163 protein-coding genes and 5 pseudogenes are annotated in these 172,763 nt (G+C 70.4%); 80 read left to right on the forward strand and 88 right to left on the reverse strand.

Translation table 11 applies throughout. The features are described 5' to 3' along the window. Nucleotides 1-31 precede the first annotated feature (31 nt). The 5 genes and pseudogenes from AC2W7E_RS11350 to AC2W7E_RS11370 form a co-directional block, all read right to left on the reverse strand. A complete protein-coding gene (locus AC2W7E_RS11350) occupies nt 32-1,744 on the reverse strand; it encodes an acetyl/propionyl/methylcrotonyl-CoA carboxylase subunit alpha (RefSeq protein WP_485989132.1) in 1,713 nt (570 codons plus the stop codon). Next, on the reverse strand, nt 1,741-3,291 hold the full coding sequence (locus AC2W7E_RS11355; protein ID WP_485989133.1) for a 5-oxoprolinase subunit B/C family protein: 1,551 nt from the start codon (nt 3,289-3,291) through the stop codon (nt 1,741-1,743). The genes AC2W7E_RS11350 and AC2W7E_RS11355 overlap by 4 nt, the downstream gene beginning before the upstream one ends. Then, entirely contained in the window at nt 3,291-4,091 is an 801-nt protein-coding gene (locus AC2W7E_RS11360; protein WP_485989134.1) for a putative hydro-lyase, read from the reverse strand. The genes AC2W7E_RS11355 and AC2W7E_RS11360 overlap by 1 nt, the downstream gene beginning before the upstream one ends. Before the next feature lies 1 nt (nt 4,092). Continuing rightward, on the reverse strand, nt 4,093-4,857 hold the full coding sequence (locus tag AC2W7E_RS11365; protein ID WP_025103974.1) for a LamB/YcsF family protein: 765 nt from the start codon (nt 4,855-4,857) through the stop codon (nt 4,093-4,095). A 1-nt stretch (nt 4,858) separates the two neighbouring features. Beyond that, nucleotides 4,859-6,135: pseudogene (locus AC2W7E_RS11370) on the reverse strand (NRAMP family divalent metal transporter). Between the two features lie 160 nt (nt 6,136-6,295). Here AC2W7E_RS11370 and AC2W7E_RS11375 point away from each other — a divergent pair. Continuing rightward, entirely contained in the window at nt 6,296-6,952 is a 657-nt protein-coding gene (locus AC2W7E_RS11375) for a GntR family transcriptional regulator (RefSeq protein ID WP_025103976.1), read from the forward strand. 14 nt (nt 6,953-6,966) lie between these two features. On the opposite strand, the gene AC2W7E_RS11380 is transcribed toward AC2W7E_RS11375, so the two are convergent. Further along, nucleotides 6,967-7,635: a TetR/AcrR family transcriptional regulator gene (locus AC2W7E_RS11380; RefSeq protein WP_485989135.1), complete on the reverse strand. Its 669-nt coding sequence runs from the start codon at nt 7,633-7,635 to the stop codon at nt 6,967-6,969. A 475-nt stretch (nt 7,636-8,110) separates the two neighbouring features. On the opposite strand from AC2W7E_RS11380, the gene AC2W7E_RS11385 reads away from it, so the two are divergent. After that, the gene (locus AC2W7E_RS11385; RefSeq protein WP_085604743.1) at nt 8,111-8,920 is read left to right on the forward strand and encodes a M57 family metalloprotease; all 810 of its coding nucleotides are present in this window, start codon (nt 8,111-8,113) and stop codon (nt 8,918-8,920) included. 83 nt (nt 8,921-9,003) lie between these two features. On the opposite strand, the gene AC2W7E_RS11390 is transcribed toward AC2W7E_RS11385, so the two are convergent. The 5 genes and pseudogenes from AC2W7E_RS11390 to AC2W7E_RS11410 all read right to left on the reverse strand — a co-directional run bounded on the left by AC2W7E_RS11390 (nt 9,004) and on the right by AC2W7E_RS11410 (nt 14,880). Beyond that, nucleotides 9,004-9,999, reverse strand: a complete 996-nt coding sequence (locus AC2W7E_RS11390; RefSeq protein ID WP_025103979.1) for a LacI family DNA-binding transcriptional regulator — start codon at nt 9,997-9,999, stop codon at nt 9,004-9,006. A gap of 128 nt (nt 10,000-10,127) precedes the next feature. Next, nucleotides 10,128-11,558: a GH1 family beta-glucosidase gene (locus AC2W7E_RS11395; protein WP_485989136.1), complete on the reverse strand. Its 1,431-nt coding sequence runs from the start codon at nt 11,556-11,558 to the stop codon at nt 10,128-10,130. Between the two features lie 5 nt (nt 11,559-11,563). Further along, nucleotides 11,564-12,454: a carbohydrate ABC transporter permease gene (locus AC2W7E_RS11400; protein WP_025103981.1), complete on the reverse strand. Its 891-nt coding sequence runs from the start codon at nt 12,452-12,454 to the stop codon at nt 11,564-11,566. Then, the gene (locus tag AC2W7E_RS11405) at nt 12,451-13,491 is read right to left on the reverse strand and encodes a carbohydrate ABC transporter permease (protein WP_025103982.1); all 1,041 of its coding nucleotides are present in this window, start codon (nt 13,489-13,491) and stop codon (nt 12,451-12,453) included. The genes AC2W7E_RS11400 and AC2W7E_RS11405 overlap by 4 nt, the downstream gene beginning before the upstream one ends. 73 nt (nt 13,492-13,564) lie before the next feature. Beyond that, a pseudogene (locus AC2W7E_RS11410) lies at nt 13,565-14,880 on the reverse strand (ABC transporter substrate-binding protein). 153 nt (nt 14,881-15,033) lie between these two features. Between AC2W7E_RS11410 and AC2W7E_RS11415 the strand changes: the two are divergent. From AC2W7E_RS11415 to purQ, 3 genes are all read left to right on the forward strand, one after another. After that, on the forward strand, nt 15,034-15,564 hold the full coding sequence (locus AC2W7E_RS11415) for an adenine phosphoribosyltransferase (RefSeq protein ID WP_025103984.1): 531 nt from the start codon (nt 15,034-15,036) through the stop codon (nt 15,562-15,564). A gap of 153 nt (nt 15,565-15,717) precedes the next feature. Next, nucleotides 15,718-15,966: a phosphoribosylformylglycinamidine synthase subunit PurS gene (purS, locus tag AC2W7E_RS11420; RefSeq protein ID WP_025103985.1), complete on the forward strand. Its 249-nt coding sequence runs from the start codon at nt 15,718-15,720 to the stop codon at nt 15,964-15,966. Then, nucleotides 15,963-16,670, forward strand: a complete 708-nt coding sequence (gene purQ, locus AC2W7E_RS11425) for a phosphoribosylformylglycinamidine synthase subunit PurQ (protein ID WP_025103986.1) — start codon at nt 15,963-15,965, stop codon at nt 16,668-16,670. The genes purS and purQ overlap by 4 nt, the downstream gene beginning before the upstream one ends. A gap of 97 nt (nt 16,671-16,767) precedes the next feature. On the opposite strand, the gene AC2W7E_RS11430 is transcribed toward purQ, so the two are convergent. Continuing rightward, nucleotides 16,768-18,024 (reverse strand): YyaL domain-containing protein, encoded by a 1,257-nt coding sequence (locus tag AC2W7E_RS11430; RefSeq protein ID WP_126894055.1) that lies wholly within the window; start codon nt 18,022-18,024, stop codon nt 16,768-16,770. Between the two features lie 214 nt (nt 18,025-18,238). On the opposite strand from AC2W7E_RS11430, the gene AC2W7E_RS11435 reads away from it, so the two are divergent. From AC2W7E_RS11435 to AC2W7E_RS11445, 3 genes are all read left to right on the forward strand, one after another. Further along, complete coding sequence (locus tag AC2W7E_RS11435) at nt 18,239-19,135, forward strand: SDR family oxidoreductase (RefSeq protein ID WP_485989138.1); 897 nt, start codon at nt 18,239-18,241, stop codon at nt 19,133-19,135. A 174-nt stretch (nt 19,136-19,309) separates the two neighbouring features. Then, nucleotides 19,310-20,971 carry a glycoside hydrolase family 13 protein gene (locus AC2W7E_RS11440; protein WP_085604737.1) on the forward strand — a complete coding sequence of 554 codons (1,662 nt, stop codon included), beginning with the start codon at nt 19,310-19,312 and terminating at the stop codon, nt 20,969-20,971. Between the two features lie 68 nt (nt 20,972-21,039). Continuing rightward, complete coding sequence (locus AC2W7E_RS11445) at nt 21,040-22,047, forward strand: LacI family DNA-binding transcriptional regulator (RefSeq protein ID WP_126894056.1); 1,008 nt, start codon at nt 21,040-21,042, stop codon at nt 22,045-22,047. Nucleotides 22,048-22,151: 104 nt separating this feature from the next. Here AC2W7E_RS11445 and AC2W7E_RS11450 read toward each other — a convergent pair whose 3' ends face one another. Further along, nucleotides 22,152-23,786, reverse strand: coding sequence for an FAD-dependent oxidoreductase (locus AC2W7E_RS11450; RefSeq protein ID WP_025103991.1), 1,635 nt, complete (start codon nt 23,784-23,786; stop codon nt 22,152-22,154). Beyond that, nucleotides 23,783-23,947: a hypothetical protein gene (locus AC2W7E_RS11455; protein ID WP_167627850.1), complete on the reverse strand. Its 165-nt coding sequence runs from the start codon at nt 23,945-23,947 to the stop codon at nt 23,783-23,785. Before AC2W7E_RS11455 ends, AC2W7E_RS11450 begins: the two co-directional genes overlap by 4 nt. A gap of 91 nt (nt 23,948-24,038) precedes the next feature. Between AC2W7E_RS11455 and AC2W7E_RS11460 the strand changes: the two genes are divergently transcribed. Continuing rightward, entirely contained in the window at nt 24,039-24,305 is a 267-nt protein-coding gene (locus AC2W7E_RS11460; protein WP_025103992.1) for a metal-sensitive transcriptional regulator, read from the forward strand. A gap of 92 nt (nt 24,306-24,397) precedes the next feature. Here the strand turns inward: AC2W7E_RS11460 and AC2W7E_RS11465 are convergent, their stop codons facing one another. From AC2W7E_RS11465 to AC2W7E_RS11510, 10 genes are all read right to left on the reverse strand, one after another. Continuing rightward, on the reverse strand, nt 24,398-25,024 hold the full coding sequence (locus AC2W7E_RS11465; protein WP_485989139.1) for a superoxide dismutase: 627 nt from the start codon (nt 25,022-25,024) through the stop codon (nt 24,398-24,400). A gap of 22 nt (nt 25,025-25,046) precedes the next feature. Next, on the reverse strand, nt 25,047-25,583 hold the full coding sequence (locus tag AC2W7E_RS11470; protein WP_025103994.1) for a flavin reductase family protein: 537 nt from the start codon (nt 25,581-25,583) through the stop codon (nt 25,047-25,049). Next, nucleotides 25,580-26,929 carry an FAD-dependent oxidoreductase gene (locus AC2W7E_RS11475; protein WP_062766119.1) on the reverse strand — a complete coding sequence of 450 codons (1,350 nt, stop codon included), beginning with the start codon at nt 26,927-26,929 and terminating at the stop codon, nt 25,580-25,582. The genes AC2W7E_RS11470 and AC2W7E_RS11475 overlap by 4 nt, the downstream gene beginning before the upstream one ends. Continuing rightward, a complete protein-coding gene (gene fdxA / locus AC2W7E_RS11480) occupies nt 26,926-27,252 on the reverse strand; it encodes a ferredoxin (RefSeq protein WP_025103996.1) in 327 nt (108 codons plus the stop codon). Before fdxA ends, AC2W7E_RS11475 begins: the two co-directional genes overlap by 4 nt. 81 nt (nt 27,253-27,333) lie before the next feature. Further along, nucleotides 27,334-29,586, reverse strand: a complete 2,253-nt coding sequence (locus AC2W7E_RS11485) for an exo-beta-d-1,3/1,6-glucosidase (protein WP_485989140.1) — start codon at nt 29,584-29,586, stop codon at nt 27,334-27,336. Further along, complete coding sequence (locus tag AC2W7E_RS11490) at nt 29,586-30,734, reverse strand: ABC transporter permease (RefSeq protein WP_485989141.1); 1,149 nt, start codon at nt 30,732-30,734, stop codon at nt 29,586-29,588. The genes AC2W7E_RS11485 and AC2W7E_RS11490 overlap by 1 nt, the downstream gene beginning before the upstream one ends. 1 nt (nt 30,735) lies before the next feature. Next, complete coding sequence (locus AC2W7E_RS11495) at nt 30,736-31,824, reverse strand: ABC transporter permease (protein WP_085604724.1); 1,089 nt, start codon at nt 31,822-31,824, stop codon at nt 30,736-30,738. Beyond that, nucleotides 31,821-32,627 (reverse strand): ABC transporter ATP-binding protein, encoded by an 807-nt coding sequence (locus AC2W7E_RS11500; protein ID WP_485989142.1) that lies wholly within the window; start codon nt 32,625-32,627, stop codon nt 31,821-31,823. Before AC2W7E_RS11500 ends, AC2W7E_RS11495 begins: the two co-directional genes overlap by 4 nt. Next, nucleotides 32,624-33,448 carry an ABC transporter ATP-binding protein gene (locus AC2W7E_RS11505; protein WP_025104001.1) on the reverse strand — a complete coding sequence of 275 codons (825 nt, stop codon included), beginning with the start codon at nt 33,446-33,448 and terminating at the stop codon, nt 32,624-32,626. Before AC2W7E_RS11505 ends, AC2W7E_RS11500 begins: the two co-directional genes overlap by 4 nt. A gap of 104 nt (nt 33,449-33,552) precedes the next feature. Beyond that, nucleotides 33,553-35,214 carry an ABC transporter substrate-binding protein gene (locus tag AC2W7E_RS11510; RefSeq protein WP_485989143.1) on the reverse strand — a complete coding sequence of 554 codons (1,662 nt, stop codon included), beginning with the start codon at nt 35,212-35,214 and terminating at the stop codon, nt 33,553-33,555. Nucleotides 35,215-35,368: 154 nt separating this feature from the next. Here AC2W7E_RS11510 and AC2W7E_RS11515 point away from each other — a divergent pair, with 154 nt between their 5' ends. Then, nucleotides 35,369-36,010 (forward strand): TetR/AcrR family transcriptional regulator, encoded by a 642-nt coding sequence (locus tag AC2W7E_RS11515; RefSeq protein ID WP_025104003.1) that lies wholly within the window; start codon nt 35,369-35,371, stop codon nt 36,008-36,010. 109 nt (nt 36,011-36,119) lie between these two features. After that, entirely contained in the window at nt 36,120-37,367 is a 1,248-nt protein-coding gene (locus AC2W7E_RS11520; protein WP_485989144.1) for an amidohydrolase, read from the forward strand. 15 nt (nt 37,368-37,382) lie between these two features. Here AC2W7E_RS11520 and AC2W7E_RS11525 read toward each other — a convergent pair whose 3' ends face one another. Together AC2W7E_RS11525 and AC2W7E_RS11530 are read right to left on the reverse strand one after the other, a co-directional pair. Beyond that, on the reverse strand, nt 37,383-38,087 hold the full coding sequence (locus AC2W7E_RS11525; protein WP_025104005.1) for a GTP pyrophosphokinase: 705 nt from the start codon (nt 38,085-38,087) through the stop codon (nt 37,383-37,385). A gap of 10 nt (nt 38,088-38,097) precedes the next feature. Continuing rightward, the gene (locus AC2W7E_RS11530; RefSeq protein ID WP_378869216.1) at nt 38,098-39,186 is read right to left on the reverse strand and encodes a VanZ family protein; all 1,089 of its coding nucleotides are present in this window, start codon (nt 39,184-39,186) and stop codon (nt 38,098-38,100) included. A gap of 224 nt (nt 39,187-39,410) precedes the next feature. Here AC2W7E_RS11530 and AC2W7E_RS11535 point away from each other — a divergent pair, with 224 nt between their 5' ends. Then, on the forward strand, nt 39,411-41,360 hold the full coding sequence (locus AC2W7E_RS11535; protein WP_378871789.1) for an APC family permease: 1,950 nt from the start codon (nt 39,411-39,413) through the stop codon (nt 41,358-41,360). A gap of 9 nt (nt 41,361-41,369) precedes the next feature. Here AC2W7E_RS11535 and AC2W7E_RS11540 read toward each other — a convergent pair whose 3' ends face one another. Beyond that, complete coding sequence (locus AC2W7E_RS11540; RefSeq protein WP_378869213.1) at nt 41,370-42,776, reverse strand: aminotransferase-like domain-containing protein; 1,407 nt, start codon at nt 42,774-42,776, stop codon at nt 41,370-41,372. Between AC2W7E_RS11540 and AC2W7E_RS11545 the strand changes: the two genes are divergently transcribed. After that, nucleotides 42,775-43,749: a DMT family transporter gene (locus AC2W7E_RS11545; protein WP_378869210.1), complete on the forward strand. Its 975-nt coding sequence runs from the start codon at nt 42,775-42,777 to the stop codon at nt 43,747-43,749. The two genes, AC2W7E_RS11540 and AC2W7E_RS11545, sit on opposite strands and share 2 nt — an antisense overlap. Further along, nucleotides 43,722-44,315 carry an FMN-binding negative transcriptional regulator gene (locus AC2W7E_RS11550; RefSeq protein WP_485989145.1) on the forward strand — a complete coding sequence of 198 codons (594 nt, stop codon included), beginning with the start codon at nt 43,722-43,724 and terminating at the stop codon, nt 44,313-44,315. Before AC2W7E_RS11545 ends, AC2W7E_RS11550 begins: the two co-directional genes overlap by 28 nt. 71 nt (nt 44,316-44,386) lie before the next feature. Here the strand turns inward: AC2W7E_RS11550 and AC2W7E_RS11555 are convergent, their stop codons facing one another. Continuing rightward, on the reverse strand, nt 44,387-45,535 hold the full coding sequence (locus tag AC2W7E_RS11555; RefSeq protein WP_485989216.1) for an SLC13 family permease: 1,149 nt from the start codon (nt 45,533-45,535) through the stop codon (nt 44,387-44,389). A 280-nt stretch (nt 45,536-45,815) separates the two neighbouring features. On the opposite strand from AC2W7E_RS11555, the gene AC2W7E_RS11560 reads away from it, so the two are divergent. From AC2W7E_RS11560 to AC2W7E_RS11585, 6 genes and pseudogenes are all read left to right on the forward strand, one after another. Beyond that, a complete protein-coding gene (locus tag AC2W7E_RS11560; protein WP_036292752.1) occupies nt 45,816-45,905 on the forward strand; it encodes a potassium-transporting ATPase subunit F in 90 nt (29 codons plus the stop codon). Next, nucleotides 45,905-47,581 (forward strand): potassium-transporting ATPase subunit KdpA, encoded by a 1,677-nt coding sequence (gene kdpA / locus AC2W7E_RS11565; protein WP_485989146.1) that lies wholly within the window; start codon nt 45,905-45,907, stop codon nt 47,579-47,581. Before AC2W7E_RS11560 ends, kdpA begins: the two co-directional genes overlap by 1 nt. A gap of 2 nt (nt 47,582-47,583) precedes the next feature. Continuing rightward, entirely contained in the window at nt 47,584-49,752 is a 2,169-nt protein-coding gene (gene kdpB, locus AC2W7E_RS11570) for a potassium-transporting ATPase subunit KdpB (RefSeq protein WP_378869200.1), read from the forward strand. A gap of 20 nt (nt 49,753-49,772) precedes the next feature. After that, the gene (gene kdpC / locus AC2W7E_RS11575; protein WP_062766113.1) at nt 49,773-50,378 is read left to right on the forward strand and encodes a potassium-transporting ATPase subunit KdpC; all 606 of its coding nucleotides are present in this window, start codon (nt 49,773-49,775) and stop codon (nt 50,376-50,378) included. After that, a pseudogene (locus AC2W7E_RS11580) lies at nt 50,375-52,935 on the forward strand (ATP-binding protein). The gene kdpC and the pseudogene AC2W7E_RS11580 overlap by 4 nt, the downstream one beginning before the upstream one ends. After that, on the forward strand, nt 52,932-53,603 hold the full coding sequence (locus tag AC2W7E_RS11585) for a response regulator (RefSeq protein ID WP_025104016.1): 672 nt from the start codon (nt 52,932-52,934) through the stop codon (nt 53,601-53,603). The pseudogene AC2W7E_RS11580 and the gene AC2W7E_RS11585 overlap by 4 nt, the downstream one beginning before the upstream one ends. Here the strand turns inward: AC2W7E_RS11585 and AC2W7E_RS11590 are convergent. Together AC2W7E_RS11590 and AC2W7E_RS11595 are read right to left on the reverse strand one after the other, a co-directional pair. Further along, entirely contained in the window at nt 53,600-54,415 is an 816-nt protein-coding gene (locus AC2W7E_RS11590; protein ID WP_025104017.1) for a TspO/MBR family protein, read from the reverse strand. The two genes, AC2W7E_RS11585 and AC2W7E_RS11590, sit on opposite strands and share 4 nt — an antisense overlap. Before the next feature lie 87 nt (nt 54,416-54,502). After that, on the reverse strand, nt 54,503-55,069 hold the full coding sequence (locus tag AC2W7E_RS11595) for a TetR/AcrR family transcriptional regulator (protein ID WP_025104018.1): 567 nt from the start codon (nt 55,067-55,069) through the stop codon (nt 54,503-54,505). A 95-nt stretch (nt 55,070-55,164) separates the two neighbouring features. On the opposite strand from AC2W7E_RS11595, the gene AC2W7E_RS11600 reads away from it, so the two are divergent. Beyond that, the gene (locus tag AC2W7E_RS11600; RefSeq protein WP_025104019.1) at nt 55,165-56,007 is read left to right on the forward strand and encodes an alpha/beta fold hydrolase; all 843 of its coding nucleotides are present in this window, start codon (nt 55,165-55,167) and stop codon (nt 56,005-56,007) included. 69 nt (nt 56,008-56,076) lie between these two features. Here AC2W7E_RS11600 and AC2W7E_RS11605 read toward each other — a convergent pair whose 3' ends face one another. The 14 genes and pseudogenes from AC2W7E_RS11605 to AC2W7E_RS11670 form a co-directional block, all read right to left on the reverse strand. Further along, complete coding sequence (locus tag AC2W7E_RS11605; protein ID WP_485989147.1) at nt 56,077-56,997, reverse strand: iron chelate uptake ABC transporter family permease subunit; 921 nt, start codon at nt 56,995-56,997, stop codon at nt 56,077-56,079. A gap of 353 nt (nt 56,998-57,350) precedes the next feature. Then, nucleotides 57,351-58,154: pseudogene (locus AC2W7E_RS11610) on the reverse strand (iron chelate uptake ABC transporter family permease subunit); the annotation flags it as partial. Beyond that, complete coding sequence (locus tag AC2W7E_RS11615; RefSeq protein ID WP_025104021.1) at nt 58,151-59,182, reverse strand: ABC transporter substrate-binding protein; 1,032 nt, start codon at nt 59,180-59,182, stop codon at nt 58,151-58,153. The gene AC2W7E_RS11615 and the pseudogene AC2W7E_RS11610, both read right to left, overlap by 4 nt. 24 nt (nt 59,183-59,206) lie before the next feature. Continuing rightward, on the reverse strand, nt 59,207-60,046 hold the full coding sequence (locus AC2W7E_RS11620) for an ABC transporter ATP-binding protein (protein WP_378869185.1): 840 nt from the start codon (nt 60,044-60,046) through the stop codon (nt 59,207-59,209). 1 nt (nt 60,047) lies between these two features. Beyond that, nucleotides 60,048-61,001, reverse strand: a complete 954-nt coding sequence (locus AC2W7E_RS11625) for a siderophore-interacting protein (protein WP_249520944.1) — start codon at nt 60,999-61,001, stop codon at nt 60,048-60,050. Further along, entirely contained in the window at nt 60,991-61,791 is an 801-nt protein-coding gene (locus AC2W7E_RS11630) for an ABC transporter ATP-binding protein (protein ID WP_378869181.1), read from the reverse strand. Before AC2W7E_RS11630 ends, AC2W7E_RS11625 begins: the two co-directional genes overlap by 11 nt. Beyond that, complete coding sequence (locus AC2W7E_RS11635; protein ID WP_025104025.1) at nt 61,788-62,861, reverse strand: FecCD family ABC transporter permease; 1,074 nt, start codon at nt 62,859-62,861, stop codon at nt 61,788-61,790. Before AC2W7E_RS11635 ends, AC2W7E_RS11630 begins: the two co-directional genes overlap by 4 nt. After that, nucleotides 62,858-63,901, reverse strand: coding sequence for a FecCD family ABC transporter permease (locus AC2W7E_RS11640; RefSeq protein ID WP_374461091.1), 1,044 nt, complete (start codon nt 63,899-63,901; stop codon nt 62,858-62,860). The genes AC2W7E_RS11635 and AC2W7E_RS11640 overlap by 4 nt, the downstream gene beginning before the upstream one ends. Before the next feature lie 32 nt (nt 63,902-63,933). Then, nucleotides 63,934-64,959 (reverse strand): iron-siderophore ABC transporter substrate-binding protein, encoded by a 1,026-nt coding sequence (locus AC2W7E_RS11645; RefSeq protein ID WP_126894078.1) that lies wholly within the window; start codon nt 64,957-64,959, stop codon nt 63,934-63,936. A gap of 233 nt (nt 64,960-65,192) precedes the next feature. Continuing rightward, nucleotides 65,193-65,396, reverse strand: coding sequence for a cold-shock protein (locus AC2W7E_RS11650; RefSeq protein ID WP_025104028.1), 204 nt, complete (start codon nt 65,394-65,396; stop codon nt 65,193-65,195). A gap of 73 nt (nt 65,397-65,469) precedes the next feature. Then, the gene (locus AC2W7E_RS11655) at nt 65,470-68,337 is read right to left on the reverse strand and encodes a helix-turn-helix transcriptional regulator (RefSeq protein WP_485989148.1); all 2,868 of its coding nucleotides are present in this window, start codon (nt 68,335-68,337) and stop codon (nt 65,470-65,472) included. 65 nt (nt 68,338-68,402) lie between these two features. Further along, a complete protein-coding gene (locus AC2W7E_RS11660) occupies nt 68,403-68,624 on the reverse strand; it encodes a hypothetical protein (protein WP_485989149.1) in 222 nt (73 codons plus the stop codon). 132 nt (nt 68,625-68,756) lie between these two features. Continuing rightward, nucleotides 68,757-69,845, reverse strand: coding sequence for a DUF998 domain-containing protein (locus tag AC2W7E_RS11665; protein ID WP_485989150.1), 1,089 nt, complete (start codon nt 69,843-69,845; stop codon nt 68,757-68,759). Between the two features lie 94 nt (nt 69,846-69,939). Further along, nucleotides 69,940-70,395 carry an SRPBCC family protein gene (locus AC2W7E_RS11670; RefSeq protein ID WP_105949107.1) on the reverse strand — a complete coding sequence of 152 codons (456 nt, stop codon included), beginning with the start codon at nt 70,393-70,395 and terminating at the stop codon, nt 69,940-69,942. Between the two features lie 101 nt (nt 70,396-70,496). Here AC2W7E_RS11670 and AC2W7E_RS11675 point away from each other — a divergent pair, with 101 nt between their 5' ends. From AC2W7E_RS11675 to AC2W7E_RS11705, 7 genes are all read left to right on the forward strand, one after another. Next, nucleotides 70,497-71,534 carry an FUSC family protein gene (locus AC2W7E_RS11675; protein ID WP_025104033.1) on the forward strand — a complete coding sequence of 346 codons (1,038 nt, stop codon included), beginning with the start codon at nt 70,497-70,499 and terminating at the stop codon, nt 71,532-71,534. Between the two features lie 106 nt (nt 71,535-71,640). Next, nucleotides 71,641-72,300 (forward strand): DNA alkylation repair protein, encoded by a 660-nt coding sequence (locus tag AC2W7E_RS11680; protein WP_085604644.1) that lies wholly within the window; start codon nt 71,641-71,643, stop codon nt 72,298-72,300. A gap of 123 nt (nt 72,301-72,423) precedes the next feature. Further along, on the forward strand, nt 72,424-73,026 hold the full coding sequence (gene deoD / locus AC2W7E_RS11685; RefSeq protein ID WP_485989217.1) for a purine-nucleoside phosphorylase: 603 nt from the start codon (nt 72,424-72,426) through the stop codon (nt 73,024-73,026). A gap of 110 nt (nt 73,027-73,136) precedes the next feature. Beyond that, nucleotides 73,137-73,508, forward strand: coding sequence for a roadblock/LC7 domain-containing protein (locus AC2W7E_RS11690; protein ID WP_485989151.1), 372 nt, complete (start codon nt 73,137-73,139; stop codon nt 73,506-73,508). Nucleotides 73,509-73,576: 68 nt separating this feature from the next. Then, entirely contained in the window at nt 73,577-74,140 is a 564-nt protein-coding gene (locus tag AC2W7E_RS11695; protein WP_338567192.1) for a GTP-binding protein, read from the forward strand. Beyond that, nucleotides 74,137-74,637: a roadblock/LC7 domain-containing protein gene (locus AC2W7E_RS11700; RefSeq protein WP_485989152.1), complete on the forward strand. Its 501-nt coding sequence runs from the start codon at nt 74,137-74,139 to the stop codon at nt 74,635-74,637. The genes AC2W7E_RS11695 and AC2W7E_RS11700 overlap by 4 nt, the downstream gene beginning before the upstream one ends. A gap of 24 nt (nt 74,638-74,661) precedes the next feature. After that, nucleotides 74,662-77,271, forward strand: a complete 2,610-nt coding sequence (locus AC2W7E_RS11705) for a DEAD/DEAH box helicase (protein ID WP_485989153.1) — start codon at nt 74,662-74,664, stop codon at nt 77,269-77,271. 15 nt (nt 77,272-77,286) lie between these two features. Here AC2W7E_RS11705 and AC2W7E_RS11710 read toward each other — a convergent pair whose 3' ends face one another. From AC2W7E_RS11710 to AC2W7E_RS11730, 5 genes are read right to left on the reverse strand one after another with little or no spacing between them, the layout of a single operon-like run. After that, on the reverse strand, nt 77,287-77,676 hold the full coding sequence (locus AC2W7E_RS11710; protein ID WP_025104040.1) for a VOC family protein: 390 nt from the start codon (nt 77,674-77,676) through the stop codon (nt 77,287-77,289). A 42-nt stretch (nt 77,677-77,718) separates the two neighbouring features. Next, nucleotides 77,719-78,669: a D-alanine--D-alanine ligase family protein gene (locus AC2W7E_RS11715; RefSeq protein WP_374461081.1), complete on the reverse strand. Its 951-nt coding sequence runs from the start codon at nt 78,667-78,669 to the stop codon at nt 77,719-77,721. Continuing rightward, nucleotides 78,666-79,220, reverse strand: coding sequence for an alanine racemase (locus tag AC2W7E_RS11720; RefSeq protein ID WP_485989154.1), 555 nt, complete (start codon nt 79,218-79,220; stop codon nt 78,666-78,668). The genes AC2W7E_RS11715 and AC2W7E_RS11720 overlap by 4 nt, the downstream gene beginning before the upstream one ends. After that, nucleotides 79,139-79,786: an alanine racemase gene (locus AC2W7E_RS11725; protein ID WP_485989155.1), complete on the reverse strand. Its 648-nt coding sequence runs from the start codon at nt 79,784-79,786 to the stop codon at nt 79,139-79,141. Before AC2W7E_RS11725 ends, AC2W7E_RS11720 begins: the two co-directional genes overlap by 82 nt. Beyond that, a complete protein-coding gene (locus AC2W7E_RS11730; protein WP_085604623.1) occupies nt 79,783-80,454 on the reverse strand; it encodes a M15 family metallopeptidase in 672 nt (223 codons plus the stop codon). The genes AC2W7E_RS11725 and AC2W7E_RS11730 overlap by 4 nt, the downstream gene beginning before the upstream one ends. An 87-nt stretch (nt 80,455-80,541) precedes the next feature. Here AC2W7E_RS11730 and AC2W7E_RS11735 point away from each other — a divergent pair, with 87 nt between their 5' ends. Together AC2W7E_RS11735 and AC2W7E_RS11740 are read left to right on the forward strand one after the other, a co-directional pair. Further along, nucleotides 80,542-81,213: a response regulator transcription factor gene (locus tag AC2W7E_RS11735; RefSeq protein WP_126893752.1), complete on the forward strand. Its 672-nt coding sequence runs from the start codon at nt 80,542-80,544 to the stop codon at nt 81,211-81,213. Further along, nucleotides 81,206-82,297 carry a sensor histidine kinase gene (locus tag AC2W7E_RS11740; RefSeq protein ID WP_199787680.1) on the forward strand — a complete coding sequence of 364 codons (1,092 nt, stop codon included), beginning with the start codon at nt 81,206-81,208 and terminating at the stop codon, nt 82,295-82,297. Before AC2W7E_RS11735 ends, AC2W7E_RS11740 begins: the two co-directional genes overlap by 8 nt. A 70-nt stretch (nt 82,298-82,367) precedes the next feature. On the opposite strand, the gene AC2W7E_RS11745 is transcribed toward AC2W7E_RS11740, so the two are convergent. Next, complete coding sequence (locus AC2W7E_RS11745) at nt 82,368-83,885, reverse strand: SDR family oxidoreductase (protein WP_025104046.1); 1,518 nt, start codon at nt 83,883-83,885, stop codon at nt 82,368-82,370. Nucleotides 83,886-84,059: 174 nt separating this feature from the next. Here AC2W7E_RS11745 and AC2W7E_RS11750 point away from each other — a divergent pair, with 174 nt between their 5' ends. From AC2W7E_RS11750 to AC2W7E_RS11775, 6 genes are all read left to right on the forward strand, one after another. Further along, nucleotides 84,060-85,130, forward strand: a complete 1,071-nt coding sequence (locus tag AC2W7E_RS11750; protein WP_485989156.1) for a M4 family metallopeptidase — start codon at nt 84,060-84,062, stop codon at nt 85,128-85,130. Further along, nucleotides 85,105-85,416 carry a protealysin inhibitor emfourin gene (locus AC2W7E_RS11755; RefSeq protein WP_085604614.1) on the forward strand — a complete coding sequence of 104 codons (312 nt, stop codon included), beginning with the start codon at nt 85,105-85,107 and terminating at the stop codon, nt 85,414-85,416. Before AC2W7E_RS11750 ends, AC2W7E_RS11755 begins: the two co-directional genes overlap by 26 nt. A 103-nt stretch (nt 85,417-85,519) precedes the next feature. Next, entirely contained in the window at nt 85,520-85,741 is a 222-nt protein-coding gene (locus AC2W7E_RS11760; protein WP_085604611.1) for a hypothetical protein, read from the forward strand. A 99-nt stretch (nt 85,742-85,840) separates the two neighbouring features. Next, nucleotides 85,841-86,599 (forward strand): ribonuclease H family protein, encoded by a 759-nt coding sequence (locus tag AC2W7E_RS11765; protein ID WP_485989157.1) that lies wholly within the window; start codon nt 85,841-85,843, stop codon nt 86,597-86,599. 28 nt (nt 86,600-86,627) lie between these two features. Further along, nucleotides 86,628-87,014 carry a DoxX family protein gene (locus AC2W7E_RS11770; protein WP_485989158.1) on the forward strand — a complete coding sequence of 129 codons (387 nt, stop codon included), beginning with the start codon at nt 86,628-86,630 and terminating at the stop codon, nt 87,012-87,014. A 139-nt stretch (nt 87,015-87,153) separates the two neighbouring features. Next, complete coding sequence (locus AC2W7E_RS11775) at nt 87,154-87,852, forward strand: Pr6Pr family membrane protein (RefSeq protein WP_029989453.1); 699 nt, start codon at nt 87,154-87,156, stop codon at nt 87,850-87,852. Here AC2W7E_RS11775 and AC2W7E_RS11780 read toward each other — a convergent pair. From AC2W7E_RS11780 to AC2W7E_RS11790, 3 genes are all read right to left on the reverse strand, one after another. Further along, the gene (locus AC2W7E_RS11780) at nt 87,843-89,195 is read right to left on the reverse strand and encodes a flavin monoamine oxidase family protein (protein ID WP_485989159.1); all 1,353 of its coding nucleotides are present in this window, start codon (nt 89,193-89,195) and stop codon (nt 87,843-87,845) included. The genes AC2W7E_RS11775 and AC2W7E_RS11780 overlap by 10 nt on opposite strands. Before the next feature lie 95 nt (nt 89,196-89,290). Beyond that, nucleotides 89,291-90,268, reverse strand: a complete 978-nt coding sequence (locus AC2W7E_RS11785) for an SRPBCC family protein (RefSeq protein WP_126893745.1) — start codon at nt 90,266-90,268, stop codon at nt 89,291-89,293. Nucleotide 90,269: 1 nt separating this feature from the next. Then, nucleotides 90,270-90,677: an ArsR/SmtB family transcription factor gene (locus AC2W7E_RS11790; RefSeq protein WP_102208606.1), complete on the reverse strand. Its 408-nt coding sequence runs from the start codon at nt 90,675-90,677 to the stop codon at nt 90,270-90,272. A gap of 110 nt (nt 90,678-90,787) precedes the next feature. Between AC2W7E_RS11790 and AC2W7E_RS11795 the strand changes: the two genes are divergently transcribed. Then, complete coding sequence (locus AC2W7E_RS11795) at nt 90,788-92,134, forward strand: MFS transporter (RefSeq protein ID WP_485989160.1); 1,347 nt, start codon at nt 90,788-90,790, stop codon at nt 92,132-92,134. 28 nt (nt 92,135-92,162) lie between these two features. Here AC2W7E_RS11795 and AC2W7E_RS11800 read toward each other — a convergent pair whose 3' ends face one another. After that, nucleotides 92,163-93,095 (reverse strand): GrpB family protein, encoded by a 933-nt coding sequence (locus AC2W7E_RS11800; protein WP_374461059.1) that lies wholly within the window; start codon nt 93,093-93,095, stop codon nt 92,163-92,165. 191 nt (nt 93,096-93,286) lie between these two features. Here AC2W7E_RS11800 and AC2W7E_RS11805 point away from each other — a divergent pair. After that, nucleotides 93,287-94,038: pseudogene (locus AC2W7E_RS11805) on the forward strand (SDR family NAD(P)-dependent oxidoreductase). Nucleotides 94,039-94,205: 167 nt separating this feature from the next. Here the strand turns inward: AC2W7E_RS11805 and AC2W7E_RS11810 are convergent. Together AC2W7E_RS11810 and AC2W7E_RS11815 are read right to left on the reverse strand one after the other, a co-directional pair. Further along, nucleotides 94,206-94,532, reverse strand: a complete 327-nt coding sequence (locus tag AC2W7E_RS11810; RefSeq protein ID WP_126893715.1) for a DUF7882 family protein — start codon at nt 94,530-94,532, stop codon at nt 94,206-94,208. 69 nt (nt 94,533-94,601) lie between these two features. After that, nucleotides 94,602-95,048 carry a MarR family winged helix-turn-helix transcriptional regulator gene (locus AC2W7E_RS11815; protein ID WP_062633229.1) on the reverse strand — a complete coding sequence of 149 codons (447 nt, stop codon included), beginning with the start codon at nt 95,046-95,048 and terminating at the stop codon, nt 94,602-94,604. A gap of 128 nt (nt 95,049-95,176) precedes the next feature. Here AC2W7E_RS11815 and AC2W7E_RS11820 point away from each other — a divergent pair, with 128 nt between their 5' ends. Continuing rightward, complete coding sequence (locus AC2W7E_RS11820; protein ID WP_025104060.1) at nt 95,177-95,413, forward strand: hypothetical protein; 237 nt, start codon at nt 95,177-95,179, stop codon at nt 95,411-95,413. Next, nucleotides 95,410-95,955 (forward strand): MarR family winged helix-turn-helix transcriptional regulator, encoded by a 546-nt coding sequence (locus AC2W7E_RS11825; RefSeq protein ID WP_025104061.1) that lies wholly within the window; start codon nt 95,410-95,412, stop codon nt 95,953-95,955. Before AC2W7E_RS11820 ends, AC2W7E_RS11825 begins: the two co-directional genes overlap by 4 nt. Here AC2W7E_RS11825 and AC2W7E_RS11830 read toward each other — a convergent pair. Next, on the reverse strand, nt 95,952-97,175 hold the full coding sequence (locus AC2W7E_RS11830) for an MFS transporter (RefSeq protein WP_161973052.1): 1,224 nt from the start codon (nt 97,173-97,175) through the stop codon (nt 95,952-95,954). The two genes, AC2W7E_RS11825 and AC2W7E_RS11830, sit on opposite strands and share 4 nt — an antisense overlap. 117 nt (nt 97,176-97,292) lie before the next feature. Here AC2W7E_RS11830 and AC2W7E_RS11835 point away from each other — a divergent pair, with 117 nt between their 5' ends. After that, on the forward strand, nt 97,293-98,876 hold the full coding sequence (locus AC2W7E_RS11835; RefSeq protein WP_126893714.1) for an SDR family oxidoreductase: 1,584 nt from the start codon (nt 97,293-97,295) through the stop codon (nt 98,874-98,876). A gap of 18 nt (nt 98,877-98,894) precedes the next feature. On the opposite strand, the gene AC2W7E_RS11840 is transcribed toward AC2W7E_RS11835, so the two are convergent. From AC2W7E_RS11840 to AC2W7E_RS11875, 8 genes are all read right to left on the reverse strand, one after another. Further along, nucleotides 98,895-100,856: a BCCT family transporter gene (locus AC2W7E_RS11840; protein ID WP_485989161.1), complete on the reverse strand. Its 1,962-nt coding sequence runs from the start codon at nt 100,854-100,856 to the stop codon at nt 98,895-98,897. Nucleotides 100,857-100,993: 137 nt separating this feature from the next. Then, nucleotides 100,994-102,709 (reverse strand): ABC1 kinase family protein, encoded by a 1,716-nt coding sequence (locus AC2W7E_RS11845; protein WP_485989162.1) that lies wholly within the window; start codon nt 102,707-102,709, stop codon nt 100,994-100,996. A gap of 45 nt (nt 102,710-102,754) precedes the next feature. Then, nucleotides 102,755-103,378, reverse strand: coding sequence for a PadR family transcriptional regulator (locus tag AC2W7E_RS11850; RefSeq protein ID WP_085605007.1), 624 nt, complete (start codon nt 103,376-103,378; stop codon nt 102,755-102,757). Nucleotides 103,379-103,449: 71 nt separating this feature from the next. Beyond that, nucleotides 103,450-104,361 carry an ROK family protein gene (locus AC2W7E_RS11855; protein ID WP_485989164.1) on the reverse strand — a complete coding sequence of 304 codons (912 nt, stop codon included), beginning with the start codon at nt 104,359-104,361 and terminating at the stop codon, nt 103,450-103,452. Further along, a complete protein-coding gene (locus AC2W7E_RS11860; RefSeq protein ID WP_085604542.1) occupies nt 104,358-105,041 on the reverse strand; it encodes an N-acetylmannosamine-6-phosphate 2-epimerase in 684 nt (227 codons plus the stop codon). Before AC2W7E_RS11860 ends, AC2W7E_RS11855 begins: the two co-directional genes overlap by 4 nt. Then, entirely contained in the window at nt 105,038-105,904 is an 867-nt protein-coding gene (locus AC2W7E_RS11865) for a carbohydrate ABC transporter permease (RefSeq protein ID WP_485989165.1), read from the reverse strand. The genes AC2W7E_RS11860 and AC2W7E_RS11865 overlap by 4 nt, the downstream gene beginning before the upstream one ends. Then, a complete protein-coding gene (locus AC2W7E_RS11870; RefSeq protein WP_025104069.1) occupies nt 105,891-106,859 on the reverse strand; it encodes a carbohydrate ABC transporter permease in 969 nt (322 codons plus the stop codon). The genes AC2W7E_RS11865 and AC2W7E_RS11870 overlap by 14 nt, the downstream gene beginning before the upstream one ends. A gap of 10 nt (nt 106,860-106,869) precedes the next feature. Continuing rightward, nucleotides 106,870-108,159 (reverse strand): ABC transporter substrate-binding protein, encoded by a 1,290-nt coding sequence (locus tag AC2W7E_RS11875; RefSeq protein ID WP_303709674.1) that lies wholly within the window; start codon nt 108,157-108,159, stop codon nt 106,870-106,872. 127 nt (nt 108,160-108,286) lie between these two features. Here AC2W7E_RS11875 and AC2W7E_RS11880 point away from each other — a divergent pair, with 127 nt between their 5' ends. From AC2W7E_RS11880 to AC2W7E_RS11890, 3 genes are all read left to right on the forward strand, one after another. Then, nucleotides 108,287-109,003: a GntR family transcriptional regulator gene (locus tag AC2W7E_RS11880; RefSeq protein ID WP_144881505.1), complete on the forward strand. Its 717-nt coding sequence runs from the start codon at nt 108,287-108,289 to the stop codon at nt 109,001-109,003. Between the two features lie 40 nt (nt 109,004-109,043). Continuing rightward, a complete protein-coding gene (locus AC2W7E_RS11885) occupies nt 109,044-110,546 on the forward strand; it encodes a DUF4127 family protein (RefSeq protein WP_485989166.1) in 1,503 nt (500 codons plus the stop codon). A 127-nt stretch (nt 110,547-110,673) separates the two neighbouring features. Beyond that, nucleotides 110,674-112,275 (forward strand): glycosyltransferase family 2 protein, encoded by a 1,602-nt coding sequence (locus tag AC2W7E_RS11890; protein WP_485989167.1) that lies wholly within the window; start codon nt 110,674-110,676, stop codon nt 112,273-112,275. 48 nt (nt 112,276-112,323) lie between these two features. Here AC2W7E_RS11890 and AC2W7E_RS11895 read toward each other — a convergent pair whose 3' ends face one another. Next, nucleotides 112,324-113,667: an HNH endonuclease signature motif containing protein gene (locus AC2W7E_RS11895; RefSeq protein WP_303709671.1), complete on the reverse strand. Its 1,344-nt coding sequence runs from the start codon at nt 113,665-113,667 to the stop codon at nt 112,324-112,326. Between the two features lie 264 nt (nt 113,668-113,931). Between AC2W7E_RS11895 and AC2W7E_RS11900 the strand changes: the two genes are divergently transcribed. From AC2W7E_RS11900 to AC2W7E_RS11920, 5 genes are all read left to right on the forward strand, one after another. Further along, nucleotides 113,932-115,011 carry an extracellular solute-binding protein gene (locus AC2W7E_RS11900; RefSeq protein WP_485989168.1) on the forward strand — a complete coding sequence of 360 codons (1,080 nt, stop codon included), beginning with the start codon at nt 113,932-113,934 and terminating at the stop codon, nt 115,009-115,011. A gap of 35 nt (nt 115,012-115,046) precedes the next feature. After that, nucleotides 115,047-116,066 carry an ABC transporter ATP-binding protein gene (locus tag AC2W7E_RS11905; RefSeq protein ID WP_485989169.1) on the forward strand — a complete coding sequence of 340 codons (1,020 nt, stop codon included), beginning with the start codon at nt 115,047-115,049 and terminating at the stop codon, nt 116,064-116,066. 151 nt (nt 116,067-116,217) lie between these two features. After that, nucleotides 116,218-117,927: an ABC transporter permease gene (locus tag AC2W7E_RS11910; RefSeq protein WP_164498165.1), complete on the forward strand. Its 1,710-nt coding sequence runs from the start codon at nt 116,218-116,220 to the stop codon at nt 117,925-117,927. Then, nucleotides 117,924-118,946 (forward strand): LacI family DNA-binding transcriptional regulator, encoded by a 1,023-nt coding sequence (locus tag AC2W7E_RS11915; protein ID WP_485989170.1) that lies wholly within the window; start codon nt 117,924-117,926, stop codon nt 118,944-118,946. The genes AC2W7E_RS11910 and AC2W7E_RS11915 overlap by 4 nt, the downstream gene beginning before the upstream one ends. Before the next feature lie 42 nt (nt 118,947-118,988). After that, entirely contained in the window at nt 118,989-119,867 is an 879-nt protein-coding gene (locus AC2W7E_RS11920; RefSeq protein WP_485989171.1) for a metallophosphoesterase, read from the forward strand. Between the two features lie 4 nt (nt 119,868-119,871). Here AC2W7E_RS11920 and AC2W7E_RS11925 read toward each other — a convergent pair whose 3' ends face one another. After that, a complete protein-coding gene (locus tag AC2W7E_RS11925; RefSeq protein ID WP_485989172.1) occupies nt 119,872-120,381 on the reverse strand; it encodes a hypothetical protein in 510 nt (169 codons plus the stop codon). 97 nt (nt 120,382-120,478) lie between these two features. Here AC2W7E_RS11925 and AC2W7E_RS11930 point away from each other — a divergent pair, with 97 nt between their 5' ends. After that, on the forward strand, nt 120,479-121,114 hold the full coding sequence (locus tag AC2W7E_RS11930) for a DUF6998 domain-containing protein (protein ID WP_485989173.1): 636 nt from the start codon (nt 120,479-120,481) through the stop codon (nt 121,112-121,114). A gap of 121 nt (nt 121,115-121,235) precedes the next feature. Further along, nucleotides 121,236-122,738: a SulP family inorganic anion transporter gene (locus tag AC2W7E_RS11935; protein WP_485989174.1), complete on the forward strand. Its 1,503-nt coding sequence runs from the start codon at nt 121,236-121,238 to the stop codon at nt 122,736-122,738. Nucleotides 122,739-122,807: 69 nt separating this feature from the next. Here AC2W7E_RS11935 and AC2W7E_RS11940 read toward each other — a convergent pair whose 3' ends face one another. Continuing rightward, on the reverse strand, nt 122,808-123,989 hold the full coding sequence (locus tag AC2W7E_RS11940; protein ID WP_485989175.1) for a hypothetical protein: 1,182 nt from the start codon (nt 123,987-123,989) through the stop codon (nt 122,808-122,810). A gap of 713 nt (nt 123,990-124,702) precedes the next feature. After that, nucleotides 124,703-125,920 (reverse strand): exonuclease domain-containing protein, encoded by a 1,218-nt coding sequence (locus tag AC2W7E_RS11945; protein WP_485989176.1) that lies wholly within the window; start codon nt 125,918-125,920, stop codon nt 124,703-124,705. Between the two features lie 71 nt (nt 125,921-125,991). Here AC2W7E_RS11945 and AC2W7E_RS11950 point away from each other — a divergent pair, with 71 nt between their 5' ends. From AC2W7E_RS11950 to AC2W7E_RS11980, 7 genes are all read left to right on the forward strand, one after another. After that, nucleotides 125,992-126,585, forward strand: coding sequence for an HNH endonuclease signature motif containing protein (locus AC2W7E_RS11950; protein WP_485989177.1), 594 nt, complete (start codon nt 125,992-125,994; stop codon nt 126,583-126,585). Then, nucleotides 126,585-127,760 (forward strand): DUF6361 family protein, encoded by a 1,176-nt coding sequence (locus AC2W7E_RS11955; RefSeq protein ID WP_485989178.1) that lies wholly within the window; start codon nt 126,585-126,587, stop codon nt 127,758-127,760. Before AC2W7E_RS11950 ends, AC2W7E_RS11955 begins: the two co-directional genes overlap by 1 nt. An 85-nt stretch (nt 127,761-127,845) precedes the next feature. Continuing rightward, a complete protein-coding gene (locus tag AC2W7E_RS11960; RefSeq protein WP_485989179.1) occupies nt 127,846-129,528 on the forward strand; it encodes a phospholipase D family protein in 1,683 nt (560 codons plus the stop codon). Next, the gene (locus AC2W7E_RS11965) at nt 129,525-132,563 is read left to right on the forward strand and encodes a C-terminal helicase domain-containing protein (protein ID WP_485989180.1); all 3,039 of its coding nucleotides are present in this window, start codon (nt 129,525-129,527) and stop codon (nt 132,561-132,563) included. Before AC2W7E_RS11960 ends, AC2W7E_RS11965 begins: the two co-directional genes overlap by 4 nt. A gap of 91 nt (nt 132,564-132,654) precedes the next feature. Further along, nucleotides 132,655-134,223: a type I restriction-modification system subunit M gene (locus tag AC2W7E_RS11970; RefSeq protein ID WP_060921309.1), complete on the forward strand. Its 1,569-nt coding sequence runs from the start codon at nt 132,655-132,657 to the stop codon at nt 134,221-134,223. Nucleotides 134,224-134,272: 49 nt separating this feature from the next. Then, nucleotides 134,273-135,451 carry a restriction endonuclease subunit S gene (locus tag AC2W7E_RS11975; RefSeq protein WP_485989181.1) on the forward strand — a complete coding sequence of 393 codons (1,179 nt, stop codon included), beginning with the start codon at nt 134,273-134,275 and terminating at the stop codon, nt 135,449-135,451. After that, entirely contained in the window at nt 135,448-138,552 is a 3,105-nt protein-coding gene (locus AC2W7E_RS11980; protein WP_485989182.1) for a type I restriction endonuclease subunit R, read from the forward strand. Before AC2W7E_RS11975 ends, AC2W7E_RS11980 begins: the two co-directional genes overlap by 4 nt. Before the next feature lie 76 nt (nt 138,553-138,628). Here the strand turns inward: AC2W7E_RS11980 and AC2W7E_RS11985 are convergent, their stop codons facing one another. Beyond that, nucleotides 138,629-139,246, reverse strand: coding sequence for a MerR family transcriptional regulator (locus AC2W7E_RS11985; protein ID WP_485989183.1), 618 nt, complete (start codon nt 139,244-139,246; stop codon nt 138,629-138,631). 70 nt (nt 139,247-139,316) lie between these two features. Here AC2W7E_RS11985 and AC2W7E_RS11990 point away from each other — a divergent pair, with 70 nt between their 5' ends. Then, nucleotides 139,317-139,835 (forward strand): monooxygenase family protein, encoded by a 519-nt coding sequence (locus AC2W7E_RS11990; protein ID WP_485989184.1) that lies wholly within the window; start codon nt 139,317-139,319, stop codon nt 139,833-139,835. 12 nt (nt 139,836-139,847) lie between these two features. Here the strand turns inward: AC2W7E_RS11990 and AC2W7E_RS11995 are convergent, their stop codons facing one another. Beyond that, entirely contained in the window at nt 139,848-140,021 is a 174-nt protein-coding gene (locus AC2W7E_RS11995) for a hypothetical protein (protein WP_157544415.1), read from the reverse strand. Nucleotides 140,022-140,292: 271 nt separating this feature from the next. On the opposite strand from AC2W7E_RS11995, the gene AC2W7E_RS12000 reads away from it, so the two are divergent. From AC2W7E_RS12000 to AC2W7E_RS12030, 7 genes are all read left to right on the forward strand, one after another. Further along, nucleotides 140,293-140,493: a hypothetical protein gene (locus AC2W7E_RS12000; protein WP_485989185.1), complete on the forward strand. Its 201-nt coding sequence runs from the start codon at nt 140,293-140,295 to the stop codon at nt 140,491-140,493. Beyond that, a complete protein-coding gene (locus AC2W7E_RS12005) occupies nt 140,490-141,134 on the forward strand; it encodes a hypothetical protein (protein ID WP_485989186.1) in 645 nt (214 codons plus the stop codon). The genes AC2W7E_RS12000 and AC2W7E_RS12005 overlap by 4 nt, the downstream gene beginning before the upstream one ends. 10 nt (nt 141,135-141,144) lie before the next feature. Then, a complete protein-coding gene (locus tag AC2W7E_RS12010; protein ID WP_060921304.1) occupies nt 141,145-141,375 on the forward strand; it encodes a hypothetical protein in 231 nt (76 codons plus the stop codon). A gap of 661 nt (nt 141,376-142,036) precedes the next feature. Continuing rightward, a complete protein-coding gene (locus AC2W7E_RS12015; RefSeq protein WP_485989187.1) occupies nt 142,037-142,507 on the forward strand; it encodes a hypothetical protein in 471 nt (156 codons plus the stop codon). A gap of 277 nt (nt 142,508-142,784) precedes the next feature. Then, nucleotides 142,785-143,804: a DUF2599 domain-containing protein gene (locus AC2W7E_RS12020; RefSeq protein ID WP_485989188.1), complete on the forward strand. Its 1,020-nt coding sequence runs from the start codon at nt 142,785-142,787 to the stop codon at nt 143,802-143,804. Between the two features lie 32 nt (nt 143,805-143,836). Then, entirely contained in the window at nt 143,837-144,022 is a 186-nt protein-coding gene (locus AC2W7E_RS12025) for a hypothetical protein (protein WP_485989189.1), read from the forward strand. 119 nt (nt 144,023-144,141) lie between these two features. Further along, the gene (locus tag AC2W7E_RS12030) at nt 144,142-144,588 is read left to right on the forward strand and encodes a GNAT family N-acetyltransferase (protein ID WP_485989190.1); all 447 of its coding nucleotides are present in this window, start codon (nt 144,142-144,144) and stop codon (nt 144,586-144,588) included. Nucleotides 144,589-144,773: 185 nt separating this feature from the next. On the opposite strand, the gene AC2W7E_RS12035 is transcribed toward AC2W7E_RS12030, so the two are convergent. Together AC2W7E_RS12035 and AC2W7E_RS12040 are read right to left on the reverse strand one after the other, a co-directional pair. Continuing rightward, the gene (locus tag AC2W7E_RS12035) at nt 144,774-145,052 is read right to left on the reverse strand and encodes a hypothetical protein (protein ID WP_485989191.1); all 279 of its coding nucleotides are present in this window, start codon (nt 145,050-145,052) and stop codon (nt 144,774-144,776) included. Between the two features lie 197 nt (nt 145,053-145,249). Next, nucleotides 145,250-145,819: a TetR/AcrR family transcriptional regulator gene (locus tag AC2W7E_RS12040; RefSeq protein WP_485989192.1), complete on the reverse strand. Its 570-nt coding sequence runs from the start codon at nt 145,817-145,819 to the stop codon at nt 145,250-145,252. Between the two features lie 87 nt (nt 145,820-145,906). Between AC2W7E_RS12040 and AC2W7E_RS12045 the strand changes: the two genes are divergently transcribed. Further along, nucleotides 145,907-146,908 carry an SDR family NAD(P)-dependent oxidoreductase gene (locus tag AC2W7E_RS12045; protein ID WP_485989194.1) on the forward strand — a complete coding sequence of 334 codons (1,002 nt, stop codon included), beginning with the start codon at nt 145,907-145,909 and terminating at the stop codon, nt 146,906-146,908. 62 nt (nt 146,909-146,970) lie between these two features. Here AC2W7E_RS12045 and AC2W7E_RS12050 read toward each other — a convergent pair whose 3' ends face one another. Continuing rightward, the gene (locus AC2W7E_RS12050) at nt 146,971-147,303 is read right to left on the reverse strand and encodes a hypothetical protein (RefSeq protein WP_485989195.1); all 333 of its coding nucleotides are present in this window, start codon (nt 147,301-147,303) and stop codon (nt 146,971-146,973) included. 236 nt (nt 147,304-147,539) lie between these two features. On the opposite strand from AC2W7E_RS12050, the gene AC2W7E_RS12055 reads away from it, so the two are divergent. After that, nucleotides 147,540-147,917, forward strand: coding sequence for a VOC family protein (locus AC2W7E_RS12055; protein ID WP_315108529.1), 378 nt, complete (start codon nt 147,540-147,542; stop codon nt 147,915-147,917). Between the two features lie 381 nt (nt 147,918-148,298). Here the strand turns inward: AC2W7E_RS12055 and AC2W7E_RS12060 are convergent, their stop codons facing one another. The 4 genes from AC2W7E_RS12060 to AC2W7E_RS12075 all read right to left on the reverse strand — a co-directional run bounded on the left by AC2W7E_RS12060 (nt 148,299) and on the right by AC2W7E_RS12075 (nt 150,528). Next, the gene (locus AC2W7E_RS12060; protein ID WP_157544407.1) at nt 148,299-148,463 is read right to left on the reverse strand and encodes a hypothetical protein; all 165 of its coding nucleotides are present in this window, start codon (nt 148,461-148,463) and stop codon (nt 148,299-148,301) included. A 390-nt stretch (nt 148,464-148,853) separates the two neighbouring features. After that, entirely contained in the window at nt 148,854-149,576 is a 723-nt protein-coding gene (locus AC2W7E_RS12065) for a 3-keto-5-aminohexanoate cleavage protein (RefSeq protein ID WP_485989196.1), read from the reverse strand. A gap of 7 nt (nt 149,577-149,583) precedes the next feature. Then, nucleotides 149,584-149,811, reverse strand: a complete 228-nt coding sequence (locus tag AC2W7E_RS12070; protein ID WP_485989198.1) for a hypothetical protein — start codon at nt 149,809-149,811, stop codon at nt 149,584-149,586. A 276-nt stretch (nt 149,812-150,087) separates the two neighbouring features. Then, entirely contained in the window at nt 150,088-150,528 is a 441-nt protein-coding gene (locus tag AC2W7E_RS12075; RefSeq protein WP_485989200.1) for a VOC family protein, read from the reverse strand. Nucleotides 150,529-150,627: 99 nt separating this feature from the next. Here AC2W7E_RS12075 and AC2W7E_RS12080 point away from each other — a divergent pair, with 99 nt between their 5' ends. The 5 genes from AC2W7E_RS12080 to AC2W7E_RS12100 all read left to right on the forward strand — a co-directional run bounded on the left by AC2W7E_RS12080 (nt 150,628) and on the right by AC2W7E_RS12100 (nt 154,937). Further along, nucleotides 150,628-151,578: a helix-turn-helix transcriptional regulator gene (locus AC2W7E_RS12080; RefSeq protein WP_485989201.1), complete on the forward strand. Its 951-nt coding sequence runs from the start codon at nt 150,628-150,630 to the stop codon at nt 151,576-151,578. Nucleotides 151,579-151,716: 138 nt separating this feature from the next. Continuing rightward, nucleotides 151,717-151,980 carry a type II toxin-antitoxin system Phd/YefM family antitoxin gene (locus AC2W7E_RS12085; RefSeq protein ID WP_485989202.1) on the forward strand — a complete coding sequence of 88 codons (264 nt, stop codon included), beginning with the start codon at nt 151,717-151,719 and terminating at the stop codon, nt 151,978-151,980. After that, on the forward strand, nt 151,977-152,357 hold the full coding sequence (locus AC2W7E_RS12090) for a PIN domain-containing protein (protein ID WP_247641750.1): 381 nt from the start codon (nt 151,977-151,979) through the stop codon (nt 152,355-152,357). Before AC2W7E_RS12085 ends, AC2W7E_RS12090 begins: the two co-directional genes overlap by 4 nt. 109 nt (nt 152,358-152,466) lie before the next feature. Next, on the forward strand, nt 152,467-154,794 hold the full coding sequence (purL, locus tag AC2W7E_RS12095; protein ID WP_485989203.1) for a phosphoribosylformylglycinamidine synthase subunit PurL: 2,328 nt from the start codon (nt 152,467-152,469) through the stop codon (nt 154,792-154,794). Beyond that, nucleotides 154,794-154,937, forward strand: a complete 144-nt coding sequence (locus tag AC2W7E_RS12100) for a hypothetical protein (protein ID WP_017202962.1) — start codon at nt 154,794-154,796, stop codon at nt 154,935-154,937. Before purL ends, AC2W7E_RS12100 begins: the two co-directional genes overlap by 1 nt. 79 nt (nt 154,938-155,016) lie before the next feature. On the opposite strand, the gene AC2W7E_RS12105 is transcribed toward AC2W7E_RS12100, so the two are convergent. Beyond that, nucleotides 155,017-155,589, reverse strand: coding sequence for a TetR/AcrR family transcriptional regulator (locus tag AC2W7E_RS12105; RefSeq protein ID WP_025104106.1), 573 nt, complete (start codon nt 155,587-155,589; stop codon nt 155,017-155,019). A 68-nt stretch (nt 155,590-155,657) separates the two neighbouring features. On the opposite strand from AC2W7E_RS12105, the gene AC2W7E_RS12110 reads away from it, so the two are divergent. From AC2W7E_RS12110 to AC2W7E_RS12120, 3 genes are all read left to right on the forward strand, one after another. Then, complete coding sequence (locus tag AC2W7E_RS12110) at nt 155,658-158,195, forward strand: MMPL family transporter (RefSeq protein ID WP_485989204.1); 2,538 nt, start codon at nt 155,658-155,660, stop codon at nt 158,193-158,195. Nucleotides 158,196-158,423: 228 nt separating this feature from the next. Beyond that, entirely contained in the window at nt 158,424-158,768 is a 345-nt protein-coding gene (locus tag AC2W7E_RS12115; RefSeq protein WP_085604452.1) for a TraR/DksA family transcriptional regulator, read from the forward strand. Nucleotides 158,769-158,789: 21 nt separating this feature from the next. Further along, complete coding sequence (locus AC2W7E_RS12120) at nt 158,790-159,227, forward strand: VOC family protein (RefSeq protein WP_105949052.1); 438 nt, start codon at nt 158,790-158,792, stop codon at nt 159,225-159,227. 101 nt (nt 159,228-159,328) lie between these two features. Here AC2W7E_RS12120 and AC2W7E_RS12125 read toward each other — a convergent pair whose 3' ends face one another. Further along, nucleotides 159,329-160,177, reverse strand: a complete 849-nt coding sequence (locus AC2W7E_RS12125; protein ID WP_485989205.1) for a Gfo/Idh/MocA family protein — start codon at nt 160,175-160,177, stop codon at nt 159,329-159,331. A 65-nt stretch (nt 160,178-160,242) separates the two neighbouring features. Here AC2W7E_RS12125 and AC2W7E_RS12130 point away from each other — a divergent pair, with 65 nt between their 5' ends. Next, nucleotides 160,243-161,064, forward strand: a complete 822-nt coding sequence (locus tag AC2W7E_RS12130) for a hypothetical protein (RefSeq protein WP_485989206.1) — start codon at nt 160,243-160,245, stop codon at nt 161,062-161,064. Next, nucleotides 161,061-161,909 (forward strand): SMP-30/gluconolactonase/LRE family protein, encoded by an 849-nt coding sequence (locus tag AC2W7E_RS12135; RefSeq protein ID WP_485989207.1) that lies wholly within the window; start codon nt 161,061-161,063, stop codon nt 161,907-161,909. Before AC2W7E_RS12130 ends, AC2W7E_RS12135 begins: the two co-directional genes overlap by 4 nt. A 260-nt stretch (nt 161,910-162,169) precedes the next feature. Here the strand turns inward: AC2W7E_RS12135 and AC2W7E_RS12140 are convergent, their stop codons facing one another. Together AC2W7E_RS12140 and AC2W7E_RS12145 are read right to left on the reverse strand one after the other, a co-directional pair. After that, complete coding sequence (locus AC2W7E_RS12140) at nt 162,170-163,027, reverse strand: fumarylacetoacetate hydrolase family protein (protein ID WP_315107865.1); 858 nt, start codon at nt 163,025-163,027, stop codon at nt 162,170-162,172. Nucleotides 163,028-163,037: 10 nt separating this feature from the next. Continuing rightward, on the reverse strand, nt 163,038-164,012 hold the full coding sequence (locus AC2W7E_RS12145; protein WP_485989208.1) for a C-terminal binding protein: 975 nt from the start codon (nt 164,010-164,012) through the stop codon (nt 163,038-163,040). Nucleotides 164,013-164,089: 77 nt separating this feature from the next. On the opposite strand from AC2W7E_RS12145, the gene AC2W7E_RS12150 reads away from it, so the two are divergent. Further along, the gene (locus tag AC2W7E_RS12150; protein ID WP_485989209.1) at nt 164,090-164,839 is read left to right on the forward strand and encodes an SDR family NAD(P)-dependent oxidoreductase; all 750 of its coding nucleotides are present in this window, start codon (nt 164,090-164,092) and stop codon (nt 164,837-164,839) included. Beyond that, complete coding sequence (locus AC2W7E_RS12155) at nt 164,832-165,182, forward strand: nuclear transport factor 2 family protein (protein ID WP_062633303.1); 351 nt, start codon at nt 164,832-164,834, stop codon at nt 165,180-165,182. The genes AC2W7E_RS12150 and AC2W7E_RS12155 overlap by 8 nt, the downstream gene beginning before the upstream one ends. Nucleotides 165,183-165,251: 69 nt before the next feature. On the opposite strand, the gene dinB is transcribed toward AC2W7E_RS12155, so the two are convergent. The 6 genes from dinB to AC2W7E_RS12185 form a co-directional block, all read right to left on the reverse strand. Continuing rightward, nucleotides 165,252-166,448 carry a DNA polymerase IV gene (gene dinB / locus AC2W7E_RS12160; RefSeq protein ID WP_315107872.1) on the reverse strand — a complete coding sequence of 399 codons (1,197 nt, stop codon included), beginning with the start codon at nt 166,446-166,448 and terminating at the stop codon, nt 165,252-165,254. Nucleotides 166,449-166,509: 61 nt separating this feature from the next. Then, nucleotides 166,510-167,313 (reverse strand): SDR family NAD(P)-dependent oxidoreductase, encoded by an 804-nt coding sequence (locus tag AC2W7E_RS12165; protein WP_485989210.1) that lies wholly within the window; start codon nt 167,311-167,313, stop codon nt 166,510-166,512. Nucleotide 167,314: 1 nt separating this feature from the next. Next, on the reverse strand, nt 167,315-168,391 hold the full coding sequence (locus AC2W7E_RS12170; RefSeq protein ID WP_485989212.1) for an enolase C-terminal domain-like protein: 1,077 nt from the start codon (nt 168,389-168,391) through the stop codon (nt 167,315-167,317). After that, nucleotides 168,388-169,146 carry an SDR family NAD(P)-dependent oxidoreductase gene (locus tag AC2W7E_RS12175; protein WP_485989213.1) on the reverse strand — a complete coding sequence of 253 codons (759 nt, stop codon included), beginning with the start codon at nt 169,144-169,146 and terminating at the stop codon, nt 168,388-168,390. The genes AC2W7E_RS12170 and AC2W7E_RS12175 overlap by 4 nt, the downstream gene beginning before the upstream one ends. 110 nt (nt 169,147-169,256) lie before the next feature. Further along, entirely contained in the window at nt 169,257-170,645 is a 1,389-nt protein-coding gene (locus AC2W7E_RS12180; protein ID WP_485989214.1) for a hypothetical protein, read from the reverse strand. Nucleotides 170,646-170,679: 34 nt separating this feature from the next. Then, nucleotides 170,680-172,763, reverse strand: a 2,084-nt coding sequence (locus AC2W7E_RS12185) for a peptidase C14 (protein WP_485989215.1), incomplete at its 5' end; no start/stop codon positions are given.

Raw genomic sequence — 172,763 nt, forward strand, 5'->3', positions numbered from 1 at the left:
CGGGAAGTGGGGGAGGGGGCGGGCGGGCGGGTCAGGCGATCGTGGCGAGGAGGGCGTCGGCGGCGAGGGTCGCGCCGGTGTCGGCGCACGGGGTGAGAGTCCCGGCGCGGTGCGCGGTGACCGTGGTCTCCATCTTCATCGCGTCGAGCACGGCCACCGGGTCTCCCTCGGCCACCACGGCTCCGTCATCGACGAGCCAGCGGACGAGCGTGCCCGGCGCGGGGGCCCGGAGCTCGGAGGGGTCCGCCGAGGGCACGGGGGCCGCGACCTCTCCCGGACGGCCGATGCCCGCCAGCAGCTCCGCGGGCAGACCGAGCATCACGCGGCGGCCGTCGATCTCCACCGGGAACCGCTGCAGCCCGGAGACCGGGGCGACCGCGGGGCGTGGCTGCGCCTCCAGTGCCGGGAGCAGCACGGTCTCGATCCACTGGGTGTGCACGACGAAGGTCGCGGTCGCGAACGCGGGGTCGTCGATGGCGCGGAGGTCGAACGGGATCACGGTCGCCGGACCCTCGACGGCGAGCTCCCGCAGGGCCCGACGCGCACGGACGAGAGCCGCGTCCCGGGTGTCCGCGTGCACGATGAGCTTCGCGATCATCGAGTCGAACGCGGGCTGCACGGTGTCTCCGGCCTCGATGCCGCTGTCCCACCGCACGCCGGGTCCCCCGGGGATACGCAGGCCGTCCACCCGTCCGGGGCTGGGCAGGAACCCGCGGCCGGGGTCTTCGGCGTTGATGCGGAACTCGAACGCATGCCCGGTCGGCGCCGGGGTCTCGGTGAAGGACGGCCCCTCGCCGAACGCGATACGGAACTGCTCGCGGACGAGGTCGGTCCCGGTCACCTCCTCGGTCACGGGGTGCTCGACCTGCAGCCGGGTGTTCACCTCGAGGAACGAGATCGTGCCGTCCGCGGCGAGGAGGAACTCGACCGTGCCGGCGCCGCGGTACTGCACCTCGGCACAGATCGCCCGTGCCGCGTCGTGGAACGCCGTCCGCTGCGCCGCCGTGAGACCGGGCGCAGGAGCCTCCTCGATGAGCTTCTGGTTGCGGCGCTGCATCGAGCAGTCGCGGTCGCCCACGACGACCACGCCGCCGCGCCCGTCGCCGAGCACCTGCACCTCGATGTGCCGCGGACTCTCCAGGAAGCGCTCCACGAAGCACTCCCCGCGGCCGAACGCGGCGGTCGCCTCGCGGGTGGCCGCGTCGAACGCGTCGGCGACCTCCGACAGCTCGCGGACGACCTTGAGCCCGCGACCTCCGCCGCCGAACGCGGCCTTGATCGCGATGGGCAGACCGTGCTCCTCGGCGAACGCCACCGCCTCCTGCGGCCCGGACAGCGGCTGATCCGTGCCCGCGGCGAGCGGGGCGCCGACGCGCTGCGCGATCCGGCGCGCGGTCATCTTGTCGCCGAGCGCGTCGATGCTCTCCGGCGAAGGCCCGATCCAGACGAGTCCGGCGTCTTCGACGGCCCGCGCGAAGGCGGCACTCTCGGACAGGAACCCGTAGCCGGGGTGCACCGCGTCGGCGCCGCTGCGGCGAGCCGCGTCGATCAGCGCCTCGATGGACAGGTACGTCGTCGCCGCGGTGTCGCCGTCGAGGCCGATCGCCTCGTCCGCGAGCCGCACGTGCAGGGCATCCGCGTCCTGATCGGCGTAGACGGCGACCGACGTGTAGCCGGCCTCGGCGCACGCGCGGATCACGCGGACCGCGATCTCGCCGCGGTTGGCGATCAGCACAGAGGTCATGAGGTCTCCTTGACGGTGAAGCGCACCCGCACGCCCGGCGGGAGCTGAGCGGCGAGGTCGAGGCTGCGGTCGGTGAGGGCACCGATGATGGGATAGCCGCCGGTGAGCGGATGATCGGGGAGGAAGAGCACGGGCTGGCCGTCCGGCGGCACCTGGATGGCCCCGGTCACGGCGCCTTCGCTCGGCAGCTCGCCGCCGACCGCGCGTTCCAGGGGCACGTCGCCGTGCAGGCGGATGCCCACGCGGTCGGAGCGCGGCGTGACCGTCCACTCCTGCCCGGTGAGCGCGTCGATGCCGGCAGCGGTGAACCAGTCGTCGCGGGGCCCGAGCGTGATCTCCAGCGTGGCCAGCTCCCCGGCTGCGGGAAGGGCGCGCGGCACCGGATCCGGCTCCACGGCGGCCACGGCGGCAGCCCCGATCGGAAGGAGATCGCCGGCGGCCAACGGCGCGGGACCCAGCCCGGCGAGCGTGTCGGTCGCGCGGCTGTCGAGCGCCGCAGCCGGAGCGAAGCCGCCGCGGACGGCGATCACGGACCGGAGACCGCGCTCGGGATGGCCCAGAGTGAGCTCGTCGCCGTCGACGGTCGCGAACGGCACGCCGGGGAGGAGCGTGCGCTCGATGCCGTCGGCGTCGGTGAGCGTGAGCGAACCCGTGGCCCCGGTGACGGCGGCCACACCTGCGCCGTGGAAGCGCAGCACGGCCCCGCCGACGCTCTCCAGCACAGCCGCCGCCGGCGTGTTGCCCACGGCCCGGTTCGCCGCGTGCATCGCGACCCGATCGGCGACGCCGGAGGCCGAGACGCCCAGCGCCGCGAAACCGGGGCGTCCCGCGTCCTGCACGAGGAGCTGGAGCGACGGTCGCACGACCTCGACCGCCGGACCGTCCCCGCGACGGGCGACCCGCGTCGCGTCGGCCGATGCCAGCGACGCCGCGACCGACTCCCGCTCCGCACGCACGAAGCGCACGCGGCGGCCCGGCGCGAGCAGAGCCGGCGGGTCGCGGTCGATGTCCCACATCTCCAGGGCGGTCCGGCCGATGAGCTGCCAGCCGCCGGGACTCTCCCGCGGATACACGCCGCTGAACGCCCCGGCGAGGGCGACGGAACCGGCGGGCACCCGGGTACGGGGCGACGACCGCCGCGGCACGTCGAAGAGAGGGTCGCCGCTCACGGCATAGCCGAAGCCGGGAGCGAAGCCGGAGAAGGCCACGCGCCAGTCGGCGGCGAGGTGACGGGCCACCAGTTCCTCCGCCGAGACGTCGAGGAGCGCGGCCGCCTCGTCCAGATCCTCCCCGTCGTAGCGGACCGGGATGGTGACCTCGCCCGCGTCGGGCAGCGCCGCCGCGTCGACCTCGGTCGCGGCGAGCGCCTCGGCGAGCGCGGCGGCCGAGGTGCGGTGCGGGTCGAAGCGCACGAGCACGGTGCGGGCACCGGGGATGCGCTCCAGGACACCGGGCACGTCGCTCCATGCGAGATTCAGCCGCATGGCCTGCTCGAGGTCGTCCGCCTCGACGAGCAGCGCGCTGTCGGAGGCCGTGAGGATGCGCATCAGACCCGGTACTCCGCATCCGGCACATCGGTGATGAACATGTAGCCCGGGGCGTGGGTGACGGCGAACGGCGGCTTCGACGCCATGATCGCCGCCTGCGGGGTCACGCCGCACGCCCAGAACACGGGGATCTCGCCGGGGCGGATCTCGGGGGCGTCCCCGAAGTCCGGCGCCATCACATCGGCGATGCCGAGCGACGCCGGGTCGCCGATGTGCACGGGCGCACCGTGCACCGCCGGGGTGCGCCCGGAGATCTGCACGGCATCGGCCACGCGGTCCGCGGGGATCGGGCGCATGGAGACCACCATCTCGCCGCGCAGCCGTCCGGCCGGGGTGCAGTCCACCGCCGTGCGGTACATCGGCACGTTGCGTCCGAGTTCCTGATGACGGATCGGGATCCCGGCCTCGACGAGCCCCGTCTCGAACGTGAAGCTGCAGCCGATGAGGAAGGCGACGAGGTCGGGATGCTCGTCCCACGCCGCCGTCGCGTCGGACACCTCCTCCACGAGCTCGCCGTCCCGCCAGATGCGGTACTGCCCGATGTCGGTGCGGATGTCGCTGCCCGGCGCGAGCCGCGACTCCACCTCCCCCTGCTCGATAACCTCGAGGACGGGGCAGGGCTTCGGGTTGCGCTGCGCGTAGAGCAGGGTCTCGAAGGCCCAGTCCGCGGGCACCGCGATGAGGTTCGCCTGGGTCAGCCCCGGGGCGACGCCGCTGGTCGGCGCGGAGTGGCCGGCGCGGTGCGCCGCACGGGCGGCCCGGGCGTCGGCGAGCTGGGCGGGAGTCGCGAGCACGGCCATGTCAGACTCCGGCGAACGGGGCGATCGTGATGCCCTCCGCCTGCAGCAGGCGCTTCGTCTCCGCCGCCATCGCGACCGAGCCCGGGCTGTCGCCGTGCACGCAGATCGACTGCGCGGACACGGCCACGTCGGTGCCGTCGATCGCCCGGATCACGCCGTCCGCGGCCAGGCGCACCATCCGCTCGGCCACCGCGGTGGGGTCGTGCAGCACGGCCCCCTCCTCGGTGCGGGAGACGAGCTGACCGTCCGGCTGGTAGGCGCGATCGGCGAAGGCCTCCGCGGCGACTGCGAGTCCGGCCCGTTCGGCGACGTCGAGCACGACGCCGCCGGCGAGGCCGAGCAGCACGAGCGAGGGGTCGATCGCCTTGATGGCCGCCACGACGTCCTTCGACTGCCGCTCGTCGCGGGCGATGGTGTTGTAGAGCGCCCCGTGCGGCTTGACGTAGGAGACCCGCCCGCCGACCGCGGCGGTGAGCCCGAGGAGCGCACCGAGCTGGTACTCCACGTGCGCCTGCAGCGTGGCCGAGTCGATGTCGACCTTCGTGCGCCCGAAGTTCTCGTAGTCGCGGTACCCGGGGTGGGCGCCGATCACGACGCCGCCGGCGACGGCCGCGGCCAGGGTCTCGCGGATCCCCTCCGGGCTGCCCGCGTGGAACCCGCACGACACGTTCGCGCTCGTGACGATCTCGAGCATGCTCGCGTCGTCGCTGACGATCCGGTCGGGGACGTTCTCGCCGAGGTCCGAGTTCAGGTCGATGGTCGCCATGTCACGCTCCGATTCCGAGGAAGGCGAAGATGGGGCCGATCGAGACGGCGCCCATGTACCAGGTGAGGGCGGTCACGACCGTGCCCGCGATGAGCAGCCACATCGGGTACTTCCGGTCGCCGAGCAGGTCGCGGCGGAACCAGCCGATGTACATGAACACCGTCAGGCCGATGGGCAGGATCAGGCCGTTGAAGCCGCCGACGAAGACGAGGATCGCGGCCGGGGCCGTGCCGATCGCCAGGTAGACCGCCAGCGACACGACGATGAACGCGACGGTGGCGAGCTGCAGCGGCCAGCCCCCGCGGAGCTTGGCGGTGAACGTCGAGAGGAAGGTCGCCGAGGTGTACGCGGCCCCGATGACCGAGCTGATCGCGGCGGCCCAGAAGATCGCGCCGAAGATCCGGAGCCCCGCGTCGCCGAGCACCGCACCGAACGCCTGCCCGGCCGGGTTCGCGGCCTGCGAGGAGAGGTCGAGCGCCACGCCGGAGGCCACCACGCCGAGGATCGCGAGGAACAGCACGTAGCGCATGATGCCGGTCACGAGGATGCCGTTGGCAGCGGCGCGCATGACAGGCTTCGCGTACTGCGGGCCCACGTGGCCGGAGTCGAGGTAGCGGTGGGCGCCGGAGTAGGTGATGTAGCCGCCGACCGTGCCGCCGACGATCGTCGTGATGGTGGCGAAGTTGAGCTGGTCGGGCACGAAGGTCTGCCGCAGCGCGTCGCCGATGGGCGGCTGGGCGATGAGGGCGACGACGAGGGTCATCACGATCATGCCGACGCCGAGGATGATGAGGACGACGTCCATCACCTTGCCGGCCTTCTTCACGAGGAAGATGATGATCGCGAGGGCCGCCGTGAGCGCGCCGCCGAGCTTCGGATCGATGCCGAGGAGGGCGTTCAGGCCCAGGCCGCCGCCGGCGATGTTGCCGATGTTGAACGCGAGCCCGCCGATGACGACGAGGACGGCGATGACGTGGCCGGAGAAGGGGATGGCGCTGTTGGCGAGCTCGCCGGCCCGCTTGCCGGACGAGGTGATCATGCGCCAGATGTTCAGCTGCACCGCGATGTCGACGAGGATGACACGAGGATGGCGAACGCGAACGCGGCTCCCATCTGGGCGGTGAACGTCGCGGTCTGGGTGATGAAGCCGGGGCCGATGGCGCTCGTCGCCATGAGGAAGATGGCGCCGATGACGGCACTGCGCCCGGCGCGCTTCTTCGCGTGGGCGGCACGGGCTTCGTCCTCGGGGGTGAGAGCGGGGGCGGACTGCTCGGACATAGGGGGGTCCCATCGTCGTTGGTGGGTGTCGGGTGACCCCCAGTGTAGAACGGACAGAACCTGATTGTTCAACAATCATGTTTCCGTCGTGCTACAGCGCGGTTGCTTTCGTGTGATCATCGGCACGATCTCCCGCACCGACCGCGCCTACGATGAAGGCATGAACCAGCAGGGCCCGCTCGCCGACGTGCTCCGTCAGCGCATCATCGACGGCGACGTCGCCCCGGGCTCCCGGCTGTCGGAGTCGTCTCTGGCCGAGAGCTTCGACGTGTCGCGCAACACCCTGCGCGAGGCGTTCCGGGTGCTCGCGGAACAGGGGCTCGTCGCGCACATCCCGCACCGCGGCGTCTCGGTCGCCTCTCCCACGATCGCCGACGTCATCGACATCTACCGCGCCCGCCGCGTCATCGAGTGCACGGCTCTGCGGCAGTCCGAGCCCGAGCATCCCGCCGTCCAGCGCATGACCGACGCGGTCGCCGCGGCCGAGGCCGCCGTCGCCGGCGTCTCGGCCGACGACGCGTCCGCCTGGCGCGCGGTCGGCAGCGCGAACATGGCGTTCCACGTCGCGCTCGTCGATCTCGCCGACAGTCCGCGTCTCGCCCGCACCTACCGGAACGTCGCGGCGGAGCTGCGCCTCGCGTTCCTGAAGATCGACGACCCCCGCGCGCTGCACGAGCCGTTCGTCCGGAAGAACCGCGCCGTCCTCGACACGTTCCTGACCCGGGGCGCCGAGGCCGGGGCCGCCGAGTTGGAGCGGTACCTCGTGCAGTCGGAGCGGGTCGTGCTCGGCGCGTTCGCGCGGATGCACCTCGACTGATCCGGGTCCGCGGCTCAGGACGCGTCGGTCCGCAGCGCCGCCGTGGCCCGCGGCCGGGGTTCGCCCTCGTGCGGCGTCGGCACGCCCGGCAACGCGGCAGTCGGCTCCGGGAGACCGTACCGGCGGTGCAGCCAGCGCCGCGCGTCCTCGAGCGGATACGTGTCGCCGAAGACGCAGTACTTCACGAACACCCCCTCCAGGGTGCTGCGGAGCATGACCTCCTCCAGCGCCGGATCCTCGGCGCCTCGGGCACGGAACATCGCACGCACGGCATCCTCGGCAGCCGTCGCGCCGTCCGCGTATCGCTGCTCCGACTCCGCGAACAGCCGATGCGTCAGCGGCTGCTGCTGCATGGCGAGCACCGCACGCTGCAGAGGCATCGCGAAGGCCGTCGCGCCGATCGCCCCGTCGATGATCGCGGCGAGCATCTCGTCGGGCGTGCCCTCGACCTGCGCGAAGGCCAGGACCGTCTCGAACCAGCGGTCGATCACCGCGGCGACGAGCTGGTCCTTGCCGCCGAAGTGGTAGTTCACCAGCCCCTGGGCGACGCCGGCGCGACGCGTGATCTCGGCGATGCCCGCCCCGGCGACGCCGCGCTCGCTGAAGACCTCGATCGCCGCCTGGAGGATGTTCTCCCGTGCGCGCTCCCGCGCCGCACGGTTCTGGGCATCCGATCGCGCCATGCGGTGTCCACCTCCCGGGTCCTCCGGCGGAATTCCCTCACGGGCCGTCTCGGGATAGATTAATCACTGAATGCTCGTTCAACCTATGGAGGGTGCGAGCACTCGCGGCGCGGGGGTTCGCCGCAGCGGGCCACGGACGCGTCTTCCGCCGATCGAGGGGGTGGCGGAGACGCGTCCGTGGTCATCCTCGACCTCCGGCCTACGACGAGGGACCGACGACCAGGCCCGGGCGTCGACCGCCGGTGCCGACGTCCGGCCGAGCCATGGCGGCACCTTCGACGGCGACGGATCCGGACGATTCCTGACCTGAGTGCAGAAAGCGGGCGACGGGCCGTGTCGCGCCTTGACCCCGTCGAAATCGCGCGGTTAGCGTGAGCGGGCTTCGGCCCCTCGGCGGCAGCGATGCTCACCGTTCCGGCCGGAGTCCGCTCGCTCACCGGGCGCGCGGCACCGCTCAGATCGAAGAGGATCTTCCATGCGATTCACCAGAAAACTCGCGCTCGCCGCCACCGCGGCGGCCGCGCTCAGCCTCAGCGCGGTCATCCCCGCCACGGCCGCGTCCCCCGACGACTCCGCGCCCTCGTACCAGGAGTTCGCGGCGTCGACCTATCGGGACATCGACGGCGCCTACGTCGTCAACGGCGATGAGGTGATCTCGAACAAGAAGGAGCTGCGCGCGTTCTACGACCGGCTGATCGGCCCGGAGACCCGCACCGACGGCCTCATCGTCAACACGGTCAACAACATCGACGACAAGTGGTCCGCCTCCCAGGTCGCCAACCTCACCTACTGCGTGAGCACGAAGTTCGGCAGCCGTCACGCCGACGTCGTCCGGGCGATGGAGGGCGGCGCCGCACTCTGGGAGTCCGCGTCCTCGAAGATCGACTTCCGCTACGTGAGCAGCGCCGACGCCAACTGCACCACGCGGAACAACGCCGTCGTCTTCTCCGTCGAGCCGGTGGCCACGACGCAGTACATCGCCCGCGCCTTCTTCCCCAGCACGCCGGCCCGGCAGCAGAACGTCCTCATCGACGACTCGATCTGGAGCGCCGGAGCGTGGACCCCGACCAACGTGCTCGGCCATGAGCTCGGCCACGTCCTCGGCTTCCGCCACGAGCACACCCGCCCGGAGGCGGGCACCTGCTTCGAGGACAACAACTGGCGTCCGCTCACGCCGTACGACTCGTCGTCGATCATGCACTACCCGCAGTGCAACGGCAGCTCGGCCGATCTGTCGATGACCAGCGTCGACCGCAGCGGCGTCGTCTCGCTCTACGGGAACTGACGCCCTCGTCGGACCCGTTCCGGCACCACCGAGGCCCGGTCGTTCCGCGACCGGGCCTCACCCGTGTCCGCGGTCGGTGCGGCTCAGGCGGAGCCGCGGACGACGAGCTCGGTCGGCAGGATGGTCGTCCGAGGCGGATCCTCGCCGGCAAGCCGGGAGAGCAGCACCTGCGTCATCGCCTCGCCCTGGGCGTACATGGGCTGGCGCATGGTCGTCAGGGGCGGGTCGGTGCTGAGGGCCACCGAGGAGTCGTCGAAGCCGACGAGCGCGATGTCCTCCGGCACCCGCACCCCGGCGGCGCGGAGGGCCATGAGCGCCCCGCGGGCCATGAGGTCGCTGGCGACGAAGATCGCGTCCGGCCGCCCTTCCGCGAGCAGACGGCGGGCGGCATCGGCTCCGCTCGCCTCGCTGTAGTCGCCCTCCTCCTCCGCGAAGGGGGTCAGCCCCGCGGCGGCGAGCGCGGCGCGGAACCCCTGCACGCGGTCGGTCGACGACGGCATCGTGAGCGGACCGGAGATCGTGGCGATGCGGGTGCGTCCGATGTCGACGAGGCGCTGCGTGGCCGCCCGTGCCCCGGCGACGTTGTCGACGTCGACCACGTAGTCGCCTTCGGCCCGGCGCACCGGACGGCCGCCGTAGACGACGGGGACCGCGTCGGCGATCCGGTCGACGAACGCGTCACTCGTGTGGTGCGACACGATGAGCGCGCCGTCGACGCCGCCGTTGCGCACGAAGCTCGTCATCTTGTCGCCGGGGTCGTCGCTCGCGATCAGCAGGTTCAGGAGGTAGTCGGAGCTGCGGAGCGCGCCGGTGATGCCGGCCACGATCGCCGCGAAGAACGGGTCGCCGAAGAAGCGGGTCGTGTCCTCGGGGACGATGAGGGCGATCGCGTGCGTCTGCCGGGAGGCGAGCGAGCGCGCGGCACGGTTCGGAACGTAGTTGAGCTCGTCGATCGCGGCGCGCACGGCGGCGAGCGCTTCCGGGCTGACCGCGGTCGACCCGTTGACCACCCGCGACACGGTCGACCGGGACACGCCGGCGGCCGCTGCGACCTCCTCGATGGTCGCGCGGGGCGACATCATCGCTTGCTCTCTTCCATCGCCCCATTCTCATCCACCCGGAGCCAGGCCGTGAAAATCCTCGCTTCGAGTCGCCCGATTGGTCCCATTTCGGCCGCAGATGGGACCAATCGGGCGATTCGAACGGGTCAGAGGGACCGGGCGGCGATGATCCGGGCGTACTCGCGGCCGGAGTCCTTGACCGTCCGCTCCTGGGTGTCGTAGTCCACGCGGACGATCCCGAAGCGCTTGTCGTAGCCCCAGGCCCACTCGAAGTTGTCGAACAGGGACCAGTAGAAGTAGCCGCGGACGTCCACGCCGCTGTCCCTGGCGTCCAGCACGGCGTCGAGGTGCGCGCGCAGGAACGCGGTGCGGTCGGCGTCGGGCACCCGCGTCTCCCCGTCCTCCGCCACGACGGTGTCGTCGTAGGCCGCGCCGTTCTCCGTCACCGAGAGGGCCACACCCGCGGGCTCGGCGTACTCGGTCCAGAGCCGCTGCAGGAGTCGCGTGAGTCCCTCCGGCTGGACCTCCCAGCCCTGGGCGGTCCGCGGCAGTCCGCGCTCGACCGCGTGGATGCCCTCGTGCGAGGGATACGGGCTCCGCGTCACGTGCGCCGTCTCCGGGCCGCTGGACACCGCCGCGTCGTCGGGCCCCGTACCGGACACGAGGTCGCCGTGGTAGTAGTTCACACCCTGTGTGTCGATGCGCTGGGCGATGGTCTCGAGGTCGCCCTCGTGCACGGCGGCCTCGAACCGCGCCACGGCCTCGGGGTCCACCGCGCGGATGTCCTCCACGGTGTCGGCGGGGTAGGCACCGCGGTAGATGGGGTCGAGGAACCACCGGTTGAACTGGCCGTCCAGCCGCCGCGCCGCGTCGACATCCGCGGGGTTCTGCGGGTCGGCGGGGTCGGCCACCGTGTGGTTCAGCGTGATGCCGAGGTTGAGGGAGGCGTCGCGGCCGCGGAGCTCCCGCACCGTCGCACCGTGCGCGAGGAGCAGGTGGTGCGAGGCCAGCAGCCCCTCGGCGACGCTCGTGTGCCCTGGCGCGTGCTCGCCCCCGGTGTAGGAGAGGAAGGACGAGCACCACGGCTCGTTCAGGGTCGTCCACACGTTCACGCGGTCGCCGAGGGCGTCGTGCATGGTGCCCGCGTACTCCAGGAAGCGCTCGACGGAGTCGCGGTTCGTCCAGCCGCCGACCTCCTGCAGGGCCTGCGGCATGTCCCAGTGGTACAGCGTGAGCCAGGGCAGGATGTCGGCCGCGAGGAGCTCGTCGACGAGGCGGCTGTAGAAGTCGACCCCCGCCTGGTTGACCGCGCCGCCGTCGGGGCGCACGCGCGACCACGAGGTGGAGAAGCGGTACGTCTGGAGGCCGAGCTCCTTCATCAGCGCCACGTCCTGCGGATACCGGTGGTAGTGGTCGCACGCCACATCCCCGTCGTCGCCGCCGACCACGGCCCCCGGCACCCGGCAGAAGGCGTCCCAGATGGAGGCCGTCCGTCCGTCCTCGAAGGCGGCGCCCTCGATCTGGTAGGCCGCGGTCGCCGCGCCGAAGAGGAAGTCCGAGGGGAAGGCACGCGTCATAGGGGTCATCCTTTCACCGCGCCCGCCATGATGCCACTGACCAGCTGCCGCCCCGCGATCACGAAGAGCACGAGGAGCGGAAGGGTCGCGAGCACCGCGCCGGTGAGCACGATCGAGTAGTCGATGTAATAGCCGGACTGCAGCTGGCTGAGCGCCGTCTGCAGCGTCGGGTTCTGGGGGGAGAGCACGATCAGGGGCCAGAGGTAGTCGGTCCAGGCGGTCATGAACGTGAACAGTCCGAGGATCGCCATGGCCGGCCGCGCCGCGGGCACCCCGACGGTGAGGAAGGTGCGGAACTGGTTCGCGCCGTCGACCCTGGCGGCCTCGATGAGCTCGTCCGGGATCACGTCCACGAGGTACTGCCGCATGAAGAACACCCCGAACGCCGTGACGAGGGTCGGCACGATCACCGCACCGATCGTCCCCGTCCAGCCGAGTTCGCGCATCAGCATGAACAGCGGGATGATGCCGAGCTGCGTGGGGATGGCCATGGTCGCGATCACGAACACCATGAGGCCGTCCCGCCCGCGGAAGCGGAGCTTCGCGAACGCGTAGCCGGCGAGCGTCGAGAACGTGACGACGGAGATCGTGATGATCGTCGAGATGAGGAAGGAGTTGCCGAGGGCGAGCCAGAACGGGATCGCGTCGAACACCTTCGCCGCGTTCGCGAGGAAGTTGCCGCCGGGGATGAGGGGCAGGGTCTCGCCGCGGGTCGCGTTCGTCCCGCTCGCGACGACGAACGACCACCACAGCGGGTAGGCGCCGCCGATGACGAAGGCCGCGAGGAGCCCGTAGGTGAGGAAGCCCGGGCGGCTGCCGAGGCCGGCGCTCCCGCTCGCGGTGCCGCGCCGGCGGCGGATCCGCTCCGGCACGCTGAGGGCCTGGGTGGCGGTCATCGCGCCTCCTCCTTCCCGGTCGGGCGGATGCGGCGTCGGGCCGCGCGGTTCTTCGGGGCGTCTCCGGTGGCGATGCGCCGGGAGATCAGGAAGTTGATGAGGCCGATCGCGACGATCAGCAGGAAGAGCAGGATCGCGACGGCCGAGGCCTCACCGAGGTTGCGGCGGAAGAACGCCAGCTCCCAGAGGAACAGCACGGTGGTCTGGAACTGCCGGTCGCTGCCGCCGATGCCGCCCGCGGTGGAGACGTCGAACAGCCGCGGCTCGGCGAAGATCTGCAGGCCGCCGATGGTCGCCGTGATGATGACGAAGATCAGCGTGGGACGGATGGTGGGGATCGTGATGGCGAAGAACCGCCGCACCGCCCCGGCACCGTCGAGTGCGGCCGATTCGTAGAGGTCGCGCGGCACGGCCTGCATCGCGGCGAGGAGGATGAGGGCGTTGTAGCCGGTCCAGCGGAAGTTCACCATCACGGCGATCGCGATGTGCGACAGGACCGTGTCGTGCTTCCACTGCTGATCGGCGATGCCGACGAGGTTGAGGAGATTGTTGGCCAGCCCGTCCGCCTCGTTGAAGATGCTGGAGAAGATGATCGCCACGGCGACCGGGGTGACCACGAACGGGATGAGGACGCTCATCCGCCAGAACGTCGGCGTCCGCAGTCCGCGGTCCAGCAGGTAGGCGATCACCAGAGCGACGGCGAGCTGCGGGATGGCGGAGAGCAGGAAGATGCTCAGCGTGTTCCGGATGGAGTTCCAGAACATGCCGTCGCCGAGGATCGCCGCGAAGTTGCCGAAGCCGACGAACGGTCCCTCGCCCTTCAGCAGGTCCCACTCGTGGACCGCGACCCACACCGTGTACAGCAGCGGGAAGAGGCCGATGAGCCCGAAGAGGAGGAAGAACGGGGAGATGTAGAAGTACGGCGAGGCGCGGTGGTCGAAACGGGAGACGCGGGTGCGCCAGGAGCGTCGCGGCGGAGCGTCCGCCGCTGCGGGGGCGGCGGCCTGCGGCTCCGCCGGCGGGGCGGTGAGGGTCATGGGCTTGTCCTTAGACGGGCTTCGACAGGCTCAGCCACCCACTCGGGGCGCTGAGCCTGTCGAAGCGAGATGATCAGCCGACGAGGTCGTTCAGGAGGCCGATCGCCTGGTCCCAGGCGCCCTGCGTGTCGTCTCGCCGCGGTCGAGCGCGCTGAGCGCCGGGCCGAAGACGTTCTCCTGGATCACCGAGTCATCGGCGCCCTTGAACTGCGCGACGACGCCCTTGGCACGTTCGGCGAGGATGGCACCGGTCGGCGCGTCGTTGAAGAACTCGTTGGGCGTGGCCTCCTCGGCGAGGGACTCCTGCGCCTTGATGGTCGAGGGGAAGTTGCCCGCGGCGGCGGACTGCTTCACCTGCTGCTCGGGCTGCGTCAGCCAGTCGGCGAGCTCGGCCGCGGCCTCCTTGTGCTCCGACGACTCCGGGATCGAGAGGAACGCGCCGCCCCAGTTGGCCGCGCCGCCGGGGAACACATCGGCGAAGTCCCAGCCGGTCGACGCGTCGCCGCCGCCGGCCTCCACCTGTCCCTGCACGACGCCGAGCATCCAGCCCGGGCAGACGAAGGTGGCGAAGGTGCCGTCGACGAACGACTTGCCGCCGTTCCAGTCCCATGCGGTCTGTGCCGCGGACTGGCCGCCCTCGGTCGCGGCGCCGAGGAGCTCGAAGCGCTCCTGGAGCTCGTCGTTGCCCTCGACGTTGAGCTCGCCGTCGGCGGTGTAGTAGCCCTCGTCGAGCTGGTTCACCATGGCGTTCCAGACGAAGCCGGAGTGGTCGTACCAGGCCTTGCCGGTCTTGGCCGTGTAGTCGGCGCCGACCTGGAAGTAGTTCTCCCAGTCGCCGTTGAGCAGCTCGGCGACCGACTCGCGGTCGCTGGGCAGGCCGGCGGCCTCGAACGCGGCGCCGTTGTAGCAGATGCCGCTCGGGCCGATGTCTGTGCCGTAGCCGATGACGCGGCCCTCGGCGTCGGTCGCCTGGCCGTACTTCCAGTCGACCCAGTCGTCCTTGCGGTCCTCGATGCCGTAGTCGCGCAGGTCGACGAAGGTGTCCGAGACGTCCATGATGGCGCCGAGCCAGCCCTCCTCGATCGCGACGATGTCGCTGAGGCCGGAGCCGGCGGCGATCTTGGTGAAGGCGTCGGTACGGGCGTTGCCACCGGTGTCGATGTTGGTCGCCTCGATCGTCACGTTCGGGTGCGCCTTCTCGTACTCCTTGTAGAGGTCGTCGTAGCCGAAGGTGCCGAAGGTGGTGACGGTCAGTGTGACCTTCTCGTCGGCGCTGCCGCCGGTGTCGCCGTCGCCGCCGGTGCTGCCGGAGCAGCCGGCCAGGGCGAGAGCGGAGACGGATGCCGCGGCGGCTGTCGCCAGGATCCGGGTGCGGGCACGTGAGTTCACGGTTCACTCCTTTGTGGGTTCGTGCGGGTGGTGGTGCGTGGGGGCTTGTGGGAGCGCTCCCACAAGGTTGTCGTGAACTCTATGGGAGCGCTCCCACGATGTCAAGAGCGCCGTCCGCAGGTCCTTCCCGCGCAACCGGCGTACCCTTGTCCGGTGCCCGAAGCCACCCTCTCCCCTGCCCTCGCCCGCGCCGAGTCCCTGATCCGCAGCATCCCGGACTATCCGGAGCCCGGCATCATCTTCCGCGACATCACGCCGCTCCTCGCCGACGCCGAGGCCCTCCGCGTGACGACCGAGGCGATCATCGAGCCCTTCGCGGGGCAGTTCGACGTGGTGGCCGGCATCGAGGCGCGGGGCTTCATCCTCGCCGGGGCCGCCGCCATCGCCGCGGGGGTCGGGCTGATCCCGATCCGCAAGGCCGGCAAGCTCCCCCGCCCCGCCGCCTCCGTCGACTACGCCCTCGAATACGGCACGGCGACCATCGAGATGCACGACGACCTGCCCGCCGGATCCCGCGTCCTCCTCATCGACGACGTGCTCGCCACCGGAGGGACGCTGGCCGCCGGTCGGCAGCTCGTGGAGCGTCTCGGCAGCCACGTCGCCGGCATCTCGGTGCTCTTCGAGATCGACGGCCTCGGCGGCCGCGACACGATCGGCGACCTCCACACCGTCTTCCACTCCTGACCCCACTCCTGACCCGAGACCCCGGGTTCCCGCCGACGCCCCGGCGTAGCGGCGCGCGCAGGGCGGGGTCTGGGCGGGAAGCCGGGGTCTCAGCGGAGCATCGGCGAGCGGTAGACTGAACCCGCCCGTCCGCCCGCGACTCTTGGAGCCGTCATGCCCACCATCGTCGTCGACGTCATGCCCAAGCCCGAACTGCTCGACCCGCAGGGGAAGGCCGTCTCCGGCGCCTTCGCCCGCCTGGGCGTCGAGGGCTTCACCGACGTCCGCATCGGCAAGCGCTTCGAGCTCACCGTCGAGGGCGAGGTCACCGACGAGGTCCTCGCCGAGGCCCGCCGTATCGCCGACGAGGTGCTCTCGAACGCCGTGATCGAAGACGTCGTGGGCGTCGAGGTGGCGGAGTGACCGTCCGCATCGGCGTCGTCACCTTCCCCGGCTCGCTGGACGACGTCGACGCGCAGCGCGCCGTCCGCATCGCCGGAGCCGAGCCGGTCGCCCTGTGGCACGGCTCGCACGACCTCGAGGGCGTCGACGCCCTCGTCCTCCCCGGCGGGTTCAGCTACGGCGACTATCTCCGCGCCGGAGCCATCGCCGCCCTCTCGCCCATCATGAGCGAGGTCAAGGACGCCGCCGCGAAGGGCATGCCCGTCCTCGGCATCTGCAACGGCTTCCAGATGCTCGTCGAGGCGCACCTGCTGCCCGGCGGCCTGATCCGCAACAACCACCAGCACTTCGTGCGCCGCGACCAGAAGCTCACGGTCGAGAACGCCGACACCGCCTGGACCAACGCCTTCCGCACCGGCCAGGAGATCGTCATCCCGCTGAAGAACGCGGACGGCGGCTACATCGCCGACGAGCAGACGCTCGACCGCATCGAGGGCGAGGGTCTCGTGGCGTTCCGCTACGCCGGCGTGAACCCGAACGGCTCGCTGCGCGACATCGCGGGGCTGACGAATGAGGCCGGCAATGTCGTGGGCCTGATGCCGCACCCCGAGCACGCCACGGAGCCCGGTTTCGGTCCGGACACCGCGGTCGCGATGCGCAGCGGCGTGGACGGCCTCGACTTCTTCACGAGCGCGATCGCCGCCGTCGCCCGCGTCGCCGCCTGATACCTCCCTCGACCCACCCCTCTGCGCGCGTCCCACCCCGTTGCGGGCGCGCGGAAGGGGCCGGGTCGACCGCAAGAGGCCGGGTCGACAGGCGAGGTCAGGGCAGACGGAACGGGTTGTCGCCCACGGCCGCGAGCAGGTACCAGGCCGTCGTGCCGGTGTGCAGGCTCGCGTAGTAGAGGTCGCCGAAGCCGGAGTCGAGTCCGTCGGTCGAGGTCGCCACGATGCCCTTGCCGTCGCCGTTCGCCGCGTCGCGCTGCACCAGCCGGATGTCGGCCAGCAGCTCCTCCGCGCGATCCTGGTCGCCGGCGGCCCCGCGCTCCTGCAGCGCGAGCGCGAGGTGCCCGCTGCCCTCGAACCAGACCTTCGACACGTCCACGTCGCTGATCGACGGGCCCCGGTACGGGCCGTCCTGGGCGATGAGGTGCGCGAGCGTCCAGTCCACGGCCGAGCCGTATCGGGCGTCCCCGGTGCCCAGCAGGCTCCAGGTCTGCGCGTCGAGCGGGATGGGACGGGTGTTGATCGTGCTGCCGTCGAGCAGCGTCCCGGTGTCCACGTGCCCGTCGGCGCTCTGCATCGCCGCGACGAATCCGGCAGCCACCGCCGCCCGCTCCGCCCAGACCCCGTCGCCCGTGAGCTGGCCGAGCTGCGTGAAGAAGCCGGCGATGTCGCTGTTGTGCTCGGTGGACTTCCACTCCAGCGGCACCCCGGCATCGGTCTGCCCGCCGGTGTAGCCGTAGGGTGCCCGCGTCATGTCGGCGGTGTTGTCCTGGATCCACTCCGCGATGCGCACCGCGCCGTCGAGGTACCGTGCCTCGCCGGTGGCATGGAAGAGGCGGGCGAGCGCCATGCCCACCCAGGCCTGGTTGCCGGTGAAGGTGCCGGGCCCGGTGATCTCCATCCGGCCCTGACGGATGCCGTGCGGCTCGTACGAGGTGCGGACGCGGCCGTCGCCGACGGGATCGTTCTCCTGCACGAAGAGGAGGGTGTCCGCGACAGCCCGCGCGCGGCGCAGGTCGTCCGGCAGGCCGCGGGCCGTGTAGGCGATCACGACGAGGGCGTCGTCGTACACGAAGGAGGGGGTGAAGTCCCACGACGGCGTGGTGAAGAACCCGCCCTCGTAGCTGCGGGGCAGGCAGCGGCCCTCGCCGTCGCAGAACTCGTCGACCCGCGCGTCGAGGAACTCGTACGCGAGCGCGACCGAAGCCGCGGGGTCGTTCACCGGGTCCGCCGGGGGCTGCGCGCGGGCACCGAACGCGTCGGACACGGCGGGGGCGGCGCCGACGAGCACGGCACCGACGACGAGCGCGGCGACGACCGCCCAGGGCGCGGATCGGCGGGCGGAAGCGGACATCACGACCTCTCGACGGCAGGACCCCCGGGGGACATGCCGCGAGCGACACGGGGGATGCTCGCAACCCTGTCATGACAGGAGGCACCGGGGGAAGTGTCTTTCGGCCACATGCGCGTGTACCAAAGCGACCGGATGCGTGCAAGGCGTTTGCCGCACCCGGAGCACGGCGCGCACGATGGTCCTCCCGTCCCCGACCTCCCGGAAAGGACACCCCATGTCCCGCGACCAGTACACCTTCACGAACCCGGTAGAGCTCTACGCCGACATCCAGCCGCAGAAGCAGCACATGCGCGAGCCCGGTCTCGACGCCGACCTCACTCCGAAGGCCGACCTCGGCGAGGAGTCGTACCGCGGCACCGGACGGCTGACCGGGCGCAAGGCACTCATCACCGGCGGCGACTCGGGCATCGGCGCGGCCACCGCGATCGCATTCGCCCGCGAGGGCGCCGACGTCGCGATCTCCTACCTCCCGGAAGAGGAGGAGGACGCGAGCCGCATCGCCGGCATCCTCCGCGAGGCGGGAGCGACCGTCGCCACGATCCCCGGCGACCTGCGCGACCCGGAGTACTGCCGCACCCTGGTGGCCGAGGCCGTCGCGGCGCTCGGCGGGCTCGACATCCTCGTCAACAACGGCGGCAAGCAGGTCTTCCAGGAGTCCCTCACGGATGTGACGGACGAGCAGTTCGACGACACGTTCAAGACCAATGTGTACGCGATATTCTGGATCACGAAGGCCGCCCTCCCGCACCTCCCCGCCGGCTCGACGATCATCAACACGACCTCGATCCAGGCCTACTCGCCGTCGGACATCCTCGTCGACTACGCCTCGACGAAGTCGACCATCAATGCGTTCACGAAGGGCCTCGCCCAGCAGCTCGCGCCGAAGGGCATCCGCGTGAACGCCGTGGCTCCGGGACCGATCTGGACCCCGCTGCAGCCGAGCGACGGGCAGCCGCAGGAGAAGATCGCGCAGTTCGGCCAGGACACTCCGCTCGGCCGGATGGGTCAGCCCGCCGAGCTCGCCCCCGCCTACGTCTTCCTCGCCTCCCCGGAGTCGAGCTACGTGCTCGGCGAGACCCTGAACGTCAACGGCGGCATGCCCACGCCCTGACCCTCATCCCCTGTCCGACCCACCCCCTTCCGTTCCTCCCACCCCCTTCCGCCCGTTCGCAAGGGGGTGGGTCGGACGGAAAGGGGTGGGTCGGCGGAGAGGGGGAAAGAGGGCGCCGAACCGTTTCGATACCTGTGGTGGCGGCACTGTAAGCGTTTGCAGTAGCCTGATCGCATGGCACAGCTCGAACAGATCGCAGCCCCCGGTTCCGAGTGGTGGCGCAGCGCCGTCATCTACCAGATCTACCCCCGCTCCTTCGCGGACGCGTCGGGCGACGGCATCGGCGACCTGCCGGGCATCACGAGCCGCCTCGACGCGCTGCAGGAGCTCGGCGTCGACGCGATCTGGCTCAGCCCGTTCATGACGAGCCCGCAGCGCGATGCCGGCTACGACGTGGCCGACTACCGCGACGTCGACCCGCTGTTCGGCACGCTGGCCGACTTCGACGCGATGCTGGAATCCGCGCACGCCCGCGGCATCCGGGTGATCGTCGACCTCGTGCCCAACCACTCCTCCGACCAGCACCCCTGGTTCCAGGAGGCGCTCAAGGCGGCGCCGGGCAGCCCGGAGCGCGCGCGCTACATCTTCCGCGACGGCCGCGGCGAGAACGGCGAGCTGCCTCCGAACAACTGGGAGTCGGTGTTCGGCGGCGGCATGTGGCAGCGCGTGACGGAGGCCGACGGCACGCCCGGCCAGTGGTATCTGCACATCTTCGACGCGACGCAGCCGGACTTCGACTGGAACAACGAGGAGGTGCAGGAGGAGTTCCGCTCGATCCTGCGCTTCTGGCTCGACCGCGGCGTCGACGGCTTCCGTGTCGACGTGGCCCACGGCATGATCAAGACCGAGGGCCTGCCGGATTACACGCCGCCGACCGACGCCGACTCCATGGGCGGCGGCGAGTCGAACGTGCCGTACTGGGGCCAGGACGGCGTGCACGAGATCTACCGCGACTGGCACAAGGTGCTCGCCGAGTACGACGGCGACCGCGCCCTGTGCGGCGAGGCCTGGATGCCGACGCTGAAGGAGACCGCCCTCTGGGTGCGTCCGGACGAGATGCACCAGACCTTCAACTTCCCGTACCTGATGACGGCGTGGGACGCGAAGGCGCTCGGCGACGTGATCCGCGAGTCGCTGGACGCGTTCGGCGCGGTCGGCGCCCCGAGCACCTGGGTGCTGTCCAACCACGACGTCGTCCGGCACGCCACGCGCCTCGCCCTCACGATCGACAACCCGCAGGGCGAGGGCATCGGCCCGAACACCCCGGACAAGCCCGACACCGCCATCGGCCTCGCCCGCGCCCGCGCCGCCACCACGCTGATGCTCGCGCTGCCCGGCTCGGCCTACCTGTACCAGGGCGAGGAGCTCGGCCTGCCCGAGGCCATGGAGATCCCGGACGAGTACCGCCAGGATCCGACCTGGTTCCGCACGAACGGCGAGCGCTACGGCCGCGACGGCTGCCGCGTGCCGCTGCCGTGGGAGGCGGAGGCTCCCGCCTTCGGCTTCAACGACACCGGCCTCTCGTGGCTCCCGCAGCCCGCGGACTGGGCGGCCTACGCCCGGGACGTCGAGGAGGTCGACCCGGCGTCGACCCTCGCCCTGTACAAGCGCCTTCTCGCCGGCCGTCGCGAGTTCGGATTCGGCACCGGGTCGCTGGTGTGGGAGGACGCCGGTCCCGATGCCGTCGCCTTCCGTCGCGGCGAGGTGCACGTGCTGGCGAACCTCGGCACGGCTCCGCTCGACCTCCCGGAGGGCGCGGTCGTCCTGCTCCGCAGCCAGCCGTTCGACGGCCCCGAGGTCCCCGTCGACACCGCCGTCTGGTACACCAAGGCCTGACACCGCTGCGCCCGTGGCGCGCTCCTCCCGGGGCGTGTCACGGGCGTCTCCGATCCGAAGGACAGACGATGGCGAGCATCGACGAGGTCGCCCGGCTCGCCGGCGTCTCCACCGCGACGGTCTCCCGCGCGCTGAGCGGCCGCGGGCACGTGTCCGAGTCGGCGCGCGAGCGCGTGCAGGCGGCTGCCGCCTCCCTCGGGTACGTCGTGTCCTCCCGCGCCTCGAGCCTCGCGTCGGGGCGCACGCGCAACATCGGGGTCGTCGTGCCGTTCCTCGACCGCTGGTTCTTCAGCACCGTGCTGTCGGGGGTGTCCGCCGCACTCATGCGTGCGGGCTACGACATCACGCTCTACAACATCACCGCTGACAAAGATGTACGCCGGCACGTCTTCGACACGTTCCTGCGCCGCCAGCGCGTGGACGCCGTGATCGCGGTGTCCATCGAGCTGGACGAGGACGAGACCCAGCAGCTCCTCGACCTCGGGCTCCCCGTGATCGCGATCGGCGGCCCGAACCCGAAGCTCGACACCCTCACGGTCGACGACGTCGCCGTGGCCCAGCTCGCGACGGAGCACCTGCTCGGGCTCGGGCACACGGAGATCGCGCACATCGGCGCGAACCCCGAATTCGACATCGACTTCCACATCCCCACGAACCGCCGGCTCGGCTTCGAGAGGGCGCTGGCGAAGGCCGGCGTCCCCCTGAACCCCGCGTTCCTGGAGCCGGCCGACTTCACGGTCGAGGGCGGCTACCGCGCCGCGAAGCAGCTCCTCGGGCGCCCGGGGCCGCGCCCCACCGCGGTGTTCGCCGCCTCGGACGAGATGGCGATCGGGGCGCTCCTCGCCGCCCGCGACCTCGGCTTCGCGGTGCCGGGCGACCTGTCCATCGTGGGCATCGACGGCCATGAGCTCGGCGAGTTCTTCCGCCTCACCACGGTCGACCAGTTCCCGCTCGGGCAGGGCGAGCGGGCGGCCGACGCGGTCCTCGCGAAACTCACCGACCCCGATGCCGTGCGGCCGCCCGCCGCCCTTCCGTACGAGCTCAACGTCCGAGGCACGACCGCGCGACTCGTCTGAGCCGGGCGGCGTTCACAACTCAGGAGTACGGCGCGCGGAGACCGCGGTTCCGGCCCTGACGGGCGTAGGTGCGCCGGTTCTCCTGAGTTGTGAACGCGTCGAGCTCAGCACTCTGCGGTCGCGTCCTGCCAGGTCCGGTAACCGCCGTCGAGATTGCGCACCTCGCGCCCGTGCTGCCGCAGCAGCCGGGTGGCGATGTGCCCCCGCAGGCCGACCTGGCAGTGCACCACGAGGGGCCCGTCCGGCAGTTCGTCGAGACGGTCGCGCAGCTCGTCCAGCGGGATGTTCCTGGCGCCGGGGATGGCGCCGTTCGTATGCTCGGCCACGGAGCGGACGTCGATGAGGGTCGATCCCGCCTGCAGGGCGTCGTCGAGCTCGTGCCACTGGACAGTCGGCGTGGTGCCGTTGCGGGTGTTCTCGGCCACATAGCCGAGGATGTTCACGGCATCCTTCGCGGAGCCGAACTGCGGAGCGTACGCGAGCTCCAGGTGCGCGAGACCGGAGGCGGTGACGCCCGCCTGCAGCGCCGTCGCGATGACGTCGATCCGCTTGTCCACGCCGTCACGACCCACGATCTGCGCCCCGAGGATGCGGTCGGTGGCGGGGTCGGCGAGGAGCTTCATCGACAGGGTCTCCGCGCCCGGGTAGTAGCCGGCATGCGACGCCGGATGCACGTGTACGGCGAAGAACCCGCGGCCCCCGGCACGGAGCTGCTTCTCGCTCCATCCGGTCTTCGCGGCGGCGAGGCCGAACATCTGCACGATGCCGGTGCCGAGGGCGGGGCGCGCCGACTCCTCCCGACCCGCGATGACGTCGGCCACCATGCGGCCGTGGCGATTGGCGAGACCGGCCATGGTCACCAGCGCCGCACCGCCGCCGATGAGGTCGGTCTTCTCGACGCCGTCGCCGACCGCGAAGACGTCCGGGGCACTGGTGCGGCACGCCTCGTCGACCGCGATGCCGCCGGTCTCGCCAAGACGGATCCCGGCGGCGCGGGCGAGTCCGACCTCGGGCACGACCCCGGAGGCATCGACGAGGAACTCCGCGGGGAGGGTGGCACCGTCGCTCAGGGTCACGGAATCCGCGGCCGTGGCCACGACCTCGACGCCGAGTCGCACGTCAACCCCGCGGCGCCGGACCTCGGCCGCCAGAGGGGCGGCCATCTCCGGATCCAGCGGGGCGAGCAGCTGGGCACCGCGTTGCACCAGGGTGACCGCGGCCCCCCGGGCGACGAGGTTCTCCACGGCCTCGAGTCCCGTGTACCCGCCGCCCACGACGACCACCGGCAGGCCGGGGCGGAGGGCCGCGGCGATCGCATCGGCATCCGCCACGGTCCGCAGGCTCCGCGCGGGGAGGGCCCCGGTCGGCTCGTCGCCGCGAGGCCGGGCACCGGTGGCGAGCACGAGGCGGTCGTACGGGTGGGTGCTGCGGTGGCCGCTGTCGAGATCGACGACCTCGACCGTCTTGCGCGCGGTGTCGATGCCGACGACGTCGTGACGGACGCGGACGTCGAGTCGGAAGCGGCGGTGCAGCGACTCCGGGGTCTGCAGCAGGAGGGCGTCGCGCTCCTCGATCACGCCGCCCACGTAGTAGGGCAGGCCGCAGTTGGCGTAGGAGACCTCGGGCCCGCGCTCGAAGACGACGATGTCCGCGGACTCCTCGAGCCGCCGAAGCCGGGTCGCCGCCGACATGCCGCCGGCGATGCCACCGACGATGACGACGCGGAGCGGCGCGCTCATCGCCCGAACAGCCGGGACAGGAGACCGCCCTTGGCCTCGTCCTTCGGGTGGCCCGTGCACCAGTCCGACGCCGGCACGGTGCGGCGGACGGCGTCGACGTGCTGGCCGCACCCCGCCCAGGTGGTCTTCCCGCAGGTACGGCAACGGACTGCTCGACACATGTGTTCTCTCCTCACTCGATACCCCGGTGGGTATCCAGACACTATACCCCGGGGTATAGTGGAGCGCACAGCCGGCCTTCAGGGAGAGACCATGACCACCGTCGACACCGACACGCAGCGCAAGATCGCCAACCGCCTCAAGCGCGCCCAGGGACAGCTCGGCGCCGTGATCGCCGCGGTCGAGAGCGGCGGCGACTGCCGGGCCGTCGTCACGCAGCTGGCCGCCGTGACCTCCGCGTTGGACAAGGCCGGGTTCCAGATCATCGCCTCCGCCATGAAGACCTGCCTGGAGGACCCCGCGCAGGACGACGCCGTCCCCCTCCCCGACCTGGAGAAGCTCTTCCTCACCCTCGCCTGAACGCGACCCGGCCCCTTGCGGCCACCCCGGCCCGTTGCGGACGATCGCAACAGGCCGGGGCGCACGCAAGGGGCCGGGTCGGCGAAGGGGGATCAGGGGACGAGGAGACCCGCGGTCGCGATGCGCGCCGTCTCGAAGCGGCGCTGCACGTCGGGCCAGTTCACGAGGTTCCAGAACGCCTTGACGTAGTCCGCCCGCACGTTGAGGTAGTCGAGGTAGTAGGCGTGCTCCCACACGTCGAGCTGCAGCAGCGGGATGACGCCGAGCGGCGCGTTGCCCTGCTGATCGAAGAGCTGGAAGATCACGGGACGAGCGCCCACCGAGTCCCAGGCGAGCACGGCCCAACCGGAGCCCTGCACGCCGAGGGCCGTCGCGGTGAAGTGCGCGCGGAAACCGTCGATCGACCCGAATGAGTCCGCGAGCGCCGCCGAGAGCTCGCCCTCCGGAGCCCCGCCGCCCTCGGGCGAGAGGTTCTGCCAGAACACGGAGTGGTTGATGTGGCCGCCGAGGTTGAACGCGAGGTCCTTCTCGAGCTTGTTGACCGCTCCGAGGTCGCCGCTGTCGCGGGCCGCCGCGAGCTGCTCCAGCGCCGTGTTCGCGCCGGTCACGTAGGCCTGGTGGTGCTTGGAGTGGTGCAGCTCCATGATCTTGCCGGAGATGTGCGGTTCCAGTGCCGAGTAGTCGTAGGGCAGCTCGGGGAGCGTGTACGGAGTGGACATGGGGGTTCCTTTCGTGACGGGGTCAGAGGGCGGTGTCGTGGGACAGGGCGTGGAATCGGCGGTCGATGTAGACGAGCGGGCGGGCCGGGCGGCCGGTGAGCACCTCGAGCACCTCGGCGATCACCACGGTCGACGAACCGACGGGCACGGTCTGGATCGCCCGGCAGCGCAGGGCGACACGGGCCTCCGCCAGGTGCGGCTCGCCGGTCGGCAGCGTCGTCCAGCCCTGCTCGGGCGTGAAGCGCTCGGAGCCGCTCACCGCGAAGCTCTGGGCGAGCGCGGAGTGCTCGTCGTCGATGAGGTGCACGACGAAGGTGTCGGCGCCGAGGATGGCCCCGGCGCTCCCGGTCGCCCTGGTCACCGAGAACACGATCGCCGCCGGGTCGACCGCGACCGACGACACGCTCGACGCCGTGAGGCCGACGGGGCCGTCCGGACCCTGCGCCGTGATGATGGCGACACCGGCGGGGTGGGTGCGGAACGCCGCCTTGAGCCCCTCCCCGACCGGCGTGGGCACCGGAGCGGCGGGGTGCGGGGTGGTGTGCGGGTCGGGGGTCATCGGGTGCTCTCCTCGAGAGGGATGGGGGTGGGGGTCGCGTGGGCGCGCATGGCCGCGCGGTCGACGAGCTTCGTGCGCTCCCGGCCGCGGACGGCTCCGGCGCGGCGCTCGGCCTCGTCGATGCGCAACCAACCCTCCCAGTCCACCACGCCGGGGAGGTCCAGGGGCGGGTCGCGGTCGATGCGGGCGGACGGCGTCGCGGCGAGGTCCTCCACGAGATGCTGCACGGTCTGCGCGGCGTCGGACTTGGTCGAGCCGATGAGCCCGATCGGCCCGCGCTTGATCCAGCCGGTCGCATAGAGACCCGGGACGGGCGTGCCGTCGGCATCGAGCACCCGTCCTTCCGCGTTCGGAACGATGCCCCGCGCCGCGTCGAACGGCACGCCGGGCACGGGCGAGGAGAGGTAGCCGATCGCCCGGTAGACGGCGCCGACCTCGTACCGCACGAGCTCGCCGGTGCCGATCATGCGGCCGAGCGGATCGGAGGCCGAGCGCTCGAACTCGATGCCCTCCACACGGTCGGTGCCGAGGACGCGGACGGGTCGATGCCGGAAGTGCAGGTGGATGCGCCGGGAGGCTTCGGTGGACGGACGCTGCGCCCATTCCGTGAGGGTGCGCACGATGATGCGGCGCTGCGAGAACTGCTCCAGCATGCGGGCGGCGTGGTCGTCGAGCGCGAGGTCGGCGGGATCGACGACCACCTCCACGTCGTGCTGCTCCCCGAGCTCGCGCAGCTCCAGAGCGGAGAAACGCACATCGGCCGGACCGCGACGGGCGAACAGGTGCACGTCGCGGACCCGGCTCGCGGCGAGCGCGTCGAGGATGTGGTCGGGGGTGTCGGTCGACTCCAGCGCCGCGGCGTGCTTCGCGAGGATGCGCGTGACGTCGAGGGCGACGTTGCCCGCCCCGAGCACGGCCACGGCCTCCGCCTCCAGGCCCCAGCCCCGCGCGACGTCGGGGTGCGCGTCGTACCAGGCCACGAAATCCGCGGCGCCGAACGATCCGGGGAGGTCGGCTCCCGGCACGTCGAACGTCACGTCACGGTCGGCTCCGGTCGCGATGACGACGCCGTCGTACGCCCGGTGGAGCTCGTCGACCGTCACATCGACGCCCACCTCGACGTTGCCGAGCAGCCGGATGCCGGGCTGAAGGAGCACGTCGTGCAGCGCATCGATGATCTTGCGGATGCGCGGATGGTCGGGGGCGACGCCATAGCGGACGAGGCCGTACGGAGCGGGGAGCTTCTCGTACAGGTCGATGGCCGCCTCCGGCACCTGAGCCCGGAGGAGGTCGGCGGCGTAGATGCCTGCGGGTCCCGCGCCGACGATGGCGATGCGCGGAGTCACTCGTGCACTTCCTGGGGCGGGAGCGCGGCGATGAGCGGGTGGTCGTGACGGATGAGTCCGGTGCGGGCGGCGCCGCCGGGCGAGCCGATCTCGTCGAAGAACTCGACGTTGGCCTTGTAGTAGTCCTGCCACTCGTCGGGCAGGTCGTCCTCGTAGTAGATCGCCTCGACCGGGCACACCGGCTCGCACGCTCCGCAGTCCACGCACTCGTCGGGGTGGATGTAGAGCGACCGCTCCCCTTCATAGATGCAGTCGACCGGGCATTCGTCGATGCACGCCTTGTCCTTGAGGTCGACGCACGGCAGTGCGATTACATACGTCATCGCGGCTTCTTCTCTGTCCCACTCACGCCCTCCACCGTAAAACCTCAAGCGCACTTGAGGTCAAATCGAGGCCGCCGGGAATCAGGAACGGGAGATCTCGAAGGGGGCGGGGAGGAGGTGCTCCTCGCGGGAGCTGGGGCCGACGAGGAGCGTGAAGGCGCCGGGCTCCACGGTCCGGACGCCGGCGGCGGTCACGATCGTGCAGTCCGCGACGGGGACCTCGATCCGCACGCGCGCACTCTCCCCCGGCGCGAGGTCGACCTGCCGGAAGGCCTTGAGCTCGCGGTCGGTCCAGCTCACGCTCGTCACCTCGTCCCGCACGTACGCCTGCACGGTCTCGCGGACGGGCCGGTCCCCCGTGTTCGTCACGGTCACGTGCCCCACCACGGTGGCGCCGAGGCGCAGCTCCGTCTGCTCCAGCTCCAGCTCCGCGTACGTCACGGTCGTGTACGACCGGCCCTCTCCGAAGGCCCACGCGGGCGCCTGGGTGAGGTCGGCGTAGCGGTCGCCGTGCTGACCACGGATCTGGTTGTAGTAGGTCGGCTGCTGCCCGACGTGCCGCGCGAACGAGATGGGCAGCCGGCCCGAGGGCTCCACGGCACCCGTGACGATGTCGGCGAGCGCCCGTCCGCCCTGCATACCCGGATTCGCGGCCCAGACCACCGCCGCCGCCCGCTGCATTGAGGGCGGGAGCACGAGCGGCTTGGACGCGAGGAGCACCACGACGACGGGTTTCCCGGTCTCGATGAGTGCGTCGAGCAGGGCGTTCTGCCCGCCGATGAGCTCCAGCGTGGCCGTGGACCGCCCCTCGCCCACGAGCTCGATGCGATCGCCGACCACCGCGACCACGACGTCGGCGGCCTCGGCAGCGGCCACCGCCTCCGCGATGAGCACAGGATCCGGCGGGCACGGCTGCACCACGGGAGGACGCGGCTGGTTGTCCGGGAAGTGCGTGCCGCGGGGGTCGTCGGCGAGCGTGAGGATGTCGGCGCCGCGTGCATGCGTGACCGTCCACGCGTCCACCGCACGGAGGCCGTCGAGCACGGTCGTGATCATCTCGCGGGGCTGTCCGTCGAGCCAGCCCGCCTGACCCGAACCGCCGGCCCAGTCGCCGAGCTGCGTCTGCGCGTCGTCCGCGAGCGGCCCGGTCACCGCCACCCGCAGCGGGGCCGCGGCATCCAGCGGCAGCACGCCGTCGTTCTCCAGGAGCACGAGCGAACGGCGCGCGATCTCGAGGTTGAGCTCCGCGTGCGCGGCGCTGCCGACCACGGCGGACACGTCGTCGCGGGGCAGCCGGGGGTCCTCGAAGAGCCCCAGCTCGAACTTCAGCGTGAGGATGCGGGAGACCGCGTCGTCGAAGGCGTCCTCCGGCAGCAGCCCCCGGGCGACCGCGTCCAGCGCCCCCTCGAAGAACCCGGGCGTGGTCATCACCATGTCGTTCCCGGCGCGCACGGCGGCGGCCGCGGCATGGGTGAGGTCGGGCTGCACCCGCTGCTCCCACACCATCCGGCCCACGTTGTCCCAGTCCGTGATGAGGGTGCCGGTGTAACCCCACTCGCCGCGGAGCACGTCGCTGAGCAGCCACTCGTTCAGCGTGATCGGCACCCCGTCGGTCGTCTGGTAGCCGAGCATGAACGTCCGGCAGCCCTCGCGGGCGACCCGCTCGAACGGCGGCAGGAACCAGGAGCGCAGCTTGCGCGGGGAGATGTCCGCCTCGCTCGCGTCGCGTCCGCCCTGCGTCTCCGAGTAGCCGGCGAAGTGCTTGGCCGTCGCGAGGATGGCCGTGGGGTCGTCGAGCCCGTCGCCCTGATAGCCGCGCACCATGGCCGAAGCGAGCTCCCCGATGAGGAACGGGTCCTCCCCGAACGTCTCCCCCACCCGCCCCCAGCGCAGGTCGCGGGCGATGCACAGCACCGGCGAGAACGTCCAGTGGATGCCGGTCACGGCGACCTCCTCGGCCGTCGCCCGCGCCACGCGCTCGACGAGTGCCGGATCCCAGGAGGCTGCCATGCCGAGCTGCGTGGGGTAGATCGTGCCTCCGGGCCAGAACGAGTGGCCGTGGATGCAGTCCTCGCCCACGAGCAGCGGGATGCCGAGCCGGGTCTGCGCGACCAGGGCGGCAGCCCGCCGCAGACGCTCATCCGAGGCGTGCAGGATCGATCCCGCGTGCCGCCGGAGCACGTGGTCGTCGATGTCGTCGCGGGCGTCGAGCTGGAGCATCTGCCCGACCTTCTCTTCCACCGTCATCCGGCTGAGGAGGTCGGCCACGCGTTCGGGGATCGAGAGGGCGGGGTCGTGATACGGGAGTTGCGTGGTCAGAGTCTGAGAGGTCATCACTTCGTGTTCTGGTTCGTGTGCGGTGTCGCGGTGTTCGCGGAGTCGGTGGCGCCGGAAGCGCCCGGCGAGGTCGCCGACGATACGGGATCGGGAGCCTTCTTCGGCAGGGGCACGCTGCGGACGGCCGTGACGGCGTCGTTCACGTTCAGCCCCTTCTTCTTTATCGCCCTGGCCCGCTCACCGGCCGACCGCAGTCGCGGATTGACGTACTCGTCGATGCCGAAGTTGATGAGCGAAAGCGCGACGCCGATGATCGCGATGCAGAGCCCGGCCGGCACGTACCACCACCACAGTCGCGGGAAGGCACCGTTCTGCTGCGCCCAGAACAGGATGGTCCCCCAGTTGAGGTTGCTGACCGGGATCACGCCGATGAAGGCCAGGGTCGTGAGACCGAGGATGGCTGCCGTCACGGTGCCGACGAAGCTCGAGGCGATGAGCGCCATGAGGTTCGGGAGCATCTCGACCGTGATGATGCGGCGCAGCGGCTCGCCGTTCGCGCGGGCGGCCTGGATGAAGTCGCGGTTGCGCAACGACATGGTCTGCGCGCGCAGCACCCGGGCGCCCCACGCCCACCCGGTGATCCCGAGCACCGCGGCGATCACGATCAGCGGCGGGTTCTCGAACTGCGAGGCGATGATGATGATCAGCGGGATGCCGGGGATCACCAGGAACACGTTGGTCAGCGCCGACAGCGATTCGCTCTTCCAGCCGCGCACGTAGCCGGCGATCACACCGATCGTGATCGCGATGATCGTGGCGATGAACGCCGCGAGGAAGCCGACGACGATCACCCCGCGGGTGCCGTAGATGATCTGGCTCAGCACGTCCTCACCCATGTGCGTCGTGCCCAGCCAGTGCTCCCAGGATGGCGGCTGACGCAGCGCCGTGCGGTCCTTCTGGGTCGGTCCGTACGGGGCGATCCACGGGGCGAAGATCGCGATGAGCACGAACGCCCCGAGGATGAGGAGGCCGGCGATCGACTTGGGGTTGCGGAACATCGCGAACGCCTGCGCGAGCTGCGACCAGAAGGTCTTGCGGGGCGGCGTCCCGGCCGGCGGGGTGCGCAGCGTGGCGGTCTCGGGCATGCCGGAGACGACGGCCGATCCGTCCGGCGCTGTGTTCGCTGCGGTGGTGGGGACGGTCATGTCAGGACTCCATCTGGCGCGTGCGCGGGTCGAGGTAGGCGTAGACGACATCGGCGAGGATGTTGGCCACGAGCACCGACAGCGTGATCACGAGGAACACGCCCTGCATGAGGGCGAAGTCCTTGGCGTTGGTCGCGTCGAGCAGCAGCTTGCCGACACCCGGATAGCTGAACACCATCTCCATGACGATCGTGCCGCCGACGATGAAGCCGATCGACAGCGCGAAGCTCTGGATCTGCGGCAGCACCGCGTTGCGGGCGGCGTAGCCCCAGAGCACGCGCTTGTTGGGCATGCCCTTCGCCTGCGCGACCGTGATGTAGTCGTCGTCGAGCACCGTCAGCATCATGTTGCGCATGCCGAGCACCCACCCGCCGAGCGAGGCGACCACGATGGTCAGAGCCGGGAGCGTGCCGTGCATGATCACCTGGCCGATGAAGTCGAGGCTCCATTCCGGCGACTGCCCCTTGTCGTAGGCGTGCGATGAGGGGAACCACTTCAGGGTCGAGGAGAAGATCGCGATGGCGATGAGTCCCAGCCAGAAGTACGGGATCGTGTTGAAGAACGTCGTCACCGGGATGATCGCGTCGAGCTTGCTGCCGCGCTTCCACCCGACGACGGCTCCGAGCAGCGTGCCGATCGCGAACGAGATGACGGTCGCGATGCCGACCAGTCCGAGCGTCCAGGGCAGGGCGGCGGCGAGCACCTCGGCGACCGGCCGCAGACCGTGCAGGGTCGAGATGCCGAGGTCGCCGCGCAGCAGCATCCCCCAGTACTCGAGGTACTGCTGCCAGATGGACTTGTCGGTGTCGATGCCGAGGAGCACGCGCAGGGCCTCCGCCGCCTCGGGGCTCACGGTGCGGTTGCGCGCGAGGTACGAGCTGACCGCGTCGCCCTTCATGAGGCGGGGCAGGAAGAAGTTGATCGTGATCGCCGCCCACAGCGTGAACAGGTAGAACGCCGCGCGACCGGCGAAGAAGCGCCACGGCACCGGCCGCCTGGTGCGCTCTGCCCTGGTCGCCGTGGTGCCGACCTCCAGGGCATCGCGGGCGATGAGGTCGTTGTCGTCGAGCTGGGGGAGAGCGGAGCTCACAGCGCGCCTCCGTTCGATGCCGCCGCGGCGAAGTGCTTCTCCGGATCAGGAGAGGCCGCGCGCAGCTCGCGGGTGTACGGATCCTGCGGGTTGAGGATCACATCGTCGGCGGTGCCGTACTCGACCACGCGCCCCTGGTTGAGGACCATGATCTCGTCGCTGAAGTGCCGGGCGGTCGCCAGGTCGTGCGTGATGTAGAGCACACCGAGTCCCTCTTCGCGCTGCAAGTCGGCGAGCAGGTTCAGCACGCCGAGCCGGATCGAGACGTCGAGCATCGACACCGGCTCGTCGGCGACGAGGAGCGAGGGACGCGAGGCCAGGGCGCGAGCGATGGCCACGCGCTGCCGCTGACCGCCTGACAGCTCGTGGGGGCGGCGGTCGATCACCGCGTCCGCATCGAGGCGCACCCGGTCGAGGAGCCGACGCACCTCGTTCTCGGTGTCCTTCTTCGGCACCACATCGTCGAGGCGGATGGGCCGCTCCAGGTGGTAGCGGATGGAGTGGTACGGGTTGAGCGAGGCGAACGGGTCCTGGAACACCATCCGCAGCTGCTGGCGATACCTTCGCAGGCCCTTGCCGCGGCGCGGGATCGGCGTGCCGTCGAGCAGCACCTCGCCGCTGGTCGGGGTCTCGAGCTGGGTGAGGATCTTCGCGATCGTGGACTTGCCGCTACCGGACTGGCCGACCAGGCCGATCGTCTGGCCCGACGTCAGGGTGAAGCTCACGTCGTCGAGGGCTTTGATCTGCCCTGCGCCTCGGACGTTGTACGCCTTCGTGACATGGCGGAACTCGAGGGTGGTCATCGCACCAGCACCCCTCTCTCCCCGGTGAGCCGGGGGAACGACGACAGCAGCGTCTTCGTGTACTCGTGCTCCGGCTGCGTCCAGATGCGCTCCGCCGTGTCGAGCTCGATGATCTCCCCTTCGCGCATGATCGCGATCCGGTCGCTGATCTCCAGCAGGAGCGGGAGGTCGTGGGTGATGAAGATCACCGAGAAGCCGAACTCGTGCCGCAGCTGCGAGATCTGCTTGAGGATCTCCCGCTGCACCAGCACGTCGAGCGCGGTCGTCGGCTCGTCCATGACCATCAGCTGCGGACGGAGCGCCAGGGCCATGGCGATCATGACGCGCTGGCGCATGCCGCCCGAGAGCTCGTGCGGGAAGGAGCGCACGCGCTGACGGCCGACCTTGACGATCTCGAGCAGCTCCTCGGCCTCGGCACGCCGCTGCCTGCGGTTCATGTCGGGGCGGTGGATCTCGAACACGTCCTCCAACTGGGAGCCGATCGTGGCCACGGGGTTGAGGGCGTTCATCGCGCCCTGGAACACCATCGACACCTTGTCCCAGCGGAATCGCTGCATCGCGTCGACGTCCAGCGCGTTGATGTCGATGTCGATGCCGGTCGCGTCGTGGAAGGTCACGCTGCCGCCGGTGATGACGGCCGGAGCACGCAGCAGGCGCTGCACCCCGTAGGCGAGCGTGGTCTTGCCGCATCCGCTCTCCCCGGCGAGGCCGAGGATCTCGCCGCGCTGCAGTTCGAGGGTCACGTTCTTCACCGCCTCGACGGGTGGATCGACGTCGTACACGACGGAGAAGTCGCGCACGGTGAGCAGGGGATCTGGCATGGGGGTGTCCTTCGTGGGGGGCGGGCCCTTCGACAGGCTCAGGGACCCAGATGGGTGGCTGAGCCTGTCGAAGCCCGCCGTGGGTGGCTGAGCCTGTCGAAGTCCTACTCGGCGGGCTTCAGCTTCGTGAGGATCTGCACGATGTTCGGCTGCGTCGGGTCGGCGGACGCGTACGTGTCGGTCTCCGACGGCCAGCCGACGTAGTTGCGCGTGTTGAACTCGCCGAGCAGCGGGTGGGCGCCCAGCGGGATGGCCGGCACCTGCTCGGAGAAGATCGTCTGCAGCGTGTCGATCGCGGCGGTGCGCTCCTCGTCGGATGAGGCGTTGGCGTAGGTGTTCAGCGCGGCGGTCGCCTCCGGGTCGTCGAAGCGGCCGAAGTTGAAGCCGGCCTTGCCCTCGGGCGAGATCCAGCGCGGGTCCATGGTCGAGGTGTACAGGCCGTAGGCGGTGCCGCTGTCCTCCAGCCAGTGGATTATCGCGGAGAACGTGCCGTTGTCGCGGGGGTCGGCCCAGCCACCCCAGTCGGGCATGTCGATCTTGACCTCGGCGCCGATGCTGTCCTTCACGTCCTCGGCGATGAGCTCCTGCGCGGTGTTCCAGTCGCTCCAGCCGGAGGGGACGGAGAGCGTGAACGAGACGGGCGTGCCGTCCGGGTCGATCAGGGCGTCGTCCTTCCACGTGTACCCGGCGGTCTCCAGCAGGTCACGCGCCTTCTCGGCATCGACCTTGTAGTCCACGCCCTGGAACTCGGGCTGGATCTCGTCCTCGAGGATCGACGACAGGCCCGTGACCGACCAGACGGCCTCGCTGGCGCCCTCGCGCGCGATGTCGACGTAGGCGTCGCGATCGATCACCCAGGCGAGCGCCTGACGGAAGGCGGGGTCGTCGAACGGCTTCTGCTGCAGGTTCATGAACAGCGTGGCGGAGCCGGTGGTCGGGGAGGCGAGGAACTTGTTGTGCTCGGGATCGGCCGAGAGGAACTGCTCCTCGATCTGCGGGATGAACGCCTGCGCCCAGTCGGCGTCGCCGTTCGCGAGGGCCGTGGTGAGGGCGGTGTTGTCGCCATACGAGACGTAGTGCAGCTCCGGCACGGCGAGGTCGCCGCCCCAGTAGTCGTCGCGTGCGTCGAGCGTGACCGACTCGGTCGACCAGTTCGCCATCGCGTAGGGGCCGGTGCCGACGAGGTCGTCGCCCGTGACGGGGTCGGTGGCCGGGTCGTCGAAGTTCTCCCAGATGTGCTTGGGGACGATGGGCACGTGCAGCACGCGGGCCTGGTTGACGTACTTGGAGTCGCCGAAGCTCAGCACGACCGTGTCGCCGTCGACCTCGGCGCCCTCGAACTTGAGGCCGGCGGTGTCGAGGGCGGGGATCGAGGCGGTCTCGAAGGAGAAGACGATGTCGTCGGCCGTGAACGGCTCGCCGTCGCTCCAGGTGACGTCGGCGCGAGGGACGACCGTGAGCTGCGTGTAGTCGTCGTTCCACTCGAGGCTCTCGGCGAGCCACGGCGTGGTACCGCGGTCGCCGGTCTGGTTCACCAGCGCGAGGGTCTCGAACACGACCTTGGCATAGCCGTACTTCGAGGCCGCGGAGTCGCCGACGAACGGGTTGTTCGACTCGGTGGTGATCGCGCCGTCGGGCTTCGCGATGGTGAGGGAGGCGGAACCGGCGTCATCGCCGGAACCACCGCCCGCCGAGCATCCGGCGAGCGCCGAGACGCCCAGGACGGCGACCGCGCTGGCGGCGATCAGGGTTTTCGTGAGCTTCATTGCTTCTCCTTGGGCACGGGTCCTTGTGCGGCGTGGCGGCCGACGGATCGCCTCCGACCGCTGCTTTTGCTTACTGTCGAGAAAGTAAGCTGTGGAGAGGTTACCGAGGAGTAAGTTGGTTGGCAAGCAGAGCGGGACGAGGGGAGGTGGGTTCATGACGGATGACGTGCACGCTGTCCGGGTGCGCCCGGCCACGCGGGAGAAGCGCGAGCAGATCCTCAAGGCGGCCGTGGAGATCTTCGGCAACAAGGGCTCCACGAACGGCACGCTCGCCGACGTCGCCGAGCAGGTCGGCATCACGCATGCCGGCGTGCTGCATCACTTCGGCTCGAAGCAGAAGCTCCTCCTCGAGGTGCTCGCCTACCGCGACCAGGCCGACGTGGCCGACCTCGCCGAGAAGCACATCCCCGACGGACCGGAGCTGTTCCTCCACCTCGTCCGCACGGCGTTCGCCAACGAGAAGCGTCCGGGCATCGTGCAGGCTTACACGGTCCTGTCCTCCGAGTCGGTGACCGACGACCACCCCGGTCGCGAGTACTTCGAGGAGCGCTACACGACCCTGCGCCGGGAGGTGACGGCGGCGTTCGGCGAGCTCTGCGCGCAGGAGGGCGTGACCGAACCCGCGACCATCGCCGCCGCGTCGGCCGCCATCCTCGCCGTGATGGACGGCCTGCAGCTCCAGTGGCTCCTGCACCCCGAGGTGATCGGACTCGGCGAGACGAGCGAGTTCGCGATCCAGGCGATCGTGAACGCCGTGCTGCGTCCCGGACCCGAACTGCCCACCTACGTGCACTGACCCTGCCGAGACCCCGCGTTCCCGTCGAGACCCCGCGCTCCCGGCGCGGCGAAGCCGGGGTCTCGGCGGAACGCCGGGGTCTCGGCGCGCACCCGGCTAGGCTCTGGCCATGACGATCGACCTCGAAGCGCTCTACATCGACCTGCATCAGCACCCCGAGCTCTCGTTCCAGGAGACGCGCACCGCCGGCATCGCGGCCCAGCACCTGCGCGACCTGGGCCTCGAGGTCGAAGAAGGCGTCGGGGTGACCGGCGTGGTCGGGGTGCTCCGCAACCCTTCGACAGGCTCAGGGACCCAGGATGAGGAGTTCCCGCGGCCGGTGGTGTGGGTGCGCGCCGACATGGACGCGCTGCCGGTCGAGGAGCAGACGGGGCTGGCGTACGCGAGCACCGCGAAGGGCGTCGACCCGGCCGGCACCACCGTGCCGGTGATGCACGCGTGCGGCCACGACATGCACGTCACCGCGATGATCGGCGCCGTCGAGAAGCTCGTGGCCACGCGCGCGGAGTGGTCGGGCACCCTCGTCGTGCTCATCCAGCCCGCCGAGGAGTACGGCGCCGGCGCCAGGGCGATGCTCGACGACGGCCTGCTCGACCGCTACCCGAAGCCCGACGTGGTGCTCGGTCAGCACGTCACCCCGCTGCCCGCCGGAATCATCGGCGTGCGCAGCGGCACCCAGATGGCCGCGTCGGACGGTCTCACCGTCACCCTGCACGGCCGCGGCGGCCACGGCTCCCGCCCGCACGCCACGATCGATCCGGTCGTGATGGCGGCCGCGACCGTGATGCGCCTGCAGACGATCGCCTCGCGCGAGATCGACCCGCAGGGCGTGGCCGTGGTGACGGTCGGCTCGATCCACGCCGGACTCAAGAACAACATCATCCCGGCCGAGGCGAAGCTCGAGCTCAGCCTCCGCTACCCGAACGAGGGCGTGCGGGAGAAGGTGCTGGCCAGTGTCGAGCGGATCGTGCGCGCCGAGGCGATGGCCTCCGGCGCGGAGCGCGAACCCGAGATCCACACGCAGCACACCCTGCCCGCCACGATCAACGACGAGGAGGCGACGGCGCGGGTCTCGGCGGCGCTGCGTCGGGCGCTCGGGGAGTCGGCCGTCGTCGACCCCGGCATGTTCACCGGCAGCGAGGACGTCTCCTGGTTCGCCCGCGACGCCGAGGTGCCGCTCGTGTTCTGGTTCTGGGGCGGCGTCGACCCCGCCCGGTTCGCCGAGGCCGTCGCCGCGGGCACCGTGGAGAAGGACATCCCCACGAACCACTCGCCGTTCTTCGCGCCGGAGATCCATCCGACGATCGAGGTCGGGGTCACGGCGATGTCCGCCGCCGCCCGCGAGTTCCTCGCCTGACGCGGGTCGGGCTGCTCAGACCTCGACGATCCCCGGCGCGGGCGGAGGGGGCGGCGCGAGCTGCCGCTGCGGCACGCCATGGGCCTCGCGGTGCAGCCGCTCCATGCGGGTGTCGAGTTCGGCGGCGGCGTCGGCGGCGTCGCTGAGACTGTCGACGAGGTGCGCGGGCACCTGGTTGGAGAACTTGTAGTAGATCTTGTGCTCCAGGCTCGCCCAGAAGTCCATCGCGATGGTGCGGAACTGCACCTCGACCGGCACGGACAGCGCGCCCGTCGAGAGGAAGACGGGGACCTCGATGATGGCGTGCAGGCTCTTGTACCCGTTCGGCTTCGGGTTCGCGATGTAGTCCTTCACCGTGCGGACGGTCACGTCGTCCTGCGCGGTCAGCAGATCGAACAGCCGGTAGACGTCCGCGACGAAGCTGCACGTCACCCGCACTCCGGCGATGTCGGTGATCTCGGCACGGATGCGGTCGAAGTCGGGGTCGTCGATGCCCTTCCTGGCGATCTTCTCGACGATGCTGTCCGGCGACTTCAGCCGGCTCTTCACGTGCTCGATGGGGTTGTACGCGTGATCGTGGGTGAACTCGTCGCGGAGGATCGAGATCTTCGTCTCCACCTCGCGCATCCCGAACTCGTACTCGCGGAGGAAGCGCTGCAGCTGGTCGCGGAGCTCCTTCGCCTCGGAGATCAGGTGCTCGTCGACGGGGATCACGCTCATGAGGACGACGTTATCGATCCGTGATCGGAAACCCCTGTGGATTCGAGAGCGCGACGCGGGCGTCCTCGAGGTGCTGGCCGGAGAGAAGACCGGGGAGGCCGCGCCCCTGACGGGTGGTGAACAGCAGCACGACCGCGACGAGGATCAGCACCGAGGAGAGCGCGTCGAACACCCCGCCGAGCATCCCGAGAGCCGTGAGTCCGCCGATGCCGCCCGCCCAGCGCAGCATCCGGGCGAGCGCGGCCGGCAGGGGCGACCCGGTGTAGCGCAGCTGCACGGCGAGGTCTCCCACCGAGCGGCCGGTGACGAGGATGACCACGAGCCACAGCGCACAGGCGACCGCCGTGCTCACCGTGCCGGCGAGGGTGCCGTCGAGAACGGCCTGACGGTCCTGCACGACGTACTCGAGCCAGAGCTGCACCGCGACGCCCCCGGCGAGCACGACGAACCCGTTCGCGAGTCCGTCGCACAGCATCGCCAGCGCGCGGCGACCCCGGGTGACCGGGCGCGGCTCGTCGGCATCCGCCCGCGCCTGCAGGCCGCGCAGCGACCGGGGCACCACGAGAGCGAGCACCGAGCCGAGCACGGCTCCGGTCGTGTTCGTCATCAGGTCGCCGACGTCGAAGAAGCGGTAGGCGCACGGGTACAGACCCCAGACGCCGGTGAGCTGCGTGGTCTCCACGAGCAGCGAGAGCCCGAAGCCGGCGAGGAGCGCGGTCGGGAGGCCGCGGCCGCCCAGCACGCGGAGGAACACCCCGAGCGGGACGAACAGCAGCACGTTGAACACGAGCTGGAGAAGGGCGGGCTGGCGGAGCGGGTTGCCCGGCGCCGCGAACGCCTTCTGCACGTCGCGCACGACGGACATCGGGTCGGTGATCGCCCCCACGCAGCGGATGGCGTCCGGATCGGGCAGCGGCAGCAGCGTGTACGTCCAGATGGCCCAGAAGTAGACGAGCGCCGCGAGCCAGAGCAGCGTGCGGCCGAGCGAGAGGCGTCCGCGGCGGCGGTAGCTGATCGCGACGAAAGGCACGAAGAGGACGACGCCCGCGGCCAGGCCGATCGCCACGGCGATGACCCCCAGAACGACCTGATCCCCCACTGACGCAAGGATACCGGCAGGCCGTGAGGATTCCGTGAGGGAGCGCCACCGGGCCGTAGGGATTCCGTGAGGATCGCGTGAGGGCGTCCCCGGTCGGCGTAGTGTCGCCGGACGTGTCAGAACAAACGAGGCCGACCCCGGACGCGCCGCCGCGCGCCAAGCGCATCCTGCTCGGCGACCCGCTGACGAGCGCCCAGGTCGACGAGCAGCTCCTCCCCAAGCGCATGGCGCTGCCGATCTTCGCCTCGGACGCGCTGAGCTCGGTGGCCTACGCCCCGCAGGAGCTCGTGATGATCCTGCTCATCGGCGGCCTCACGTTCCTGTCGTTCACCCCGCTCGTCGCCGCGGCCGTCGTCGTGCTGCTGCTCGTGGTGGTGCTCAGCTACCGGCAGCTCATCAAGGCGTACCCCTCCGGCGGCGGCGACTACGAGGTCGCGTCGAAGAACCTCGGCGAGGTCCCCGGAGTGATCGTGGCTGCGGCCCTCCTCGTCGACTACGTGCTCACGGTGGCCGTGTCGGTCGCGTCGGGGGTGGACAACATCATCTCGGCGGTGCCGGCGCTCGACCCGCTCCGCGTGGAGCTCGCGGTCGGCTTCGTCGTGCTCATCATCATCGTGAACCTCCGCGGCGTGCGCGAGGCGTCGCTCGTGTTCGCGATCCCCACGTACGTGTTCATCGGCTCGGTCGGCATCATGATCGTCACGGGGCTCGTCCGGACGGCACTCGGCGACGCCCCGATCGCGTCCAGCGCGGAGTTCGCCGTGCAGGCCGAGAGCCTCAGCCAGGCGGCCGTGCTGCTGCTCATCCTCCGGGCGTTCTCCAGCGGCTGCTCCGCGCTGACCGGGGTCGAGGCCGTGTCGAACGGCGTCCCCGCGTTCCGGGCCCCGAAGGTGCGCAACGCCCAGTCGACCCTCGTGCTCATGGGGACCATCGCGATCTGCCTGTTCTCCGGACTCACCGCCCTCGCCCTCATCGCCGGCGTGCACTACGCCGAGAACCCCTGCGACCTCATCGGGTTCGACTGCACGACCCCGCAGCCGAGCCTCATGGCGCAGATCGCCGCGGCGACGTTCGGCGGCGGCAGCATCCCGTTCTTCATCGTGCAGGCGGCCACGGCCTGCGTGCTGCTCCTCGCGGCGAACACCGCCTTCAACGGCTTCCCCCTGCTCGGCGCCGTGCTCGCCCGCGACGGCTACGCCCCGAAGTCGCTGAACACCCGCGGCGACCGGCTCGTGTTCTCCAACGGCATGATCCTCCTCGGGATCGCCGCGATCGCCGTGCTCGTGGTGTTCCAGGCCCGGTTGACGACGCTGATCCAGCTCTACATCATCGGCGTCTTCGTCTCGTTCTCCCTGGGCCAGATCGGCATGGTGCGGCACTGGCGACGGCTGCTCCGGGCACCCGTCCCGCCGAACGGAGACGGCGCCGCAGACCGGCGTTCCGCACGCGTGGGGCTGCTCATCAACTCCGCCGGGGCGACGCTCACGGTGCTCGTGCTGGTCATCGTGACGATCACGAAGTTCACGCACGGCGCCTACCTCGTGTTCTTCGCCATCCCGGTGCTCGCGTTCCTCATGATCGGCGTCAAGCGGTATTACCGGGACGTCGAGCACGAGATCGCCATCGACGACACCACCCGCTTCGGCGCCTCCGGCGACGTCGCGATCGTCCTCGTGAACCACCTGCAGAAGCCGGTGATGAAGGCCATCGACTACGCGATCGCCGCCAAGCACGACAAGACCCTCGCCGTGCACGTGGCCGTGTCGCAGGACGACGCCGCCCGCCTGCAGCAGGAGTGGACCGACCACCTCGTGCCGGTGCCGCTCGTGATCGTCGAGTCGCCGTACCGCTCGTTCGCCCAGCCCGTGACGCAGTTCATCCGGCAGTACCGCGAGAAGCACGGCTCCTCCGTCGTCACGGTCTACCTGCCGCAGTACATCGTGGGGCACTGGTGGGAGAACTTCCTGCACAACCGGCGCGCCCGCCGCCTCGCGAACCAGCTCATGCTCGTGCACGGCGTGTCGATCACCCTGGTGCCGTGGCTGCTCGATTCGTCCGAGCTCATCTACGGCCGGCGCTCGCGCCCGCTGCCCGGTCAGGAGCGGGCGGGGCGGCCCGTCGTGGTGGCGGGGCGCCGGGCGCACCGCCCCGCCGGGCCGCCGTCCGAGTCCTGACGGCGGCGGTCAGGTTCCGGCGAGGACCGCGCCGAGGATCGTCGCGGCCTCGGGGAAGCGGGACGGGTCGGCGCTCGCGTAGTTGAGCCGCACGTAGGAACCGGAGGGTTCCGCGGGGAACCACTCGCTCCCCGGCGCGATGACGAGGCCGCGCGCCGCGCACTCCCGGACGACCGCGGCGGCGTCGGTGCCGTCCGGCAGCCGCAGCCAGAGGTTCAGCCCGCCGACCGGCACGGCCTCCACCAGCGCGGTCGGCGCCTGGGCGGTCAGGCACGACAGCAGCAGGTCGCGCCGCGAGCGCAGCTGCTCCCGGAAGCCGCGGAGGTGTGAGCGCCAGGCCGGCTGCGTCACCACGTCGAGAGCGGCGGCCTGCAGGAGGCCGCTGACGTACATCGACTCGGCCGCGCGATCGGCGAGGATGCGATCCCGGGCGGGACCGCGCGCGATCACCGCCGCCACCCGCAGGGACGGCGACACGCTCTTCGTCAGCGAGCGCAGGTACACCACGTGGCCGTCGTGGTCGGAGGCGGCCACGGGGCGCGGGTTGGCGTCGATGCCGAGGTCGTGCGCCCAGTCGTCCTCGATGAGGAAGGCGCCGTGGCGACGGACCGCGTCGAGCACGGCCTCCCCGGTCGCCGCCGGCCACTGCGCGCCGGTGGGGTTCGCGAACGTGGGCTGCGCGTAGAACGCCCGGGCTCCGGTCTCGGCGAGCGCCCTGTCGACGGCGTCCGGATCCGGACCCTGCGGCCCGGAGGGGACGGGAACGAGCACGACCCCCGCCTGCTCCGCCGCGAGCAGGGCGCCCCAGTAGGTCGGCGACTCGATGAGCAGCGGCCGGCCGACGCCGACGACCGCCCGGAAGATCGAGCTCAGTCCGCTCTGGCTCCCGGAGATGACGACGGCGTCGCGGGCGGTCGGAACCGTGATCCCCGCCGGGGCCGCCGCGGCCAGCTCCGCCGCGAACCACTCCTGCAGCCCGGGCTCGCCGGCCGCGGGCGAGCGGGTGAGGGCGGACGCGGTCCGGGAGGCGCGAACGAGGGCCTGGCGCACGAGCCGCTCGGGGAGGAGATCCGGAGCCGGATACCCGGAGTGCAGCCCGATCGCGTCCGGCGAGGTCGGGCGCTGCGCCGAGGAGAGGCCGTCCAGGCGTACGGCGGCTGCCCCCAGCGCTCCGGACTGCCAGCCGTAGTCCGCCGGCAGGACCGTGCGCGCGGCGCGGACGAACGTGCCGACGCCGGGTCGCGCGTCCACGAGCCCGAGGCGGACGAGCTGCTGCACAGCCTTCTGCACGGTCACGGGGCTCGCGGCGTACTCCGCCGTCAGCGCGCGGTTGGAGGGGAGGCGGGCGCCGGGAGCGGCGGTGGCGATCCACGCCCGCAGGCCGGCCACGATCCGCGCGGTGCTATCCTGACTCATGAAAGAACACAGTAGCGTTATCCGTCCGAACGGAACACTGCTATCCCGCACCGCCGGTCCCGGTTGGGGGCTGCTGGGCGTTGTCGCCTTCTCGTTCACACTCCCGTTCACGCGGATCGCGCTCGGCGGCGGATTCTCGCCGCTGTTCATCGGCTCCGCCCGCGCGGTCGTCGCCGCCGTGCTCGCCGCGGTCGTCCTCCTCACCACCCGTCAGCAGCCGCCGAGCCCGGTCCAGTGGGCCCGTCTGGCGGTCGTCGCGCTCGGTGTGGTCGCCGGCTTCCCGCTGCTGACCTCGTTCGCCATGACCACGACACCGGCGAGCCACGGCGCGGTCGTGATCGGCCTCCTCCCCGCCGCGACCGCCGTGGCCGTCGTGATCCGCACCCGCGAGCGCCCGTCCCCCTCGTTCTGGGTGTTCGCGCTTCTCGGGTCCGCGGCGGCCCTCGTCTTCGCGACGGTGCAGAACGGCACGCCCGGCGCCCTCCGCCCCGCCGACCTCCAGCTGTTCGGCGCCGTGATCGCGGCGGCCGTCGGCTACGCGGAGGGCGGCCTGCTCGCGCGCGAGCTCGGCGCCTGGCAGACGATCTCCTGGGCCCTGGTGCTCGCAGCTCCCGTCATGCTCGCGGTGGCCGTGGCCGCCGGGGTCGCCGCCCCGCCCATCGCCAGCCCGACCGCGTGGCTCGCATTCGCCTACCTGGCCGCGGTCAGCATGTTCCTCGGATTCTTCGCCTGGTACCGCGGCCTCGCCATCGGCCCGATGGCGCAGGTGAGTCAGATCCAGCTCGTCCAGCCCGTCATGGGCATCACCTGGGCCGCCTTCCTCTTCCATGAGGACGTCGGTGTGGCCACGGTGCTCGGCGGGCTCGCCGTCGTCGTGTGCGCCGGACTCGCCGTCCGCACCCGCAGCTCTTCTCCCACCCCCACCCCCACCCGACAGGAGGCGCCATGCGTCACACCCCCCGCTACCTCATGACCGACCCCGACGAGGTGAAGCGCCTCATCCGCGCCCACCCGTGGGCGACGTTCGTCTCACCGGCCTCCGCCGGCCTCGTCGCCTCGCACTACCCGGTGCTGCTCGAGGAGGACGAGGACGACATCGTGCTGGTGAGCCACTTCGGGCGTCCGGACGACGAGCTCCACGAACTCGGTCGACACGAGATCCTGGTGATCATCCAGGGGCCGCACGACTACGTGTCCTCGAGCCTCTATGCGCCGGGGGACCTCGTGCCGACCTGGAACCATGTCACCGCGCACCTCTCCGGCACACCCGAGATCCTCACCGCGGAGGAGCACTACGCCATGCTCACCCGGCTCACCGACCACTTCGAGAGTGGGCAGCCGCACGGGCGGAGCCTCGCGGAGGACGAGGCGGGCACCCGACGAGCCGCGAAGGGCACGGTGGGCCTGCGGCTCCGGGTCACCCGGTTCGATGCGCGTGCCAAGCTCAGCCAGAACAAGGCCCCCGAGGTGCGGGAGCGCATCGCCGCCCGGTTCGACGCGGTCCACCCCGCGCTGGCCGCCGAGATACGTCGCGTCTGACCCCCGTTCGAATCGCGCACTGTGCTCCATCTCGGCCGGATGTGCAGCACAGTGAGCGATTCGAAACGGGGTCAGAGGACGAGGGTGGCGAGGGCGACGGTGGGCACCGCGGCGACGGCCCCCCAGAGCGCGAAGCGGCCCCAATGGATCTCGACCCCGAGCGCCGTCACGCGATGGTGCCAGAGGAGCGTCGCCAGCGAGGCCCACGGCGTGATGAGCGGACCGAGGTTCACACCGATCAGCAGCGCCATCAGGGCGACCGGGTCCCCGGCCGCGGGTTCGAGCACGAGGTAGGCGGGAAGGTTGTTGATCGCGTTCGCACTCACAGCCCCGAGCGAGGCGAGCCGGAACAGGTCGCCGAGAGAGTCGCCGTTCGCGGTCGGTGAGGTCAGGAAGTCGAGCAGCCCCTGCGCGTGCGCGGACTCGACCAGGACGAACAGCGACGCGGCGAGCGCGAGCGCCTGCCACGGGACGAGGGACAATCGCAGGGCGTGGCGACGACGGACGGCGAACAGCGCGATCAACGCGAGAGCCGCGACCGTGGCGGGGATCCACACGTCGGGGGTCAGCGCGAGCACCGGCATCAGCACGACGAGGATGCCGGTGGCGCTCCAGAACAGCGTCGGATCGGCGGGTCGACGGGGCTCGGGCGTCTCGTACGTACCGAAGACCGTGCGCCGATGCAGGACCGTGAGGATCGCGACGGGCACCAGGATCCCCACGAGCGTGGGCGCCCAGCTCAGGGCGATGAACGCCCCGGGGCCTTCCCCCATCGCGGGCGCGGCGAGCAGGTTGGTGAGGTTCGAGACCGGCAGCGCGAGCGACCCGGTGTTGGCGAGCCAGACGGTGGCCAGGGCGAACGGCAGCGGGGAGACGCCGATGCTCTGCGCCAGCACGACCACGACAGGGGTGACGATCACGGCGGTCGTGTCGAGCGAGAGGAACACGGTGCTCACCACGGCGAGCACGACCACCAGCCCCCACAGCACGACCACGCGGCCACGACCCCACCGCGCGAGGCGCTGCGAGACGACGTCGAACACCGCCGCATCACGGGCGAGCTCGGCGACGATCGTGATCGCGACGACGAACCCCAGCACGGGCGCGATCCGTTCCCCGAGCGCACCGGCGTCCGTGGGCGGAAGGAACCCGGTGAGCACGCACACGAGCGCGACCACCACGAGCCCGGCGACGATCCCCGTCCCGACGCCGATCCGCATCCTTCTGATTCCCACCTCGTGAGCATAGGGCCGGCGCCCCCTTTTCGAATCGCGCACCTGGCTGCATCGGCGGCGGGTTGGGGACCAGGTGCGCGATTCGAAGGCCGTCCGTGAGCAACCCGCATGCATCCGGGGAACGGGGCGTAGGGGAAACGTGAGGATCGACGGATGCGGCGGGGCGGCGCAGTTGGATCGAGGACGTGCTCGACATCATCTACCTCGCGCTGGCCCTGGCGCTGTTCGCCCTCGTGTCCCTCATCGCCAAGGCGGTGGACCGCGCATGATCGTCTTCGAGATCCTCGCCGCGGTCCTCGCCGTCGCCGCGGTCGTCTACCTGGTCGTGGCGCTCGTCGCCCCGGAGCGCTTCTGATGGACGCGACGGTCCTGTACGGCGTCCTCCAGATCACGGCCGTCGTGGTCGTGCTCGTGCTCCTGTACCGCCCCCTCGGCGACTACATCGCGCACGTCTACACCTCCGGACGCGACCTGCGCATCGAGCGCGGGCTCTACCGGGTGATCGGCGTCGACCCCCGCTCCGAGCAGACCTGGCGCGCCTACGCCCGCAGCGTGCTGCTGTTCTCGCTCGTCGGCCTCCTGCTCGTCTACGGGCTGCAGCGGCTCCAGGCCTTCCTCCCCGCGTCGCTCGGCCTGCCCGCCGTGCCGGAGGGACTCGCGTTCAACACCGCCGCGTCCTTCGTCGCGAACACCAACTGGCAGTCGTACTCGCCCGAGCAGACCATGGGCTACACGGTGCAGCTCGCGGGCCTCACGGTGCAGAACTTCGTCTCCGCCGCCGTCGGCCTCACCATCGCCATCGCTCTCGTCCGCGGTCTCGCGCGCCGCGGCTCCGCGACGATCGGCAACTTCTGGGTCGACCTCACCCGTGGCCTGGGGCGGCTGCTGCTCCCGCTCGCCCTGATCGGCGCGGTGGCCCTGCTCGCGGGCGGCGTGATCCAGAACGTGAACGGCTTCACCGACGTCGTCACGGTCTCCGGCGGCACGCAGACGATCCCCGGCGGTCCGGTCGCCTCGCAGGAGGCCATCAAGCTGCTCGGCACCAACGGCGGCGGCTTCTTCAACGCCAACTCCGCCCATCCCTTCGAGAACCCGACCGGGTGGACGAACCTCCTCGAGGTGCTGCTGATCCTGGTGATCCCGTTCGCCCTCCCCCGCACGTTCGGCCGACTGGTCGGCGACCACCGGCAGGGGTACGCGATCGTCGCGGTCATGGGCACCCTGTTCCTCGCCTCGCTCGCCGCACTCTCGGCCCTGGAGCTGGCGGGACGTGGCGCCGCGCCCGAACTCGCCGGGGCTGCGATGGAGGGCAAGGAGCAGCGCTTCGGCATCCTCGGCTCGACCCTCTTCGGCAGCGCGAGCACCCTCACCTCGACCGGGGCCGTGAACTCGATGCACGACTCGTACACCGCGCTCGGCGGCATGATGCCGATGCTGAACATGATGCTCGGCGAGGTCGCTCCGGGCGGCGTCGGCTCCGGTCTCTACGGGATGCTCGTGCTCGCGATCGTCGCGGTCTTCGTCGGCGGGCTGCTCGTCGGACGGACCCCGGAGTGGCTCGGGAAGCGCATCGGCCCGCGGGAGATGACTCTCGCGAGCCTCTACATCCTGGTGGTCCCGGTGCTCGTCCTCGGCGGCACGGCCCTGAGCTTCGCGATCCCCGGCATCCGCGAGGACGTGGAGTCCACGAGCATCCTCAACCCCGGCATGCACGGCATGAGCGAGGTGCTCTACGCGTTCACCTCCGCCGCGAACAACAACGGCTCCGCGTTCGCCGGCCTCACCGCGAACACCCCGTGGTTCAACACCGCCCTGGGCGTCGCGATGCTGCTCGGGCGCTTCCTCCCGATCGTGCTCGTGCTGGCCCTCGCGGGATCGTTCGCCGCGCAGGAGCGGGTGCCGGCCACGACCGGCACGCTCCCCACCCACCGGCCGCAGTTCGTCGGCCTGCTCCTCACCGTGACCGTCGTCGTGACGGCCCTCACCTACTTCCCCGTGCTCGCACTGGGACCGCTCGCCGAAGGACTCTGACCATGACCCTCCTGACCACCCCTCCCGAACAGCAGGACGCCCCCGCGGCCCCCGCCCGTCCCCCACGCTCGTTCGGCGGAGCCCAGCTCGCTCAGGCGCTCCCCGGCGCGCTCCGGAAGCTCAACCCCGCGACGCTCGTGCGCAACCCCGTGATGCTCCTCGTCTGGGTCGGCGCCGCGTTCACGACCGTCCTCGCGATCGCGGAGCCCTTCCTCGGCGGACCCGCCTCCTCCGGCGGCACCCCCGTCCCGGCGGCGTTCACGTGGGGCATCGCGATCTGGCTCTGGCTGACCGTGTTCTTCGCGAACGTCGCGGAGTCGGTCGCCGAGGGACGGGGCAAGGCCCAGGCCGCGAGCCTGCGGAACACCCGCACCCAGACGATGGCGCGACGGGTGGTTGGCCCTTCGACGGGCTCAGGGACCCAGGGGGGCGCGGAGTGGGTCGCTGAGCTTGTCGAAGCGCCGACGGAGACGGTGTCGTCGGCGGAGCTGCAGCGCGACGACCTCGTGATCGTCTCCGCGGGCGAGCTGATCCCGGGCGACGGCGACATCGTCGCGGGCATCGCCACCGTGGACGAGTCGGCCATCACCGGCGAGAGCGCCCCCGTGGTCCGCGAGTCCGGCGGCGACCGCAGTGCCGTCACCGGCGGCACCCGGGTGCTGTCGGATCAGATCGTCGTGCGTATCACGTCAAAGCCCGGCGAGACGTTCGTCGACCGCATGATCGCGCTCGTCGAGGGGGCGAGCCGGCAGCGCACCCCGAACGAGATCGCCCTGAACATCCTCCTCGCGAGCCTGTCGATCGTGTTCGTCGTCGTCGTCCTCGCACTGAATCCGATCGCCTCGTACGCGGCGTCGCCGGTGAGCATCCCGGTCCTCATCGCCCTGCTCGTCTGCCTCATCCCGACCACGATCGGCGCCCTCCTCTCCGCCATCGGCATCGCGGGCATGGACCGACTCGTGCAGCGCAACGTCCTGGCGATGTCGGGGCGGGCGGTGGAGGCCGCGGGCGACGTCACCACGCTGCTCCTCGACAAGACCGGCACCATCACCCACGGCAACCGCCGCGCCCACGCCGTGCTGCCGCTCACCGGAGTGGACGCCGCGGAGCTGCTGCATACCGCCGCCCTGTCCTCCCTCGCCGATCCGACGCCGGAGGGCGCATCGATCGTCGAACTCGCCGCCGCCCGCGGGATCCGGGTCGAGGCCCCGGCGGACGCCGTCGTCGTCCCGTTCACGGCGCAGACGCGCATGAGCGGTCTCGACCTCGCCGACGGCACGCAGATCCGCAAGGGCGCCGCCTCGGCCGTGGCGGCCTGGCTGGGGCAGACCCCCGATGACGAGCTCACGACCCTCACCGACGACGTCGCCTCGGGCGGCGGCACGCCCCTCGTCGTCGCGGTGCAGGGCCCTTCGACAAGCTCAGGGACCCATCGGATCCTCGGGGTCGTGCATCTCAAGGACATCGTCAAGGACGGCCTCCGAGAGCGGTTCGACGAGCTGCGCAGCATGGGCATCCGCACGGTCATGATCACCGGAGACAACCCCCTCACCGCGAAGGCCATCGCGGCCGAGGCCAGCGTCGACGACTACCTCGCCGAGGCCACCCCGGAGGACAAGCTCGACCTCATCCGCCGCGAGCAGGAGGGCGGGCGCCTCGTCGCGATGACCGGGGACGGCACGAACGACGCCCCCGCGCTCGCCCAGGCCGACGTCGGCGTCGCGATGAACACGGGCACCTCCGCCGCCAAGGAGGCCGGCAACATGGTCGACCTCGACTCCGACCCGACCAAGCTCATCGACATCGTCCGCATCGGGAAGCAGCTGCTCATCACCCGCGGCGCGCTGACGACGTTCTCGCTCGCGAACGACATCGCGAAGTACTTCGCCATCATCCCGGCGATGTTCATGGGCGTGTTCCCCGGACTCGCGGCGCTGAACATCATGCAGCTGCACTCGCCGGCCTCGGCGGTCACGAGCGCGATCATCTTCAACGCCATCGTGATCGTGTTCCTCATCCCGCTCGCGCTGCGCGGCGTGACCTACCGGCCGGCGAGCGCCTCGCAGATCCTGCAGCGGAACCTGCTGGTCTACGGCCTCGGCGGCGTCATCGCCCCGTTCGTGGGCATCAAGCTCATCGACCTCCTCGTCAGCCTCCTCCCCGGCTTCTGACCGGGCTCGAAAGGAACGCCATGTCGTCCACCACCCGCACCACGGTGCGCACCGCCGGTGTCGCCGTCCGCGCGATGCTCGTCCTCACCCTCGTCCTCGGCGTCGGGTACATGCTGCTCGTCACCGGCATCGGCCAGCTCCTCCTCCCCGCGCAGGCGAACGGCTCGATGCTCCCCGGCGACCGGGGCAGCGCGCTCATCGGCCAGTCCTTCACGGATGCCGACGGCGAGGCCCTGCCCGAGTACTTCCAGTCCCGCCCCTCGGCTGCGGGCGACGGATTCGACGGAGCAGCGTCGAGCGGCAGCAACCTCGGGCCGGAGAATCCCGACCTCGTCGCCGCCATCGCCGAACGGAAGGCCGAGATCGCCGCGAGGGAGGGGGTCGATCCGTCCGCGGTGCCCGCGGATGCCGTGACCGCGTCCGGCTCCGGTCTCGACCCGCACATCAGCGTCGCGTACGCCCTGCTGCAGGTGCCGCGGGTGGCGGCCGCCCGCGACCTGCCGGAGGACGAGGTCCGGGCACTGGTGGAGTCTAGGATTCAAGGGCGGGACCTGGGGTTCCTCGGCGAGGAGCGCATCAACGTCGCGGAGCTGAATCTCGCACTCGACGACCGGGAGGGTGCATGAGCGCAGAGCGGCCGCCGCGCCCCGCGACGGACCGAAACCGCCGCGGACGACTGCGCGTCCTCCTCGGCGCCGCGCCGGGGGTCGGGAAGACCTTCGAGATGCTCGCCGAGGGCCGGAGGCTCCGCGACGAGGGCCGCGACGTGGTCATCGCGATCGTCGAGACCCATGGCCGTGCGGCCACGGCCGCCCTGACCTCCGGACTGCCCGAAGTGCCGCGCCGGGAAGACGCCCACCGCGGGGTCGTCCTCTCCGAGCTCGACCTCGACGCGGTGCTCGCCCTCGGCCCCGAGATCGCGCTCGTGGACGAGTTCGCGCACACGAACACCCCCGGCTCGCGCAACCCCAAGCGCTGGCAGGACGTCGAGGAGCTGCTGGACGCGGGGATCGACGTCGTCACCACCGTGAACGTGCAGCACATCGAGTCGCTGAACGCGGTCGTGGAGAAGATCACCGGCATCGCCCAGCGCGAGACCATCCCGGACGCGGTCGTCCGCGCCGCCGACGAGATCGAGGTCGTCGACTTGGCGCCGCAGACGCTCCGCGACCGCCTCGCCGCGGGCCTCGTCTACCCCGCGGAGCGCATCGATGCCGCGCTCTCGCACTACTTCCGCCTCGGCAACCTCACCGCCCTGCGGGAGCTCGCCCTGCTGTGGCTCGCCGACGAGGTCGACAGCGCGCTCCGCAGCTACCGCGCCGAACAGGGCATCGCCGGAGCGTGGCAGGCACGCGAACGCGTGGTCGTCGCCCTCACCGGCGGCCCGGAGGGCGAGACGCTGCTGCGCCGCGGGGCCCGCATCGCCGCCCGGTCCGCCGGCGGGGAGCTGCTCGCCGTGCACGTGACCGCCCAGGACGGGCTGCGCGACGAGACCCCCGGCGCCCTCGCCGCGCAGCGCTCCCTCGTCGAGTCGCTCGGCGGGACCTACCATCAGGTGGTCGGCGACGACATCCCCGCGACGCTCGTCGAGTTCGCCCAGGGCGCCGACGCGACGCAGCTCGTGATCGGGGTGAGCCGCCGCGGCCGCCTCGCCGCCGCGCTCACCGGACCGGGGATCGGCGCCGAGGTCATCCGCCGCTCGGGCGACATCGACGTGCACATCGTGACCCACGCCGCGGCGGGCAGCCGTCTCGCCCTCCCCCGCATCACCGGCGGCGCGCTCGGCTGGCGGCGTCAGGCGCTGGGCTTCGGCGTGGCCCTGGTGTTCGGTCCGCTGCTCTCCTGGCTGATGTTCACGGTCCGCAGCCCGGAGTCGATCACGGCCGAGGTGCTCGCCTACCAGCTGCTCGTCGTGGTCGTCGCCCTCATCGGCGGGATCCGCCCCGCCGTGTTCGCGGCCGTGCTCTCCGGCATCACCCTCGACTTCCTCTTCGTCGCCCCGCTGTTCACGATCACGATCGCGCACCCGCTGCACGTGCTCGCCCTCACCCTCTACGTCATCATCGCGATCCTCGTGAGCCTCATCGTCGACCAGGCCGCCCGCCGGGCCAGGACCGCGCAGCGGGCGACCGCCGAGGCGGAGCTCCTCGCGGCCGTCGCCGGGAACGTGCTCCGCGGCGACAACGCCGTGCTCGCCCTCGTCAGCCGCACCCGGGAGGCGTTCGGTCTGAGCGGCGTGCGGCTGCTCACCCCGTCCGGAGAGGTGCTGGCGAGCGACGGCGAGCCCGTGCCGGACGGCCGCGCCACGACCATCCCGGTCGGGGTCGCGTCCGGTGGGGGCCCGCGCGCCGTGCTGGAGCTCAACGGCGAGCCGATCGCCGGTCCGGAGCGCCGCCTGCTCGACGCGATCGTCGCCCAGCTCGCCGCCGCCATCGAGCACACCGACCTGCGAGCCACGGCACGGGAGGCGGAGGCTCTCGCCGAGACCGATCAGGTGCGCAGCGCCCTCCTCTCCGCCGTCAGTCACGATCTGCGGCGGCCGCTCGCCTCGGCCGTCGCGGCGATCGGCGGCCTCCGCGGCGCGCACGGCCTGTCCGCCGAAGACCGCGCGGAGCTGCTGGAGACCGCGGACGAGAGTCTCGCGACCCTCTCCACCCTCGTCACCGACCTCCTCGACGTGAGCCGGGTGGAGGCGGGGGTGCTCGCGGTCTCGGCGCAGCGGATCGACGCAGCCGGCCCCGTGCTCGCCGCGGTGGACGAGCTCGGCCTCGGCCCCGCCGACGTCGAGCTCGCGCTCGATCCCGACCTCCCGCCGCTGCACGCCGACCCGGTGCTGCTCCAGCGCGTGCTCGTGAACGTGCTCGCCAACGCCCACCGGCACGCGCCGGCGGGCAGCCGTGTGCTCGTGTCGAGCAGCCGGCTGGGCGATCGGGCGGAGATCCGGATCGTCGACCGCGGCGAGGGGATCGCCCCCGAGCGGCGCGATGCGATCTTCCAGCCGTTCCAGCGCTTCGGCGACACCGACAACACGACCGGGCTGGGGCTCGGGCTCGCCCTCTCCCGCGGATTCACCGAGGGCATGGGCGGTAGCCTGACACCGGAGGACACCCCGGGGGCGGACTCACCATGGTCATCTCCCTGCCGCTCGCCGCAGGGACCGCCGACACGGAGGGCACGGAGTGAAGCTCCTCATCGCCGACGACGACCCCCAAATGGTGCGGGCGCTGCGGATCACCCTCGCGGCCCACGGGTACGAGGTCGTCGTGGCCGCCGATGGCGCCGCCGCGATCGCCGCCGCGGCGCAGACTCACCCCGACCTCATCATGCTCGACCTCGGCATGCCCCGGCTCGACGGCATCGAGGTGATCCAGGCCCTCCGCGGCTGGACGAGCGTGCCCATCATCGTCGTGTCGGGGCGGACGGGCTCGGCCGACAAGGTCGAGGCGCTGGACGCGGGGGCGGACGACTTCGTCACGAAGCCCTTCCAGGTGGATGAACTGCTGGCCCGGCTCCGGGCGCTCTCCCGCCGCGCGGTCGCCGCGAACGGGGAGTCCGTGGTCGCGTTCGGGGATGTCGTCGTAGACCTCGCGACGAAGACCGTGACCCGCGCCGGCACCCGTGTGCACCTCACGCCGACCGAGTGGCGGATGCTCGAGCACCTCGCACGGCACCCGGGCGCGCTGGTGACCCGGCAGGATCTCCTCAAGGAGATCTGGGGCAGCGCGCAGGTGTCCGACTCCGGCTATCTCCGGCTGTACATGTCGCAGCTCCGCAAGAAGCTGGAGCGGGAACCCTCGGCGCCCGTCCACCTCCTCACCGAGTCGGGGATGGGCTACCGACTGGTGCTCTAGCGACCGAGCGGCGCGCGGTCGTGCGTGCCGGCGCGGCGCCGCCGGCGGAGGACGGCCACGACGCCGACGACGACGAGCAGGACGGCGACGATGATCGCGGTGACGGCGGTCGGCGTGCTCTCCGGCTCGCCCGTGAGACGCCCGATCGCGAGCCAGCTCAGCCCCCAGGCTGTCGCCAGCGCCGGGGCGAGGCGGCCGGTGAACCAGGCCGATGCGGCGCCGATCACCAGCACGACGACGAGCACGGCGACGGCCCAGGCGTCGGGGGCATCCGCCCCGATCTCCGGGACGGTCTGCGTGAGCCAGGCAGCGGTGTTGGCGACCGTCGCGATCGTGACCCAGCCGAAGTGCAGGCCGTTCGCGCCGTCGGTGAGGAGGCGGTCGGCGAGGGAGCGGGCGGGGTACCGGCCGAGGAGCACGATGATGCGCGCGAGCGTCGCGAGCAGCAGCGCGATCACGAGCACGGTGAGCCACAGCGTCAGGTACCGCGCGGTCACCAGCCAGAGGCCGTTGAGGACCAGGGAGAGGGCGATCCAGCCGCCGACCGCCTGCTGACGCTCGTCCTGGCGCTGCGCGGGGAGGGCCTGCCACACGGTGTAGGCGAGGAGTCCGAGGTAGATGAGCGACCAGATCGAGAACGCCGGCCCGGCCGGGGCGAGGTACGAGCCCTGCGCCGAGAGCGCCCCGTTCTGGAGCTCGTCGACGGAGTCCCCGCCGAATGCTCCGGCGCCGATGGCCGCGGCGATCAGCATGAACACGGCGGCGGCGATCACGAGGCTCTGGCGGGCGATGCCCTTCGTCGAGGTCTCCATGCCCGCACCCTACGCGGGGCGGGCGCGGAAAGCAGTGGCCTTGACAGGACCTCCCCATTTCGCTAACCAAGTTAGCGAGTGGGGGCGTCAGGCCGGAGCGAGGGCGGCGTCGATCAGGACCTCGGCGGCGCGGCGCGCGTGCACGGCGGCCTCCGGGTCCGCGCCGATCGCCGCGGTACTCTGCGCGCCCTCCGCGAGGAGAGAGAGCTGGGCGGCCAGACCCGCCGGGGCACCGGTGTCCGCGACGAGCTCCGCCATGTACTGCTGGAACGAGGCCTTGTGCGCGCGGACGATCGCGGCCACCTCGGGGCTCGTTCCCCCGAGCTCGCCGAACGCGTTGATGAAGGCGCAGCCCCGGAACCCGTCGCTGCAGAACCAGTCCTCCAGGTAGCCGTAGACCGCGAGGAGGCGGGCGCGCGGGTCGTCGCCGCTCTGCGCTACGGCCGCCGTGAGCCCCTGCTCCCACTCGGCGTGCTTCCGGGTGAGCACCGCGGCGACGATGTCGGTCTTCGCCGGGAACAGCGAGTACACGCGCCGCAGCGACACCCCGGCGGCAGCCCGCAGCTCGTCCATGCCGACCGCCGCGTAGCCCTTGCGGTAGTACAGCTCCTCCGCGGCGGAGAGGATGCGTTCGCGGGCCTCGTCTTCGGTCATGTCCAGAAGTCTACTTGACACGAGAACGAACGTTCTCTAGATTGATCACATCAGGCGAGAACGATCGTTCTCACCGGCACCGAAAGGAACACATCATGGGTTACATCACCGTCGGCACCGAGAACACCACCCCGATCGAGCTCTACTACGAAGACCAGGGCAGCGGCCAGCCCGTCGTCCTGATCCACGGCTATCCGCTCAACGGCCACAGCTGGGAGCGCCAGACCCGCGAGCTCCTCGCCCAGGGGTACCGCGTCATCACCTACGACCGCCGCGGCTTCGGGCAGTCCTCCAAGGTCGGCTCCGGCTACGACTACGACACCTTCGCCGCCGACCTGAACACGGTGCTCGAGACCCTCGACCTCCGCGACGTCGTGCTCGTCGGGTTCTCCATGGGCACCGGCGAGCTCGCCCGCTACGTCGGCCGCTACGGTCACGAGCGCGTCGCGAAGCTCGCCTTCCTCGCGTCGCTCGAGCCCTTCCTCGTGCAGCGCGACGACAACCCGGAAGGCGTGCCGCAGGAGGTCTTCGACGGGATCGAGGCCGCCGCCAAGGGCGACCGCTACGCCTGGTTCACCCAGTTCTACACGGACTTCTACAACCTCGACGAGAACCTCGGCACGCGCATCAGCCAGCAGGTCGTCGACGCGAACTGGAACCTCTCCGTCACCAGCGCCCCGGTCGCCGCGTACGCCGTGGTCCCGACCTGGATCGAGGACTTCCGCGACGACGTGAAGGCCGTGGCCGCCGCCGGCAAGCCCACCCTCATCCTGCACGGCACGAAGGACAACATCCTGCCGATCGACGCGACCGCCCGCCGCTTCCGCCAGGCCGTGCCCGAGGCCGAGTACGTCGAGGTCGAGGGCGCCCCGCACGGCCTCCTCTGGACCCACGCCGACGAGGTCAACGCCGCGCTGACGCAGTTCCTGGCCCGGTAACCCCGTTCGAATCGCCCAAATGGCCCCATTTCCTCCGGGAATGGGGCCATTTGCGCGATTCGAAGCGGGTCAGCGGGAGCGCCAGAGCAGCCAGACGAAGTACGGGGCGCCGATCAGCGCGACCACGAGACCCGCCGGAAGCTGCGCGGGGGCGATCACCGTCCGGCCGATCGTGTCCGCGATGCCGACGAGCAGCCCGCCGAGGAGCACCGCCGTCGGGATCACCCGCGAGTGCCGTGCGCCCACCAGTGCCCGCGCGGCATGCGGCGCCACCAGCCCCACGAAGCCGATGACCCCGATCGCCGTCACGCTCAGCGCCGCCAGGACGGCCGCCACCAGCAGCAGCGTCAACCGGACGGGCTCCAGCCGGATGCCGACCAGTCGCGGCGTGTCCTCATCGAGCGACAGCACGTCGAGCTCCCGGCGACTCATCACCACGAACGGCACCGCGATCACGAGGACGATCGCCAGCGGGACGACCTGCTCCCACACACGCCCGTAGGTCGTGCCGGAGAGCCAGGTGTAGATCTTCGGGGTGTCCCACGGGTTCGACCGCAGCAGGAGGAAGGTCGTGAGGGAGACCGTGAAGTACGAGACCCCGATGCCGATCAGCAGGAACCGGTCCGCGTTCAGGCCTCCCCGCCACGACAGCAGGTAGACGAGGGCGAAGGCGAGCAGCGAGCCCGTGACGGCTCCCGCGATCATCCCGCCCGTCGACGACGTGATGCTCGTGATCACCAGCACCGCGCCGAGCCCGCCGCCGCCGGTGACGCCGAGGATGCCCGGGTCGGCGAGCGGGTTGCGGCTCACCCCCTGGATCACGGCGCCGGAGAGGGCGAGCGCGGCGCCGGCGACCACGGCGGCCACGATCCGCGGCGCGCGCTCGTCGAGGGCGAAGGCGATGGGCGCGGGAGCCTGGCTCTGCAGCCACAGCGCGATGTCGCCGGTGAGCAGCCAGGTGTGCCCGGCGAGCAGTCCGAGCAGGAGCACCCCGACCAGGCCGAGGGCGACGAGGGCGAGGGTGATCCGGAAGCGCAGGCGGCTGCGGACGCCGAAGCGCACCCGCGGAGGCTCGCGCGTGGGACCGGCGTCGCGGAGGCGCCGGGCCATGAGCACGAGCACGATCGCGCCGAGCAGCGTCGTCGCGACGCCGGTCGGGATGAGGATCGCAGCCTCCGCGCCGATGAGCGCGCGCAGGAGGGCGTCGGAGAGGATGACGACGAGGGCGCCGAGGAGCCCGCCGCGGGGATCAGCAGCACGTGGCGGTTCAGGCTCGGCACCACCCGCGTCAGCAGCCGCGCGAGCACCGGCGCGCACAGCCCCACGAATCCCATCGGCCCGGCGAGCGTCACCGCGACCGCCGTGAGGGTGACCGCGAGCAGGATCCCGATGGTCCTGGTCGACCGGATCGGCACGCCGAGCGACGAGGCGGTGTCGTCCCCCAGCGTGAGGATGTCCAGGCGCCGCGCGAGCACGAGGGCCAGCACCGTGACGACCACGACGACCGGCGCCGCCTGGAGGAACGCGGTGAGTCCGAGCTGCGACAGGCTCCCGCTCCCCCAGGCGAGCAGTCCCTTGGTCTCCTCGTCGAACAGGATGAGCAGCGTCGAGGTCGCGGCCTGGAAGGCGAGCGCCAGCGCGGAGCCCGCGAGGATGAGGCGGGTCGTGGACGACCCCGCCCCGCCGGCGAGACCGAGCACGATGCCCGCGGCGACGATGCCGCCCGCGAACGCCACCGCCCCGGAGGCCCACACCGGCACGGCGATCCCGAATGCGGCGAGCGCCGTGACGGCGAGATAGGCCCCGGCGGTCACGCCCAGCGTGTCCGGCGACGCAAGGGCATTGCGGGCGAGGGACTGCAGCAGGATGCCGGCGACCCCGAGGGCCACGCCCACCGCGACACCGGCGGCGAGCCGCGGCACCCGCGAGCCCCAGAGGACGTCGGTGTCGGCGAACACCGCGCCGCTCGTGCCCTGGGTGAGGTGCCAGCAGGCGACCGCGACCAGCACGACGGCGAGAGCGACGAGCACACCGACGCCCGTCCACACCGCGGGCTTCCGACCCTCCGCCCCCACGGGGACGGCGGACGCCGGGGCGTCGGGCTCCGCGGTCGCCGTCGTGTCGTCGAGGCGGAGGGTCTCCGTCACTTGGAGAGCACCTCCAGGTAGCCGTCGATGATCTGCGCGGTCGAGCGCGGACCCCCGAAGGTCCAGATACCGGCCGGGAACGCGGTCAGGCGGTCCTCCGCCACCGCGGGGAGCGAGGTCCAGGCGGGGTTGTCCGCGAGGGCGTCGACGAAGCTCTCGGAATCCGGGTCCGCGGTGCCGGTGTAGAACAGGTTCGCGTCGCCGACCGTCGTCATGCCCTCGACATCGGTCTGTCCGAGGCCGTACACGGGGTCGACCTCACCGGTCCAGGCGTTCGTCAGCCCGAGCTCCTCGCCCACCTCGCCGACGAGCGAGCCCTGGCCGAACGGACGCAGCGCCACGTTGCCGCCGTCGACCCAGCCGTCGAAGAACACGAAGTCGGTCGTGGCGAGGTCGCGGTCGGCGAGCTCGGCCTTCGCGGTGTCGAGGTGGTCCTGGAACTCCTCGGTGACGACGTCGGCCCGCTCCTCGCGGCCGGTGACCTGCGCGATGAGGTCGAAGGTGTTCAGCATCTTGGCGATCGGGTCCTTCGCATCGGCGCCGATCGTCGCGAGCACGGGCACGTCGTAAGCCTCGAGCTGCGCGACGATGGGGTCGTCCGCGGCGTTGACCTCGACGATCACGAGGTCGGGATCGGTGCCGAACAGCGTCTCCAGGTTCGGCTCCTGACGGGTGCCCACGTCCACGACGCCTTCCGGCAGCTCCTCCGCCGTGACCCAGGTGCTGTACCCCTCGGCGTCGGCCACCGCGACCGGCGTCACGCACAGCGACAGGGCGTCCTCAATCTGCTGCCACTCGAGCACCGCGATCCGCTCGGCCGGCTTGTCGAGCTCCACCGTGCGGCCGAGATCGTCGGTGACGGAGACCGCCCCGGTCGAGGTGCTCGTGGTGTCGTCCGTGCAGCCCGCGCTCGTCGAGGTCGGGGCGTCGGACCCCTCGGCGGACGGCGTCTGCGTGGTGCCGCAGCCGGCGAGCGCGAGGGTGAGGGCGCCGCCGAGGGCGAGCACGGCGAGGGGGGTCTTCTTCATCGGTGGTTCCTTCAGGGGTCGGGATCAGGAGGCGGAGGGGGCGCGGAGGCGACCGTGGTGGCGGCCGCGCGGACGCACCCGCACCAGGCCGGTCTCCTCGTCGAGGGCGGTGTCGATGCGCAGTCCGTACACGTGCGACAGGTTCTCGCCGGTGAGCACCTCGGCGGGAGCCCCCGCCGAGTGGACCCGGCCGCGGTGCATCAGCACGACGTCGTCGGCGACCGAGGCGGCGTGGTCGAGGTCGTGCAGCACGACGCCGAGCGCGGTGCCGTGGTCGTCGGCGAGCTCCCGCACCAGATCGAGGGTCTCCACCTGGTAGCGCAGGTCGAGGTGGTTGGTCGGCTCGTCGAGCAGCAGCACCCCGGTGTCCTGGGCGAGTGCGGTCGCCAGCCAGACGCGCTGCAGCTCGCCGCCGGAGAGCTGGTCGACCGGACGGGCGGCCATCGCGGACAGGCCGGTGAGGGCGAGGGCGCGCGCCACGGCGGCACGGTCGGCGTCGCTCACGCCGGAGAACCGCCCGCGGTGCGGATGGCGGCCGTAGGCGACCACGTCGGCGACCTCGATCCCGGAGGGGTGCGGCCGGGACTGCGACAGCATCGCGACGGTCTTCGCGAACTCCTTGGCGGAGAGGGTGGCGGCGTCGCGCGACTCCGCGCCGCCGACGCTCACGGTCCCCGCCTCGATGCGGTGCAGCCGCGCGAGGGCGCGGAGGACGGTCGACTTGCCGCTGCCGTTCGGTCCGATCAGCGCGGTCACCCGGCCCGGCGCGAGGCGCAGGGAGACGTCGTGCACGACCCGGGTGCGGCCGTAGCCGAGGACGAGGGATTCCCCCGCGAGGCTGTGGCGATCGATGGCGTCGGTCATCTCAGCCCCGCATCGCGACGCCGCGGCGCCAGTAGCCCATGAACGCGACCTGCGCGCGGTCGATCCCGAGGTCCTTCACGAGGTGCCGACGCAGCGTCGTCACGACACCGCTCTCGCCCGCGATCCAGAAGTAGCGGCCGGCCGCGTCGTCGGGCGCGATCTCCTCTCCCAGGCTCGAGTACTCGGGGGTCTCCCAGAGGAGGTCCTCCCCCTCGATGTCGGTGACGCGGATCTCGTCCCCGGCATCGTCGTCGCCCAGGTGCTCGAGCACCGCGGGGATGAGGCGGAACCCGTGCGGCTCGCCGGCGTCGCGCGGCAGCCAGTGCACGTCCACCCCCGCCGGAACGTCGATCGCGAGGACATCCGCGGGCGACGGCACCTCGATGAACGCCGTGCCGCGGAGGTCGCGCGGGGCGTCCTCCAGGATGCGGGCGATGGCGGGGGCCGCGGTCTCATCCCCGACGAGGACCACCGAGGTCGCCGCCCCCGGGGCGTACTCCGCGCCGCCGTGCGCGACGACGCCCCGACGCGGGCCGACCAGCCACAGCTCCTGGCCCACCGCGGCCGTGCTCGCCCACCGAGACGCCGGACCGGTGAGCCCCGGCTCCAGGTGCAGCACGAAGTCGATGTCGACCTCGGTGCGGCCGTCGTCGTCGACCCGCAGCTCGCGCACGGAGTAGGTGCGCATCGAGCCGCGCTCCTCCTCCGGGACGGACAGGTACGAGCCCCACCAGTCGTACGTCGACCGGTCGATCTCGGCGAGCACGCCGGACGCGGGCGGGAAGACGAGCTTGACCCGGCTGTCATACACCTCCCCCGGCGTCCCCAGCTCGCTGAGCTCCTCGCCGCCGAGCGTCACCCGCACGAACGACGGGGAGACGCGGGAGACGGCGCGCACCTCGGCGCGGGTGAGGATGTAGGTCGGGCGCTCGGTCGTGGTGGATTCAGCGGACATGATGCCTTCCGATGGGGGTGACCATCGGCTTGCCGGAGACCGGGTCGATGGTGATCTGGTTGGGGAGGCCGAAGACCTCCTGCACGAGCTCGGCGGTGACGATGTCCTGCGGGGCGCCGATCGCGTGCACGCGGCCGTCCTTCATGGCGACCAGCTCGTCGGCGTAGCGCGCGGCGAGGTTGAGGTCGTGCAGCACCATGACGATCGTGGTGCCGCGGGCCACGCTGAGGTCGGTGAGCAGGTCGAGCACCTCGACCTGGTGGGCGACGTCGAGGAACGTCGTCGGCTCGTCCAGCAGCAGGATGTCGGTCTCCTGCGCGAGGGCCATCGCGATCCAGACGCGCTGCCGCTGACCGCCGGAGAGCTCGTCCACGCTGCGGTCGGCGAGGTCGCTGATGCCGGTCGCGTCCAGGGCGTCGGCGACGACCTCGTAGTCGTGCGCACTCCACCGCGACAGGGCCCGCTGGTGGGGGTGACGCCCGCGACCGACGAGGTCGGCGACGGCGATGCCCTCGGGGGCCACGGGCGACTGGGGCAGGAGGCCGAGGATGCGCGCGACCTCCTTCGTGGGCCGGGCATGGATCGACTTCCCGTCGAGCACGACCTCCCCGTCCCCCGGGGACAGCAGCCGGGCGAGGGCGCGCAGCAGCGTCGATTTGCCGCAGCCGTTCGCGCCGACGATCGTGGTGATCTTCCCCGGCGCGATCTGCAGGTCGAGGCCCTCGACGACGGTGCGGTCGCCGTACGAGAGGGTGACCCCCTCGGCGGACAGGCGGTGGGCGGCGGTCACAGCGAGCCTCCGGTGCGGTTGGTGCGGATGAGCAGATAGATGAGGTACGGCGCGCCGACGACGCCGGTGACCACGCCGACCGGGTAGCGCGCGCCGAGCGCGAACTGGGCGATGAGGTCGCCGCCGAGCACGAGCACCGCCCCGACGAGGCCGCTGGGCAGCAGCAGCGTGGCGCCGGGACCGGTGAGCCGCGCGGCGATGGGTCCGGCCATGAACGCGACGAACGCGATCGGCCCGGTGGCGGCGGTCGCGAAGGCGAGGAGGGCCACGGCGCCGAGGATGAAGACGAGGCGCGTGGCGGTGACCCGCACGCCGAGCCCCGCGGCGGAGTCGTCGCCGAGCTGGAGCGTGCCCAGCGCCCGCCCCTGCGAGAGCAGCAGCGGCACGAGGATCGCGGCGGCGATCGCCATCGGCAGCACCCGCTCCCAGGACGCGTTGTTGAGGCTGCCGGTGAGCCACTGCATCGCGGTCTGGATGTCCCAGTTCGCGGCCCGGGACAGCAGGTAGGAGATGACGCTCTGCAGCATCGCCGCGACGCCGATCCCGATGAGGATGAGGCGGGTGCCCGCGAAGCCGCCCTTGATGGCGAGGAGGTAGATCGCCAGCGCCGTCACGAGGGCGCCGACGAGCGCGAGGAGCGAGACGGCAGGGCCGTTGAGCGAGAGCACGACGATGCCGAACACCGCGGCGGCGCCGGCGCCGTTCGAGATGCCGATGATGTCCGGCGAGGCGAGCGGGTTGCGCAGCATGGTCTGGAAGGTGACGCCCGCCATGCCGAACGCGAGGCCCGTGAGGATCGCGAGGACGGCGCGCGGCAGGCGCAGGTCGCCGACGGTGAACGACGCACCGGGCACCGTCTCGCCGAGGATCACGCGGATGACCTCGTCGAGCGGGTAGAACGTGTTGCCGACCATGAGCGCCACGACGAACAGCACGATCACGACGACCCCGAGGGCGAGCGTGACCACGGCATGACGGCGGTGGCGTGCCCGGCGGCCGGCGATGATGCGCGCGGTGCGGGCGGCGGCGGACTCGTCGCCGCGGACGAGGGTGTGCTCGGTCGTGCTCACAGCTCCCGCACCTTCTGTCGGCGGACGATCCAGATGAAGAACGGCGCCCCGATGATCGCGGTGATGATGCCGACCTGGATCTCCTCGGACGACGGCGAGATCACGCGGCCGACGATGTCGCTCGCGGTGAGCAGCGCCGCGCCGGCGAGGGCCGAGAAGGGCAGCAGCCAGCGGTGGTCGGTACCGACGAGCATCCGGCACATGTGCGGGACGATGAGCCCGACGAACCCGATCGGTCCCGCGATGGCCGTCGCCGCGCCGGCGAGGATGACCGCGCCGAGGGCCGACAGCATCCGGGTGCGCAGCACGTGCTCGCCGAGGCCCTTGGCCATGTCGTCGCCGAGCGCGAGGGAGTTCATGCCCGGGGCGCACAGGAAGCAGATGAGGGCGCCGACCGCGAGGACCGGGGCGGTGATCGCGATCCGCGGCCACTCCGCCCCGCCGACGCCGCCGATCTGCCACGACTGGAACGTCTGCAGCAGGTCGACCCGCGGCAGCATGACCGCGCTGATGAGCGAGGCGAACGCGGCGGAGGTCGCCGCCCCCGCGAGGGCCAGCTTGAGCGGGGTGGCTCCGCCGCGACCGAGGGAGCCGACGGTGTACACGAAGACGGCGGCGGCCGCGGCGCCGACGATCGCGAAGGCCATCTGCCCGTAGGGGTTGCTGAGTCCGAAGAACGCGATGCCGAGGACGACCGCGAAGGAGGCGCCGTTCGAGACCCCCAGGATGCCGGGGTCGGCCACGGGGTTGCGCGTGACGGCCTGCATGGTCGCCCCGGCGAGCGCGAGGGCCGCCCCCACGAGGAGCGCGAGCACGGTGCGGGGGATGCGCTTGACGACCGCGGCCTGCGCGATCGTGTCGGTCTGGCCGGAGAGCGCCGCGGCGATGTCGTCGAGCGTGACCGCGCGCACCCCGAACGACACCGAGAGCACGACGAGCACGAGGATCACTCCGACCCCGGCGAGCAGCCAGAGGGTGCGCACCACCGTCGGACGCCGCAGGGTGGCGGCGTCCGACGCGAGGACGGGTGCTGAGATCACGACGACTCTCCGCTGGGGGGCGGACGCGGAGCTTACTTCGCGAGCGGCGCGGCGAGGATGGCCAGGTAGTCCTCGAGACCCCACGGGATCGACAGCGCCGACGGGTTCGCCGATGCGGCGATGGGCGTGGCGTCCGGGAGGATCGCGACGCGGCCCTCCGCGATGGCGGGGATCTTCGACAGCAGCGGGTCGGCCTGCAGCGTGGCCAGGGTGGAGTCGTCGCCGTAGGTCACCAGCACGTCCACGTCGTCGAACTTCTGCGCCTCCTCGGCGCTCACCTGCAGGTAGAACTGGTCGCTGTCCGCGTTCTCCTCGACGATCGCGGGGAGCGGCAGGCCGAGGTCGTGCAGGTACCCGGGGCGAGTGTCGGCCGCGGTGTAGTAGCCGATCTGGCTGAGGTCGCTCGGGTCGAAGTAGGCGAAGAGCACCTTCTTGCCCTCGAGTGCACTGTTGGCCGCGAGGGCGGCGTCGGCGTCGGCGTGCAGGTCCTCGATCAGGGCCTCGCCCTCGGCCTCGAGCCCCAGGGCCTTGGCGTTCATCTCGACCATGTCGTCGACGGAGGTGCCCCACGCGACGTCGGGGTAGGCGACGACCGGCGCGATCTTGGAAAGCGTGTCGTACTCCTCCTGCGTGAGGCCGGAATAGGCGGCGAGGATCACGTCGGGAGCGGTGTCGGCCACGGCCTCGTAGTCGATGCCGTCGGTCTCGTCGAAGAGCACCGGGGTCTCGCCGCCGAGCTCATCGAGCTTCTCCTCGACCCAGGGGAGGATGCCGTTGTCGTCGTCATCGCCCCAGGTGGCCTTGCTCATGCCGACCGGGACGATGCCGAGGGCCAGCGGCACCTCGTGGTTCGCCCACGCGATCGTCGCCACGCGCTCGGGCTTCTCGTCGATGGTCGTCTCGCCGTAGACGTGCTCGATGGTGACGGGGAACGCGTCGTCGGAGGCCGGGTTGCCCCCGGTGGTCGCGGTCGACTCCGGCGCGGAGGACGAGCAGGCGGACAGCGTCACGGCGAGCGCGGCAGCTGCGCCGAGGGCGAGGAGTCGAGAGGTGCGCACAGGCGTTCCCTTCGGGATGGGAGATGGGGTGTCGACGCGAGAGCGTCCGGCCTTTGGTAAGCCTCGCCTAATCTAACACGGAGGTTAGGGCGCCCTCACTCCCGTTTCGAATCGCTCACCTTGTCCCATCCGGCGCCCGGATGCCGCAAAGTGGGCGATTCGAAGGTGCCGGGGCAGCGAAAAGCCGGCCGGACCCGTACGGATCCGGCCGGCTTCAGGAAGTCAGCGCACGCTCAGAGAGCGCGGATGTTCGCCGCCTGCATGCCCTTGGGGCCACGCTCAGCGTCGAATTCGACCTTCTGGTTCTCGCGGAGCTCCTTGAAACCGGAGCCGGCGATAGCCGAGTAGTGGGCGAAGAGGTCTTCGGTGCCGTCATCGGGAGCGATGAAGCCGAAGCCCTTCTCTGCGTTGAACCATTTCACAGTGCCAGTGGCCATGTGTTTTCTACTTTCTGTTGACCGGCCGCTCACGCGGCCTGCATCATGCCGATGATCCGACATGCATGCTCGGTCACGCTACCACGGCGGACTGACGGGACTCCCCCTCTTCGGCCGTGCGATGGGCGAGCGCCGCCTCGGTGCGCGTGCTCACGCCGAGCTTCCGCAGCACCGCCGAGACGTGGACACTGACGGTCTTCACGCTGATGAACAGGCGCTCCCCGATCTGGCGGTTGCTCAGCCCCTCCGCGATGAGGGCGAGCACCTGCCGCTCCCTGGCCGTCAGCTGCTCCGCGTCGGCGGCCTCGCGGGGCCCGGTCGGACGCAGCCCTGCCGCCTCGCCGAACCCCGCCAGAGCCTTCTGCAGCGGCACATGGCCGAGCCCCTCGGCGATCTCCGTCGCCGCCGTCAGCACGGCAGCGGCCTCGGCGCGCTCTCCGTCGGCGACGTGCAGCCGGGCCCGCTCGAGCCGCAGCACCACACGGAAGGTGACCGGCACGTCGTCGCCGTCCGCGCACCGCAGCGCCTCGTCGACCGCGGCCGGACTCGGGTCGAGCAGGGCGTGCAGCACCGTCGACCACGCGTCGTCCTGCAGCTCCGGCGGCTGCGCCTCCCAGGCCGTCCGCACAGCCGCGACCGCCGCATCGACGTCGGCCCCGCCCGCACGCAGCGCCGTCACGAGGGCGCCCGCCTCCAGGAGCAGCCGCCGCTGATGCAGCAACGCCGGCCGGTCGTCCTCCAGCATCTCCCCGATCACGTCGAGCGCCCCGCGGAGGTCGCCCTGACTCTCGGCGACGGCGACCTGCATCGTGATCCGGTCGTACCAGATCTGCCGCTCCGAGACTCCGGTCTCCTCGAACGCCGGCAGCCACTCCTGCAGGGTCTCCGCGGCCTCCGCGGCCCGGCCCCGCCAGGCGAGCACCCGCACCCTGGTCATGCTCACGTACATCCGGAACACCCGCAGCGTGCCCTGCAGGAAGTCCCGGGCCAGCATGTCCTCGACCTGGTCGATCTCGCCGAGCTCGAGCAACGGCACGATCATGTTCTGCGCCATGATCGAACCCGAGGTGCGCTCGACGCGGAGCTCACGAGCCCGGCGCAGCCCCTCCTCGGCGACGGCGACGGCCTCCCGGTAGCGGCCCAGCAGCGTCAGCAGGTCGGAGTAGTTGACGCGGTAGCGCATCTCGGCCGTCGATCCGGCGGCGAGGTCGCGCGCACGCTCGTACTCGCGCACCCCAGCCGCGACCCGGCCGAGATGGGCCAGCGACCCGCCGCGGACGTTCGCGGCGATCGAGAGCTGATCCGTCGTCGCGGCGCCCGCGGCCCGACGCTCCGCCTCGTCGGCGAGCCGGATCGCCTCCTCGCGATCGCCCGCGATCATGCGACGGCTCGCCAGCTGATTCAGCAGCTCCGCGCGGAACGCCTCGTCGTCGACGCGCTCCGCGAGCGCGAGCGCCTCCTGGAGGAGCGGGATGGCCCCGAGGCGCCCGAGATTGACGAGATACAGCGCCTTGTTGCGGAGCAGGCGCGCGTGCAGCCGCGGGTCGACCGTCGCCGGGTCGACCTCGCTCACCGCGACATTGGCGACCGCCAGCGCCCGCTCGCCGTCACCGGCGTTGCGGAGGACCGACCCGAGCACGTGGAGGAGGTCGAGACGTGCGAATCCTGTCGCCTCCTCCGCGTCCGGCACGAGCGGCCAGAGTTCGAGGACGAGCTCCCCGAACCGCGCCGCACTGGCGAAGGCGTACTGGGCCTTGGCCTGCCGCATGGCGTCGGCGGCGGACGCGATGGCGCGACGATCGTCCTGCGCGAGCTGCCAATGGTGGGCCAGGGCCGCCGTGTCGCCGCCGCCGTCCTCGTCCAGCACCTCGGCGTAGGCGCGGTGCAGACGCGCGCGCTCTCCGGGCAGCAGATCGTCGTGCACGGCCTCGCGCAGCAGCGCGTGCCTGAACCGGTAGTCGTCTTCGCCGACGACGACGATGCCGCTGCGCACGGCCTCGCGGACGGCGTCGTCGACCCGATCCTCCGGAAGCTCGACGAGACGCAGCAGCAGCGGATCCGTGAGCGGCCGCTCGGCGCCGGACAGGACCTGCACCACGCGGCGCGCATCGTCTCCGAGACGGTCGAACCGGGCGAGCAGGAGGTCGCGCAGGCTCTCCGGCAGGGGCCCCTGGGCGCACCCGGCGATCTCCTCCACGAAGAAGGGGACGCCCTCCGCCCGGACCTGCAGCCGCTCCAGCGCCGTCGCGGTCGGCGCACGTCCCGTGATCTGCGCGACGAGCTCGCCGACGGCATGGTCGTCGAGACGCGACACCGTCATCCGTTCGAGCAGTCGTGCGCGCGTGGCCTCGCCGATGAACCGGCTCACCGCGTCGCCTCGGCGCACGTCGTCGGTGCGGCAGGTGATGAGCAGCAGCAGGCGGCCGCGGTCGAGCGTGCGCAGGAGGAAGGAGAGGATCGCGAGGGTCGAGTCATCGGCCCAGTGCAGGTCTTCGACGACGATGACCTGCGGCGCCAGCTCCGTGGCGGCCTCGATGAGGGAGGCGATCGCGTCGCGCAGGCGTTCCGGACTGGTGCGGTCGCGGGCGGCGGGGGCGTCGACGAGCTCGGGCAGCAGCATGCCGAGCGCCTCGACGCCCACGCCGACCGCCTCACGCACGCGCTCGGCTCCCAGCCGCTCCACGAGCGAGCGGAGGATGCCCGCGAGGGGCCCGAACGGCGCACGCGAGGCGCCGAGGTCGAGGCACCAGCCGACGTGCACGTCTGCCGCGCTCGCGATCTCGGTGCCGAACTCCCGCACCAGCCGGGTCTTGCCGATCCCGGCCTCGCCCTCGACGAGCAGCGCGGCGGGCACGCCCTGGCGTACGCCGTCGAACAGGCGGCGCATCCCGGCGATCTCGGCGTCACGCCCGACCATCGCGGCGGAGGGGGCTGGGGCCATGGACCCATCGTGCCACTCCCCCCGGACATCCGGAGGGCCGGGGAACGACAGCACGACGCCGTCCGTCATCGGGCGACGACCGGATCGCACGCTCCCGCGTGGGACGCCCGCGGCACCGCCGTTCCCCGGCGTGCGAGGCGGCGCAGGAGCCGACGCAGCGGACCCGCCGGACGCGGCACGATCTGATCCGCGTGCTCCAGGAGCATCCGGCGCCGGGCGACCGCGCGTTCGATCTGCTCCTGCTCGAAGACGGTGACCTGATGGCTGAGGTACGGGTGGTCGAACATGATGTCTCCTCGACGGTTCGGTGTATCCCTACACTCCGCTCTGAGGTGCCCCCTCCACATCGGACGGATGCCCTATCTTCCGCGTTCCCTCCGCCCTTCCTTCCCTATGCCGACACAGGCCCTCACGCCGCATCAGGCTCCTGGCGCGCGAACCCGCCTGAGCTCGCGCGACTGCCTGCCCTGCCAGAGGGAGGGCCGCGCGGACGGACGGGTCCCCTCCGGTACGAGGATCGCGAGCACCCGCACGAGCGTCGTCATCCACAGCAGCCCGAGCCCGACGACGACCGCCTCCACCGCGGTCACCGGGAAGAAGCCGAGCGGCCACCACAGCAGCACGGCCGCGACCACGAGCACCCCCACCGCGACGGAGGTCACCACGAGGGCCAGGGGCCGGCCGGGGACGGTCAGCGTCGTCGCGGCGGCAGCCCCGAGGAAGAGGAGCAGCGCCGCGACGGCAGCGATGTCGTGCGGAACGGGGGCCCGGTACAGCGGCAGGAGCCCGACGGCGGCGAGCGCGAGTCCGGCCGCGGCCCACAGCACGACCACGGTCGCGATCCGGGACAGCGCGTCGTCGCCGCGCAGCCGGTGCAGGTCGCGCCCGATGTACGCGCCGACGGTGGCGACCAGCAGCCCGGCCACGACCAGGGTGCCGTTGAACGCCCAGCCCACCCCGAGCTGCGAGAAGTTCTCCTCCCACCACCGCGGGTCGACGGCGGTCACCATCGCGAACAGCGTGCCGATCACGAGGAACCCGAACAGGAGTCCGGCGAGGTCGGCGGTCCGGAGACCGATCCCCGCACCGAACGCGAGTCGTCCGCCGACCGCCGCCGCGACCCCCGTGAGCAGCCCGCCGCCGATCGCTCCGAGCGCGAGACCCCGCAGGCCCGCCGCGAGCACCTCCGCGGTGAGCAGCACGCCCATCGCCGTCACGGCCCCGAAAGCCACGGTGAGCGCGGCGGCGGAGAGCCGAGACACCGTCCGCTGCCAGCGCGGCATCCCCGCGGCCTCCCCCCGACGGTGCAGGAGCGTGCTGATGACGAAGGCCAGAGCCGCGATGCCGCCGGCGACTCCCGCGGCGGGCACCGCGAGGCCTCCCTCACCGGTCAGCGGCCGCGGCGGACCGGTGAGGAGCAGCGCTCCGGCGAGGGCTCCCCCGACGAAGCAGACCACGGTCGCGACGACGGCCCGCGCCTCGCCGCGCAGACGCTCCCTCGTGTCCATGCGCCCATGCAAGCACGCCCGTCCGACGTCCGCAGCCCCGCACGCGACGAGGCCCGGGCCGCAGACAGCGGTCCCGGGCCTCGACGCAGAGGTGTCAGGCGTCCACGTCACCGCGCCAGGCGCCGGTCTCGACGCCACGGCCCTCGATGAACTCCTTGAAGTTCTTCAGATCCTTCTTCACCGCATGGGATCCCGCGCCGACCAGCGCACCGACCTTCTCCAGCAGCCCCTCCGGCGCCCAGTCGAGCTGGACGGTCACCCGCGTGGTGTCGTCGTCGAGCTTGTGGAACGTCACGACGCCCGCGTGCTCGGTCTCGCCGCCGACGCTGTTCCACGCGACGCGCTCATCCGGGTGCTGCTCGGTGATCTCGGCGTCGAACTCACGCTCCGCGCCCCCCACGTTCACCTTCCAGTGCGTGTGGGTCTCGTCGATCTGCGTGATGGAGACGACCTCGTCGAGGAACTTCGGGAAGCTCTCGAACTGCGTCCACTGGTTGTACGCCGTGCGGACGGGAACGTCGACGTCGATGGTCTCGATGATCTGCACCATGGGGATGCTCCTCACTTGTTCGTCGTTGGTGTGCCTCCATTCAGCCTGCTGGGCGCGAGAAGGGCGATGGGGTTGACATCGGCCCGACTACCGTGGAGGTCATGCGCATCCCCGCCGCGATCCGCGCCTCCCAGCGCTCCCCCCTGCTGCAGGTGGTGAAGTCGGCCGCGGCGACCATCGCCGCGTGGCTGATCGCGGGCTGGGTCTTCCCCGGGCAGCTGCCGGTGTTCGCCGCGATCGCCGCGCTCCTGGTCGTGCAGCCCAGTGTCAACCAGTCGCTGTCGAAGGCGCTCGAGCGCAGCATCGGCGTGATCGTCGGGGTCGTCATCGCGGTCGGGCTCGGCCTGCTCCTCGGCTCGCCGAGCTGGATCGTGCTGCTGGCGATCGTCGTCGCGATGCTCGTGGCGTGGATCTTCCGGGCGTCCCCCGGCACCGGCAACCAGGTCGCGATCTCGGCGATGCTCGTGCTGGCGCTGGGGTCGTCGAGTCCGGAGTACGCGGTCGCCCGGATCGTGGAGACCCTGATCGGGGTGGTGATCGGCATCGTCGTGAACGCGCTGATCGTGCCCCCGGTGCTCGTCGAGCCGGCGCGGCGGAACGTGGGGCTGCTCGGGCGGGAGCTCGCCGCGAGCCTCGACCGCCTGGCGGACGCCCTGCCCGCCCCGCAGACGCCGGCGCGGCTCCAGGAGCTCATGGTCGAGGTGCGGCTGCTGCGGCCCATGAAGGATGCCGCCGCCGCCGCGATCGCCGCCGGGGAGGAGTCGCTCACGCTGAACCCGCGGCGTTCGACCCATCGTGCCGACCTGCAGGAGCTGAAGGCGCTGCTCGACCGGCTCTCGCCCATCGTCACGCAGACCATCGGCATGACCCGCGCCTACTTCGACCACTACGACGACCGGCTCGGCGAGGAGCCCGCGGTGACCGCGATCGCCGAGCAGCTCCGCCGCGCCGGACACGACGTGCGCCTCGCCGTGCAGACCACGGCGCCCTCCGCGGAGCCCGAGCCGCTGACCTCCGCGATCCCCGCTCTGACGGCTCCGCTCGTGATCCGTCCGCCGTCCTCGCAGCACTGGATCCTCATCGGCTCCCTCATGGAAGACCTCCGTCGCATCCGCGGCGAGCTCCTCGACGAGGACTGACCTCCCGCCGACCCACCCCCTTTCGCGCCTCCCGGCCCCCTAAGTGCGTCCGCAGGGGGCCGGGACGCACCGAAAGGGGTCGGTCGACGGGGGTTACCCTGGCGGGATGACAGTGGAGGAGGCGCTGGCGGAGCTCGCGGCGCTGGAAGACCCCAAGCAGCGCGCGGCGAACGAGAAGCGCGGCGACGACCACGGCATCAACCTGAGCCGGATGCGCGCCCTCGCGAAGCGCATTAAGACCGATCAGGCCCTCGCGCGGGAGCTCTGGGCGACGGGCGAGACGTCCGCCCGGCTGCTGGCCCTGCTCGTGTGCCGCCCGGCCGACTTCACCGCCGACGAGCTCGACACGATGCTGCGTGAGACCCGTCCGCCCAAGGTCAACGACTGGTTCGTCAACTACGTCCTCAAGAAGTCGCCCCTCGCCGAGGAGCTGCGTCGGCGCTGGTTCGACGACGCCGATCCCACCGTCGCCGCCGCCGCGTGGTCGCTCACGACGGGCCGGGTGACGAAGGACGCCGACGGCCTCGACCTGTCGCACCTCCTCGACCTCATCGAGCGCGACCTGCAGCAGGCCCCACCACGCCTGCAGTGGGCGATGAACGAGACCCTCGCGAACATCGGCATCTTCCATCCGGACCTGCGCGCACGGGCGGTGGACATCGGCGAGCGGCTCCAGGTCCTGGCCGACTACCCCACGGCCCCGGGCTGCACCTCGCCGTTCGCACCCCTCTGGATCGGGGAGATCGTCCGCCGTCGCGAGGGCTGAGTACGCTGAGCGGATGAGCACGCACATCGCCGCGGAACCCGGTCAGATCGCCCCCATCGTGCTGTTCCCCGGCGACCGCTGCGGGCGAGGTGGATCGCCGAGACCTTCCTCGACGACGCGGAGCTGTACTCCGAGACGCGCGGGATGCTGGGCTTCACCGGCACCTGGGAGGGGCATCGGGTCTCCGTCCAGGGCTCGGGGATGGGGCAGCCGTCGATGGCGATCTACGCGACGGAGCTGTTCACCCAGTACGACGTGCAGACGATCGTCCGGGTGGGGTCGTGCGGCGCGCTGACGGAGAAGCTCGCGGTGCGCGACATCATCATCGCCAACGGCGCGAGCACCGACTCCGGGATCAACCGCGTGCGCTTCCACGGCCTCGACTACGCTCCCCTCGCCGACTTCGCCCTGCTGCGCGCCGCGGTGGAGGCGAGCGAGAGGGAGCCCCTGTCGTCCACGGTGCACGTGGGGCCGCTGTTCTCGAGCGATCAGTTCTACAGCACGCGGCCGGAGCTCACCGCGCCCTTCGTGCAGCACGGCATCCTCGGCGTCGAGATGGAGGCCGCTGGCCTCTACACGCTCGCCGCGTTCCACGGACGCCGCGCGCTCGCGATCTGCACGGTCAGCGACCACATCGTCACCGGCGAGGAGACCACGGCCCAGGAGCGCGAGCAGACGTTCGGGGACATGGTGCGCATCGCCCTCCGCGCGGCGACCTCGGTCTGAGACTGGCCTCCTCGTCGAGTAACGTTATACACTTCACAGGTCGCGCGGCGCCGGGGACGACCGCACAGGGCGGTCGCTGCTGCGCGCGACGAAGACGACTGGGGAGAACCATGGCCACGCAAGATCAGCTCAACGCGCTGCTGGCGGACATCGAACGCGACATCAACGGATTCATCGGAGCGTCGATCGTCGACCTCGAATCGGGACTGCCGCTCGCCTCGAGCTCCGTCCGCCCGGACTTCGACCTCGAGGTCGCCAGCGCGTTCAACAGCGAGATCGTGAAGAACAAGAAGCGCACGATCGACGCCCTCGGCATCGAGGGCGAGCTCGAGGACATGCTGCTGACGCTGAACACGCAGCTGCACCTGCTCAAGGTGCTCGACGACGACCTGTTCATCTACCTGGCCGCCGATCGCCAGGCCACGAACCTCGCCCTGCTGCGCTCCTCGGTGAACCGCCGGGTCGCCGCGCTCGGCGCGTGATCCATGGGGCCGTGGGGAGCGGCCTCGGGAGAGGGCGACAGCGGAAGAGCGGTCCCGTGGAGCGGACGATGAGGCGCACGCGTCGGCGACGGACCGACCTGCCTCAGCGGTACCGCGTGATCTTCGCCGGTCCGGTGGGCGCGGGCAAGACGACCGCGGTCCGCGCCCTGAGCGATGTCCCGCCGGTGGACACCGACGTGCCGATGTCGCTCGCGAGCGGCGACGGGAAGACGACGACGACCGTCGGCCTCGATTACGGGACCTGGCGGCCCACGCCCGAGGTCTCCATCGCGCTCGTCGGCATCCCGGGGCAGGAGCGCTTCGCGTCCGCCCGGCAGCGGGTCTCGATGCCGGGCACTCGGGTGCTGCTCTGGCTGCGCGCGGACCACGACACCCTCGCAGCCGACGCCGAGGAGTGGCTGGACGTGTTCTCCGGAGACGAGCATCGGATCGTGATCGCCGTCAGCCACGCGGCAGGGCACGCGATCGGCGACATCCGCCACGATCTCGCCCCCGTGCTCGCTCGACACGGCATCCCCGTCTCCCGCGTCCTCGCGGCCGACGCGCGCGACCGCGACAGCGTGATGCGCGTCGCCGGTGCCGCTCTCGATCTTCCGGAGGAGAAGCCATGACCGGACCCGCCGGGCGGCAGGACGCCGCCGCGACGCCCGATCCGTCCCGCATGCACCCCGACGTCGCCGGCAACTGGGCGCTGTGGTCGCGGATCGTCGGCCCGTCGGCCCAGACCCGTCTGCAGCAGTTGGAGGAGCGCTTCCCGGAGCTGACGACCGCGGTCCTCGGGACCGCGGACGGCCTCCACATCGCCTCGCTCGGCGTCGACCCCGACGGCGGCGAGCAGCTCGCGGCGATGAACGGCTCCCTGTTCGGGGTCGCGCGGGCCGAGGCCGAGATCATCGCGGAGGGGACGGAGCCGACGCTGTCGGCCATCGTGTCGCTGTCCATCGGCGAGAACCAGATGGCGCTGCTGAGCTTCATCCTCGCGCCCTACGGCCAGCTCCTGCTCTCGGTGTCGGCCTCCTCTTCGCAGCTCGGCACCGTGATCGTGCACGCGCGCTCCACGGCGTACGAGCTGCTCACCGCGCTCGGGGTCACGGGATCGGCGACATGACGCAGATGGGATGATCGAAGCACCATGAATCCCACGCCGCGGCTCGAACCCTCTCTCGTTCCCGACGCGGCGGACCCCGATGCGGTCTACCTGGCGTTCGTGGAGTGGGCGGAGTCGACCGGCATCCGCCTGTACCCCGCGCAGGACGAGGCGCTCATCGAGATCGTCTCCGGCGCGAACGTCATCCTGTCCACGCCGACGGGCACCGGGAAGTCGCTCGTCGCGGTCGGCGCCCATTTCGCCGCACTGGTCGGCGGACGCCGGAGCTACTACACGGCACCGATCAAGGCCCTCGTGAGCGAGAAGTTCTTCGCGCTGGCGGACGTGTTCGGCGCCGAGAACGTGGGGATGGTCACGGGAGACTCCGCCGTGAACGCCGGTGCCCCCATCATCTGCTGCACCGCGGAGATCCTCGCGAACCTGGCCCTGCGCCAGGGCGATGCCGCCGACGTCAGCCTCGTCGTCATGGACGAGTTCCACTTCTACGGCGACCCCGACCGCGGGTGGGCCTGGCAGGTGCCGCTCCTCGAACTCCCGCAGGCGCAGTTCGTGCTGATGTCGGCCACCCTCGGCGACGTCACCACCCTCGCCGCCGACCTCACGCGCCGCACCGGACGCGAGACCGCCTCGGTCACGGGGGTCGAGCGCCCGGTCCCCCTGCACTTCTTCTACGAGACGACGCCCATCCACGAGACGATCGACGACCTGCTCAACACCGGGCAGGCACCGATCTACATCGTGCACTTCTCACAGGCGGCCGCCATGGAGCGGGCCCAGGCCCTGTCGAGCACGAAGGTCGCCACGCGTGAGCAGCGCGACGAGATCGCCGCCCTCATCGGCGGCTTCCGCTTCACGACGGCGTTCGGCAAGACGCTCTCCCGCTTCCTCCGGGCCGGCATCGGCGTGCACCACGCCGGCATGCTGCCGAAGTACCGCCGGCTCGTGGAGCAGCTCGCCCAGCGCGGTCTCCTTCGGGTCATCTGCGGCACCGACACGCTCGGCGTGGGCATCAACGTCCCGATCCGGACCGTGCTGCTCACCGCGCTGACGAAGTTCGACGGCACGCGGATGCGGCAGCTCAACGCGCGGGAGTTCCATCAGATCGCGGGCCGGGCCGGACGCGCGGGCTACGACACCGCGGGCACCGTCGTCGCCCAGGCCCCGGAGCACGAGACCGAGAACCTCGCCGCGATCCGCAAGGCCGGCGACGACCCGAAGAAGAAGCGGAAGATCATCCGCAAGAAGGCCCCCGACGGCTTCGTGTCGTGGGGCGAGCCGTCGTTCCGGAAGCTCATCGACGCGACGCCGGAGACGCTGACCTCGCACATGCAGATCACCAGCGCGATGCTGCTCAACGTCATCGCCCGGGGCGGGGATGTGTTCGGGAACGTCCGCCGGCTCGTCTTCGACAACCACGAGCCGCGCACCCGGCAGCGCGCGCTCGCCCTCCGCGCCCTCGCGATCTTCCGCACGCTCCGGGAATCGGGCGTCGTGGAGACGTTCGATACGGGCGTGCCCGGAGCGCCGAAGGGCGTCCGGCTCACGGTCGACCTGCAGCCCAACTTCGCGCTCAACCAGCCGCTCTCGCCGTTCGCCCTCGCGGCGTTCGACCTGCTGGACCTTTCGACAGGCTCAGGGACCCAGGCTTCGACAAGCTCAGGGACCCAGGCGCGTTCGGGAGACCAGGCGGGCTCGGGGGACCAGGGGGTCGGGACGGGGTCGTACGCGCTCGACATGATCTCGATCGTGGAGGCGACGCTCGACGATCCGCGCGCCGTGCTCAGCCAGCAGGAGTTCCTCGCGCGGGGCGAGGCGGTCGCCGCGATGAAGCGCGAGGGCATCGAGTACGACGAGCGCATGGAGCTCCTCGAGGCGATCACCTACCCGAAGCCCCTGGAGGAGCTCCTCGACGCGGCCTTCGAGACCTTCAGCGCGGCGCAGCCGTGGATCCGGGACTTCGCGCTGCACCCGAAGTCCGTCGTCCGCGACATGTACGAGCGGGCCATGTCGTTCGGCGAGTACGTCGCGTTCTACAAGATCGCCCGCTCCGAGGGCGTCGTCCTGCGGTACCTGTCGGACGCGTATCGCGCCGCCTCCCAGACGATCCCCGAGGAGCGGAAGGACGAGGACCTCCACGACCTCATCGCCTGGCTCGGCGAGCTCGTGCGCCAGATCGACTCCAGCCTGCTCGACGAATGGAGCGAGCTGACCGCCGGGACCGCGGCCCGCGGCGAGCCCGACGAGCCGATCGTCCCGCCCGCACCCAAGCGCCTCACGAGCAACACCCGCGCCTTCCGCACGCTCGTCCGCAACGAGCTCTTCCGGCGGGTGCAGCTCGCCGCCCGGGAGGACGTGGACGCGCTGGCCGAGCTCGACCCGACGTTCGGTGCCGCCGCCTGGTCCGACGCGCTGGACGCGTACTTCGCCGAGCACGACGACATCGGCACCGGACCGGACGCCCGCAGCTCCCGCATGCTGCTGCTCACCGAGGGTCCGACCGCGTGGACGGCGCGGCAGATTATCGACGACCCGGCCGGCGACCATGACTGGGGCATCAGCGCCACCGTCGATCTCGCCGCGTCGGACGAGGCCGGCGAGGCGGTCGTCACGGTGACGGCGGTCGACCGGCTGTGAGCGAGGCGGGCCCCGTCAGGCCTGCATGACGGCGAGCACGTTGCCCGCCGGGTCGCGGAACCACGCGATGTCCGGTCCCTGCCCGTTCCCCCTGACGATGCCGCGGGAGTCCGACGGGAACTCGTCGTCGCCGTAGATCTTGGTCTGCACCCCGCGCTCGTTGAGCTCCTCGACGGCAGCGTCGACGTCCGCCACCGGGAAGTTCAGGATCGTGAAGCTCGCCGGGGTGTGGTTCGGCTTCGCGTAGACGAGGACCGACCCGCCGCGAGGCAGACGCAGGTCGAGGAACCCCATCGCGTTGACCTCGACGTCGAGCCCGAGGGTCGTGCCGTAGAACTCTCTCGCCGCGTCGATGTCGTCGACGCTGAAACCGCTGAACGCGTTCTCCGCTGTGAAGGCTGCCATGTCCCCAGCATCCGCCTCCGCAGGCGCCCTGTCGACCCCCTCTCACGCGGCCGCGCGCACGAGCCGGCCCACGAGGTCGACGTAGTCCACCCCGGCCGCCGCGAACATCCGCGGCACCTGGGAGGCGGCGGTCAGCCCCGGCATCGTGTTGACCTCGTTGAGCACCGGACCCTCGTCCGTGAGGAAGAAGTCCATGCGGGCGACCCCGTCGCACCCCAGGGCGTCGAACATCGCGATCGCGGCGCGTTTGAGCGCCGTCGTGGCGGCCGCATCGAGCTGCGCGGGAACCGTGAACCGGGCCGTGCCGTCGTACTTGGTCGCGGTGTCGAAGAGCCCGGGCGCGTGGATCTCCAGGGGCGGGGCGGCCCACCGCACCCCGCCCTTCTCCCGCAGCACGGCGACGTCGATCTCCCGTGCATGCACGACCTCTTCGACCAGGATCCGCCGGTCGAAGCGCGCCGCCCCCCGCAGCGCGGTGAGCAGGTCGCCCTCCTCCGTCACCAGGCTCACGCCGTGGCTCGAGCCGGCCGTGACCGGCTTGACCACGACGGCGCCCTCGAACTCCACGTCGCCGATGTCCTCCGCGGCGACGAGCCGCCCTCGGGCGGTGCGCAGCCCGACAGCCTGGGCCACGAGCTTCGTGGCCCACTTGTCCATGCCGATCGCGCCCGCCCCCAGCGCGGAGCCGACGACCGGCACCCCGGCGAGCGCGCACAGCGCCGCGAGGGCGCCGTCCTCCCCGAGCGCACCGTGGACCGCGGGGAACACGACGTCGCTCGCCGCGAGCAGCGGCAGGGCCTGCTGCAACGACGACGCCGGGCTCACGCCGGGCGGGATGCCGTCGGCCCGCCACACGCCGTCGCGGTCGATCGTCACGGTCGTGACGGTGTGTCCCCCCAACCGCAGCGCCGCGGCGACCGCGGCCGCCGAGGCGAGCGACACCTCGTGCTCGGGATTCTGTCCCCCTCCGATGACCAGGACCTTCATCGTCATGCCACGCTCCTCTTCACCCGCGGGCCGATGCCCGTGACGATGGTGTGCGGGATGGTGCCCGCCCACCGCGCCCACTCCTGCACCGACGGCACCGCGCCGCCGTCCGGCCCGAACACCGTCGCGACCGCTCCTCGGGGGAACGCCCTCCCCCCGGTGTCGACGACGATCTGATCCATCGACACCCGGCCGACGATCGGGTGCCGTTCCCCTCCGATCTCCACCCCCGCGCCCGGCGCGATCTCCCGCGGGACCCCGTCGGCGTATCCGACGCCGACCACGCTCAGGTGCGTGGCCACTGCCGTCGTGTGCGTCCCGCCATAGCCCACGACGGTGCCGGCCGGCACCGCGGCGCTGTGCACGACGGGTGCGGTGAAACGCGAAGCCCCGACCAGAGAGACCGTCTCGGACGGGTCGATCCCCACGAGCGCGGCCCCCACGCGCACCATGTCGAAGTGCGTCGCGGGATCGGTCAGGGCGCCCGAGGTCGCCGCGAGATGCACGAGCAGCGGTCCGAAGCCGGCGCGCAGGACCGCGTCCCTCCCCTGGCGCATCCGCAGCACCGCGGCCGCGTTCGCCCGCGGATCCGCGGCGTCGGCGCGGGGGAGGTGCCCATCACCCCGACGACCTCGATCCGGCCGCGGGCCGCGCGCGCCGTGCGCAGCAGCGCATCCCAGTCCTCCACGGGGCACCCTCCCCGCGCCATCCCGGTGTCGAGATGCAGATGCACACGCACTGAAGCGACGGCATCGGCCGCGAGCTGACGCAGCTCGTCGACGGAGCCCACGGCCACGTCGACCCCGGCGGCGGCCGCGCGCGGCGCGTCGATGCCCGCGGGGTGCAGCCAGGCGAGGATCGGCACGCGCAGTCCGGCCTCGCGCAGCGCGACCCCCTCGGCGACGTCGGTGACCCCGAGCCACTCGGCCCCCGCGGCCACGGCGGCGTTCGCCACGGCCACCATGCCATGACCGTAGGCATCGGCCTTGACCACGGCCATGACGGGTACCGCGGCGACCTCCCGCACGCGGCGGAGGTTCTCGGTCACGGCGGCCGGAAGGGTGGAGAGTGTCGGTGCGTGGAGGCGGGACAGGGTCATCCCCTCCGCGAGCACGGCCGTCATCGCTGCATCCTCGGGTCTTCGGTGGGGTCGGCGTACTGTGCGGGGCACCCGTCCTCGACGGCCTCCGGTCGCAGCTCGTAGTGCCAGGACTCGTTGCCGTAGGTCTGGCAGAGGCCGTACCGCCATCCGCGCTGCGTGAGCCAGTCGAGGGTGGGCAGGGGACCGAGGTCGACCGCGTCGCCGGAGACGTGCGCCGAGGTCTCCGCGGTCGCCACCCAGCGGCGCGCCTCCTCCTCCGAGCCGTAGTCGTCGATGGCGTCGCGGAGCAGCTGCTCCTGCAGGGCCGCCGAACGCCATCCGCTGTTCACGAGGAACGTCACCCCGTCGGCCTCCGCATCGGAGGCGGCGCGCTGGAGGGCGTCGAGCAGGGCGGGGTCGAGGTTGCCGACGGCGACCCTGTCGACATCGAACACCGTGGGCTGGTCGCCGTCGCGGATCACGCCGTCGGCCTCGCTCGGGGCGAGCACCGATCCGGTCGGCGTGTGCGGCTCGGAATCGGAACCGATGGTGGCGGGCGTGACGATCGGGGCGGTCTCGGCGAACGCGGCCGACAGCGACTGCTGCACGGCGACGGCGGCGACCACGGCGAGCGCCAGCACGGAGGCCGTGGTGGCGATCCGCCGACGGCGCCGGGCACGGACGGCTCGGGGGGTGCGGAGGTCGTTCATGATTCCAGTGAAGAGAGCCCGCGGTTGCCACGGCGTATGGCCTTTTCCATACACCGGCGATATGCCGCACTGCGTAGGATCGCTGCCATGCGTGTGCTGATCGTCGAGGACGAGCCCTACCTCGCCGAGGCGGTCCGCGACGGGCTGCGACTGGAGGCGATCGCGGCCGACATCGCCGGCGACGGCGACACCGCGCTCGAGCTCCTGAGCATCAACGCGTACGACATCGCGATCCTCGACCGCGACGTGCCGGGCCCGTCCGGAGACGACATCGCGCGGTGGATCGTCGCCTCGGGCAGCGGCATCCCCATCCTCATGCTCACGGCCGCCGACCGCCTCGACGACAAGGCCTCCGGGTTCGAGCTCGGCGCCGACGACTACCTCACCAAGCCGTTCGAGCTGCGGGAGCTGGTGCTGCGGCTGCGTGCCCTCGACCGCCGCCGACAGCGCGCGCGGCCACCGGTGCTGGAACTCGCCGGGCTGCGCCTGGACCCCTTCCGCCGCGAGGTCTACCGCGACGGCCGGTACGTCGCCCTCACCCGGAAGCAGTTCGCCGTACTGGAGGTGCTCGTCGATGCCGAGGGCGGGGTGGTCAGCGCCGAGGAGCTGCTGGAGCGGGCGTGGGACGAGAACGCCGACCCGTTCACGAACGCCGTCCGCATCACGGTCTCCTCGCTGCGCAAGCGCCTCGGCGAGCCCTGGCTGATCCTCACGGTGCCCGGCGTCGGCTACCGGATCGGGGCCGACGCGGATGCGTAGGCGGCGGGGGCTGAGCGTCCGCCTCAAGCTGACGCTGAGCTACGCGGGCATCGTCGTCGTCTCCGGGCTCCTGCTGCTCGGCGCCGTGGCGCTCTATCTCCTGCGCTACGTGCCGGATGTGCAGATCCCCGTCGTCGAGTTCTTCGTCCCCAACCGCTCGGATCTGATCCGGGCGTTCGTACCCGTCGCCGCGATGGTGATGGTCGCCCTGCTCGCGATCGGTCTCGGCGGCGGCTGGCTGCTCGCCGGACGGATGCTGGCGCCTCTCGACCGCATCGGCGACGCCGCCCGGCTCGCGGCGCAGGGCTCCCTCTCGCACCGGATCCGCATGGAGGGTCCCAGCGACGAGTTCCGCGACCTCGCCGACGTCTTCGACACGATGCTCGAGCAGCTCGAGGCGCACGTCGCCGAGCAGCAGCGCTTCGCCGCGAACGCCTCGCACGAGCTGCGGACCCCCTTGGCCATCTCGCAGACCCTCCTCGACGTGGCCCGCACCGATCCCGACCGCGACGTCGACGCCCTGATCGACCGGCTCCACGAGGTGAACACGCGCGCGATCGACCTCACCGAGGCGCTGCTGCTGCTGAGCAGAGCGGATCAGCGCACCTTCCCGCGGACGCTCGTCGACCTGTCGCTCCTGGCAGAGGAATCCGTCGAGGCCCTCCTGCCGCTCGCCGACCGCCGCGGGGTCGAGGTGGAGGTGTCCGGCGTGCCGGCGACCGTGCTCGGCTCCTCCGCCCTGCTGCCGCAGCTCGTCATGAACCTCGTCGCCAACGCGATCGTCCACAACCGCAGCGACGGCGGGGGTTCCGTCGCGGTGCGCACGCATTCCCTGCCGCATGCGGTGGCCCTCGTCGTGGAGAACACCGGTGCGGAGCTGCACGCCTCCCAGGTCGCGACGCTCGTCGAGCCCTTCCAGCGCGGCACCGAGCGCACGCGCGGGCCGGAGCACGCCGGGGTGGGCCTCGGCCTCGCGATCGTGCAGCGCATCACGCAGACCCACGGCGGCACCCTCGTGCTGACACCCCGCACCGGCGGAGGCCTCATCGTGACGGTCTGGTTCCCCCACCCCTACCCCGGATGACGGTTTTCGAATCGCCCGTTTGGCCCTTTTCCGGCTCCGGATGGAACCATTCAGGCGATTCGAACGGGCGTCACCAGGGGCTGGGCTCGTAGTCCTTGAGGAAGACGCCGTGGATGTCCTCGCCGGCCTCGCCGCGCACGATGGGGTCGTACACCCGGGCGGCGCCGTCGACCAAGTCGAGCGGGGCGTGGAAGCCCTCCTCCGCGAGGCGCACCTTCGTGTAGTGCGGGCGCTCGTCGGTGATCCAGCCGGTGTCGACGGCGGTCATGAGGATGCCGTCCTTCTCCAACATCTCCCCCGCGCTCGTGCGGGTCAGCATGTTCAGCGCGGCCTTCGCCATGTTGGTGTGCGGGTGGCCCGGGCCCTTGTAACGGCGAGAGAACTGTCCCTCCATGGCGGAGACGTTCACGACGTACTTCCGGCGCGACGACGACGCGGCCATCGACGCCCGCAGCCGGCTGATGAGCAGGAACGGCGCGGTCGTGTTGGCGAGCTGCACCTCGAGCATCTCCAGCGGATCGACCTGATCCACCGACTGCACCCAGCTGTTGACGCGGTTCACGTCCGGCACGAGACCGCCCGCATCGATCGCCGTGCCGTCCGCGTGCTTCTCGAGCGAGGAGGAGCCGGGGGCCATCGCGAGCCGCGCGAGGTCTTCGGCCGTGAGCGCCTGTCCCCCCTGCTCCGCGACCGTGCCGCCGAGCGCCGCGACCGACAGCAGCGGATGCGCGTCGACCGAGGCCTGCAGCGCCTGCGGGTGCGGGTCGACGGTGTGCCCGAAGGTCTCCATCTCCGGCAGCGGACCGTCCGGCAGCGGCTGGAGCTCCGCGTCGGCGAGCAGCGAGTACGCCCCCGGCGAGCGGCGGACCGTCTGCGCGGCGTTGTTGATGAGGATGTCGAGCGGGCCCTGCGCGGCGACCGAGTCGGCGAGCCCGATCACCTGGGCGGGGTCGCGGAGGTCGATGCCGACCACGCGCAGCCGGTGCAGCCAGTCGCCCGCGTCCGGGAGGGCCGAGAACCGCCGCACGGCGTCACGCGGGAACCGGGTGGTGATCGTGGTGTGCGCACCGTCGCGGAGGAGGCGCAGCGCGATGTGCATGCCGATCTTCGCGCGGCCGCCCGTGAGCAGCGCGCGCTTTCCGGTGAGGTCGGTGCGGGCGGTGCGCTTGCCGTGGCTGAAGCGGGCGCAGTCCGGGCAGAGCTGGTGGTAGAACGCGTCGACGAGCGTGTACGGCTGCTTGCAGATGTAGCAGTTGCGCGGCTTGAGGAGCTCGCCGGCGATGGGGGCGTCGATCACACGGGACGCGAGGTCGTGCCCGCGCGTCTCGTCGTCGATGCGGTCGGGGGCGCCGGTGGCGGTGCGGGCGACGACGGCCTTGTCCGCCTCGGCGATCGCATCCCGGATCTCCTTCCGGCGCACGCGCTTGACGGCCTTGAACATGGCCGCGGTCGCGTGGCGCACGGCCACGAAGTCGGGGTGCTCGTTGTCGATGGTGTGCAGTTCGGCGAGGACGCGCAGCGTCGTGGCGAGGTCGTCGGGGTCGATGCCGGGGCCCAGGTCGGGGGTGGCGTCGGGCGCGTCGGTCATTAGGCCGATTTTACGCGACCGTCCTGGGGGTCTCCTGCTGTGTTGGGTGCCGGGCGTCTCGCGGCGAATCCGCCGACTAGTACGCGCTCGGCCACCACCGACATCGCTCCCGCCCTCATCGCAGAACGGCGGCGGGTCTCCTGCTGTGTCCGCGCCCCGGCGTAGGGTCGACGCATGAGCAGCGCAGAATCCTCCCCGCATCCCGGCGTCGTCCCCTCCTACCTGCTCGCCCGTCTGGCGGAGTCGGGTCGGTTCCCGAAGGCCGCCGCCGCGGCCCGACAGACGCTCACCGCGGGGCGCCCGCCGTTCCGCGCCCGCATCGACCTCTCGATCGACGAGAACGGCGACCTCGTCGCGCGGCTCTCCGATGCGCCGAACCGCACGATCAGCGACGCCGGCAACACCCAGCAGCTCCCGGGGGCCGTGGTCCGCACGGAAGACGATGAGCCCGTCGCCGACACCGCCGTCAACGAGGCGTTCGACGGCCTGGGCGCGACGTTCGAGATGCTGCTCTCCGCGTTCGGCCGCAACTCGCTCGACGACGCCGGCGCTCCTCTCGACGCGACCGTCCACTACGGCGTCGACTACGACAACGCGTTCTGGGACGGCGAGCGCATGGTGTTCGGCGACGGCGACGGCGAGGTGTTTCAGCACTTCACCGGCTCGCTCACCGTGATCGGGCATGAGCTCGCCCACGGTGTCGTGCAGCACACGGCGAACCTGGAGTATCAGGGCCAGCCGGGCGCACTGAACGAGTCCGTGGCCGACGTGTTCGGCGCCCTCACCGAGCAGTACGCCCTGGGGCAGTCCGCCGACCAGGCGAGCTGGCTCATCGGGGCGGAGATCTTCACGGATGCGGTAGAGGGCTCAGCTCTGCGCTCCATGATCGCGCCGGGCACGGCCTACGACGACAATGAACTCGGGAAAGACCCGCAGCCGGACCACATGAGCGGATTCGTGCGCACCACCGAGGACAACGGGGGCGTGCACATCAACTCCGGCATCCCGAACCGCGCCTTCGCCCTCTTCGCCCTCGACCTCGGCGGCAACGCCTGGGAGCGCGCCGGCACGGTCTGGTACCGGGCACTCACCGGCGGACTGTCGAGCACCGCGACCTTCACCGAGTTCGCCGATGCCACGGTCGCCGCCGCAGCCACGGTCGATCAGGAGACGGTCGCCGCCGCTCGACGCGCGTGGACGACCGTGGGAGTCTATGAGGGTGACCGAGGACCCGACGCCGCCTGACGCCCCCGTCGTCATCGCCATCGTGCGCTCGGGAGGTCTCGCCGGCATCCGTCGCCAGTGGCGTGTGGAGGCCGAGCCGCCGGACGCCGAGGAATGGATCGGCCTCATCGACAGCTGCCCCTGGGACGACGACGTCGACACGGAGTCCGGGGCCGACCGGTTCGTCTGGAGCATCCGCGCCCGCACCCCGTCCGAGCGCCGGGAGCGGGAGCTGCCCGACTCCGCCGTGGACGGTCCGTGGCGCACGCTCATCGATGCGGTGCGCGAGGCGGCGCGCGCGGAGTGAGCCGCGGTCGGAGATTCGCGCTCCCGTCGCAGGATGCCGCCGGATCCCTGCGACCTCGGTGGGAAACTGCGACCCCGCGCCGCCCGGGGGCGACAATGGAGACATGGGACTCTTCCAGCAGCGACCGGAGGAAGAAGAGAAGCAGTGGGGACTCCCCTCTGAACCTCTCGAGACCTCGGCCGCAGACACGCTCGACGCCGCGCCGACGGTCGACCCGCTGGCCCTCGGCCTCGACACCCCGTCCTCGGTGAGCTCCATCGTGTTCCCCGTCGCCCCACCCGCCCCCGAGGCCGCGAGCACCGAGAACGCCGACCCCGAGGACTGACACCGCGCGTCGCTCTTTCGCACCCCCGTCGCAGGTTCCGGACCACTCCGTGCGACCGAGGCGCGAAAGGGCGTCCGCGGCCAGCGATACGGTGGACGGATGACCATCACCGCCGCCGCAGACGGCTCCGCCCTGGGCAACCCCGGCCCGAACGGCTGGGCCTGGTACATCGACGACGCGAACTGGGCGGCCGGCGGCTCCCCGCACGGCACGAACAACCAGGGCGAGCTCCGCGCCGTCCTCGAACTGCTCCGGGCGACGGCCGGCACCGACGAGAAGCTCCTGATCGAGTGCGACAGCCGCTACGTGATCGACTCCGTGACGAAGTGGATGCCCGGCTGGAAGCGCCGCGGGTGGCGGAAGTCCGACGGCGGGCCCGTGCTGAACCGCGACCTCCTCGAGGGGATCGATGAGGCCCTGCGCGGTCGCGATGTCGAGTTCTCCTGGGTCAAGGGCCACGCCGGGCACCCGCTGAACGAAGCCGCCGACGAGCGCGCGAACGCCGCCGCCAAGGCCTATCAGCAGAAGCAGGAGCCGCGTCGAGGCCCCGGGTTCACCCGCGCGACCGATGCCGGAGCCGCCGTCGCCGCCTCCGCCCCGGTCGCCGCTGCCGCTGCCGAAGCCCCGGCATCCTCCTCGACGGCAGCCCCGTCCCGCACCTCGACCCCCGTCGCGGAGGCGGAGTTCGCCGCGCCGCTGTGGGCCGAGACCTCCGACCTCCTCGACGGACTCGACCTCGCGCAGGACGACCCCATCGTGATCCAGCTGCCGCTGTCGCCCGGCGAGCACGCGCGCCTCCGGGACCGCGCCGACGCGCAGGGCATCACCCTCGAAGAAGCGCTCCGCCGCCTGATCTGACGGCGACGGCGAGGCGTACACTCGCACCATGTCGACTCCCCGCACCATCGGCCGGATCTTCCTCGGCGCCTCGCTCGTGTTCGCCGGCGTCTCCCACCTCACGTTCGCCCGCGAGGAATTCCAGGCGCAGGTGCCGGAATCGCTGCCGCTCGATCTCGACGCCACGGTGCTCGCGTCCGGCGTCGCCGAGGTCGCGCTCGGCTCCGCTCTCCTCTTCGCCCGACGCCGCCGTCGCACGGTCGGCACCGTCGCCGCGCTCTTCTTCGCCGCGGTCTTCCCGGGCAATGTGGCGCAGTGGATGCATCATCGCGACGGCTTCGGCCTCGACACCGACATGAAGCGCTTCGTGCGTCTGTTCTTCCAGCCGGCCCTCATCGCGCTGGCCCTGTGGTCGACGCGCGCTCCGCGCCGCTGACCCCCTCCGCCACACCAGGCATTCCCGCGAGAACAGGCCCCCACACCCGCCCGCGCCTGAACCCGCGCGACGGCCTGATGCGGCGTCATCCCGGGTCGGCTCCGTAGACTCGGCGGATGGCGGAAAGGACGAGGCGACGGTGAGCAGGCGCACCGTCTTCGGCCTGCTCCGACTCACCGCCGCCGCCGTCTGCCTCGTCGCGCTGATCCACCGCCTCGCGTGGGGACTCGCGTCGAACACCATCGCGAGCCAGAACTTCTTCGCGTATCTGACGAACCAGTCGAACATCGCCTTCGTCGTCCTCCTCACCGTCGCCGGAGTCCTCGCGCTGAGGAGAGCCCGCGACCCGCGGTGGCTCACGGTGGCGCTCGCCCTCGTGCTCACCTGGACGATCACGGCGGGACTCGTGTTCGCGATCCTGGTCTGGCAGGCCGGAGTCCGGGGGATCCGCATCGACGTGCCGTGGTCGGATCAGGTGCTGCACTTCTGGCTGCCCGCGGTGACCGTCGCGGCCTGGGCCCTGGCCCCGGGGCATCGGGCGGTGCCGTGGCGCGTGATCCCGGTGACCCTCGCCTACCCGGTGCTGTGGGGCGTCGCGACGCTCATCCGTGGACCGTTGATCGGCTGGTACCCGTACTACTTCCTCGACCCGCGGCAGGTGAGCGGTCCCGTCGAGTTCACCGTCTCCTGCGCGATCGCGCTGGCCGTGTTCGCCGCCGTGGCGACCGCGCTCGTGCTCATCAGCCGCCTGCCGGACCCGTGGGACCGCGCTCCTGCCGAGCCTCCTCCCGAGGACCGCGCCCCGGCCGAGGCCGCGCGCGAGCCGGTTCAGGCGTAGAGCGCCAGCGAAGCGAGTGCCGCCTCGACGGCCTCCGCGTCCCCGAGCTCCGCGAAGTCCCGGGCCGCCGCACCGCCCACGATCCCGACGAGCACGTTCTCGCCGGTCGAGGGGCGGAGGTTGATCCACGTAGGGATCGCGATGTCGTCGCCGACCGCGTGCCAGATCGCCTCGTCACCGTCCCAGAACGGCTCGTCCCATCGCAGCCACACCGTCTCGATGGCGCCCATCCCGAGCGCGGAGACGGCGCCGCGGTTGTCGAACGGCAGCGGCGGATCGAACTCGATCGCCTGCTCCTGCAGCACCCCGAGCGGCACCGTCAGCAGCACCCGGTCGAAGGAGAGGGCCTCCCCGGTGCCGAGGCGCACACTCACCCCGTTGTCGTCCCACGCGAGGCGCGTGACCGGCGAGCTCAGCCCCACCTTCACGCCGTCGAGGGTGCTCTCGATGAACGGGGTCAGATCGTCGCCGACCCCCTGCAGCGCCGCGTCGGGGAGCGGCGGGGCGAACCAGCTCGACAGGTCGGCGGCGTCCGCGCCGGTCCTTGCGGCGAGGAGCGCGAGGAGCGCGGCGGTCGCGGGATCCTCCGGGTCGATGCCGGCTGCCACCAGGGCGTCCGCCACCGAGGAGTCCTGCGGGGCGGACTGCGCCGTGGTCACCGCGGCCTCCACCGGCTGCGGATCCACGGGGTCGACGTCGCCCTCGGCCGAGCGCCACCGCGCCCCGTCGAGGTCGACGAGGTCCATGTCCCCCTCGTCGATCGTCTCGAGAAGCTCCGCGTCCGCCTCGCCGAACAGCCACGCGCCGAGCTGCACCGGAACCGGCCACTCCTCGTCCGCACGGGAGAGGATCCGGCCGCCGACGCGGTCGCGCGCTTCGAACACCGTCACCTGCAGGCCGTCCTCCGCGAGTTGCGCAGCGGCGGTCGCTCCGGCGATCCCGGCGCCGATCACGGCCACCCGCTCGCCGTCCTCGGCGGCGACGGTGAGTTCCCGCGCGGCGCGGCGGCCCGACCGCAGGGCTCCCCGGACGGTACCCGGCGCCTCGTCGTCGGTCGCCTCGCCCGCGAAGAAGAGCCGGTCGTCGACGGGCTGCGCGAGCGCCGCACGGGTCGCGGCGAGCACCCCCACGGGAGTGAAGCTCGCGGCGCCCCGGGCGAAGGGGTCGGTGGTCCAGGTGCTGCGGACGCTCCCGCTCGGGGCGGGGACACCGGGCGGCGGCTCCGGTTCGCGCGTGCGGGTGGGGGTCGGCGTCGGTTCCGGCTCCGGGGTGCAGGAGGCGAGAAGCACCGAGACGGCACCGGCTCCGGCGCCGAGGAGCAGGGTACGGCGCGTGATCCTCATCGTGCCGCCACTTTATCCCCCTTTCGCACAGGCAGAAGCGCCGGAACAGACGGCTCTCCACGAGAACCGCCTGTTCCGGCGCGCGTGCCTGGGTGTCAGACGGACAGCAGCTCCCGCTCCAGTCGCGCGAACGAGGCCTCCATGCCGTCGGCCATGCCGGTGGCGAGGATCATGTCCCGCGTCTCCTTGTCGGGGTACTCGATGAGCACCGTGACGAGGGTCGCGCCGTCCTCCTCGTAGAGGTTGAGGTCGTTGAGCGTCTCGGTCGGCATGCCCTGCATCCGCTCGGTGGTGACGGCGCGCTTCGGGGCGTCGATCAGCAGTGCCTCCCCCTCGAATCCGAACGGCTCACCCTCCGTGTCGCCCACGGGCGCCCAGGAGTTCCGGTACGACTGGCCGACCTCGGTCGCCGACACGCACTCGGTCATCTCCCACCCGTCCGGGCCGAGCATCCACTGCCGGATGAGGTCGGGCTCGAAGTGGGCGCGCCACACCAGCTCGCGCGGACCCTCGACGAGGCGGGTGATGCGCACGTGCGTGTCGTCGAGCAGCTCCACCCGCGTGCCCTTGCCCTGGGCGTAGTCGCGGAGGTCCTGCAGCACGGCGTCGAGCTGGGCCATGGCCATCCGGGTGCCCTCCACGGCGCCCATCGCGACGACCTGCTCGAGCGCCTCGGCGGACGTGAAGTGGCTCGTGTTGACCATGCGGGTGCCCTCGGCCGTCGGCTCGAACGTGAAGGTCATGCGCATGGAGGGGAGGTTCGCATCCGGCGTGCCCTCCTCGTCGGCGAACGAGTCGAGCACCGTGAAGCTGCGCGGCGCGTCGATCTCCAGGAACTCCCACGTGCCGGAGGCCTTCTCCCCGCGGGGACCGTTCATCGTGTAGACGGCTCGCCCGCCGACGGTGTGGTCCCACCGGGTGAAGGTGGCCGGCCAGCCGGGAGGACCCCAGAACCGCTCGAGCTGCTGCGGGTCGGTGTAGGCGGCCCAGACGCGCTCGACGGGCGCGGCCAGGTCGGCGACGACGGTCATGGTGAGGTTCTCGGCATCCGTGATGATGTCCGTGACAGGCATGTCAGTCTCCTTGCGATTCGTTGCGTTGACTGCTGGTGGGGTCGGTGGAGGCCGGTCGCTCCCCCGCGGGCGGGGACGGCTCGGCCAGGAGATCGTCGAGCCGGGCGATGCGCGACCGCCACAGCTCTTCGTATCGGGCGAGGAGCGCCCTGGCGCGGGCGATCATCTCGGGGTTCGCGCGGACGAGCCGCTCGCGTCCCTCGGCGCGCTTGACGATGAGGTTCGCCGCCTCGAGCACGGCCACGTGCTTCTGGACCGCGGCGAACGACATCTCGTACTCGGAGGCGAGGGTCGAGACGGACTGCTCCCGCTCGATCGTCCGGCGCAGGATGTCCCGCCGGGTCGACGTCGCCAGTGCGTGGAACACACGGTCGACCTCCGCTTCGCTCAACTCCGTTTGTGCAACCATTTGGTTGTACGTTAGACCCGCGTCGCGAGCGTGTCAAGAACTTTCCCGTGGGCGATTCCCGCTCGGCTACGGTGGGCGGATCCTCTTGCACCGACTCAAGAAGGCAGAGCATGAACACAGTGCGGCACCCCGGAAGGTCGTTCTTCGGCCTCCCCGGGACCTTCTTCGTGTTCCTGAGCACGATCGCCGTGTCGAACCTCGGCGACGCCTTCCGGGTCATGTCGTTGAATCTCTGGTTCTACGAGGAGACGCCGGACAAGGAGCTCACTCGCGTCCTTCTCCTGTTGGCAGGAGTCGTCCCCGGGATGCTCTTCGCTCCGATCGCCGGAGCGATCGCCGATCGCTTCGACCTTCGGAAGACGTTCATCGCCACCATGCTCATCCGCGGCGCTCTCAGCGTGGCGCTCGCTGTCGTCGCATGGTCGGTTGCGCCAGGCGCGCTCGCCTATGTGCTCGTCTTCAGCGCAGCGACGGCGAGCGTCTTCTTCGCCTCGTCGGCGTTCGTCTTCGTGCCCCGCCTGGTTCGGCGCGGGATGATCCCCCGCGCGAACAGCATCATCCAGGCGGTGAGCTGGGCCCTCGCCTCCGTCGGTCCGGCGTTGGCGGCACTTGCCTTCGCCGCCTACGGCCCGTCGGTCGCCTTCCTCCTGGACGCTGTGTCTTTCCTCGTCTCGGCCGCGCTCCTGCAGGTCCTGATCCGCCCTGAGCCCACGAGTGGAGAGAAGACGCCTCTCCGCGTCAGCATCCGCACCGGCCTGGCGGAAGCCGCCGACTCGATCCGCGGCATTCCCGAAGCTGTCGGCATCCTGGCGCGCAACCGACTCGCGCTCGGCATGCTGGTCGCTTCCTACGGCGTGACGTTCACTGCGGGCGTCAACTCCTTCGGTCTCCTCTTCCTCCTCGACGACGAACTCGGCCTCCCCGTCGAGACCCTCGGAATCGTGCTGTCGTGGAACGGACTGATCGCGGTCGTCGCCGCTCTGCTGGTGGGGGTCTTCGTGAAGTGGGTGAAGGTCAAACCGTTGTTCCTTGTCTGCCTCGCCTTCTTCGTGGTCGCGCAGTTCGTGATGGGCATGGCACCCAACATCGGAGTCCTCCTCGTCGGCGTGGGTATCAGCGCGCTCGTCAACGCGCCCTACAACGTCGCCGTCACCTCGCTCTTCCAGACGAGCGTCGAGGACGAACACCTGGGGCGCATCGGCGGGCTCGACGAGATGGCCGAGAACGTCATCCAGATCCTCGTCTTCCTCTCCGCCGGCATCATCGTGGCGGTGGCCGGCCCCCGGCTTGCCCTGGTCGGCGCCGGGGTGGTCGCTCTCGTCCTACTGTGCCTGGGTGCCACGCTCATGCGCGGCCTTCAGCCCCGCGAGGATGTCAATGACCCCGAGGACTCGGACGACGCGGCACCGCAGCACTGGGATCCCGCAGGCGAGGAGCAGCCTCGCCCTGCGTCATGAGCTCGAATCTCTTCGCGGCACTCACGCCTCACGGCCGCCCGGCACCCACCCGGTCGCTCGCGCCCAGGCCTCCATCTATCTCCCCCTGCGCCCGGTCGAACCAGTGGTCCTTCGCCCGCGCGTAGTCGTCGAAGTCACGGTCGCCCCGGTGCGCGGAGGCCAGCGCGGTCTTCAGCGCCGCGTACTCGTCGCGCGCCTCCGGGCCCGCCCGCAGCCAGTCCCGGAACAGGAGGGCGTACCGCGCGTTCGACGCCCCGACGCGTCGCACATGCACGATCGCCCGCGCCCTGGCGTCCACGCTCGCGAACAGGCGTTTCGACCACTCGTCCGGGTCGCCGCCCGTCCGGGCGTTGTCCCGGGAGACGCCCGGCGCGTCCGGCACGATGCGCTGCATGTTCACGAAGCCGGCGTCCCCGAGGCGCTGCTCCGCGGCATCCGCGTCCGCGAGGTCGCGCACCCCCACCTGAAGGTCGATGATCGGCTTGGCGCGCAGCCCGGGCACGGCCGTCGAGCCGATGTGATCGACGCGCACCGGGACGCCGTCGAACGCCGTGGCGACGCGGGCGCCGAGGCGCGCGGCATCCGCCGCCCAGCGCGGCGACCAGGACTCGAGGATCGGCGGCGTGTCCGGAGGGAGTCGCCGAGCTCTCCGCCGCTCCTCGACCTCCGCCGCTCGGGCGAGGAAGCGGGACAGGCCGCCCTCGTCGCCCTCCGCGAGAACCGCATCGCACCAGGCGGGGCCAGACACTTCGCCGATGCCGAGCACGAGATGAGCCGTCGCGGAGGCGTCCGCCAGTGCAGCCGCATCGACGGACCCGAGTCCCGTCACGATCGCATTCGGCCGCGCCGCACGCAGGCGGCGCACGACCGCGCCATGATCCTCTCCGACGACGACCAGGGCGAGGGGCGAGAACACGTCGATCCCGGAAGAGCCCTCGGAGTCATCTGCGAGCGGGTGCACTGGTCGCCTCCTCGGGATTCGTCCCGCCGGAATCGGTACTCCACGGCAGACGGTCCCCACAGCGTAGCCAGCCCGCCGAGCATTTCCATTCACATGAATCCACACCGGTATTCCGGGCGTAGGCTGGAGGGAAGGACGGACCGTCCGAGAAGATCTCCCGGCACCGCGCCCGCCCGGGAAGGAGCCCGAAAGTGGCTCAGTACGACGTCTCGAACCGCTCGGCGATCGTGACAGGAGCGGGCAGCGGCATCGGCCGCGCGGTCGCCCTGCTGCTGGCGCAGAACGGCGCGGCGGTGGTGGTCAACGACCTGAACGCGGAGCACGCGAACGCGGTCGTCGAGGAGATCCGCGCCGCTGGCGGCACCGCGGAGGCGTCGGTCGGCGACGCGACGGACCCGGCCTGGATCGCCTCGTCGGTCGAGCTCGCCAACTCGCTCGCCCCGCTCCGCATCGGCGTCAACAACGCCGGCATCGGCGGCGCGACGGCACCCACCGCGGACTACGAGGAAGACGCGTGGGACAAGGTGATCGCCATCAACCTCAACGCCGTGTTCCGCAACATGAAGGCGCAGATCCCGTCGATCCTCGCCAACGGCGGCGGATCGGTCGTGAACATCGCCTCGATCCTCGGCAGTGTCGGCTTCGCCGGCTCCCCCGCCTACGTCACCGCCAAGCACGGCGTCGTCGGCATGACGAAGACCGCCGCCCTCGAGTACTCCGCGCAGGGGGTCCGGGTGAACTCGGTCGGCCCCGGCTTCATCGACACCCCGCTCCTGGCGAACATGGGCGACGAGGCGAAGGACTTCCTCGTGTCGAAGCACCGATCGGGCGTCTCGGCCAGGCGGAGGAGGTCGCGAACCTCGTGGTGTTCCTCGCGAGCGACGCCGCGAGCTTCATCACCGGCAGCTACCACCTGGTCGACGGCGGCTACACCGCCCTCTGACGAAGAAACGGCATCCGGCTGCCGGGAACCCGAATCCCGGCGGCCGGATGCCGCGGTCGGCGATCGAGAGCCCCCGCTCCGTTCTCGCCGTAGCCGTCACCGCCCGGGATCCGAGAGCCCTTGAAGAGGATCCCGAGGCGGTGAGGCAGGTCTGCACCCCTCCGTTATCAGGCGGACATCGCGTGCAATTCGCGCGATACCGCATCGAGCGCGAGCTCGGGGTCGGTGAGGTCGAGTCCGCCGGTCGAACCCGCGGCCTGCATGAGACGGGCCAGCAGCGGTCGCTGCAGGGTGACCGACGTCTCGACGACGAAGCGGATCGGGATGGACGCGTGGATCCACAGCGTCTCGGTGCAGTCGGCGCCGGTCTGCACCGTGAGCGCGAACGGCTCGTTGCGCCGCAGCTTGGTGACGGTGGCGGCGCGAAGGTGGGCGAGCAGCTCGTCGTCGATCTCGATCGGCTCGGCGAGGTTCGCGTAGGTGAGGGTTCCCATGTTCTTCTCCTCGTGGCAGAAAACCTGGACGAGGATAGTTTACTAGTTTAACTAGTTAAATCAAATCGTTTAGGGAAGATCGCCGAGCTCGTCGGTCAGGCGGCGCAAGAAGCGGGAGATCACGGTCGCCTCTTCCGCGGTGAACTCACCCTCGACGGCAGCCACGCGCTGCGCCAGCTCGTCGCCCTGTCCGTGCAGATCGCGGAGCGACGGCCGGAGGACCTTGGACCGCGCATCCAGGGGGTGCGGCGCGACGACGATCTGCCCCCGCTCCGACATCCGTCGCACGACGCTCGTGACGGCGGCCGTACTGATGCCGAGGTAGGTGGCGAGGTCGCGGGGAGTGACGGGCTTCTCGACGGGCGCGGTGCTGATGAAGTGCATCGCCGCACGGTCGGTATCGTTGGGTTCGCGCCGGGCGGCGAGACGGCGGTTCAACTGCGCGTCGGCGCGACGGAAGTCGTCGACATCGCGAGCGAGCGCTGAGGTCGTGACGTCGGTACTCGTGTTTCCCATGCAGAGATCCTCCTTCCCCGAACTCCATGGTACCTCGGCAACCTGACAGTAAGGCTGTCTAGCGATATCGGGTGCGACCAGGGACTTCCGGAGGTGCGATGATGGAACCCTGCCCCCGAAAGGATGCCATGCCCGAGCCACTGAGCCTCGAGGAGGCGTCGTACATCCGCTACGCCGATCTGCTCGCACGCCTGGAGGAACTCTTCCCCTCCGTCTCGCGACGCCGGATCGAGCAGATCATCGCCGCCGAGACCGATGCGATCACGGGCGGTCTTCTGCGCATCGTCCCGGCCGAGGTCGAGACCGGCGCGATGGAGATGCTCGAGCGGGAGGCCGGTTCCAGCGACGAAGGAGAGGTCGCGTGACCGACAGCACCGGCGAGTTCCACGCCTCCGGATACTGGTACCCCGACAGCGAGCGCGCCACCACGGTCGACGTGCTCAACATGCTGCGGCGCTACCGCAGTGCCGAGACGGCGATGCGCGCCCGGACGCGCGCGTCGATGGGCATGAACGAGACCGACCTCGTCGCCCTCCGGTTCCTGCTGCGCGAGCAGAAGGCCGGTCGCATCGTGCGGCCGATCGATCTGGCGCGCATGCTCGACATCTCCACCGCGTCGACGACGACGCTCATCGACCGGCTGGAGAAGGGCGGGCACGCGCGCCGCGAACCGCACCCGACCGACCGCCGCGCCGGCATCGTCGTGCCCACCGTGAGCAGCGACGACGAGGTGCGCGCGACACTCGGTGCCATGCACCGCCGGATGCTCTCCCTCGTGGACGACCTCACCGATGAGGAGCGCGTGGTCGTCATGCGGTTCCTCGTCGGGATGACCGCCGCGATCCAGGAGGCCGCCGAGGCGGACGCCGTGCACGGCGGCGCCGACCTCGTGGAGGAGCCGGCCTAGTCCGACGCGTTCCGCGGGCGCCGGGCGTCCAGGAATCCCGCGAGCAGCACGGCCACGAGCGCCGCGACCGGTGCCACCACGAGCCCCACGCGCAGGCTCTGCGTCTCCGCCAGCCAGCCGACGAACGGCGGCGACAGCAGGAAGCCGAGCCGCAGCAGCCAGGACACCACGGTGAGCCCGACCCCGGGCCGCAGTCCAGGGAGCTCGTCGGCGGCATGCATCGCGGCGGGGATGAGGGTGGCGATGCCGAAGCCCACGGCCGCGAACCCGAGGATCGTGCCGGGCACGCTCGGGAAGAGCAGCGCGAGCGTCATCCCGACGGCGGCGATGAGGCCGCCGACCCGCGCCACCCAGCGCTGCCCGAAGCGATCGGTCATCGGATCGCCGAGCAGACGCCCGACGAACTGCGCGCCGACGAGGGCGATGAATCCGAGCGGTGCGACCGCTGCCGCCGCTCCCAGGGAGTCGCCGAGGTAGAGGGTGGCCCACGAGTTGCCCGCGTCTTCGGCGATGGCTCCGGCCATCGCGATGAGGGTCAGGGCGATCACGGCCAGCACCGTCCGCGCCGGAACGCCGCGACGGACCGCGGAGGCGATCTCCTCGGGTTCCGCCACCGCATCCTCCTCGGCCTCGTCGTCGCGGCCGGGCAGGCAGAAGCGGAGGGCGACGAGGGCGACCGTCGCGAACACCGCGGTCGAGATCCCCAGGTGGACGGCGAGCGGGAGCTGCAGGGCGATCGCGCCCGCGGCCATCACTCCGCCGAGCACCGCGCCGATGGACCAGATGGCGTGGAAGGAGTTGATGATCGAGCGCCCGTACCGCCGCTGCACGCGCAGGCCGTGGGCGTTCTGTGCGACATCGGTGATGGCATCGGAGGCGCCGCCGACGAAGAGAGCGATCGCGAAGAGGACGCCGTTCGGGGACAGCGCCGCTGCCAGCAGGCCGAGGCTCGTGAGGACGGTGCCGATGACCGCGATGCGCGCCGACCCGAAGCGGCGGATCAGCGTGGCCGCCAGGAGTCCGGCCGCGATCGCGCCGGCGGGGAAGGCGGCGAGCGCGAGACCGTAGCCGAGGTTGTCCAGGCCGAGGGCGGCCTTGATCTCCGGGTACCGCGGCAGGATGTTCGCGAACAGGGCGCCGTTCGTGAGGAACAGCGCCGAGACGGCGACGCGCGCGCGGCGGGTGGCGCGGTCCGCGGGCGCTCGTCGAATCGATTCGATGGAGGTCACGGATACGACCGTACCCTGTCTCCGGGGTGCTCGCGAGCGTGTCGCGACGGCGCGATGCTCCGGACGCAAGCCCGTTCCCCGTGTCGCCCCGGGATCTACGCTCGGAGCATGAGCGAGCTCACCCAGCCCACCGGTCGCGAGGACGCCCTTCGGGCTGTCCCCCGCGACGACGGCTCCGCGCCCCGCGCCCTCGTGCTCGGCGCCACCGGCTACATCGGCGGCCGCCTGACCCCGCGCCTGCTGAACGCCGGCTACCGGGTCCGCGTCCTCGCCCGCGACGCCGTCCGCGCCGCCTCCTTCGGCTGGGGCGAGGAGTGCGAGATCTTCGAGGGCTCCGCCGACGACGAGCACGCCGTCGCCTCCGCGATGGACGACGTCGACGTCGTGTACTACCTCATCCACTCCATGTCGGCCGGCAAGGGCTTCGAGGAGAGCGACGAGCGCGCGGCGGCCACCGTTGCCACGGCAGCCGCCCGAGCCGGGGTGCGGCGGATCGTCTACCTCGGCGGCTTGCACCCGGACGACGTGAAGCTCTCCCCGCACCTCCGCTCCCGGGTCCACGTCGGCGAGATCTTCCTGGAGTCCGGGGTGCCCACCCTCGTCCTGCAGGCGGGCGTGGTGATCGGCTCCGGTTCGGCGTCCTTCGAGATGATCCGGCACCTCACCGATGTGCTGCCGTACATGCCGGCGCCGAAGTGGGTGCGCAACCGCATCCAGCCCATCGCCGTGCGCGACGTGCTGCACTACCTGCTCGGGGCGGCACGGGTCGGCGATCAGGTGAATCGCGCGGTCGACATCGGCGGACCGGATGTGCTGCGCTACGGCCAGATGATGAACGGGTACGCGGTGGAGGCCGGACTGCGGCAGCGCGCCATCGCCGCCCTTCCGGTGCTGACCCCGGAGCTCGCCTCGCACTGGGTGAACCTCGTCACCCCGGTGCCGCGCTCCATCGCCCGGCCCCTCGTCGCCTCGCTGCAGAACGAGTGCATCATGAAGGACCACGCCGTCGACGCGCTCATCCCGCGGCCCGAGGGCGGGCTCACGCCGTATCGCCGGTCCGTGGCGCTGGCCCTCGGCCGGGTGGATGCGGACGCCGTGGAGACGAGCTGGCAGGACGCCGAGGTGACCGGCGCCCCGAGCGACCCGCTGCCGAGCGACCCCGACTGGGCCGGACGCACCGTCTTCACGGACAAGCGCTCCGTCGCGACGCGCGCGTCCGTCGCGGAGCTGTGGCGCGTCATCCTCGGGATCGGCGGGGAGAACGGGTGGTACTCGTCGCCGCTGCTCTGGGCGGTGCGGGGGCTCATGGACCGCGTGGTCGGCGGCGTGGGCCTGCGCCGCGGACGCCGCAGCCGCACCGCCGCCCGGGTCGGGGACGCGATCGACTTCTGGCGCGTCGAGGCGGTCGAACAGACCGAGGAGGGGCATCTGCTGCGACTCCGCGCCGAGATGAAGGTTCCGGGCGAGGCCTGGCTCGAACTGCGCGCGGTGCCCGACGGCGACGGCGCCCGCTACGAGCAGCGCGCCGTGTTCTTCCCCCGCGGACTCCTCGGCCGGCTGTACTGGCTCGCCGTGCTGCCCTTCCACGGGCTCATCTTCTCCGGCATGGCCGCCCGGATCACCGCGGCCGCCGAGACAGGCGACCACGCCGGTTCAGGCGTCCTGCGAGAGGACGTGCCTGACCCGGCGTGAGCGCCTGAGCTCTCGCGTTCAGTCCTTGTCGCCAGGGGCGTCCATCGCCGCATCGACGGCGGCGTCCACCTCGGCCGGAGGGATGATGTCGATCGCCTCGGTCGCGGCCTCGTACACCTCGGCGAGGGTGTCGTCGACGGTGTCCTCGTCGATCCAGGCGAGGTCGTCCTCCGAGTGGTCGTACTCGACCGGCACGAGCGCGAAGTCGTCGCCGTACTCCTCGAGTCCGGCCATGACGCTGTGGCGGACAGCGGCCCTGGCGTAGCGGTCGCGCAGGATCAGGGGATCGCGCCGCAGATCCTTCATGAACGCGATCATCATGAACGCCATGATGATCGCGAACGGCAGCGCCGCGATGATCGTCGCGTTCTGCAGCGACTGCAGGCCGCTCCCCTCGGCGCCGCTGACGAGCAGCACCGCGGCGATCACACCGACCAACACACCCCAGACGACGGCGACCCAGCGTGACGGCTCCGGGCGGCCCTGCTGCGAAAGCGTGCCCATGACGAGCGAGGCGGAGTCGGCACCCGTGATGAAGAAGATCGCGATGAGGATGATCAGGATGATGCTGGTCACGAGCGGGAACGGCAGGTTCTCCAGCACCCCGAACAGCACCTCCTCCGGCGGGTCGACGACGAGGCCGGCGCCGTCCATCTGCTGCTGGATGGCCGTCGTGCCGAAGATCGCGAACCACACGAGCGAGATCGCGGAGGGCACGACGATGACGACCGACACGAACTGACGGAGCGTGCGGCCGCGCGAGATCTTCGCGATGAACATGCCGACGAAGGGCGACCAGGAGATCCACCACGCCCAGTAGAAGATCGTCCAGCTCGACAGGAAGGCCTGCGCGGCCTCACCCTGCGAGGCGGAGCGGCCGATCATGGTCGGCAGATCGCCGAGGAACTGCACGGCCACCGACGGGATCACGTTGAGGATGAGCAGCGTCGGGCCGACGAAGAACACGAAGAACGCCAGCAGGATGGCGACCACGGCGTTGATGTTCGACAGCGCCCGGATGCCCTTGGAGACGCCCGACACGGCGGACGCGATGAAGCAGGCCGTGAGCACCGCGATGACCGCGATGAGGATGCCGTTGCCGAGGGGTCCGGCTCCGCTGACGATCTCGACGCCGTGGCCGATCTGCAGCGCACCGAGCCCCAGCGAGGCAGCCGTGCCGAACAGCGTCACGATGATGGAGAAGATGTCGATCGTGCGGCCGACCGGGCCCGTCGTGCGGTTCTCGCCGAGCAGCGGGGCGAAGATCGACGAGATCAGCGGCGTGCGGCCGCGGCGGTAGGCGCCGTAGGCGATGGCTCCACCGACGAGCGCGTAGAACGCCCAGGCCTGCGGGCCCCAGTGGTAGAGCACCTGCGTCTGCGCGGTGTGCATGGCCTCGAGGGTGTTCGCCTCGACGGTGCCGGGCGGCGGATTCTCGAAGAAGGTCAGCGGCTCGGCCGCGCCCCAGAACACCAGGCCGATGCCCATGCCCGCCGCGAAGAGCATGGAGATCCACGAGAACATCGAGAACTCGGGCTCTTCGTCGTCGCGGCCGAGCGGGATGCGCCCGTACTTGCTGAAGCCGACGAACAGCATGAACACGAGGATGATCGTGGCGATGGTCGTGAAGAAGAAGCCGAAGTACTCCACGACCCAGGCGAGGACCGTGCTCGTGGTGCCGGCGAGGTTGTCCCCCGCGAACACGCCCCACGCGATGAAGGCGAGGGCGAACGCGGCGGCGACGCCGAACACGAGCGGGTCGGTGCGGTAGGTGCGCCCCGTCTCCTCCACCGACACCCCGGGAACCAGCGCCGGGTGCACGCTGCGCGGCGGGACCGTCGTGATGTCGCGGACGATCTTGCGCGCGGTCTCGGAGGCCTTCGCCGCCTGGCGGTGCGTCCCGGTCACGACGGCGTCGGTGCGCGGACGGGTCGGGGATCCTGCGGAGCGTTCGGTGGGCTTCTCGTCAGGCGTGTCCATGAGAGACCATCTTTCCACCTGTGCGGGCTCAGGCGTACGCGGGAGATCAGGCGCTCCAGCTCGGGAGCGCCTGATTCCACGCGATCGCCTGTTCCGGCGGGGCCGCCCGGCGGGGTCTGGGCGGGGCCTGGCGGGGGTCAGCGGGGGCGGCGGCGACCCAGGAAGAGGGCGCCGAGGAGCGGGAGCACCGAGACCCACAGGAGGGTGATGCCCAGCGGCGGGAGCGGACCGACGAGCAGCGCCCCGCCGATGAGCATCGCCGCGAACAGGACCCCGGAGGCGATCCGCCGCGCGATACCCTCCAGCCGGTCGAGGCGGCGCTCCAGACGCGAGGTGTCGAAGGAAACGTTGCCGTCGTCGACGCGGGTGATGATGTCGTCGATGCGCTTCGGGAGCCGCCAGGTCGTGGCCGCGTTCGCCATCGCCTGCTGCGCCATGTCCTGCATGAGGGTGCCGGACTCGTCGCGGAGCAGCCGCGCGGCGTACGGCTCGGCCGCGTCCCACACGTTGAACGCGGGATCGAGGCCGCTGCACATGCCGGAGGTGAGGGATACGGCCCGGATGAGGAGCAGCATGTCCTCGGGGAGCTGCAGCGGAAGCCGCCGCACCATGTCGCCGAACTCCTCGGCGAAGTCGGTGAACTCCCGCGGGTCCACCCGGCTCAGCTCCGCGAACCCCATCCCGCCGAAGCGCGCGAAGAGGGCGGTCAGCGCCCGCTCCAGCTCGCCGGTGTCGGCCGTGGGGAGGAGTACGCCGATCTCCTTCGCCGCACGGACGAGGCCGCGACTGTCCCGCGCTGTCACCGCGATGAGGAGGGTCCGAAGTCCCTGCCGGAGGTTGTCGGAGACCTCGGCCATCATGCCGAAGTCGATGAACGTCAGCCGGAAGCCGCCCGGGGTCCCTGAGCCGCCCTGGGTCCCTGAGCTCGTCGAAGGGACCGGCGTGACGAAGATGTTGCCGGGGTGCGGGTCGGCGTGCACGAACCGGTGCGTGAAGACCTGGTCGAACATGACCTCGGCGAAGGCGTCGGCGACCGCGGAGGGGTCGATGCCGGCCGCCCGGAGCGCCGCGGTGTCGTTGATCTTGATCGCCGTCACGTCGGACAGCGTGAGCACCCGACGGGTCGTGCGCTCCCAGACGATCTCGGGGGCGGCGACGCGCGGGTCGTCGGCGAAGTTCTCGCGGAACCGCTCAGCGCTGCGGGCCTCGTGGAGGTAGTCGATCTCCTCCATGCTCGTGACGGCGAACTCCTCCACGAGGGCGGGGGCGTCCACGCGGTCGGCCACGATCCGGACCCGGGTGAGCCACCGCGCGACCCGGCGGAGGGCGGCGAGGTCGACCGCGACGATCTCGTCGATGCCCGGGCGCTGCACCTTGACCACGACCTCGTCCAGCCCGGTGTCCTCCGCGTCCAGCGCCGACAGCCGGGCACGGTGCACCTGGCCGAGGGACGCGGCCGCGACGGGGGTGTCGTCGAACCAGGCGTACACCCGCTCGAGCGGCATGCCCAGCTCGGCCTCCGCGAGCGCCCGGATCTGCGGGGTGGGCACGGCGGGGACCTCGTCCTGCAGCCCCTCCAGCTCGGCCGTGATCTCGGGCGGGAGCACATCGAGGCGCGAGGACATGAACTGCCCGACCTTGATCATGAGCCCGCCGAGTTCGACCGCGAGCGTATGGAACCGCCGCGCGAACCGCTGCATGCGGCGGGCGCGCGTGCGCTCCGCGACGGAAGACAGCCCGAACCGCGGAAGGACGAGCTCGAACCACCAGATCTTCAGGAACTCACGGCTCGCGAACGACAGGATGCGGCGGTACCGGGCTCGGTGGGGACCCTGTGCCGCCGCTGCCGTCATCGCGTCATCCTTCCGCCGTTCCGCGCCGGACGCCGCACGACGCGGTCAGTCCTGGGCGAGGATCGTGTACAGCCTACGGCGGGCCTCGTCGAGCACCTCGATGGCCTGCTGCACCTGCTCCGCGGAGCCGCTGCGCCCGACCTGCGCGGCCGCGGCGGCGAGGTCGACCCCGGCCTTGGGCAGAGCGCTGTACCGGGCGTCGCGGCTGCGGTCCTTGTCGGAGGACGGCACCCACGGCGGGGTCTCGGTGCTCTCCGCGGCGACGGCCCGGCCGGCCTCGGTGAGGGCGTAGGTCTTGCGGCCGTTCTGCTCCTCGGCCTCGATCAGACCCTCGTCGGCGAGGAGCTGGAGCGTCGGGTAGACGGAGCCGGCGCTCGGCTTCCAGGTGCCGCCGCTGCGCTCGGCGATCTCGTTGATGATCTGGTACCCGTGCATCGGTCGCTCGGTGAGGAGCGAGAGCACGGCGGCGCGCACGTCGCCGCGCGCCATGCGGGACCCGCCGGAGGGACGCGATTCGAACGACTTGCGGAGCTGGTCCATCGCCTCGAACAGTGCTCCGGCGGGACCCTGCGAGCCCCCGAAGAGGTTGCCGAGGCCGCCGGCGAAGTCGCCGCCGTTGCTGCCGTTGCCGTTGCCGCCGAACGGGGTGGAGGGGAATGCGTTGTTCATGATGACCTCCCAGTCGTGAACGATACTCAACGATATATCGTTAACGCTGAATGCGGGGTGGGAATCCGGACTCAGACCGGTGCCAGCACCGCAGCCCCGGTGACGGTCGCATCCACCCCGAGCTCCGCGGATCGCACCTTGGCCGTCGACGGGCCCGGCATCGCCGCCGCGCGGTAGGCGCGGGCGACCCCGGCGAGGTACCGCTCCCCGATGGCCGCCACGCCGCCGCCCACCGCGACGACCTCCACGTCCAGGAGCGCCTGCGCCCCGGCGAGCGCGCGACCGAGGAACGCCGCCCCCTCCGCGATCACCTCCTCGGCGACCGCATCCCCGGCACGAGCGGCCGTGTCCACCTCCCGCAGCGTACGCGCCGTGCCGGTGCGCTTGCGGTACGTCTGCTCCAACGCCGGACCGGAGGCCACGGCCTCGACGTGCCCGACCCCTCCGCAGCCGCATCGACGACCGGCCAGTCCTGGCGGGAGGGCGAGCTCGGTGTGCCCGACCGATCCCGCCGTGCCGGTCACGCCTGCGCGGAGACCGTCCGGGAGGACGACGGCTCCCCCGATGCCGGTGCCGACCGTGACCATCAGCAGACCACGCGCTCCCCTGCCCGCCCCTGCTGTGGCCTCCGCGACTGCCGCCGCGTGCACGTCGTTGACGACCGCCACCGGGACATCGAGGGCTCGGATGAGCGCCGCACGCAGCGGGAAGCCCGCCCAGCCGCTGATCGCATCGGTCGCGGAGGTGATGCCGCCGTCCTGATCTACCACGCCCGCGGTGCCCACGCCGACCGCCGCGAGCTGCTCCCCACCGCGGATCGCATCGATCGCATCGACGACCGCCCGCACGATGGCCTCGCCACCCTCCCGAGCTGGCGTCGGCAGGGTGTGCACGGCGGTGGCGCGACGGCGCGCCCCGCCCGGCTCCGCACGGAACCCGGCGACGGCGATCTTCGTGCCGCCGATGTCGACCCCGACGATCACACCCGCTCCCGGGCGGCCGGTGTCGCCGCGACGAACCGACGCGTGAGGGCGATCGGATCGGTGATCGCTCCGCCGACGACGACCGCGAAGGCCCCGGCGTCGAAGGCCGCACGCACCTGCGCGGGGGTCTGATAGCGCCCCTCGGCGATGGTCGGGATCCCCGCGGCGACGAGCGCGGCCACGAGGTCGAGGTCAGGGTCGTCCTGACGCGGCGAGTGCGGGGTGTAGCCGGACAGGGTCGTGCCGACGACCGCCGCCCCCGCCGCCCAGGCGCGCTCGCCCTCCGCGACCGTCGACACGTCGGCCATCACCGGCCGCCCCGTCGCCGCGGCGATCTCCCCGATGAGCCGGAAGTCCGTGCCGAGCTGCTCCGTCGTGGCGTCCACCGCGATGATGTCCGCCCCGGCCTCCGCCAGCCCCGCGGCGAGCGCGCATTCCGGGGTGATGACGTTGCGGACGCCGTTCCAGACCTTGTGGAGCCCGATGATCGGCGCATCGGTCACCGGTCGCACCCGACGGATGTCCTCCGGCCCGTTGAGCCGCAGGCCGCTCGCGCCGCCGAGCAGCGCCGACTCGGCGAGCGCGCCGATGACGTGGGTGTCTCTCGCGGGAGCTCCCGCGGAGGCCTGGACCGAGGCGACGAGCCGGCCGCGGAGGAGGGCGAGGGATTCATGGGTCACTTGAGGGCTCCTGCACTGGCACCGCCGATGAAGAACTTCTGGCCGAGGAGGAAGATCGCCACGGCGGGGAGGGTGAACATCACGCACGCGGCCATGAGGGGCCCCCAGGCCACGTCGTTCTCCCCGAAGAAGGCGTACAGACCGATCGACAGCGTGTACGTCGACTGGTCGTTGAGGTAGATGAGGGGATTGAGGAAGTCGGTCCACGCCCAGACGAACTGGAAGATCGCGGCGGTCACGATGGCCGGGCGCGCCAGCGGGAGCACGATCGTCGCGTAGGTGCGGAACTCGGACGCACCGTCCAGACGGGCGGCCTCGATGAGCTCGTCCGGCACCGCGAGGAGGAACTGCCGGATCATGAAGATGAAGAACGGCGTGCCCAGGAACGCGGGGACGATGAGCGGGAGGTAGGTGTTCGTCGCCTCCAGCCCGTTCCACACGAGGAACAGCGGGATCAGCGTGACCTGCGGCGGCAGCATCATCGTGGCGAGCACGAGGATCAGGAGCGGTCGGGCGCCGCGCCACTTCACCTTCGCCAGCGCGTAGGCGACGAGGGGGCAGGAGATGACCGTGCCGAGGATGCTCATGCCGGAGACGAAGAGCGTGTTGGCGAGGTAGCGCCACACCGGGATCTGCGCGAACGCCTCGGCGAAGTTGGCCGTCGTCCACTCGGCGGGCAGCAGGGTGGGCGGCGAGGAGAACACGTCGCCTGGTGCCTTGAACGCGGTCGACAGCATCACCAGCAGTGGGAACAGGAACAGCAGCGCGAGCAGCGTCACCGCGATCTGCTGCCGGACGCGGCGGAGCGTGCGCCGGGTGCGACGGGGGCGGCGCACCGGAGCGGAGATGTCAGCGTGCGCCATCGTGAACCCACTTCCTCGAGGTCGCGAGCACGATGAGGCTCACGACGAGCGTGATGATGAACAGCGTCCACGCCATGGCGGAGGCGTAGCCCATCTTCAGGAACACGAAGGCGTTCTGGTACAGGTACATCGCGTAGGACAGCATCGACTGCCCCGGCCCCGAGCCCGCCTGGTTGAGGCGCTCCTGCGACAGGATGTAGGGCTGCGTGAAGATCTGCAGGAACCCGATGATGCTCACGATCACCTGGAACAGGGTGACCGGGGAGACCGTGGGCCAGGTGACGTTCGTGAAGCGGCGCCACGCCCCCGCGCCGTCGAGCTCGGCCGCCTCGTACAACTCCTTCGGCACCTCCTGCAGGGCGGCGAGGTAGATGATCATGGTGCCGCCGACGGTCCACAGCGACATGAGGATGATGGCGGGCTTCGTCCACTCCGGCTGCTGCAGCCAGGCCGGCCCCTCGATGCCGAACCACGACAGGAAGTGGTTGATGAAGCCGTACTGGGCGTTCAGCAGCCAGCGCCACAGGTAGCCGCCGACGACGACCGGCACGATCGAGGGCAGGTAGACGAGGGCGCGGTAGAGCGGCTGACCGCGTACCGGGGTGTTCAGCAGGTGCGCGCCGGCGAGCGCGATGCCGATCGCGAGCGGCACGCCGAACACGGTGAGCACGGCCGTGTTGGCGAGCGACTTCCAGAACACCCCGTCGGCGAACATCTGGGTGTAGTTGTCCAGCCCCACCCACTCCGGCGCCTGGAACAGATTGAAGTCGGTGAAGCTGTAGTACGCCGACGCCGCGATCGGATAGGCGAACAGGAACAGGAAGCCGACGATGAACGGCGACGCGAAAGCCAGGCCGATCAGCGTGGTCCGGCGGCTGCGGCGCCGCCGGACGGGAGCGCCGGGTCCGGCAGGAGCGTTCTCCTGCCGGACCCGGGGTGCTGTTGCCGTGGTCACGAGGACCGGCTCACTTCGAGGCGTAGGAGGCCATGCGCTCCTCGACGGTCGCGATCGCCTCCTCCGGGGTGGCGGTCAGTCGCACGACCTCGTCGAACGCGGTCGCGAGGTCGGTCGCGTACTCGGCGCTGTACGGACGGCTCGCCAGGGACTTCGCGTTCGGGGACGACGCGGCCTCCGCCCAGACGCCGAAGTCCTGCAGCTCGTCGAACGCGGCGCTGCCGGCGAGGGAGGAGCGGCCGGGGAGGTTGCCGAGGGCGACGGCGAACTTCTCCATGGGCTCGTCGCTCACGAGGTAGGCGAGGAAGGTGGCCGCCTCCTCCTTGTGCTTCGAGTTCGCGGGGATGAAGAGGGTGCTCGCGGTGACCTGCGTGCTGTTCTCCAGGTCCGGAGAGGCGGCGGGGATCGCGGTCACGCCCCACTCGAAGTCGGGGGCGATCTTGGCGGCGCTGGCCGACCGCCACTCGCCGTCGATGATCATGGCGACCTGGCCGCTGAAGAACGGGTCCTGCGCAGAGAGGTACTCGCCCTGTCCGGAGACGAACGTGGCCATGGCGTCGGCGCCGACCGGCTCGATCACGTTGTCCTGATACCACTGCAGGGCCTCGAGGTTGCCGTCCTCCGCGGGGGTCGGGCCGTCCTCGCCGTCCCAGCTCCCGCCGAAGGCGTAGCCGAGGGTCGTGAGGGTGGTGCTGTCGTTCGCCGAGCCGAGTCCGAGCTGCGTGATCTTGCCCGACGCGTCCTTCTTGGTGAGCTTCGGGATGGCGGCGGCGAGCTCGTCCATCGTGGTCGGCGGGGTGACCCCGGCCTCCTCCAGAAGCTGCGGGTTGTAGAGCAGCTGGAAGCTGTGGATGGCGATCGGCAGCGAGTAGATCTTGCCGTCGTAGGTCATCTGCTCCATGGCGCTGGGGACGAAGTCGTCGACATCGATGTCCTCGGCGGCGATCGCCTCGTCGAGCGGCGCGAGGATGCCCTTCGAGGCCCAGGCGCCGACGGTGTTGCCGAAGTTGTCGGAGATGTCGAAGGAGCCGTTCGACGACGACATCGACGTGAGCTGCTTCTGGGTGTCGGGGCTGGAGACGCCCGTGACGACGATGTCGTCCTGACTGGCGTTGAAGTCGGCGATGATCGCCTCCAGCGCCTTCGCTTCCTCGCCTCCCCACAGGTACGAGAACGTGATCTCGGTGGGGCCGTCCGCGTCACCGCCGCCGCCGGCGCAGCCGCTCAGGGCGACGATCGTCGCCGTGCCCACCGCCCCGGCGACCAGGACGCGTCGGCGCATGTTGTGCTTCACGTGCATGGGGATTCTCCGCTCATCGTTGACCGTGCAAAGGATTGGAATAGACCAATTAAGAACCGCTGAGAGGAGACATTGACACAATCCCGGGTGATCGTCAAGATTGGGTTAGTCCAAACGAGGGGGAACCATGGCGGCGATCGAGGGCGTCACGAAGCACGAACGCGTGCGGCGGCATCTGGAGAAGGTCATCGACCAGGGGCTCGCACCCCACGAGAAGCTGCCCACGGAGCGCGAGCTCGCGGAGTCGCTCGAGGTGAACCGGCAGACGGTGCGTCGCGCCCTCGACGAGCTCGAACGGGACGGTCTCGTGTACCGGCTGCAGGGGGCTGGCACGTTCGTGAGCGCCTCGCGGATCAGCAAGGCGTTCGAGCTGACCTCGTTCTCCGAGGACATGCTCGCCCGCAACATGCGACCCGGCTCCCTCTCCGTCGACGTGGGCACCGCGGCGGCCGGGCAGACCGCAGGGTACGCCTTGAACCTCAGCCCGCAGTCGCCCGTCGTCCGGATCCGCCGGGTGCGCACCGCCGACGACATCCCGATCTGCCTGGAGGTGTGCTCGATCGCGGCCGACGCGGTGCCGGGCCTGGAGGACGGCATCGAGGGCGACTCGCTCTACGACGACCTGCGCACCCGTTTCGGCATCACCGCCGTGCGCGCCGACCAGGAGATCCACGCGGTCGTCCTCGACGAGGAGCAGGCGGCCGCGCTGCAGACGCCGCCGTTCTCCCCTGCCTTCCTCGTGAAGCGCACGACCTACGACGCCCGCAGCCGCCCGATCGAGTACGCCGAGTCGGTGTATCGCGGCGACCGCTACTCGTACCTCGTCTCCATCGCCCGCCCCTGATCCCCGATCTGCGACCCCCTTCACCGACGAAAGGCTCCTCGTGTCCGACCCGATTCTCCGCCCGCGCATCGCGCTGCTGCCCCTCGACGACCGCCCGGTGAACGTCAAGCTCCCGGGAGACGTCGCGGCCGTCGCGGGCGTGACCCTCGACGTTCCGCCCGCCGCGATCCTCCCCTCCTACCGGACCGCGGGCGATGCCGACGGGCTGGGGGCCTGGCTGCGCGAGCGTGCCGCGGACCCGGCCACGGTGCACCTCGTGGTGTCGGTGGACATGCTGCTCTACGGGGGCCTCATCGCGAGCCGCACGAGTCACGACACCACCCGCGACGTGCTGGCGCGCCTGGACGTGCTGCGCGAGGTGCGGCGGATGCGGCCCGACCTGTCGATCTCGGCGGTGTCGCTCGTGACCAGGGCGAGCAACTCCTACTCCGCGGCCGAGGAGCCGACCTACTGGACGGAGCACGGCAAGGAGATCCACGCGCTCGGCGGCGACGCGCACCGGCTGCTCGGCGAGACCGAGGTGCTGCCGCTCGACGAGCTGACCCCGGTGCCGGCCGATGTGGTCTCCGACTACTCGTCTCGGCGGCTGCGCAACCACATCGTGAACCTCTCCACGCTCGGCCTCGTGGAGGACGAGACCCTCGACTTCCTGGCGATCACCGCCGACGACACCGCCCCCTTCGCGGCGGGCAGCGCGGAGCAGGTGTGGCTCCGGCACTGGATGCGGATGCTGCCGTCGGGCCGGCGTGTGCTGATGTACCCGGGGGCCGACGAGGTCGGGGCCGCGCTGGTCGCCCGGGCCCTCGCGGCGAACGCCGGGGTGACCGCCTCGTTCTCGGTGGCCTGCGCGGACGCCGCCGGCATGGAGCGCATCCCGCCGTACGAGAACATGTCGCTCGCGGCGTCGGCGAGCCGGCAGATCCGCGCGGCCGGTGCCGCGGAGGTCGCCGCGGGAGGCGACGTCACCCTCGTGCTGCACGCCCCCGATCCCGACCGGCACGACATGTTCCGCGGGCGGCCAGAGGTCGTCGACGCCGAGGCCGTCGCGGGAACGGTCGCGCTCGTGCGGGAGCGTCTGGACGCCGGGGAGCACGTGGCCCTGGCCGACGTGCGCTACCCGAACGGCGCGGACGAGGCGCTCGTACGCGCGCTGGCGGAGGCCGGACTGCTCGGGCGCCTGGAGGCCTTCGGCGGGTGGAACACCGCCGGGAACACGCTCGGCAGCGTCGTCGCGGTGGCCGCCGCCGGAGTGGTGGGCCGGGCCACCGGCTCCTTCGACGAGCGCGCCGCGCGGATCGCCCTGCTCACGCGGCTGCTCGACGATTTCGCCTACCAGGCCGTGGTGCGCACCGATGCGGGCCCCTCCCTCTTCCCCGACATCTACCCGATGGCCGAGGATGCGCAGGTCGCGACGGCCGAGCGCGTCATCCGTGCGGAGCTTTCGGCCCTCCTGGAGTCGATGCTGCCCGCCGACGACGTGCGGATCGCGGAGCTGACCCTCCCCTGGCGGCGCTCGTTCGAGATCGGTCTCACCCTGCACTGATCCTCCACGGCGGCGGCATACACCCGGGACCGCCGCGAGCCTGGCGCGCTCCACAGGAAGGGATGGTTGGCTGGAATCTCCGGCGGGGGAGATTCGGGCCGGTCACGATCACAGGGGGATGACGTCCATGAGCAGTGCGACCGGGGGCGAGACGGCCGGAGGGCGCGTGCGGGTGAGCGTGGTGGTGCCGGTGTTCCGGCCGAAGGCGTCGTTCGACGACCTCATCGCCTCGCTCGACGCGCAGACGCTGCCCGCGGGGTCCTTCGAGGTGCTGCTCTGCGACGACGGCTCCGGGGAGGAGACGGCCGCGCGGCTCGAGAGCATCGCGAAGGACCGTCCGCACGTGCGCGCGCTGTCGCTGCCGCACTCCGGGTGGCCGGGCACTCCGCGCAACCGGGGTGTCGAAGAGGCCAGAGGGACGTACGTGCAGTTCGTCGATCAGGACGACCGGCTCTACCCGCGGGCGCTGGAGCGGCTGTGCGACTACGCGGACGAGAACGGCTCCGATGTCGTGGTCGGCAAGGAGGTGGGCATCGGACGCAAGCTGCCCGCCAAGATCTTCCAGCGCGACATCCCGCACGCGGTGCTCGGGGAGGACCCGATCCTGGAGATGCTGACGCCGCACAAGATGTTCCGGACCGCCTTCCTGCGGGAGAACGGCATCCGCTTCCCCGACGGGAAGGTGCGGCTCGAAGACCATCTCTTCGTGATGCAGGCGTACTTCGCCGCCGACACGATCTCGGTCCTCGCGAGCGAGCCCTGCTATGCGTGGGTGAAGGAGCCGGGGAGCGCGAGCTCGGCCCGCATCGAGCCGGAGTCGTACTTCCCGCATCTGGAGACCGTGCTCGACGTGGTCGAGGCGAACACCGAACCGGGGAAGGTGCGGGATCGGCTGCTGCGGCACTGGTTCCGCGGCAAGATCCTCAACAGGATCGCCGGGCGACGGATGGTGAAGTACCCGGCGGAGTACCGCGACCGTCTGCTGGACGTGGTCGTGCCGCTCACGCAGCGTCGTTTCGGACCCGGCGTGGATGCCGGGCTGTCGTTCCCGCAGCGGATCCGGGCCGCTCTGCTGCGTGCCGATCGCCGCGACGACCTGCTCGCACTCGCCGCCTTCGAGGCCGAGACGACCTGCACCGCCGCCGTGATCGCGGCGCGCTGGTCGCGGGGAGGGCTGCAGCTGACCGTGCGCGTCCGCGTGCGTCGGAACGGCGAAGAGGCCTTCGTGTTCGAGACGGTCGGCTCGGCGGATCATCTGCTGTCCCTCCCGCTGTCGACGACGGAGGATCTTCCCTCGGGCCTGCTGAACGCCCGCAAGGAGCGCCGTGCCGACCGGGTCGACGTGGTCGCGCAGGACACCCCGGAGCCGGGCGAGGCCGCGGAGTCCACCGCGGGTTCGGAGCGCAAGGTCGGCGGGCGCCGACCGAAGCGCCTCGACGCGGTTCCCGTCGCCGTGGACCCCATGAAGGTGTTCCGCGAGGACGGTCCGCGCGACGCCGATCTGTCGGTCGCGGTCCGCGTGGCCGGCTGGGTGTTCACGGCGCCGCTGACCGCTGCCCCGGACGTGGTCGCACACCTCGGCCGCTCACCCCTTCTCGCGGGCCGGCGGGTCGAACTCGTGCGGAACGAGGACGGCAGCCTGCGCCTGCACCGGGAATGGCCCGGAGGCGCCTGGCGTGACGCCCTGGCACGCACCGCGCGACGCGTGCGCTCCCGCCTCCGCCGCTGACAGCCCCACAACGCCCCGCGCCCGAACTCGCGTGCCTGCGCACCGCACTCAGGCCGCGACATCGAAGCGTGCCCGTCCGCCCAGCCGCGGCGTGCGCTCCGGGTCGACCCACCGCGGCGGAAGAAACCACGGCCGGCCGCTCACACCGGAACCCTCGATGACGATCTCCCACCCGTTGTCATGGATGCGGTGGTGACAGGTCTCGCAGAGCAGGATCCCGTTCGAGAGATCGGTCGGACCTCGGTCGCGTTGCCACCAGCGGAGGTGGTGAGCCTTCGTCATCCCCGGGGGAAGCCCGCACATCGCGCACCCGCCGTCCCGCTCGACCAGCGCCAGGCGTTGGGCTCGGGTGAAGAGGCGCTTCTCGCGACCCCAGTCCAGGACCTCGCTCGCCCCGCCGAGCACGCAGGGGATGACGCCGCCACCGGCAGCCATCCGCCGCGCGGCACCGATGTCGATCACCTGGTCGAGCCCGTCGATCGTCGCCGACCCGGTGCCGACCTGGAGATCGTCGAGGGACACGCGCACGACCACCGTCGCCCCCGCGAGCGGCACCCGATCACCCTCGCACCCGAGCACATGCCCGCAGAAGAGGGCCAGCGCATCGGCCTGGATCATCGCGACCGAGCGCCGGTCGGCGTCCGGCGACCCGGCGTCAGGCGCATCGAGGCGGGCGGCGAACACGGCGGACACGTGCCCGCGGATCGCAGTGACGACCGGCGCCGCGGTCTCGGCATCGAGCTGCGCGTGCAGGTGCACCATGCCGTCACGCTCGAAGAGGCGCAGTCCGCGCCGAGCGCGCTGCGCCTCCGCCCGCGGCGCCACGCCGTCGGGGTCGAGCCACGCTTCGGCGCGGAGGACGAGTTTGCGCACCGCATCGAGCTCGAGCCCCTCGGCTGTGGCGGCCAGCACCCGCTCCGCCTCGGCGATGCGTTCCGCTCCCGCGGCCACGCGGCAGCGGTCCAGCAAAGCGACGAGGAGACCAGCCGCCGGCGCTCCGAGGGCACCCGACGCGAGCGCTTCTCGGAGGAGCGGGTACCGCGCGGGCAGCGGCGCGCCGAGCAGATCGCTTCGCGGGGCGGTCGCCTCTCCCACCTTCACCAGACGCTGCGCCTCGCCCGTCGAGATGCCTGTCATCGCGGCGATGAGCTTCGCCGCCGTACGGTACCCGCGTTGCTTCGCCAGGCTGTCGGCACCGAGCTCGGCGCGCGACTCCCGGGCGATGCCGGCCGCCACGTCGACGTGCAGTGCATCGAGCCGGCGCCGCAGGAGTCCGATCGCGTCGGCGACGTCGACGAGCTGCGCGCGGGAGAGCTCCGGCGCGCAGCTCGCAGAGCCCCACGCCTCGTCGAGACGCTCCATCGCCTCGCGCAACCCGGACATTTTCGACATGCTTCATTTTATCTCCGAAGCGCCCGACTTTCGAAGCTTTGTTCTAATGAATGCCGGCATTCCGCCCGACCGACAGGGATCTCGCGTCCGGATCCGGCGCAGGCCCCCACCCGTTCACCTCATCGCATCCTCACGTTCACGCCGCGCGCCTATCTTGAGTGCGGACGCGCGACCGCGCTCACGAAACCAGACAATCTTTGTGCCTTCACCACAAGAACCGGTAGTGTCGCATCGACACACCTCGAAGGCGAGAAAGGGATGAACATGGCCGACAGGCAGCAGAGGCGCTGGGCGCTCATCGGATTGACGGCCGCGGCGGCGATCGCGCTCACCGGATGCACGGCGGGCGGCGACGGAGACGCGGACGGCGGCGGCAGCGACGGCGGCTCCGGCGACACCCTCATCGTCTACACGAACTCGAACAGCGACGGCCGTGGTGAGTGGATCACCGAGAAGGCGGCGGACGCGGGCATCGACATCGAGATCGTGGGCCTCGGCGGCGCCGACCTGACGAACCGCATCATCGCGGAGAAGAACAACCCCGTCGGCGACGTGGTGTTCGGCCTGAACAACATGTTCTTCGAGCAGCTCAAGACCGAAGAGGCCATCACGGCCTACGAGCCGAGCTGGAGCGGCGAGGTGCCCGCGGACGCCGGCGACCCGAAGGACGGCGCGTTCTGGCCGCTCGTGGAGCAGGCGATCGTCACGGTCTATGACGAGAACCGCATCAGTGACGCGCCCACCGACCCCGACGACCTGTACACCGACGAGGAGTACGCCGGCCGCTACGAGGTCAACCCCGCGCTCGGCCAGGCGACCCCGCAGCTCGTGCTCGCCAGCATGCTCACCCGTCACCTCGACGAGGACGGCGACCTCGGCGTGAGCGACGAGGGCTGGGACCTGGTGAAGTCGTACTACGCCAATGGCTCCCCCGCCGTGGAGGGCACCGACCTCTACGCCCGCATCACCCGCGACGAGGTGGACTACGGCGTGCTGCCGTCGAGCGGCATCTCCGCCCGCGACGAGGAGTACGGCACCAGCACCGGGATGATCGTGCCCGAGTACGGCGTCCCCTACGTGACCGAGCAGATCGCGCAGATCAACGGCACGGACAACGAGGACAAGGCACAGGAGTTCATCGACTGGTTCGGCAGCGCCGAGGTGCAGGGTGAGTTCGCCGCGGAGTTCAACGCCATGCCGGTGAACGAGGGCGCGGTCGAGAAGGCCAACCCCGAGGTCGTCGAGCTCATGGGCACGCTCGACCGTCAGGACATCGACTTCGGTTTCGTGAGCGAGAACCTCGGCGCCTGGGTCGAGAAGGTCACGCTCGAGTACATCGGCTGACCCGCGCAGTCCCGCACCGGCAGAGAGAGAAGACGATGATCCGTTTCGACGACGTCGAGGTCGTGTTCGGCGACCACCGTGCGGTCTCGCACCTCGATCTGGAGATCCAGGAGGGTGAGTTCTTCACCCTCCTGGGTCCGTCCGGATGCGGCAAGACCACCGCCCTGCGCACGCTCGCGGGGTTCATCGAGCCGACCGGCGGCCGCATCCACATCGCGGGTCGCGACGTGACCCGCGTGCCGAGCGAGAAGCGCGGCGTGGGCATGGTGTTCCAGAACTACGCGCTGTTCCCGAGCATGAACGTGCGGGAGAACATCGCGTTCGGCCTCTCGGTGCAGAAGGTGTCGAAGGCCGAGCAGCGGCGGCGCGTGGACGAGGTCGCCGACCGCACCGGGCTCGCCGCGTCGCAGCTCGAGAAGAACGTGGCGGAGCTGTCCGGCGGCCAGCAGCAGCGCGTCGCCATCGCCCGGGCGCTCGCCCTCACCCCCAGCATCCTGCTGCTCGACGAGCCGCTGTCGAACCTCGACGCCAAGCTCCGCGTGCAGCTGCGCGAACAGCTCAAGGAGCTGCAGCACGAGGTCGGCGTGACCACCGTGTACGTCACCCACGACCAGGAGGAGGCGCTCACCCTCAGCGACCGGATCGCCGTGCTCGACGCCGGGACGCTGCAGCAGGTGGGCACCCCGGAGGAGATCTACGACCGCAGCGCGACGCCCTTCGTCTGCCGGTTCATCGGCGAGAACAACCGCCTCAGCCCCGCGCAGCTCGTCGCGATCGGCGCGGGCCTCGACGCCACGGCCGAGAGCTACGTGCGGCCGGAGAAGCTGCACCTCGCGTCGCCGTCCGAGGCCACCGCCGGCGGCACGGCGTCGCTCGACGGCACCGTCGCGGAGCGCACGTACCACGGCAGCCACAGCGTCTACACGGTGTCGGCGGCCGATGCGACGCTCCGGGTGAGCGTGCCGGCCGCGGCGAGCGCGCACCGGTGGGACGTCGGCGACGCCGTGCGCATCGACGTCGACCCGCGGTGGATCCTGCAGTACCCGGCGGCGTGACATGAGCGCTCCGCAGAACGACTCCCGCCCGGTGCCGCCGCCGTCCGCGGGCATGACCGACGCGCCCGGCGCCCTGACGACCGAGGCCGCCGAGGCGGACACCGCGACGAAGCCCCGCCTCCGCCGCGGACGGCCCGGCAGCGTGCGCGCGATGCTCCGCTCACCGCTGGCCTGGGTGACCGGCATCGTCGTGATCTGGTTCGCCGCCGCCTTCCTCGTGCTGCCGAACGCCGAGCTGCTCGCCGCGACCTTCTTCCCGGACGGCCAGTTCAGCATCCGCGCCGTCGAGAAGCTGCTCGGCAGCGAGCGCGCGCTGAAGACGCTCGGCAACAGCTTCCTCCTCGCGATCACGCTGTCCGTCACGGTCAACGTCGTCGGGGTGTTCATCGTGCTGGTGACGCAGTACTTCCAGGTGCGCGGCGCCAAGCTCCTGTGGCTCGGCTACGCCACCACCCTGATCTACGGCGGCATCGTGCTCGCCGCCGGCTACAACTTCATCTACGGGAAATTCGGCTTCATCACGAATCTGATGGTGAACATCTGGCCGGACATGAACCGGGACTGGTTCTCCGGCTACTTCGCGGTCGTGTTCGTGATGACGTTCGCGACGACGACGAACCACATGCTGTTCCTGTCCTCGTCGCTCGGCAAGGTGGACTACGCGTCGATCGAGGCGGCGAAGCTCATGGGCGCCTCGACCTGGACGATCCTGCGTCGCATCGTGCTGCCGGTCATGAAGCCGATGCTCTTCGCCGTCACCGTGCTGACCTTTCTCATCGGCCTCGGGGCGCTCACCGCGCCCCTCGTGCTCGGCGGGCCGGACTTCCAGACCGTCGCACCGCTCATCATCGACCTGTCGCGCAGCCCGATCACGCGTGACATCGCGGCGCTGCTGGCGATCGTGCTCGGTGTCGCGACGATCATCTTGCTCGCGATCATGAACCGCGCCGAGAAGTCCGGCGTGTACTTCTCGGTGGCGAAGGTGGCGACGCCGATCCAGAAGCAGCGGATCCGCAACCCGTTCGCGAACGCGGTCGTGCACGTGGTCGCCTACCTCCTCTGGGTGATCTACCTCATCCCGGTCGTGCTCATCGTGATCTTCTCGTTCGTGGACGCGCGGAGCATCCTCGCCGGATCCATCACGCTCGACAGCTTCACGCTCGACAACTACATCACCGTGTTCTCCAGCGCGGCGGCCCTCCGCCCGTTCATCGTGAGCGTCGTCTACAGCGCCCTCGCCGCGGTCATCGTGGTGGGCGGCCTGCTGTTCGTCGCGCGGATGATGCAGAAGCACCGCAACCTGCTCACCACGGCCATCGAGTACGTGCTGCACATCCCGTGGATCCTGCCGATCGTGCTGATCGCGCTGGCCTTCGTGATGGCGTTCGACGCCCCGCAGCCGCTCGTGGGCAACATCGTGCTCACGGGGACGCCGGTCCTGCTGCTCGTCGCGTACATCTGCGTGAAGATCCCCTTCACGCTGCGGCTGCTCAAGGCCGGGTTCGCGTCCGTGCCGGACTCCCTGGAGGACGCCTCGCGCATCCTCGGAGCTCGCTCGCTGACCACCTTCCGGCGCGTGCTCATCCCCCTCGTGCTGCCGACAGCGGCCGCGATCACGGCGCTGAACTTCAACAGCCTGCTCGACGACTACGACGCCGCGATCTTCCTCTACCACCCGCTGTACAAGCCGCTCGGCGTCGCGATCCAGGAGAGCACGCGCGGGGAGAACAACCTCGACGCGATGCCCATCACGTTCGTCTACACCGTGCTGCTCATGATCATCATGGGTGTCACCATGTATCTCGTGTATGGACGAGGTTCGCGCGCCGGAGCGCCCCGCCGACGGAAGCAGCGCGCATGAGCGGGGCGGATGCTGGGACTCCCGCCCTGCGGGTCACGATCAGCGACGTCGCCGCGGCGGCCGGGGTGTCGCGAGCCACGGCGACCAGAGCCTTGAAGGGCGAGGGCCGCTTCGCGCCGGAGACGCAGGAGCGCATCCTGGAAGCGGCCGAGCGGCTCGGGTACGTGCGAAACACGATGGCCGCGGAGCTCGCCGCCGGACGCACCGGCACCGTCGGCCTCATGCTTCGCGATGCGAGCAACCCCGCGTACGGTCTCCTCTTCTCCCGGCTGCAGGAGGAGGCGCATCAGCGCGGCCTCGACCTCGTGACCGTCACGATCGGCGCCGACGAACAGGGCGCCAAGCAGGTGAATGCGCTGCACCGGCTGCTCGGCATGCGCGTCGCGGGACTCATCGTCGCCACCGGCGGCATCTCCGCGGCGCAGCTCGAGCCCTTCGCCGACCAGGTGCCGATCCTGCGTGCCGGGCGCGTGGAGTCGGCGGGCCGCATCCACACCGCCCACTACGACGACGAGGGGCACGGACGTCTGCTCGCGGAGCACATCGTCGCGCTCGGCCACCGGGCCGTCGTCGTGCTCGCCGGAAGCCCCGAGGCCTCGTACCCCGAGCACCTGCGCGCGCTCGCGATGCAGGAGGTGCTGACCGCGGCGGGCGTCGCCGTGACGATGATCTCCGCCGGTGCGCGTCCCGAGGACGGCGTCGACGAGGCCCTCGCCGCCGTGCGCGCCGGGGCGACCGCCGTCATGTGCGCCTCGGACTACCGGCAGCTCGCCGTGATGCGCGCCGCCCGCGCCGCCGGGCTCCGCGTGCCGGGGGACGTGAGCGTGACCGGGTGCGACGGCATCCTGCCCGGCGCCGATCTGCTCGGGCTCACCACCCTGCGGATCCCCGTGGAGGCGGTGGCCGCGGCCGCCGTCGAGACCATGCAGCAGCTGCTCACGGCGGACGAGCCGGAGACGCTCGTGCGCCGCTCGTTCACGGGAACGCTCGTCCCGGGCTCCACGGCCGCCGCCGTCTGACATCTGCCCCGACCTGCCTCCGTCCGCCGACCAGGAAGAGACATGATCCTCACCGAACACCCTCGCCCGTCGCACACCTTCGTGCACATCTCCGACACGCACCTGCCCGGTGAGCGGTCGCCGCTGTACGGCAGCGGGGCCGACGCCGACGCGAACCTGGCGGAGATGCTCGACCGGCTCGTCGCCTCGGGGCTCCGTCCCGACGCGCTGCTGTTCACGGGAGACCTGACGGACCGGGGCGATGCTGCCGCCTACCGGCGACTGCGCGAGCTCGTGACGCCCGCCGCTGAGGCGCTCGGGTGCGAGGTCGTGTGGGCGGCCGGCAACCATGACGACCGTCGTGCCATGCGATCGGAGCTCGGACTCGCGGGGGCGGGTGACGAGCCGATCGTCGAGGTGCGGTGGTTCGGGGGGATGCGCGTCATCGTCGTCGATTCGACGGTGCCCGGCGCGCATTGGGGGGAGGTGCCGTCGTCGCAGCTGGATCGGCTGGAGGGAGAGCTGTCGACGGCGGCACCGCAGGGCACGCTGCTGCTCATCCACCATCCGCCCCTGCCGACGGTGCTCGACCTCGCCGTGACGGTCGAGCTGCGGGATCAGGACGCGCTGGCCGCGGTGCTGCGGGGGTCGGACGTGCGAGGCATCCTGTCCGGGCACGTGCACCATCCGTCGTTCGGCACCTTCGCCGGGATCCCCGTGGCCGTCGCCTCGTCGAGCGCGTACGGACAGGACCTCGCGCAGCCCGTCGGGGCGACCCGCGGACAGGACGCCGCGCAGGGCTACAACCTCGTGCACGTGTACGCCGACACCATCGTGCACTCCGCCGTCTCGCTCGAGCGCGGCGCGGACGTCGGGGAGCCGGTCGCCGCCGACGAGGCCGGGCGACGGATCGCCGGCGTCGGGATCGACTGGCGCGACTAAGCCGTCACGAGGTCGTCATCGGCGTCACCTCGACGTCGATCGAGCCGAACGGGAACGGGCTGACGACGCTCCAGGAGTCGCCGGTGAACTGCTCGATCGGGATCAGCCCGAACCACACGTGCGAGACGACGATCGCGACCACCACGAGCAGCCCGACGCCGCGCAGGGTCCACTCCAGGGTGCGAAGCGCCGCGCGCTCGTCAGTCGCCTTCATCACGCGACCCAGCGCGAGCAGCACGATGACGGCGATGGCGATGTAGACGAGGGGGCTCGGCGCGAGGGTGAGCTGGATGCACTGCGGAGCCTCGTCGACCGGCTGGCCTGCGGAATCGATGAACCCGCCGTTCGCGTCGACGCCGCCGGGGCAGATGCCCTTGCTGGCGGTCATGAACACGGGGTAGAGGAATGCGGTGATCAGCGACCAGAGGAGGACTCGGCGGATCGCGGCGATGACCACGACGCCGGGGAGCGCGGCGGATGCCGTGTCCGGGGCGGTGGAGGGGGCGAGCGACATGCGGGGCTCCTTCGGGGCGGTCGTGTTCATCCTGGCGGATGTGTGGGGCGGGTGGAAGCCTTCCTAGTCTTTCCTCGGTCGTCGGTAGCGTGAAGGAGTGAAGATCACCGCCCACGCATTCGCGGCCCGGTTCGACGTGCCGATAGCAGAGGCGCGCGCCGCTCTCCGGTCCCGTCATGGTGCTCTTCCGAAGGGCGGGAAGGCCTGGGACCTGACCGCCGAGGAAGTTCTTGATGTCTTCGATGAGGTCTTCGCTAGGGAGTTAACTCGGCCTCTCGAGTCGGAGCCGACGTCCGCGCTGCTGACGCAGTACGCGCAGATTCTCGCAGAGCTGCGCATGCGCGGAGTCGTTCGGACCGGAAACGCGCCCCTCGGCGACTACGCCGAGTACATCGCCGCTCAGGTCTACGGAGGCATTCTCGAGCCGAACTCCGCCAAGTCGTACGACGTGCTCGCGGGTGACCGTCGCATTCAGGTGAAGGCCCGAACGAGGAACGCATCCACGAGTGCGAATGCGGTCTTCTCCGTCTTTCGATCCTTCGACTTCGACGTCGCCACACTCTTGGTGCTCGATTCGCGCACGTATGCGCTCCAGTGGGCGAGGGAGCTCGGACCGAACGAGGTCCGCAGTGCTTCACGCTGGTCAGCCCATGTGAATGGCCATCTTCTGTCTCTCCGTGCTGCGCAGACTCTGGGGCGGGATGTGACGGCGGAGTTCACGCCCTACCTCTGAGAGTGGCTGGGTAGGCGACAGCGGCCGCGGCGCCCCCGCACTTGTCGGAGAGGCTGGCTGACCCGCGCGCCTTAGGCTGGAACGTCTGCCTCTTCTGTGAGGCGCCTTCCCCTGGAGCTCCATGTCTGCAACGACGGTCGACGACCGCGCCCGCTATCGCGCCCACCCTTCGGTGCTCGATGCCCTGAAGAATCCGCGACTGCTGACGCGAGAGGTGCTGGCCGGGCTCGTCGTCGGGCTCGCGCTCATCCCGGAGGCGATCGCGTTCTCGGTGATCGCGGGCGTCGACCCGAAGGTCGGCCTGTTCTCATCGTTCATCATGGCGGTGTCGATCGCGTTCCTCGGCGGGCGACCGGCGATGGTGACCGCGGCGACCGGTGCCGTGGCGCTCGTGATCGCTCCGGTCGCGCCGACGTACGGCCTCGACTACTTCATCGCGACGGTCATCCTCGCTGGCATCTTCCAGGTGGCCCTCGGGGTGCTCGGCGTGGCGAAGCTGATGCGCTTCATCCCGCGCAGCGTCATGGTCGGATTCGTGAACGCGCTGGCCATCTTCGTGTTCAGCTCGCAGTTCCCGCAGCTCATCGACGTGCCGTGGCTCGTGTATCCGCTGGTGGCTCTCGGGATCGTCGTGATGCTCGTGATGCCGAAGCTCACCAAGATCGTGCCGGCGCCGCTCGTGTCGGTGATCATCGTGACCGGCGTCGTGCTCGCGTTCGGGATCACGGTGCCGACGGTCGGCGATCAGGGTGAGCTGCCTCGGAGCCTGCCGTCGCTGTTCATCCCGAACGTCCCGCTGACGTGGGAGACGTTCACGATCATCGCTCCGTTCGCGCTCGGGGTCGCACTCGTCGGACTGATGGAGTCACTGCTCACCGCGAAGCTCGTCGACGAGATCACCGACACCCACTCGAACAAGACGCGCGAGTCGTGGGGTCAGGGCGTGGCGAACGTGCTGTCGGGGATCTTCGGCGGCATGGGCGGGTGCGCCGTGATCGGTCAGACCATGATCAACGTGAAGGCGTCGGGCGCGCGGACCCGTATCTCGACGTTCTGCGCCGGGATCTTCCTGTTCCTGCTGGTCGTGGTGTTCGGTGACTTCGTCGGGACCATTCCGATGGCGGCGCTCGTCGCCGTGATGATCATGGTCGCGATCGGGGCGTTCGACTGGCACAGTGTGCGGCCGTCGACGCTGAAGCGGATGCCGAAGAGCGAGACGTTCGTGATGGTGTCTACGGTGGCGCTGGTACTCATCACGCACAACCTGGCGGTCGGGGTCGTCGGTGGGGTGCTGGTCGCGTCGGTGCTGTTCGTGCGGCGGGTGGCGCACTTCGTTTCGGTCACGCGCGTGCTGTCTGAGGCCAAGGATGCCGTGACGTACGTCGTGGAGGGGGAGCTGTTCTTCGCGTCGAGCAATGATCTGACGACGTTGTTCTCATATACCGAGGATCCGGGTCGGGTTGTGGTGGATCTGTCCGGGTCACACGTGTGGGATGCGTCGACTGTTGCCGCGTTGGATGCGATCGAGACGAAATACGTCGCGTTGGGGAAGACGGTGGAGATCGTCGGGATGAATGACTCGAGCGGGACGATGCACGGGCGGTTGACGGGAGGGTTCGAGTAGCGGGGAAGCCAGTGCGGCGAACCACTCTCACGCCGAAAGAACGTCAGAGGCCTCGAATGTTGCGCGCGTTTAGCTCGAGGATTCGATTGATTCCGCTTCAGCCGTCTGTTCGTCTGCGCTGTTGTCGGGCTTACCCGTCGCCAACTTTCCTCGCTTGAAGAGACCGGAGACGGCGCCAGCAGCACCCGTTGCCACGCCGCCGACTGCCTTGACAGCGCCACCTGCCGCTCCACCCACGGCTTTCGCTGCTCCACCGGCCGCAGCGCCGACAGTCGTTACCGCACCCTTTACCGCGGTCACCGCGCGCGCCTCGTCGGGAACACCGTCGCCGTCGAGGTCGACGCTCCTGAAGACCTCAGTAGAGTCAACGATTCGTCCCCACACGTTCTCGCCAAAGTCCTTTGCTGACTCCGATGCAGCACGCATCGCAAGCACAGCCTTCGAGGGGTCCGGGATACCGTCGCCGTCGCTGTCCGTCAGCTCGAGCCATTCCGGCCAGATCTCCGTCGGTTCGGAGAAGCCAGCGCGGCACGACTTCACCACGCTGCTTCCGAAGTAGAAGCTGGTCGCTCCTCCCGCCACCGCACCGATAACGGGGATCGCCTTCGAACTGATCTTCACGGCGCCCATCACCGTTCCCTGTGCGATCGCCTGTTTTGCCAGCACCATGGTCACTGGCACGAGCGCGGAATCAGGTATCTGCTGGGCAACCAAGTCGCCCCATTTCGGGGTCGCGCCTGAAAGAGCTCCCCCGGCGACCGCGCGCGCTCCCGCAACAGTTGCTCCGGCGGGGAGCGCGCTCAGCACGATCTGGGACACGGGGCTTCGGCGTTTCTCCCCCAGAAGTGCGCCGAGGACGATGACCTTCGCGCGGTCGGGGTCGTCGACGGAGATTCCACGCAATTCAGCCATGCAGAGAGCGAAGAGAGCAGTTGTCTCATAGAAGAACAGCAGGTCGGCGACCCCGAGCCCAAGTGCCACGGGAATGCCGACCGCGGGGATCGTCGCGGAGGCGCCAACCGCAGCGCTCGCTGCGGTGGTCGTAGCGACGTACTGCGACTCGATGATCTTCATCACCTGAGCGGGTGTGGCTCCCGGGTTCTTTCGGCGCACCTCCTTGATGTACGCCCCCACCGCCGGGCGCTGGACAGCGATGGCCTTGAAGACCTTGTCCTGAAAGTCATCCGGAAGCTTCACCGAGGTGGCAACCTCGGCCGGTGTCGTGTTGACGACGTCTTTGTCCTGCGCCACAAAATCCCCCAGCGTGATCCTCGATCGGTTTCAGAGAGCGCCGACGGATTGACTCGAGGTCTGCGCTAATCGGATGCTAGCGGGCTCCGCGGACATTCCGCGGCGCCCTCACGCCTGTGAAGCCATGCTTCTTTCGGCCAACTCGAGGCATAGTCAGATTCGCAAACGGCAGCGCGAGGTTTGAGTCGATTAGCGCGGAGCGAACTTCGGCTCCGAGTCCCAACACGAATCGTTCGAGCATGACGCGTTCCGCCAGGACAGGGTCAGGCGCGGCTCCGAAATGCACCCAGAGCTTCGATTGGTCCAACATCTTCACGGGCCACCCGCCCGTATGCGGGGCCCGAGCCCCGATACGCGTCGTGTAAAACTGCCGCACACGGGCACGAACGCTGGTCCCAGCGAGTCCTACGTAGATGACAGGCTCCCCCGCGGGCCACATCGCTTGGAGTCGACGTTCGACCGCGGTAGGTGTCGCAGGCGTCCCGTCGATCGACGTCTCCGGCCGCGCGTCGAGTAACGCGGCGATCGCCTGCGAATCGAGGGGCGGGGTTTCGAGGCCTGCGCTCGATTCCAGGTCCTCCGCCGTCGACACGAGATACGCCCCGGGGCCCGCCACGGTTGGACTATCACCCCAGCGCACGACGCCTTGGTGTACGAGACCGGCGTGAGCCAACAACTCAGCCACACTTGTCATGCTCGTGCCGTTCCGTCGGTCACGCGTAGCGCTCGGCGAGCCAGGACTCCCCGACGATCGGGATGCCGTAGTCCCGCGCTTTTCGCGCTTTGCCGGAGAGGGAATCTGGATCGGCCGCGACCACCAGACGCGCTGCTTTAGTGACGGCGGGCTTCGCGACGATGCCATGTTCGCGGAGACGCTGCTCCCACTCCGAACGTGCTCTCGTCATCTCTCCAGTGAGCACGACGATGTCTCCGGGGCTCAGTGTGAAAGTCGATGTCGCGGCAGAAGATTCCACGATCTCGACCGGCTGAGCGACAGCGTCCAGCACGATCTCCGTGGGCACCTCCAGAAGCTGCGCGACAGAGATCAGGTCGGCGCGCTCATCCTCAGTGATCACGCCATCTGCCCAAGCGATCTTGACCAGGGCGGCGAGGTAGTCGCGATGTAGTCGCTCGACCGTAGCGCGAGGCAAACCCGATCGCTCAGCGAACGCGACGAGGGCGTCTTTCTCATGCTCCGACAGGTAGCGGTCGAGGAGGCAGCGCTCGACGAGGGCGACGTATTCCGCTTGCTCGTCGGTGTCGCTGACATCCGGGACGCGGTCGAGGATCCGCTCCAAGAAGGTTGGCGAATAGTCCTCGACGTTGGAACGCGCAAGCCACTCACCGCGCTCCCCGGTGTACGGGGCCAGCCGCTCTGCCTGTCCGAGCGGGTCGCGCCATGAGGACTGCCCCGTGCTCGCCACGAAAGCGCCGAGGAGTTCTGCGGTCGCGCGTGCATCAACCGCTGCGCGGTGTGCCCCACTGAGGTCGATATCGAAGGCAGCGCAGCAGTCGGCGAGCGTGCTGCTTCCGCCAAGGTGGGTCCGCCCCAGTCGCATCGTGCAGATGCTTACGAACGGCACGCCCGCCCAGTAGCCCGCACGCCCCAGCTCGGCTTTGAGGAATCGCATGTCGAATGAGGCGTTGTGCGCCACGACCACGCGCTGTGACAGCAGGTCGACCAGGTCGGCGGTGATGCCGGCGAACTGCGGTGCACGCAGTATCTCGCGGGCACTGATGCCGTGGATGTCCTGCCGCCCGAGGTCTCGGCCCGGGTTGATGAGCGTCTCCCACTGGCCCGTGATCGTGCCATCCGGCTCCGAGTGGACCACAGAAATCTCGATCGCCCGATCTGTCCCCTCTGCGTAAAAGCCCGTGGTCTCGAAGTCGATAGTCGCGAAGCCGGATGAGGGCGCGGGGATCGAGGTCATGCCGCCACTGTAGCGGCGACCGTAGGCACTTGTTCGGACGCTCTCGACGCGAATTCCGCCATGATCGAGACATGAAGTCGCCGATCTACCTCAGCACGTTCGCGATGCCGAAACCCGTGCGGATCACGGGTCGGAGTTCGAGCATTACAAACTCATTCGTGAACGGCATCATCCCTGTGGTCCCGCCAACCGAGGCAGAGGTTCGCGCAGCCCTCGAGACCCTCGGCATGCTCGATCGCGTGAGCTGCAGCTACTGCGGCGACACCAGCACGGAATGGGACCATCTTCGTCCTCTGGTGAGCAACCAGCGGCCGACGGGATACATTTCCGAGATCCACAATCTCGTACCCGCCTGCGGCAAGTGCAACCAGAGCAAGGGCAACAAGGATTGGCTGACCTGGATGCGCAGCTCGGCCCCGCTCTCTCCGAGATCTCGGGGTGTCGCTGACATCGAAGATCGCATCGCTCGCCTACAGGAGTACGAGCGCAGGGCATCCCCGACTCGTGTCGACTTTGAAGCGGCCGTCGGCCCCGAGCTGTGGCAGCGGCACTGGGCGCACCACAAGCACCTGCTGGAGCTGATGCGCGTGGCCGATCAGGACGCGCAGGAGATCAGAACCCGCGTGCGGGAGGCCCATGAGGCCAAGAGACAGGCAGCGCCCTGATGGCGTCCGTGATCACATGGCTCGACGTGTCGGCAGACGAGCAGCGACGGATGCGGGAACTCGCGGCGATGTTCACGCAACGAGACAGCCGAGATGAGCTGGGCATCGGGCAGCTCCGCGACGGCATCAGCGACGCCCTGTTCCCTGGCACGTCAACCCTGCACACCCGCGCCCGCTATCTGCTGTTCGTGCCGTGGTGCTTCCAGTACGCCGCACAGTCGAGGTCACGAGTGAAGGGTGGCACGCGCCAGCCCGATGCGACCGAGCTGGAGCTGATCGAGACCCTGCGGTTCTCGCCGGATGCGGACGGTCTGCTCGGCGAGCGTGCCGGCCGGGACCTGCAGACCCTGCCGTCCTCGGTGTATTGGTCGATGCTGCAGCGGTACGGCATCCTCACCCGGCCGGCGAGTCGTGCGGAGGCGTTCGAGGCGTCGAACCCCCACGTGCACGTCGACGACGACGGCCTGACGACGTCCACCTCCCTCTGGTCTGCCCCACCGATCCCGAAAGGGTTCCCCGACGAGGTGGCTGACGGGTTCGCGCTGACCGCCGATGAGGCGAGCTGGCTGCGGGATCGCGTGCTCGAGCACGCACCCGGCACTCTTCTGGCGCATCTCGTGCAGCACCGGCCTGAGGACGACCGCCGGGCTCCGTGGGAGGACGCGGTCGCGACCCGAGCACCGCAACGGGCTGCAAGGGTCCTGCGCCATGCGCAGCATTTCGCGACGATCCTCCGCGGCGCGCAACTGCTCTACAACCTGCTCCTCGCCGAGGAAGCGGACCGTGCAGAGCTCCGCGACGACTATCGGGATCGCCTTGCCCGGTGGCCCGCGGAGCTCGCGGCGGGCTACGACGAATGGCGCCTCGATGATCTGCTCTCCGTCCTCCGCGAGGAACGTGGCAGCCGGCTCCCGGTCACACCCGCCGCGCAGCGGTTCGTCCAGAACTGGACGACTCTCGTGCAGCGCAGCGATCCGGGCTCGATCGCCGATCTCCTGGAAGCTCGAACGATGATCCGGGAGCGCGAGAAGATCAAGGGCGCGAAGACGCGTCTCGGCAACCCGCGGCGGCTCGAGACGTGGAAGGGGGCGTCGGGCAGCGCCCTGCTGACGTTCCGCTGGGCGACCGTCCGGCAGTTCGCCCGCGACATCCACGAGGGGCTGGCTCGTGCTTGAACCCGATTCGCGCTCGCTCCTGTCCGATCTGCTCCGGCCTCCGGCTGGATTCCACCTGTCACATGCGGTGGGCACGAGCTTCACGATGACCCTCGAAGCCGCCCTGTCGATCCCCCTCGCTTTCGCTGGCGCGGTGGAGGTCGACGACGAGGTCGGCATCCTCGGGGCCGTGCGCCGGGCCACGCAGCGCATCGACCTGTTCGCCCAGGCCGGGTGCCTGGGTCTCGGCACGGCGAGCGAGCTCGTCACCGTCCTCGAGCCGATGGTGCACCCGGTGCGGATGCCGGGGAGCCGCCTGTTCCACCCGAAGGTATGGTTCCTGGAGTTCGAGCGGGACGAGGAGCGCCGCTACCGATTCGTCTGCAGCAGCCGGAACCTCACGAACGACCGCACGTGGGATGCGGTGGTCTCCCTCGACGGTGGGCCCGACGAGGATCTCGACGAGGAGACGGTGCGCTCGAACCACGTGATGGCCGGCCTGCTGCGCTGGCTGGTGGACGACGGTCGGACAGCCCCAGCGCTCGCCCCCGAGCGGGCCGACCGGATCGCGCGGCTGGCGGAGGCGTGGACCGGCATCCGCTGGGAGCATCCAGACCACGTGCGCGCGATCCGGGTGCATGCCTTCGGGATCGGACGGCCATTGAGCGACGCGAGACCGCGTCTCAACGGCATCCGCACCGCCGTCGTCTCCCCGTTCGTCACCGATGAGGGCGTGCGGCTTCTGCGGGCCCGACCAGGCGGCAAAACGACCCTGCTCAGCCGCCCGGAGGCCCTGGATCGGTTGCAGCCCGAGACGCTGCAGGGACTCTCGCTGCGCGTGCTCGACGAGATGGTGGATCAGGCGCTCGCCGACGCCGAGACCTCGGCGGTCGCTTCCGGAGAACTGCGCGGATTGCACGCAAAGGTGGTGGTGCACGACCACGCGCACAAGCAGTCGACACTGCTCGTGGGGTCGGCGAACGCCACTGGGCCAGCCTGGTCGAACAACGTCGAGGTAATGGTCGAGGCCGAGGGGCCGAAGTCGCACCTCGGGGTCGAAGCAGTGCTCGGGTCGCTTGCTCCGCTGATCGAGGAGTACACCACGGCGGGCGGCGCCCAGAGCAGCCAGGACGAGGAGGCCGACCGTCGGCTGGAGAGTGCGCTGCGGGAGCTCGCCCGCGCCCGGCTCGTAGTTCGGGTGAACGCGGAGGGCGAATACACGGTCACGGTGTGGGCGGAGGGTGCGCAGGTGGTGGACGACCGGTTCACGCTGAGCTGGCGGATGCTGTCTCAGCCGGATCCGATCCCCGGGCCTCTGCCGACCGCCGACGCCCCCTACGAGTCCACGGCCCTGCGCCTGGAGCAGATCACTCCGTTCGTGGTGATCGCACTGACGGATGGCGACGGCCGCCGACGCGAGACCCTGGTGGTCGCGGACCTGCTCGACGACGTGCCTGGTCGGGGCGACGCGATCGTCGCCGCTCACCTCACTGAGCCCGGGGCGGTGGCGCGTTTCATACGGCTCATGCTGCAAGACGGGAACCTCACGTCGATCGGCACCGGCGGGGGCGGGGGCGCGTTCTCCTCGGCGTTCGGTGCGGGGGTCGCGGAGAACGGTGCCGGACTGTTGGAGCTTCTCGTGCGGGCGTCGGCCACGAACCGGTCGGGGCTCGTGGACGTGGAGCGGGTGCTGCGGCATGTGCCAGAGGATGCGCGCGGCAACGCTCTGCCGCCGGGCTTCGCCGAGGTGTGGGCGGCAGTCACGGAAGCGGCGGGTGTGGAACGATGACGGGTCTCGACGTCGACGCGGTGATGCGCGGGCTCAAGGGCTTCCAGCAGGACGCGGTGGAGCATGTGATCGACCGTTTCTACGGGTCAGGGCGTGCGGACGGCAGCGGGCGGTTCCTCGTCGCCGACGAGACCGGGTTGGGCAAGAGCGTGATCGCGCGGGGGATCATCGCCAGGGCCATCCAGGAGCTGAACGACGTCGACGCGGTGAAGCGCATCGACATCGTGTACATCTGCAGCAACGCCGACCTCGCCAACCAGAACCTGCAGCGTCTGAACGTCACCGGCGACAAGCACCTAGCGATGGCGACGAGGCTCACGCTGTTGGCACGGGAGAGCCGCAAGCTCGCAGCCCCCGAAGACACGGGCCGCAAGAAGGTGAACCTTGTCTCCTTCACCCCTGGCACGTCGTTCAAGGAGGGCGGCTGGCGGTCGGGCAACGGCGACGAGCGGGCGCTGCTGTGCGTGCTGGCGGAGGATGCGCTCGGGGTGGACGAGGACGAGCCGACGCGCTGGCTCTTCCAAGGGGCTGTGCAGTCGGCGAGAAACTTCGCGGGGCGGGTGCAGTGGACGCGGGACCGCCTGGGTGAGGACGGCGCCGATCCCGAGATCGCCAGGCGGTACCAGGAGGCGATCGTCGGGGACGACCTGTGGGCGCGGTTCCTCGAGCTCCGCGAGGAGGTCCGTGTCCTGGGCGATCGCCCGACCCGCGGTCGACTGTGGCACGAGGTGATGGAGCTCGTCGCGAAGCTGCGTCGGCATCTGGCCCGTGCCGGGGTGGACGCTCTGCAGCCTGATCTGGTCATCCTCGATGAGTTCCAGCGCTTCCGCCCGCTCCTCGATCCGATGACCGAGGGCGGTGAGCTCGCCCACGACCTCTTCAATGCCGAGGGCGTCAGGGTCCTGCTCCTCTCGGCGACCCCGTTTAAGCCCTATACGACGGAGGCTGAGGTCGGCGAGGACCACAATGCCGATTTCCTCAAGCTCATCGAGTTCCTCACCGACAAGGACGCCGTCCGTGTCAGGTCGGTCAAGGATGCGCTCGACGCGCACCGTCTCGCCCTGATCACCGACGGCGATGCGACGGCATCCGCTCGCCGGGTGCGTGAGGTGCTGCTTCCGTACCTGTCGCGGTCGGAGCGGCCGCCGCTCGCGCGCAACCAGGACATGGTGGTCGACCGTCCACTCCACGGCGGGGTGCCGACGGCGGCGGAGATCTCCGACTGGGCGGCGCTGCATCGGCTGGGCACGCATCTCGGAGCGCGGGTGGATCTGGAGCAGTGGAAGTCGATCCCGTATTTCGCCTCGTTCATGGACACGTACAAGTCGGGGAGCAGCGTGCGGGACGCGTTGGGGCGCGACGATGTCACGGTCCGCGAGCTGCTGGCCGCAACGAGAGGGCTGACGCGTGACGAGGTGAGTGCGCGGGAGGAGCTCGATCTCGGCAACGGGCTGCTGCGCGCGTTGGCCGCCGACACGATCGGGCGCGGGTGGTGGAAGCTGCTCTGGATGCCGCCGTCGATGCCGTACTTCCGGCCAGGCCCGGTGTTTTCGAGTGTGGGGGATGTCACGAAGCACGTCGTGTTCTCGGCGTGGAACGGGGTGCCGACCGCAGTCGCTGGCCTGCTCAGCCATGAGGCGGCTCGCCACGCGTATGCGGGTTCGGAACTGTCGACCGATTCGACGAGCAGCCGTCTGACGTGGGCGATCGGCGAGACGGGGCGGCCTACGCAGATGAACTCGCTCGCACTGTTCTGGCCGCATCCAGCTCTGGCCGAGTCGTGGGATCCGCTGCGGGCGGCTCGTGCGGCCGGGGGGCTCGTCGATGCGGAAGGGTTCACGGCGAGCGCCGCCAGCGACGATGATGCGGCAGAGCCGTCACATGCCTTCTTCGCGACACCCGGCGGCGTCCCGGCCGGCGTGAACGCCCTGTCGGTCCTGCGGGTGCTGGATGCGCGGTCTGGCCGTTTCGCGGACTATGTGCGGGCGGCGGTCGAAGCGATGGATCAGGGCCCTCGTGCACACCGTGACCTGGCCCGATTCGGCGCGCACGCTCCGGGGTCGATCGCGTACCGGGCGTTGCGCGGAGCCGCGTCGGCGGATGCGACGGAAGCGGGTGTGTGGCATGCGGCGTGGGTGCTGTCGCTCGGTCTGCGTTCGCTTTTCGCCCGGCCGGACACCGCGGCACTTCTCGACACCGTGGGCGACCCGGGCGCGCACTACTGGAGCGCCGTGCTGGACTATTGCGCGGACGGGAACCTGCAGGCGGTCATCGACGAGTACGTGCACCAGTTACGCAGTGACCTCGGCGGCGGGCTGCTCGACGACGACGGGCTGTGGAAGGTCGCGACGAGTGCGGCGTCGGCGGTGCGGACCAACGCGGCGACGCTGCGCGGGCACGAGGCGACTGCCGAGCGTGCGCAGATCCCGTTCCCGACGAGGTTCGCGGTACGGTACGGCGGCACCGGCACGGACGCCGACGAGAAGGTGGCGGCGCGTCAGAGCGAAGTGCGAGCCGCGTTCAACAGCCCCTTCGCGCCGTTCGTGCTGGCGTCGACGAGCATCGGCCAGGAGGGGATCGACTTCCACTGGTGGAGCCACGCCGTCGTGCACTGGAACCTGCCGTCGAACCCCGTCGACTTCGAGCAGCGCGAGGGCCGGGTGCACCGGTTCATGGGCCATGCTGTGCGCAAGAACGTGGCAGCCGCGCACTGGGATGATGTGCTGTCATCGTCGGAGGGAGCATGGGACGCGGCGTTCGCTGCTGCTCTCGCCACGCCCGAGACCAAGCGGTTGGGCCAGTTCGCGCCATGGTGGGTGTACGAGGGGGGCGCCCGGATCCACCGGCGGATCGCCTCGTTCACGTTGAGCCGCGATCACGACAAGTACGAACGCCTGCTCGACGCCTTGACCCTGTACCGCCTCACCCTCGGGCAACCCCGGCAGGAGGACCTGCTGCGGTTGATGACGCAGGGGGGCGTTGACCGGGACCTTACGGCCGGAGCCCTCGACCTGAGGCCGCCGGGGCGGGGGTGACGGCGCTCCCGCCGGGTGTCGGCATAGACCGATAGCTTTGGGGTGAGCGTGACTATACGAATCGCGCCACGCTGCGCAGGAGACAAACACCATGGCACCGACCACCAAAGAAGGCCAGCGAGCCGAGCTACACAAGACGATCTGGCGGATCGCGAACGATCTTCGTGGATCCGTCGACGGCTGGGACTTCAAGTCCTACGTGCTCGGCATGCTCTTCTACCGATTCATCTCCGAGAACCTGACGGCATATATCAACAAGGGCGAGCACGAGGCGGGCGACGCTGAGTTTGACTACGCCCGGCTCCCGGACGCTGCTGCCGAGTTCGGTCGGGCAGAGACGGTGGCCGAGAAAGGCTTCTACATCGTCCCGTCGGAGCTCTTCGCGAACGTCCGCACCCGGGCGGCGTCGGATGAGAACCTCAATGAGACTCTGGAGCGGGTCTTCAAGAACATCGAGGGCTCGGCACTCGGCACGGACAGCGAAGACGACTTGAAGGGGCTTTTCGACGACCTCGACGTCAACAGCAACAAACTCGGCGCGACGGTGCCGAAGCGAAACAAGACGCTGGTCAAGCTGCTGGATGCCATCGGCGACCTGCCACTCGGCGATCTGCAGGACAACTCGATCGACCTGTTCGGCGACGCCTACGAGTACCTCATGCAGATGTACGCGGCGAACGCCGGAAAGTCGGGCGGCGAGTACTACACGCCGCAGGAGGTCTCTGAGCTGTTGGCACGCATCACGGTGCTCGGCAAGACGACGGTGAACAAGGTCTACGACCCGGCCGCCGGTTCCGGTTCGCTGCTGCTGAAGTTCGCGAAGGTATTGGGTAAAGAGAACGTCCGTGACGGCTTCTACGGTCAAGAGATAAACCTGACGACGTACAACCTCGCGCGGATCAACATGTTCCTCCACGACATCAACTACGCCGATTTCAACCTCGCGCACGGCGACACCCTTATCGACCCCGCGCATTGGGACGACGAGCCTTTCGAGGCGATCGTGTCCAATCCGCCGTATTCGATCAGGTGGGATGGTGACGCGAACCCGCTTCTCATCAACGACGAGCGCTTCGCGCCGGCCGGTGTACTCGCACCGAAGTCGAAGGCTGACCTTGCCTTCACGATGCACATCCTCAGCTGGCTCGCCGTGAACGGCACCGCGGCGATCGTCGAGTTCCCCGGAGTGCTGTACCGCGGCGGCGCGGAGCAGAAGATCCGCAAGTACCTCATCGACAACAACTACGTCGACGCCGTGATTCAGCTGCCACCGGACCTCTTCTTCGGCACAACTATCGCGACCTGCATCATCGTGCTCAAGAAGTCCAAGACAGACAACTCCGTCCTTTTCATCGATGCCTCGGCAGAGTTCACTCGTGCTGGCAACAAGAACAAGCTGACGCCCGATCACCAGCAGAACATTCTGACGACCCTCGAAGGTCGCGTCGAGACAGCGCACTACTCCACACTGGTATCGAACGCTGACATCGCTGCCAACGGCTATAACATCGCCGTCTCCTCGTACGTCGAAGCTGAAGACACCCGCGCGGCTGTCGACATCACGACGCTGAACACTGAGATCGCGCGGATCGTGGCACGCCAGGCGGAGCTCCGGATTTCGATCGATGCGATCGTTGCGGATCTGGAGGGCTCTGAATGAGCCGCATCGATGAACTGCTCAGCGAACTGACCCGCGGGGGGTTCAGTTCATGGCGATTCGCGAGATTTCAGGCAAGAGCTCGAAGATCAAGTGGGCGAATACTGGAGACGAGGAGTTTCGGTACATCGACCTGACTTCAGTAGATCGAGTGACGCGGCGCATCCGAGACACAGCGACGATTAACGCAGACGATGCACCGAGCCGAGCGCAGCAGATCGTGCGCACCGGCGACGTGATCTTTGCTACCACGCGCCCGGCGCAGATGCGCTGGGCGGTTATTCCGCCGGACTACGACCGTCAGATCGCAAGCACGGGATACTGCGTAATCCGGCCCGATACCTCGATCGTGCTCACGAACTTCCTCGCGCACCTTCTCGGGACTGATGCCTTCCGCCGATACATTGAGGCGAATCAGATTGCAGGCAACTATCCGTCTATTCCGGACAATCGAGTTCGGGATTTTCGAATCCCCGTTCCGCCACTCCAAGTGCAGCGCGAGATCGTGACGGTACTGGATCAGTTCGCAAAGTTGGAAGCTGAGCTGGAGGCGGAGCTGGAGGCGGAGCTGGAGGCTCGTCGGCAGCAGTACGCCTACTATCGCTCCGCGCTACTCGCCCCCAACACGTCAAGCCTTGTCGAGTGGTCAACCCTCGGTAACGTATCGACACGGGTATCCTCAGGCGCAACCCCGAAGGCGGGTGCCGACAAATACTATGACGGCGGCACGATTCCTTGGCTACGCACCGGTGAGGTGACGTTTGGGGAGATCTGGGAGACTGAGATGCGGATCACCGAGCGTGCGCTCAAGGAGACCGGAGCATCCTGGATCCGTGAGAACTGCGTGATCGTTGCAATCTCCGGTGCAACCGCAGGACGGTCTGCCATCAACAAGATCCCGCTGGCGACGAATCAGCACTGCTGCAACCTGCAAATCGACGAGTCGCTCGCCGATTATCGCTACGTGTTCTATTGGGTGAGCGCGAACTACGAGGAGCTCAAAGCGCTCGGGCGTGGCGCGCGGGCCGACCTCAACGCTCAGATCATCAAGGACTTTCCAATTCCGCTGCCATCGCTTGATGAGCAGCGACGGATCGTTGATGTTCTCGACAAATTCAACAAACTCGTCAACGACCTCAGCTTCGGTCTCCCCGCCGAGCTCGCCGCTCGTCGCAAACAATACGAGTACTACCGTGACAAGCTCCTGACGTTCCCGGAGGCGGCATCATGAGTGACGCGCCTGGCCGCAAGTACGATCCGATCGCCGTCTCGGCGGAGAGCACAGTCGTTGCCGAGTACGTCCCCGATTCCACCCAGGCGACGGCTTACCAGTCGGAGGCTGACCTCGAGCGCGAGATGATCCGCCTCCTCCAGTCGCAGGCTTACGAGTACCTTCCGATTACGACCGAAGCGCAGCTCATCGCGAACCTGCGCACGCAGCTGGAGTCCCTGAACGCCATCACATTCACCGACGCGGAGTGGGACGACTTCTTTAGGAACAAGGTCGCGAGCCAGAACGACGGCATCGCCGAGAAGACGATCCGCGTCCAGGAGGATCGAGTTCAGATCCTGACGCGCGAAGACGGTTCAACGAAGAACGTGATGCTCATCGACAAGAAGAACATCCATAACAACCGTCTGCAGGTCATCAACCAGTACGAGATCGGGCAGAACGAGGGTGGCGCGAAGCACGCCAACCGCTACGACGTGACGGTGCTCGTCAACGGCCTTCCGATGGTTCACATCGAGCTCAAACGCCGCGGCGTCGACATTCGCGAGGCCTTCAATCAGATCAACCGTTACCAACGGAACAGCTTTTGGGCCGGTTCGGGTCTCTTCGAGTACGTCCAGCTCTTCGTGATCAGCAACGGCACGCTGACGAAGTACTACTCCAACACCACTCGCAACCGCCACATCGACGAGAACAAGAAGAGCTCGGGAAGCAAGAAGAAGACCAGCAACAGCTTCGAGTTCACGTCGTGGTGGGCGGACGCGCAGAACCGACCGATTCAGGAACTCACTGCATTCGTGAAGACCTTTTTCGCGAAGCATGCGCTGCTGAACGTCCTCACCAAATACTGCGTGCTCACGGTCGACCGCGACCTGCTGGTCATGCGCCCCTACCAGATCGTTGCGACCGAGCGGATCCTGCAGCGCATCGACATCGCCACAAACTACAAGCGCCTCGGCACCGTGGACGCCGGCGGCTACGTCTGGCACACCACCGGGTCGGGTAAGACCCTTACCTCGTTCAAGACGGCGCAGCTCGCATCGAAACTTTCCAGCGTCGACAAGGTGCTGTTCGTCGTTGACCGTAAGGATCTCGACTACCAGACAATGCGCGAGTACGACCGATTCGAGAAGGGCGCCGCGAACTCGAACGCGTCGACGGCTGTACTGAAGAAGCAGCTCGAAGACTCGAACGCGCGAATCATCATCACAACGATCCAGAAGCTCTCGAACTTCATCCGCGCAAATAAGGGTCATGAGATCTACTCGGGGCACGTTGTGATCATTTTCGACGAGTGTCACCGTTCGCAGTTCGGCGACATGCACACCGACATCACACGGGCGTTCAAGCGCTACAACCTCTTCGGGTTCACCGGCACCCCGATCTTCGCCGCGAACTCAGGAACGGGCGGCAACCCGCACCTCAAGACCACCGAACAGGCATTCGGCGACAAGCTGCACACCTACACGATCGTCGACGCGATCACAGACAAGAACGTCCTGCCATTCCGGGTCGACTACATCAATACCGTCAAGATCGGCGACCCAGACGACAAGCAAGTGTCGTCCATCGATACCGAGAAAGCACTCCTCGACTCACGGCGCATCAGCGAGATCGTCAAGTACACGCTTGAGCACTTCGATCAGAAGACAAAGCGTGCTTCGAGCTACGAACACTCCGTCGTCACGAACGTCGCTGAGTCGGTCCGCAGCGGTCGGCGTGCTGAGGCGTTGCGCGAGAAGAAGCGTGTCCGCGGCTTCAATGCGATCTTCGCGACCGCATCGATCGAGGCCGCCCGCCGCTACTACAACCATTTCCAGATTCAGCAACAGGACCTGACGCCGGATCGTCGCCTGAAGGTCGGCATCATCTTCTCGTACGGCGCCAACGACGCGCCGGATGAGGACATCCTCGACGATGAGGCGTTCGATACGGATGCGCTCTCAACCGACAATCGTGAATTCCTGGAAGATGCCATCCAGGACTACAACGACATGTTCGGGACGAGCTACGACACGAGTGCGGACAAGTTCCAGAACTTCTACAAGGACCTGTCGCAGCGGATGAAGAACCGCGAGATCGATCTGGTCATCGTCGTCAACATGTTCTTGACCGGCTTCGATGCCACCACGCTGAACACGCTGTTCGTCGACAAGAACCTCCGGTCCCACGGCCTCATCCAGGCGTACTCGCGCACCAACCGCATCTTGAACTCCGTCAAGACCTACGGCAACATCGTCTCGTTCCGAAATCTCGAGGATGCGACGAACGCTGCCCTCGAACTGTTCGGCAACAAGGATGCCCGCGGAGTCGTTCTCCTCAAGCCCTACCAGGACTACTACGGCGACTATGTCGAGAAGGTCTCGGAGCTCCTGCAGCGGTTCCCGCTCGGCACCCAGATCATCGGAGAGTCTGCACAGAAGGATTTCATCGCTCTGTTCGGCGCCATCCTTCGGCTCCAGAACATCCTCACCTCCTTCGATGACTTCGCCGGTCAGGATCCGCTGTCCGAGCGGCAGGCGCAGGACTATCGCAGCTGGTATCTGGACTTCTATGCCGAGTTCCGCAGGGACCGCGACTCCGACCGGGAGCTCATCAACGACGACGTCGTGTTCGAGATCGAGCTGATCAAACAAGTTGAGATCAACGTCGACTACATCCTGATGCTTGTCGAGAAGTACCGCGCCGGCTTTGGAGATGGCGAGGACAAGGAGATTCGTGCCGAGATCTCCCGCGCGGTCGATGCCAGCCCGAGCCTGCGGAGCAAGCGCGACCTTGTCGAGGACTTTGTTGACTCCGTCTCTGCGACCGGCCCCGTCGACGAACAATGGAAGGCCTTCGTGGCGGCGAAGCGCGACGCCGAGCTTGAGACGCTGATCACCGCTCAGAAGCTCCGTCCCGATGAAACGCGTGCTTTCATCGAGGCATCGTTTCGTGATGGCCAACTTCGAACGACGGGGACCGCCATCACGAAGATCCTTCCACCGGTATCGCGGTTCGCTCCCGAGGGCGGGCATGGCGAGAAGAAGCGGACTGCCATCGAGGCGCTTGCGCGCTTCTTCGATCGGTTCTTCGGGCTGAGCTCGGGGAGCGACGCTTGAGGCCTAGCAATCCCGCGGACGCATCTTCTTCCCGGTATCCGTCCGCAGTGCGGTCGGAGAACCAGAAGTACGATTGCTAGCTGCCCGTAGGGCCACCAAACCGCTCCCCTGAGCTCACCTGCTGCGCCACCCGCCGCAACGCCAACAACAACGGCTCCACCAACACCGACCCCAGCACCACGTACCGCACCGCAACCTCCGCAGACTCCTCCGGCACCCCCGCGATCTCCGCCTCCGCGATCCGCCGCGCACTCGCGAGGTACTCCGCCATCACCGCCTCCGGTACCGTGAACCCGACGCGCTCCAGCCCCTGGAGCGCCCGCGCGACCGCGTTCAGCACCGCGGGGTCGCACATCCCGGGCTTCCATCCGAGCCGCGCGGCGAGCGCCTCGGCGCCGGCGAGGTCCAAAGACTCATCGGTCGGCGGAGTGATCGCGGCATGCGCGGTCCCCAACAGCTCGTGCGGGTTCGCGGGCGGATCATCCAGCGCCGCGACCACCCGTCGCGTCTCGGCGATGCTCACGCCTGCGTCGAGCAGTGCCCGGATGACGCGCAGCCGCTCGACGTGCTTCTCGCCGTACGAGGCCTGCGTCGCGGAGGTGCGCTCCCCCTCGGGCAGCAGCCCCTCGCGTAGGTAGTACTTGATCGTCGGCACGGTCACGCCGGTCTGCGCTGACAGTTCGGAAATCCTCATGGCCACCTCTTGACTTCGATAGTAGCGCTATCCATTATGGATAGCATCGCTATCCAGTTGAGGAGTCGCCATGTCGAAAGTCGTCACGGGCCGCATGACCCACCGCCACGAGGGCGAGCTCGTCGTGTTCCACATCGGGATGCAGATCAACCGATGGTGGCGCCCCGACCTGTGGCTGCCGGCGTTCGTCGCCATGCCGCGCATGCTCCGCGAGCTCAGCACCGAGCCCGACCCCGGTCTGCTCGGCTACCAGCTCCTCCTCGGATCGGGCGGGCCCTACGTCGTGCAGTTCTGGTCGTCCGTCGACAAGCTCTACGCCTATGCCTCGAACCCGGACCAGCAGCATCGTCCGGCATGGACGGCCTTCAACCGCGCCGCCCGCAAGGCTCCGGGAGCGGTCGGCGTGTGGCACGAGACATTCCTCGTCGACACCGCCGAGAGCGTGTACGTCTCGACGAAGCGCATGGGCCTCGCAGCCGCGACGGAGCACGTTCCCGTACCGCGACGCCACCACCGTGCGCAGGCGCGATTCACGGACGGACGGACAGTGGCACCCGCGGCAGCGCCCGCGCACGACCCAACGGCGTGAGGCAGGTCGCGCTCAACGTCCGGACGGACGGCGAGGTGCGGATGGCATGCGCCCCCGGCCACGGCTCCGGCGACGCGCGATCACTCGCGCCACCGCGCGCACGAGCAGGAACGCGAGCACGAGGATCACGACCGCGACCGCTGCGGTGATGGCGAACCCGGTCCAGCTGAAGAACGACGCGTCCATGCCTGGATCCTAGCGCTCCGCATGCTCCTGGGCAGGTCCCTCGAATATATTGCATACGTCGTCGTATGAGGTCTTCAATTGGTCACAGGCGGGCAATTGATCTGATCGGAGAGAACGTGCGCAACACCTCAGACTCGCCAGCCTGCTCACCGCTGCGATCGTCGGCTCATCATCCCTCGCAACCGTCCCGGCCGCCTCCGCGGATACCGGTGCGGACGGAACCGACCTCGCGACCGAGGAGATCGTCGCGCTGGTCACGGAGGTCGCGCCCGTGCCCATCACCGCTGCCCAAACGACCGAGAGTTACGAGCAGATCGTGGCCACCCTCGACGGCGGCGGAAAGGCCACGATTGCCGCGGCACCGGACGACGGGATCTCCGTCCTCTTGCCCGACGGTGAGGAAACGATGTCCGTGTCGCTCCCGGCGCTGGCCACCTTGATGACGCGACCGTCGGAGAGGACGGGTCAGTGACCTATCTCGGCGACGCGAACACGCCATCGATCAACGTCATCGCCGGCGAGGAGGAGATTCGCGCGAGCGCGATCATTAGCGATGCCTCGCAGACCGAGCGCTTCGAGTACGACTTCGGCGGAGGGGTGTCGGTCGAGATCCAGCAGGACGGGAGTGCGATCGCCTTTACGGCCGAAGAGGTCACCGACCCAGACACCGGCGTGACGTCCCTTGTCGAGAAGATCGTCGCCGACGTCGCGGTGCCATGGGCGCGGGATGCCGCCGGCGTCAACGTGCCGACACGATACGAGTCATCCGGATCGGCTCTGATCCAGGTCGTCGAGCACCGCGGCGGCGACTACGCGTACCCGATCGTCGCGGACCCGACGTTCGACCGCCCCAACTTCTTCCAGTACCGCATGCGATTCAACCGAGCGGAGACGGCCATCATCTATGACAAAGGCCTTGGCGCACTCGGAGGGCTCGCGTGCGGGACCATGGCACCCGTCTGCCTCCTCGCCGCGGGATCACTGGTGTGGAACGCTGGCATCGCTGAGAAGTCCCGACCGAAGAAGTGTGTGCAGGTGACGGCGACCCAGCCCTATGTCGTCCCCGGTCTCGTCTGGTGGGTCGATACCTACCGCGGCGGACCTTGCCGGTGAGGAACAGACGATGAAGCCCACGTGGTTCTCAACGATCACACGCCCTCGAAGCCATCTCATCGCGACCCTGTGCGTATGGGGCTGGTTCCTTGCGGTGCTCGTGGGAGCGAACTCCGTGCCCCAGCTCGCTCCGGCGCTCGAAGCGACTGCGGCGACGGGCGCCGCGGTGTGGTTCGGCGCGATGATGAAGCGATATCACGACGCGCGCCAGGATGGCACGCCGCCCGGCCCCGCGCCGTGAGCCACGGCCGGGCTGCTGTACGAGAGCGCGACGCTGCCGGCGCACCGCCAACTTGGCCTGGGCAGCCACAAGGGGATCTACCGGGATCCGCGTAAGTGGCACATCCGTCTCTACCTATCGAGCGCCGCCAGCGCCGCGGCACGAAGGAACCCCAATGTTCGGAAACGTCTTCGCGGTCACCGTCATCCTTTTCTGGTTCGTCGTCGTCGGCGGTGTGGGGTACGCCATGTACTTCATGGGAAGAGCGGCCTACCGTCAACTTCGACACAACTCTCGTCACGATGTCGAGCAGGAGCGACGTGGGCGCCCGGATCTTCGTTGATGAGCCGCCCAGAATCGACCGCTTGAGGTTCTCGATGGTCTCGCAACGCCGTCAGAACCTCGTCGCAACGCTCAGCATGTGGAGCATCTTCGCATTGAGCCTCGTCGCGATCCTGACATCCTGCTCTCCGGAGGAAGCGCCACCTTCGACCGCCTCCTTCGCACGGACATCCGCGACGATCGTCCAGCCGACCAACGCGACCTATCCGATCAACCTGATCTTCGTCGCCGAGCCCGACGACGCGATCTGGACCCACCTCACCGGCATCGTGCTCTCGGACGACTTCTCACTCCCGCCGGGCGGCTTCACCGTCGTCCGCGGAGATGGCACCAACGGGTCATGCTCGGGAACGTCACCTTCACCGTCGACGTTCCCGCCACCGTGCTGTCGTTCCGTACGGTCGGCCTCGTCTTCGCAGGCTCGTCGACGATCACTCAGGTGCCCGTGGGCGGCTGGTCGCTGAGGGGCGCGCCGGCCGACGACTTCGCCTCCGCAGATGCCGGTGCGGACGTGGTCGGGATGCCGAGGTGCACGACGGCCGACTTCCCCGTTCCTGAGGCGGTGGCGTCGGTCCAGCGCTTCGACCCGGGCTCCCCAGACGTCCACGCAGAGGAGGTCGCATTTGACACCCGATCGCACAGCGTCACAGCGGAACTCGCGTGCGAAGGAGACTTCGACTTCCGCGTCATGAGCCCGTCCATCGACTACACGGACGACAGTGGCAGGGCGCGCACCGCTCGCCTCGCGCCCGTGGCGATCGGCTTTCAGGACGTCACCGATGCGGACCTGCAACGCATCGCGCGACGTTGACGCATACGTCTTTCGCTCGCACCGAACTACACGAGAAGGGAGCCACCATGTTCGTCGGCCAAAAGCCCAGCCCCAGACACTGTCCAGGTCACTGCCACCCAGCCGTATGTGGTTCCGGGCTTGGTGTGGTGGGTCGACACGTACCGAGGAGTCCCTGCAGATGAGAGATGCGCACCCCCGCTCTCCGACACGGCCTGTCCGCCTAAAGGAGGACAGAAATGGCTCGCCCGTCCAGGGTAACGTCTTACACGTCGGCGGGATGATCAGCGAAGGAGCAATGATGAACATCGCCGAGAACATGAGCGAGGCGGGAAGTGGCACAAGCATCCACAGGCCGACACTCGTCGCGCTGCCAGGGCATGCCGCTCTCCTTGTCGTCGCCGTCGCAGCCTCGTCCGTCGGTGCCGCGTCTCCCGCAATGGCAGCTGACCCCATCGACGATCTCAGCACACTCGAGATCATCGAATCGGCCACTCCGGGGACGGAGAACGCGGAGGTGCTCGCCGTGCAAGAGAGCGCGAACACCGCGGACTACTTCGCGGACATCCCCGAGAGGGACACGGTCATCACGATTCCAGGAGATGCCTCGGCGGGCGTCGCACTGGATCAGGGCGGCGACGTCGTGACCGTCGGGCTCCCCAACGCTTCGGAGGCTGCGCGTGGCATTGCTGATGCAGACGGCCTCGTCCACTTCAACAACGCCGATGGATCCACCACCGTCCCCCTGGTTCGCGAAGACGGGGTCGTGCAGATCACGACCATCATCGAGACCGCATCAGCCCCGGCTGTCTTCGAGTATCCGATCGCCGTTGCCGACGGCGGCCAGCTCGTCGACGCAGGAGACGGATTCTTCGCCGTTCTTGACGAGGCTGGACAGCCGGCAGCGATGATCGATCCGGCCTGGGCAAAGGACGCCAACGGTCGCGACGTGCCCACCTGGTACGAGCAGCAGGGGAACACGCTAGTGCAGGTCGTGGAGCACAGGTCAGACTTCGCGTATCCGGTCGTTGCGGACCCTGCTGTCCGGGGAAACCTCATCACCGACGTGAAGCTCAGCTGGAGCCGCTACGGCACCACCGTTGGAGTCACCCCTCGCTCCGGCTGGGCGATCACGCCGTTCTCCAATTGGTGGGCGGAATACAAGCTCTGGGTGAGTGCGCAGTACGAGGGCAACAAGTTCTATAGCCAGCTTCGGTGCCACGTCGACATCGCCCCTTTCAAGTCGCCCTGGAACCTCGACGCTTGGCGGCCTGACGTAAGGTACAGCGACGTCTTGGCGGCAGGATGCAACCCGTAGGAGCGATTGTGAAGCAACGAACGAGACGAGCGATGGTCAGCATTGGATTCGTCGGTGCCGGCGTCATCGTCCTCGCCATCGTCATGGCGATTGCTGAGGGCTACATCTCAGACGCGGAGCACACGACTGGCAACCTCGCACCTGCTGCTCTGACTGGCCTGCTCGGCGCATGCCTCATGCTCGTCGGCTTCGGGAGCATTCTCTTCCGAAAAGAGTGACTAGGGGACTACAGCTCAGCTCGTTCGGCCCCGCTACCCGTAAGGGTGGCGGGGCCTTCTCCTGCCCGCACACCGTTCGTGGCACGGCGATCCGCTCCGAATCGGGCTACCGTACCGAGATGGACGAGTCACTCCTGACCATCGAATCGTTGCGCGAACTCACGGACGCGGATGCCGAAGCAATTGCATCGCTCCTGGTGCAGCTCTCCGCATCCGCAGCATTCGATCGCGCTCGAACCGAGGCGGTCATCGCACACGAGGCGACGGAGCTCCTGGTGGCGCGTGACTCTGGGCGCATCGTCGGCACCGCCACTCTCGTGACCGCGCCTTCCCTGACCGGGCTCCGCGGGCACGTCGAAGATGTCGTGGTCGACGAGGCGGAACGGGGGCGCGGCATCGCGCGACTCCTCCTGGGGCACGTGACGCAGCTTGCCCAAGAGCGCGGACTCCGGACGCTCGATCTCACCTCCCGCCCGTCCCGAGAGTCTGCACTGCGGCTGTACGAGTCCGTCGGGTTCCGCAGGCGTGAGACGAACGTGCTCCGATTCAGCCCGACCGCGGACTAGTCACGCCGCGATCCCCCGCAGCAACCGCACCACCGTCTCCTTGGTCGAGATGTGGCGGTCTCGCGGGCTGGTCCGCTTCCAGGTGGCGGAGGGCGACTTCTCAGCCCGCGCAGGTCAGACCGCGGCCGGCGGCACCGTCAAGACGTCACCGCCACACTCGTCGCCGGCATCACACGCCGCCCGGGTCATGGTTTCTGTCGTGAATTGCGCACGGACACCGAGCGATTGGTGAGGTTGACGCCGATCGTAAAGGCAAGGAGCCCGATCACGAGGTACACGGGAAGCGCATCTCCAGCCGGGCTGTCGAGGTTGCCCGACGAGCCGAACCACGCCAGGACCCCGAACCACACCAGAACGGGAACGATGGCGAGAAGAGTGCCGAGCTTCCTGCCGGCCCGCCCCACCAACGTCCCCCAGACAAGAAGAGCTACGCCCACCGCGACAAAAAGCATGATGTCCACCACTAGCAGTTCCTCACCCACGGCCACCACACGCCCGCCGGCCCCGACACGATGCCGCGGGATAGCGTTCGCTATGTCGTGCGACACATAGAAGCATACATATGAGGTCACAGCCGATGTTCTCGACTCGGAATGTCCGGCGAGTGCAGGAGCGAGAACCACGACCATGGCGCCTCACCGCGATCCAGCGAGAGACTCGGCTATGCCGCGATCCCCCGCAGCAACCGCACCACCGTCTCCTCCACCCGCTCCGCGCTCAACGGCTGCCCGATCAGGGCGGAGTACGAGGCGATCGCGATGAACTCGTCGGCGACCGCGGCGGCATCCACGTCGGCCCGTACATCTCCGTCCGCCCGTCCGCGCGCCACCCGCTCCGACACCCACTCCCGGATCGGTGCCGCCAGCCGCTCGTTCAACACCAGCCCCAGCTCCGGGTCGGCCGCCGTGACCTCGATGAGCGCCCGCGCGAGCGACACACCCTCGGGCCGAGCGAGCCCCGCGGACACCGACGTGAACCATGCGCGCAGGTCCGCGCCGAGGTCGTCCGTCATGGGCACGACGACATCCGCACCAGGGACCGCGCCTTCGAGCAGCGCTTCCCCGAGGATCGCGGCCTTCGACAGCCACCACCGGTAGATCGTCTGCTTCGACACCTCCGCCTCAGCCGCAAGACCCTCGATCGTCACGGCCTCGTACCCGTCTGCGGCGAGCGCGCGACGCATCGCCTCCAGCACGGACTGGCGGGCCTTTTCACTGCGAGGACGGGGCACCTTTCGAGCGTACAGAGGCGTACACTGGAACATAAGTAGACGCACCGTTGCGAAACTACGACGGAAACCCGAGCAAGGAGAAAGAGCATGGCCCTCACCGCACACTCCACCATCGGCGACTGGATGAACGACCCCACCGGCGGCCCGCTCATCCGGGGCCTGTTCGAGCAGACGGGCGCCGACCCCGAGCTCCTGACCCCCGTGCTCGGACTCCCCCTGCATCAGCTCGTCGCCATGAGCCAGGGCCAGCTCCCGCAGTCGGTCGTCGACGACCTCGTGCGCGCCGCGAACAACGGCGAGATCCCGGAGGACGACGCCTCCGAGGGCTGGACCGAGAAGGTCACCTCCGGCCGCTTCGCCGGCAAGACCGTCATCGTCACCGGCGCCGCGTCCGGCATCGGCAAGGCCACCGCCTCGCGCATCGCCCGGGAAGGCGGTCGCGTGATCGCCAGCGACATCGCCGCCGAGAAGCTCGACGCCCTCAAGGCCGAGCTGCCGGACGCCGACATCGTCACGGTCGCGGGCGACCTCACCAAGCAGGACGCGATCGACGCCGTCGTCGCCGCCGCGGGCGATCGCATCGACGGGCTCGCGAACGTCGCCGGCATCAACGACGACTTCTCCCCCGCAGGCGAGACGCCGGATGCCGTGTGGGACCGCGTCATCGCGATCAACCTCACCGCGCCGTTCAAGCTGATGCGCGCGGTCCTCCCCGTCATGGAGAAGGCCGGCCGCGGCGCGATCCTCAACGTGTCGAGCGAGGCGGGCCTGCGCGGCAACGCCTCGGGCAACGCCTACACGGCCAGCAAGCACGGCATCATCGGCGTCACCAAGTCGGCCGCCTTCATGTACGGGCCGAAGGGCATCCGCGTGAACTCCGTCGCCCCGGGCGGCGTCGCCACCGGCATCCCGATGCCCCCGCACATGTCCGAGTACGGCTCCGGCCGCCTCGCCCCGTTCCAGCAGGCCATCCCGACCGTCGCGACCGCTGAGCACCTTGCCGCATCGATCACCTTCCTGCTCTCGGACGACGCCGTGAACATCAACGGCGCCATCCTCGCCTCCGACGGCGGCTGGTCCGTGCAGTAACGCGACTCCATGGAACCGACGCCCCCGCCGACCCGAACGGCGGGGGCATTCTCCCTCTGGGGTCAGCGCTTCTGCGACAGGACCGCGGTGGCGAGGGCGGTGGCGATGACGCCGAGCGCGCCCACGCCGAGGAGCACGAGGCCCGCGGGCCAGACCTCTCGCGTGAAGACGTCGTAGCTGTCGCTGTACTCGACGATGTGCTCGACCGTCCCGACCCCCGTGAGACTGATGCCGACGATCAGGGCGACGACGGACACGCCCCACGCGACGATCCATCCGAGGCGGTTCGCGGCCAGCCGTCGCCGCTCCGCGCGCTCGGCCTCATCGGTCCCGAGCACGATGCCCGACCGCGCGCCGTCATCGGTCTCGTGCGTCACCTCGGATGTGGTCTCCATGGCCGCACGATATCGGACGGGGTCGGTTCCGGCGGGATGCCGGTCACACCACTCCGACACGACACCGGCGGAGTGGGCTGCGGTCGCCCAGGGCGCACGTGTCGCCGTCACCTCCACCGACCAGCACGGCGCGCCCCGGAGCCGGTGATCGCCCCACCGCCCCGTTGCGGAAGCTGATCCCGCGCGGCGGCGCAAGCCCCTCCGCGGACACCCTCCCTCGCCGTACCCTCGCGGGCATGTTGAAGATCGTGTCGATCGTGATCCGCGTAGACGACCTCCCGGCCCAGACTGCGTTCTGGAAGGCAGCCCTCGACTACGTCGAACGAGACCCCGCGGAGGACGACTGGGTCGTACTCAAACCCCGCGACGCCGACGCACCGTGCATCGCGCTCGACGCGCACCACTCGGAGCGTGTGCTGCCCCCGCGCATCCACCTCGACATCTACGCGGAGGACCAGGCTGCCGAGGTGGAGCGCCTCGCCGGGCTCGGAGCACGGGAGGTCCACTGGAACGGTCGGCCCGACGACGCCGACTACATCATCATGGAAGACCCCGAGGGGAACCGCTTCTGCATCGTGGACCGTCCCGGCTGGGGCGGGTGGAGTGCCGGGTAGTCCGGAGCGTTCGTGCAGGACCCTGCGGGTGCGGAGTGCGAAAACGTTCCGGGGCGGGCGAGCTGAGGGGCATTACTGCATCCGCACCGGGGCAGCGTGGCGCGTAAGCCGTTGGCGAGTGCGAAAACGTTCCGGAGCGGGCGAGGCCAGGGACGTTTTCGCACTCGCACCGGGGCAGAGTGGCGCGCACGTCGTTGGCAAGTGCGAAAGCCTTCCGGTACTCGCGGGGCCCGGGACGTTTCTGCACCCGCACCGGCGTCCCGGACGGGCACCCGTGCAGGTAAGGGCAGAAACGTGCCGGAGCCGGGTGGCGGGAGGAGCGGTTCTGCACCTGCGCTCGGCGTCAGGGGCGAGGCGTGCGAGGTCGCTGGACGCGAAGGATCAGGGGGTATCCGGCGCGGTGGTGCGCTCCGCGGCGAGGGCGCGGCGATGCGCCGTCAGCGCCGCCCGGACCGCCGAGTAGATGATCAGCCACAGGAGCAGCAGCGCGAGGAGCGGGACGACCACGTAGACGAGAAGGAAGAAGACGGAGGCACCGGCGAACATCGCTCCAGCGTAGGGGCGGTCGCCCCCGGGAGGGCGCCGACATGGATCGGAGCGCCCTCCGAAGCGGAGTGCAAGAACGGACCGGAACCGGCGACAGGAGGTGCGATTCTGCGCCCGCACTCAAGGGGCCGGGAGTGCCCCCGCAGTGCGGAGTGCAAGAACGGACCGATGCGCGCCACGCGAAGGGCGGTTCGCACCCCGCGGCGGCGCGTATGCGAACCGTGATGGAGAGTGCGAAAACGAGCGGGAGTTCGCGCGGTGAGGCCCGGTTCTGCACTCGCACGAGCGGGGCCTGAGATGTGGAGTGCGAAAAGGGACCGGAAACCGCGGAGAAAGGAACGCTTCTGCGCACGCACTGGCGCGACGCACCGGCGCCGCGCGAGGGCCGGACTAAGCGCGGGGGAGGCGGGCGCGGGCGGCGCGGACGAGGGCGGCGTTGCTCGGGGCGTCGGCGCCGTCCGGCAGGAGGAGCGTGTCCTCCAGGCCGATCCGCGTGTCGAGGTCGAGCTCCCCGGCGAGGTCGAGGGCGGGCCAGGCCGACAGCTCCTCACCGTGCAGCAGGATCGGCAGGTCGGGCTCCTCGCGCGCCACGTGGGCGATGAGTCCTTCGGCGTGCGGACGGACGACGTCGGCGGCCTCCGCGGCAAGCTCGACCAGCACGCGCAGGCAGGCCCCACGGACCGGGGAGACCCGCCAGGCCTCGAGCCCTGCCGCGTCCCAGATACCCGCTTCCACACCGATCCCCCGTCGATGCAGCGCCGCCGCCACCTCGTCCGCCCCGGCCTCGTGCCAGTTCACGGAGGCATAGTCGGGGAGTTCCGTCCAGCCCTCGATCGCCTCGAGGCGCCTCGACACGTCCGGTTCGGCCCAGGCGCCGGTCGTCACTCCCACGAGCACTCCCGGCGCCGCGGCACGGACGGCTCCGAGCCACCGCCGCACATCCTCGGGCGCCAGGGAGTCGCGGCCGGCGGCGTCCTTCGCATGCACGTGGATCTCTGCGGCACCAGCATCCACGGCCGCCGCGGCGTCCTGGGCCACCACCGTCTCGTCGGCGCTCAGCCACGGATGCTCCGCGACATCCCTGGCACCGTTCACGCAGACCTGCAGGATCATCCGCGACTCACCACATGAGGTCGCGCGGGTGGGCCTCATTCGGGGCCACGGCGTCGGACGGCCCCTCCTCGGTGCGCACGAAATGCTGCACCTGACGCGCTGTCGCCGCGCCACGGCCGACCTTCACCGCCTCCTCCATCGACTCGAAGCTGCTGCCCAGCGTGTGCGACTCGCCCTGGATCCGGTTGAACCAGATGCCGTTGCGCGAGAACGTCTCGATGTCTCCTGCGGCCATGCCCTGCCTTTCGTCTCCTCCTTTCTACGTCAGGCGACCGACGACGAAGAGGCCCTTGACATGTCATGTCGCCCACGGGCGCCGGCCCACCCCCTGCCGTGCATCCCGGCCCGTTATGGACGGGCGCAAGGGGCCGGGTCGACCGCAAGAGGCCGGGTCGAGTGCAGGAGGCATGCCGCTCGTTGACCCACCCCCTTCCGCGCATCCCGGCCCGTTGCGAACGGGCGCAAGGGGCCGGGTCGACCGCATGGGGCCGGGTCGAGCATCCAAACGGGGTCAGGCGACGTCGAGCACCCAGGTCACGCCGAAGCGGTCGGTGAGCATGCCGAAACCGGCCGACCACGCGGAGGCGGCGAGGGGCTCGACCACCGTCGCGCCCTCGACGAGAGCGTCCCAGACGGGCTGCAGCTCATCCAGGGAGTCCGCCCGCAGCGACTGGAAGAAGGAGCGGTCCGTGATCGTCGTCCCGTTCTCGCGACGGGTGGTGCCGGCAGTCGCGGCCGTGTCGTCCGCGCCCGGGATGTCGTACGCCATCAGCCGCACGGGCCCGTCGAGCTGCCCGAACACGAGCTTGTCGAACCCGGGAACGCCCTCCGGCATCCCGAACTGTCCGTAGGTTGCCGCGGTCACCTCGCCGCCGAAGACCGACCGGTAGAAGTCGAGGGCCTCCCGAGCCGTGCCGCGGAAGTTGAGGTGGGTGGTGGTCGTGAGAGTCATGGTGTCCTCCGTGTCCCGGTCCGCCGATCGGACCGTGTGACCCCACCCTCACAGCAGTAGAGGTCTGTTTCTGTCCGCTTCCTCGCACAGAATGGAGCCATGACCGGAAGCTCGTCGCGGATGCTCGCGCTGCTGTCCCTGCTGCAGGCGACACGGGACTGGCCGGGCGGGGAGCTCGCCGACCGCCTCGGCGTCACACCGCGCACGGTGCGCCGCGACGTCGATCGGCTGCGCACGCTCGGCTACCGCATCGAATCGAGCAAGGGCCCGTACGGCGGCTATCGCCTCGAAGCGGGGTCGGATATGCCGCCGCTCCTGTTCGACGACGAGCAGGCGGTGGCGATCGCCGTGGCCCTGCAGAGTGCGAGCGCGACCGGGGTCGAGGTCACCGAGGCCGCTCAGCGCGCTCTCGCGACCGTCCGTCAGGTCATGCCCTCGCGCCTGCGCCACCGCATCGACGGGATCCGCTTCGACGGAGCACCCGCCGAGGTCCGCGCCGAGCCGGCCGTGCTGGAGGCGGCGAGCGCGGCGGTACGCGACCGGAAGGTGCTCCGCTTCGACTACGGCTCCGAGCGGGACCGCCCGCCACGGCGCACGGAGCCCCATGCCATCGTGGCGCGGGAAGGCCGCTGGTACCTGCTGGCCTGGGACCTCGACGCGACCGACTGGCGCACGTACCGCCTCGATCGACTGCGGCCCCGCACGCCGACCGGGCCCTCCTTCACGCCGCGGCCTCTCCCCGCCGCGGACGCGCAGACCTTCCTCGCCGCCCGCGCCAAGGGCTCGACGACCGAGGACCGCTGGCCGTGCACGGGGATGGTGGACATCGCACTGCCCGCGAGGGAGGTGGCGCCGTGGGTCGGAGACGGCGCTGTGGTGCCGCTGTCGGAGGACTCGTGCCGGGTCACGGTCGGCTCCTGGTCATGGACGGGTGTGCTCGCCGCGGTGGCCCGGTTCGACGCGCCGTTCACGGTGGTCCGGCCCGAGGCCCTGCGCGAAGCGGCGGGGATGCTGGCGCAGCGGTTCGCGGCAGCGCACTCCTCCTCCTGACGCCGCCCTTCAGGAGAATTATCCAGAGCCTTCGGGGAGATCCGTCCGTGCGGCCTCGCAACGTCGCCGAGCGATGGTTCACTGGACCCACGAATCGGAGAACTAGTAGTTCTACTACTTTGGATCTACCCTGAGGAGATGGGCACCGTGTCGAAGACCGATCTGAATCAGCAGACCGCGCGGGTGCTGGCGCGCGTCACCGCCGGCGAACACCTGACCGTGACAGACCGCGGGCGCCCGATCGCCGAGCTGTCGCCGCCCGCCGAGACGGCATGGACGCGCATGATCGCCAACGGGCGGGTGACGCTGCCCCGCGCGAGCGGTCCGCTCCGCCGCGCCCCCGTGCCGGACTCGCTGTCCGTGACGGAGATCCTCGACGAGCTTCGGGCCGACCGGTCGTGATCTACCTCGACACCTCAGCGGCTGCGAAGGCACTCATCGAGGAAGAGGGGTCGGAAGCGGTCGTCCGCGCCTTCGCGGACGGCAGCGAGTTCGTCTCCTCGCGCCTCCTCGCCGTGGAGCTGCACGCGATCGCCGACCGCCGTTCCCTCGACCGCGAAGCCGTCGTCGACCTCCTCGACCGCGTCGCGCTCGTCTCCCTCGACGACGAGACGCTGACCGCGGCCATCCGGGCAGGCTCAGGGCTCCGCACTCTGGACGCTCTCCACCTCGCCGCCGCGCTCGAACTCGGCGACGTGGTCACGGCGCTCCTCACCTTCGACCGCGAGCTGGCCGCCGCCGCACGCGCGCAGGGCCTGACCATCGCCGAGCTGCCATGACGCCGCCGCCTTCCCGTCCTGACGCCGTCCGACGGCACGCACGAGAGAACGGCCCCGACCGCGCCGGTAGACTGAACACGCCCCGCCGGCCCCTTCCTTTGGAGTGCGCGTGACCACCGCCCCTGCACCTTCCCCCCAGCACGTCCCCGACTCCGTCGAGAACGCGATCGCGACGCCCGAGAAGGAGCAGCCGTACGGCGCCCTCGGGCTCAAGGACGACGAGTACGCGCGCATCAAGGAGATCCTCGGCCGCCGCCCCACCTCGGGCGAGCTGGCGATGTACTCGGTGATGTGGTCGGAGCACTGCTCCTACAAGTCGAGCAAGAACTACCTGCGCCGCTTCGGCCAGAAGGTCTCCGACGAGATGAAGGAGCGCCTGATGGTCGGCATGGGCCAGAACGCGGGCGTCGTCGACGTCGGCGAGGGCTGGGCCGTCACCTTCAAGGCCGAGTCGCACAACCACCCGTCGTTCATCGAGCCGTTCCAGGGTGCGGCCACCGGCGTCGGCGGCATCGTCCGCGACATCATCTCGATGGGCGCCCGCCCCGTCGCCGTCATGGACGCGCTGCGCTTCGGTGCGATCGACCACCCGGACACCGCCCGCGTCGTGCACGGCGTGACCAGCGGCATCAGCTTCTACGGCAACTGCCTCGGCCTGCCGAACATCGGCGGCGAGACGGTCTTCGACAGCGTCTATCAGGCGAACCCGCTCGTAAACGCGCTCGCGGTGGGCGTGCTGCGGCACGAAGACCTCAAGCTCGCCAACGCCACCGGCGTCGGCAACAAGGTCGTCCTGTTCGGCGCCCGCACGGGTGGCGACGGCATCGGCGGTGCGAGCATCCTGGCCTCCGACACGTTCGCCGACGGCGGCCCGACCAAGCGCCCCGCGGTGCAGGTGGGCGACCCGTTCGCCGAGAAGGTGCTCATCGAGTGCTGCCTCGAGCTGTACCGCGGCGAGCTCGTCGAGGCGATCCAGGATCTCGGTGCGGCCGGCATCTCCTGCGCGACCAGCGAGCTCGCGGCCAACGGCAACAGCGGCATGCACGTCTCGCTCGACAACGTGCTGCTGCGCGACCCCACGCTCACGGCCGAGGAGATCCTCATGTCGGAGTCGCAGGAGCGCATGATGGCCATCGTCGCCCCCGAGAAGCTCGACGCCTTCCTGGCCGTCGTGAACAAGTGGGAGGTCGAGACCTCCGTGCTCGGCGAGGTCACCGGCGACGGACGCCTCATCATCGACTGGCAGGGCGAGCGCATCGTCGACGTCGACCCCTCGACCGTCGCGGTCGACGGCCCCGTCTACGACCGCCCGGTCGCCTACCCGACGTGGATCGACGCGCTGCAGGCCGACGCCGCCGAGAACCTGCCGCGCGCGAACGACGCGGAGACGCTGCGCGAGCAGTTCCTCGCCCTCGTCGCCTCCCCGAACCTCGCGGACACGAGCTGGATCACGAACCAGTACGACTACTACGTCCTCGGTAACACGGCCCTGAGCTTCCCCGACGACGCCGGCATGATCCGCGTGGACGAGGAGTCCGGCCTGGGCTTCTCCGTCGCCACCGACGCCAACGGCCGCTACTGCCAGCTCGACCCGTACGCCGGCGCGCAGCTCGCGCTCGCCGAGGCCTACCGCAACGTCGCCGTGACCGGTGCCGTGCCGACCGCCATCACCGACTGCCTCAACTTCGGCTCTCCCGAGAACCCCGAGGTCATGTGGCAGTTCGGGCAGACCGTCGACGGCCTCGCAGACGGCTGCTACGAGCTGGGCACCCCCGTCACCGGCGGCAACGTCTCGTTCTACAACCAGACCGGCGACGTGCCGATCCACCCGACCCCGCTCGTCGGCGTGCTCGGCATCATCGACGACGTCTCCCGCCGCATCCCGTCCGGCTGGCAGGACGAGGGGCAGAACATCTACCTGCTCGGCACCACGTCGACCGAGCTCTCCGGCTCGGCATGGGCCGAGGTCGTGCACCAGCACCTCGGCGGCCGCCCGCCGAAGGTCGACCTCGCGGGCGAGAAGCGCCTCGCCGGACTGCTCGCCGCGGCCCGGGACGAGTGGCTCATCTCCTCGGGGCACGACCTTTCCGAAGGCGGTCTCGCGCAGGCCCTGGCCGAGGGCGTCATGCGCTTCGGCGTCGGCGCCCGGGTCTGGCTCAACGAGATCATCGAGCGCGATGGCGTGGACGCCGCGACCGCCCTGTTCTCCGAGTCGACCGGCCGCGTGATCGTGACCGTTCCTCGCGAGGACGACGTGAAGTTCCGCGGGCTCTGCGAGGGCCGCGGCTACCCGGTCGCCCGCATCGGCGTCACGGACAGCGAGCCGCAGCTCGAGGTGCAGGACGTCTTCACCGTCTCGGCCGCCGAGCTCCGCGAGCGCTCGCAGGCCACGCTGCCGTCGTACTTCGGTCCGACCGTCACGGAGCCGGTGGCCTGATGAGCGGCGACGGCCTCAGCGAGGACTACGGCGACCTCGGCGAGAAGCGCAACCGGCGCATTCGCATCATCGCGTGGACCGTCATCGTGGCGCTGATCCTCGGTGGCGGCGGCGCGACCGTGCTCACCCTGCTCCTCGGCTGATCCCGGCCCCGCGTCGCAGATCCGCACCCGGGTCGCAGGGACTCCATGAATCCGTGCGACCTCGTGCGAATCCGCGACCTCAGCGAGCGAAGAGGTAGCGGGTCAGGGCGACGACGGAACCCGGATCGTGGGCCTCGCGGCCGAGGGACTCCACGATGATGGCCCCGAGGATGGCGCGACCGAGCTGCTCGACCGGGGCGTCCTCCGGCAGCTGACCGTCGCGGATGCCGCCGCGGAGACGCTCCGACAGGTACTTCTCCACCCCCAGGCTCTCGCCGAGGTGCGCGCCGACCGAGGCATCCTCCGTGGCCGCGGCCACGAGAGACCGCAGCAGCACACCGCCCTGGGGCTTCTCGAGGATGGACAGGACGCTCCGCAGCCAGGTCTCCACGTCGGCGGAGAGGTCTCCGGTGTCGGGCACGACGAAGTCCACGGGGATGAGGCGTCCCTCGGCCAGGCACTCCCCGATGAGCGCGCCGCGCGACGGCCACCAGCGGTAGATGGTCTGCTTGCCGACCTTGGCCTCCTTGGCGATGCCCTCGATCGTGAGTCGGTCGTACCCCTGATTGTGGAAGAGCCGGGCCGTCGCATCGAGGATCGCCTCGCGGGCCGCAGTGCTGCGCACAGGGCCACTGCGATGCTCGTTCACCATGCGTTCAGGATAGCCACAGATCCCTAGACGAGACGTGCCGTATGCTCTTTTCGTCTGAAGGAGATCACGTGGCTTCACTGCTGTTCCGTCTGGGTTCTTTCGCTGCGCGCAGGGCGTGGACGGTGATCGTCTCCTGGGTGCTGATCCTCGGGCTCGGCGTCGGCGCCTTCCTTACCTTCGGCGGCACGCTGAGCAACAGCTTCGACATCCCCGGCACCGCCTCCGGCGAGGTCACCGATCAGCTCGCCGATAAGCTGCCCGACACCGCCGGCGGCACCGGGACCGTGGTCTATCGGACGGACGACGGCGAGCCCTTCACCGACGAGCAGAAGCAGGCGATCTCCGACCTCGCCGCGACCGCGGAGGACCTCGACGGCGTCGCCTCCGTCGTCGACCCGTTCGACGCCCAGCGGCAGCAGGACGAGCAGGCGAAGGAGCTGACGGACGGCCAGGCCCAGCTCGATGACGGGCGCACCCAGCTCGACGCCGGCCAGGCCCAGCTCGACGATGGCCGGGCCCAGCTCGAGGCCGGGATCACCCAGCTCGAAGGGGCGCGCGCGCAGGCCGAGGCCGCCGGTGCACCAGCCCAGCAGACCGCCGCGCTCGACGCACAGCTCGCGCAGCTGAACGCCCAGCTCGCGCAGCTCGACGCGCAGCAGGACACCATCGACGAGAACCGCGCGGAGCTCGCCGACAGCGCGGAGCAGCTGGAACTCGGCACGACCCTGCTGAACCTCGCGGACGGCATCGGCGTCGTCTCGGAGGACGGCTCCACGGCCATCGTCAACGTCTCCTTCGTCGATCCGCGCCTGGAGCTCGCCGAAGAGACCAAGCAGAGCACCATCGCCCACTTCCAGGACGAGGAGATCGACGGCGTCACGGTCGACTTCGGCACCGACATCGCTCAGGGCGTGCCCGAGATCTTCGGCGTCGGCGAGGCCATCGGTCTCGCGTTCGCCGCGGTCGTGCTCATCGTGATGCTCGGTTCGCTGATCGGTGCGGCCCTGCCCATCGTCACGGCCGTGGTCGGCGTCGGCGTGGGCGTCACGGCGTCGCTCGCGTTCTCCGGCGTCGTCGACATGGCCTCGGTCACTCCCGTCCTCGGCGTGATGCTGGGGCTCGCGGTCGGCATCGACTACTCCCTCTTCATCGTGAACCGGCACCGCAAGCAGCTGCTGGCCGGGTCGCCCGTGCGCGAGTCCATCGGTCTGGCCACCGGCACCTCCGGGACCGCGGTGGTGTTCGCGGGGACCACGGTCATCGTCGCGCTCCTCGCCCTCAACGTGACGGGCGTGCCGTTCCTCGGCCTCATGGGCACGGTGGGCGCGGTGTGCGTCGCGGTCGCCGTGCTCGTCGCCGTGACCCTCGCCCCGGCGATCCTCGGCCTCGTCGGCACCCGCCTGCTCAGCCGCAAGGCGCGGGCGACCATCGGCCAGGAGCACGCGGCCGGGAAGCCCGTGCGCCGGATGTCGACGCTGCGCGCCGTCGTCACCGCGCTCGTCAGCGTCGTCGCGCTGCTCGTGATCGCGATCCCCGCGATGTCAATGCGCCTCGGCCTCCCTGACGGGTCGAGCGAACCCGCCGACTCCACCAGCTACCGGGCGTTCCAGACCGTCGACGAGCAGTTCGGCGAGGGCGCGAACGGGCCGCTCCTGGTGACAGCGACCCTCGACGACGCCGTGAGCGACGACGACCTGCTGGCCACGCAGGTGACTGTGGCGGAGAAGATCGCCGAGCAGGACGACGTGGTCGCGGTGGCCCCCGTCGCGACGTCGGACGACAACACGCTCCTCGCCTTCCAGGTGCTGCCCGCCGAAGGCCCGAACAGCGCCTCCACCGAGAAGCTGGTGCAGGATCTGCGGGGTCTCCCCGAGATCGACGGCGGCATTACCCTCGGCGTCGCCGGTCAGGCCGCCACCAACATCGACATCTCCGAGGCTCTGGCGAGCGTGCTCCCGCTGTACCTCGTGGTCGTCGTGGGCCTGTCGCTGCTCATCATGATCGTCGTGTTCCGCTCGCTGCTCGTGCCGCTCATCGCCACAGGAGGGTTCGTGTTGTCGCTGTTCGCGACGTACGGGCTCATCGTCGCGGTGTTCCAGTGGGGGTGGGGCGCCGACCTCATCGGGTTGCACAGCACCGGTCCGATCCTGAGCTTCCTGCCGGTGATCCTCGTCGGCATCCTGTTCGGGCTCGCGATGGACTACCAGCTCTTCCTCGCGTCGGGGATGCGGGAGGCCTATGTGCACGGCGCCTCCGCGCGCGATGCCGTGGCGCAGGGCTTCCGGGCCGGGCGCTCGGTGGTCATCGCGGCCGCGCTCATCATGGTGTCGGTATTCGGCGGGTTCGTGTTCTCGGAGTCGACCATCATCCGGTCCATCGGGTTCGGTCTCGCGTTCGGCGTGCTGCTCGACGCGTTCGTGGTGCGGATGCTGCTGATGCCCGCACTCATGCACCTGCTCGGACGCTCGGCCTGGTGGCTGCCGAAGTGGCTCGACCGCATCATCCCGAACGTCGACATGGAGGGCGCGGCGCTGGAGCGGGACCACCCCAGCGTGCACACCGACTCGGTCCCCACCGTGGAGCCCCCGCGCACCCGTCGCGGCTGAATCGCGGTCGCGCGGGACAGGCGTTCGCGCGGGTTCAGGCACCTGACACCAGGGTCGTCTGATCCCGCGCGAGCGCCTGAACCTGCGCGAGCGGTCGCGGGGGCGGGCTGTCCGGAGGGACAGGCAGGCGCGGGAGTTCAGGCACCTGCAGCCGGTGTCGCCTGATCTCGCGCGGATGCCTGGTCCGGCGACGACGCGCGTGTCGCAGGGCGGGCCTAGAGTGGGCGGATGGATCTGCGAGCGCTGTTGCAAGAGCGCCGCGCCGAGGCCGAAGCCCGCGTCGCGGCGACGGCGACTACGCTCGCGGAGCTCATGCACGACCGCGAGGGCTCGAACGACGATGACGAGCACGACCCGGAGGGGGTGACGCTCTCGTCGGAGTGGTCCCGACTGTCGGGGCTGGCCGAGGCGGCGCAGGCGGAGCTCCGCCAGGTGGACGAGGCGCTGATGCGGATGGACGCCGGGACCTACGGCATCTGCGCGCACTGCGGGCGGCCCATCCCGCCGGAGCGCCTGGCGGTGCGACCCTTCGCCGAGTACTGCGTCGCCTGCGCCGAGAAGCTCGGTCGCTGACGCCGGAGTAGCATCGCGGGCATGGCCATCGCCTTCGAGAACATCGGGATCGCCGTGCGCGACCTCGACGCCACCATCGCCTTCTTCACCGATCTGGGTCTCTCCGTGGTCGGACGGGACGAGGTCAGCGGCGAGTGGGCGTCCACCGCGGTCGGGCTCGACGGGAACCACGCGCGGATCGCCGTACTGCAGACCCCGGACGGGCACGGGCAGATCGAGCTGTTCGAGTACATCCACCCCGAGGCGATCGAGACGGAGCCGACGCGGCCGAACGAGATCGGCATGCACCGGATCGCCTTCTCCGTCGACGACATCGATGCCTCCCTCGCCATCGCCGCCCGGCACGGATTCCATCCCCTGCGCGGCGTCGCGAACTACCGGGACATCTACCGGCTGACCTACCTCCGCGGCCCCAGCGGGATCATCCTCATGCTCGCACAGGACCTCACGAAGGCCTGATTCCGAATCCTGGGCCCGACTTCGGAGACCGCAGGCGACACGCCGCCGCACAGGGGCTGTTGACGGCGCGCCGGGTCCGGATCTCCGAAGCTGTGCCCGGGTCAGCGGGAGGCGAGGGCCTCGGCGACCCGTTCGAGCACGGCGATCGGAGCGCGCATCTCGGACGCGGGAACCGGAGGCTCACCGGTCTCGAGCATCCGGGCGAAGGCACGGACGCCGGGCTGCACATACCCCGGGCCGATCGGGATCTCCCGGCTCGCGATGCCCCGGCGGCCGACGACGGTCGCCCGGAACGGCACCTGCCGGTCGTCCTCCGGCCGGACGAACTCCAGCGTGACGGGCACCCCGCCGACCCGGTAACGGGCGACGACACCCGCGGGCAGGAACCGCACCTCGACGTCCTCCCCGATGCCGGGCCGCAGCACCTGGGCGAGATCGGCGAGGTGGATGCCGTAGAAGAAGATGCCGCTGTACGGGCTGTCCGGATCGGCGGGACCGGTGACGGTGACCGCCTGGACCTCCCCGGTGCGGGCCGCCTCCGCCACGAGTTCGGCAGTGTCCGCGAGCCAGCGGAGCGTGGACGATGAGGTGACGGGTACCCGCCCACGCTGCGCGGCGGCCAGGATCGCGTCGGCATCGACGACGCCGGTCGCGAGCGGCTTGTCCACCCAGACCGGCACCCCGGCTTCCAGGAAGGGGACGGCGAGGGCGCGGTGATCGGCGCCGTCGCGGGCGGTCACGATGAGCGCGTCCACCGCGCCGAGGAGCGCGCCCGCCTCGTCGACGACGCGTTCGATGCCCCCGAGTGCCGCGAGCCCCCGTGTGCGCTCCGGCTCCCCTGCCACGAGGGCCGTGATCCGCACGGGCACGTCCGTGGCCTCGACGTTCAGGAAGCGGACGATCTCCGTGGCGTGGCTGTTCTCGATCCCGACGATGCCGACGCTCTTCATGCGGCCGCCCTCCCTCTCGTGCGGGCCCCCGGCGACCCGCCGTCGCGCAGTAGGCTGAACCCATCATGGACGAGTTCATCCGGGGCTTCTGGAACTTCGCGGGTGACTACTGGTGGCTCGTCTTCCCGATCATGGGCATGGCCGGCGGAGCCGCCAAGGCCTGGGAGCGCGGCTCCAAACGTCGGCACGAGCGCCGGCTGGAGGCCCTGCGCATGAAGGCGCAGGTCAAGACCGCCGAGATCGAGGCGCGCGCGGCCGCCCGGCAGGCGAAGCACGGGGGTCCCACCGTCGTCGACACCACGGCCTCCGTGGCGCCCGACGACCTGCTCGCCCGCCTCTTCACCGAGCACGACGAGATCACCGCGCGGTGGCTGGACTACGAGCTCGACGTCGCCAAGCTCATCGCCTTCCCCGCGATGAGCGACGGCCGCCAGCCGCTGACGGCCGCCTTCCTGCGCGCGAAGAAGACCGCGGACGCGCTGCGTCCGGCGGCCGCCGACGCGAAGCTCACGGAGCAGCAGATGGCGGAGTACCTGCAGGCCGTGGGCGACTACGCGGTCGCGTTCGAGATCGCGGAGAAGGACGCCCGGCGGCTGCGCGACTCGACGTTCACCGAGGCCGAGCGCAAGCGCCTCGATCGCGCGCAGCAGCTCCTCAAGGTCGCCGTGGACGAATCGGCGACGCAATCGGAGCGGAACATCGCCTACAAGCGGGTGCGCGAGGAGCTCGACGGCCTCATCCTGCTCTCCGATGAGGCCGTGACCGTGCTCGAGAAGCAGGTCGCGAAGGAGCTTCCGGCCGCCCCTACCGCTTCGGCGGATCATGCCGGCCCCGTTCCGGAGCCGCTGCCCGTGACCGACCCGCGGCGGACGGCGGAGGGCGCATGACTCCCGAGAACGTGACCGGCCCGGTCGCCGTCCACGCCGAGGCCCCGGTCTGGTGGCCCGGGTGGGGCGGCCTGCGCTGGGTCGACGGAGACGCGGGCGACCTGCTCACCCTCCGCGGCGACGAGATCGTCCGCCAGCACATCGACGACGAGTACCTCGCGTTCTTCCGCCCGCGGACGTCCGGGGGCTCCGTGGCGGTGGGCGCGCGCACCCTGTACCTCGCCGACGGCCCCGACGCGGAGGCCCGTCCCGTCGCGACCCTGCTCGACGACGGCCCGGTGCGCATGAACGACGGCTGCTGCGACCCGCGAGGACGACTCCTGGCCGGATCGATGTCCACGGACTCCACCGCGGGTGCCGGGACCGTGCTGCGCATCGACGCCGCCCTCGACGTGACCACGGTGCTCCCCCGCGTGACCTCGTCCAACGGTGTCAGCTACTCCCCGGACGGCCGCCGCGTCTACTACGTGGACACCGACACCGGCCGGATCGACGTGTTCGACGTGAGCGAGGGCGAGCTCCGCGGACGCCGGGTGTTCGCGCACATCCCCGAGGACGACGGCGTGCCCGACGGCCTCACGGTCGCCGCGGACGGCAGCGTCTGGGTCGCGCTGTGGGGCGGGAGCCGCGTGCGGGGGTTCGAGCCGTCTGGGACCGTGCGCGAGGACATCGTGCTGCCGGTGCCGCAGGTCAGTGCCTGCACGTTCGGCGGCGACGACCTCGGCACGCTCTTCATCACGACCTCCGCGCAGGGCCTGCGGTCCGATCACGGCACCGCCGCGGGGTCGGTGTTCGCGGTGCGCCCTGGGGTGCACGGCCTCCCGGTCCTCCCCTTCGCCGGCTGACCCCGCGCGGGTCAGGCGCTCGCGCGGCATCAGGCACTTTTCGCCTCCAGCCGCCTGAGCCTGCGCGGATGCCTGAGTACACGTGGATGCCTGAGCCGCCGGGCGCTCGCGGCACCAGGCTGTCGCGCGACATCAGGCACCTATCCCCTGCACTCGCCTGAGCCCGCGCGAATGCCTGAGCCCGCGCGGGCATCCGGGAGAGGCCTCTACCCGGGACACGGTTGCACTCAGCGAAAGGAACCGTGCCCCGGGCACAGGCCTCACCCGAGACGGACCCGCTCCGTGCGCTGATGCTGGCGGCCGAGCCGCTCGATCTCGATGGTCATCTCGTCGCCGTCCTGCAGGTAGGGGAAGCGTCCGGACAGCGCGACGCCCTGCGGGGTGCCGGTGTTGATGACGTCGCCGGGTTCGAGCACGAGGTAGTGACTGAGCTCGTGCACCAGCTGGAGCACGGGGAAGATCATGTCGGCGGTGGAGGAGTCCTGCCGCGGCTCGCCGTTCACGAAGGACCGCAGGCGCAGCGCCTGAGGGTCGACCTCGTCCGCGGGGACCAGTGCCGGGCCGAGGGGGTTGAACGTCTCGGAGCACTTCCCCTTCGACCACTGTCCGCCGGAGACCTCGAGCTGGTACGCCCGCTCGGACACGTCGTTCGAGATGGTGTAGCCGGCGATCACGTCGCGCGCGGCCTCGGCGGAGGGCAGGTACCGCGCCGTCCGGCCGATGACGACCGCGAGCTCGACCTCCCAGTCGACCTTCTCGGCTCCCGGCGGCAGGAGCACGACGTCGTCCGGCCCCACGACCGTGTTCGGGTGCTTGAAGAACACCACCGGGTGTGCGGGCGGCTCGGAGCCCGACTCCGCCGCGTGCGCCGCGTAGTTCTGGCCGATGCAGATCACCGCGGTCGGCCGCGCCACAGGGGCACCGACGCGCAGTCCCGCGGTCTCCGCCTCCGGAAGCGAGCCGTCGGCGAGTGCCGACCGCACGCGGGCGATGCCGTCCGCGGCGAGGAAGGCGCCGTCGATGTCGCGGGTCAGGGAGGCGAGATCGCGCACCACGCCCTCGTCATCGCGGACGTAGGGACGCTCCTGGCCGATCGCGCCGAGTCGCAGCAGTTCCATGGGAGTCCTCTCAGCGCGCGGCGGCGAAGGCCGGGTTGACGATGGGCACGGCCTCGCCCGCGAGCGAGCGGATCACGTTCTCGGCGGCGTGCACGGGAAGATCCGCCAGGGCCTCCGGGGAGTACCAGGCGGCGTGCGGCGTGAGCAGCACGGTGTCGAGCGCGCGCAGCGGGGAGGTGCCGGGGAGCGGCTCCTCCCCGAAGACGTCGAGAGCGGCACCGGCGAGCCGGCCGTCGCGGAGCGCCGCGGCCAGGGCGTCCTCGTCGATGAGCGGTCCCCGGCAGGTGTTCACGATCACGGCGTCCTGCTTCATCGTCGCCAGGGCCGCGGCGTCGATCAGGTGGCGGGTCTCGTCCGTCAGCGGCACGTGCAGGGTGAGGATGTCGGCGCGGGCGATCGCCGACGGGATGTCGACGGGCTCGCAGCCTGCGTCGCGCACGGCGTCGTCGGAGGCATACGGGTCGGCCACCAGCACACGGAAGCCGAGCGCCCGACACCCGCGGGCGACGATCGATCCGATGCGCCCGAAGCCGAGCACCGACACGGTGGTGGAGGACGGCCGCACGGCGAGCGGCCGGGCGTCGACGGCCTTCCAGACGCCCTCCCGTACGGCGCGGTCGTAGGCGGAGAGGCCGCGGGCCTGGGTCATGATCATCGCGGCGGTGTGCGCGGCGACCTCTTCGATGCAGTAGCTCGGCGTGTTCGCGACGGCGATGCCGCGGGCCGTGGCGGCCTCGACGTCGATCATGTCGTAGCCGATGCCGACACGGCTGATGAAACGGAGGTTCGGCAGGCGGTCCATGAGGTCGCCGTCGATGCGCGCCCACTGCACGACCAGGGCCTCGACGTCGACTCCGGCGGCGGCGATGTCGTCCGGGCTCCCGGAGGCGGCCCGCTCGGCACGGAGGCCGGCGGCGCGGAGGGTGTCTTCGATGACGGTCCCGGGGAGGTCGCAGTCGGTGACGAGGATGAGCGGCGCGGTCATGGATGCGATGCTATAGCATCTAGCAACTTCTCGTACAGCGCTGTCCGGAGAGCCGGTCCTTGCTATAGCGTTTAGTCATGACTGTTCGCCGCGCACTCGTCACGGGCGCCAGTTCCGGCATCGGAACCGCCGCCGCCCTCGAACTCGCCCGCGAGGGCGTCGCCCTCTGGATCACCTACGCCGGACGGGAGGCCGAAGCCGCACGCGTGGCGGAGGAGTGCCGCGCCGCGGGCTCGCCGGACGTCCATTTGTCGCGCCTCGACCTCCGCGACCCCGACTCCATCACGGCGCTCATCGCCGAGATCACGGACGCCTGGGGCGACCTGCACGTCCTCGTCAACAACGGCGGCGTCTGCCCCTACACCCCGTACCCCGAGATCGACATCGAGGAGTGGGACTTCGTCCTGGAGACGAACGCCCGCGGCACCTTCCTGCTCACCCGCGCGGCGCTCCCCCTGCTCCGGGCCGCCGACGGCGACCGCTCGGTCATCAACATCGCCTCGATCGCCGGGCAGGTCGGCGCGCTGCAGACGGGCATCCACTACGCGGCCAGCAAGGGGGCGATCCTCGCGATCACCCGCAGTTTCGCCCGGCACCTCGCCGCCGAGGGCATCCGCGTCAACGCCGTCACGCCCGGCCCGGTCGCCAGCGCGATCACGGATCAGCTCCAGGGCGAAGGCCGCGCGAAGCTCGAGTCGGGCATCCCGCTCGGTGCGTTCGGGCAGCCGGAGGACGTCGCCTGGATCATCGCGTCGCTCGCCTCGGAGCGGGCCCGCTTCATCACCGGAGCCACCTACGACGTCAACGGAGGAGTTCGCATTGACTGACCGCACCGCCCAGGACCGTTCTGCCCTCGACACCGTGCAGGCGCAGCTCGACGCCTTCAACGCCCACGACCTCGACGCCTTCGTCGCGACCTATGCCGACGACGCCGTGGTCACCGGGGTCGCGCCGGAACCCCTCGTCGGGTCGGCCGCGATCCGCGCCTTCTACGAGCCGCGGCTGCAGAACCCGGAGCTCTCCTGCGTGATCGACACGAGCGTCCTGTTCGGCTCCCGCTGGGTCGTCGCCCAGGAGCGCGTCATCAACGCCGGCGTCGCGACGGAGACCATCGCGACGTTCGACGTGGTCGACGGCGTGATCTCGCGGGCGTCGATGCTCAAGGCCTGACCCGCTTCGAATCGCCCGATTGGCTGTATTTCCGGCCGAAATGGGACCATTCAGGCGATTCGAAAGGGGTCAGTGGTGCTCCGGCAGCACGGGAGAGGACCAACCGGGGTCGCGGCCGAGCTGGGCGGCGCGGGAGACCGAGGCGGAGCCGTAACGGTCGCGGAGCGTGTCGAGCACGGTGTCGAGCCGGGACTCGTCGCCCCAGTCGATCGGCAGCTCGGGCGGGACGCTGTCCGCCGCGTCGAGCTGGGTGAGCGAGAGGCCGAGCAGGGTGATCCCGCGGCCGCTGATCTCGGGCTGCGCCGCGGCGAGGAGCGTGCGGGCGACGGCGAGCAGCAGCGCGGTGCGGTCGGTCGGCGCCCGCAGCGACCGCGAACGGGTGGCCTTCGCGAAGTCGCCGAAGCGCAGCCGCAGCACCACCGTCCGGCACACGCGGTCGCCGTCGCGGAGACGCCGCGCGAGCCGGTCCACGATCTGGGTGAGGATGACGTCGAGTTCCTCCGGCGACCGCGGACGGACGCCGAGCGCCCGCTGCGACCCGATCGATCCCCGGCGCCTGGTCGTGTCCACGGGGCGGGGGTCTCGCAGGCGGGCGAGAGCATGGACGTGCGCTCCGGTCGCCTTACCGAGCATCCGCTCCGCGGTCGCGGCCTCGAGCTCCGCGAGCTCGCCGACCGTGCGGATGCCGTAACGGTGCAGCTTCTCCGCCGTCACCGCGCCGACTCCCCACAGCCGCTCGACGGGGAGCGGCAGGAGGAACTCCTCCTCCCGGTCGGGCTCGACGACGAGGAGTCCGTCGGGTTTGCTCACCGCACTCGCGACCTTCGCGAGGAACTTCGTGCGGGCGACGCCGACCGAGATCGCCAGGCCCGCCTCGGCGCGCACGCGCTCCCGCAACCGGATGGCGATGGCCTCGGGAGTGCCGGCGATGCGTCGCAGGCCGCCGACCTCGAGGAACGCCTCATCGATGGAGAGCCCTTCCACAAGCGGGGTGGTGTCGCGGAAGATGCGGAAGACGTCCTTGCTGGCCGCGGAGTAGGCCTCCATCCGCGGCGGCACGACGACGGCGTCGGGGCACAGCTCCCGCGCCTGCCGGCCGCCCATCGCGGTGCGGACGCCCCGCGCCTTCGCCTCGTAGCTCGCGGCCAGCACGACCCCGCCGCCCACGATCACCGGACGCCCGCGGAGCTCCGGCGCATCACGCTGTTCGACCGAGGCGTAGAACGCATCGAGATCGGCGTGCAGAACCGTCGCTTCCCCGCGCATCCCGTTCTCCCGTCGACGAGCGGATCGTCGCACGGACCGGGGACATCCGCGTGGCCGGTACTCAGGAGGCCGGGGGCGCCTCGAACCGCTCCCGCAGCGCGGGGTCGAGCGTGATGTCCCCGAACGACGCCGTCCACGCTCCGTCCACCGCGATGGACTGCCCCGAGAGGTAGGGAGCCTCGTCGGAGAGCAGGAACGCCGTCACCGCGGCGACCTCCTCCGCGCGGGCGATACGTCCCATCGGCGGACCCTCCGCGAGCAGGCGCTCCTCCGCCGCAGGGTCGGCCGCCCGCGCGATCTGCGCCTCCAGATGCGGAGTGCGCACGCCGCCCGGCGCGACGGTGTTCGCTCGTATGCCCAATCCGCCATATGTCACGGCGACACTGCGGCTCAGGGCGTCGATGCCGCCCTTCGTGAACTCGTAGGCCGCGTGGTCCACGAAGCTTGAGCGACCGTGAATCGACCCGATGTTGACGATCGCCCCGGCGACACCCTGATCGAGGAACGCGGACACGGCGGTCGAGCAGCCCCAGAGGTAGCCGAAGCCGTTGATGTCGACGATCTCGCGCACGACCGTCTCGTCGAGCTCGTGCAGCGGCGTGCGCTTCGTGATGCCGGCGTTGTTGACCCAGCCGGCCAGCGGAGCCCTCGTGCGCGCCGCGGCCGCCGCGCGCTGATGGGCCGTGCGGTCGGAGGCGTCGCCGAGCACGACCTCCGCGACGATGCCCTCCTCCACGGTCCCGGAGCCGGGCGAGCGTTCGAGCCCGACCACGATCCAGCCGTCGCCGGTGAGCCGCGCGGCCACCGCGCGCCCGATGCCCTTGCCGCTGCCGGTGACCACGACGCTGCGCGGGGAAGGTGTCATATCAGTCCCTCTCGAATCGGAAGACGGCGGGGTCGAGGCCGAAGCCGAGCCCCGGAGCAGCGGGCGGCGTGACGGTGCCCGCGAACTGCGGCCCGCCCGTGACGAACGAGGGCGCGGGGTCGTAGGGATTCACCCCGCGGGCGAAGGTCTCCACCTGGATGCCGAGGTGGGCCGTGACCTCGGGGTACACGTGCCCGGACACCGGGACGCCGCGCTCCGCCGCCCAGGCGATGAGCTCGCGCGCAGGCGTGATGCCGCCGATCGCCACGACGTCGAGGCGCAGTGCCTCGACGTCGCCGACCTCGACCAGAGCCCGGAGCACGGCGGGGTCGGTCACCTCGTCGCCCACCGCCACCGGCAGTCCGGTCTCCCGGCGGATGCGGGCGACACCGGCCGCGTCCTCGGGGAGCAGCGGGTCCTCCAGCCAGGCCAGGCGTGGCTCTCCCCACTGCGCGACCTCCGCCACGGCGGCCTCCGCGTCGGGCCAGCCGAAGCCCACGTCCACCACGAGTCCGGTCGAGGCCGGCAGCTCGGCGCCGAGGATCGCGAGCAGCTCGCGCATGTATGCCGGATCGGGAATGCGCGAGATCTTCACCTGCGCCCAGCCCTCCGCCTGCGCGAGCACCTCGTCCGCGACCTCCCGCGGCGTGCGCTGCGGAGACGGATACGCGGCGACGAGCATCCCCTCCCGCGGGGCGTCACCCGTGCCGAGCAGGGTCCACAGCGGCACGCCGGCGCGACGGGCCGCGATGTCCCACAGGGCGATGTCGACGAGGCCGATCGCCCGCCGCACGAGTCCCACCCGTCCGACGATCGCGCTGCCGCGGAGCATCCGGTCCCACGCGGCCGCCGGGTCGTCGGCGTCGAGCCCCACCGCGTGCGGAGCCACCAGGCGGTCGACGATCTCCGCCATCGGGGCCTCGCGCGACAGGCAGTAGGCGAACCCGGTGGTGCCGTCGTCCGCCGTCACCCGCACCGCGGAATACTCCCGCCGCGTGACCGTCATCGCGCCGAGCTGCAGCGGTGCCGGAAGGGGGAGGACCGCCGTGGCCGTGTCGATCCGGGCGATGGCGGTCATTCGGGCTTCTTCGCGAGGGGCACGCCGTAGTCCACCATGAACCCGCCGTCGACGTACAGGGTCTGCCCATTCATGTAACGCGACTGGTCCGACACGAGGAAGCTCACGGCCGCGGCGATCTCACTCGCGTCGGCCAGGCGCTTCGCGGGGATGCGGGACAGGATCGTGTCGAGGCTCAGCGTCCCCTGCTCGACGCCCTGCCGGAACACTCCGGTGTCGACATAGCCCGGAGCCACGGCGTTGACGCGCACCCCGCGCGCCGCCCACTCCGCTCCGGCCGTCGAAGTGAGTCCGATGACGGCGGCCTTGGTCGTGGCATACGGCGCCCGCCCCGCGGAGCCTCGCGAGGAGATGGAGGAGATGTTGACGATGCGGCCCTCGCCCCGGTCGAGCATGCGCTTCCCGGCAGCCTGGAGCGCGGAGAACACCCCGTGCAGGTTCACGTCCACGACCGCGGACCACTCGTCCCACGTGAGGTCTTCGATCCCGCGATGCCGCTGGATGCCCGCGTTGTTCACGAGCACCTCGATGGGCCCGAGCTCCGCCTCGAGCTCGCCGAAGACCCGGTCGACGGCGGCGTGGTCGGTGACGTCGAGCTCCCGCCACAGGATCCCGGCGGGGTTCTCGCCCGCGGTGAGCCCGGGGACGCGGTCGGTCGCGACGACGAGATACCCGTCCGCGGAGAGCCGCTGTCCGATCTCCCAGCCGATGCCGGCCGAGCCTCCGGTGACGATGGCGACGGGGCGCGCGGTCATGTCTCTCCTCTGCCTCGGGGATTTGCTATAGCAACTCTATCCCGTTCGAATCGCGCAACTGGTTCGATTTCGGCCGGAAATGGAGCAAAGTGGGCGATTCGAAGGCGGGACTACCCCAGCAGCCCGGCCACGACCGACACGGCGTGGGACTCCAGGAGCTCCAGGGCACCGGGGGCCAGGGGCGTCTGCCAGGACTGATAGGCGCCGCGGTCGTAGGCCTCGCGGGTCGGGAGATACACGAACCCCGGGCCGTTCGTGAGGTTCATCACCACGATCGGCGTCTCCGGGAACCGTTCCCGCAGCGTCGTCTGCAGCCGCGAGTACGCCTCGCCCGGATGCCCCACGATCACGGCGTCTCCGAGCCGCCACGCCCACACGGGATGCGACACGGTCGGACCGTCGATGTAGCCGTCACGGAGATTCCGCGCCCGTCCGAGGCGCTCCTCCCGCGACCGGGGGTCGATGTCCTTCCACTCCTCCGCGAGCTCGTCCAGAGTGGGCAGGTCGCGCAGCGGCAGCTCGACCGCCGAGACGACTCCCGCCGCCCCGTCGCCGCCGTCCGCCGGGGTCCCGGTCCAGATCGCGAGCGGAGCCCCCGACTCCACGACGCCGTCCAGCGTCAGCTCCTCGCCCGGCACCGGAAGCCCGTCCAGCGCCGCGAGCACCGCGTGCCCGAGTGAGCGTCCGTGCCGGTCGGCCACCGCGACATCGCCGGTGTACTGCTCCCGTGGCGCCAACTCGCCCGAGGCCCCCTGCACGAAGAGGCACGGTGCGCCGGTCGCGGCCTCCACGATCTCGCGCATCGCGCCGACGTAGTCCGGAGACACCTCTCGGTGCTGCCAGGCCAGGGTCGTCGGGTGGCAGGCGTAGTTCACCAGCGTCGCCCGCACCTCCCCGTCGATGCTGATCCGGCCGATGGTCACCGTGTCGTCGGCGGTGCCCTGGGGGTTGTAGCCGACGAGCGCGCGGCCGTCGAGGTCGAGCTCCCGCTCCGCCGCGAGGGTGCAGGCGCCCGTGGTCCACTCGATCAGTCCCGGTCGCGCAGCCTCCAGCGCCTCCCGCCCGGCGGCGATGCCCGCGGCAGCAAGAGCCTCCAGGTACCCGGGGATGAGTTCGCCGCCCGGCAGATGCGCATCCGCGGCGCAGAGCACGGCCCCGGCGTGGGTGTGCGAGAGGGAGAGCATGAGCTGATCGGGCTCGAGGCCCAGACCGTCGAGGATCGCCCCGCGCACGCCCTGCTCATCGGCGACTCGGCGCCACCACGTGCCGTCCACGGCGAGCAGCACCCGGGGCCGCTCGTCCGCGGCCACCACCGCGAGCGCGGTCAGCGCGAACGGCCGATGCGCCCCCTCGGACCGCTCCCAGTCGGCCGGGCCCCAGTTCTTGGCGCGGATGCCGACGGGCGGCGTGATGTCGCGCCGGGCGACGCCGATGCGCGCCCGCGTGCGGGGGATGCGGATGCGGTCTCCGAGGTGCGTCGCCGCTGCGGTGTCGTTCACGCGTGGTCCTCCCTGATGTCCATGATGCCGTCCGTCACGCGCTCGCCAGCACGTCCGCGATGACGACGCGCGGTCCGGCTTCCGGCAGCGCGGTCTCGACGCCGCGCTCGACGGTGTCGCTGTACAGCAGCGTCGACGGCTCGGCGAACCCGTCCGCCAGCGGCAGTCCTCCGCCGACGAACTGGCTGCCGGTGACGCGGGCGTGGTTGACGCCCGTCCCGATGTCGAGGTGGGCCGCGCCCCGCGGCACTGTCGAGGTCACCCCGCTCACCCGCCAGGTGACGACGCCGGCACCGGCAGCCCTGCTCAGCAGCGCGCCGTCCGTCCGCTCCGTGGACAGCTCGACGCCGTCCAGAGCGACCAGCTGATCGCGCACCGCGGTCGCGGTCAGGCGCACGTCGCGCACGGAACCGCCGCGGATGGTGACCTTGGCGGCGGCGAGCTCGAAGGGCGCACCCGCCGCCGGGCCGCTGAGTCGGCAGTCCACGAACTCGACCGGCCCGGACCCACGGGCCTTGACCCCGTCGATCCCGGTGATCGTGCAGTCCACGAAGCGCACGGGAGCCGTGACCGGGGTCTGCACGAGCACCTGGTCCTTCGGCAGCGCGAAGGTGGAGTCCGCGATCACGGTCGGCCGCGACGAGCGCTGCGACCGCTGTCCGATCGCCAGAAGTCCCGCGGTGCACCCGCGCACCTGGGCGCCGTCGGCGTTGATGGTCATGGTCGCCTGCGGATCGAAGGTCGAGCGGCCGATGACCCGCACGTTCTCCAGCGTCAGATCGCTGATCTTGGTGCCGGCGACGAACCAGGAGCAGACGTGGTCGCGCACCGTGATGCGCTTGGCGGCCGTGCCCCACTGCGCGCCGGAGTTGGCGATGTCCATGAGCCCGGAGTTGCCGATGAAGGTGAGGTCGTGCTCGTACTGGCCGTGCGTGGTGAAGGGGTTGCCGCCCTGATCGTCGCCGTCGCCGTGGCAGTTCTCGACGAGGCAGTACGCGCTGGCGGTGAGGTCGTTCAGGTGCCGGGCGTTCGACGAAGTGCAGTCGCTGACCCGTCCATAGAGGCTGTAGATCTGCTGCGTGAGGTAGCCCGCGCCGCCGTAGAACACGGTCGGCGGGTTCTCCACCGAGCAGCGCTCCGTCGTGAAGTGCGTGTTCCAGCGCCGCATGATCACGGGCCACCAGGTGCGGCTCGCGTGCACATCGGCGACGTCGCAGTGGATCGCGTACTCGAAGGCGATCGGGTGGGAGCCGGTGAGCTCACGGGAGTCGGGGAAGGAGCCGTCGGTGGGACCGTCGAAGGGTCCGGCGCCGAGGAACCGCATGTTCGCGATGCGCACGCCCGCGACCGGTTCCATCCGCCGCCAGACGAGCTTTCGCCCCGTGTCCAGCGGCCAGCCGTTGAGGTAGTCGATGCGGATGTGGGTGGCGTCGATCTGCTGCGTCACCTGCACGAACCGCTGCAGCTCGCGCTCGTCCGCCCCTCCTCCGGCGACGGGATCGCACTGCACGGCCCACCAGGAACCGACGGGGAACCGGGAGGCATCCGGCACGGCGACCGCGTCGGTCAGCTCGGGCCAGGCCTCGGCCAGCGCATGCTCGACCGTCACGTCCTTCGACACCCCGGTGAAGAACATCACGGCGCCGAACGGGTTGTCGTGCGTGTTCTTCTCGATGCCGTCGGTCGTGATGAGGTGTCCGCCGAAGTCGATCTCGACGTACGACCGGGTGAAGCGGTGCCGTCGCCGGAACAGGAGATCCGTGCTCGCCTCGATCCGGCGGATGCGGGGATCGTTCACCATCGCGGCGAGCGCGTCGTCGGCTGGCTTCTCCGGTCCCGTGATGCCGAAGACGCGGAAGTCGACGGCCCCGTCATGCTGCAGGATCCAGCGGGTGTCGTGCTTCCCCGCGATCACGGTGCCGCCGTTGGGCGCGGTCTTCGCGTTCTCACTGCCCACATACACGAGCAGCCCGGCGTCGCCAGGCTTCCGGTACCCGGCGACGACCGCCACCTCGCCGTCGCGGGCCCGCAGGCGGCCGAGGTCGGCGACGGACTCCGCTCGCGTGACGTCCTTGGCGCCGGCGACGACCGGGGCGGCCTGCGCCGGTGCCGTGCTCG

This window comes from Microbacterium sp. CFSPD4_SD4, from assembly GCF_057364585.1.

Excerpts from the sequence above, each read along its gene's own strand:
- dinB (WP_315107872.1), bottom strand. The coding sequence starts at position 166,448 with ATGCGCGGGGAAGCGACGGTTCTGCACGCCGATCTCGATGCGTTCTAC.
- AC2W7E_RS11615 (WP_025104021.1), bottom strand. The coding sequence starts at position 59,182 with ATGAAGAAGACCCCCCTCGCCGTGCTCGCCCTCGGCGGCGCCCTCACC.
- AC2W7E_RS12030 (WP_485989190.1), top strand. The coding sequence starts at position 144,142 with ATGGACGAGTCACTCCTGACCATCGAATCGTTGCGCGAACTCACGGAC.
- AC2W7E_RS12055 (WP_315108529.1), top strand. The coding sequence starts at position 147,540 with ATGTTGAAGATCGTGTCGATCGTGATCCGCGTAGACGACCTCCCGGCC.
- AC2W7E_RS11435 (WP_485989138.1), top strand. The coding sequence starts at position 18,239 with ATGTCCCGCGACCAGTACACCTTCACGAACCCGGTAGAGCTCTACGCC.
- kdpB (WP_378869200.1), top strand. The coding sequence starts at position 47,584 with ATGACCCTCCTGACCACCCCTCCCGAACAGCAGGACGCCCCCGCGGCC.
- AC2W7E_RS11725 (WP_485989155.1), bottom strand. The coding sequence starts at position 79,786 with ATGACGGCCGTGCTCGCGGAGGGGATGACCCTGTCCCGCCTCCACGCA.
- AC2W7E_RS12060 (WP_157544407.1), bottom strand. The coding sequence starts at position 148,463 with ATGTTCGCCGGTGCCTCCGTCTTCTTCCTTCTCGTCTACGTGGTCGTC.
- AC2W7E_RS11535 (WP_378871789.1), top strand. The coding sequence starts at position 39,411 with ATGGCGCTGCCGATCTTCGCCTCGGACGCGCTGAGCTCGGTGGCCTAC.
- AC2W7E_RS11600 (WP_025104019.1), top strand. The coding sequence starts at position 55,165 with ATGGGTTACATCACCGTCGGCACCGAGAACACCACCCCGATCGAGCTC.
- AC2W7E_RS11705 (WP_485989153.1), top strand. The coding sequence starts at position 74,662 with ATGAATCCCACGCCGCGGCTCGAACCCTCTCTCGTTCCCGACGCGGCG.
- AC2W7E_RS11900 (WP_485989168.1), top strand. The coding sequence starts at position 113,932 with ATGGCCGACAGGCAGCAGAGGCGCTGGGCGCTCATCGGATTGACGGCC.
- AC2W7E_RS11540 (WP_378869213.1), bottom strand. The coding sequence starts at position 42,776 with ATGAGTCAGGATAGCACCGCGCGGATCGTGGCCGGCCTGCGGGCGTGG.
- AC2W7E_RS11710 (WP_025104040.1), bottom strand. The coding sequence starts at position 77,676 with ATGGCAGCCTTCACAGCGGAGAACGCGTTCAGCGGTTTCAGCGTCGAC.
- AC2W7E_RS12150 (WP_485989209.1), top strand. The coding sequence starts at position 164,090 with ATGACTGTTCGCCGCGCACTCGTCACGGGCGCCAGTTCCGGCATCGGA.
- AC2W7E_RS12115 (WP_085604452.1), top strand. The coding sequence starts at position 158,424 with ATGGATCTGCGAGCGCTGTTGCAAGAGCGCCGCGCCGAGGCCGAAGCC.
- AC2W7E_RS11550 (WP_485989145.1), top strand. The coding sequence starts at position 43,722 with ATGCGTCACACCCCCCGCTACCTCATGACCGACCCCGACGAGGTGAAG.
- AC2W7E_RS12105 (WP_025104106.1), bottom strand. The coding sequence starts at position 155,589 with ATGGTGAACGAGCATCGCAGTGGCCCTGTGCGCAGCACTGCGGCCCGC.
- purS (WP_025103985.1), top strand. The coding sequence starts at position 15,718 with ATGCCCACCATCGTCGTCGACGTCATGCCCAAGCCCGAACTGCTCGAC.
- AC2W7E_RS11880 (WP_144881505.1), top strand. The coding sequence starts at position 108,287 with ATGGCGGCGATCGAGGGCGTCACGAAGCACGAACGCGTGCGGCGGCAT.
- AC2W7E_RS12170 (WP_485989212.1), bottom strand. The coding sequence starts at position 168,391 with ATGACCGCCATCGCCCGGATCGACACGGCCACGGCGGTCCTCCCCCTT.
- AC2W7E_RS11695 (WP_338567192.1), top strand. The coding sequence starts at position 73,577 with ATGAGGCGCACGCGTCGGCGACGGACCGACCTGCCTCAGCGGTACCGC.
- AC2W7E_RS11985 (WP_485989183.1), bottom strand. The coding sequence starts at position 139,246 with ATGAGGATTTCCGAACTGTCAGCGCAGACCGGCGTGACCGTGCCGACG.
- AC2W7E_RS11375 (WP_025103976.1), top strand. The coding sequence starts at position 6,296 with ATGAACCAGCAGGGCCCGCTCGCCGACGTGCTCCGTCAGCGCATCATC.
- AC2W7E_RS12130 (WP_485989206.1), top strand. The coding sequence starts at position 160,243 with ATGGACGAGTTCATCCGGGGCTTCTGGAACTTCGCGGGTGACTACTGG.
- AC2W7E_RS11430 (WP_126894055.1), bottom strand. The coding sequence starts at position 18,024 with ATGTCCGCTTCCGCCCGCCGATCCGCGCCCTGGGCGGTCGTCGCCGCG.
- AC2W7E_RS12145 (WP_485989208.1), bottom strand. The coding sequence starts at position 164,012 with ATGACCGCGCCGCTCATCCTCGTCACCGACTGCGACCTCCCCGGGACC.
- AC2W7E_RS11390 (WP_025103979.1), bottom strand. The coding sequence starts at position 9,999 with ATGTCGCCCCGCGCGACCATCGAGGAGGTCGCAGCGGCCGCCGGCGTG.
- AC2W7E_RS12045 (WP_485989194.1), top strand. The coding sequence starts at position 145,907 with ATGGCCCTCACCGCACACTCCACCATCGGCGACTGGATGAACGACCCC.
- AC2W7E_RS11730 (WP_085604623.1), bottom strand. The coding sequence starts at position 80,454 with ATGAACGACCTCCGCACCCCCCGAGCCGTCCGTGCCCGGCGCCGTCGG.
- AC2W7E_RS11650 (WP_025104028.1), bottom strand. The coding sequence starts at position 65,396 with ATGGCCACTGGCACTGTGAAATGGTTCAACGCAGAGAAGGGCTTCGGC.
- AC2W7E_RS11750 (WP_485989156.1), top strand. The coding sequence starts at position 84,060 with ATGAGCAGCGCAGAATCCTCCCCGCATCCCGGCGTCGTCCCCTCCTAC.
- AC2W7E_RS11810 (WP_126893715.1), bottom strand. The coding sequence starts at position 94,532 with ATGGGAACCCTCACCTACGCGAACCTCGCCGAGCCGATCGAGATCGAC.
- AC2W7E_RS11510 (WP_485989143.1), bottom strand. The coding sequence starts at position 35,214 with ATGAAGCTCACGAAAACCCTGATCGCCGCCAGCGCGGTCGCCGTCCTG.
- AC2W7E_RS11995 (WP_157544415.1), bottom strand. The coding sequence starts at position 140,021 with ATGGACGCGTCGTTCTTCAGCTGGACCGGGTTCGCCATCACCGCAGCG.
- kdpC (WP_062766113.1), top strand. The coding sequence starts at position 49,773 with ATGTCGTCCACCACCCGCACCACGGTGCGCACCGCCGGTGTCGCCGTC.
- AC2W7E_RS11910 (WP_164498165.1), top strand. The coding sequence starts at position 116,218 with ATGCTCCGCTCACCGCTGGCCTGGGTGACCGGCATCGTCGTGATCTGG.
- AC2W7E_RS11525 (WP_025104005.1), bottom strand. The coding sequence starts at position 38,087 with ATGAGCGTGATCCCCGTCGACGAGCACCTGATCTCCGAGGCGAAGGAG.
- AC2W7E_RS11355 (WP_485989133.1), bottom strand. The coding sequence starts at position 3,291 with ATGCGCATCCTCACGGCCTCCGACAGCGCGCTGCTCGTCGAGGCGGAC.
- AC2W7E_RS11545 (WP_378869210.1), top strand. The coding sequence starts at position 42,775 with ATGAAAGAACACAGTAGCGTTATCCGTCCGAACGGAACACTGCTATCC.
- AC2W7E_RS11460 (WP_025103992.1), top strand. The coding sequence starts at position 24,039 with ATGACCACCGTCGACACCGACACGCAGCGCAAGATCGCCAACCGCCTC.
- AC2W7E_RS12080 (WP_485989201.1), top strand. The coding sequence starts at position 150,628 with ATGACCGGAAGCTCGTCGCGGATGCTCGCGCTGCTGTCCCTGCTGCAG.
- AC2W7E_RS11960 (WP_485989179.1), top strand. The coding sequence starts at position 127,846 with ATGACCCTCGAAGCCGCCCTGTCGATCCCCCTCGCTTTCGCTGGCGCG.
- AC2W7E_RS12165 (WP_485989210.1), bottom strand. The coding sequence starts at position 167,313 with ATGACACCTTCCCCGCGCAGCGTCGTGGTCACCGGCAGCGGCAAGGGC.
- AC2W7E_RS12070 (WP_485989198.1), bottom strand. The coding sequence starts at position 149,811 with ATGGCCGCAGGAGACATCGAGACGTTCTCGCGCAACGGCATCTGGTTC.
- AC2W7E_RS11385 (WP_085604743.1), top strand. The coding sequence starts at position 8,111 with ATGCGATTCACCAGAAAACTCGCGCTCGCCGCCACCGCGGCGGCCGCG.
- AC2W7E_RS11350 (WP_485989132.1), bottom strand. The coding sequence starts at position 1,744 with ATGACCTCTGTGCTGATCGCCAACCGCGGCGAGATCGCGGTCCGCGTG.
- AC2W7E_RS11760 (WP_085604611.1), top strand. The coding sequence starts at position 85,520 with ATGGGACTCTTCCAGCAGCGACCGGAGGAAGAAGAGAAGCAGTGGGGA.
- AC2W7E_RS11745 (WP_025104046.1), bottom strand. The coding sequence starts at position 83,885 with ATGACCGACGCGCCCGACGCCACCCCCGACCTGGGCCCCGGCATCGAC.
- AC2W7E_RS12025 (WP_485989189.1), top strand. The coding sequence starts at position 143,837 with ATGGTCAGCATTGGATTCGTCGGTGCCGGCGTCATCGTCCTCGCCATC.
- AC2W7E_RS11905 (WP_485989169.1), top strand. The coding sequence starts at position 115,047 with ATGATCCGTTTCGACGACGTCGAGGTCGTGTTCGGCGACCACCGTGCG.
- AC2W7E_RS11500 (WP_485989142.1), bottom strand. The coding sequence starts at position 32,627 with ATGACCACCCTCGAGTTCCGCCATGTCACGAAGGCGTACAACGTCCGA.
- AC2W7E_RS11845 (WP_485989162.1), bottom strand. The coding sequence starts at position 102,709 with ATGACGGCAGCGGCGGCACAGGGTCCCCACCGAGCCCGGTACCGCCGC.
- AC2W7E_RS11505 (WP_025104001.1), bottom strand. The coding sequence starts at position 33,448 with ATGCCAGATCCCCTGCTCACCGTGCGCGACTTCTCCGTCGTGTACGAC.
- AC2W7E_RS12075 (WP_485989200.1), bottom strand. The coding sequence starts at position 150,528 with ATGACTCTCACGACCACCACCCACCTCAACTTCCGCGGCACGGCTCGG.
- AC2W7E_RS11440 (WP_085604737.1), top strand. The coding sequence starts at position 19,310 with ATGGCACAGCTCGAACAGATCGCAGCCCCCGGTTCCGAGTGGTGGCGC.
- AC2W7E_RS11925 (WP_485989172.1), bottom strand. The coding sequence starts at position 120,381 with ATGTCGCTCGCCCCCTCCACCGCCCCGGACACGGCATCCGCCGCGCTC.
- AC2W7E_RS11680 (WP_085604644.1), top strand. The coding sequence starts at position 71,641 with ATGACAGTGGAGGAGGCGCTGGCGGAGCTCGCGGCGCTGGAAGACCCC.
- AC2W7E_RS11515 (WP_025104003.1), top strand. The coding sequence starts at position 35,369 with ATGACGGATGACGTGCACGCTGTCCGGGTGCGCCCGGCCACGCGGGAG.
- AC2W7E_RS11895 (WP_303709671.1), bottom strand. The coding sequence starts at position 113,667 with ATGTCGAAAATGTCCGGGTTGCGCGAGGCGATGGAGCGTCTCGACGAG.
- AC2W7E_RS11590 (WP_025104017.1), bottom strand. The coding sequence starts at position 54,415 with ATGGAGACCTCGACGAAGGGCATCGCCCGCCAGAGCCTCGTGATCGCC.
- AC2W7E_RS11595 (WP_025104018.1), bottom strand. The coding sequence starts at position 55,069 with ATGACCGAAGACGAGGCCCGCGAACGCATCCTCTCCGCCGCGGAGGAG.
- AC2W7E_RS11365 (WP_025103974.1), bottom strand. The coding sequence starts at position 4,857 with ATGGCGACCATCGACCTGAACTCGGACCTCGGCGAGAACGTCCCCGAC.
- AC2W7E_RS11965 (WP_485989180.1), top strand. The coding sequence starts at position 129,525 with ATGACGGGTCTCGACGTCGACGCGGTGATGCGCGGGCTCAAGGGCTTC.
- AC2W7E_RS11395 (WP_485989136.1), bottom strand. The coding sequence starts at position 11,558 with ATGACGCGTGCCTTCCCCTCGGACTTCCTCTTCGGCGCGGCGACCGCG.
- AC2W7E_RS11445 (WP_126894056.1), top strand. The coding sequence starts at position 21,040 with ATGGCGAGCATCGACGAGGTCGCCCGGCTCGCCGGCGTCTCCACCGCG.
- AC2W7E_RS11990 (WP_485989184.1), top strand. The coding sequence starts at position 139,317 with ATGTCGAAAGTCGTCACGGGCCGCATGACCCACCGCCACGAGGGCGAG.
- AC2W7E_RS11720 (WP_485989154.1), bottom strand. The coding sequence starts at position 79,220 with ATGCGCCAGGGGAGGGACGCGGTCCTGCGCGCCGGCTTCGGACCGCTG.
- AC2W7E_RS11950 (WP_485989177.1), top strand. The coding sequence starts at position 125,992 with ATGAAGTCGCCGATCTACCTCAGCACGTTCGCGATGCCGAAACCCGTG.
- AC2W7E_RS12135 (WP_485989207.1), top strand. The coding sequence starts at position 161,061 with ATGACTCCCGAGAACGTGACCGGCCCGGTCGCCGTCCACGCCGAGGCC.
- AC2W7E_RS11785 (WP_126893745.1), bottom strand. The coding sequence starts at position 90,268 with ATGCCTGTCACGGACATCATCACGGATGCCGAGAACCTCACCATGACC.
- AC2W7E_RS11770 (WP_485989158.1), top strand. The coding sequence starts at position 86,628 with ATGTCGACTCCCCGCACCATCGGCCGGATCTTCCTCGGCGCCTCGCTC.
- AC2W7E_RS11875 (WP_303709674.1), bottom strand. The coding sequence starts at position 108,159 with ATGCACGTGAAGCACAACATGCGCCGACGCGTCCTGGTCGCCGGGGCG.
- AC2W7E_RS11490 (WP_485989141.1), bottom strand. The coding sequence starts at position 30,734 with ATGACCGTCCCCACCACCGCAGCGAACACAGCGCCGGACGGATCGGCC.
- AC2W7E_RS11670 (WP_105949107.1), bottom strand. The coding sequence starts at position 70,395 with ATGGTGCAGATCATCGAGACCATCGACGTCGACGTTCCCGTCCGCACG.
- AC2W7E_RS11455 (WP_167627850.1), bottom strand. The coding sequence starts at position 23,947 with ATGTGTCGAGCAGTCCGTTGCCGTACCTGCGGGAAGACCACCTGGGCG.
- AC2W7E_RS11675 (WP_025104033.1), top strand. The coding sequence starts at position 70,497 with ATGCGCATCCCCGCCGCGATCCGCGCCTCCCAGCGCTCCCCCCTGCTG.
- AC2W7E_RS11660 (WP_485989149.1), bottom strand. The coding sequence starts at position 68,624 with ATGTTCGACCACCCGTACCTCAGCCATCAGGTCACCGTCTTCGAGCAG.
- AC2W7E_RS11815 (WP_062633229.1), bottom strand. The coding sequence starts at position 95,048 with ATGGGAAACACGAGTACCGACGTCACGACCTCAGCGCTCGCTCGCGAT.
- AC2W7E_RS12125 (WP_485989205.1), bottom strand. The coding sequence starts at position 160,177 with ATGAAGAGCGTCGGCATCGTCGGGATCGAGAACAGCCACGCCACGGAG.
- AC2W7E_RS11840 (WP_485989161.1), bottom strand. The coding sequence starts at position 100,856 with ATGGACACGCCTGACGAGAAGCCCACCGAACGCTCCGCAGGATCCCCG.
- AC2W7E_RS11400 (WP_025103981.1), bottom strand. The coding sequence starts at position 12,454 with ATGACCGCCACCCAGGCCCTCAGCGTGCCGGAGCGGATCCGCCGCCGG.
- AC2W7E_RS11465 (WP_485989139.1), bottom strand. The coding sequence starts at position 25,024 with ATGTCCACTCCGTACACGCTCCCCGAGCTGCCCTACGACTACTCGGCA.
- AC2W7E_RS11555 (WP_485989216.1), bottom strand. The coding sequence starts at position 45,535 with ATGCGGATCGGCGTCGGGACGGGGATCGTCGCCGGGCTCGTGGTGGTC.
- AC2W7E_RS11405 (WP_025103982.1), bottom strand. The coding sequence starts at position 13,491 with ATGACCCTCACCGCCCCGCCGGCGGAGCCGCAGGCCGCCGCCCCCGCA.
- AC2W7E_RS11850 (WP_085605007.1), bottom strand. The coding sequence starts at position 103,378 with ATGAACAACGCATTCCCCTCCACCCCGTTCGGCGGCAACGGCAACGGC.
- AC2W7E_RS11560 (WP_036292752.1), top strand. The coding sequence starts at position 45,816 with ATGATCGTCTTCGAGATCCTCGCCGCGGTCCTCGCCGTCGCCGCGGTC.
- AC2W7E_RS11690 (WP_485989151.1), top strand. The coding sequence starts at position 73,137 with ATGGCCACGCAAGATCAGCTCAACGCGCTGCTGGCGGACATCGAACGC.
- AC2W7E_RS11795 (WP_485989160.1), top strand. The coding sequence starts at position 90,788 with ATGAACACAGTGCGGCACCCCGGAAGGTCGTTCTTCGGCCTCCCCGGG.
- AC2W7E_RS12020 (WP_485989188.1), top strand. The coding sequence starts at position 142,785 with ATGATGAACATCGCCGAGAACATGAGCGAGGCGGGAAGTGGCACAAGC.
- AC2W7E_RS11520 (WP_485989144.1), top strand. The coding sequence starts at position 36,120 with ATGACGATCGACCTCGAAGCGCTCTACATCGACCTGCATCAGCACCCC.
- AC2W7E_RS11485 (WP_485989140.1), bottom strand. The coding sequence starts at position 29,586 with ATGACCTCTCAGACTCTGACCACGCAACTCCCGTATCACGACCCCGCC.
- AC2W7E_RS11980 (WP_485989182.1), top strand. The coding sequence starts at position 135,448 with ATGAGTGACGCGCCTGGCCGCAAGTACGATCCGATCGCCGTCTCGGCG.
- AC2W7E_RS12050 (WP_485989195.1), bottom strand. The coding sequence starts at position 147,303 with ATGGAGACCACATCCGAGGTGACGCACGAGACCGATGACGGCGCGCGG.
- AC2W7E_RS11655 (WP_485989148.1), bottom strand. The coding sequence starts at position 68,337 with ATGGCCCCAGCCCCCTCCGCCGCGATGGTCGGGCGTGACGCCGAGATC.
- AC2W7E_RS12175 (WP_485989213.1), bottom strand. The coding sequence starts at position 169,146 with ATGACCGCGCGCCCCGTCGCCATCGTCACCGGAGGCTCGGCCGGCATC.
- AC2W7E_RS11975 (WP_485989181.1), top strand. The coding sequence starts at position 134,273 with ATGGCGATTCGCGAGATTTCAGGCAAGAGCTCGAAGATCAAGTGGGCG.
- AC2W7E_RS12100 (WP_017202962.1), top strand. The coding sequence starts at position 154,794 with ATGAGCGGCGACGGCCTCAGCGAGGACTACGGCGACCTCGGCGAGAAG.
- kdpA (WP_485989146.1), top strand. The coding sequence starts at position 45,905 with ATGGACGCGACGGTCCTGTACGGCGTCCTCCAGATCACGGCCGTCGTG.
- AC2W7E_RS12085 (WP_485989202.1), top strand. The coding sequence starts at position 151,717 with ATGGGCACCGTGTCGAAGACCGATCTGAATCAGCAGACCGCGCGGGTG.
- AC2W7E_RS11380 (WP_485989135.1), bottom strand. The coding sequence starts at position 7,635 with ATGGCGCGATCGGATGCCCAGAACCGTGCGGCGCGGGAGCGCGCACGG.
- fdxA (WP_025103996.1), bottom strand. The coding sequence starts at position 27,252 with ATGACGTATGTAATCGCACTGCCGTGCGTCGACCTCAAGGACAAGGCG.
- AC2W7E_RS12010 (WP_060921304.1), top strand. The coding sequence starts at position 141,145 with ATGAAGCCCACGTGGTTCTCAACGATCACACGCCCTCGAAGCCATCTC.
- AC2W7E_RS11740 (WP_199787680.1), top strand. The coding sequence starts at position 81,206 with ATGCGTAGGCGGCGGGGGCTGAGCGTCCGCCTCAAGCTGACGCTGAGC.
- AC2W7E_RS11970 (WP_060921309.1), top strand. The coding sequence starts at position 132,655 with ATGGCACCGACCACCAAAGAAGGCCAGCGAGCCGAGCTACACAAGACG.
- AC2W7E_RS11735 (WP_126893752.1), top strand. The coding sequence starts at position 80,542 with ATGCGTGTGCTGATCGTCGAGGACGAGCCCTACCTCGCCGAGGCGGTC.
- AC2W7E_RS11620 (WP_378869185.1), bottom strand. The coding sequence starts at position 60,046 with ATGACCGACGCCATCGATCGCCACAGCCTCGCGGGGGAATCCCTCGTC.
- AC2W7E_RS11765 (WP_485989157.1), top strand. The coding sequence starts at position 85,841 with ATGACCATCACCGCCGCCGCAGACGGCTCCGCCCTGGGCAACCCCGGC.
- AC2W7E_RS11665 (WP_485989150.1), bottom strand. The coding sequence starts at position 69,845 with ATGGACACGAGGGAGCGTCTGCGCGGCGAGGCGCGGGCCGTCGTCGCG.
- AC2W7E_RS11715 (WP_374461081.1), bottom strand. The coding sequence starts at position 78,669 with ATGACGATGAAGGTCCTGGTCATCGGAGGGGGACAGAATCCCGAGCAC.
- AC2W7E_RS11360 (WP_485989134.1), bottom strand. The coding sequence starts at position 4,091 with ATGGCCGTGCTCGCGACTCCCGCCCAGCTCGCCGACGCCCGGGCCGCC.
- AC2W7E_RS11790 (WP_102208606.1), bottom strand. The coding sequence starts at position 90,677 with ATGGTTGCACAAACGGAGTTGAGCGAAGCGGAGGTCGACCGTGTGTTC.
- AC2W7E_RS11890 (WP_485989167.1), top strand. The coding sequence starts at position 110,674 with ATGAGCAGTGCGACCGGGGGCGAGACGGCCGGAGGGCGCGTGCGGGTG.
- AC2W7E_RS11820 (WP_025104060.1), top strand. The coding sequence starts at position 95,177 with ATGCCCGAGCCACTGAGCCTCGAGGAGGCGTCGTACATCCGCTACGCC.
- AC2W7E_RS11780 (WP_485989159.1), bottom strand. The coding sequence starts at position 89,195 with ATGAGGATCACGCGCCGTACCCTGCTCCTCGGCGCCGGAGCCGGTGCC.
- AC2W7E_RS11625 (WP_249520944.1), bottom strand. The coding sequence starts at position 61,001 with ATGTCCGCTGAATCCACCACGACCGAGCGCCCGACCTACATCCTCACC.
- AC2W7E_RS12140 (WP_315107865.1), bottom strand. The coding sequence starts at position 163,027 with ATGGAACTGCTGCGACTCGGCGCGATCGGCCAGGAGCGTCCCTACGTC.
- AC2W7E_RS11865 (WP_485989165.1), bottom strand. The coding sequence starts at position 105,904 with ATGGCGCACGCTGACATCTCCGCTCCGGTGCGCCGCCCCCGTCGCACC.
- AC2W7E_RS11935 (WP_485989174.1), top strand. The coding sequence starts at position 121,236 with ATGTCTGCAACGACGGTCGACGACCGCGCCCGCTATCGCGCCCACCCT.
- AC2W7E_RS12015 (WP_485989187.1), top strand. The coding sequence starts at position 142,037 with ATGCTCGGGAACGTCACCTTCACCGTCGACGTTCCCGCCACCGTGCTG.
- AC2W7E_RS11945 (WP_485989176.1), bottom strand. The coding sequence starts at position 125,920 with ATGACCTCGATCCCCGCGCCCTCATCCGGCTTCGCGACTATCGACTTC.
- AC2W7E_RS12120 (WP_105949052.1), top strand. The coding sequence starts at position 158,790 with ATGGCCATCGCCTTCGAGAACATCGGGATCGCCGTGCGCGACCTCGAC.
- AC2W7E_RS11915 (WP_485989170.1), top strand. The coding sequence starts at position 117,924 with ATGAGCGGGGCGGATGCTGGGACTCCCGCCCTGCGGGTCACGATCAGC.
- AC2W7E_RS11835 (WP_126893714.1), top strand. The coding sequence starts at position 97,293 with ATGAGCGAGCTCACCCAGCCCACCGGTCGCGAGGACGCCCTTCGGGCT.
- AC2W7E_RS11700 (WP_485989152.1), top strand. The coding sequence starts at position 74,137 with ATGACCGGACCCGCCGGGCGGCAGGACGCCGCCGCGACGCCCGATCCG.
- AC2W7E_RS11450 (WP_025103991.1), bottom strand. The coding sequence starts at position 23,786 with ATGAGCGCGCCGCTCCGCGTCGTCATCGTCGGTGGCATCGCCGGCGGC.
- AC2W7E_RS12065 (WP_485989196.1), bottom strand. The coding sequence starts at position 149,576 with ATGATCCTGCAGGTCTGCGTGAACGGTGCCAGGGATGTCGCGGAGCAT.
- AC2W7E_RS11470 (WP_025103994.1), bottom strand. The coding sequence starts at position 25,583 with ATGACCCCCGACCCGCACACCACCCCGCACCCCGCCGCTCCGGTGCCC.
- AC2W7E_RS11955 (WP_485989178.1), top strand. The coding sequence starts at position 126,585 with ATGGCGTCCGTGATCACATGGCTCGACGTGTCGGCAGACGAGCAGCGA.
- AC2W7E_RS11920 (WP_485989171.1), top strand. The coding sequence starts at position 118,989 with ATGATCCTCACCGAACACCCTCGCCCGTCGCACACCTTCGTGCACATC.